Consider the following 230,018-nt stretch of genomic DNA (forward strand, 5'->3'; position numbering starts at 1 on the left):
GCGCAGCGGCATGCAGCCATGCATCGAAGCGGGGGCGCCGGCCGACCGGAGGCAGCCCGATCCCTAGGCCGCGCATCCGGTCGCGCACGACGTGCAGCAGCACGTTGCGACGCGATGCGTCGGTGTTGTAGCTGAGGCTCAGCGTCGTCGACGGCTCGTCGCTGGTCTCGACCATGTGCGGGCTGGTCAGCGGCATGTACACGCCCATGCCGGGCTGCAAGTGGAATACGTGCGCGCGAGCGCGGAACTCCTCCTGCCACTTGACCAGGGCAAGCTCGCGATGGCCGTGGAACCAGTCGCGCGCGCGGTCGCTTACCACCGTGATGTCGTCGGGATCCCACACGTAGACGGTCTTGCTGCCGCGTATCTGCAGCAGGATGCCGTGGTTGCGGTCGATGTGGAACGGTGTGACCGTGCGCGGCGAGGACACGAAAATCCAGCCGGCCCGGTAGCACATGCCGGGATCCTTGTGTTCGACCTGCGGTTTGATTTCATCGAGCACGGAGTCGACAAGCCCACGGTAAGCCGGATCGCCCTGTACATGGCGAAGCAACATCCATGCCTTGGCGTGGCCGATGTCCTGCAGGGTTTCCTGCGCCGACTTGCGGTTCGGATTCGTGCGCCCCACCTCGCTGAAATTGGCCCCGGCGGTGGCATCGTTGCTGAACGAGTAGAGCTGTGCTGCCCGCTCAAGGCGCCGACCGAACTCCACGAGCTGGTCCGGCTGCAGCAACGGGTGCTCCATCAAGCGATGCCGTACCGCCTGGACGCGCCATGGATCAAACGCAGCCCAATCCATGTCTATGCAGCCCGCGTGCCGGTTCATGCCTGCACCTCTGCCTTGCCGTTGTCGCCGCGTGCGCGCCGGATCGCCCGCCGCAGTGCACACGCATACTGGCCGCCGCCTCCGGCGCGGCGATTTCGCCTTGAACGGAACGTGGGTGACGCGCAGAATCGCGGGGCGCTGCCGCACGGGGAGGCGCATACATGGATACGCGAGATACCATTCTCGACGACCGCTACGAGACGATCGAGGGCCACCTCGAGCGTGATCGCGACACCGTCATCGGCCTCTGGCGCGGCCAGATCGGCTGGCAGGACCAGCTCGGACGGATGTACGACGTGTTCTACCTGGGCTGCCCGTTCGGACAGCCCTTGCTGCGACTGCTGCGCCATCGTGCCAGCGGCGAGATCGTGGGCACCATCGGTGCCGGGCCTCGTCCGATGTTGTGGCAGGGACACGAAGTGACGGGTGGGGCATTGAGCCACTTTGTCGTGTTGCCCGGGCACCGTTCGCTGAAGCCTGCACTTGGATTGTTCCGAACCATGAGCGCGGCCGGCCTTGAGCATTTCCTGTTCTTGTATGGACTCACGAATGCCAGTGGTGGTGCCATTTGCAAACGTGCCCGGTTTGACGTTCCAGCACATCTTCAGCGCCACGTAAGAGTTTTGCGCTACCGGAACTACGCGCCACGCGTGCTGCCCGGGCTGCTTGGCCGCGCCGGAGGTGCGTTGCTGGACGGTGCGATCGCTGCGGGCCGGCGGTTGCCCTTGCCGCGGCGGCGCTCCGTCCTGCACGTGGCTTGGGCCGACACCGTCGATCCGCGCATGCAGGCACTGTGGGAGCAGTCCGAACATGGTGACGGCCTGAGCACGGCGCGAACCGTACAGATGCTGAAGTGGCGCTTCCTCGGCCTGCCGGCGATCCATCGCCGCTTCCTGCTGGTCGCGCCGGCACCGGGTGCGCCCCTGCTGGCCTGGTTCACTTGCGAGACCAACGTGCGCGCACCCGAATTCATGACCGTGACCGACGCCTGGTTCGCCGGCGGCGTGCGCGAAGCCGATCGCCGCGCGATCCGCGAGCTTTGCCGGATGGGCTACGAGGCTGGCTACGACGCGATCGAGGTACGTCTGGCTGCTGCCGGGCCGGTGCTGGAGGCTTGGCACGCAGAGGGGTTCGCCACGCGCGGGCAGCAGCCGTTTTTCACCCACGGAATGGATCCGCAACGCATCGGTACCGGTATACACATCACCGATATCGAGCAGGATGGCTGAAGACCTGTAGTGCACGACGTCCATCTCCACCAGCCTGCTCATCCCTTGTATGGCTTGGGATAGCCGGGTACCGGCAGGGCGGACACCGGCGGTGGATACTGCGTGGCCTGCTGCACGCTGTTGCCGTTCACGGTGAAGTCGAGTACGCCCCGTGCGCTGCTCATGATGGTGCCGCCGGCGGCCACCGTGATGCTCTTCTGGCTGCCGCTGGTCGCGACGGTCACGGCGTAGCCGGCCGAGGGGGCCAGATCGGTGATCACGTGGTGCGCGGCGAGGTTGTCGACGGTGTAGCCGATCGTGCCGGTCAGCGGTGTTCCGGCCGCGCCCGTGCTGCTGATCACCACGGCATTGCCGTCTGCCGCCGCCAGTTGTACGCCGAGGATGCTTCCCCGGGTGACGGTTACCGGCTTGGCGCTGGCCACCGCGGATGGCGCGGCGGACAGGTCGAACACCGTCAGCCATTGCTGGCTGGCACCCGCGACCGGCGAGCGGACCTGCACCTGCCAGGCCTTGGTCGGGTTGCTGGAGGGGTACAGCGCCGTGGTGGAAAACGTGGTGTTCTGCGGCAGCACGGCGGTCATCGCGCCGGCATAGGTGCCGCTGTAGGTGACATCCAGGCGCTTGCCGCCGGCGGCGGTCGTGCTGATGGCCGGGCTGGCCGGGAAGTGCCAGGCCAGGTACTGGTCGTAGCTGGCGCTGCCGGCCGTGGTGCGGTCGTAGACCACGAAGCGGTTCGGACGCAGGTACACCACCTCGCGCGACCAGTTCACCACGGCCTTGCCGGCGGCGAAGCTGCGGTACATGTCCTGCAGGCCCGTCGCCAGCACATAGACGTAGTTGCCGCCGTCCTCGAACGCGGCCACCTTGGTGCTGGCCTGGTTGTCCTCGCTGGTGCTGGCGAACTGGCCGAACTGCTCGACCAGCGAGCCGTTGTTCATGTTGCGCACGTAGAAGACGTTCTCTTCCTGGCGGTTGCCCGAGTAGATGTTGCTGCTGCTGAAACTGCCGAAGTTGTCGGTGTAGATCAGGTTCTCGTCCGCGGTGCCGTTGGGGTCGTGCACCATCCAGCCGCTGGCGTTGAGCAGCAGCGGCGTGCCGCCGCGGACCAGGGCCAGGCTGCCCTGGTCGAAGAACTCCTCGCCCTGCGCCGGATTGTTGGCGTACGGCGCGGCACGGAAGGACATCCAGCTGGCGCTGGTGCCCCAGTCCGAACGTGCGGCGACCGCGCCCAGCCCCGGCGCGAAGTAGGACAGCGGCAACCCGCTTACGGGCGCCACCGCGCCCGCCGGATCCAGCGCCAGGAATTGCAGCCACGGATCCGCCGTGCCGTAGCCGCTGGTGGCGGCGTTCACCTCGGCCAGGTACTGCCGCAGGATCGCGGTGTGCGGCGAGCCCCAATAGTCGAGGGCGCCGACCAGTTGCTGGAACAGCCCCACCTGCGTCGTTCCCGGCGGCTGGCTGGTGGAAGCGGAATGATTGGTGTCGCGGTCGTCGAAGTAGGCGCGCGAGGGCCAGGTGAAGTGCATCGTGTATTCGGCGCTGTCCAGCGGGTAGCTGTAGGGCGCGGCGGCATGCACCAGGTCCTGGCCGGTGGCCGTCTTGACCTCGCGCAGGGGCAGGGTCATGTTGAGCACGCCCAGCGGAGCGTAGTTGGCGTAGCCCTCCGGCCAGCCGCCGCCCAGCAGATGCAGCTGGTAGTAGGGCTGCACGCGCTTGGCGAACTGGTTGTTCAGCCAGTCGTCCCATTCCGCCGGCGCCGAGGGGTTCTCGTCGTAGGTGGCCAGCGCGATGGCCGCCTTGGCGTGGAAGTAGCCTGCGTAGTAGTTGCTCTGCGGGTGCGCGTACTCGAAATCGGCGCAGCCATTGGGCGCCTCCCAGGCGGTGATCCAGGCGTTCGCGGTGGTGTAGACCTGCGTGCGCTGGGCCGGCGTCAGCAGGTCGTACACCCAGTCATAGCCCATGCCCATGCCCACGCCGTAGAAACGGATGCCGTAACCGCTGTCGGTGCAGGGCGGCTGTCCCTGGCTGCCGGAGGTCGACATCTTGAGCAGGATGTCCACCGCCTTGGCGCCATAGGTGGCGGCTGCCGAGGCATTGCTGGTCTTGAGCACCTGGTAGCACATGCCTTCGGCCAGCAGCGCGGGCACGTAGTCGCTGCCCTGGTAGCCCTGGCCGATGTTGGGCAGGTTCGGATAGGCATTGCCCGTGGGGTATTCCACCGTGCCGCCGATGTAGGAATCGCACTGCGCCTTGAGTGCCGTCCATTGCGGGTTGGAGCCGGTGGCGCGCTGGCGCAGCGTGGCGAGTGTGCTGCTGTCCAGCAGCAGCCGCGGATGCGGCGCCATGGTCGTGGCCGGCGCCTGCACCGGGAGGGCGGCCGGTACCAGGGCGGCCGCATTGTCCGGGCGCGTCTTGGCATCCACCAGGGCCAGGACGCGCGAAGGCTTGCACGGGCTGGATTCCCGGATGCCGGGGTCGCACGGCATGTCCTGATAGGTCCAGGCCAGGCTCTCCGACGAAAGCTGCTCGGGCGCCTCGATGTTCGCCATGGTCTGCGCCGCCGGGGCGGCTGCTGCCGGCTGCGTGCGGGCCAACGTGGCTGGTGGAACCGTGGTGGACGGAGGGAAGTCCGCGTCCTGGGCCACGGCGGATGTCGTCGTGGCCGTCTGATCGTCCGGCGCCGGTACGGTCTGCACGTCGCGGTTCCGCACGATGGCCTGTGCCATCACCACGGCCGCCAGCAGTACCGCCATTGCCGCCAGCATGGCCCGCCAGCGCCAGTGCCGGCGGGGTGTGCCGGCCGGTTCCCACCCGTGCGGGGCGGATGTTCCCGGGTGACCCTGCAAGCTTCGACTCGGCATGGCGAATCCTTGGATCATCTGGGCCCGTCAAGCCTGTCCTGGCGGGCGCTGCCAGTCAGCGTGCGCCTCGACCGAACAACACCACTTCGACCGTCTGGATCAGGATCAGCAGGTCGAACAGCAGGTTGTTGTTCTTGACGTAGTAGAGGTCGTACTTGAGTTTCTCGGCGGCATCGTCCTCGGACGCACCATACGGATAGCGCAGCTGTGCCCATCCGGCCAGGCCGGGTTTGAGGCAGTGGCGCAGGTTGTAGTAGTGGATCTTCTGCGTCAGGTCGGCAACGAACTGGGGGCGCTCGGGGCGCGGGCCGATGAAGCTCATCTCGCCCTTGAGCACGTTCCACAGCTGAGGCAGCTCGTCGAGCCGCACCTTGCGGATGAAGCGGCCGACGCGGGTCACGCGGTCGTCGTCCTTGGCCGCCCAGCGCGCCACGCCGTCGCGCTCGGCGTCCGTGCGCATGCTGCGGAACTTGACCAGCCAGAAGGTCTTGCCGCGCACGCCCACGCGTTCCTGGCGGTACAGGATGGGCTGGCCCGAACCCGATTCGATGCGGATGGCCAGCGCCGTCAGCAGCATCATCGGCCAGGTCAGCGCCAGCACCAGCAGCGCCGCGGCCAGGTCGAAGCAGCGCTTGCTGAGCCGGCGCAGCGGGGAGGCGTAGAAGCCGCCGGAGTAGACCAGCCAGGAGGGGTAGGTCAGCGACAGCTGCACGCGCCCGGATTCGCGTTCGAAGAAGGTGGTGAGATCGGTCACCTCGATGCCCAGCTGCCGGCATTCGAGCAACTCGTCCATCATCAGGCTGCCGCGACGGTCGTCGACGCCCACCACGATCTCATCGATGGCATGCCGTTCGGCCCAGACATCCAGGGGGACATCGGGAGTGACCAGCAGTTCGGCGGGCACGTTGACGGCTTCACCGGGGCGGGGTACGAAACCGACCACGACGAAGCCGCGCCGGTCGGAGCGGCGGCGCATGCGATTATGGATCTGCGACGCGCGCGCGCCGCCGCCGAGGATCAGGATGCGCCGCTTGAAGACCTCCACCTCGACCAGCCGCAGGAACGCCGCGCGGAACGCGGTGACCGCCACGAAGCCGACCGCCAGCGCGATGCCCAGCACGCCGCGGCCCATGTAGGCCTTCGGCAACACGTAGTAGGCCACCACCAGGCCCAGGCCGCCGAGCATGAAGCCGACGGCCTGTCGCGCCAGCAGGCCGAACCAGGTGACGCGCATGTGCACCTGGTACTGGCCCATGGCCGCCAGGCCGAGCATCAGCATCACGCCGAACAGCAACGAGCGTTCGGGCAGATGGTGCAGCTCGTTGACGTCGCCGAAACGCAGCCAGGTGGCGGCGTTCAGGGACGCACAAAGCAGCAGCAACTCGGCCAGCGCAAGCACGAGCAGCCAGCGCGTGGACTGTCTATGCAGAAACCGCATCATTCCCTCTACCCCCTACCTGGCATCCGGTGCCTGTGGACTTGGGAGAGTAGCAATGCGGCGAACCGCTGTCCATATCATTTGTTCGTGCGGCACGCAATGCTTTATATGTCTAGTTCATCACATTATTGGTATTTTCTGCCGATGGCGGGCTCCGGCAGTGGAATATGGGATTGCGTCGGCTCCAAGCCGCCCCGGGTCGCTTCAGGGGAGGGGTGACGGCAGTCACGGGAGAGCGGGCAAGGTCGTTGCACGGCCGCTTGCGGTGCGCATGGCAAGGGCGCCGGATTTCCCGGCGTGATGCACGGCGGCACCGGCTGTGGCATGTGACCACGGCTGGTGCCGGTGCGGTGACCGTTGCTGCGGAAGCGCCCGATCCGGCCATGCCGGTTGGGCTGAGCCGGCCGGAAGCCTTGGCTCACCCCCGCGAAAGGGGGCAATTCAAGCCGCTGTCTGCTGAGCGATGAACCCCAGGTACCACGGCATCGCTTCGCCCAGGCCGGGAACCAGGGCATGGGTAGGCGCGTAACCCAGGCGCGTGGCGGCACGGCTGATATCGGCCAGCGAATGGCGCACGTCGCCGGCGCGGAATTCGCGGTGGATCGGAGGGTGGTCGTAACGCACGCTCTCGGCCGCGAGTTGTTGCACCAGCCCCTCGAACAGCTGGTTGAGGCTGGTGCGCTGCCCCACCGCCACGTTGTAGACGAGATCGCGGTGTTCGTCCGCCGCCAATGCCGCGAGCAGGTTGGCCTGCACCGCGTTGGCGACGTGGCAGAAGTCGCGCGTGGTCTCGCCGTCGCCGTTGATGTACACGCTCTCGCCGCGGATCATGGTGGCGATCCACTGCGGGATCACCGCGGCATAGGCGCCTTCCGGGTCCTGCCGGCGGCCGAACACGTTGAAGTAGCGCAGGCCGATCGACTTGAAGCCGTAGCAGCGCGCGAACACCTCGGCGTAGATCTCGTCGAGCAGCTTGGTCACGGCGTAAGGCGACAGCGCGCGGCCGATCCGGTCCTCGACCTTGGGCAGGCTGGGTTCGTCGCCGTAGGTGGAACTGGAAGCGGCGTAGGTGAAGCTGGCCACGCCGGCGTCGCGCGCGGCCACCAGCATGTTGATGAAGCCGGTGGCGTTGGCGGCGTGGGTGGCCAGCGGGTCCTCGATCGAGCGCGGCACCGAACCCAGTGCGGCCTGGTGCAGCACGTGGCGCACGCCGGCGCAGGCGGCACGGCAGTCCGCGATTTCGCGGATGTCGCCTTCGATGAAGCGGAAGCGCGACCACGCCGCGGGTCCGACCAGCCGTTCCACCTCGTCGAGGTTGTGCCGGTGGCCGGTGGCGAAGTTGTCCAGGCCCACCACGTTCTGGCCCAGGCCCAGCAGGGCCTCGACCAGGTTGGAGCCGATGAAGCCGGCGGCGCCGGTCACCAGCCAGGTGCCCGACTCGGCGCGCACGCGTGCCTGCAGATCAGGCGGCAGCAGGGTGTCGAGTGTCGCCATCACAGTCTCCCGTCCACCGCATCGCGCGGCAGCACATACTTGACGTCGTAGATCACGGACGACGGCTTGCCGTAGGCGCGCACGCCCGCGGCGCCCAGCGCCACGAACTGCCGATGGCCCACCGCCACGATCACCGCATCGTAGGCGCCCGTTGGCGGCTCGGCCAGCGGCGTGAGGCCGTATTCGTGCGCGGCCTCGGCGGGGTTCACCCAGGGATCGTGCACGTCCACCGTGGCGTTGTAGCCGCGCAGCGCCTGCACGATGTCGACCACGCGCGTGTTGCGCAGGTCCGGGCAGTTCTCCTTGAACGCCAGGCCCAGCAACAGCACGCGCGCGTGCACCGGGTTGATACCCTTGCGCACCATCAGCCGGATCACCTCGCCGGCGATGTACGGACCCATGCCGTCGTTGGTGCGCCGGCCGGCCAGGATCACGTCCGGGTGGTGCCCCACCTCCTGCGCCTTGTGGGTGAGGTAGTAGGGGTCGACGCTGATGCAGTGGCCGCCGACCAGGCCGGGGCGGAACGGCAGGAAGTTCCACTTGGTGCCGGCCGCCTGCAGCACTTCCAGCGTGTCGATGCCGAGCTTGTTGAACAGGATCGCGAGATCGTTGACCAGGGCGATGTTGAGATCGCGCTGGGTGTTCTCGATCACCTTGGCCGCCTCGGCCACCTTGATGCAGCTGGCCCGGTGCGTGCCGGCGGTGATGATCGAGCCGTACAGGCGATTGACGAACTCCGCCACTTCCGGCGTAGAGCCGGAGGTGACCTTGAGGATGCCGGTGACGCGGTGCTGCTTGTCGCCCGGGTTGATCCGCTCGGGGCTATAGCCGGCGAAGAAGTCCCGGTTGAAGACCAGCCCGGAGCCCTCGGCGAGGATCGGCACGCACACTTCCTCGGTGCAGCCGGGGTAGACGGTGGACTCGTACACCACGATGTCGCCCGGCTTCAGCACCTGGGCCAGGGTCTGGCTGGCCTTGACCAGCGGCGTCAGGTCGGGCCGCTTGGCCTGGTCGATCGGCGTGGGCACGGTGACGATGTAGACGTTGCACGCGCGCAAGTCGTCGAGTGCGGCCGAGCAACGCAGGCGCGCGGCGGCAGCCAATTCGGCGGCATCCACTTCCAGCGTCTGGTCGTGGCCGGCGCGCAGCTCGTCGATGCGAGCCTGGTTGATGTCGAAGCCGAGCGTGTCGTAATGCTTGCCGAACTCCACCGCCAGCGGCAGGCCGACGTAGCCCAGGCCGATGATGGCGATCTTGCTGTCTTCCAGATTCCGCATGCGGCGTCCTTGGTCTGCTGGCCAACGTGCGGCCGCCCTGATGGTGGCCGTGACGGGAGGCGGTGACGTGCGCGACCGCGGGCGAAGCCGCATGCCGCAACGCGGGATCATGCACGCCGATGCCTGCCGCCGGCGCAGCCGGCACCTCCTCGACCCATCGTAATGTCTGCGCGGCCCCTCCGCATAGCAGTGAGGCGACGCCAGTCATCTGCGAGCCGGATACATGGCGCCGCCGTGATGGCGACGCGGTCATGGCCGGTTTCAGGCATGCGCCAGTTCGTGCAGCCAGCGCTTCAGCGCTTCGTCGGTCGCCGCCATCGGCTCGGCACTGGCCGGGCGTTGCAGCATCGCCGCCAGCGCCGACGGCACCGGAAGCGCCCGGCCGACGAGCGGTTCCACCACCTGCTCGAACTTCGCCGGGTGCGCGGTGGCCACCACGGCCCAGGGGCGCGTGTCGCCCTGTCCGCGCAGGCGGTCGAGCAGATGCACGGCGGTGGCGGTGTGCGGGCAAAATACTTCGCCGTGCCCGCGTGCATGCGCGGCAATGGTGTGGCGGATCGTGGCGTCGTCCACGCTTTCCGCATGCAGCGTCCTGCGCAGCGCCGCGTCATCGTTGCCGAAGGTCCAGCGCAGGCGCTCGAAGTTGCTGGGCGCGCCCACGTCCATCGCGTTGGCCAGCGTGGCGACGGCCTCGCGCGGCGCGTAGCCGTGGCCGGCGAAGAATTCCGGCAGGGTGGCATTGGCGTTGCAGGCCAGTCGGACCTCGCCCACCGGCAGGCCCATGGCGCGCACCCACAGGCAGGCCAGCGCGTTGCCGAGATTGCCGGTGGGCACGATGAAGTCGAGCGGCACGCCATGCTCGCGCCACCAGCCCAACGCGGTGTGCGCGTAGTAGCTCATCTGCGGCAGCAGGCGCCCCAGGCTGATGCTATTGGCGGAACTGAGCGGCACGGCACGCTGCAATTCGGCATCGTTGAGCGCAGCCTTCACCATGCGCTGGCAGTCGTCGAAGCGGCCGGCCACGCGCAGCGCCTGCACGTTGTCGCCGAAGCAACCGAGCTGGTGCGCCTGCCGCGGCGAGACCAGCCCGTCCGGATACAGGATCACGACACGCACCTTTGAATCCGGCACGTTCGGCTGCCTGTGGAAGGCCGCACCCACCGCCGCACCGGTGTCGCCCGAGGTGGCGACGAGAATGGTGAGCTGTTGCTCGTCCGCACGCGGCAAGCGGCGCAGGCAGGCAGCGAGGAAGCGCGCACCCGCATCCTTGAACGCCGCCGTGGGACCGTGGAACAGCTCCAGCACCTGTGCATCGCGATACGGCAACGCGCGCAGCGGCACCGGAAAATCCAGCGCCTCGGCGCAGACCGCGGGCAACCCGGCGGCCAGCGGATCGCCCGCGAAGAACGGCGCAAGCAAGGTGGCGGCAGTATCGGCCAGCGAGCCACGCGGATCGAAATCCGCCGGCGCCAGCACCGGCAATCGCTCCGGCACGTACAGGCCGCCGTCCGGCGCCAGCCCCGCGGCGATCGCTTCGCCCAGCGTGGCGGCAGGAGCACGACCGCGCGTGCTGAGATAGCGCAACGAGTCACTCATTGATCGCTCCCTGCCGACGCAGGAGCGCACCGTGTGCGCGATGGCCTGCCTCCCTCGGTCCCCAGATACGCCGCGAAGCGGCCGCACCGCGCATCGTGCAGGCGGCAACCGCTCCCAATTCCCCGGCATGGCTTGCCTGTAATTCCGGCGGATTGAACCAGGCCATTTCTCTGGGTCAACTCTCTTGACTCCGGGCCTCCTGCCCTCCGCCCTACGGGCCGGTTGCGCCGTTCGCTTCCGCTCCTGCGGTGGCGTGGACCAGCAAGGTAACCCGGGCGCAGGCAGGCGACCGAAACCGATTCGTCGTTTGCGAGAGCGCACAAGCCAAAGCCTCTCCCCCCCAATCCCTCTCCTCGCTCCTCAAAGCCGGCGCCATCCATGGCGCCTCCCCGCGTGCCTGCAGGCGGGAGAGGGGAGTGGTGCGCGCTGCTCATGCCTGCACCTCGTCATCCACCAGCCCGGCTGCCGGCCCATCGATCGGCGCGACAAACATGTCGCTGTCCAGCCCGGCTTCCGCGAATGCCGCCCGCATCGCGATGGCGGCGGCTTCCGCCCCGGCGCGATGCTCGAACCACCCGAACACGCTGGGGCCGCCCCCGGAAATACTGGCCCCCAGCGCGCCATGATCGAGCGCGGCCTGCTTCACGCGACCGAAATTCGGCACCAGTGGCGCACGCCGCGGCTCTACCAACACATCCTTCAAGCCATCGCGCACCAGCGCGGCGTCACCGCGGAAACAGCCGGCCAGCAGCAGCGACAGATTGGCGCTCTGCGCCACGAATTCGCCCAGCGCGTAATCCCCGGCCAAGGCGGCGCGCGAGGCGCGCGTCTCCAGCACGAAATGCGGATGCACCAGCGCGCAGTGCCAGTCGGCGGGCACCGGGATGCGCAGCAAGCGGTCGTGCGTGGCCAGCGCCAGGCCGCCGAGCAGCTGCGGGCCCACGTTGTCGCCGTGGCGACCGCCGCTGGCCACCGCCTCGCCGTCCATCGCGAAGCCGTACAGCGCCTCGCGCGGCAGCGGTTGTTCCAGCAGCGCGTTCGCCGCCACCAGCGCGGCCACGCAGGAGGCCGCCGAGCCGGCCATGCCCGAGCCCAGCGCGATGCCCTTGTACAGGGTGAGTTCGAAGCCGTGCTGCACGCCCAGCGCCTTGCGCAGCGCGAGCAGGGCGGCGCCGGCGGTGTTGGCGCCCGCATCGGTGGGCAGCGTGGTCACGCAGCCGTGGATCGCCGCGATGCGCACGGTGGGTTCGTCGATGCGGCGCACCTCGGCGCGGTCGCCGGCGCCGGCCATGCTGTGGCCGAGGATGTCGAAACCCACGCCGACGTTGCCCACGCAGGCGGGAGCGAAGGCAGTGGCGTGGTCGAGGCGTGGCGATCGTGCGCGCATGGGTTCCTGCAACGGAGCGAGTAGGACGTTCATGCCTGCACCCCCAGCGACTCGGCGATGCGCAGCAGGTCGGCGAACACGCCGGCCGCGGTGACTTCCGGCCCCGCGCCGGGGCCTTGCACCTGCAGCGGATTATCGCAGTAGCGGCGGGTGGTGAACTGCACCACGTTGTCGGTGAGCCGGCTGTGTGCGAAGGCATGCGTGGCCGGCAGTACCGCCAGTTTCACGCTGGCGCGGCCGTGGCGGTCGAGGCTGGCGACGTGGCGCAGCACGCCGCCTTCGGCGCGCGCGGCCGCCAGTTTCGCGGCCAGCGGCGCGTCGAGTTCGTCGAGGCGCTGCATGAACTCCCCGGGCGGCAGCGCGGCCAGCGTGGGCGGTACCAGGCTCTCCACCGCCACCTGTTCCAGCGACAGCGGCCAGCCGGCCTCGCGGGCGAGGATCACCAGCTTGCGCGCCACGTCGAGGCCGGACAGGTCCTCGCGCGGATCGGGTTCGGTGTAGCCCAGCGCATGCGCCTCGCGCAGCAGCGCGGAGAACGGCTGGCTGCCGTCGTGGCGGTTGCACAACCAGGCCAGCGTGCCGGAGAACATGCCGTCCACGGCCAGCAGTTCGTCGCCGGTGTCGAGCAGGTCGCGCAGGGTCTGCACCACCGGCAGGCCTGCGCAGACGGTGGCCTCGTAGCGGAAGCGCGCGCCGCCCGCGCAGGCGGCGCGGATCGCCCGCCAGCGTTCCAGCGGGCCGCTGCCGGCCAGCTTGTTCGGCGTCACCACGTGCAGGCCGGCGGCCAGCCAGCGCGGATAGTGCGCGGCTACCGTGTCGCTGGCGCTGCAGTCGATCAGCAGCGCGTGGCGGTCGTCGTTGCCGCGCACGTGTGCGGCGAACGCGTCCAGATCGTTCGGCCGCCAGGTCTGCGCGCCGGCGTGGCGGCCGTTGAGTTCGGCGTCGTCGCAGTCCAGCCACATGCGCCTGCTGGCCACCACGCCGCAGAGTTTCAGCTCCAGCGCATGGTCGCGCGCCAGTCGCGGCTGCGCGGTGCGCAGCTGTTCCAGCAGCGCGCTGCCGACCCGGCCGGGACCGATCACGCCGACCGCCAGCGTGCGTCGGCCGGTGGTGCCGGCACGCGGCATCGCCAGCGGTGGCAACGGATGGTGGGGGACTTGCTCGATTGCACAGGTGATCACGACGGCCTCTCCGTTGGAGGCCCGTCCTGTCTGGCGTGTCGGTGTGTGCCGGCCCGCCTCGTCGAGGGCGGGCCGTTGCGTGGGAAAACTCAGCTACGCACGACGCTCCGCCCGGACCGGGTACCGGTGGTAATCGTGGTGGTAATGATGCTGGCGATGTCGCCCGCGCACAACGGCATGCGGCCGGCGTAAGCCGGGGCGAAGTGCATGCGGGCGAGGGCGGAAAGCGGCGACATGGTGCCGACACTAGAGCCGATGTTGCACTGCAGTCAACAGATGCATCTGCAACTGTTTCGCCGTTGCCGCCGCGCTGTGCGATCCACGGCCGTGGCATCCTGCGCGGTCATCGGCCCGGTTTCCGGGTGGCGGAAACCTGTCATGCGCCTGTGGTCGCTGCATCCTCGTTACCTGGACGCCAAAGGCCTGGTGGCTCTGTGGCGCGAGGCCTTGCTGGCGCGTGCGGTGCTGCGCGGAGGCACGCGCGGTTATCGCCGCCATCCCCAGCTCGACCGCTTTCGCGAGCATCCCGCGCCGCGGCAGGCGATCAATGCCTACCTCGCCGCGGTGCATGCCGAGGCCCTGGCGCGTGGCTACCATTTCGACCGCAGCCGCTTCGGGCCGGTACGCGGCGAGGTGGCACTGTTGCCGTTGAACGAAGCTCAGCTCGAGCTCGAGTGGCGGCACCTGCTGGCCAAGCTCGCGGCGCGTGCCCCGACCTTGCATGCACGCTGGCATGGGCTGCTTCGCCCGGACTGCCATCCGTTGTTCCGCCGGCAGCCGGGACCGGCGGCGGCGTGGGAGCGCGCCACCGGTTAGGGCGTATCAATGCGACAGGTCGATCGCGTAGGTCGCCGTGCCGTCGCCGTGGTCCTTCAGCTCGCGGATGTGGTCGACGCCGTCGGCCTGGGCGATGCCGGCCTTGCCGCTGGCGCTGGTGAACACCACCGGGCCGGTGGTCTTCAATTTCGCGAAGCGCCAGGAGCGGGCGGGCAGGTCGCGTGCGGTGATTTCGCGGTGCTGCTGCAGCCAGCGCGCCACGATCTCGCGCGTGCCGTCGGGCGCGGCCAGCACGATGCTGCTGCCGTCCAGCCCCGGGAAGTGGCCGCCGCCGCTGGCGCGGTAATTGTTGGTCACCACGATGAAGGGCTGGTCGGGCGTCACCGGCTTGCCGTCGAAGGTCAGCGACACGATGCGTTGGCCCGCCGGTTTCGACACGTCGATGACGTAGTGAATGCCGCCTTGCAGCTGATCGAAGTTGAAACCGGGAAAGCGGGTGTTGACCAACTGCTGCATGCCGGTCCGAGCAGGATCGATGCGATTGAAGCGTCTGGCGGATTCTTCCAGCCACGCCTTCACTCCGGCGCCATCGCTCTTCACCGCCGCGAGTGTGTTCGGATAGAAGTACAGGTCGGCCGCGCTGCGCAGGGTGAGTGGGCCGGGCGCCACGTCGGTGTAGTCGTCCGGGCCGCCGAAGCCGGTGCGGAACGCGGCGGCGGCGGAAAGCACCGGTATGTTCGCCAGCTCCGGGTGCAGGCGCGGCAGTTCGGCACGCACGTAGTCGCGCTGCGCGGCGTTGACCACGGCCAGCGCCGTCATGTCGCCCTCGTCGGCGAAATAGCTGGAAAGCCGCACGTCGCTGCGCCCGATCGGCGTGTTCACGTAGGCCACCGCGGCTTCTTGCACCTTCGCCACCAGCGGCGCGATGGCGGGATCGGGCGCCACGCAGCTGGCGGCGTCGCCGGGCTTGCTGCAGATCGGCCGCACCTCGCTGTGCGTGCGGCTCTTGTCGACGGTCCAGCGGCCGTCCTGGCGCTCCAGCGCCAGCTCGATCACGCCCAGGTCCTTGCCGAAGAAGCCGCCCATCACCGCGGGCACGCCGCGCACGAAACCGCGCACGTCGTCCACGTCCTGCATGTGCGCGAAGCGCGGGCCGGGGAATTCGGTGTGCGAGTGGCCGAGCAGCAGCGCGTCGATGCCGGGCACGCCGGCGAGATACCAGCCGGCGTTCTCCATCGCGGGCGTGTACGGCGCGGTGTCGAGGCCGCCGTGCACCAGCGCCACCACCAGGTCCGGATGCTGCGCCTCGATCTGCGGCAGGTACTTCTTCGCTGCCTCCACCACGCCGTCCGTCGTGACCTTGCCGGCGAGGTTCTGCTTGTCCCACTGCATGATCGGCGGCGGCGTGAAGCCGATGATCGCCACGCGCAGCGGCACATTCTCCGTCTTGCCGTCCGGCAGCTGCACCGCGATGGGTTTTGTGACGATGGTCCACGGCTTGAAGATCGGCTGACCGTCGCGCGTGCTGTCCACGTTCGCCAGCACCAGCGGGAAATGCGGGCCGGCGCAGCGCCGCTGCACGCCGCCGTCCACGTTCATCGGCGTGCCGGTGACCTGCGAGAGCCAGCCCAGCCCGTAGTTGAACTCGTGGTTGCCTGCCGTGCCGCCGTCGTAGCCCACCGCATCCATCGCGCGGTAGATCGCCAGTTCCTGGTCGCAGGCCATCTTCTGCACCTGCGCCTGCCAGTCGGCCAGCACCGTGCCCTGGATGGTGTCGCCGCTGTCGAACAGGAAGTGGTTCGGGAACTGCCTGCGCGCTTCGTTGATCAGCGTGGCGGTGCGTTCGAAGCCCAGCGTGGGGTCGGCCTTTTGCTTGTAGTAGTCGTAGCCGAGGATGTTGGAGTGGATGTCGGTGGTTTCCAGGATCGCCACCGTGGCGTGCGTGCCATCGGGTAGGACGGGTGCATGCACGGGTTCATGGGCGCAGCCGGCGAGCAGGGCGGTGGCGAGCAGGGCGAGGGTGGTGCGGCGAGGGAACATGGCGAGATCGAATAAGCACATGGAATCGGCAAACTAGCAGATAGGCATGACAGCCGGCGGGCCGTATTGCATCGCGGCCGGCGCCACAGCGGCGCGATCCGCCCCGGTATGGCAGTGCTTTGCCGCCCGCGCACGAAACCGCGACAATGGCACGCTGGCTTCGCGCCATCCCCCATCGCCGTCAGAGAGTCCCGCCGACCATGTCCGATACGCCGAAGATCATCTACACGCTCACCGACGAGGCGCCGTTCCTCGCCACGGCCTCGCTGCTGCCCATCGTGCAGGCGTTCGCCGCCACCGCGGGCATCGCGGTGGAGACGCGCGACATCTCGCTGGCCGGGCGCATCCTGGCGCAGTTCCCGGATCGCCTGCGGGATGGGCAGAAGATCGGCGACCACCTCGCCGAACTGGGCAAGCTCGCCACCACGCCGGATGCGAACATCATCAAGCTGCCGAACATCAGCGCCTCGGTGCCGCAGCTGAAGGCCGCGATCAAGGAGCTGCAGGCGCAGGGTTACGCGCTGCCGGATTACCCGGACGTGCCGCAGGACGACGCCGGGAAGGACGCCAAGGCGCGCTACGACAAGGTCAAGGGCAGCGCGGTGAACCCGGTGCTGCGCGAGGGCAATTCCGACCGCCGCGCGCCGCTCTCGGTGAAGAACTACGCGCGCAGGCACCCGCACAAGATGGGCGCGTGGAGCGCGGATTCGCAGACCCACGTGTCGCACATGGACGACGGCGATTTCTACGGCAGCGAGCAGTCCGTGGTGGTGGACGCGCCGACCATGGTCAAGATCGAGTGGTCCGGCAAGGACGGCTCCAGCAAGGTGCTGAAGGAGAAGGTGGCGCTGAAGGCCGGCGAGATCCTCGATGCGTCGGTGATGAGCCGCAAGGCGCTGGCCGGCTTCATCGACGCGCAGATCGCCGACGCCAAGGCCAGGGGCGTGCTGTTCTCGGTGCACCTCAAGGCCACCATGATGAAGGTGTCCGACCCGATCATGTTCGGCGTGGTGGTGGACGAGTTCTACAAGGACGTGATCGCCAAGCACGCAGAGGTGCTGAAGCAGGCGGGCTTCGATGCCAACAACGGCATCGGCGACCTGTACGCACGCCTCGGCAGCCTGCCGGCGGAAGCGCAGGCGGCGATCAAGGCCGACATCGCGGCCGAATACGCTAAGCGCCCGGCGCTGGCGATGGTGAATTCCGACAAGGGCATCACCAACCTGCACGTGCCCAGCGACGTGATCATCGATGCCTCGATGCCGGCGATGATCCGCGACTCCGGCAAGATGTGGAACGCCGAGGGCAAGCCGCAGGACTGCAAGGCGATCATCCCCGACCGCAGCTACGCGGGCGTGTACGCGGCCACCATCGAGGACTGCAAGGCGCACGGTGCGTTCGACCCGGCGAGCATGGGCAGCGTGCCCAACGTGGGCCTGATGGCGCAGGCCGCCGAGGAATACGGCTCGCACGACAAGACCTTCCAGATCCCCGCCGACGGCACGGTGAAGGTGATCGACGAAGCCGGCAAGGTGCTGCTGCAGCACGACGTGGAAGCCGGCGACATCTGGCGCGCCTGCCAGACCAAGGACGCGCCGGTGCAGGACTGGGTGAAGCTGGCGGTGAGCCGCGCACGCCTGTCGAACACCCCGGCGGTGTTCTGGCTGGATCCGCAGCGCGCGCACGACCGCGAGATCATCAAGAAGGTCGAGCGCTACCTGAAGGACCACGACACCAGCGGCCTCGACATCCGCGTCCTCGACCCGGTGGCGGCGACGAAGTTCTCGCTAGAGCGCATCCGCAAGGGCCAGGACACCATCTCGGTCACCGGCAACGTGCTGCGCGACTACCTCACCGACCTGTTCCCGATCATGGAGCTGGGCACCAGCGCCAAGATGCTCTCCATCGTGCCGCTGATGGCTGGTGGCGGCCTGTTCGAGACCGGCGCCGGCGGCTCCGCGCCCAAGCACGTGCAGCAGTTCCTGGAAGAGGACTATCTGCGCTGGGATTCGCTGGGCGAATTCCTGGCCCTGCAGGCCTCGCTGGAGTTCGTGGGCGACAAGACCGGCGATGCGCGCGTGAAGGTGCTGGCGGACACGCTGGACCAGGCCAACGGCAAGATCCTCGACAACAACAAATCGCCCGCACGCAAGGTGGGCGAGCTGGACAACCGCGGCAGCCATTTCTATCTCGCCCTGTACTGGGCGCAGGCGCTGGCCGCGCAGGACGACCACGCGGGGCTGAAGGCGAAGTTCGCGCCGCTGGCGAAGGCCCTCACCGGGAACGAAGCGAAGATCGTGGGCGAACTCAACGGTGCGCAGGGCAAGCCGGTGGACATCCAGGGCTACTATCACCCGAGCCTGGAACTCATCGGCAAGGCGATGCGTCCGAGCACGACCTTCAACGAGACGCTGGCGACGCTGCAGTAACCCGGCGCCACCATCGTCGCGACGCATGCGGGCGGTCGCCATGCCTCGCTGCGTTGTCGGCGTCATGCGGTCGCCATGTGCGTGCGGTTAGCCTGTGCCGTGCGCACCCGTCTTCATGGATGCGTGGATGTGGCGGAGCGGGCTGCCTGGCGAGCTGCCTTCGGGGTGGCTCGAAATCCCGCGACATCCATCAGTCGTCCTGGAGGTTCCCGAGAGGAAGTGGAGCGCATGATCCGGGTACTTTGGCTACCGTTGCTGCTTTGCGTTTCGACCGGGCAGGTGTGTGCGCAGACGGCGCCCGCGCGCGCATCCACGGCTGCCGTCACGCTGGCCCCGGTCACCGTCACCGGGGTGGGGGCCGGCCCCGGCCTGTGGAAGGTGAGCAGGGGCAGGCACGTGTTGTGGGTGCTGGGCACGCTGACGCCGCTGCCCAGGCGCATGCAGTGGCGCTCGACCCGGGTGGAGCAGGCGCTGGCGCAGTCGCAGGAACTGCTCGAAGTGCCATCGGCCAGGCTCAGGATGGACACCAGCGCGTTCGGCAAACTGCTGCTGTTGCCGTCCGCGTATGCCGCGCGCAGGAATCCCGACGATGCCACCTTGCAACAGTTGCTGTCGCCGACGGCTTATGCGCGCTGGCAGGCGCTGCAGCGCCAGTATGGGGTGCGCGGCTGGGGCAGCGCGCACTGGCGGCCGATCGTGGCTGCGCTCGAGCTTTACAGGGCGGCGCTGGCGCGGGGCGGGCTGACCGACTCGGATGAGGTGGCGCCTGCCGTTGAAAAGCTGGCCCGGCGGCATGGAGTGAAGCGCACGCCGGTCGAATACCAACTGGTGATCGCGCATCCGCGCGACGCGGTGGAGACCATCCGGGAAACCCGGCAGCAGGATATCGATTGCCTGCAACAGACCATGGACATGGCGGCGCGTGGCATGGACGACCTGGGGGAGCGCGCCAACGCCTGGTCCAGCGGCGATGTCGCCGCCCTGCGCAGCACGTCGCCGGAAGCCAGCCATGCTGCATGCGTGGTCACCGCGATGAATGCCGATTTCGCGCGGCAGCTGGGCCTGCGCGATCTTCCCGCACTGATCGACGCCACCTGGCTGGACGCCGCGCGGCAGGCGCTGGCGCGCAATGCGACCACCTTCGCCCTGCTGCCGATGGACAAGCTGCTGTCGCCCGACGGCCCGCTGGCACGGCTCGAGGCGGAAGGCTACGCCGTGCAGTCGCCGGACGAAGCCGATCCGTAAGATTCACTATCTCCACGGGCCCGGCGCGGGCCAACTTGATCGAACATGCCCTTTCAAGCGCCGTTGTCCCGTTGCAGCGAACATCGTGCGCCTGGCGCGGTCACAGCGCTGACGCCGGATACCCGATATGGCCAACGAGGATGAACCTGATGCGCCCCTGGATCGTGCTGTTGTGCCTGGTGCTGGTCGTGCCGGCCGCGTTTGCCGCGCCGATGCAGACGCCGCCATCGGCAACCACGACGGCGACCCCACCAGTGCCAAGCGACGTGCCGTTGCTGGCACCGGTGGTGGTGAGCGGTGTGGTGTCGGGGCCGGGGTTGTGGAAGGTCAGCAAGGGCGATCACGTGCTGTGGGTGCTGGGCACCCTGTCGCCGCTGCCGGGACATATCCAGTGGGAGTCGCACGAGGTGGAGCAGGTGCTTGCGCAGTCGAAGCAGGTGCTGCTGGAGCCGAAGATCAGGCTGAAGGCGGACATCGGCTTCTTCGGCAAGCTCTTCCTGCTGCCCTCGGCCTACGGTGCGCGCAAGAACCCCGACGGCAAGACGCTGGACCAGGTGATGGATCCATCCACCTACCAGCGCTGGTTGGCGTTGAAACAGAAGTACATCGGCGATGATCGCGGCATCGAGCGCTGGCGGCCGTTGTTCGCGGCGCAGGAGCTGTACAGGAAGGCGCTGAAGGCGAACGGCCTGAGCAACGACGGCGGCGTGTCGGGCGCAGTGGCCGCGCTGGCGAAAAGCGATGGTGTGCCGGAGACGCCGGTGGAGTATCGCGTGGAGATCCAGCACCCGCGCGACGCGCTCAAGGCGTTCAAGGCGGCTGCGCCCAGTGACATGGAGTGCTTCAGCCGCACGCTGGACAGCATCGAGCACGACCTGCCGGCGATGACCGCGCGCGCCAACGCCTGGGCCACCGGCGACCTGGGGGCGCTGCGCCAGCTGCCCGACAGCCATCGCCGTGATGCCTGCGTCACCGCGATCACCAGCGCCGGCTTCGCCCGCCAGCTCGGCCTCGACGATGTGCCAGCGCAACTGGAGGCCGTGTGGCTGGCTGCGGCGCGCAAGGCGCTGACGGACAATGCCAGCAGTTTTGCCTTGCTGCCGATGGGCGAACTGCTTTCGCCCACCGGCTATCTCGCCAGACTCGCGGCGCAGGGCTACACGGTAGAGGCGCCGATCGGGCTGGATGCGGAGCCGGCCACCGCAGGCAGCGCCGCGCCGGCACCGGCCGGTTCGGCTGCTGCGCATTGAGGCCGCGGGATGCGGCGACTGCCTTGGGATGCACCTGTCCGTGCGAAGCCCGATCGTGGTCGACGCGACCTGAACGTTTCAGCGGGCGAATCCGGACATTGCCGGGTTGCCCTCACCCCGGGACCAGCTTCCAGCCAACAGGCGTCCGCGGCAAGCCCGGGCCGCGGGACCGGGTCGATGCGATGCCGCGGCTGGCGGGTCAGGCCGCGCTGGCGCGGTCCAACGCGGCGATCTCGTCGGCGCCCAGGGTGAGCTGGAGTGCGCCCAGCAGCTCCTGCAGTTGCGGCACGCTGGTGGCGCTGGCGATCGGCGCGGTGACGGATGGGCGGGCGATCAGCCAGGCCAGCGCCACCTGGGCGGGCGTGGCCTTGTGCGCGGTGGCCACTTCATCCAGCGCGGCGAGCACGCCCAGCCCGTGCGGGTTGAGGAAGCGCCGCGCCGCGCCGCCGCGCGCGTTGCTCTTGGCGAGGTCGGCCACGCTGCGGTACTTGCCGGATAGGAAGCCGCTGGCCAGCGCGTAGTAGCAGACCACGCCCAGGCTTTCCTCGCGCACCAGCGGTTCGAGTTCTCTCTCGTAGCCGGCGCGCGCGACGAGGTTGTACTCCGGCTGCAGGCATTCGTAGCGCGGCAGGCCGTGCTCCCGCGACAGCGCCAGTGCGTCGGCGATGCGGTCGGCGTTGAAGTTGGAGGCACCGATGGCGCGCACCTTGCCCTCCGCGATCAGCCGCGCGAATTCGCCCAGCGTCTCGTGCATCGGCACGCTGGCGTCGTCCTGGTGCGCAAAGTAGAGGTCGATGCGGTCGGTCTGCAGGCGCTGGAGCGAAGCTTCCACCGCCGCGCGGATGTTGACCGGCGACAGACCGGGATGCTCGGCCCACTTCGCTACCTTGGTGGCGAGCAACACGCGGTCGCGCTTGCCGCTCTTCTTCAGCCATTTGCCGATGATGGTTTCCGACTCACCGCCGGCATTGCCCGGCACCCACGCCGAATAGACGTCCGCGGTGTCGACCAGGTTGCCACCGCCGTCGACGAAGGCGTCGAGCAGTTCGAACGAGCGCGCCTCGTCGGCGCTCCAGCCGAACACGTTGCCGCCGAAGACGAGCGGGGCGATGGAAAGCGGCGAGCGGCCGAGCGGTCGATATGGCATGGATGTCTCCTGTTGCGGATGCGACCGGCGCGCCACGAGCGCCGATTCAGCCGGAATTTTCGAAAGCAGTCACGACGAAATGCTGGACCAGCGGCTCAAACTCCAGCAGATAGTCCTGGTCTTCGGGGTAATACCTGGCCTTGAGCAAGTCGTCCCCGGCGAAATCGCGGATGCTCTCCGCCGAATCCCAGTGCGTCACGGTCAGGAAGTGCGTGACCTCGCCCTCGTCCCGTCGAAGCACGGCGACATGCCGATTGCCGGGGATGGAACGGTAGTCCGGAATGGCGCGCTGCTCAAGGAATCCCGCGTAGGCATCGGCCTTGGAGCGCGGCGTGATCCCGTGCCATATGCGACAGATCATGGGCTTCTCCTTTCAGTCCGGCGCGGCTTGAGGGCGGCGCGGTCCGCATCGCCGCCCGCACGACTGCCGATCGGACCGGTCTGCGGTCCGATCGGCAGCGGCTCGGCTTGCAGTGTCGATCCGGGCATGCCGCCTTCCAGTCGACCCGGGCCCGGTACGGACGTGCACCGGGCGCGCGCTCAGGGCGAGTTGATGAGGAAAAGGTAGCGCGAAGCGCCAGCGGCGGCACGCCACGAGCTGCGCCGGGCGGCGGCATCCGGGGCGGTCAGTTGCCGGAGTGCGCCGTGCAGGGGTAATGGACGCGGATCGTCGCGGGTCAGTTGGCGGGCGAGTTCGGGGGAATGCACATGGCCGTGCTGCAGCAGCAGGCCGATGAAGGGCGAGCGCATGGTGAATTCCTTGCAAGTGGGGGTGGGGACAGGTGCAAGGTAAGACGTGGCACGGCGCCGAAAAAGCGATATCTTCGCAAGCCTGACTTGAGGATCGTTCAAGATGACGCGGCTATCGCTGGACCTGCTGCAGCAGTTCGTGCTGGTCGCCCGCCACGGCAAGCTGTCGCGTGCAGCGGAGCAGGCCCATCTCACGGTGAGCGCGCTCAGCCACCAGATGCGCCAGCTGGAAGAGCGGCTGGGCCGGCGCCTGCTGGAGCGCGGCCCGCGCGGCGTGAGCCTCACCGTGGAAGGCTGCCGCCTGTTCGAGGCGGTGGGCGCGCACTTCGACGGCATCGAGCACGCGCTGATGCGTTATCGCGAATACCGTCACGACGCGCTCACCCTCAGCGCCAGCCCCGGCATCATGTCCAGCTGGCTGGTGCCGCGCCTGCCGCAGTTGGTGGCGGCGCACCCGGAGCTGGAGCTCAACCTGCAGTCCAGCTCGGCGCTGGTGGAGTTCGAGCGCGAGCCGGTGGATTGCGCCTTGCGCTACGGGCGCGGCCAGTGGGAAGGCCTGCACTGCGACCGTCTGTTCGGCGAGTGGATCGCGCCGGTGGCGGCGCCGGAGCTGGTGGCGCGGATGGGCGAGGCCAGCCACGACGACCTCAGCGACTGGCCGCTGCTGGGCGATCCGAATCCGGCCGACCGCTGGCGCGACTGGTTCCAGCGCTTCGGCGGCAGGCTGCCCGCGCGCCGCGTGGCGAACTTCGACAGCATCGATGCGGCGCGCCATGCGGCACTGGAAGGTCTCGGCGTGGGACTGGGGCGCATGGTGACCTCGAAATCGCTGATCGATGCCGGGCGGCTGGTGGTGCTGGGTCACCATTACCTGCCGGTGCCGGAGGCGTACTGGCTGGTGTATCCGCCACGCTCGCAGGAGCACCGCGGCCTGCAGACCTTCCGCGCGTGGCTGCTGGCCGAGGCGGACGACTACTGCCGGCGGCTGCCGATGAAGGCGCACGAAGCCGCACTGGAAGATTGACGGGCCGCGGATCGCCTAAAATCGCCGCGACCGGCCAGTATGGGCCGGCCGCTATCCGATATCGCGACACTCATGAGGATTTCCTATGCAACGCACCGCCATCCTCGTCGACGGCGCCTTCTTCCTTGCCCGCTACCGCAAGGTGTGGGGCGAGCGCGACGCCAACGACGCGCGCACCGTGGCCAAGACCGTGTTCGGCATGGCGCTGGAACACCTGAAGGCGTTGGATCGTCCGCGCGAATCGCTGTACCGCATCTTCTTCTACGACTGCCCGCCGCTGGACAAGGCCTTCGTGCGCCCGGTGAGCGGCGACACCGTGGATTTCGGCCGCAGCGGCGCCGCCGCGTTCCGCCGCGAGCTGCACGAGCAGTTGCGCCGCCAGCGCAAGATGGCGCTGCGGCTGGGCCGGCTCGCCGAACGCGGCGAGTGGAAGCTGAAGCACCAGGCCGTGCAGCAGCTGCGCGACGGCTCGCTGCATTCGGACGACCTGGGCGACGAGCATTTCGAGCCGGACATGCGCCAGACCCAGGTGGACATGAAGATCGGCATCGACATCGCCGCACTGGCCTACAAGCAGCAGGTGGACCAGATCGTGTTGGTGGCGGGCGATGCGGATTTCATTCCCGCCGCCAAGCTGGCGCGGCGCGAAGGCATCGACTTCATCCTCGACCCGATGTGGCAGGGCATCGCCTCGGACCTGCACGAGCACATCGACGGTTTGCAGTCGGTGTGCCCGCGGCCGTTCTGAGGTGGCCCGGGCCGTCGATCACTCTGCACACATCATCGCGCATACTGGGCGGGCAGCTTCCATCCTCAGGAGCCATCCATGAAACATTCGCTGATCTTCGCGGCCGGTGCGGCACTGCTGCTGACCATGGGCGTGGCGACGAGTGCGCCCGCCCAGGCGCAAGGGGCGACGCCGCATCAACCGGCGGGCAAGCTGCTGCCGCCGGGCAGCGCCAGCCAGCTCGACGCAGCCATCGCCGGCAACTGGCGCGCGCCGGCGAACCGCGCGCGCGACGTCTACCGCCATCCCAAGGCCACGTTGCAGTTCTTCGGCGTGCGACCGGACCAGACGGTGGTCGAGATCATCCCGGGCGGCGGCTGGTACAGCGAGATCCTGGCGCCGCTGCTGCGCGACGACGGCCACTACATCGCCGCCGTGGAAGCGCCGGCCGGCGGCGAGGCGAAGCGCGACGACGAGGCGCTGCGCAGGAAATTCGCCGCCGATCCGGCCGAATACGGCAAGGCCCGCATCGTCGAGTTCGATCCGAAGGCGCCGGTATTCGGGCCACCGGGTTCGGCCGATCGGGTGCTGACGTTCCGCAACGTGCACAACTGGGCGGAAGCCGGTACCGCAGCGGCAATGTTCAAGGCGTTCTTCGCCGTGCTCCGCCCGGGCGGCGTGCTCGGCGTGACCGACCATCGCGCCGCGCCGGGCGCCACCCTGGAAGCGGTGGAATCCAGCGGCTACCTGCCCACGGACTACGTGATCAAGCTCGCCACCGACGCCGGTTTCAAGCTCGTCGGCCAGAGCGAGATCAACGCCAACCCGAAGGACGACAGGGACCATCCGAAGGGCGTATGGACGCTGCCGCCCACGCTGGCGCTGGGCGGCAAGGATCGGGCGAAGTACCTGGCCATCGGCGAATCGGACCGCATGACGCTGCGCTTCGTGAAACCCGCCGACCGCTGAGTCACGTGCCGCGCGTGCCATCGCCATGCTGATCGCGCTCAACAAGCCGTATGGCGTTTTGTGCCAGTTCACCAGCGACGACGGCCGGCCCACGCTGGCCGACTACGTGCGGCAGAAGGGCGTCTATGCGGCCGGCCGGCTGGATCACGACAGCGAAGGCCTGCTGCTGCTCACCGACGACGGTCGCCTCGCACACCGCCTCACCGACCCGCGCCACAAGCAGCCCAAGACCTATCTGGTGCAGGTGGATGGGGCGATCGACGACGCAGCCATCGCCGCCCTGCGCCGCGGCGTGGTGCTGAACGACGGCCCCACCTTGCCCGCGCCTGCCGAACATGCGGACGAGCCGGACTGGCTGTGGCCGCGCGACCCGCCGGTGCGCTTCCGCAAGGCCATTCCCACCAGCTGGCTCACGCTCACCCTGCGCGAAGGGCGCAACCGCCAGGTCCGGCGCATGACGGCGGCGGCGGGCTTTCCCACGCTGCGGCTGATCCGCCTGTGCATCGGCGAGCATGCGCTGGATGGCCTCGCGCCGGGCGAGACGCGCGTGATCGGTTGAAGAGTGCGGCCATGGATGGCCGCCCGTTTGATCCTCGCGATCAGGGACGATCGCAGAAATCATGCATTGAGGCGCGATAATCGCGGAACCCGTCCCCACGGAGCCTGCCGCATGGAGTTCAAGGATCACTTCTCCGGTCACGCCGCGTTGTACCGCGACGCCCGTCCGCTGCCGCCCGCCGACTGGTTCGACTGGCTGGCGCAACAGGCGCCGGACCGCGCACTGGCCTGGGACGCGGGTTGCGGCAACGGCCAGGCCAGCCTCGGCCTCGCCGCGCATTTCGAGCGCGTGGTCGCCACCGATCCCAGCGCCACCCAGATCGAGCAGGCCGCGGCGCATCCGCGCATCGACTACCGCGTGGAGCCAGCCGAACGCGGCACCCTCGCCGCGGGCAGCGCGAGCCTGATCGGCGTGTCGCAGGCGCTGCACTGGTTCGACCTCGACGTCTTCCATGCCGAAGTGCGCCGCGTGGCGAAGCCGGGCGCGCTGCTGGCGATCTCCGCCTACGGCAACTGCAGCGTGGGCCGCGAGGTGGATGCCGTGGAGCGCCGCCTCTACGCCGACACGCTGGGGCCGGACTGGCCACCCGAACGCGCGCTGGTGGATGCCGGCTACCGCGGGCTGCCGTTCCCGTTCGCGCCGGTGGAGGCGCCCACTTTCATGATGCGCGCGGACTGGAACCTCGCCCAGTTCCTTGCCTACCTGCGCTCGTGGTCGGCCACGCAGCGGCATGCGAAGCGCACCGGCAATGATGCGATCGAGGCGGTGACGCCCGATCTTGCCGCGGCCTGGGGCGACTCCGCTGCGGTGCGCGCCGTGCGCTGGCCGTTCGTGACGCTGGTGGGCCGCGTGGACTGACGTTCGCCCGCGCGCGTCGACGCAAACCGCGACAGCCGCGCGCACATCGGAATAGGCTTTGCGGATTCTTCGCCGGGCGTCTTCTGCATGATCAAGCCAGCCTTTCCCGATGGCCACTTCTACTCACCAGTGGTCAACCCGGACGAGGCGATCGACGACCGCGCCATGCTGTGGGAAGCGGAACGCCCGATGCGCGGTATCGATCTCGATCCGGCCGGGCACGAACATCTGCTGCGCTCGGCGACTTTCTCGGCGAGCATCCGCGCCACGGCGGCAGCCTGTGGCTGCGCCGCACCGGCTGATCAGTCGGCGCGCGGCAGGCCGAAGAACGCCTCGGCCGTCGCCGTGCTGTTCGCTGCGGTGACGTCGGCCGGTTCGCCGCGATCGCGCGCGATCTCCTCGCAGATGTGCCGCAGGTACATCGGCTCGTTGCGCCGGTGCGAAGGCTGCGGGCGCACCGTGCGCGGCAGCAGGTAGGGCGCGTCGGTCTCGATCATCAGGCGATTGGCGGGAATCTCGCGCACGAACTCGCGCAGGTGGCTGCCGCGGCGCTCGTCGCAGATCCAGCCGGTGATGCCGACATGGCAGTCCAGCGCGAGGTAATCGCACAGCGCCTCGCGGCTGTCGGTGAAGCAGTGCACCACCGCGGCCGGCACCTTGTCGCGCCAGCGCCGGAGCAGGGCGACGAAATCCCCGTGGGCGTCGCGTTGGTGCAGGAACAGCGGCTTGCCCAGTTCCGCCGCGATCGCCAGTTGCCGTTCGAACGCGTGCAGTTGCACGTCGCGCGGCGAGTAGTTGCGGTTGTAGTCCAGCCCGGTCTCGCCCAGCGCGCGCACCGCAGGATCCTGCGCAAGCTCGCGCAGCCGTGCATCGGTGGCGTCGTCGTAGTCCACGGCGTGGTGCGGATGCACGCCGGCCGTGGCCCACAACACGCCGGGATGTGCGCGTGCCAGCGCCAGCGCGTGCTCGCTGCCTTCGCGCGAGGCCCCGGTGACGATCATCCGGCCCACGCCATGTTCCTGCGCGCGCTGCAGTACGGCGTCGAAGTCATGGCGGAAGGATTCGTGGCCGAGATTGGCGCCGATGTCGACGAGTTGCATGGGGAACCCGCTGAAAAGCGCCATTGTCCCAGACTGGCGCAGGGCGGCAAACCGGCGGATCGGCGCGGGCTCCGGGACGCCGGGCTCGCCAGCCGTTCCGTCGATGTGCTACCTATGCGCGTTCGCCGTGCAGCTTCGGGGGGAGGGCGCGGTCGGGTGCAATCTACTTGGCGGTCGTGATTCACGAGTGGGGTGACGTATGTCGGCAGTCGTGCAGCCGGCGCGGGACGAGGGAGCGGCGACGGTGGACGGACGCGAAGCTGCGGTGTGCGCGCTGCTGGTGGCGCGTGGGCGGCTGAAGGACGGCGACCTGGTGCGGGCCCGACGGCTGCATGAGGAGGCGTCCGAGGGCACGCTCACCGCGCTGCTGGCGCGGTTGGGCCTGGTCAACGAGCGCGAACTGGCCGAGGCCTGGTCCGAATTGCTCGGCGTGCCGATGCTGGCCGCGCGCGAAGCGCCGGAACTGGCGCCGCCCGATCTCGAGCTCTCGTTGCGCTTCCTCAAGCAGCAGCATGTGGTGCCGGTGAGTGACGGCGGGCACGGGCTGGCATTGGTGATGGCCGATCCCGCCGACCCGTACCCGTTGCAGGCGGTGACGCTGGCGGCAGGCCGTCCGGTGGCGCTGCGCATCGGCCTGCGCTCGGAAATCGACGACCTGATCGAACGCTATTACGGCAGCGGCCGTTCCGCGATGGGCACCATCGTGGAGAACATCGACGGCGGCGCCAGCGAAGTGGACGACGTGGAGCACCTGCGCGACCTCGCCAGCGAAGCGCCGGTGATCCGCCTGGTCAACCTGATCCTGCAGCGTGCCGTCGAGCAGCGCGCGTCCGACGTGCATATCGAGCCGTTCGAGAACCGGCTCAAGGTGCGCTACCGCATCGACGGCGTGCTGCACGAGGTGGAGGCGCCGCCGGCCTCGTCCACCGCGGCGGTGATCTCGCGCGTGAAGATCATGGCCAAGCTCAACATCGCCGAACGCCGGTTGCCGCAGGATGGCCGCATCCAGCTGCGCGTGCAGGGCAAGGAACTGGATCTGCGCGTGTCCACCGTGCCGACCAGCTTCGGCGAGTCGGTGGTGATGCGCATCCTCGACCGCGAGTCGGTGGTGTTCGACTTCGCCACGCTGGGCTTCACCGACAGCTTCCAGTCGCGCTTCGTCGAGGTGCTGCAGCGCCCGCACGGCATCCTGCTGGTGACCGGCCCCACCGGCTCGGGCAAGACCACCACGCTGTATACCGCGCTGTCGAAGATCAACACGCCCGACGTGAAGATCATCACCGTCGAGGACCCGGTCGAATACCAGATCGAGGGTATCAACCAGATCCAGGCCAAGCCGCAGATCGGGCTGGATTTCGCGGCGGCCCTGCGCTCCATCGTGCGCCAGGATCCGGACGTCATCATGATCGGCGAAATGCGCGACCTGGAGACCTGCCGCATCGCGATCCAGTCCGCGCTCACCGGCCACCTGGTGCTCTCCACGCTGCACACCAACAGCGCATCCGGCGGCATCACCCGCCTGCTCGACATGGGTGTGGAGGATTACCTGCTCGGCTCTACCGTCAATGGCATCCTCGCGCAGCGCCTGGTGCGTCGGCTCGATCCGGCGACGGCGGTTCCCTACGAGCCCCCGCCCGAGGTGGTCGCGCAGTTCGAGCTGGAGAAATACGCGGGCGGAAAACCCGTGCGGCTGTGGAAGCCCGGCACCAGCGCCGCCAATCCCAGCGGCTACCGCGGCCGCCAGGCGATCATGGAATTCCTGGTGATGAGCGACCCGCTGCGCCGCCTGGTGATGCAGCGCGCCGACGCCGGCGAGATCGAGCGACAGGCCCGCGCCGAAGGCATGCGCACCATGTACGAGGACGGCATCGCCAAGTCGCTCGCCGGCGTCACCACGCTGGAGGAGGTGCTGCGTGTCACGCAGGAAGGTTGACCCGCTCTTCCCCTCACCACGAGGAACAACCCCCTCTCCCCTTTGGGGAGAGGGCTGGGGTGAGGGGCGGGGGCTTGCCGTAAGGCGGCATGTTCAAAACAGCTTCATGGCAAGAGTGGCCCCTCACCCCAACCCGTTGCTAGGCTCGTTCCTCGCCAAGCAACCCCCGGCCCTCGCGCCAGCGCTCGGGCGCTCAGCCATGCGCGGGCCAGTGGCCCGCAAGCAGCATGGCTTCGCCCCCAAAGGGGAGAGGGGGCAAACGTGCCGTGCGGGTTCGCCCCGGCTCGAGTTTGGCCTGGCTCGGGGGCATCGAGTCCCATGAGCCAGTTCCGCTACAAGGCCATCAGCGAGGCCGGCGAACTGCTGCAGGGCCAGATGGAGGCGACCAGCCTCGACGAGGTGATCGCGCGGCTGCAGGACCAGGGCCACACGCCGCTGGAGGCGCAGCCGGCCGATGTGATGGGTGGCGGCTCCGGCCTTGCCGCGCTGTTCAAGCGCGGTCCGTTCACGGGCGACCAGCTGGCGCAGTTCACGCACCAGCTGGCGACCCTGCTCGGCGCGGGCCAGCCGCTGGATCGCGCGTTGGGCATCCTGATGGACCTGCCCGAGGGCGAGCGCGCGAAGAGGCTGATCGAGCGCGTACGCGACCGCGTGCGCGGCGGCACGCCGCTGTCGCAGGCGCTGGACGAGGAACACGGCGTGTTCCCGAAGCTGTACATCGCACTGGTGCGCGCGGGCGAGGCGGGCGGTTCGCTGGAGGAGACGCTGCGCCGGCTCGCCGACTACCTCGAACGCTCGCAACAATTGCGCGGCAGCATCATCAACTCGCTGATCTACCCGGCCTTCCTGCTGGTGGGCGTGCTGGGTTCGCTGGTGCTGCTGCTGGCCTACGTGGTACCGCAATTCGTGCCGATCTTCGAAGACATGCAGGTGCCGTTGCCGTGGATCACCAGGGCGGTGCTGGTGCTGGGACAGACCTTGCAGTCGTGGTGGTGGCTGATCCTGCTGCTGGTGGTCGGCGGCGTGTTCATGCTGCGCGTGCGCCTGCGCGATCCGGCGACACGGCTGGCCTGGGATGCCCGCGTGCTGCGCATGCGCGTGGCCGGCCCGCTGCTGCTCAAGGTGCAGACCGCGCGCATCGCCCGCACCCTGGGCACGCTGCTGAAGAACGGCGTGCCGTTGCTGAGCGCGCTGTCCATCGCGTGCCAGGTCACTGCCAACCGCGCGCTGGAGGCGGCGCTGCTGCAGGCGCACGAGCAGGTGAAGGAAGGCTCCGGGCTCAGCTTCGCGCTGGGGCAGTCGAAGGTATTCCCGCGCCTGGCGCTGCAGATGGTGCAGGTGGGCGAGGAGGCCGGCGAGCTGGACGGCATGCTGCTCAAGGTGGCCGACACCTTCGAGCTGGAAAGCCGCCGCTCGATCGACCGCCTGCTTGCCGCGCTGGTGCCCGCGCTCACCGTGGTGATGACCGTGCTGGTGGGTTTCATCATGGCGGCGATCCTGCTGCCGCTGCTCAGCCTCACCAGCAACATCCAGTAGCGCGCGATTCCCGATTCCGACAACGACGCCACGAGGTCACTCCATGCAGTACAGACATATCCGCCCCCGTCGCCGCATGAGCGGCTTCACCCTGCTGGAAATGCTCGCGGTGATCGCCTTGATCGGCATCGTGGCCACCGTGGTGGTGGCCAATGTCAGCAACAATCTGGACAAGGGCAAGTACGGCGCGGGCAAGGCGCAGCTCACCACGCTCAGCCAGAAGATCGAGAACTACGCGCTGGACAACGGCACGCCGCCGCAGCAACTGGAAGACCTGGTGACCAAGCCCGCGAACGCGCCGAACTGGCAGGGCCCGTATGCGAAGGAATCCGAACTGGAGGATCCCTGGCACCATCCCTTCGGCTACAAGTACCCCGGCGACCACGGCAATTTCGACCTGATCTTCTACGGCCGCGACGGCAAGCCCGGCGGCGACGGCTACGACAAGGACGTGGGCAACTGGCAGTAGAACCGTGTACCTGGGCCCGTCACGCGTATCCCGGCTTCTTCCTGCGCAGGCGAGGGGAGGGCGTCGACGCGTCCGCGGCTTCACCCTGCTGGAAATGCTGGTGGTGATCCTGCTGATCGGCATCGCGGCGGCAGCGGTGGCGGTGTCGGTGACCCAGGGGCTGGCCAGCGCGCGCATCAATGCGGCGAGCGGCGAGATCGCCGCCGCGCTGCGCGCCACCCGCGCGCAGGCGATCGTGCAGGGCAAGGAGCAGCATTTCGACGTGGATGTCCGCAGCGACACGTACAGCGACGCGAAGCGCAAAGACGTGCGCCTGCCCGAGGGCCTGAAACTTTCCGTCACCAGTGCGCTGGAAGACCGCCCGGACGCGCACACCGGGCGCATCCGCTTTTTTCCCGACGGCAGTTCCACCGGCGGCCACATCATCCTGCAGAGCGGCCGGCGCCAGTGGCGCATCAATGTGTCGTGGCTCACCGGGCAGGTGGCCGTGGTGGACCAGGTGGCGGCGCGATGAAACGCCAGCGCGGCTTCAGCCTGCTCGAAGTGATCGCCGCCATGCTGCTGCTGGCGATCGCTTTCGCCGCGCTGATGAAGGTGGCCGGCGGCGCGATCACGCTGTCGCGCAACGCGGCGGCGCACGACGAGGCGGCGCTGTGGGCGCGCAGCCTGCTGGACAGCGCCTTCGTCACCGAACCGGTGGCACCGGGCAGCAGCAGCGGCCGCTTCAATGACCACTACCGCTGGACGCTGGACGTGACGCCATGGCAGGTCCCCGGTGCGCAAGCCGGTGGCGCCACGCTGCAGTTGTACCGGCTGGATCTGGCGGTGCGGTGGGGCAGCGCCGTACATCCGCAGGTGGCGCACTTCGACACGCTGCGGCTGGGCCGGCCGCAGGTGGCGGCCGGTGCGCCATGAAACGCCAGCACGGCTTCACCCTGCTGGAAGTGCTGGGCGCGCTGGCCCTGCTGGCGTTGCTGCTGGTGGGCGTGTATGCCGGTGTGCGCAGCGCGATCCACGGTGTGCGCTCGGGCAGCGCGGCGATCGCGCGGGTCGACCAGATCGGTTCGGCGCAGCGTTTCCTGCGCAGCGAGCTCGCCCAGGTGCTGGCGCAGCCGATCGCCCGCGACGACAACGGCCGGCCGGTCTTCTTCACGGGCAGCGAGCACGAAATGCGCTACGTGGCGCCCTTGCCGGGCTACCTCGGCAAGCTGGGGCCGCAATTGCAGGAGTTGAAACTGGTCGACGACGGCAAGGGGGCGCAGCGGCTCGAGTTGAGCCTGGCGCTGCTGCCGCCGGATGGCCAGCCGCCGAAGCCGCTGGGCGAACCGCAGGTGTTGCTCGACCACATCAAGAGCGGCTGCTTCAGCTACCGCGGCCGCGACGCGCAGAACCACGAGCTGCCGTGGAGCGAGGACTGGGCGGATGGCAGCCGCCTGCCGCAGCTGGTGCGCATCCGGCTGCAGGCGCAGGGTGGTTACGGCTGGCCGGAACTGGACGTGCCGCTGCGGGTCGATGCCTCGGCCGCGGTGGGGCGGGTCGGCCTGCTGCCGGGCAGCATGATGCCGCTGGGAGGAGGGCGATGAGGCGGTTTTCGCGGCAACGCGGCGTGGCCCTGCTGCTGGTGCTGTGGGCCTGCACCCTGCTGGCGATCCTGCTCGGTGGCTATGCCGTGCTGGCGCGTACCGCGGCGCTGCAGACACGCTACCAGTTCGCGCAGACGCAGGCCCATTACGCCGCCGAGGCGGGCGTGATGCGCGCGATCTACAGCCTGCAGGACCCGGATGCCAAGCAGCACTGGGCCGGCGACGGCCGCGTCTATCCGTTCCGTTTCGATGGCGCCACGGTGCAGGTCTCGATGGTCGACGAGGGCGGCAAGGTCGACCTCAATGCCGCCACGCCCGTGGTGTTGCAGGCCCTGTTCCGCGCCGCGGGACTGGACACGGCCGCGGCCGGCCAGCTCGCCGCCAGCGTGGTGGACTGGCGCAGCTTCGTCACCGCACCGGGCCAGGTGGAGCGGGGGCGCGCCGCCTATGCGGCGGCCGGCCGCGATTACGGCCCGCGCCATGGCCCGTTCGCGAGCCTCGAGGAATTGCAGCAGGTGCTGGGCATGACGCCGGCGCTGTACCAGCAGCTGGAACCGGCCATCACGATCTGGTCCGGGCGCACCATACCCGACCCGAACACTGCGCCGCCGCTGGCGCTGGCGGCAATTCCCGGGCTCGATCCGCAGCAGCTGCAGGCCATACAGGCGGCGAGGCAGCGAAACGCCATGGCCGGCACCCCCACGAGCGCCGGAATCACGCATAGTATCCGTTCGCAGGCCGAGCTGGCCGACGGAACGCGCGCGGTGATCCGCGCCACGATCCGCTTCCAGTCGGGCGGGATGGGCGCGCAGCCGTACTCGGTGCTGCGCTGGCAGGAGGGTGACGCGGAATGAGTGCTGCAACGCCGACGCTGCGGCCACTGCTGGAACGTGCGCGCCAGGGTTGGCGCGCCTCGCCGCTGCCGGGTTTTTTCGCCTGGTGGGGCGGCGAACTGCGTGCGCTGCTGCCGCCGCGCTGGCGTGCCGTGCTGGCCGATGGTGCCGGCTGGCATCTGCAGCAGCAGGCCGATGGCGACTGGCGGCTGCGCCGCGCCGGCCACGCCGAACCGCTGGCGCGCTGGAGCGACAGCCTGGACGCCGCCGCGCAGCAGGCCGCATTGGCTGCCGCCTGGCAGGGCACGGACCCCGAGGATCGCCGCCTCGCGCTGCTGCTGCCGGCCCATGCCGTGCTGCGCCGCGTGCTGCAATTGCCGTTGGCCGCACGCGGCAAGCTGCACCAGGTGGCGGGCTACGAGATGGATCGGCAGACCCCGTTCAATGCCACTCAGGTGTATTACGCGGTACGCGAACTGGCGCAGGCCGCCGCCGCCGGGCGCTGCGCGGTGGAACTGCTGGTGGTGCGACGCGACACGCTCGATCCGTTGCTGGCCCACCTCAGGGCGTTGGGCATCACGGTCGACGCGGTGGATCTGCCGCAGGGCGCGGGCCGCCTCGGCATCGACCTGCTGCCGCCGGAGCAGGCGTCGCATCACGCGCGGCCGCGGCTGCGCCTGAACCTCGCGCTGGCCGCGGCCTGCGTGCTGCTGGCCTTCCTGGCGATGGGCAGCTGGTTGCACAACCGCGAGGACGCGCTGGCGCAGATGCAGGCGCAGGTGGACGCGATGCACGGCGAGGCGCAGCAGGTGGCAAGCCTGCGCAAGCAGCTGCAGGACGATGCCGGTGCGGCCGGCTTCCTGGTGCAGCGCAAGGCGCAGCGCGCCACGGTGCTCGGCGTGCTGCTCGACCTCACCAGGCGTTTGCCGCCCAGCGCGTGGCTGGAGCGCTTCAGCCTCGATGACAGCGGCCAGATCGGCTTCCAGGGCCAGAGCCCGCAGGCGGCGAAGCTGCTCGACCTGCTCAAGGGCTCGCCGCTGATCGACAACGCGAACTTCCAGGGCAGCATCCAGTCCGATCCGTCCACCGGCAAGGAGCGTTTCTACATGGTGGCGCAGTTGCACAAGCCGGCGCCGGAGCATGCCGGCGCCGGCCAGCCTGCTGCTGGCGGAAGCGTGCCATGAAGGCGCTGAAGCTCACGCCGCGCGACAGCCGCATCGCGGCGATCGGCCTGTTGCTGCTGGCGCTGCTGCTGGCCTACTTCCTGTTGCTGCACTGGTGGTTCGTGGCGCCACTGCGTGGCATCGCCGCGCAGATGGACGATCTGCGCGATACCCAGAGCCGCTACGCCGCGGCGATCGCCGAGAAGCCGCAACTGGAACGGCGCATCGCCGCGCTGGGCGCCGGCCAGGCCGCCAGCAACGCGTTCCTGCCCGAGGACGATCCGAACACCGCCACCGCCGACCTGATGCAGCGCGTGGTGGACGCGGTGGCCGCGCACCCCGCGGGCGGCAGCTGCACGGTGACGCAGAAGATGCCGGTGCCCAATCCGCCAACGGCCGCGGGCGAGCCGTACCGCAAGGCGGCGGTGAGCATCAACCTGAGTTGCGACGTCGAACCGCTGGTGGGCGTGCTGCAGGCGCTGGAGCAGGGCACGCCCTATCTGTTCGTGGACAACCTCAACATCTACCGCAATCCGGTGGTGGCGCAGCAGGGCAACGGGCCGCCGCTGGAAGTGCAGTTCACCCTGTCCGGCTACGTGCATCCGGTGAACGGCGCTACACCTGCCACCGCAGCCTCGGCGCCCGCGTCCGGCGACGCTGCGGACATGCCGGGAGCGACGCCATGAACGCCGCCAGCCAACGCCGGCTGACCCCGATCCTGGTGATCGTCGCGCTGCTGCTGGGCGCGCTGTGGTTGTCGCTGCTGGCCGGATTCGGCCGCGGCGTGCACTGGGATGCGCCGCGCGCCACGGCTTTGCCGCCCGCGGCCGGCAAGCACGCCAGCCTGCCGCCGCCGCTGCCGCTGGCGGAGTTCGCGCCGGTTTGGCAGCAGTCGCTGTTCAGCCCCGATCGCAAGCCCGAAGCGCACGCCGCCAGCGGCGGCAGCAGTCTCGGCGACCTCAGGCTGACCGGCATCATCCTCACCCCGCAACTGCACATGGCACTGCTGCAGGACAAGAGCAGCAACAGGGAACTCCGCCTGCGCGAAGGGCAGTCGCTACCCGACGGCAGCCTGAGCCTGGTCGAGGTCAGGCCGCGCTCGGTGATCCTCGATTCCGCGCAGGGCCGTACCGAATTGAAGCTGCCGGCCGGCGCGCCGATCGATGCCGCGAAGGCCGCGTCGGCAAATGCCGCAGAGCCTCCGGCTGCGATGCAGGGCGACATCGAGGGCACCGCCACCGTGCAGCGGGTGCCGTCGCTGAGTCAGGACGCGCCACGCCAGGCGCCACCCCAATACAGTCCGCAGCAACTCGATCGTCTGCGCAAGCTCAAGGCCGCGATCCTGCAACGTCGTGCCGCCAGCCAGGCCGCGAACCCCGAAGGAGTTCACTGATCCATGTCCCACCAGCACACCTCCGCGCGCTTGCGGCCGCCAGCCCGCCTTCGATCCGGCCTGCCGCGCGCTGTCGCGCTGGCGGCACTGACCCTGCTGGCCGGCTGCTCCAGCCTGCCGCGGCAACCGGACGACGCCTCGCTGCAGCGCGAGGCCATGGCCGGCACCCACGCGCCGGTGCCGGCGCCGCTGCCGCTCGACAACGACCAGACCGGCACCACGAATGCCGCCGTGCTGCCGCAGATCAGCCGCGGCAGCGGCCAGTTCGTGCGGCCCACGGTACTGGCCAGGCCGCGGCCGGCGGTGACCGGGCCGAACGGGGTCACCTTCAACTTCGAGAACCAGCCGGTGCAGGCGGTGGTCAAGGCGATCCTGGGCGACCTGCTGAAAAAGAACTACACCATCGTGCCCGGCGTGCAGGGCAACATCTCCTTCTCCACCGCCGAACCGGTGGATGCCAGCCAGGCGTTGCCGATCCTGGAGACCTTGCTGTCATGGACCAACAACGCGCTGGTGGAGCGCGGCGGCAGCTACGTGGTGCTGCCGGCGAAGGAGGCGGTGGGCGGCAACCTGGTGCCCAATCTCGGCGCAGCGGCACCCGCGGGCGGCCTGCAGGCGCGGCTGTTCCCGCTGCACTACATCGCCGCTGCGGAGATGCAGAAGCTGATCAAGCCGTTTGCGCGGCCGGATGCGGTGCTGCTGGCCGATTCCGCCCGCAACCTGCTGGTGCTGTCCGGCACGCCGGAGGAGCTGGCCAACTACCAGCGCACCGTGAGCACCTTCGACGTGGACTGGCTGCGCGGCATGTCGGTGGGCGTGTTCAACCTGCAGAACGCCGACGTGGAACAGCTGATGCCCAAGCTGGACGAGATGTTCGGCGCTAAGGGCGATACGCCGCTGGCCGGCATGGTGCGCTTCATCCCGATCAAGCGCACCAACGCGCTGGTGGTGATCAGCACGCAGCCGAACTATGTGGACGAGGTGGGCGACTGGATCGCCCGCATCGACCAGGGCGGCGGCAACCAGCCGCAGCTCTACGTGTACAACGTGCGCAACATGAAGGCGTCGGATCTGGCCAAGTATCTGGCGCAGATCTACGCCGGCGGCGCAAACAACGGCTCCGGCGGCGGCGAGGTGGGGCCGGGCCTCACCGGCGGCACGCTGGGCAGTGCGGACAATGCGCGCGGCTCGGCCAGCGGCATGGGCAGCACGGCGGGCAGCTTCGGCAGCAGCAATACCGCGACCGGCAGCCAAGGCGGCTTGAGCGGAATGGGTGGCAACAGCACCGGGGGACTCGGCGGCTTCGGCAGCAACAATGGCAGCAGTGGTGGAGCGGGTGGCCTGTCCGGCAGTGCCGCCTCGTCCACCAGCTTCGGCAATTCCAATGCCGCCAGCCAGGATCAGCAGTACACGTCGCAGGACGGTAGCATCCACATCGGCTCGGTGGATTCCAACAACCAGTTGCTGGTGCGCGCGCGGCCCTCGCAGTGGGCCGAGATCGAGTCGGCGATCAAGCGGCTGGACAACGTGCCGCTGCAGGTGCAGATCGAGACGAGGATTCTCGAGGTCGACCTCACCGGCCAGTTCCAGTTCGGCGTGCAATGGTACCTGCAGGGCCTGGCCGACAGCACGCCCACGGGCACCGGTTTCAACAACAACGGCGCCACCAGCATCTATCCGGGCGCGCATCGCCAGATCGCGCTGGGCCAGGGCACCAACGGGTATGGCGGCCAGCCTTTCTACTATTCCTTCCTCAGCAGCAATGGCAAGTTCCAGGTGGCGATCAACGCGCTGGAGCAGAGCGGCAACACCAAGACGCTGTCGGCGCCGTCGCTGGTGGTGCTCAACAACCAGGTCGCGCACATCCAGGTGGGCAACCAGATCCCGGTCAACCAGACCTCCTTCGTCGCCGGCCTGACCACCGGCACGGGCAGCGCCGCCACGGCCAGCAACGTCACCTACCTGCCCACCGGCGTGATCCTCAACGTGCAGCCGCGGGTCAATCCCGGCGGGCTGGTCTACCTCGACATCGACCAGCAGGTCAGCTCCACCCAGGGCGCTGCAAATGCGCAGGGCAACTACACCATCGCGCAGCGCGAGATCGGCACCCAGGTGGCCGTGCAGAGCGGCCAGACCGTGCTGCTCGGCGGCCTGATCCAGGACGAGCAGGACAACACCGACACCGGCATCCCCTGGCTCAACCGCATCCCGATCCTGGGGCGCCTGTTCGGCAGCACCAGCCGCAGCCGCAACCGCACCGAACTGATCGTGCTGATCACCCCGCGCGTGATCCGCAACAGCGAGGAGGCCCGCCAGATCACCGACGACTACCAGCAGGGCTTCGAATCGCTGAAGCCGCTGCAGGCGGAGCGGGCGGCGAAGGGAGTGACCGTGCCGGCACCGGCGAATGCGACGCAGACGGCACCGTTGCAGCATTGAGCCAGGCAGGCTCATGGCAGCCGGTATCATCGGCGCGCCATGAGTTCCGCCGCGCCGACCTTCCCGATCACCCCACTCCTTCCCGACATCCGCGCGTCGCTCGCCGCGACGCCGCGGCTGGTGCTGGAGGCGCCGCCCGGCGCGGGCAAGACCACCCAGGTGCCGTTGGCCCTGCTTGATGCGCCGTGGCTGGACGGCAGGAAGATCGTGGTGCTGGAGCCGCGTCGCATCGCCGCGCGCGCCGCCGCGCAATTCATGGCGCGCCAACTGGGTGATGAGGTTGGGCAGACGGTGGGCTACCGCATCCGCTTCGAGTCGAAAGTGGGCGCGGCCACGCGCATCGAGGTGGTCACCGAAGGCATCCTCACCCGCCTGATCCAGGACGATCCCGAGCTGGCCGGCATCGGCGCGATCCTGTTCGACGAATTCCACGAGCGCCATCTCGCCGGCGATCTCGGCGCTGCGCTGGCGCTGGACGTGCAGGCCACGCTGCGGCCGGAGCTGCGCCTCGTGGTGATGTCCGCCACGCTGGAGGGCGAACGCATCGCGCGCTGGCTGGATGCGCCGCGGCTCACGAGTCCCGGCCGCAGTTTCCCGGTGCGCGTCGAGCATCCGCCGGCGCGGACGCAGGAAAGCGTGGAACATCATCTTGCCCGTGTGGCGCGGCAGGCGCTGGCGGAGAACGATGGCGACGTGCTGGCTTTCCTGCCGGGGCGGCGCGAGATCGCGCGGACGCAAGCGATGCTCGAAGAAACCGTTGCGCGCGACGGGGGGCCTTTGCTCCCCTCTCCCTCCGGGAGAGGGATTGGGGGAGAGGGTACGGGCGAAGCGGGACGCCGCGCTTCGCCCGTACCCTCTCCCGCCCCTGTCGGGGCACCCTCTCCCGGAAGGAGAGGGGAAAGCACGCGTATCGAGATCGTGCCGCTGCACGGTGAACTGTCGCTGGCCGAGCAGCAGTCGGCGCTGTCGCCGGCCGAGCCAGGCACGCGCCGCATCGTGCTGGCGACCAACGTCGCCGAATCCAGCGTCACCCTGCCGGGCATCCGCGCGGTGATCGACGCGGGTCTCGCACGCGAGCCGCGCTTCGATCCGAATTCCGGTTTCACGCGGCTGGAAACCGTGGCCATCTCGCAGGCCTCGGCCGACCAGCGCGCGGGCCGTGCGGGTCGCGTGGCCGAAGGCACGGCCTACCGGCTGTGGCCGCAGAGCAAGCGGCTCGATCCCGCGCGCACGGCGGAGATCGCGCAGGCGGAATTGTCCGGCCTCGCACTGGAGCTGGCGGCCTGGGGTATCACGGCGAGCAGCAGCGACACCCTGCGCTGGCTGGATGCGCCGCCGTCCGGCGCGCTGGCGCAGGCGCGCGGGCTGCTTGCGAATCTTGGCGCGCTGGACGGTGACAGCCGCATCGCCGCGCTGGGCCGGCGCATGCTGGAACTGGGCGCCACGCCGCGGCTCGGTGCCGCCGCGCTGCGCGCGCCGGAAAACCTGCGGCCGCTGGTGGCCGACCTGCTGGCGTTGATGGAGGCGCGCTCGCCGCTGCGCGGCGAGCAGGGGCGCAGCGACGACTTCCGCGTACGCGTGGCTGCGTTGCATGCCTGGCGCGACCGCCGCAGCCATGGCGCCGATGCCGGCGCGCTGGCGGCGATCGAGCAAGCCTCGAAAGGCTGGCGCCGTCGCCTCGACGTGCGCAGCGCCGCCAGCGGCACGCCGGACAGCCATGCGGTGGGCGATCTGCTGCTGCACGCCTTCCCCGACCGCATCGCGCGCCGCGACGAGGCCAATCCCCTGCGCTACACGCTGGCCAACGGCCGCGGCGCTCGCCTGCACGAAAACACCGCGCTGCTGGGCGAGCCGTGGCTGGTGGCGCTGGACCTGCGCTTCGAGGCGCGCGACAGCCTGATCCTCGCCGCTGCGCCGTTCGATCCGCGCACGCTGGAACGCGACTACCCGCAGTGCTTCGTGCGCGAACGCGCGCTGCGCTGGAACGATGCACGCGATGCGGTGGAGGCGTTCGAGGAATACCGCTACGCCGCGATCGTGCTGGAACGCCGCAGCGTGCCGGTGCAGCCGGAGGACGCGCTGCCCGCGCTGCTGGCAGCGATCCGCAGCAAGGGACTGGATGCGCTGCCGTGGAGCGAACACGCGGGCCGCCTGCGCCTGCGCATGCAGGCCTTGCGCGGCTGGATGCCGGAACTGGGCCTGCCCGACGTCTCCGACGGACACCTGCTCGCCACGCTGGAGGACTGGCTGGCGCCGTACCTGCATGCCAAGCGCCGGCTCGACGCGCTGACGGCAGAGGAGCTGTCACAGGCGCTGTCGGCCATGCTCGACCATCCGCAGCGCCAGGCGCTGGACGCGCAGGCGCCCGATGCGCTGCCGGTGCCCAGCGGGCAGATGCGCCGGCTGGAATACGCGCCGGACGCGCCGCCAGTGCTGGCGGTGAAGCTGCAGGAGCTGTTCGGCCTCGCCGACACCCCGCGTGTGGGCGGCGGCCGCGTGCCGGTGACCCTGCACCTGCTGTCGCCGGCCGGCCGGCCGATCCAGGTCACCCAGGACTTGCGCGGTTTCTGGGAGCGCACCTATCCCGAGGTGAGGAAGGAGCTGAAGGGACGCTACCCGAAACACCCGTGGCCCGACGATCCGTGGACCGCCACGCCCACGCACCGGGCCAAGCCGCGCGGCACCTGATGCCGCACATCGCGACCGTCGACTCCCTTCCCTGCTTGCAGGGAAGGGCCGGGCTGGGGTGCTCTCCATCCACTGGCCTGCGTGCTGACGCCCACGCTCCTACACCTCGGCCTTGAACGTGCGGCCCAGCGCCGGTCCCACCCCGTAGTAGTGGCGGAACACGTAGAACAGCGGGCGATAGCGGCGCGGGTCGATGTGCGAGCTGCCGGGTACCACGATGTCGGCATGCGCATGCACGCGGCACACTTCCAGTTCCAGCGTCGTGTAGCCACCGGCATCGTCGCGCCAGGCATCCAGCGGGCGTTCGATGGCGCGGAGCAGGCGCGCCTCCAGTTGCAGCGGCGCTTCGGCGATGCGCGGCGCACCCACCAGCGCGGAAGGCAGCGCGTGCCAGCCGGCCAGGGCGAACTTGTCCCCCTCGTGGCGATAGCCGCGCTTCCACGCCGGTACCGGATCGCGGCCGCTGGTGGGCGCCAGCCGTTCCACGGCCTCGCGCATCGATTCGGAAGCGAGGTTGAGCACGCATTCGCGTTCGCGCAGCAGGTTGGCCAGACCCTGGCCGCCACCGGCCAGGCCTATCGTCACGCGGTCGGCGAGCGCCCATGCCGATGACATCGGCGTGATGTTGGCCGAGCCGTCCGGATTGCGTGTGGTGATCAGCAGCACGGGCGTGCCGAAGTACAGGATCGACGGGCGGATCTGCAGCGTGTCGGGAGCACGATGGATGTCCATGCCGGCAGTGTCGGCGGATGAGCCGATGGATGCTTCGCCGCGCGGCGAAACGAGCGGGCAGGGCGGGCACTACACTGCGCGCATGAGCCGCGCAAACATGCCCAATCGCTACCAGCTGGCCGAGTTCGGCGCCTTGCTGGCGGAGCCGGCACGCGCGGCGATACTGCTGGCGCTGATGGACGGCAGCGCCCGCCCGGCCGGCGAGCTGGCGCGCGTTGCCGGCGTGGGTGCGGCCACCGCCAGTGCGCATCTGAAGCGCCTGCTCGATGGCGGCCTGCTTGCCGTGCACGAGCAAGGCCGGCACCGCTACTACCGGCTGGCCGACGACGAGGTGGCGGCGTGGCTGGAAGCGATGGCATTGCCGCGTGCGCCGCGGGTGCCGCGGCCGCAGGGCAGCGATCAGGCGCTGTGCCGTGCACGCACCTGCTACCGGCACCTGGCCGGACGCCTCGGCGTGGCGATGTGCGAGGCATGGATGAGCCGCGGCTGGCTGCTCGGCGACAGTCGGGGCATGCATCTGGCGACGGCAGGTGCCGAAGCACTGGCGGCGGCCGGCCTCGTCGAGCCTTCGCCGGAACAGCTGCTGCGCCTTGCCGGCCGCGGTTGCCTCGACTGGACCGAACGCAGGCTGCACGTAGGCGGCCCGCTCGGCGTGGCGATCACCGGCGCCATGCTCGATGTCGGCTGGCTGCGCCGCAGCCAGCGCAGCCGCGCGCTGCTCCCCAGCGACGAGGGCCTGCGCCGGCTGGCGCAACTCGGTGTGCGGCTGGACGAGACGGCGCACTGAGAGCCTGTTCAAAGTCTCCGTGTAGCTCGCGTTGCCTTGCCATGGTCGCCAGGTGGTAGTGCGTGGCGCAGCGCCTGCCTGGCTGGCAGGCCAAGCTGCGCGCTGCCGCCTGGCGGCCATGGCAACGCAACCCGAAGGGCCGGGTCCGTTTGCCCGCATGCCTGCGCCATCCCTCAGTCGTGGATGGACGTCCACTTCCTCCTTCTTCCTTGGCCTGCGCGCAAACGGCTCCCGGCGCGGGCCACGCGGAGGCTTTGAACAGGCTCTGAGAGCCAGTGCCAGGCGTGTTTGGCCATTGTCGACGCGGATTTCATTGGCCGCGCGGTTTGATAGGGTTTTCGACTCATGGAGATCCGTCGATGAAAACCCGGGGTGCATTTGTCGCGCTGGCGCTGCTGACGGCGCCGATGCTGGTCCACGCCTCGTGCGATGCGGTGAAGTCGAGCATCGACGCGAAGCTGAAGGCGAAGGGGCTGGAGGGTTACACCCTCACGGTGGCGCCGCACGACGAGCCGGTGACGGACGGCAAGGTGGTCGGCCAGTGCGAGGGCGACAAGCAGGTCGTGTACACGAAAGGCGCGCCCTCCGACGATCAATCGGCCGGCGGCAAGACGCCGGCGCATCACCCGCATGCCAGGACGGACAGGAAGCCCGCCGTCGCGGAGCCGGCATCGTCGGGAGCGCCGCCGCAGAGCGACGAGCCGCATCCGGCCATGCCGTCTTCCAGCGGAGGCTGAGCGTCAGGGTTTCGCCGCTGCAGCAGGCGGCGAGCGCTCGAAGCTGCCAGCGTAGCCCGGGAATACCACCGGGCTCTCGTAACCGTCGGCGGAAACCGACGACACGCCGAAGAACCAGTCGTCGATCACCACGTCCTGCAACACGTAATGGTCGACATCGCCCGCCGCGAGCGCGTGCTGCCACAGCGGCGCGGCGGTATCGCGCCAGTGCACGCGGTAGCCGGCGGCGCCCGGCACCTTGTGCCAGTCCAGCGTGGTATCGGTGGCCAGTGCACCGTGGATATCCACGGCCGCGGGCGGTGCCGGCGCGCGACTCAGCGCGGCCATGGTGATCGCATCGAGTGCGGTCACCCGCGCCAGGTAGCGGAAGTCGATGCCGTCGATGGTGTCGCCGTAGCGCACACCGTCCTGCGTGCGCAGGTCCTGGTGCTGGCGCGTGTAATCCTCGTGCGCTTCGGTGACGCGCACCGCCGGATAACCGGCCTCCAGGAACGGCACCTGGTCGCCGCCGCGGCCGTAGCGGTCGGTGCGGTAGATCATGTGCACGCGGAAGTCGGGCAGGTAGGCGTCGGCCAGCGTTGCCATGGTGCGGGCGAGGTTGCGCGAGGGCGAATCCACCTCGCCGCCGTGATAGCGCCGGTAGGTCGCCTGCGCGGGCGTCTCGTTGCTCTTGGTGCCTTCGGAGAACACCCGCACCACGGTGTTGTCGCGCGCGCCGTTCTGGCCGCGGCTGTTGCCCACGATGTCGTTGTTGAGCTCGGCTTCGACCTGCCAGCCATGGGCCACGGCATAGTCGGCGATGACCTTGCCGCCATACAGGCCCTGCTCCTCGCCGGAGTCGACGCTGAATACCAGGGTGGCGCGGTTGTCCTGCTTCGACAGCAATCGCGTCGCCTCGATCAGCGCGGCCACGCCGGAGGCATCGTCATTGGCGCCGGGCGCGTCGCTGTTGGCGTTCATCACGTCGCTGACGCGCGAATCCAGGTGGCCGGTGATCACGATCGCGCGCTGCGGATCCGTGCTGCCGCGCTTGATCGCCACCACGTCCATCACCGCGGTCGGCTGCGGGATGCGCTGGCCGGTGACCACCTGCGCAGGCGTGATGATCTCGAGGCAACCGCCGCAGTCGCGCGAGATCGCCTCGAAGCGCGCCTTCACCCAGCGTCGTGCAGCGCCGATGCCGCGTGTGTCGGAGCGGGTGTCGGACAGCGTGTGACGGGTGCCGAAACCCACCAGCTGCGTGATCGTGGCGCGCAGCTCCGCTTCGCTCGGTGCGGTTGCCAGCGCGTACAGCGCGGGTTGCTCGCGTGGCACCGTGGGCAGCTCGGCCGCCTGGGCGGACAGGGAGGCGACCAGGGCGGTCGCGCACCACGCGGACAGGATTCGGCGCATCGCGGTTGCTCCTCGAATGACGCTTCGGGTCGTCATGTCGGGCAGGGTTGCCCTGCCCTTGCCGGAATACCCGCCAGTTGGCCGACATGAAGGCGATCACGGTATCGCAATTTCGTGCCCGGCGTTGCATGCGCGAATGCCGGCAAAAAATGAATTGGTCTGTCAATTGAAGATTGATAATCGAAAATAATTGGCGAAACAGCATTTCCTGCGGACGGGATTTGTCAGTCATCGGGACTTGTCGTTTATTGCGGATTCGGCGTGCGCGCCCGGATGGCTATTTCGCCGCTGCAGGGCGCATGGCAGCTGGATTTGAGGGTATTCGACCGGTATCTGTGGCGCGTCAGAAAAACGGATGTAATCGCGTTTCAAATGCGCAATTTGATGTGGAGAATTCTATATGAAGCAAATCTGAATGATTAATGTGTCGATGGTTACATTTGCTACTTTTTGATATTGACGGGTGCAAATTCGATTGCTTAGTTTCGGGGAATTCGCCATGGGGAGCATGACGAATGATTCCGGATGGCGTCTGCGGGGGCGGACGCCATCGAGCAAAGCCCAAGGCCATCCGTGAGAGGGAGTTCAGGGGGACGGTGGCCGCAGCGGGCGCTCGGGAATCGTCTGGCAAGCAGCAAATCGGAGTCGCACGCGAGTGCGACATGTCATTGCCACGGGGTCACACGGCCGCGTCAGGTCCGTTCGCCCCGAAAATTTGGGGAGTCACCTACATGCATCACGTTCGTTTGAAAGCATTGGCTGCCGCCATCGCCATGGCAGCAGCCTCCTCGGTATGCGCCACCACGGCCAGCGCCACCAGCACAGCGCTGTTCACCACCGTGCGGCACGCCACCACGTTGCAAACGGGCGACCGCGTCGTCGGCCCGCTGGATGTCGCTCATCCGATGCGCGTCGCGGTGTCGCTCAAGCTGCGCAACAAGGCGCAGCTGGATGCGTTCGTCGCCAATCCGCACCATCCCAACCTCACGCCCGCACAGTTCAACGCACTGTATGCACCGACCCAGGCGCAGGCGCAGCAGGTGGCCGATTTCCTGAGGCAGTCCGGCTTCAGCAACGTCACCATCGAACCGAACCGCCAGCTGGTGACCGCCAGCGGTCGTGCGGACACCGCTGCCGCCGCGTTCCGCACCTCGCTGGTGAGCGTGCACACGCATGACGGGCGCAATGCCTACGGCACCTCCAGCGACGTGCAGATCCCGGCATCGCTGCAGGGCATCGTGAACGAAGTGCTGGGCCTGCAGACCGTGCATACCTTCCACGTGCTGACCCCGGTGCATCCCAACGCGACCAGCGGTACCGCCAGCGCGCACGCGCCGACCGACTTCCCGACGATCTACAACGCGGGCAGCACCGCCACCGGTTCGACGATCAACGTCGGCGTGATCACCTCCGGCAGCATGACCAACGTGAAGAGCGACTTCAGCTCCTTCCTCAACCAGCACAGCAGCCTTGGCAACATCCCGCTGAACGTGGTGACGGTGGACGGCGGCGGCACCAGCACCAGCGGCGACGGCGAGTGGGACCTGGATACCCAGGACATCGCCGGCATGTCCGGCGGCGTGAAGGCCTTCTACCTGTACGACACCTCCAGCCTGGATACCCAGCCGCTGGTGGATGACTTCAACGCGGCGGTCACCGCCAACGTGGTGCGCGTCATCAACGTCTCGATCGGCGGCTGCGAAACCGGCATGGAGACCGACGGCGCGGCCACCGGCGACAACATCTTCGAGCAGGCCGACGCGCAGGGCCAGACCTTCTCGATCTCCTCCGGCGACAGCGGCGCGAACGAGTGCGGCACCAAAAGCGGCACCATGCCGAGCTGGCCGGCCGACTCGCAGTACGTGGTGGCGGTGGGCGGCACCGAGCTGTACACCTCGGGCACCACCTGGACCAACGAAACGGTGTGGAACAACCTCAACGAGGACGAAGGCGCCACCGGCGGCAGCCCCAGCACCTTCGAGGCGCAGCCGAGCTGGCAGAACGGCGTCGGCCAGAACGCGGGCAGCAAGTACCGCGGCCTGCCCGACGTGGCCTTCGACGCCAGCCCGGACAGCGGCGCCATGGTGATCGTGGACGGCTCCAGCGAGCAGATCGGCGGCACCAGCCTGGCTTCGCCGCTGTTCGTGGGCACCTGGGCCCGCGTGCTGGCCACCGACTCCTCGCTGGGCTTCGCCGCGCCGCTGATCTACGCGGATGCCGCATCGCACTACTCGACCGACTTCCATGACGTGACTTCCGGCAACAACGACGGCGAGACCGCCGCGGTGGGCTGGGACTACACCACCGGCTTCGGCTCGATCAACATCGCCAACTTCGTGGCCAACGTGGCCGGCAGCGGCAGCAGCGGCGGTGGCGGCACCGGCACGCCGGTGGCCGGCTTCACCGATACCGTGAGCGGCCTGACGGCGACCTTCACCAACACCTCCACCGACACGGGGGCCACGATCAGTTCCTACTCGTGGAGCTTCGGCGACGGCGGCACCTCGACCGCAGCCAGCCCGAGCCATACCTATACGGCGGCCGGCACCTACACCGTGAGCCTCACGGTGACGGACAGCACCGGTGCCACCAGCACCAAGTCGGGATCGGTGACGGTGACTTCGGGCAGCGGCACGCCGGCCCAGCTGCTCGGCAACACCGGCTTCGAGACCGGCACGGCCTCGCCGTGGACGATGAGCTCGGGTTCGCTGTGCACCAGCAGCACGTCGTCGTCCAGCTACTGCGGCAGCGGCGAGAGCCCGCATGCGGGTTCGTGGTTCGCCTGGCTGGACGGCTACGGCACCTCGCACACGGACACGGTGTCGCAGAAGGTGAGCATCCCCAGCGGCCACACCACGGCCACGTTGCAGTACTACCTGCACATCGACACCACCAAGAGCACGGCGGTCGATACCTTCACCGTGCAGGTGCTGAACAGCTCGGGCGCGGTGCTGGCCACGGTGGGTTCCTTCACCAACGCCAACAAGAACACCGGCTATGCGCTGGAATCCGCCAACCTGTCCGCCTACATCGGCCAGACGGTGACCATCAGGTTCACCGGCAAGGAGACTTCGTCGCGGGGCAACACCGACTTCACGCTCGACGACGTCACGTTGAACGTGCAGTAAGCGCGGCACCTGAGCTGCAAACCTGGAGCCCGGCCGCAAGGCCGGGCTCTTTCGCCCGTTTGATCCTCCCGATCACGGACGATCGCAAAGATGCCTGGAAGTGCGCCCATGGCTGCCGCCCGTTTGATCCCGGCGACAAAGGGCCCGGCGGAAAACCCCGGCGCGCATGCGACCATGCGCGCATGACACAAGACGCTTCCCCACGACTGGCCATCATCGGCGGCGGCCCCGCCGGCCTGATGGCGGCCGAAGCCGCCTGCGTGGCCGGCATCGAGGTCGATCTGTACGACGCCATGGGTTCGGTGGGGCGGAAGTTCCTGCTCGCTGGCAAAGGTGGACTCAACCTTACCCACGGCGAACCGTTCGCGCGCTTCATCGAACGCTATGGCGAGCGCCGCGACGAGATCGCGCGCTGGCTGCGCGCCTTCGATGCCGACGCGCTGCGCGACTGGGCGCGCGGGCTGGGCGTGGAAACCTTCGTCGGCAGCTCGGGCCGGGTGTTCCCCGCCGACATGAAGGCCGCACCCCTGCTGCGCCGCTGGCTGCATCGGCTGCGCACTTCGGGCGTCGCCTTCCACATGCATCACTGCTGGCTGGGTTGGGCGGGCGACGATGGTTTGCGCTTCGCCACACCGGAGGGCGAGCGCATCGTCACGGCCGATGCCGTGGTGCTGGCGCCGGGCGGCGCGAGCTGGCCCAGGCTCGGTTCCGATGGCGCATGGGTGGCGCCCCTGCGCGATGCGGGCGTCGACATCGCGCCGTTGCAAAGCGCCAACTGCGGTTTCGAGATCGCATGGAGCGAGCACCTGCGCACGCGCTTCGCCGGTTTGCCATTGAAGTCGGTGGCGGCGCATTGGTCCGATCGCCATGGGGTCGCGCAATCGCGACAGGGCGAATGCGTGCTCAGCGAATACGGCATCGAAGGCAGCCTGGTCTATGCCATCGGCGCGGACCTGCGCGAACGCATCGCGCGGGATGGCGAGGCAATATTGCATCTCGACCTTGCGCCGGGCATCACCCAGGCAGCCCTGGCCGAGCGCCTCGCCGCACCGCGCGGCAAGCACAGCTTGGGTGACTGGCTGCGCCGCCGCGTCCATTTGGATGCCGCGAAATGTGCACTGGTGTTCGAGGCCGCCGGCAAGGCTGCGCTTGCTGATCCGACTGCGCTCGCCGCGCGCATCAAGGCACTGCCGCTGGCTTTGCGGGCGCCGCGTCCGCTGGCCGAAGTCATCAGCACGGCGGGCGGCGTCCGTCTCGAAGCACTCGATGAACATTTGATGCTGCGTGCGCGCCCGGGCACGTTCTGCGCGGGCGAGATGCTGGATTGGGAGGCGCCGACTGGCGGCTACCTGCTCACCGCCTGCTTCGCCAGCGGCTTGCTCGCCGGGCGTGGTGCGGCACGTTGGCTCCAACGATAATCCCCTCTCCCGCGTGCGGACGCGGAGAGAGGCCATGGATGGCCCCGCTTTGAGGAGCTAGGAAGAGGGGTAGGGGAGAGGGGGCTTTTGCTTGCGCGCTTCCGCAAGCGGCAAAGCGGTTTCGTCCACCTGCCGGTGGCCGAGCTACTTTCTCTTTGCGTGCTCACGCACGCGCAGGAGCGTGTGCGAACAGCGAAGCTGGTCCGCAAGGGCGGAGGGCAGGATGCCCGGAGTCAAGAGAAAGTAGCCAAAGAGAACAGAGCACCCCGATACGGCGCTCTCCGGGCATTCCCGGATCAGGTCCGGGACAGGCTCTGCCCTCCGGGTGCGTGAGGCGTGGCCGGGCTTTTCGGCCGGGCCTCCTGCCCGGTCGAAAAGGCGTTGCCATCCGTGGCAACGCCCGCTGCGCGGCCTGATCGTCCCCGCCTCACCGCCGCATAGGGATCCCGAAGAGCAGCGCGCTCCTGCGCGCAGAAGCAACGGCCAAAGCGCGGCGCTGCTAGACCGTGCCCCTCAGTTCCCAAACACGGCGCGGGGTGGTCGTCTCGTCAACCGCACAGGCGAGTAGTCGCGAACGCATCGATCTTGTGAATGGCGATCAGTGGTAATCCCGCACGATCTCCAGCAATGGTGCGAGATGCGCCTCGAAATGCTTCCAGCGTGCGACCGAGGATTGATAGATCGGCTTGCGCACCTGGGCGATGCTGGCGGTTCGCACCACGCGCTCGTTCCGGTGGAAATCGAGGCAGCGCGCATCCCATGGCAGCCCGAGGTAGTCGAGCAGGCGGCGCGCTTGGCCTTCGGTGTCGGCGACCATGTCTTCGTAGCGCAGGTCCAGCACGGTGTTGGGTGGCAGCACGCGGTGCCAGTGCCGCATCAATTCGATGTAGCGCACGTAGTAGCGGCCCAGGCTGCCCAAGTCGTAGCTGAAATCGAGGTTGCCACCTTCGAACAGGCGCGCGTGGCAGGAGAAGCACGAGTCCATCGGATCGCGCATGGCATGGATGATCTTCGCGTGCGGCAACATCCGGTGGATCATGCCCACGTGCAGGAAGTTGGCCGGTAGCTTGTCGGTGACATGCGTCGCCTGCGGGGCATGGCGCCACGCGCGTTCCACGTAGGCTTCACCCAGGCGTTGCAGGGCCTCGTCCGAGAGCGTGGCGGCGACTTCCGGATACGCGGTGGCAGTCGTGTCGAGGGAATGCACCACGTCATGCAGGTCGGTCAGCTCGCCGGCGCCGTGGATGCCCGGGTGGCTGGCCAGGATCTGCTCGATCAGCGAGGTGCCCGAGCGCGGCATGCCGACGATGAAGATCGGTGTCCTGCTGTCGCCGTGGCCGGGCCGTGGCCGATGCGCGAAAAAGCCGGCATGGAAGACCGACTGCAGGCGCGTGACCAGCGCCGCCTCGCGTGCTTCGTCATGCGGGAACCGCGCGGCCTGCAGGCGATTGCCTTCCGCGTAGGCCGCGAAGGCGTCGTCATGGCGGCCGGCATCCTCGCGCATCTTGCCGAGGGCGAACCAGTAGTTGACGCGTCCTGCCGGCGGCAGGACCGGAAGCTGCTGCCGTTGTTCCTCGAGCATGCGCAGGTGCGGGTCGTCCGCGGCATGCGTGCGGAATGGCGCGAGGTTGCAAAGCGATTGCAGGAAATCCGGCTTGATCGCGATCGCGGCCTCGAAGCATGCGCAGGCTTCCTCCACGCGTCCCTGCTTCTTCAGGCACAGGCCCAGGTTGTTGAGCGCCATCAGGTAGTCGGGCCTGATCGCCAGCGCGCGCCGGTAACTGTGTTCGGCCTCGGGGAGTTGCTGCCGCTCGCGCAGGATATTGCCGAGATTGAAGTGCGGTTCGGCAAAGCGGTCGTGGATGGCCAGTGCCTGCCGGTAGCTGGCCTCGGCTTCGCTGCGGCGGCCCTGGTCGCGCAAGGCATTGCCCAGGTTGTTGTGCGCTTCGGCGTAGTCGGGCCTGATCGCCAGCGCGCGGCGGTAGCAGGCTTCGGCCTCGGCCAGGCGCGCCTGCTCGCGATACACGATGCCGAGGCTGTTGTGCGTGTTCGCATCATCCGGGCGCGCAGCCAGGACCTGCAGGAAATGCGCTTCGGCCGCGCCCGGCTGCCGGATCGCCATCAGGGTATGGCCGAGCTTCGCATGGGCCTCGACGAAATCCGGCTTGATCGCCAGCGCCTGCCCGAAGCTGTCCGCGGCCTCGGCCAGTTGCCCCTGGGCGCCGAGCGCATTGCCCAGCAGGTAATGCGCTTCAACGTGATCCGGCTTGAGCCCGATAGCCTGCTGAAAGCTGCGCGCGGCATCGGCGAGGGAGCCTTGCATCATCCGTACCTTGCCCAGGGCGACATGGGCGTCGGCGTCATGCGATGGCGTCGTCGCCCTTTCCGTGTGGGGCATGTCGTCGTGGGGCATGGCGGCTGTGCGGAGGCAGTCCGTGGAGTCAGCCCAATGCCCGCACGCGGAAGTTGCGCCCCTTGATGCGCCCGGCGCGCAGCCGCTCCAGCGCCTTGTTCGCCAGCGCGCGGCTGATCGCCACGTAGGCGCGGGTGGCGAACACGTCGATCTTGCCGATGTCCTGCGCGGCCAGCCCGGCATCGCCGGTGAGCGCGCCGAGGATGTCGCCGGGGCGCAGCTTGTCCTGCCTGCCGGCGTCGATCACCAGGGTCTTCATCGGCGCCAGATTGAGCTGCTTGCCGCGCGGCGGCGACACGCGCAGCGGATGCCACGGCAGCGGGTGGCCGAGCTGTTCCTCGATGTTCGTCGCCTTGGGCCGCTCGCGCGGCGCGACCAGGGTGATGGCGAGGCCGTTCTCGCCCGCGCGCCCGGTACGGCCGACGCGGTGCGTATGCGTGTCGGGGTCGTGCGCGATGTCATGGCTCACCACCAGCGGCAGCGCCGTGATGTCCAGGCCGCGCGCGGCCACGTCGGTAGCCACCAGGATGCAGCAGCTGCGGTTGGCGAACTGCACCAGCACTTCGTCGCGGTCGCGCTGTTCCATGTCGCCGTGCAGGGCGAGCGCGGAGAAACCGCGGCGATCCAGTTCCTGCGCCACCGCATCCACGTCCTTGCGCATGTTGCAGAACACCAGCGCGTGCTGCGCCTGTTCCGCACTCAGCGCGCCCTTGCCGAGCAGTTGCGCCAGCGCGTCCAGCTTCTGCGCCGGCTCCACTTCGTGGAAACGCTGCTCGATGGTGGTCTCCGCGTGCGGCGTTTCCACCGTCACTGCCACCGGCTCGCGCTGCAGGCGCTTGCTCACCTGGCGGATCTCGTCCGCATAGGTGGCCGAGAACAGCAGCGTCTGGTGGTGCTTCGCGACGCGTCCGACGATGTCGTCGATGGCCTCGCTGAAGCCCATGTCGAGCATGCGGTCGGCTTCGTCCAGCACCAGCACCCGGATGCCGCCGCCGTGCAGGCTGCCGCGCTTGAGGTGCTCCTGCACGCGGCCCGGCGTACCGACCACGATGTGCGGATCGTGCGTGAGCGAAGCCAGCTGCGGGCCCAGCGGCATGCCCCCGCACAAGGTCAGCAGCTTCACGTTGGGAATGTTGGCGGCGAGCTTGCGGATCGCCTTGCTGACCTGGTCGGCGAGTTCGCGGGTGGGGCACAGCACCAGCACCTGCAGGCGGATCGTTTCCACCTGCAAGGCCTGCAGCAGGGCCAGTCCGAAGGCGGCGGTCTTGCCGCTGCCGGTCTGTGCCTGCGCGATCACGTCGCGGCCTTCCAGCATGGGCGGCAGGCTTTGCGCCTGCACCGGCGTCATCTCCGCGTAGCCGAGGGTTTCGAGGCTGGCGAGCAGGGCGGGCTTGAGCGGGAGCGTGGTGAAGGCGGTCATGCGCCATGATCGCACGCCGCCGCCGCCGTGATGGGCGCATTGGCTACGGAGTGCGCCTATTCCAGCGCGGAATCGATGCGGATCTCGCCGCTCAGCACCTTGTGGATCGGGCAGGCGTTGGCGATCTGCAGCAGGCGCTCGCGCTGTGGTTCGTCCAGCTTGCCGTACAGGGCGATGCGCCGCCGGATCAGGTTGCTGCCGTCCTCCGGCTTGCCCTCGGGGTTGAAATCCAGCACCACTTCGACGCCTTCCAGCGGCCAGCCCTTGCGTTCGGCGTACATCTTCAGCGTGATCGAGGTGCAGGCGCCGAGACTGGAGAGCAGCAACCGGTGCGGGTCCGGGCCGGCGTTGGCGCCGTGCAGGTCGGCCGGCTCGTCGGCCAGCCACTGGTGGCCGCGGTCGTCGCCCAGGCGGACGGTGTAGGGCGTGCTGGCGATGGCGGCTGTCACGTTGGCAGGAGCGTTCATGGCGGGTCCTGTGCGGCGGGAGCTGCCACATCTAGCACGTCGCACGCATGTCTGCGTGCCGCCGGCGTGAAAAGGCGCCGGCTTGCATCTGCGCGTGCAGTCGCCGACCCTGTATGACCTCTGTTCCGCCGCACGTGTCGCCATGGACATTGTTTTCATCGAGGATCTGCGCATCGACGCCGTGATCGGCATCTACGACTGGGAGCGCCGCGTGCGCCAGACGCTGGCCTTCGACATCGAGATGGCGTTCGACAACAGCGTACCCGCCGCCAGCGACGACATCGCGCACACGCTGAACTACAAGGACGTGTCCAAGCGGCTGATCGACTACGTGGGCGCCTCCAGCTTCGGCCTGGTGGAAACCCTGGCCGAGCGCTGCGCCGCGATCATCCGCGAGGAGTTCGGCGTGGGCTGGGTGCGGCTGAAGCTCTCCAAGCCCGGCGCGGTGCGCGGCGCGAAAGCGGTAGGCGTGTGCATCGAGCGCGGCACGCGTCCGTAGCCGTCCGCCACGAGGCCTTGCGGCCTCCCTGCGGCGCAGGCCGCCTGGCCCGCCGGCGTGCCGAGCGCACCGGCCCGACCCCGAGGAGCGAAGCGAATGGCTTCCCTGCAACAACTGCTGGATCTGCCCGGCATGCGTGCCGCGCTGGTCCTGCTGGTCCTGCTGCTGCTGGCCTGGCTGGCCGGCGTGCTGTTGCGCGGCGTGTTGCTGCGCGCAGTGCACGGCATCGCCGTGCGCACGCAGTGGCGCTGGGACGACGCGCTGTGCCGGCGGCGCAGCTTCCTGTGGCTGGCGCGGACGGTGCCGGCGCTGCTCGTGCAGTACGGCATCGCGCTGGTGCCGGACCTGCCGGGCGATCTGGTGCAGGCCGTGCGCAATGTCGCCGAGGCGCTGCTGGTGCTGTTCGTGGCCATGGCGATCGGCACCGCACTGTCGGCGCTGGAAGACCTCTACCGTGAAACGCCGCGCGGCCGCGAACGCTCGATCAGGGGTGTGGTGCAGCTGGCCAAGATCGCGCTGTTCGTGGTGGCCGGGCTGGTGATCGTCACCGCGCTCACCGGGCAGAAGATCGGCCTGCTGCTGTCGGGCCTGGGCGCGATGTCGGCGGTGCTGATGCTGGTGTTCAAGGACACCATCCTCGGTTTCGTGGCCGGCTTGCAGCTCTCCTCCAACGACATGCTGCGGGTGGGCGACTGGATCGAGATGCCCCAGCTCAATGCCGACGGCGACGTGATCGACATCGCGCTGCACACGGTGAAGGTGCGCAACTGGGACAAGACCATCACCACCATCCCCAGCTGGCGGCTGATTTCCGACTCGTACAAGAACTGGCGCGGCATGCAGGAGACCGGCGGCCGGCGCATCAAGCGCGTGCTGACCATCGATGCGGGCAGCGTGGGCTTCCTCGACGGTGCGACGCTGGATCGCCTGGCGCAACTGCACCTGCTGGCGGGCTACCTGCCGGCGAGGCAGCGGGAAGTGGCCGAGTGGAACCGGACACTGGGCGAGGCGGGCGAAGTGGCGGCCAATCGCCGCCGGCTCACCAATCTCGGCACCTTCCGCGCCTATGTGCAGGCCTACCTGGACAGCCACCCGCGCATCCACCACGGCCTCGGCTGCATGGTGCGCCAGCTCGCCAGCGGGCCACAGGGCATCCCGCTGGAGCTGTACTGCTTCACCGCCACGGTGGCCTGGGCCGAGTACGAGGGCATCCAGGCGGACATCTTCGACCACCTGTTCGCGCTGCTGCCGGAGTTCGGCCTGCGCCTGTACCAGCAGCCCGGCGGCCACGACATGCAGGCCGGGCTGGTGCGACTGGGTGAGAGGCAGGCAGAATCGCGGCCTTTCCAGCCCGCGACACCGTGATGGCCCGCGTCTACCTCAGCCTGGGTTCCAACCTCGAACCGCGCCGCCATCTCAGGGCGGCGCTGGACGAGTTGCGTGCCCGTTTCGGCACGATCGATGTGTCGCCGGCCTACCGCAGCCGCTCGGTGGGCTTCGACGGTGCGGACTTCGTGAACCTCGCGGTGGGCCTGGACACCGGGCTCGAGCCCGAGGCGCTCAACGACTGGCTGCACGCGCTGGAGGATCGCCACGGCCGTCGCCGCGACGTGCCGCGCTATTCGGATCGCACGCTGGACGTGGACATCGTGCTGTATGACGAGCGCGTGATCGACGGCCCCGGTCACTTGCAGCTTCCGCGCAAGGAGCTCAGGCACGCCTTCGTGCTGAAGCCGCTGGCCGACATCGCGCCGCAGGCGCGCCATCCCGTCAGCGGGCAGACGATGGCGGCGCTGTGGGCGGCGTTTCCGCACGAACGGGAGCCGCTCGTTCCCGAGCCGCTCCCGTAGGAGCGCACCCTGTGCGCGATGGCTCTGGTGCTTCGATCAGAGCGGAAAGCATTCGCGCACAGGGTGCGCTCCTACGGATCCGTCACAGCTCTGTTGCCGGAGCGCGTGTGGTGCTAGAAAGATGCCTTCCATCGCATGGGGGTCAAGGGTATGGCCGGAAAGTTCGCCCGCAGCTGGGCGTTGATGAAGGCGAGCGCGGGAGTGCTGCGCTCGGACAAGTCGCTGCTGCTGTTTCCGCTGCTGTCGGGACTGTGCAGCGTGGTGGTGGCGGCGAGTTTCCTGGTCCCGGTGGCGCTGGCGCTGATCGGCCACCATGGCGGCGACTTCGACGGCCGCCGCTTCGCGCCGGGGTACTACCTGGTGCTGTTCGCGTTCTACCTGGTGCAGTACTTCGTGATCGTGTTCTTCAACACCGCATTGGCGGGCGTGGCCCTGCGGCGCCTGCGCGGCGAGCCGGCCGGGTTGGCCGACGGCTTCGCGCTGGCGCGCTCGCGGCTGGGCAGCATCTTCGGCTACGCGCTGATCGCGGCCACGGTGGGCCTCTTCCTGCGCGCATTGCAGGAGCGGCTGGGCCTGATCGGCCGCTTCGTGGTGGGCCTGCTCGGTTTGGCGTGGACGGTGGCCACTTTCCTGGTGGTGCCGGTGCTGGCCAGCGAAGGCATCGGTCCGGTCGACGCGGTGAAGCGCAGCGCGGGACTGCTCAAGCAGACCTGGGGCGAGAACCTGATCGGCAATGCAGGCCTGGGCGTGGTGTTCGGCCTGGTGTTCTTCCTCGCGGCCCTGTTGGCGGCAGTGCTGGTGTTTGGTGCGATCGCCACCCAGTCGATTGCCGTCATCGCGCCGGCGATCGTGCTGGTGGTGATCGGCTTCGTGCTGCTGGGGCTGGTGCAGTCCACCCTGCAGGGCATCTACGCCGCGGCGCTGTACCGCTATGCGGAGGCGGGCGAGGTGGGCGGCGGTTTCGACCAGGTACTGCTGGAGTCGGCGTTCCGCCCGAAGCGTTGAGGGTCGACCCATGGATGGATCGCACGCCAGTCGGCCGCGCAAGCAACTGGCCGGCGGAGCCGGGTCCGGACATGCGACGGACTCGGCGAGTCGAGCAAGTGCAGGCTGCACTTGCTCGACATTCGGCTACGTCGCCAGGGTACGCCCGCCGTCCACGCGGATGATCTGGCCGGTCACGTAGGGTGCGTCGCGCAGCAGCCACAGCACGGCGCCGGCCACGTCCCCGGGCGAGCCGGCGCGTGCCAGCGGCGTGCGCGCCAGCATCGCCTGCTGGTCCGCATACGGCTTGCCGTCGCTGGGCCACAGCACGGCGCCGGGCGCCACGCCGTTGACGCGGATATCGGGTGCGAGGTCGAGCGCCAGCGCGCGGGTCATCGCCGCCAGCGCGGCCTTCGCCATGCAGTAGATCGGGTGATCCGCCAGCGGATATTCGGCGTAGATGTCCACCAGGTTCACGATCGCACCGCGCGTGGCGCGCAGCGCGGGCGCGGCCGCCTGGGCGAGGAAGAACGGTGCCTGCGCGTTCGAGGCGAACAGCTCGTTCCACTGCGTCACGGTGGCCGCGCCCACCGGCGTGGGATGGAACGCCGAGGCATTGTTGACCAGCGCGTCGAGCCGGCCGAAGCGTGCAAGCGTGGTGTCCACCAGCGCGGGCAACGCATGCGGATCGGCCAGTTCGGCCTGCAGCACCAGGGTGCTGTCGGCGCGCGCTTGTTCCAGTTCGGCCGCCAGCGCCTCGGCTTCCGCCACCGAGCGGCGGCAGTGCAGGGCGAGGTCGTAGCCCGCCGCATGCAGCGTGCGCGCGATCACCGCGCCCACCCGCTTGCCGGCACCGGTGATCAGTGCAGCGGGGCGTTCATGGCGTGGCGGCATGATGCGATTCCTGCGCGGCGGCGGATGCCGACAGCTTGCCGGATCGTCGCCATCGCGTCACCCGCGGCGGCGCCTCATGCCTCGTCCGGGGGCGAGCGGCGCTTGCGCGTGGCGGCCTTGCGCACCGCACCGGCGAGCTTGCGCGCGGCTTCGCGTGCCGGTGGGGCTGCGTGCCGCGCGGGCGTCGGCGGTTGCGCCGGCAGCTCGCCTCCTTCGTGCTCAATGCCGCCGTCGAACAGCTCGATCGCGGTGGCGGCCACCTGCCCGGTGTCGTAGTACGCGTAGGCGCCCACGCCCAGCGCGCCGATCACCGGCAGCCAGCGCGATACACCTTCGCCCAGCGCGCGGCGGCTGAGCTTCACGCCCAGCTGCTTGGCGACGCGTTCCACCACCGCATGCGACATGCGGCGGAACAGCAGGCGGTCGCCCATGCGCACCACCAGGTCGCGGAAGGCCTGCGCTGCGGTGTGGCGGAACAGGCAGTACAGCATCTGCTCGCGGCCCAGCTCGGCGTGGCGGCCGTAGGCGGCGGCGATGTCGCTGACCATCTGCGCCTGCAGCTTCCAGATCGTCACCAGCTCCGGCAGCACGGTGAGCCAGCCCAGCGGACCGGGCGGCAGCGCCAGCGTGCCGGCGGTGAGCGCCGCACGCTGCGCGGCGCGGCCGGCGAGCTGGCGCGCCCGCGCCCGCGGATCGGCGGTGCCGCCCACCTTGCTGTCGGGGATGCGGCTGACGAAATCGAGGATGGCCTGGGTGATCCGGTTCGCCTCCTCGTGCCCGCCGATCACGGCCGGAACCTGCCGGCTGCTGCTGTCCGGGTGATCGGCATCGGGCGGGCGTCGCTGGTTCATGGCGCACTCCGTGGATGCGCTGGCGTGGCGCGCGAGAAAACCAGTCTAGGGCGCCGGCATGAAGCGGAGCTCAATCCATGCCTGCTTCTTCGCATCCATGACTTGTGGCCCGGGTCGGCTTGGGCTCGTATTGGTAATGTTATAACATTACGAATATGGATCCGGCCGCAGCGCCGGGCCACCGTCCCCTGGAGCCCCAGTCCATGAAGCTTTCCCCGCTCGCCCTCAGCCTCGCCGCCGCGTTGTGCGCGGTGTCCGTCCATGCGCGCGCCGGCGACGTCACGCCTGCCACCGACTCCACCACGACCAGCGGCACGACGACGGACGACACTCCCGGCGGCACGCGCAACCGCCCCGCGCCGAAGGTGCACGATCTCGGCGCGATCAGCGTTTCCGCCGCGCTGGACCAGGCGCGCAACGCACTGTCGCCGGACACCGGCAGCAGCCAGTACGTGATCGACCAGAAGGCGATCCAGGCGCTGCCGCTGGGCGCCTCCACCCCGGTGAACCAGGTGATCCTGCAGGCGCCGGGCGTGGTGCAGGATTCCTATGGCGGCCTGCACGTGCGCGGCGACCACGCGAACCTGCAGTACCGCATCAACGGCGTGATCATCCCCGAGTCCATCTCCGGCTTCGGCCAGACCCTGGACGCGCGGGCCATCCAGAGCGTGAGCCTGCTCGATGGCGCGCTGCCGGCGCAGTACGGCCTGCGCACCGCGGCGGTGGTGGACATCACCACCAAGAGCGGCGCCGACCTCGGCAACGGCGGCAGCATCGGCGTCACCGGCGGCTCGTTCGGCACCTTCAACCCGAACGTCTCGCTGTGGGGCAACAGCGGCAACTGGAGCGCCTATTTCACCGCCAACTACCTGCAAAACAACGTCGGCATCGAGAACCCCACCGCCAGCCGCACGCCGATCCACGACCATACCAACCAGGTCAAGGGCTTCGGCGACATCTCCTACCTGATCGACAACGACACGCGGCTGAGCTTCATGTTCGGCTTCGCCAACAACCGCTTCCAGATCCCGGACAATCCGGGCCAGACGCCGCAGTTCGGCTACCTCGACGTCACCAACTTCGACTCCGCCAACCTCAACGAGCAGCAGAACGAACAGACCCGTTTCGGCGTGCTGTCGCTGCAGGGCAAGCTGGGGCAGACCGGCTACCAGGTCTCGCTGGGCCAGCGCTACAGCGGCCTGCAGTACCTGCCGGACGACATTGGCGACCTGATGTTCAACGGCGTGGCCGGGGCGATCAATCAGTCGGATCGCGCCAGCACGCTGCAGGCGGATTTCTCCACGCCGCTCAACGACACGCACACCCTGCGCTATGGCGTGTACGGCAGCTACGACCGCGCCGGCACCAACACCGACTCGCTGGTGTTCCCGGCCGACGCCGACGGCAACCAGGCCAGCACGACGCCGCTCGGCATCTTCACCAGCGACCAGATCGTCGCCAGGACCTGGTCCGCCTACGTGCAGGACGAGTGGAGCATCGGCCAGGACTGGACGGTGAACTACGGCCTGCGCGGCGACATGTACAAGTCCTTCGGCACCACGCAGAGCCAGCTCAGCCCGCGTGTCGGCGTGGTCTGGCAGGCCACCGACAGCACCACCGTGCACGCCGGTTATTCGCGCTACTTCACGCCGCCGGCCACCGAGATGATCACTGCCGCGAACATCGCGGCCTTCGCCGGCACCACCAACGCGGTGAAGAACTACGGCGACAACGAACCGCTGGCGGAGCGTTCGAATTACTTCGACGTGGGCGTGTCGCAGAACCTCGGCAGCGCCTGGACGCTGGGTCTGGACACCTACTACCGCGACGTGCACGACCTGCAGGACGAAGGCCAGTTCGGCCAGGCGCTGGTCTACTCCACCTTCAACTACCGCCTGGGCCGCGTGGCCGGCGCGGAATTCACCGCCAACTATGACAGCGGCCCGTGGTCGGGCTACTTCAACTTCGCCTACACCAAGGCGATGGGCAAGGACGTGGTCACCAGCCAGTACAACTTCGATCCCGCGGAGCTGGCCTACATCGCGAACAACTACATCTACCTCGACCACGACCAGAAATACACGTCCTCCGGCGGCGTCAGCTACGCGCTGGACGACAACACCAAGCTCGGCGCCGACTACCTGTTCGGCACCGGCCTGCGCAGCGATGGCCTGGTGCCGAATGGCGATCATCTGCCGGCCTACTTCCAGCTCAACCTGAATGTCTCGCACGACTTCATGTTCGACCGTTTCGGCAAGCTGCATACCCAGCTGGCGGTGATCAATGCACTGGACCGGACCTACGAGCTGCGTGACGGCACCGGTGTCGGCGTGGGCGCGCCGCAGTTCGGACCGCGGCGCGGCCTGTACCTCAGCCTGCAGAAGGATTTCTGAGCGCGATGGCGATGGGTGCGATTGTCGCCTTCACGCTGCTGGTCGGCATCGGCGCCACGCTGGCGACGGATCTCTGGGCATGGCTGCTGCGGCATGCCCTCGGCGTTCCGTCGATGGACTGGGCGCTGGCTGGCCGCTGGTTCGGACACTTGGTGCGCGGACGTTTCGCACACCAGAGCATTGCGCAGGCAGCGCCCGTCCGCGGCGAGCGTGCGCTCGGCTGGCTGGCCCACTACGCGACCGGCATCGTGTTCGCCGCGGCCCTGCTTGCACTGGCGGGGCCGGCCTGGGCGAAGCACCCCACGCTGCCGCCTGCATTGGGCTTCGGGCTGGCCACGGTGATCTTTCCGTTCGCTCTGCTGCAGCCGGGCATGGGCGCCGGCTTCGCCGCGTCGAGAACGCCGCGGCCGAACCGCGCGCGCCTGCGCAGCCTGCTGACGCATGCCGTGTTCGGCTTCGGTCTGTATGTCTCGGGATTGCTGGCCGCGGGGCTGCTGCCGCAGGATTGAGTCCACCATCCGCTATGCTTGCCGCGGATTCCCGCAATGCCAGCACCGATGCAGTCCCGACTCCCCGAGCCCAGCGCCGACGAACGCGCGCATTCCGACCGCCTGCTGCGCCTGCTGCGCGAGCAGATCGCCGCGCACGGACCGATGCCGTTCGCGCAGTTCATGGAGCGCAGCCTGTACGCGCCGGGGCTGGGCTATTACAGCGCGGGCAAGACCAAGTTCGGCGAGGCGGGCGATTTCGTCACCGCGCCGGAGCTGGGCGAACTGTTCGCGCGCTGCGTGGTGAATGCGGTGGCGCCGGTGCTGGACACGCTGGGCGGCGAAGCGACCTTCCTCGAACTGGGCGGCGGCAGCGGTGCGTTCGCGGAGGCGGCGCTCAAGGCCTTCGCCGAGGCCGGCAGCCTGCCGCATCGCTACCTGCTGCTCGAACCCAGCGCCGACCTGCGCGAACGCCAGCGCGAGCGTCTCGCCGCTGCCTTGCCGGCCGAAGTCAACGCGCGCGTCAGGTGGCTGGACGGCCCGCCCGATCACGGCTGGCGCGGCGTGCTGTTCGCCAACGAGGTGATCGACGCGCTGCCCACCACGCGCATCGCGATGCGTGACGGCGAGGTGTACGAGGAACACGTGGCGCTGGACGGCGAGGGCCGGCTGATGCGCGTGGATCGCCCGGCCGACGCGCTGGTGGCCGGTGCGGTGCGCCATGTCGAGCGCGACCTCGGCACGGATCTCGCCGACGGCTACCGCACCGAGATCCTGCCGCAGCTGCCGTACTGGCTGCAGGCGGTGGCCGGTTCGCTGGAGGCCGGCGTGATGCTGTTCGTCGACTACGGCTACGTGCGCCGCGAGTTCTACCAGCCCGGGCGCCGCGACGGCACGCTGATGGCGCACTACCGCCACCACGCGCACGGCGATCCGCTGTGGTTGCCCGGCCTCAACGACCTCACTGCCTCGGTGGATTTCACCGCACTGGCCGAGGCCGGCAACAGCGCCGGTTTCGGCGTGGCCGCCTATCTGCCGCAGGCGCAGTTCCTGATCGCCAGCGGCCTGCAGGAAGCCTTCGAGGCCGCCCATGCGCGGGCCGCCGACGAAGCGGCGCGTTACCGGCTGGCGCAGGAAGTGAAGCGGCTTACCTTGCCTGACCGCATGGGCGAGCGTTTCCAGGCGATGCTGTTCGCGCGCGGAATGGACATGCTGCCGCTGCCGGCGGAGCTGCTGGAAGCGGATCAGGGCGAACGGCTGTAGGAGCGGCTTGTAGGAGCGGCTTCAGCCGCGATTCCTCCACCGCGTTGGTCGCGGCTGAAGCCGCTCCTACTTTGCCACCGGTGCACCGCGTCCCAGCGCCATGCCCTTGAGCACGTTGAGCGCCTGCGCCAGCGCGTAGTCGCTGGTGGCGAGCGCACCCTCGGCGGCGCTGCCGTCGGCGTCGATGCTGCCGCCGGCCTTCGCATTCTCGTTGGCGAGATGGTTGGGCAGGTCGGCCTCGGAGCTGATCAGCTCGGGCGCCTCGTCGGCCTTGCGCACGCTGAGGTCGGCGAGCGGGATGTCGGGCTTGATGCCTTCGGCCTGGATCGAGGTGCCGTTGGGCGTGTAGTAGCGCGCGGTGGTGATCTTCACCGCGTGGTCGGCATCCAGCGGCAGCACGGTCTGCACCACGCCCTTGCCGAAGGTGCGCTGGCCCATCAGCAGGGCGCGGTGGTTGTCCTTCAGCGCGCCGGAGACGATCTCGGCGGCCGAGGCGGTGCCGTGGTTCACCAGCACCACCAGTGGCGCGCCGTTGAGCAGGTCGCCGGGGTGTGCGCTGAAGCTCATGTTGGAGTCGGGCAGGCGGCCGCGGGTGGTGACGATGGTGCCCGAGTCGAGGAAGTCGTCGCTCACCGAAACCGCGGCGGTGAGCAGGCCGCCGGGGTTGTTGCGCAGGTCGAGCACGGCGCCCTTCGGCGCGCCGTCCTTGCCGATCAGTGCGGCCAGCTTGCGCTCGAGGTCGGGCGCGGTATCGCTCTGGAACTGGGTGATGCGGATGTAGTCGAAGCCCGGTTCGAGCTGGCGCACCTTGACGCTGGTGATCGCGATGTTCTCGCGCGTGAGGTGCATGTCCACCGGATTGTCGCCGCCCTTGTGCACGATGGTCAGCGTGATCTTGCTGCCGGGCTTGCCGCGCAGCTTCTTGAACATGTCGTCCACGTTCTGCGGGTCGACCAGCACGCCGTCGATCTTCACGATGCTGTCGCCGGGCTTGATGCCGGCGCGCGAGGCGGGCGTGTCGTCGATCGGGGTGACGATCAGCAGTCCGCCGTCCTGCTCGAGCACCTCGATGCCGAGGCCGCTGTACTGGCCGGTGGTGTCCTCGTCGAGCTGGGCCAGGCCCTCCTTGTCCAGGTATTCGCTGTGCGGGTCGAGCCCGGCGAGCATGCCGGTGATCGCGTCCCTCATCAGCTCGTGGTTGCTCACCGGCTCCACGTAGGCCTGGCGCACGATGTCGTAGACGCGGCTGAAGCGGCGGATGTCCTGCAGGTCGACCTGGTTGCCGCCAGGCGTGGCGGGGGCGCTGGCGCGGACGTGGGTGGGCGCCAGGTCGGTGGGCGGCTCGGGTGCGCTCGCGGCCGGTGCCGGCGCGGTCTGTGCATGCACGAACGGCGCCGCCAGCAGCAGGGCGCACAGGCTGTAGGTGGAAAACCGCATGGAACGAGACTCCGGGGAATGGGGACGCCCCGCCGCGCGGGCAGCGGGTTTCGACACCGCCAGCCTGCGACGATGGCGGGCGGCCGTCAACGGTGCTGGCTGAACCGGCTGTGCGGGCCGGTTCAGCGGTGCTGGCCGAGCCAGCTGCGCGGATCGACCGGCTGGCCGTCGTGGCGCAGTTCGAAATAGACGCCGGTGTTGACGCCGGTGGGCGCGCTGGCCGTGCCTACCGCCTGGCCGGCGGTCACCGCATCGCCCACGCCGTGCAGCAGCGTTTCGTTGTTGCCGTACATGCTCATCCAGCCGTTGCCGTGGTTGAGGATCAGCAGCATGCCGTAGCCGCGCAGGAAGCCGGCATAGACCACCCGGCCGTTGGCCACCGCGTGCACTTCGCTGCCGCCGCTGGCGCGGATCAGCACGCCGTTGCCGTAGCGGCGCACATCGCCCGATGCCGGCCACGGCAGGTTGCCGCGGATGTTGGCGCCGGCATTGCCCACTTCCAGCGGCGGCGGTGCCTTGCCGCCATGCTTGCGCGCGGCCGCCTGACGCGCGGCCTCGCGGGCGGCGGCTTCGCGCATCGCCTGGTCGATCTGTTTCTGCAGGTGGTCGACCAGGGTATTGAGCGACTGCTCGTCCTGTTTCAGCGCGGCCAGCCGCTGGGCCTGGTCCTGGTAGGTGGCGTCGGTTTCGGCGGCCAGCTTCTGCTGCGCGGTTCGCTGCTTCGCCAGTTGCCGGCTCTGTTGCTCGCGCTGCGCGCGCACGGCCTGCAGTGCCTGCTGCTCGGTGGTGATCCGGGTTTCCAGCGTCTGCAGCTGGGCCAGGCTGGCCATCAGCTGCTGCACCTTCTGCGTGCGGTCCTGCTGGAAGTACTTCGAGTAGACCAGCGCCCGCGCGATCCGGCCCACGTCCTCGTTGTCCAGCAGCAGGCGCAGGTCCGAGCCGTGGCCCAGCGCATAGCTGGCACGCAGCAGGTCGGCGATCGCGGCGCGCTGGTTGGCGAGCTTCTGCTTCAGCTCGGCCCGTTGCTGCTGCAACTGGTCGAGTTGCTGCTGCTTGGCGGCGAGCTGGGCGTCGGTGTCGCGCAAGGCCCGTGCGGCGGCGGCCAGCGCGGTGGTCTGCTGCGCCAGCTCGGTGTTGAGCTGGTCGCGGCGTGCGGCGGTGGCGGCCTGGCGCTTGTCCAGCACCTGCAGTTCCTGGTGCAGGTTGCTCAGCTTCTGCTTCGCTGCAGCCTGCTCGGCGTGGCTCTTGTCCTGTCGTGCCTGCGTCGGCGCGACGGCGAGTGCGGCGCTCAGTGCCAGGACAGTGAGGACAGGGAGGCGGGCGACGCGGACGGGGCTGGGCATCGGCCGATTATCGCCGAGCCCGCGGACGGGGGCGAGCCGTCCGCGGTGCGGTCGTTCATGCGATGACGTCGATGTCCGTCGGTCGCCGTCAGCGGGCGGCGACGGTCGACGCCGCCGGCTCGCCCGGCAGTGCGAGTGCCTTGCGCAGCTCGGCTCGTGCCGCCGCATAGGCCGCCTGCCAGGCGGGATCGTCCAGCAGCCGGCTGCCGAGCACGGTGCCGGCGAGCCGCCCGGCTTCCACGTCGCTGGGGTAGTGCACGCCCATCACGATGCGGTGATGGGCGTACAGGTCGGCGCGGGCGAAGATCGCCGCCCGCCGTTCCGGCACCATGTTCGCCAGCAGCACCGCCTCGGTGTAGCCCAGCGTGGAGTGGCCGCTGGGGTAGCTCCAGTCGTTCGGTTTCTCCACGCTCAGCGGATGCACCCGGTGCGATGCCTGCACGGGACGCGGGTGTTGCCAGAACAGCTTCGCCGCCTTCACTTCGCCTTTGTCATAGGCCGCCACGCGCGCGAAGAACGCCGCCGTGTGCGGCAGCCGGTCCGGCGTGAACGCCGCGCCGAACACGTCGGCGAAGCGGAACACGCTGTGCGCCTGGTCGGCTTCCGCCGCGGCGATCTCCATGGGCGTGCGCCGGGCCTGCACCGCCAGCACGCCGGCCATGTCCTGCCGTGCCGTCGGCGAACCGGCGGCGGGCGGGGGAGGCAGCAGCGCCGTGAGGTCGACCGCGGGCCCGTTGCCGTCGGCCAGTGCGGACCGGCCGATCAGCAGCGCCAGCACAAACAGTGCGAGGCGTTTCATCAGAACAGGTCGGCCGAAATGGTGACGTTGTAGTTGCGCGCCGGGATGGTCCAGAACAGCGGCGTGCTGTCGGCCACGGTGGTGCCGGCCAGGGCGTTGATGGTCGTGTTGTTGAACAGGTTGTTGACCTGGAAGCCGATCTTGATGTCCTTCACGTCGGCCAGGTGCGGGTCGAAGCGGTAGCTGGCGGCGAAGTTGGTCACCGCATAGCCGCCGATCGGGGTGTCGTCGTTGGCGTTGGCGGTGTAGTAGGTCTTGCCGACGAACTTGTCGACCAGCGACGCGTACACGGGGCCGTTGCGGTAGAGCAGGCCCAGCGCGGCGGTCTTGTGCGGCGTGTTGGGGTTCCAGGAGTTGTCCGCGGTCTGGATCGCGCGGTTGAGCGAGCCATTGGCGTAGACGCTGAAGCCGGCGCCCAGCATGTAGGTGCCTTCGAGTTCGAGGCCTTTGTAGTGCACGCCGCCGCCGTTGTAGAACTCCGTGACGCCGCCGACCTTCTGGCTCTGCACGAAGTTGTTGAAGTCGATCTTGTAGATGTCGCCGGACAGCGTCAGGTTGTCGGCGCTCCAGGTGGTGCCCATCTGCCAGTTGGTGGTCTTTTCCGGGGCCACGGCGCTGTCGGAAACCGCCGGGTTGGGCACGTACAGCAGGTTGAGGTTGGGCGCGAGGTAACCCTTGGCCCACTGCGCATAGGCCGTCCAGTCGGAGCTGAACGAGTAGTGGAACGAGGCCGATGGCAGGGTGGCGTTCCAGGTCTTGGAATAGGTCAGCGGGGTTTCCGTCTTCTGGTTCACCGGGGCGTCGAGGTCACGTTCGAAGCGGTTGTACTTCACGCCGCCGATGAAGTACGCGTTGTCGGTGATGTTCCACTGGTATTCGAGGAACGGCTGGATCGTGACCAGCGTGTCGTTCATGCGGCGATCGGCCGATGCCAGCGCCAGCGAGGGTGCGCCGGGCGCGATCACCGGATTCAACTGGTCGATCGTGTCGTCGAATTCATACAGCCAGCGGATGTCGTCCTGGTGGTCGTACCACACGCCGGTGCGCACTTCGCCGGGGCCGAGTTCCTTGCCCAGGCGGAAGATGTCGCCCCACGAACGGTTCGTGTTGCGCATGTGCTGGCCGGGTACGTCGGTGGGGCTGTAGTAGGTGCCGTTCGGCGTTTCGCCGTTCGGATCTTCGCCGTTGAAGCCGAAATGGTTGTAGCCGTAGGTGTAGGCCTTGTTGTCGATCGTCCAGCCGTCGAACTCCGAATGCAGGCCGATGTAGCCGAGGTTGGTGTTGATCTTGTCCTGGTTGTAGCGGTAGTAGGCCTGGCTGGTGGGATCGTTGACCAGGCCGTAGTTCACGCCGTACTGCGCGATCTGCGCCTTGGTGGCGCCGAACGGCACGTACTGGTCGAGCTTGTTCGCCATGGCGACGAAGGTCAGCGTGGTGTGGTCGTCCAGCGGCTGCACCACCTTGGCGAATACGCTCTGGCGGCGCTGGCCGGCGTAGCTGAGATAGCCGTCCGACGAGCTGTTCTGCACGTTGATCACGGCGCTGGTGCCGCCGTCGTTGAGCTTGCCGGTGTCGATGCGGGCGCCTTCGACGTCCGTGCTCCAGCTGCCGAAGCTGAGGTACGGGCTGACGTTGAGCGTGTCCTGCGGGTTGATCGAATCCACCGAAATGGTGCCGCCGAACGTGGCGTTGCCGAGCGTGCCGGCCGTGCCCGGGCCGCGGTCGACCGTGACGCTGCTGGTTTCCTGGTTGGTGAAGTACGAGGTGGAGTGGTGCGTGAAGTCGTTGGAGTCCATCCACGGAATGCCGTCGAACGTCACGTTGTACTGGCCGTCCTGGAAGCCGCGGATCGAGACGACCGGCGCTTCCATCAGGCCGGAGCCGTTCGGCGTCACGGTGTACACGCTCGGTGAAATGGCGGCCGCGTCGGTGTAGTCGCCGGTCGGCGCAATGTTCTCCTGGATGTACAGGCTGCCGACGGTCGACTGCGGTTCGGTCGCCACCATGGAGCCCTGCGTCGGCGCGATGGTGGTCGCGGTCGTGGCGGCGGTCACCTGGATCGCGCTGAGGTTCTTGGCATCCTGCGGGGTGGCGGCGGGGCCGGTGTCGTTCGTCGACGCGGGCTGCGCGCCGTTCGTGTCATCGGCGCGGACCGGTGCCGCCAGCACGGCGGCGATGGCGAGGACGAGCAGGGCGCCGCCGCGGGGACGGGAGGCGGGCATGGGCTGGGGCATGGGCGGGTCCGGAGGGTGAGGGGGCAGGATGCGGTCCGGCACGCTAGGCCCCGTGCATGACAGCCATGCAACAAAAGGAAGATGCGATGCGTGGCGAAAACTTGCGGGCTCGAGGTGAAGGCGCGCGGCCGCCACGGTGCGGGCGTCCCGGCGAATGCTGTCGCGACAGGCGTTTGCGCCGGTCGCGGGGAATATTTCATTTGGACGTATAGAAGTCTTTGACGCGACGCAGCAATTGTGTTGTAGTCGAATCGCAAACCACGAATCCAGACCGGCGCCCCGGCGCCGCTGGCCTTCTGTGCCCCGCCATCCAGCGAGTGAGCAAGATGAAGCAGTCCGGTGGAACAAGCCTGTATGACGCGGCGTTCGAGCACGACAGCTGCGGTTTCGGCCTGGTCGCGCAGATCGACGGCCGCGCCAGCGCGTGGGTCGTCGACACCGCATTCGAGGCGCTGGCGAAACTCTCGCATCGCGGCGCAGTGAACGCGGACGGCGTGAGCGGCGACGGCTGCGGCGTGCTGATCCGCCGCCCGCAGGCGTGGTTGCGCGCATTGGCGAGCGAGGCTGGCATTGCGACCGGCGAACGCTTTGCGGCAGGCCTGGTGTTCCTCGACCCGTCCGACGGCACGGCGGCGAACGTGTTGGAACGGCATCTCGCCGAAGAAGGCGTGCGCGTGGCGGGCTGGCGCGAGGTGGCGGTGAACGAGGATGCCTGCGGTCCGCTGGCCGCCGCCGCACGGCCGCGCGTGCGGCAGGTGTTCGTCGATGCCGGCGATGGCATGGACGACGAGGCGTTCGAGCTGGCGCTGTTCCGCGCGCGCCGTCGCGCCGAGACCGCGCTGGTCGACGATACGGCGTTTTATGTGGTGACGCTGACGGCGGAGCTGATCGGCTACAAGGCGATGGCCGCGCCGGGCCGGTTGCGCGAGGTGTTCGCCGATCTCGCGCATCCGGCCCTGGTCGCCGACGCGGTGGTGTTCCACCAGCGCTTCTCCACCAACACCACGCCGCAGTGGCGGCTGGCGCAGCCGTTCCGCCTGCTGGCGCACAACGGCGAGATCAACACCATCCGCGCGAACCGCCGCTGGATGCAGGCGCGCGAGACGATCTGGCGCTCGCCGCGGGTGGAGCTGGGCGACCTCGGCCCGCTGGTGCGCCAGCAGGGCTCGGATTCGGAGAGCCTGGACAACGCGCTGGAGGTGCTGCTGGCCGGCGGCCTCGACCTGCTCGCCGCGATGCGCGTGCTGGTGCCGCCGGCGTTTGCCGCGCGCGAGAACATCGACGAGGACCTCGCGGCGTTCTACGAGTACTACGCGCTGCACAGCGAACCCTGGGACGGTCCCGCCGGCCTGGTCATGTGCGACGGCCGCTACGCCGCCTGTACGCTGGACCGCAACGGCCTGCGCCCCGCACGCTGGGCGCTGTCCGACGACAAGCACTTCATCATCGCCTCCGAGGCGGGCCTGTGGGACGTGCCTTCGGCGCGCGTGGTCGCCAAGGGCCGCCTCGCGCCGGGCGAGATGATCGCGGTGGATTTCCGCGAACACCGCCTGTTGCGCGACGCCGACATCGACGCGGTCAACCGCAAGCGCGCGCCGTACCGCGACTGGCTGCGCGCCGGCGTGAGCTATCTGGAATCCGACCTGATCGATCCCTCGCTGGCCGCCGAGCCGCTGCCGGTGGACCAGCTGCGCTGCTACCAGAAGCTGTACGGCCTCTCGCGCGAGGAACGCGAGACGGTGCTGAAGGTGATCGCCGAACTCGAGGCCGAGGCCACCGGCGCGATGGGTGACGACACCCCGGTCGCGGCGCTGTCGCGGCAGGTGCGGCCGTTGTTCGACCGTTTTCGCCAGGCTTTCGCCCAGGTCACCAATCCGCCGATCGATCCGCTGCGCGAGAAGCTGGTGATGTCGCTGGTCACCCAGATCGGCGCGGAAGGCAACGTGTTCGAGCTGAAGCCCGAGAACGCGAAGCAGGTGCTGATCAATTCGCCGATCCTCTCGCAGCGCAAGCTCCGCCAGCTGTTGGCCTTGCCGCAATTCGTGAACACGCCGCGCTTCGACCTGATGTACACGCCTGGATCCGGGCTGGAAGCGGCGCTGCGCCGGCTGTGCGAGGACGTGGCGCAGTCGGTGCGCGAAGGCAACGCGCTGGTGTTCCTCAGCGACCGCTACCCCGAACGCGACAAGCTGCCGATCCACTCCCTGCTCGCCACCGGCGCGGTGCATGCCCACCTGGTCGAGCAGGGCCTGCGCTGCCAGTGCAACATCATGGTGGAGACCGCCACGCCGCGCGACGCGCACCAGTTCGCCTGCCTGCTCGGCTTCGGCGCCACCGCGATCTACCCATGGCTGGCCTACCAGAGCCTGTTCGAGCTGGGCCGCGAGGGCCACATCGAGGGCGACCGGCTGGAGATCGGCCGCAGCTACCGCCGCGGCATCCGCAAGGGGTTGTTGAAGATCCTGTCGAAGATGGGCATCTCCACCATCGCCGGCTACCGCGGCGCGCAGCTGTTCGAGATCGTGGGGCTGGCGCCGGAAGTGGTGGCGCTGTGCTTCCCCGGCACGCCCTCGCGCATCGGCGGCGCCGGTTTCGCCGAGCTGGAGAACGAGCAGCGCCTGCTCGCCGCCGAAGCGTGGAACGCGGCGCAGCCGCTGCGCGCCGGCGGCCTGTACAAGTTCGTGCACGGTGGCGAGTACCACATGTACAACCCCGACGTGATCGCCACGCTGCAGCAGGCGGTGCGCACGGGCGACCCAGCCGACTACCGCGCCTACGCCGACCACGTCGACCATCGCCCGCCCTCGGCGTTGCGCGACCTGCTCGCCGTGCAGCCGCTGGGTGCGCCGGTGCCGCTGGACGAGGTGGAGCCGGTCGAGGCGATCCTGCGGCGCTTCGACTCCGCCGGCATGTCGCTGGGCGCGTTGTCGCCCGAGGCGCACGAGGCACTGGCCGCCGCGATGAACCGGCTGGGCGCGCGCAGCAATTCCGGCGAGGGCGGCGAGGATCCGGCGCGCTACGGCACCGAGAAGATGTCGAAGATCAAGCAGGTCGCCTCCGGCCGCTTCGGCGTCACGCCCGCCTACCTGGTCAACGCCGAAGTGCTGCAGATCAAGATCGCGCAGGGCGCCAAGCCCGGCGAGGGCGGCCAGCTGCCCGGCCACAAGGTGGACGCCACCATCGCGCGGCTGCGCTATGCCAAGCCCGGCATCGGCCTGATCTCGCCGCCGCCGCACCACGACATCTATTCCATCGAGGACCTCGCCGAGCTGATCCACGACCTCAAGGAAGTGAATCCCGGCGCGCTGGTCTCGGTGAAGCTGGTCAGTCACGCCGGCGTGGGCACGGTGGCCGCGGGCGTGGTGAAGGCGGGTGCGGACCTGATCACGGTGAGCGGCCACGACGGCGGCACCGGCGCCAGCCCCCTCACCTCGATCAAGTACGCCGGCACGCCGTGGGAACTCGGCCTGGCCGAAACGCAGCAGACCCTGCGCCGCAACGAGCTGCGCGGCCGCGTGCGCCTGCAGACCGACGGCGGCCTGAAGACCGGCCTCGACGTGATCAAGGCCGCGCTGCTCGGCGCCGAGAGCTTCGGCTTCGGCACCGGCCCGATGGTGGCGCTGGGCTGCAAGTACCTGCGCATCTGCCACCTCAACAACTGCGCCACCGGCGTCGCCACCCAGCATCCGGTGCTGCGCAAGGAGCACTTCACCGGCCTGCCGGAAATGGTGATGAACTACTTCCGCTTCATCGCCGCCGACGTGCGCGAGCATCTCGCGCGGCTGGGCGTGCGTTCGCTGGCCGAGTTGGTCGGCCGCAGCGAACTGCTGGCGCAGCGCGACGACGCCACGCCGGTGCGCCACGGCCTCGACCTCGCGCCACTGCTCGACGGCGCCAGCCTCGGCGCGGCCAGCGACACGGCCTGCGCGATGGCACGCAACCCGGTGCGCGACGCCGCGGCGCTGGCCACGCGCATCGCGGCGGATACCGCGCCGCTGGTCGAGCTGGGCGAAGGTGGGCACTTCAGCTACGCGATCGCCAATACCGACCGTGCGATCGGTGCGCGGCTCTCCGGCGACATCGCGCGCCGGCATGGCGACCACGGCATGGACGAGTCCCCGATCGTGCTGCAACTGGAGGGGGCGGCGGGCCAGAGCCTGGGCGCGTGGAACGCCGGAGGCGTGCATATCGAGCTCACCGGTGAAGCGAACGATGGCGTGGGCAAGGGCATGGCCGGTGGCCGCATCGTGGTGCGCCCGCCCGCCGATGCGCCGTTCTCCAGCCAGGATGCCTCGATCATCGGCAACACCTGCCTCTACGGCGCCACCGGCGGCGAGCTGTACGCCGCGGGCCGCGCCGGCGAACGCTTCGCCGTGCGCAATTCCGGCGCGGTGGCGGTGGTGGAAGGCGCAGGCGACCACTGCTGCGAGTACATGACCGGCGGCGTGGTGGCGGTGCTGGGCAAGGTCGGCCTCAACTTCGGCGCGGGCATGACCGGCGGCTTCGCCTACGTGCTCGACCTCGAACGCGATTTCGTGGACTGCTACAACCACGAGCTGGTCGACATCCTGCGCATTTCGCCCGAGGGCATGGAGCACTACATGCAGCACCTGCGCGGCCTGGTGACGCGCCATGTCGAGCTCACCGGCAGCGACTGGGGCCGGCAGGTGCTGCGCGATTTCCGCGGGCTGCAATACAAGTTCTGGCTGGTGAAGCCGAAGGCGGCGAGCTTGGCCGTGTTGGCGGAAGAGTTGCGGAGGGCGGCGTGATGCGCCGCTTCAATCAAATGGCGCGCTCCTTGCGTTCGCCCCTTCTCCCCGCTGGGGAGAAGGTTGGGATGAGGGGCGGGCGCTTGCCTCAAGCTCCCCTTGAGCAGGTTTTTCGCAAGCGACACAGCGCTTCCGTCCGCCTGCCGGCGGCCGGGTCACTTTCTCTTGCGTGGCCACGCCCGCGCCTGGAGCGCGGGCGAACAGCGCAGCTGGCCCGAAGGGCGAAGGGCAGGATGCACGGAGTCAGAGAAAGTAACCAAAGAGAAGGCCACCCCGCGCCGGCGCGCGGCAGGCTTCCCCGGATCGAGTCCGGGGCAGGCTCTGCCTGCCGCGTCCCCTGCGGTGCTCGCCGGCAACAGGCCGCCAAACAACTCGGCCATCCATGGCCTCAGACAGTTTGGCTTTCCCCTGTTGCCGGCTCCGCTCCTCGGCGCCGTCGAGGGGCCCCGTTCAAAGGCGCGGCCATCCTGGCCGCCTTCGAGCGGAAGCAGCGGCAACAGCAACGGCAACAATCAGTTTTGTCTGGGCGGTGTTCGCAGAACACGCGGGGGTCGGCATGAGCGACAAGCTGTTCCAGTTCCTCGATGTGCCGCGGCAGACGCCGCGCACGGTGCCGGTGGCGATCCGCGTGCTGGGCTACGGGGAAATCTCCGGCGATTTCGCGGCGCCGCAGGCCGGTACGCAAGCCGAACGCTGCCTGGATTGCGGCAATCCCTATTGCGAGCATGCTTGCCCGGTGCACAACTACATTCCGGATTGGCTGAAGCTGGTGCAGCACGGCCGCATCATGGAAGCGGCCACGCTGATGTACGAGACCAACCCGCTGCCGGAGATCTGCGGTCGCGTCTGTCCGCAGGATCGCCTGTGCGAGGGTGCCTGCACGCTGGAGCAGACCGACTTCGGCGCGGTGACCATCGGCAGCGTGGAGCGCTGGGTCACCGACGAGGCGCTGCGCCGCGGCTGGCGGCCCGACCTGTCCGCGGTGCGCGAGACCGGCCGGCGCGTGGCCATCGTCGGTGCCGGCCCGGCGGGCCTGGCCTGCGCCGATCGCCTGCGCCGCGCGGGCATCGCCGCCGACGTGTACGACCGCCAGCCGGAGATCGGCGGCCTGCTCACCTACGGCATCCCGCCGTTCAAGCTCGACAAGCAGGTGATGCGCCTGCGCCACGAACTGCTCGAAGGCATGGGCGTGCGCTTCCTGCTGGGCCGCGAGGTGGGCCGCGACATCGAGTTCGGCGAACTGCTGGACGATTACGACGCGGTGTTCGTGGGCACCGGGGCCTACACCTACGTGGACGGCAAGCTGCCCGGCCGCGAGCTGCACGGCGTGCACGACGCGCTGCCCTTCCTGATCGGCAACACCGAGCGCCTGCTGCGCGACGAGCCGCCGCCGCCCGCGTTCGACCTGCGCGGCCGGCACGTGGTGGTGCTGGGCGGCGGCGACACCGGCATGGACTGCAACCGCACTGCGATCCGCCTCGGCGCGGCCTCGGTCACCTGCGTCTACCGCCGCGACGAGGCCAGCATGCCCGGCTCCGCGCGCGAGGTGGGCTACAGCCGCGAGGAAGGCGTGAACTTCCTGTTCCAGCGCCAGCCGCTGGAGATCCTCGGCGACGAGCACGGCCGTGCACGTGCCGTGCGCGTGGTGGAAACCGAACTGGTGGACGACGGCCACGGCCGCCCACGCCCGCGCAACGTCGAAGGCAGCGAAAGCGAGCTGCGTGCCGACGTGGTGATCCAGGCCTTCGGCTTCCTGCCCAGCCCGCCCGACTGGCTGGCCTCGCACGGCGTGAAGCTGGCGTCCTCGGGACGCATCGTCACCGGCGCGGGCGGCGCGCTGCCGCAACAGACCAGCCACCCGCGCATCTTCGCCGGCGGCGACAACGTGCGCGGTGCCGACCTGGTGGTGCGCGCGGTGCACGACGGCCGCGAGGCAGCGGCCTCGATCGCGCGCATGCTGGCGGAGGCGGAGGCGGAGGCGGAGGCGGCTGCGGCGGTCGCTTGAAGGGCGATGATTTTTGACCGTTCATCCTGAGCATAGGCCCGAAGGGTCGAAGGGCCATGTGGGCATTTCGACTTCCTCGCTCACCAAAGCGCGGCCATCCGTGGCCGCTCCTCGCGTCGCTTGCTGTCGCAAGCTACGCTCAGTGCGAACGGCCTTTCTGCCCGTCATTCCGACCTACGTCGGAATGACGGGTAAAAGCATCGCTACCAACCAAAAGGACACCCCATGCGTCTCGGCCTCGCCGCCAACCAGCTGCACCACAGCCACGACGACGCGGCGCTGTTCCGCTGGTTGCGCGCCTGCGAGCGCGGCATCCGCGAGCTCGGGCTTGGCCTGCATGCGGTAGGCCGCACCCATGACGCCATCGAGCGCGCGGGCCTGCTCGCAGGCTACGCACCGCTGCGCCGCTATCCCTACGGCCGCGCCGGCGGCCTGATGAAGCTGGTGGCCGAAGTGGTGGGCATGGACGGCGATACGCGCACGCTGGACGGCGCGATCTATTTCATCGATCCGGTCGATCCGTCCTCGGTATTCCCCGAGGCGGTGGCGCTCAAGCGCCAGTGCGTGATCCATGCCAAGCCCTTCCTTTCCACCGTGGCCTCGGCGCGCGACTGGATCGAGTTGGAACGCATGCACGCGGGGCTGGCGCCCGATCCCGGCGCCGACGACCTGCACGCGTTCGAGTCGCAGACGCTGGCACTGATCGCCCACGATGCGATGAAGCCCGCGATGCTGGCCTACGCGGCCCAGCACTTCGACACGCTGTCGCGCTTCGCCCGCCGCGTGGCCACCGGCACCACCGGCCAGCGCCTCAACGAGCTGGCATGGAGCCGCGGCTGGCCGCAAGGCGAGCCGTGGGCGAACCGCTACCAGAGCGGCCCGATGGGCGGCGACGCGCAGATCGCCGACCTGGTGCTCGAGCGCCGCTGCCAGCGCGCGATCTTCTTCGAGGATCCGCACGTGGCGCGCCAGCACGAGGCCGACATCCAGCTGCTGGAACGCGCGGTGACCACGGTCACCGACGCGGCGGTATGCATCACCACGCCGAGAGTGGCGGCGCGCTGGGCCGAGGCAGTGGAGTTGCGGAGGAATCGGCGGGTGGGCGGTTGATCGCGTATTGGCTTGCGGGTGAATCGCGCAAGCTGAAAGCAATGGGAAGGAGGGATTTCCTGGAGAACCCTACTCTGACTCCTGTTCTGGCGGCCTCCATCGCACGCGTGTTGGCCATGTAGGTGGAAGCGGCCGCGGCGATGGCGAGCGTGAGGAAAACCTTCATGGGCGAACCCTCTCCTCCGGGAGCGGGTTCGGTCGAAGCGAGGCGCGACGGCGTAACCGGACCATCACTCCGGTGTCGACTCCCCTTGCACGAGTCCGATCTTGCCTGGAACTTCCCGAAGTTCAGAAACTGATCTTCAGAATCTGTCCGTTGTTGCCGACGAACCATCCGGCTTTCGGATTCGCGAAAGCGACGGCCCAGTATCCGCTCACGGTGGGCAGCCAATACCAGGTCTGGCCTTCGTCGGGAGTCCAGGCCGCCGATCCTGAATTGAAATCGGGTGCGGTTTCGGCGGTAATCACGACCGTGCGGTCGAATTGAGGGCGATGGTCGCCATGGTCATTCCGGTCTTGACCCTGATCGTCCTCGCCGTTTGAAAAGTGGCGATCGCGCAGGCCTCGGACGTACGCCACGCAGAAGACCGCTCCGGGGACCGGCGGTGGGCTGGTCAGCGTCCAGGTCGCGCCACCATCGTGAGAGGTCGCTGCGTCGGCTGAGGTATTGCTCGACAAGTCGCCGCCGCCGACAAACCCGTTGCGCGCATCGCGGAAAGCCACGCTCAAGCCGCCAGCACTGGCGTTGCTGACGAGCGGAGTGGCATAAGCGTTCCAGGTGTTGCCGCCATCGCGCGTCGCCAGGATGCGCGCTGTGGTCGAACCGCCGGTGGCAATCCACGCGTTCTGCTTTCCCTGCGTGGTGATGCAGGTTCCGCTCGATGCGAACGAGGCTTCCCCGGGGAGCGCTGGCGGCATACGGCCGGCGATGGACTGCCAATGGATGCCGTCGGAGGTGCGCAGATCGGGAAACACCCCGTTCACCGAATCGCTGTGCGCGATGCCGCGGTCGGGGGACCAGAAGGCGAAACAGTCGTAGAACGCGTTGGCAAGCTGGTTGGTGAATTCCACCGTCCAGTGTGCGCCGCCATCGACGGTTTTGTAGATCTTGAAGTCGGTGGTGTTGGCGCCGACCGACGACAAATAGGCGATCCGGTCGCTCACGGCATGGACGTCGCGGAACTGCAGATTCTCCGCGCCGGGCACCACGCCGGACTTCCAGGTATTGCCGCCGTCGGTGGTCACCACGTAGGTTCCCCCGGCTCCCGCGGCCCAGACCACGCGTGAATTCACCGGGCTGACGGCGATCAGCAGCTGGGTGGTGCCGCTCGATTGCGGCGTGAGCGTAGGCTGGTGAACTTTCGGAGGGTTGTCCGCAAAAGCAAGAGAGGCGAACGCAGCGAGCAGCAAAACGAGTACCGAATGCTTGAACATGGCAGCCCTCCCCGGGTAGTCGATCCAGAGCAGCGTAAAACCCTCGAGATGAGGGTTTCGCGAAACAAGGGTTCGGGATCCGCCTCCTCCGTGCGCCGAAGGGCCTCCCGCGCAGATCGCCGGCCTGGTGCTGGAGCGTCACTGCCGTCGCGCGATCGCCTTCGAGGGTCGGTGTATGGCACGCCAGCACGAGGTGGACATCCAGCTGCTGGAGCGCGCGGTGACCACGATCAACGGTGTGGCGATGTGCACCACCACGCCGGGGCGGCGTCGCTGTTGGCGGGTCGCTGATTACAGCTCCAGGTCCGCAAGCGGACCTAGGGCAGCTGCTCCCCGAACTGGGTCATGGCGCTCACGACTTCGGCCGGATTGGACAGGAATACGAAGTGGTGGCCGTGCGGTATCCGCACGATTTTTGCCGATGGTTGTTGACGCTGGAGCGTAGCGATCTCTTGCTCCTGCATTCGAGTGTGCAGCGCATCCGCTGCTTGACGCTTCGCCTCATCACTGCCGACTGGAAGATCCGACGTGCGTGGTACGGGGACGATGTCGAGTATGGGCACGTCGGGTGCGTGGAAGCGCTCTTCGCCTTCAAGGATGGCGTTGTAAACGAACGCCGGTGCTTTCTGCTCTCCGACGCCGCCCGTGGCGCTTGTCGCAAACGTCTGGCGTATCTCGTCTTCAGGTATGACTCCCCCGAGTTGTGCAGAGACGAAACAACGAAACGCCGGGAAACTGGCCAGTTCTTTGGGCGTTGGTTCGGAAGGCGGAGCCCCCGTTGTGCTGGCGTCATCCGCAGCTACCCCAGCAAGCTCGCTCCCAAGGCTCCGTTGCAACACTGAGACTTCATTCAACAGCTTAGTCATCTGCGACTTGTCTGTCGGGTCATCGTGCATGCGCGAAATCTGCGCGGACAGATGACTCAAGTCAGGATGATAGGCTCCGCGAGCCTGATCGTAGATCGCGTATTCGTGCGCGGCATCGAGGTAGATCAGTCCGGCAATTTTGCCTTGATAGCGTGTCCCTGCCGCGCTCAACTCCTCGCCGGCGATCGAATGGCCGGCAAGGATGGGGCGATCGATACCGAGTGCTTTGACCACGGCCATGACATCATCGGCCAGCCGATCGGCGTCATAGCCGTTCTTGGGCACGGACGATGCTCCGAAGCCGCGTCTAGTGATGCCATAAACGTGAAAACGTCGCGCCAATTCCGGGGCAGTCGAATCGAACACATGCGCCGTATTGCCAAGCCCCGCCAAGAGTACTAGTGGTCGCCCAGTTCCGCCCCAATCGAGCACTTCCAGCCGCACTCCATCTGCCACCGGAACAAATTGCCGGTGGTAGCTGGCGCTTTCTGCTTCGAAAGTCGACGCGGTGGCCGAACAGCCTGCAACCCCGGCTGCCGTTTGCATGAAACCCATACCCAGGACGGCTGCTACCCACGCTCTGCTTATCGCGGTCGGCATCTTGCGCCCCTTGACTACACGTGTAGCCAGCCTATCGCGTGGCGACATGTGTAGTCAATCTGTGCGCATCAATGGGTATCAGCCTGTCCTTGCGGTGTAAATCTAGCTGCTTGCGCCTGTTTCGCTTGTATTGTCTGTAGTTCAGCCCGTAGGCGCTCCAGAGCTTGTGTCAACTGTGCTCGTTGTCGGGGCGTAAGGCGTTGCGACTGTGACGGGTGGGCACTCGCTTCATCGCCAGGCGTGATTGTCATGGCAGGACGGGCATTGGATGGCGCCAGGGCATGGATGGTCTTGATATGCCGTGGTCCCGTCTTGCTGCTTGCATTTGAAAATTGATTGCGCGTGGGCGGCGGCCGCCAATAGGCCAAGAATTGCATACAGACAGAAGCGCATGCCCCCTCCCGGGTTGTGCTTGCCGCAGTCTATTGGCCATGGCAATCAGCCGACAACGCATGCATGTCGGCAGGTTCCATCTGGAGCTTGGCCAGTGATGCATCATTGTTGCTGCCAGCCAGGCTGGAGTGCCAACACAAATCCAGGCCGGAACACGCATCGGATCAAGGACGGGTTTGGACAAGGACCTCGCAAGCTTGCCCGCCACGATGTGGATCGATCCATCGGCCCATGCTTGACCCTCCGTCATCGCCTTGAACCGGTTGAGCACCTGCCCACGGAGCCGGCCTCGAGGCCGGCGCTGCATAGTGCCGGTTGGCGGCTGGTCTGCGGCGACTGGCTAATCCTCTGCTCCATTCGGGTCCGGCACGAAAAAGATCGGGCGTATCTCAATCGATGCGCGGCACGCCTCGGCGCCCTTGCGCGCCCACGCCGTCGCCTCGTCGAGATCCGCGGTTTCCAGTATCCAAAAACCACCCACGTGCTCCTTGGTCTCCAGGTACGGCCCGTCGGTGATGAGTACTTCGCCATTGGACTGCGTCCGTACTGCCCGGGCCGGGCCCAGGCCGCAGGCGAACTTCCTGACACCAGCAGCGATCATCTCGCGATTGAGTGCGTGGATCGCCTCGATAGTCGCCTCGGTTTCGGCGGACGGGTCGTAGTTGTCGGGGAGGTAACCAGAAACCAGATATTGCGGCATTGTCGTCTCCTGATGGGCCTTCAGCCGGGTCGGTTGCCCTGCCTTCATTACAACGACGAACGGCGAGGCCGAAATTCGACAGGTTGTCCGGAAAATTCTGGCTCCTGGGTCTGATCGGCGGTATCGCGCGTCTCGCCTGCCCGCATCCGTGGTTACGTTTTTTTCCGACGGCCATATTGGCCCGTTCCTGGCGTTCAGGCCGCTCCTGGATTTGGGTCGCTACATACACCGGGTCTACGCGAGTAGTCAGTACACGGTAGACCGCGCAAGATCCGCCTGGGGTGGCGACCTCAGCCGGTCGATGCAACAGCTTGGTGAAATCGTTCGGCCGGACCCAAGCGGACAGCCATCCGGAAACTGCATGGACGGATGGCAGGTCTGGCGGATGTGCGACGTCAGGCCTCGGGTTCGTGGCAAACCACCTCGATGTTGTGGCCGTCCGGACCGATGACGAAAGCCGCATAGTATTTCCCGCTGTAGTTCGGGCGCAGACCAGGCGCGCCATTGTCATTGCCACCCGCATCCAGAGCCGCGCGATAGAAAGCCTCGACCTGCTGGCGATTCTCGGCCACGAACGCCAGGTGAAGATGCGCTGGCTTCTCCTCGGTCTGGAACATGCACAATGAAACCTTGCCGTCCGAGCTAAGCTCGATACCGAGCGGCCCCTCCGAAACTACGGCCAGGCCGATCGGTTCGAGTGCCTTGAGGAAGAACGCTTTGCTCGCTGCATAGTCGCTGACTCCGAATACGACGTGGTCAAACATGGGTTCTCCTGAAGTGTGGGAGGCGTCGCATCGACGGATGCGCTCCCATTGTCACCGGGAAGCTAACGGGCCATTTTCCGAGTGACAGTAGCTACGACCCTCGATCGATACAACGGTGCCGCCTGGGGTCGAAAGCAGACCTCGCCAGCATGCATGGCGTGACGGTGCTTGGAACGGGTAAACCAGCTATGGCGACTGCAGATTCGCTCCCTCGATGGAACGTGCATGCCGGATACGGTCAGCTTCGGCCATGCGAGGGCTTGTCCGCGTGCACGCCGCTTCGCTCCTTCTCCCGCCGCCGATGCTCCCCTTCCGTCATCGCCTTGAAGCGATTGAGCGATTGCAGCCATAGCGCGTTGTTCTCGGCTTCCTGCTCGCTGCCGCCATCGGGGATGCGGTTGAACGGAATGCGCATGGGCGCGGCGTCGTGGGCCAGTGCGGCTTGCATGCCACCGAAGTAGACCTTGTTGAGGCCGTATTTCGTATTGATGCGGTCCACTACCGCGTCGATCTTGCGTGTGTCGTCGGCGGGTGCGAACAGCGAGCCGCTGGTCTGCGCGCGTTCGGCGAGGCGCAGCAGGGTGATGCTCACCGACAGCGGTACGGCGCGGGCGGGTCCCGGCAGCAGGCGGCCGCGCACGCGGCCGGCGGCCAGCATGCCCGCCAGGAGGTGCAGCAGGCCGCGGCTGTCGTCGGTAGGGGCGAAGTTGATGGCGCCTTCCCAGCGTTCGTCGTAGCCGACATAGCGGATGCGCACCGCCATCGCGCCGGCCAGCAACTGGTCGCGGCGCAGGCGCATGGCGGCTTTCACCAGCAGTTTCTTCAGCACCGCGAGTGCGCCCTCGGGCGTGCGCAGCTCGGGGCCGAGCACGTGCGAGTGGCCCAGCGAGCCGCGCGTGGTCGCGGGGGCGGGCAGCCACGCGCCACGCAGCAGGCCCCACATGCGTTCGCCTTCGATGCTGCCCCACGCGCGGCGCAGCACCAGCTTCGACGCGGCGGTGAGTTGCTCGACGGTGAAGATGCCCTCAGCCTGCAGGCGCGCCTGCATCGAGGCGCCGATGCCGCACAGGTCGCGCAGCTTGAGGCCGTGCAGCGCCCGCGGCAGGTCGGCCTGTTCGATCACCACCAGGCCGTCGGGCTTCTGCATGTCGGTGGCGGTCTTGGCGAGGAAGTCGTTGGGTGCGATGCCGATGGAGCAGCGGATCGCGCCGCCGGGCGCGACCTTGGCGATTTCATCTTTCACCTGCCGTGCGATTTGTTCGGCTGCAGCGCGCTGGCGCTGGCGGCCCACCAGCTCGCATGCCATCTCGTCGATGGAGCCGACGTGGGCGATGGGGATGGCGCGGTAGATCGCTTCCTTCAACGTGGTGTGCCACGTCACGTAGCGCTCTGGCCGCGCGGTGACGATGGCGATGCCGGGGCACAGCCGGCGCGCCTCGCGCACCATGGTGCCGGTGCTCACGCCGCAGGCCTTGGCCTCGTGGCTGGCGGCGATCAGGCTGGTGGTTTCCGCCGTCACCGGGGCCACGCCAACCGGTCGGCCGCGCAGCTCCGGCCGCTCGTGCTGTTCCACCGAGGCGAAGTAGCTGTTGAAGTCGACGAACAGACTGCGCAGGGTCATGACGCGGGTTCCGGGCGGACCGGGAGGAATAGCATGCGCCGGTCGCGCGGGGCGAGACAGTGCCCGGCGTGGCATGACCCGTAGGAGCGGCTTCAGCCGCGACCGGCAATGAGGGAATCGCGGCTGAAGCCGCTCCTACGCCGCGCCTGCGGACCCGCCTATTTCGGCTCGTCCTTCCAGACCAGCACGCCGGCCGGCGCCAGCGGCGTCGTACCGTGCACGAGCTTTGCGGTCGGCGCCAACTGGAAGGTGAATGGCTCGGGGTTGTAGCTCACCATGAAGTCGTAGCCGCCGCGCCAGTCGTGGAACACGCCGGTGGGCAGGTCCTCGATGGCCACGCCTGCGCGCTGGTAGACGCTGCGCACGAGCGCGCGCTCCAGTTCGCCATCGTCGGTGGACACGCCGATCATGGTGACGGTGCCCTTGCCCAGCTTGCGCGTGGTGGCGGCGGCCTTGCCGGCGTAATAGTGGTTGGCATAGGTGGCGAGTACCTGGGTGCCGGGGCGGGGCGAGAGGATGTCGGCCCAGCGGTGCCACGTCCAGGTCTTGCCGTCGGCCTTCACTATGCCGTCGGCCCCCTTGCCATCGGTATTGGGCGGCAGCATGTCGAAGCCGTCCACGTCGTCGCCGATCAGGTCGAGGATCGGGGCGTACCACGGCCCCTCGGGGAAGTGGCCCAGCGCGTTCTTCTGCCCGGTGCGGCTGGTGAGGATCAGGTGGCCGCCCTGTTCCACGTAGCGTTTCCACTTCGCCACCAGCGCGGGACTCACCATCTGGTAGGCCGGCGCGATGAGGAAGGGGTAGCGGTCGAAGTCGTCCTGCTCGGAAATGAAGTCCATCGGCGCGCCGGTGGTCTGTACCGCCAGCGTGTAACCGTTGCGGTAGGCCCAGCTGTGCCACAGCGTGGTCTGCGGCTGGATCTCCAGGTCCCAGAACACGTCCTGGCTCCACAGGTAGCCGGTGTAGCGCGCGGCGAGGCGTGCGGGAAGTTTCGCGTGCGGATCGAGTCGGGCCTCGAATGCCTTGATGTCGCGGATGGTGTCGGTGAACTCGCGCCCGGTGCGCGAGAGCGTCACGCCGTCGGTGCCCACGATGCCCTCGTGGTACATCTCGCTGCCACGCAGCGGGTGGCGGTAGCGGTAGGTGGCGAGCAGGGAGGCACCGGCGGCGAAGGCGTGCCACATCCACATGCGGATGGCGCCGGGCATGGGCTGCGGATTGATCGCGGCCCAGTTCACCTGGCCCGGCTGCAGTTCCATCACGCCGAAGGTGCCGTTGATGGGACGGAAATACGCCGCGGCCTCCATCAGGTTCGCCGGCTTGCCGATGGCGTAGCTGTCGCCGCCCAGCACGTTGGTGCCGGCCACCGGGTAGAGCGTGAAGGTGGGGAAGTCGAGGTCGCGCGTGCGGCGCGGATCGGTGTCGGTGCTGACGTTGGTGTAGTCGGTGGTCACCCATTGCCGCTTGCCGGCGTACTTGTGGATGATCGCGGCCTGCGCGTCGAGGAATTGCGCCTGGGTGTCGGCACGGAAGCGGGCCAGGTCGAGCAGTGCGTGCGGGCTAAGCTTGTCCTCGCCGGCCAGCGTGGCATTCGGCAGCAGCACTTCGTCGAAGCTGCCGTAGCGGGTGCTCCAGAACGAGCCGGCCCACACCTTGTTCATGGCGTCGATGGTGCCGTACTTCCTGCGCAACCAGTCCTGGAAGGCCTTGCGCGCGCTGTCGCTGAAGTCGGGGAAGGCACTGGGCTCGTTGTCGATCTGCCAGCCCCAGACGCGCGGATCGTGGCCGTAGTGTTCGGCCATGGCGGTGACGATCTTCGCCACGAAGGCCTTGTAGACGGGGTCGGTCAGCGACACTTCGGCACGGATGCCGTGCTCGTGGCGCTGGCCGTGCTCGTCGACGCGATAGACCTGCGGGTAGCGCTGGCCCATCCAGCTCGGCACCGCCGCCGAGGGCGTGCCGAGGATCACGCGCAGGCCGGCCGCGTGCGCCAGCGCGATGGCGTGGTCCAGCCAGCTGAAGTCGTACTGGCCTTCCTTCGGCTCCAGGTAGGTCCAGCTGAACTCGGCCATGTGCGTGAATTCGAAGCCGAGCTTCGCCATGCCGTCGAAGTCGCGCTGCCACTGCGCCTGCGGCCACTGCTCCGGGTAGTAGTACACGCCGAAGCTCATCTGCTCCGGCTGATGCAGCAGTGCCGCACCTTGCAGATGCGCGGGTCGCGTGTTGCCGGTATCGGCAGGGGCGGCAACGGCCGCGGTGGCGACGGCGGCGGCGAGCAGCGTGACGAGCAGGGGTTTGAGCATGGGGTTTGCCTCGGACCGAGGTGGCGTATATTTGTAATACTATATGCCTTTCTACCACGAGGTTGCCCGCCCGTGTCCACCTTGACCCCGGAAGCTGCGCTGGCACTGGCCGACAGGCATTGGCGCGTGCGCGGCGAGGTGCGTGCGCTGCCTTCGTATGCCGACCAGAATTTCCGCATCAGCGGCGAGCGCGGCGACTATGTGCTGAAGGTGGCGCATCCGTCGTGGGCCTATGTTGGCCTGGATCTGGAAAACCAGGCCATGCTGACGCTGGCCGCGCGCGAGCCCTCGCTGCAATGGCCGCGCGTGATGCCCAGCGTGGACGGCGGGCACCTGCTGTCGCTGCGAATGGAGGACGGCGTGCGCCACGTGCGCCTGCTGAGCTTCGTGCCGGGCATGACGTATGCCGAGGCCATCGAAGCCGTGCTACCCGATCATCGCCCGGCATTGCACGAAAGCCTGGGGCGCGCCGTGGGCCTGCTGATCCGCGGTCTTGCGGGTTTCCGGCACCGGGCCGCCGGCCGCGTGCAGGACTGGAACCTGATGAACCTGCCCGACGTGCGCGGCGAGATCGCCCACGTCGAGGACGCCGCGCTGCGCGCCATCGTCGCGGCGCAGGTGGAATCGTTCTGCGCGAAGCTGCCGGCGTGGCGCACGCAGTTGCCGATCGCCGTGCTGCACAACGACGCCAACGACCTCAACGTGATCGTGGCGCTGGACGGCCAGGGCGGCGGCCAAGTCGACGCGGTCATCGATTTCGGCGACATGTGCACCAGCTTCCGCCTGTGCGAGCTCGCCGTCGCCTGTACCTATGCCATGCAGCACGAAGCCGACCCCGTGGCCTGCGCGCAGGCCGTCGTGCGCGGCTGCCTCGCATTGTGCCCGCTGCAACGGGCGGAGCTGGAACAGCTGCACGCCTTCATCCTCGCGCGCCTCTGCCACAGCGTGCTGATGGCCACGCGCGCGCACCGCGAACAGCCGGACAACCCTTTCGTGCTGGTCTCGCAACAAGGCGTGCGCGCCTTGCTGCGCACGCTTGCCGGCACCGATCCCAACGCCATCGTCGCCCCCTTCCTGGAAGCCTGCCATGAGTGATCGCACCGTCGCCGAAACCGTCCTTGCCGGCGTGCCCGAGCGCGGCAACGCCGAGCTGCTGGACCTGCGCAAGCGCTACCTCAATCCCACGCTCAGCGTGTCCTACCGCGAACCGCTGAAGATCGTGCGCGGCGCAGGCGCGTGGCTGTACGACCAGCACGGCGAGGCCTACCTCGACATGGTCAACAACGTCTGCCACGTCGGGCATTGCCATCCGCGCGTGGTGGCGGCCGGGCAGGCGCAGATGGCGCGGCTCAACACCAACACGCGCTACCTGCACGACAACATCGTCGAGTACGCGATGCGCCTCGTGGCGACGTTGCCGGCGCCGTTGTCGGTGGTGTTCCTCACCAATTCGGGCACCGAGGCGAACGACCTCGCGCTGCGCCTGGCGCGTGCCCACACCGGAAAGCGCGGTGCATTGGTGCTCGACCACGCCTACCATGGCCATTCGCCGTCGATGGTCGAGTTGAGCCCGTACAAGTTCAACGGCAAGGGCGGCGAGGGGCAGGTAGTGCACGTGGGCGTGGTCGATATGCCCGATGTCTACCAGGGGGCTTTCCGCGACCCATCCATCGCGGGCAGGCAATACGCCGATCTGCTGCCGGCGGAAATCGCGGGGCTGCGCGAACGCGGCTTCGAGCCGGCGGTGTTCTATTGCGAGTCCCTGCTTGGCTGCGGCGGCCAGATCGTGCTGCCGGACGGCTATCTGCGCGAGGCCTATGCGACCGTGCGCGCCGCTGGCGGAGTCTGCCTCGCGGACGAAGTGCAGGTGGGCTTTGGCCGCGCCGGCGACCACTTCTGGGCCTTCGAGCGGCAGGGCGTGGCGCCGGACATCCTCACCGTGGGCAAGCCCATCGGCAACGGCCACCCCATCGGCGCGGTGGTCACCACGCCGGAAATCGCCGCCAGCTTCGTCACCGGCATGGAGTACTTCAACACCTTCGGCGGCAACCCGGTGTCGTGTGCGATCGCGCTGGCCGTGCTCGACGTGATCCACGAGGAAGGCCTGCAGGAAAACGCGCGCGTGGTGGGCGGGTTGCTGATGGACGGCCTGCGCGAGCTGCAGCACCGCCACGAATGCATCGGCGACGTGCGTGGCTGCGGCCTGTTCATCGGTGCCGAGCTGGTGAGCGACCCCGTGGCGAGGACGCCCGACCGGGTGAAGGCCAGGCAGGTGGTCGAGGCGATGAAGGCGCGCCACGTGCTGCTCTCCACCGAAGGGCCGGCCGACAACGTGCTGAAGATCAAGCCGCCGGTGGTATTCGGCCGGCGCGACGCCGGGGAGTTCCTGGAAAAGCTCGATGCGGTGCTGGGCGGACGCTAGCCAGCCCGGCCAAGCTCGGAAACCGACGGGGCCGCAAGGCCCCGTTTTCGCATCCGCATGCTGCGGCCCGGCATCTGCGGCGGTCGGCCCGCCATCCGACCCGGATGCGTTCGAGCAGCCTTCGATTATAGTTATTTTAATATTGTAGTATGAATAAACATTTTGTAATACGATTCGCCGGCAGGCAGGACTCCGCGCTCAAGCCGGCCACACAGAAGAGGCGACGGAAGCCCGGTGGATCGGTCCGCTTGAGAAAGCGCCTGTACAGAAACCTAGGCAAACAACCATTCGGGTAGGGGAGGTCGACATGAAGAACCACAAGCGGATCAACCGGCAGGCCCTGGCTGCCGCCATCGGCGCCATGCTGCTGTCCGGCGCGGTACTGGCCCAGGACGCGCCAACCCAGGCCACGCCGGCCCAGGCTGCGCCCGTGACGAGCAAGACCAAGCAGAAGAAGCCCGATGCGCAGTCCGCGCAGACGCTGGACCAGGTGGTGGTCACGGGCACGCCCACGGTCGGTGGCATCCGCAAGATCGACGCCAGCTATTCGATCACCACGGCGACCAGCGAGCAGATCAGGGAACTCAATCCGGTCAGCACGGCCGACCTGCTGAAGCTCTCGCCCGGCGTGTATCCGGAATCCTCCGGCGGCGAAACCGGCGCGAACATCGAAGTGGCCGGCTTCCCGTCGGACAGCGGCGCGCCCTTCGTGACGCTGCAGATGAACGGCTCGCCGCTGTTCCCGAAGTGGGATTACTTCACCGATGCGATGTTCCGCCTCGACGACACCATCGACCGCGTCGAAGCCGTACAGGGCGGCACCTCGGTGCTGTACGGCAACGGCCAGCCCGGCCTGATCGCCAACTTCATCCTGAAGGAAGGTTCCTCCACGCCCGGCGGCGACATCGGCGTGACCTACGGCTCGGAAGGCATGGAGCGGCTGGACGGCTTCTACGGCTTCCCCATCGGCGGCGCCGACAGCGGCTGGTACGGCAGCGTGGGCGGCTTCTGGCGCAAGTCCGACGGCGTGCGCGACCCGCAGTTCCCCTCGGACAAGGGCGGCCAGCTCACCGCCACGCTCAGCCACGACCTGGAGCACGGCTCGCTGATGTTCTACGCGCGTGACCTCAAGGACAAGAACCAGTGGGTCACCGACACGCCGATCTACAACCCGTCGGCGGGCAAGTTCACGCCGTATCCGGGTTTCAACCCGCTCACCGGTACCTTCGGCAGCAACGCCGACCGCTACCAGTTCCTGCAGACCACGCCGTGCTTCACCAGCGGCTGCACGCCCACCGGCCAGAACATCGACATGGCCAACGGCCAGGGCGGCGACATGCACGTGGTCGGCGCCAACCTCGACCTGGATTTCGACAACGGCTGGTCGCTCTCCGACAAGGCGCTCCTCGTCGGCGGCAACATGGACACCACGGCGTTCTACAGCACCGGCGCCAACCCGACCTCGCTGGGTGATTTCATCACCAGTTCCGCCGCAGGCTTCGGCCTGCCTGCCGGCGGCACCGCCACCGCGGTCTACACCAACAACGGCCAGCCGGCGGACCTGGGCCAGAACGTCACGGTGCAGAACCCGGAGTACATCCACAAGCGCATCCACTCGATCAGCAACGAGTTCCAGCTGAGCAAGGAAATCTTCGACGGCAACACGCTGACCTTCGGCAACTACACCGCGGTGTACGGCGAGGACCACTCCGAGGACGACGGCCTCAACATGCTGTTGCAGGCGAAGAACAACCCGACCCCGATCGCGGTGAACTACAACGTCGGCGGCAACGTCTACCAGCTCACCGACCAGCAGGGCCTGTTCTGGGCTCCCGGCCCGGCATCGTGGATGGCGTTCAACGAGCACTGGCACGCCACCACCACGGCGTTCTACCTCGCCGACGAGTGGACGGTGGGCAAGTGGCGCTTCGACGGCGGCGTGCGCTGGCAGCACGACAACATCGGCGGCAACTTCCAGAACACCGCGTCGGGCGACCTCGACGCCAACCCCCTCACCGTCTACAACAACCAGGCCGAGTACCTGGTCGACAGCTGGACCCACTACAGCCAGAACCGCGGCGCGGCATCCTGGACGCTGGGCGCCAACTACGAGCTGGCCGACAACATGAGCGTGTACGGCCGCGTCAACAACGGCGCGTTCCTGCCCAGCTTCGACGACATCGTGAACCTCGGCAATCCGCCGACCGAGCACATCCACAACTACGAGATGGGCTTCAAGTACCAGGCGCCGTGGATCTACGCGGACATCGGCGTGTACCACCGCCAGTTCATCGGTGTGCCGTACTCGATCCAGCTGAGCACGGGCCTGGTCAGCCTCGTCTACGGCTCGATGACCAATGGCGTCAACGCGCAGGTGATGCTCAAGCCGTTCGAGCACTTCTCGCTGGCGCTCAGCGGCAACTACATGCACGGCCATTACAACCGTTACTCGGGCTGCGTGACGTACCAGGCGCAGGACGGCAGCTACCAGTGCGGCAGCATCAACGGCATGACGGTGGATCGCCAGCCCGAGATCCAGTATCGCGTGACGCCGGCCTACGAAGTGCCGACCAGCTGGGGCAGCCTGAAGTTCTGGGTCACCTACGAGCACGTCGGCAACCGCTTCAGCGACCAGTTGCAGCAGCAGCCGATGGGCAGCTACTACGACCTGAGCTTCGGCGCCAACGCCAACATCGGCGAGAAGTGGATGCTGAGCCTGCGCGGGACCAACATGACCAACCAGATCGGCATCACCGAAGGCAACGCACGCCTGTTCGGCTTCGCCAGCGAAGGCGGCGTGATCCTGGCCCGCTCCATCGAGGGCCGCGAGGTGAACTTCCAGGTCAAGTACAAGTTCTGACCCGGTCGTCGCGTCGAATGCCTGAGCCCCTCTCCCGCTTGCGGGAGAGGGGCTGGGGAGAGGGGCTTTTCCCGCGGCAAGTCGTACCCTCTCCCCCGGCCCCTCTTCCTCGCTCCTCAAGGCAGGGCCATCCATGGCCCTGCCCCGCGTCCACAAGTGGGAGAGGGGAGTAATCGCTTTACCTCAAGCGGAGACGCTACCCCATGCGATCCCTCATCAAGCCTCTGCTGCTTGCCGCGACCATGGCCGTGGCGTTTGCTGCGCAGGCAGGCCAGCCTGCCGCGCAGTACCAGGACCTGCTCGATTTCCACGGCACGCCGCGCACGGCGGCGGACCGCAGCTTCAACATCTTCTTCGACATGGGGGCGTGGCAGGGCTACAGCCTGCCGCGCGCCGGCGATGCGGGCACGGGCTTCTCCGGTCCCTTCGTGCACAGCCTCGGCATGGGGCAGTGGGCGGGCGTGCGCTTTGCCGCGCTGGCCCTGCGCGATGCGGACGGGAAGGACGATATCGCCCTCAAGGAAGTGGCCAGCCATGCCGTGCCGGGGGCGCTGGAACGCGAGTTCTCGGCGAATGGCCTGGACGTGCGGCAGACGCTGTTCTTCGCCGATTCCTGGCACGCGCTGGTGCGCATCGAATTGGATGCCAGCAAGACGCGCGACGTGGAGCTGGCGATCAGCGGGAGTGCGATGCCGTTGCCGGGCAGCCATCTCGCCAGTGACGGCGCCGCGGTGACGCAAGGCTTTGCCGGCTCGCTTTCCACGCTCACCACGCAGCTGCATGCCGATGGCCTGGCTGCGGATCGCGTCAGCGTGTCGGGCTACGCTTACCGCATCGTGCTGGACAAGCCGTTGCATCTCGAGGCCGGCAAGCCTGTCACGCTCTACGTGGTGCAGACGCTGCGCCACGACGCGCACGCTGAACCGCCAGCCATCGATTACGCCGATGCGTGGGACGCCAATCGCGCGCGCTGGGCGGCTTACCTGAAATCCGTGGCTGCCAGCCATCTCGACGGCCTGCCTGACGCCGTGGCGCGACGCGTGGCCGCGAAGGCCGTCGTCACCCTGATCGGCAACTGGCGCGCGGCGCGCGGCGACCTGCGCCACGACGGCGTGATTCCTTCGTATTCCAACCCCGACTTCAACGGCTTCTGGGCCTGGGATTCGTGGAAGCACGCGGCGGCGCTGGCGTGGTTCGCGCCGGATCTCGCGCGCGCGCAGATCCGCGCGATGTTCGATTACCAGGCCGCCGACGGCATGGTGCCCGACTGCGTGTTCCTCGATCGCTCAGGCGACAACTGGCGCGACAGCAAGCCGCCGCTGGCGACCTGGGCGGTGATGCAGGTGTATCGCGCCACCGGCGACCGCGCCTTCCTCGCGGAGATGTACGACAAGCTGGTGCGCTACCACCGCTGGTGGTTCGCCGACCGCGACCACGACCACGACGGCCTCGCCGAATTCGGCTCCACCGACGGCACGCGCATTGCGGCGGCGTGGGAAAGCGGCATGGACAACGCCGTGCGCTTCGACGGCGCGAAGATGCTCAAGAACGGCGAGCACGCGTGGTCGATGGACCAGGAATCCGTCGACCTCAACGCCTACCTGCAACGCGAGGCGGCGGAACTGGCGCAGATCGCCGGCGTGCTGGGCAAGCCGCAGGACCAGCGGCAGTGGCAGGCCCAGGCCGACGCGATGAAGGCCGCGATCCAGTCGCGCATGTACGACGCCAAGCTGGGCTGGTTCTTCGACGCGAAACTCGGCAAGCCGGATCTCGTGCGCGTGTACGGTTCGGAAGGCTGGTCGCCGCTGTGGGCCGGCGTGGCGACGCCCGCGCAGGCCGCGGCGGTCGAAAAGACCATGATGGATCCGCACAAGTTCGCCACCGTCATGCCGTTCCCCACGCTGGCCGCGGACGACCCGCACTTCTCGCCGATCAAGGGCTACTGGCGCGGGCCGGTGTGGATGGACCAGTCGCTGTTCGGCGTCGAGGCGCTGCAGCGTTACGGTTACACGAAGGAAGCCGACGCGATGGCGCGCCGACTGGTGCTCGATGCGAAGGGTCTGGCGGCAGGGCAGGCGACGTTCCGCGAAAACTACGATCCGCTGACCGGCAACGGTTACCAGTCGCAGAACTTCAGCTGGTCGGCGGCGAGCTACCTGCTGCTGTTGCGGATGGATGCCAACGCACCGGAGTCGCCTCAGCCCTGACGGCCCGCGCACGCCGGAAGCACGGTACGCGCGGGCAAGCTTGCCAAATGCCTTGTTGTTTGTTCATGTTCCGGTCTTCTGGATGCCATTCCGTGAAGCGGAGACTGCACGATGAACAAGTACCTGGTCGCCTGCGCCTTCTCCCTGCCGCTGCTGGCCGCACCCTGGCTGTGCGTGGCGGCCGACGCCAGCCGCACCACCTTCGGCACCATGCCTGACGGGCGCAAGGTGGAGGTGGTGAGGCTGGACGACGGCCACGGCTTCACCGCCCGCGTGATCAGCCTCGGCGCCAGCCTGCAGTCGCTCATGCTGCCGGACCGTCGCGGCAGGCTGGCGGACGTGGTGCTGGCCTATCCCGACCTGCACGACTACCTGGCCAAGCCGCAGTACTTCGGCGCCACGGTGGGGCGCTTCGCCAACCGCATCGCGAAGGGGCGCTTCACGTTGGACGGCAAGAGCTACCAGCTCACCATCAATGACGGGCCGAACTCATTGCACGGCGGCACCAGGGGCTTCGACAAGGTGGTGTGGCAGGTGGTGAAGGTGGTGCAGTCGCCCGAGCCCAGTGTGACGCTGCGCTACGTCAGCCCCGACGGCGACCAGGGCTACCCCGGCACGCTCACCGCCACTGCCACCTACACGCTCAAGGCCGGCCACGAGCTGGACATCGACTACAGCGCCACCACCGACAAGCCCACCATCGTCAACCTCAGCAATCACACCTACTGGAACCTGGGCGGCGAAGGCTCGGGCAGTGTGTACGACGACATCCTCACCATCCCGGGCGACAGCATCACGCCGGTGGACGAGACGCTGATTCCCACCGGCGAGTTCCGCGCCGTGGCCGGCACCGACTACGACTTCCGCCAGGGCAAGCCGATCGGCCGTGACATCCGCGACGGCAAGGAGCAGCAACTGCTGCGCGGCCACGGCTACGACATGAACTGGGTGATCAGCCGTACCAGGGCGTCCGCGCCGCGCCAGGTGGCAAAGGTGGAAGACCCGCACAGCGGCCGCGTGCTGACGCTCTACTCCGCGCAGCCCGGCCTGCAGTTCTATTCGGGCAACTTCCTCGACGGCACCAGCGTGGGCAAGTCGGGCCGCATCTACCGCCAGGGCGATGCCTTCGTGCTGGAGCCGCAGATGTTCCCGGACACGCCCAACCATCCCGGCTTCGGTTCGGCGCGGCTGGCGCCGGGGCAGACTTACCACAATCACATCGTCTACCGCTTCGCGGTGGACGGAGATGCGGGCCACTAGGCGCCGCGTCGACGCGCATCCAGCGATTGCTGCGGGGCTTGCGCTTCGTCGTGCCCTGCCGGCGCCGCCGCGGACGGCTTGCTCGTCCGCGGCGGGGTTGGCTGCCGTGTGCCTCGCCTCAGCGCCCGATTTGCCGCAGCGGCTGGCCCGCCATCAGCTTGCGCTCGATCTGCTCCAGCGTGACGCCCTTGGTCTCCGGCACCAGCCAGATCGTGAACGCGATGAACACCACGTTGAAGGCGGCGTACAGCCAGAACGTCTCGGCCTGGCCGATGCCGTTGAGCAGCGGCAGGAATGACAGGCCCACCAGCCAGTTCGCCACCCAGTTGGTGAAGGTGGAGCAGCCGATGCCGAAGTCGCGGCCCTTGAGCGGCTGGATTTCCGAGCACAGCGTCCAGATCAGCGGGCCGGCCGACATCGCGAAGCCGACGATGAAGACCAGCAGCATGACCACGGTGAAGATCTGCTGGCCGTGGTCGTGGATGCCCAGGTGCATCATCGTGCCGACCACGCCGAGGCCGATCGCCATCACCACGAAGCCGATGTACAGGATCGGCTTGCGGCCCAGCTTGTCGACCAGGCCGATCGCGATGAAGGTGGCCAGCACGTTGACCAGGCCCACTATCGCGGTGAACCACATCTGTGACTCGGTGGCGTAGCCCATGTCCTGGAAGATGCGCGGCGCGTAGTACATCACCACGTTCATGCCGGTGAGCTGCTGCATCACCTGCAGCAGCACGCCCAGGCCCACCGAGCGGCGGAAGTTGCGATTCTGCTGGAAGAGATGCCAACCGCGTTGCGGTGTTTTCAGCTGCTCGCGAATCTCGCCGATCTCGCGGGCGATCGCGTCGTTGCTGCCGAGCAGCTTGCGCAGCACCTGCTCTGCCTCGGGCTGGCGGTCCTTCATCATCAGCCAGCGCGGGCTTTCCGGCAGGAAGCCCACGCCGAACAGGAACAGCGCGCCGGGGATCGCGATCACGCCCAGCATCCAGCGCCAGTTGCCCGAGTAGCTGAAGGCGGTATCGGAGAGGAAGGCGACCAGGATGCCGATGGTGATCATCAGCTGGTACAGCGAGATCATCGCTCCGCGGATCGATTCCGGCGCGATCTCGGCCAGGTACAGCGGCGCGGTGAAGCTGGCCAGGCCGATCGCCAGGCCCAGAACGAGGCGGCCCGCGATCAGCACGTGCGGCGTCCAGGCCAGGCCGCACAGCACCGAGCCGCCGACGAACAGCACGGCGCCGAGGATCAGCGTGCGCTTGCGGCCAAGCTGGCTGGATAGCCAGCCCGCCAGCAGCGCGCCCAGCGCGGCGCCCAGCATCATGATGCTGACGATCCAGCCGAGGGTGTCGTCGCCGATGCCGAAATCCTTCTGCAGGAATTGCTGCGCGCCGGAGATCACGCCGATGTCGAGGCCGAACATCAAGCCGGCCAGCGCGGCCAGGATGCAGGTGAACACGGCGGTGGCCTTGCCGTGTGTGGCGGCGGGTGGTGCAGTGGTAGCGCTCATGAGTCTCTCCCCGAGAAATGGCGTGCGTGCGGTGTTGCTGGATGGACAACCGGCATCTTGTTCGCGGCTGAAGCCGCTCCTACGACGTATCGGCTCGTAGGAGCGGCTTCAGCCGCGATGCGTTTCTCCGCGCCCTCCATGAGCATCGGCCGTATTCATGGAGTGTCGCCCGCAGGCGGCATGCCGGCAAAACGTGGTTCGGGCAGTCCGCGCGCCCCGACGTGCGCGGCGAACAGCGCACCGGCCAGCGGCTCGCGCGCCAGTGTGGCAGCGTCGAGGCCGTCACGGGCGCTGGTGACGTAAAGCGTGTCCAGTGCGGCGCCGCCGAAGGCGGGCCGGGTGGGCTGGCTGGCCGGCACCGGCACGATGCGGTCGATGCTGCCGTCGGCGCGGTAGCGCACCACGCGGCCCAGGCCCCATTGCGCGTTCCACAGCCCACCGTCGGCATCCACGCAGGAGCCGTCCGGCTCGCCCCGCGTATCGCGCAGGTCGGCGAACTGGCGCGTGGGTCCGGCTGTGTCGCCGTAGTCGCAGCAGCGGATCGTGCGCGTCAGCGAGTCGCAGTAGTACAGCGTGCCGCCGTCGGAGCTGAAGGCGAGGCTGTTGCTGATCGCCACGCCTTCCAGCGGCAGCTTTTCCAGCGTGAGGTCGGCATTCAAGCGCCAGAAGCCGCCGATGGGCTGCTTTGGGCCGCCGTCGGTGGGTTCATGCAAGGTGCCGAACACGAAGCGGCCCTGGCGGTCGCAGGCGCCGTCGTTGCAGCGCGTGGGCAACCCGGGCTCCACTTCGTGCAGTGTGCGCAGCGCGCCGTCGGCAAGGCGGAAGAACGCCAGCCGCGAGGCCAGCGCCAGCAGCAGCCAGCCATCCGCCTCGCACAGCGCGAAGGAGGCGAGGCGTTCGGGCAGCCGCCACTGCTTCGTCTCGCCACTGGAGGGTGTGTAGCGCCAGAGGGTCGAAGCGTGGATATCGGTCCAGTACAGCACCTGCGCGCGTTCGCACCAGACGATGCCCTCGCCCAGCACGTTGCCCGCTTCCACGATGGCCTGCATGGGAGCGGACGGCAGGCTCTTCATACCCAGCCGCCGTCCACGATGAAATCCTGCCCGGTGCACATGCGGCTGTCGTCGGCGGCGAGGAACAGCGCCATGCGTGCCAGGTCCTCGGCCATCAGGTAGCCGGGCAGGCACTGCACGCGTGCGATCTCGGCCTCGCCCTCGGCATCCAGCCACAGCGCGCGCTGCTTTTCGGTGATCACCCAGCCGGGCACCAGCGCGTTGATGCGGATGTGCTGCTGGCCCAGTTCGCGCGCCATGCCGTTGACGAAGCCGTGCACCGCGGCCTTGGCCATCGCGTACAGCGGATAGCCGGCGTTCTTCTTCATCCAGCCGGTGGAGCCGAGGCAGATGATCGAGCCGCCGCCGAGCCGTTGCATGTCGGGGATCACCGCCTGCGTGGCGAACACCTGGTGGCGCAGGTTCACCGCCACGTTGCGCTCGAACGCGGTGGCGTCCACGTCGGCCAGCGCGTGGCGCGCGTCGTTGGCGGCGTTGTTGACCAGCACCGCGATGGAGCCGAGGTGCCCGCGCGCGGTGGCGATGGCGGCGTGCAGCGCGTCGAGATCGGTGAGGTCGCAGCGCAGGAACAGCGGTGCATGCGCCACGCCTTCCAGTGTTTCAAGCAGCGACTTTGCGCCGGTTTCGTCCACGTCGAGAAAGACCACCTTCGCGCCCTGCCGCGCGAAGTGGCCGACGAAGGCGGCGCCGATGCCGGTGGCGCCGCCGGTGATCAGCACGCTGCGCCCGCGCAGGCTGGGATAGCTGGCGTAGATATCGGCCATCGCGCTCACCACTCCGCCACGCTGCCGTCGGCGTGGCGCCAGACCGGGTTGTGCCACTGGTGGCCCACCTTGGCGCGCTCGGCGACATAGGCCTCGTTCACCTCGATGCCCAGGCCCGGGCCCTTCGGCATGCCCACGTAGCCGTCGGCGTAGGCGAACACGTTGCGGTCGGTGATGTAGTCGAGCAGGTCGTTGCCGGCGTTGTAGTGGATGCCCAGGCTCTGTTCCTGGATGAAGGCGTTGTGGCACACCGCGTCCAGCTGCAGGTTCGCGGCCAGCGCGATCGGGCCGAGCGGGCAGTGCAGCGCCAGCGCCACGTCGTAGGCCTCGGCCATCGCGGCGATCTTGCGCGTCTCGGTGATGCCGCCGGCGTGCGAGGGATCGGGCTGGATGATGTCCACGCCACCGGTCTGCAGCACGCGCTTGAAGTCGTAGCGCGAGTACAGCCGCTCGCCCAGCGCGATCGGCGCGGGCGAGATCGCGGCGAGTTCGGGGATGCACTCCAGGTATTCGGAGAGCACCGGCTCCTCGATGAACATCAGCTTGAACGGCGCCAGTTCGCGCATCAGCACCTTGGCCATCGGCTTGTGCACGCGGCCATGGAAGTCCACGCCGATGCCGATGTGCGGGCCCACCGCGTCGCGGATCGCCTGCACGTTTTCCAGCACGCGCTCGACCTTGTCGTAGGTGTCGACGTACTGCATTTCCTCGGTGGCATTCATCTTCACCGCGGTGAAGCCGCGCGCCACCGCCTCCTGTGCCGCCTTGGCCGTATCGGCGGGACGATCGCCGCCGATCCACGAGTACACGCGGATGCGCTCGCGCACCGGGCCGCCGAGCAGCTCGTGCACCGGCTTGCCGAGATCCTTGCCCTTGATGTCCCACAGTGCCTGGTCGATGCCGGCGATCGCGCTCATCAGCACCGGGCCGCCGCGGTAGAAGCCGCCGCGGTAGAGCACGCTCCAATGGTCCTCGATGTGGCGCGGATCCTTGCCGACCAGGTAGTCGGCGAGTTCCTCCACGGCGGCGGCCACGGTATGCGCGCGGCCTTCCACCACCGGCTCGCCCCAGCCGCTGATGCCGGCGTCGGTGTCGATGCGCAGGAACAGCCAGCGCGGCGGCACCTTGTAGACGGTGAGCTTGGTGATCTTCATGCTGAGAGCCTGCTTATGGCATCCAAGTACCTCGCGCCGGATTCCGTTTGCGCGCAGACCAAGGAAGAACGAGGGAGTGGACGTCGGTCCACGACTGAGTGATGACGCAGGGATGCGGGCAAACAGAACCGGCCCGAAGGGTTGTCATCGGGTGGCCGCCATGCGGCAGCGCGCGACTTGGCCTGACAGCCAGTCAGGCCTGCGCCACGCACTACCACCTGACGGCCACCCGATGACAACGCGGGGTGCTTGGATGTCATAAGCAGGCTCTTGTTTCCAGGGAATGCCACGCCTGCGCGAAAGCGCGGGCGCGTTGTGCGGTGTCGTCGAGGGTGCGGCCCGGGGCGAACAGCGCCGAGCCGATGCCGAAACCGGCAGCGCCCGCGGCGACCCACGGCGCCATGTTGCCGGCTGCGATGCCGCCCACCGGCAGCACCGGCACTTCGCGCGGCAACACCGCGCGCCAGGCCTTGAGCACGGCCGGCGAAGATTGCTCGGCGGGGAACAGCTTCAGGCCGTCGGCGCCGGCGGCGAGTGCGGCGAAGGCTTCGGTGGGCGTGGCCACGCCGGGCACGCACAGCAGGCCGGCGGCCTTGGCGGCGCGGATCACCACGGTGTCGGCGTGCGGCATCACGATCAGGCGGCCGCCGGCGTTCGCCACGGCTTCGACCTGGGCCGGCGTCATCACTGTACCCGCGCCGACGAGAACATCCTTGCCCAGCGCCTCGGCGAGCAGGGCGATGCTGTCGAAGGGCTGCGGCGAGTTGAGCGGCACTTCCAGCACGCGGAAGCCGGCTTCGACGATGGCGCGGCCGGTGGCCACCGCCTCGCCGGGCGTGAGGCCGCGCAGTATCGCCACCAGCGGCAAGGGTTGGAGCCACGGCGTCAGCATGCGTGGAGTTTCCTGGAATGGATCAGGTCGGCCTGCGCCGCCAGTTGCCACAAGCCGTGCGCAGCGGCATCGGGGATGGGCGGTGGCAGCTCGATGTCGAACAGCGCGGCGGCGCGGCGATAGCGTTCGCACAAGGCGGCTTCGCCGATCAGCTGCATCGGCGTGCCGCGGCGGGCAAGGCCGTCGGCCAGCGCGGCACGGAACTCCTCGCCGACCAGCAGGCCGGAGAGATAGTCGGGTACGGACGCGGGCGCCAGCGCTCCGTCCAGCATCAGCGCGCGCGTGGAGAACAGGCGGCTGGGCGCACCGGCGGCACCGCTGTCGCGTGCGGCAGCAACGCCACGCGCGAAGGCCTCCGCATCGTCTGCGGCCTCGGCACCGGTGGCGCCGAGGATGGAATGCTGCCGCAGCACCGCGAACAGCTCGCCGGTCATGAGGGTGCGGAAGCCGGTTGCTGCGTCATCACGCACCACGGCCCACTTGCTGTGCGTACCGGGCAGGATGAAAGTGGAAGCTGCGGCCAGCTCCGGGTGCAGCGCCAGCGCGCCGACCAGCTGGGTTTCCTCGCCACGCATCACGTCGGGGCCGCGCGGGTCGCGCAGGCCGGGGACCAGATGGACGTCCATGCCATCGGCGGCGCGCACGATCCCGAGCGCGCCACCGAGTTGTGCGGCGTTCGCGGGAAGGTCGAGGTAAGGCATCTCGCGCCAGCCGTTGCGGCTGCCCACCATGCCGCAGGCCAGGCGCGGCAGTGCGGGCCAGCCTTCGGTGATGCCGGCCAGCGCGGCCTCGTAGCCGCCTTCCGGCAACTGGCGGATGCCCCAGGGGCGCGCTCGCGTTTCCTCGAGCCGGCCCGTGCCGTCGAAACGGAACGCGCGCAGGCTGCTGGTGCCCCAGTCGAGTGCGACCAGCCCGCTCATGCTTTGGGAGCCGACCGGCTCTTGGCATGGCGACGGATGTTGCTGCGCGAGTCGGCCACCGTCTTCTGCATCGCCTCGCGCGCCACTTCAGGCTGGCGGCGGCGGATCGCGTCCAGCACCTTCTTGTGGTGCGGCAGCGAGTACTTGAAATCGATGGCCTTGCGCGCGGACAGCTCGAGGTAGCTGCCCAGCGCCGTCTCGACCACCGAGAACAGCGAGACCATCAGTTCGTTGTGGGTGGCGTGCAGCACCGCCTCGTGGAAGGCCAGGTCCGCCACGGACCATTCCTCGCGATCCTTCGCCGCGGCCATCGCCTCGTAGGCGGCCTCGATGCGGGCGAGCTGCTCCGGGTCGCGCCGGCGCGCGGCGGCGGCGGCGGCGGCGGGCTCGATGATCTCGCGCATCTCCGCCAGCTTCTCGACGAAGTCGTCGGTGGGCATGGAAGCGCAGCGCCAGGCCAGCACGTCGGCGTCGAGCTGGTTCCAGTGGAGGGTGTCGCGCACGCGGGTACCGGTCTTCTGGCGCGACTCGATCAGGCCCTTGGCGGACAGCACCTTCATCGCCTCGCGCAAGGCGGTGCGGCTCACCTTCATGCGTTCGGCCAGCAGTTCCTCGCGCGGCAGGTTTTCGCCTGGCGCGATCTCGCCGCCGACGATCAGCCGGCCCAGTTCCTGCACCACCTGGCCATGCAGGTTGCGCACCACGACGGGTTTCACCATGCCGTTCTCCCTGCCGCGGCCGCGCTTTGCGGCCATGGATGTCATTTGTACTACATAATCCTACAGCAAGTCGTGAAGCCGCGTTAACCTTGGCCTGTCCTGGTCGGGACAGTGCGCCGGATCGGCAGGCACGAGTCGGCTGCACCGGCGCGCCGGCGCGAAATCTCGGGGATGCTGCTGCAGCTTACCTGCCTGGGGCGCCAGGTGTCTGGGCCCTATAGCCATCGTCCAGCGTGTGCAGGAAGGCGATGAGGTCGCGGATATCCTGCGCGGTGAGCGGGGCAGGGTCGCCCACGTGGCGGTTGAAGGGGGCGTCGGCGGTGTCCACGTTGGCCTGGTAGGCCGTGGGCAGGTCGTCATAGACCTGCAGCTTGCCATGTGCATCGCGCGGGTAGATTTTCTCCGGCGCGACGCTGCGCAGGTTGTAGAAGTCGAGCACCTGCGCCAGCGACCGGTAGACGCCGTTGTGGAAGAACACGGCGCGCCTGTCCACGTTGCGCAGGGTGGGCGTGAGGAACATGCCGCAATATTGCGTCTGCGCGGCGAGGTCCTTGCGGATCGGCCCGCAGAGGCCGAGGTCGTGGAAGCCTGGGTTGCGGTTGACCGCCAGCGCATGGTTGCGTGGCACGCCCAGCGCTTCGTACTGGGTGTCGGTGAACAGCGGCGGCAGGCCGTCGCGCGTGGGCTGGCTGAGGTGGCAGGCGGCGCAGTTGCCTTTCGCGGGGTCGTCGAACAGGCGCAGGCCGCGCATTTCGGCGGGCGTCAGGCGGGCCTGTCCCTGCAGCCAGGCATCGTACTTGCTGGTGAAGGGGTGGAAGGACGGGTCTTCGATCTCGAAGCGGCCGATGGCGAACATCGCCTCGTCGACGAGTTGCCGCGGATCGTTGACGATGCCCGTGCCGAACAACTGGACGAAGGTCGGGCGGTAGCGGCTGTGCACCAGTCTTGCGGCCACGTCGCCCATGCTGCGGTTGGCCATTTCCACCGGGTTGAGCAGGGGCAGGTAGGCCTGCCGTTGCAGCGAATCGGCGCGGCCGTCCCAGAACAGGCCACCCTGCGGCACCATCGCGGGTACGGCAGGCGCGGCATCGGCCTGCTTGGTGGCGTGCGGATCGCTGCGTGCGGAAACGGCCAGCGCATTGAGGTTGGGCGCCACGTCGTCGCCGGAGGTGTCCGGACCGATGCTGAAGGGGCGTTGCCGGTACAGGTAGGCCAGCGAAGGCGGCGGCCGGTAGCCGGCCTTGCGCAGATCCACGCCGCCCGGCTGCACGGTGAGCGTGTTGGGCGGGTTGTAGCTGTGTGCGGGGCTGTGGCAGGACGCGCAGGATTGCCTGCCCGAACCCGACAGCATGGGGTCGAAGAACAGTGCCTTGCCGAGTTGCGCGACGGCGCTCAGCGGTTGTGCCTTGGGCAGGCGCAGGTGGACGGGATGCGGGTTGTTGCCGTCGTCGTTGCCGGTGGCCCGGGCGAGGAGCGCGTAGCTGGCGAGGCAGCTGAGGGTGCAAGCCGTGCCGAGCAGGAATTTGGACAGGCGAGGCAGCTTTCGGTTTGCGTGGGAGACGATCTGGTCGGTTGGCATCTACAGGTTTGTGCAAGCGTTGCCGTAGGAATCCCTCTCCCGCTTGCGGACGCGGGGAAGGGCCATGGATGGCCCTGTCTTGAGGAGCGAGGAAGAGGGAGAGGGCGCTGCTTGCGACATCGTGAAAAGCCGAACCCTCTCCTCCAACCCCTCTCCCACAAGTGGGAGAGGGGAGTCAGGTCAGGAATGCCAGGACCAGCGCTTGCCCACCGGCAAGCCGGTGTCGGGGTCGAGGAACAGGCGCGGGGTCAGGTCGAAGGCGCGGCGGCGGAAATCGAACATGCCCATGATGCTGCCGGTGCTGGTGTCGTTCGAGCCCTGGCCGATGCGCTGGCCATGCAGCCAGTTGTCCTCGATGAAACGCACCACCGAGGCCTGGGTGATCTGCGTGTCGTCCACGTAGTTGCTGCGCGCCCACGGCGAGATCACCAGGAACGGGATGCGCGTGCCGGGGCCGCAGCGGCCGTTGACGGTGCCGCCGTTCACGCCTACGCCCGGCTTGGCGCCCTTGGCATTGCACACACCCGGTGCGTTGAGCTGGTCGGCGCCGACCACGGAGCCTTGCTGGCTGGTGGCGTCGAAGGACGAGGTGGTGGGCGCGGCGTAGCGGTGGTCGTACCAGCCGTCGGAGTCGTCGTAGGTGATGATGACGGCGGTGCTGTCCCAGTCGGGTTGCCGCTGCAGGAAGTTGAGCACCTTCACCACGAAGGTCTGCTCGTCCAGCGGATCGGAGTTGCCCGGATGCGCATCATTCACGGCGGGCGGCTTGATATAGCTCACCGACGGGAAGTTGCCGGCCGCCACCGCCTTGAAGAAGTCGTTGGCGTCGTACTCGTGGTGCACCGGCGTGGCGGTGGCGTCCTTGTCGTCGGTGCGGCCGATCTCGGCCAGCGAGGTCGGACGCGTGTGCGCCGGGTTGGACGTGCTGGCGTAGTACTGGAACCAGTTGTGGTGCGGCACGTAGTCGGCGATGGAGGCATCCAGCACGCCGGAATAGGTGCTGCGCGCGCAGCCGGTGCTGCCGTTCTCGTTGGTGGCGGCCAGGTCGAAGCCGCCCGTGAAGCCGCCCCAGCTGATATGTCCGGCGTTGAGCAGGTCGCCGATGTTCTTCGACGTCATCATCACCGTGCTGCTGGTGGACGAGCAGGCGTCGTAGGCCGGGTCGGTGTCGCCGATCAGGGTCAGGCCGCCCTGCGTGTCGGGGATGGTGGAGGCCGAACCCAGCACCACCCTGGCGCCGTTGTTGGTGCCCGACACCACGGCGATCGCGCCCGGCGTCGAGGGGCCGTAGGTGTCGGTATAGGCGTTGTCGTCCATCGCGAAGTTCTGCGCGTAGTTCCACATCGCGGTGACGGTGTTGCCGTCGTAATAGCCCATCACCAGGCCGTGCGTGCCGAACGCGCCGGTGGTGCTCACCGTGTTGTTGCCGGTGTAGGCGGGGAAGCGGTCAGCGGCGCCGTTGTCGTAGGCGAGCTGCTCGGGCGTGTAGCTGTGGTTCTGGCCTTCGGTGTTGGCCTGGGTACGGTCGAGGCGGAACGGGTTCACCGCGTTGACGCCATTGGCCAGGTTGGACTTGTTGGGATTGTCGTTGAGCAGCGCGGGCGTGAGCCCTTGCACCTGCGGCGTGAAGGGCCGCGCCTTGAACGCGGGTTCGCCGGCCGGATTCGCGGCCACCGGATAGGTGCCGAAGTAATGGTCGAACGAGCGGTTCTCGTCGAAGATCACCACCAGGTGCTTGATCGGCGTGGCGGTGGGGATTTCGTCCTGTGGCGAACGGTGCAGGCCGGGCCAGGGGGAATGCGGGAAATCGCCCGCATTCCGGTGTGGAGCGGGATCGACCTGCGCATGGGCGGCGAGCGCGAATCCCATGATGGCGATCGACGCAGGCAACAGTGCTTTGCGGAGCAAGCGGAGACTGGACATGCGGAAACTCCCGGAGTGGATGCAATGACACGGGGCGGATACGGCACCCCTGGTGTGGACTCCCCCTTGCAGCAGGCCCCGCGACACGTTGTCCGCGTCACCGGGGCATGTGCGGAATTGCAGCACTCTTGTATGAAGGTTCCGGGACAGCAAAAGCTTGTGGCGCCAGCCGGGCCATCGGTTACGCTTGCACCGGCGCCGCGCCAGAGGGGACGCGGCGGTTCATCGGACAAACGGGGAGGTAGCCATGGCGGGGATGTCGATATTCGGCGCGTTGGCGGGTGCGGGGCTGGTGATGGGTCTGTTGCTGATCGTGATCGGCGTGGTGGTTTCGGCGCTGGTATTGAGCCTTGCGTACCGGCTGGTGGTCGGGCACATGCCGTCCTTCGCCCGTGCCTTGGGCACGGTGCTGGCGTCATGGCTGGCTTCGCTGGTCGTGTCGCTGGTCCTGCATGGCGGCGCGGGCCATCTGCTGTCGTTCGTGGCGCAGTTCCTGGTGGGTGCGCTGGTCATCAACCTGCTGTTGCCGGGGCAGGACGGCAGCCAGGTCGGCTACGGCAAGGCCTGCCTGGTGCAGCTGGTGTACATGGTGATCTTCTTCGTGCTGGCGTTCGTGCTGGCGCTGGTGTTCGGCGGCATGATGCTGGGGATGCTGCATCACTGAAGCAGGTGCGCTGCGGAAGGCGGGCAAGCGCCCGCCTTCCTTCCCGCAGTGCAATCAGGTTCAGCCGCCTGGACGTCCGCAAGTGGCTGACTGGCCGGTATCTCGCAAAATCCTGCTGCTTCGGTTCGCACGGGCCGCGGCGTAGAATTTCCGCCTTTGAGTCGTGACGGACCCTTCCATGACCTCTCCGGCTGACAACCCGCCCGGCCACGTCGACGTGCGCACCGTGGGCAGCACCGACGCGCTGCCACTGTCTCCCGCCCTGGGCGCGACGCTGGATGCAGCGAAGATGCCGCGCCGCTCCACCCTGGTCGACCGTCGCGTGCTGCGCATCACCGCGGTATCGGTGGTGCTGGGCATCGGCGCGGCATTGATCGCGAAGATCCTCACCATGCTGATCGGCCTGATCACCAACCTGGTGTTCTACGGCCGCGTCTCCGCCGCGTTCTCCTCGCCCGCCGACGCGGTACCGCACCTGGGCTGGTGGGTGGTGCTGATCCCCGCGCTGGGCGGCGTGATCGTGGGCTTCATGGCGCGCTGGGGTTCGCGCGCGATCCGCGGCCACGGCATTCCCGAGGCGATGGAGCAGGTGCTGCTCAACGAATCGAAGATCCCACCGCGCATCACCTTCCTGAAACCGATTTCCTCGGCGATCGCGATTGGCACCGGCGGCCCGTTCGGTGCGGAAGGCCCGATCATCGCCACCGGTGGCGCGCTGGGCTCCTTCATCGGCCAGATCCTCAAGGTCACCGGCAGCGAGCGCAAGGTGCTGCTGGCGGCCGGCGCAGCGGCGGGCATGTCGGCGATCTTCTCCGCACCGATCGCCTCGGTGGTGCTGGCGGTGGAACTGCTGCTGTTCGAACTGCGCCCGCGCTCGCTGATCCCGGTGGCGCTGGCCTGCGTGGCCGCCACCGGCATGCGCTACGTGCTGATGGGCACCACGCCGGTGTTCCAGATGCCGGTGCTGGCCTCGCCCGGTGGCTGGGCGCTGGCCACCTACGTGGCGATCGGCGCGGTGGTCGGCCTGATCAGCGTGTGGACCACGCGCATCGTCTACGCCATCGAGGACTGGTTCGAGGAACTGCCGATCCACTGGATGTGGTGGCCGGCGATCGGCGGCGTGGTGGTGGGTGTGGTCGGCTATTTCGCACCGCTGACGCTGGGCGTGGGTTACAGCAACATCGAGGACATTCTCAATGGCCGGCTGACGCTGGCGGCGCTGTCCTTCCTGTGCGTGATGAAGTTCCTGTCCTGGTCGATCTCGCTGGGCAGCGGCACGTCCGGCGGCACGCTGGCGCCGCTGTTCACCATCGGCGGCGCGCTGGGCGCGGTGGCCGGCATCGGCATGGCCGCGCTGGCGCCGCACTTCGGCGTGGACCCGCGCATCGCCGCGCTGGTGGGCATGGCGGCGATCTTCGCCGGCGCCTCGCGCGCGCTGCTCACCGCGGTGGTGTTCGCGTTCGAGACCACCGCCCAGCCCGCCGGCCTGCTGCCGCTGCTGGGCGGCTGCACCGCGGCCTACCTGATCTCGGCGCTGATGATGCGCAACACCATCATGACCGAGAAGATCGCCCGCCGCGGCGTGCGCGTGCCGGCCGAGTACGCGGCCGACTATCTCGACCAGGTGATCGTGGGCGATGCCTGCGCCCGTGAGGTGGTGACGCTGAAAACCACTCAGGTGCTGGCCGAGGTGCGCCGCTGGCTCACCGACGGTACGCCGGAATCGCAGCATCAGGGTTTCCCGGTGGTGGACGAGCGCGGCCATGTGCAGGGCGTGCTGACCCGACGCACTCTGCTCGACCAACAGTGGCACTACACGTTGACCCTGGGCGAGCTGGTGACGCGGCCGCCGATCGCGGTGAACGAGGGCCATTCGCTGCGCGAGGCGGCCGACCACATGGTGGCCGAAAGCGTGGGCAGGCTGGTCGTGGTGAGCAAGGACGACCCGCACAAGCTGGTCGGCATCCTCACCCGCGGCGACATCCTCGCCGCGCACGGTCGGCGCCTGCGCGAGGCGCGCCATTCCGCGCGCTACCTGCGCTTCCGCGACGGCCTCAAGCCGCGTCCGGAAGATGCGCCGGCCAACACGCGCAAGGGCTCCGGCCACGTCGCGGAGTGATCCGCGCGGCATGGCGAAAAACGGCCCCATGCGGGCCGTTTTTCATCGGGCGATGCATCGGACAGCGTGTTCGATCTGGCTCAGATTTCCTGGTCGCCCACCAGCACCACGTCGGCCGGGCGTTGCGCGAACAGGCCCACGGTGACCACGCCGGCGAGCTGGTTGAGCTGCTGCTCCAACGCCACCGGATCGGCGATCCGCCAGCCGTGCACGTCGATGATCCAGTTGCCGTTGTCGGTGGTCACGCCGTCGCGCCACACCGGCTGGCCGCCCAGCTTCACGATCTCGCGGCTGACCAGGCTGCGCGCCATCGGGATCACCTCGATCGGCAGCGGGAACCTGCCCAGCACGTCCACGCGCTTGCTGGAGTCGATGATGCAGACGAACTGCCGCGCCGCCGCCGCCACGATCTTCTCGCGGGTGAGCGCGGCGCCGCCGCCCTTGATCAGGCGCCGGAACGGATCGCACTCGTCGGCGCCATCGATGTAGATCGTGAGCGGACCGGCGGCGTTGAGGTCGAGCACCTCGATGCCGTGCTTCTTCAGCTGCGCGGTGGACTGCTCGGAGCTGGATACCGCGCCCTTGATGCGGTCCTTCATGCCGGCCAGCGCGTCGATGAAATACGCCACCGTGCTGCCGGTGCCCACGCCCACGATGGCGCCGTCCTCGACATAGCGCAGCGCGGCTTCGCCGGCCAGCTTCTTCTCGTTCGCGTTGCTCATGGCCGTACCTGGTCTGGAAAGGGCGCCATGATCTCCGATTTGCGCATCCGTCGCACGTGGCGAATCGGCAGCGCATGCCGCGTGTTACGGTGAATGCCTGTCCGGAGCCGGGAACGACGCATCGTGTGGTTGAGAACGACACGACAACGCTGGCGCGCCAGCCTGCAGCGCGTGCAGAGGCTGCTGCACACGCCGTACTGGTTCCCGCACATCCCGCTGGCGCTGCTGCTGGGGCTGGGCGCGCTGGCACTGCTGCGGCTGGACCTGGGTGCAGACTGGCGGCACTACCTCGGGCGCCTCGCCGGTGGCCAGTTCGACTTCAAGCCCAGCGTGTTGCCGCCGCTGCTGATCGGGCTGGGCCTGCTGACCATGGCGATCGGCCTGCTGCTGCGCTCGCGGCTGGCCTGGACGATGGCGCTGCTGCTCGCCGCCACCGCCCTGGTGAACCTGCTGCTGGGCACGCACCATGCCCACGTGCTGTTCGCCTACTTCGTGCTGCTGCTGGCGGCGCTGCTGGCGGCGTGGCGGCATTTCGGCCGTTCCAGCGTGGCGGCCAGCACGCTGTTCGCGTTGACCTCGGTGGCGATGCTGCTGATCTACGCCACCTTCGGCAGCTACTACCTGGGCGCCGACTTCCGGCCGGCGATCACCGACCTCACCACCGCGCTGTACTACGCGATGGTCACCATGAGCACGGTGGGCTACGGCGACATCGTGCCGGCGACGCCCGAGGCCAAGCTGTTCGCGGTGTCGGTGATCGTGCTCGGCGTGGCGGTGTTCGCCACCTCGCTGACCGCGGTGATCGCGCCGATGGTCAGCCGCAGCCTGCAACGCATCGTCAACCGCAAGGGTTCGGGCATGAAACGGGAAAACCACTTCGTCGTGATCGGCAATTCCTCGCTGGCCATCAACACCTGGCGCGAACTGGCGCGGCGCGGCCGCCCGGTCACCCGCCTGCTGCGCGAGACGCCGGCGGAAGGCGAACTGGCCGGCGTGGACGTGGTGGTGGGCGACCCCAGCAACCTCGACGTGCTGCGCCAGGCCGGCGCCCACATGGCCGAGGCCGTGCTGGCGATGATGGCGGACGACTCCGAGAACGCCTTCGTGGTGCTCGCGGTGAAGGAACTCGCCGGCAGCGCACGCACCGTCGCCGCGGTGAACGACGCCAGCCACCTCGGGCGGGTCAGGCTGGTGCAGCCCGACGTGGTGATCGCGCCGCAGGTGCTGGGTGGCGAACTGATGGCGATGCTGCTGTCAGGGGAGGAAGTCACGGGTGACTTCGTGCTGCAGCGGGTGTTCCAGCAGGCGCCGGTGGCGCCGTCCAAGGGCTAAGCTCCCGGACTCCCCTCTCCCGCTTGCGGGAGAGGGGTTGGGGAGAGGGGCTTCTGCTTCTGCGCGTTCGCCAGCGACGAAGCGGTTTCGGGCACCGGCAGCGGCTCGAAACCGTTCTGATTCAGATGCAGGACGCGCAAAGTTGCAGCAAGCGACGAGTTGCGCGCGCGTGACGCCATCACTCCAGCGCGAGGATGTGCTCCCAGTGCTCCGCCTCCACCGGCTGTACCGACAGCCGGCTGCCCTTGCGCACCAGCACCATGCCGTCCAGCGCCGCATCGGTCTGCAGTTCCTTCAGCGTGATGGTGCGCTTGAGCTTCTTCACGAACTTCACGTCCACCAGCATCCAGCGCGGGTTGTCGCGCGAGCTGCCGGGGTCGAAGTACTTGCTCTTGGGGTCGAACTGGCTGGGGTCGGGGTAGGCACCGGTGGCTACGGTGGCGATGCCGACGATGCCGGGTTCGGCGCAGTTGGAGTGGTAGAAGAACACCTTGTCGCCCACGCGCATGCCGTCGCGCATGTAGTTGCGCGCCTGGTAGTTGCGCACGCCGTCCCAGGCTTCCTGCTTCTTGCGCTTGAGGTCGTCGATGGAGAAGGCGTCGGGTTCCGACTTCATCAGCCAGTAGTGGCGCTCGCGGGGGCTCATGCGTGGGCGGCTCCGTCTTGTCCGTTGCTGTTGCAGGCTATCAGTTCGCGGTCGGTGGCGATGTAGTCCAGCGGCACGTCCCAGGGTTCCACCTCGAGTTGCTCGACTTCCTGGAAGGCATAGGCGATGCCCACCAGCAGCGGTTCGGTGGGGCGGGACTGCTCCTTGAGGAAGGCGAAGCTGCGGTCGTACCAGCCGCCGCCATGGCCCAGCCGGTGGCCGCGGCGGTCGAAGGCCAGCAGCGGCATCAGCACCAGGTCGAGCTGGAACGGCGCGAACCACTCGCGCGGCGCCACCGGTTCGGGGATGCCGTAGCGGTTGGGCTGGATCGCGTCGCCCTCGCGCCATGGCGCGAAATGCAGCTGTTTTCCCTTGGCCAGGATCGGCAGCAGGAAGCGCTGGCCGCGCGTGGCCAGTGGCGGGATGACCAGGTTCAGCGGCAACTCGCCGCCGGTGGCCCAGTAGCCGGCCACGCGCAGGTCGGTGAGGTATTCGGGCAGCTGCTCCAGCGTGCGGCGCAGCCCTTGCGCGGCGGCCATGCGCGCCGGTGGCGGCAAGGCGCGGCGGCGTTCGGCCATCTGTTCGCGCAGGCTGTGGCGATGGGCGGTGGCGTCCACGGCGGGCTCTCCATCGAAAAACGCCCCGTCAGTCGTGCGACGGACGGGGCGCGGATAGGTGGCGTCAACCGCGATGCCGCTGCCCACCAAACGACCTTGATCCACGATGGATCAGGTGGGAGGGCGACATGGCCTCAAGGCTTTCCGCACGCGGCGGACATGCACAACGACCGATGAAAAGCCGACCCGGGGCCGTATTTAGGAACAAGGCAAATGTAAGAGTGTGCCGGCGCACACCGCAGAAAACGCCGAGGTCGATTCTAGGCTTTCGGCAGCAAATCCGCCACCGTTTCGCGGTGCTGCGTGTCGGCGTTTTCCAGCGCGATCTCCAGCCGCTGCCGCAGCGTGGCGAGACGGTTCGCGGCCTGCTGGTCGTGGCCGCCCTGCTGCTTGCGCAGCGCCAGCAGCTCGTGGGTCATGCTCACCGCGGCGAGCACGGCCAGCCGCTCGAAGCTGGGTGCTCGGGTGTTGGCACGCAATTCGCGCATCTTGCGGTCGAGCAGGGCGGCCGCCTCGATCAGGCCATCGCGCTCCTCCGGCGCACAGGCGATCAGGAATTCGCGGTCGATCAGTCGCAGCGCGACTGGCTCATTGCTCCCGGGTGTGCTCATCGGTTCAGCCATCGGTTCAGCCATTGCCTTCGAGCGACCTCAGTCGCTGGATCATCGCCTCGACCCGGCTGCGCGCCTGCTCGTTGCGCGCGAGCAGGTTGGCACGTTCACCCGACAACTGCTCCTGGCTGTGCCGCAGGCTGCGGTTTTCCTCGCTGAGCCGGCGCATGGCGTCGAGCAGGCGGTCGACCTGGCGGCCCAGTGCTTCCAGTTCTTGCTGGACGGCGTCGGGCGGAAGAGAGTCGGAAGAGTTCATGCGCGGAACTATAGCAGTACGGCAAGCGGGAACAGCGAGCGTTTCCGGCAGCAGGAAGCGGTGCCGGGACATGCCTGGCGTAGAATGGCGAGCCGTCCCAGAGGAACTCCCCATGCCGGCTACCGAACCGCTCAGTCATGACCAGCTGGATGCGCTGATCGTGCGCCTGCGCCTCGGCGTCGACGCCAGCGAACTGCATGGCTCGCTGTGCGGCTACCTCGCCGGCGGCGCCACGCCGCGTGGCGGCGATCTGCTGGCCGCGTTGCAACTGGAGGGAGCGGAGGAGGTCGCGCCCACGCCGGCCGACCAGGCCGTGCTGGAGGCCTTGCTCAGGCAGTGCCGCGATGCGCTGGCCGATCCCGAACTGGGTTTCGAGCCGCTGCTGCCGGACGGCGACCGTCCGCTGGACGAACGCGCCGAGGCAGTGGTGGACTGGTGCCGCGGCTTCCTCGGCGGCTTCGGCCTCGCCGGCACCGATGCGCATGCGAAGCTGTCTGACGACGCGCAGGAAGTGCTGCGCGATTTCGGCACCGTCGCCGCCTCGTCCTTCGACTTCGGCGATGCCGCCGAGGACGAGGATGCGCTGATCGAGGTACAGGAGTTCCTGCGCGTGGGCGCGCTGCTGCTGTACACCGAATCCGCCGGCCACGGCCAGCCCGGCAGCGATCGCCTGCATTGAACGCGCCGGTCGAACGCAGCGCGGTGCCGGCGATCACGGGCGACGAGTTCGGCCGCCGCCGCCGCCAGCTGATGCAGTTGGCCGGCGAGGACGCGGTGCTGCTGGTCGCTGCCGCGCCCGAGCGCACCCGCAATGCCGACGCCACCTGGCCGTACCGGCAGGATTCGGACTTCCATTACCTGGCCGGCTTTCCCGAGCCCGATGCCATGCTGGCCTTGCTGCCCGGCCGCCTGCACGGCGAGGCGGTGCTGTTCTGCCGCGAGCGCGACGCCGAGCAGGCGCGCTGGCACGGCCGCTCGATCGGCACCGAGCGCGCGGTGGCCGACTACGGCATGGACGATGCGTTCCCGATCGACGACATCGACGACATCCTGCCCGGCATGATCGAGGGCCGGGCACGCGTGTACTGCCACTTCGGCCGCGAGCCCGCGTTCGACGCGCAGTTGCTGGGCTGGATGCGCCGCCTGCGCCAGCTGCGCGGCGGCGGCGTGGTGCCGAAGGAGTTCGTGGCGCTGGGGCACCTCCTGCACGACCTGCGCCTGTACAAGTCGCGCGCCGAGCTGAAGCTGATGCGCGCGGCCGCCAGCATCGCCGCCCAGGCTCACCTTGCCGCATGGCGCAGCGCGCTGCCGGGCCGGCACGAGTACGAGGTGGAGGCCGAGCTGTTGCACGCGCTGCGCAGCCGTGGCGCGGTGCCCGCGTTCACGCCCATCGTCGCCGCCGGCGCGAACGCCTGCGTGATGCACTACCAGCACAACCGCGCCCGGCTCGACGACGGCGACCTGCTGCTGATCGACGCTGGCGCCGAGCTGGATTGCTACGCCTCCGACATCAGCCGCACCATCCCGATCAACGGCCGCTACACCCGCGAGCAGCGCGCGCTGTACGAGGTGGTGTTGGCCGCCCAGCTCGCCGCGATCGACGAGGTGCGGCCGGGTCAGCCGTTCGATGCCGCGCACCACGCCGCGGTGCGGGTGATCGCCGAGGGCCTGTGTGCGCTGGGGCTGATCCGCGGCGGTGCCGACCATGCGATCGCCGCAGGCAGCTACAAGCGCTACTTCCCCGGCAAGACCGGCCACTGGCTGGGCCTGGACGTGCACGACGCGGGCGACTACCGCATCGACGGCGTCTCGCGCTTACTGGAAACCGGCATGGTGGTGACGGTGGAGCCGGGCATCTACGTACCGCCCGACGAACATGGCGTGGACGAACGCTGGCGCGGCATCGGCATCCGCATCGAGGATGACGTGGCGGTGACCCGCGACGGCAACGAGGTGCTCAGTGCCGCCGTGCCGAAGGAAGTCGAGGCGATCGAGGCGTTGCTGGCCGGGCGTTGAGGCGGAAGCGGCCCTCCGTGGCCGCTCCGCGGGCCTCAGAACTTCCAGTCGAGGCTGATGCGCGCGGACTGGTCCTTGGTGTGCTGGCCGAACTGCCCCTGATAGCTGCCGTCCACCGACACACTCGGCGCAACGGTGAAGCTGAGGCCGGTGGTGAACACCCCCGCATTGCGCAGCACCGGCAGCCCGGCGATGGCGAAGCTGTCGCCGCCGCTTTCGAAGTGCATCGTGTCGACGGGCAGGGTGTCGCCCCAGGCATGCTGCCAGCCGAGGCTGGCGTGGGCATGCAGGCCGTGGTCCGGTGTGCCGAGGTCGAACGCGGCGCGCAGGCCCAGCGTGCCATAGCCGAGGGTGCTGTCCTGCGCAGCCACGTCCAGCGCCATCGGCGTGCCGTTCTCCTGCACGTCCGGCGTGCCCAGCCGTTCCACGGCCAGGTTCACGAACGGCGCCAGCGTGGTGCTGCCCTGCACGAACGGCAGGCTGGCATCGACATAGGCCTGCGCGGTGTGGGCGCGGTAGCTGCTGACGGCCGTGCCATCGAACGTGCCGAAGTCGACGGGACGGTTGGTGTCCACCTTCTGCCAGCCGTAGATCGCCGCGCCTTGCCACAGCAGCGCGCCGGTCTGCGTGCTGCCGTAGATGCCCAGGTGCTGGTCGATCACATGCGCGGACGAACCCAGCGCATCGACGCGCGCCGTGCCTTGCCCCGTGCCCATCACCGCGCCGACCCGCGCCGTGCCGCCTACCGGCATGTCCGCCCCGAACAGCAGGCCGCTGCCGTTGTCGTCCAGCGTCGAGGCGTTGCCGTCGCCGTCGTGGTTGCCCCAGTGGCCCCACGCGGCCGTCCATGCGGTGACGCCGTCGGCGTCGGTGACGTCCAGGCCGTCCGCGTCGTTGCTCTGGCCCGCGAGATGCTGGTTGATCGCGTCGCGCACGTAGTGGTCGTTGTCGGCGATGGCGGTGCGGGTGGAGGCGTGGATTTCGCCGGAGAGCTGGTCGAAGGCGCGGCGTGCGGTCGCCGCGTCCAGCACCACCAGCGCGTCATAGACCGGGTTGCCGAAACCCAGCGGGTCCGCCGCCGTTGCCACGGCCCGCTGGTTGGACGTCTGCACCACGCTGTTGAAATTGATGTCGTTGCGCTCCAGCGACAGCGTCACCGCGTTCGGAGCATAGGTCAGCACCGGGGCCAGGAAGGCGAGGTTGACGCTGGCGGAGGCGAACTGTCCGCTCACGCCACTGGCGGCGGTGAGGATGGTGTAGTCGGTGCGCGGCGCCCAGTTGCCGCTGTCGGCCAGCACCAGCGCGCTGCCGGCGAGCGTGGCCGTACCGCTGATGGCGAGCAGGCTGGTTTGGGCATCCGGCGTGGCTTCCACCTCCAGCACGCCCTGCGCGGTCTGCGTGTAGTTGCCATTGATCGTCAGCGTGCCGATGGAACCGCCGGCCCACACCGTGCCGTCGTTGCCGACGTTGCCGCCAATGGTGCCGTGGCCGCGCAGGGTGCCGCCGCTGCCCACCGCCACGTTGCCGCCGAGCACAGCCGATGGCGTGGCCGCGTCGCCCACTTCCAGCGTGCCGGCTTGCACCGTGGTGTTGCCGGTAAACGCGCCGCTGTTGCCGTCGAGGATCAGCGTGCCCGCACCGGCCTTGGCGAACCTGCCGCTGCCGCTGATCGCACTGCTGAAGGTGCCGTCATTGGCCTGGTCGAAGACCAGCGTGCCGTTGCTGATCGTGGTGCCGCCGGTGTAGGTGTTGACGCCGGAAAGGGTGAGCGTGCCACTGCCTTGCAGCGTCAGCGAGCCGGTGCCGGAGATGTTGCCGGCAACGGTGGTGCCGGCGGTGTTGTCGAACACCAGCGCAGCGTTGTTGGCGATGTTGCCCGTGCCCAGCGCGCCATCGGTGGTGCCATTGCCCACTTGCAGCGTGCCGTTGCTGATCGTGGTGCCGCCGGTGTAGGTGTTGATGCCGGTGAGGATGAGCGTGCCGCTGCCCCGCTGCGCCAGCGAGCCGGTACCGGAGATGTTGCCGGCGACGGTGGTGTCGGCGGTGTTGTCGAACGCCAGCGCGGCGTTGTTGGCGATGTTGCCCGTGCCCAGCGCGCCATCGGTGGTGCCATTGCCCACCTGCAGCGTGCCGCCGTTGATCGTCCATGCGGCGGTGGAGGTCGTGCCGCCGGTGACGATCCATGTGCTGGTACCGGTCTTGGCGAGGTTGGCGAAGCCGTAGTACTGCACCTTGCCGCTCTGGTAAGTGGGCAGCGTGGTCACGATCTGCGTCAGATCGAACGTGCCCGTCGTACCGTTGCCGCCCAGCGCCAGCGTGTCGCCGCCGTTGGTGCTGCCGCTGGTGGAGACCACATTGCCGGTGAAGCTGTAGCCGCTTTCGAGTGTCAGGGTGTTGCCGCCACCGGAGAGATCCACTGCATCGGCGCGCGTGCCGCCGGCACCCGACAGACCTCCGCTGATGGAGCCTGCGTTGGTGATCGAGCTGCCGCCGGTGGACACCACGCCAGCACCACCGTTGCCGCCGCCGCCGTGGCTGCCATTGGCGCCGGCGCTGCCGTTGCTGCCGCTGTAGCCCAGTGTTATGGGGTTGATGTAACCCACGCCGGCGCCGCCGCCGCTGGCGCCGCCACCCGCGCCGCCATTGCCGCCGGTGATGCTGCCCGTATTCGTCAACGTGAAGCGGCTGCCGTCGATCCCGACGCCACCGTTGCCGCCCGTGCCGCCCGTGCCGCCCGTGCCGCCGTTGCCGCCGTTGCCGCCCACGCCGTTGCTGATGATGATAGGCATAGGGAATGTGCTGCCGCCGTTGCCGCCCGCGCCGCCGTTGGCGCTGCCGCCTGCACCGCCATTGCCGCCGGCGATGCTGCCGGCATTCGTCAATGCGAAGCCGGTGCCGCTGACGCCCGTGCTGCCGTCGCCACCCGTGCCGCCCACGCCACCGTTGCTGCCATTGCCACCCGCGCCACCGTTGCCGTATGTACCACCACCTGTACCCCCCGAGCCGCCGCTGCCGCCCGCGCCGCCGTTGGCACCGCCGCCCGTGCCACCCAAGCCGCCCGCGACGGTGCCGCCCGCCGCTACGGTGAGGATCGCTCCGCTGTAGCCGGTGACGGCGACCCTGCCCGTGGCACCCGCACCTCCTGTGCCCCCCGCCGTGCCGGTGCCGCCCGTGCCACCGTTGGTGCCGCCTGCGCCGTAGGTTCCGGCTTGGCCGGCGGTGCCGTTGCTGCCGCTGCCCGTGCTGCCAGTATTGCCGGTGATGGATCCTGCGGTGGTGCCGTTGCCCACCTGCAGGCTGCTGCCCGACACGGCGAGCCAGTTCGGGCCGGTGCTGGTACCGGTGTAGGTCATCCGGTTGCTGCCCTGCAGGATCACGCTGCCACTGCCGCCGACATTGCCGGAGACGCTGAAGCTGGCCGTGCTGGTGTCCAGCGTTACATTCGAGCTGGAGCCCAGCACGATATTCGAGGAAAGGGTCAGGCCGCTGTCCTGGGCGGCGATGGTGGCCGAGCTGCCGCCGAGCAGTTGCAATGCGCCGTTGATGGTCGATCCCGCATACAGGTTCAGCGTGCTGCCCGTACCGTTGAACAGGATCGCCGCGGCGTATTGCCCCGCGCCGCCGCCGTTGAGGCCGCCGCTGATCGTGCCGTGGTTGTCGATCGTGTTGCCGCCGGCGGCGTAGATGCCCGCGCCGCCACCGCCGATGCGCTGCTGGCCGGTCCCGCCATTGCCGCCCTTGATGGTGCCCAGGTTGTCCAGCGTGCTGGATGCGCCCATCAGCAGGCCCGCACCGCCGCCGCCGCCGCCACCGCCGCTGGCGGGGTACGGGGCGGTTCCGCCCGCGCCACCGGCGCCGCCCGCGATCGTCGTGGTATTGGTCAGGCTGCCTGAAGCCGCGAGCAGCGCGCCGGCACCGCCGCCACCGCCACCGCCGCCGCCGCCGGCATTGCTGCCGCCGCCGCCGCCATTGGCGCCGATGCCGCCCGCGCCTCCGGTAATGCTGGCGGAAGTCGTGGCCGTGCCGTTGTACGTTGCACCGAGGCCGCCGCCGCCACCGCCACCTCCGCCATTGGTGCCGCCGCTGGAGCCGCCGCCGCCGCCGCCGCCAATGCCTGCCGTGCCCAGTCCACCACCGCCGCCGCCGCCGCCGCCCGAGTTCCAGGCGCCGTAACCGTAGCCGATGCCGCCGCCGCCGCCGCCGGAGGTGCTGGAGCCGCCACCCGTATTGCCGTCGCGGACGCCACCTTGGCCACCGCTGCCGTAGGCGCCGCCACCGGCGCCACCACTGCCGCTGCTGGTGGCGCCATTGCCACCGGCATTGCTGCCCGTGCTGCCCGTTCCGCCGGTGGCCCCCGAGGCACCGCCACCCGATGTGCCTGCCGTTTGCGCCATCGCATGCTGTGGCGTCGCACTCAGCGCCACGCCCAACGCCAGTGCGCAGGCCAGCGTCAGTGGACGCCTGCGCAGCGGTGATTCACCCGCTCCAGTGGCCCCGCCGTCGTGTGATTGCGCGAACTCGGAAGCGACCTGCAGCACGCGCAGCGCGCGGTTCCAGACCAGTCGATAAATACGGTTCATGTATGCCCCTGTGGCATTGCAGTGCAGTTGCGTGAAATGTCGTCGAGCTGTGTCAGACGATGCGCACGCCGCGCGGGTTGAGCTTGGGGTCGCGCCAGAAGGCGTCGTTCGCGAAGCGCTGGAACAGGTCCGGCGGCAGGATGGTGGCGCGTTCGTCGGCTTGCACGCGTGGCCGCACCACGTGCAGCCCCGGCGTGCCGGCCTTGGCGTCGAAGGCGGCCGCGTCGAAGTCGACGTGCTCGACGTCGTGTCGGAAGGCCGGCTCGCCCAGGAAGTCGTAGACGGCCTCGAGCGCCCTGGCCGGTTCGCGGGTGAGGGTTTCGTACTGCACCAGCAGCAGGCGATCGGCGTGGTCGCCGAAGTACGCCTCTTTCAGCGCGTCGTAGGCGTAGCCGAGCATGCCTTCGCCCCCGGCGATGCCGTTGGCACGCGTGTACACCGTGCCGCCGGCGGTGTAGTTGAAGATGGAGGAAGGCTGGAAGGCGTTCCTGCGGATCAGCCGTTCGAGGCTGTCCACGATCCACGGCACCTCGCGCACGCAGGCGATCACGCGGCTGTCGGGGAACAGCGTGGCCAGTGCCGGCAGGCGGGTGCACCAGGCGCGGCTGGTGTCGAACACCACTTCGGCCTGCGTGTCGGCGTAGTACTGCTCGAACAGGCCGCGCAGGACGCGCTGGCGCTGGGTGTCCTCGATGAACACCGAGAACTCGTTGCGCGCGCTCATCTCGCCGAGCAGGGCGCCGAACAGCCCGGCGAGCGGGCCGCTCATGCTGGCGTGGAAGCGCGGATTCTGGCGCAGCAATGCAGCCAGCAGAGTCGAGCCCGAGCGCGGCAGACCTGAGATGAAATGGATGCGCTGGAACACGGAGCCCCCTGCCGCATGTCGGATGGAATGGCAGCCCCGCTGGTCGCTGATCACGACAAGAGCGACCGAGCGCACATTATGTCGGAACGGGGAGCGGGTTGGCATCCCCGAAATCGGGGTTTTCCCCTTCCTTTGGGAGAGAGGGGGTGAGGGTCCGGCCGAAGCGTATTGCCGATGCCTTGCGTAAGTCGTCAACGTTCCGTTCCAACCGAACCCGCTCCCGCCCGTTGGGCGCCCTCTTCTGGAGGGAGAAGGAGTCGCTGGCTGGCCTGTCGCATCGGGCGGTTTGCACCAGCGGCGCGTCCAGCCGCAGCGCGGCACCTTGTCCGGGCTGGCTTCGATGGCGAGCTCGCCGTCCATGCGTGCAGCACGGTTGCGCAGGCTGGCCATGCCTGCGCCGGAGACGCGGTTGGCCGGGCCGAAGCCGCGGCCGTCGTCGCGCACTTCGGCTTGCAGCTGGCCATCGTTGCGCCGCTGCGAGGGGGACACGGGTATTGCCGGCGAATTGAAGCTGATGCGTGCGGCCGCCGGCATCGCCGCTCAGGCCCACCTTGCCGCATGGCGCAGCGCGCTGCCGGGGCGGTACGAGTACGAGGTGGAAGCCGAGCTGTTGCACGCGCTGCGCAGCCGTGGCGGTGTCGACCATGCGATCGCCGCAGGCAGCTACAAGCGCTACTTTCCTGGCAAGACCGGCCACTGGCTGGGCCTGGACGTGCACGACGCGGGCGACTACCGCATCGACGGCGTCTCGCGCTTACTGGAAACCGGCATGGTGGTGACGGTGGAGCCGGGCATCTACGTACCGCCCGACGAACATGGCGTGGACGAACGCTGGCGCGGCATCGGCATCCGCATCGAGGATGACGTGGCGGTGACCCGCGACGGCAACGAGGTGCTCAGTGCCGCCGTGCCGAAGGAAGTCGAGGCGATCGAGGCGTTGCTGGCCGGGCGTTGAGGCGGAAGCGGCCCTCCGTGGCCGCTCCGCGGGCCTCAGAACTTCCAGTCGAGGCTGATGCGCGCGGACTGGTCCTTGGTGTGCTGGCCGAACTGCCCCTGATAGCTGCCGTCCACCGACACACTCGGCGCAACGGTGAAGCTGAGGCCGGTGGTGAACACCCCCGCATTGCGCAGCACCGGCAGCCCGGCGATGGCGAAGCTGTCGCCGCCGCTTTCGAAGTGCATCGTGTCGACGGGCAGGGTGTCGCCCCAGGCATGCTGCCAGCCGAGGCTGGCGTGGGCATGCAGGCCGTGGTCCGGTGTGCCGAGGTCGAACGCGGCGCGCAGGCCCAGCGTGCCATAGCCGAGGGTGCTGTCCTGCGCAGCCACGTCCAGCGCCATCGGCGTGCCGTTCTCCTGCACGTCCGGCGTGCCCAGCCGTTCCACGGCCAGGTTCACGAACGGCGCCAGCGTGGTGCTGCCCTGCACGAACGGCAGGCTGGCATCGACATAGGCCTGCGCGGTGTGGGCGCGGTAGCTGCTGACGGCCGTGCCATCGAACGTGCCGAAGTCGACGGGACGGTTGGTGTCCACCTTCTGCCAGCCGTAGATCGCCGCGCCTTGCCACAGCAGCGCGCCGGTCTGCGTGCTGCCGTAGATGCCCAGGTGCTGGTCGATCACATGCGCGGACGAACCCAGCGCATCGACGCGCGCCGTGCCTTGCCCCGTGCCCATCACCGCGCCGACCCGCGCCGTGCCGCCTACCGGCATGTCCGCCCCGAACAGCAGGCCGCTGCCGTTGTCGTCCAGCGTCGAGGCGTTGCCGTCGCCGTCGTGGTTGCCCCAGTGGCCCCACGCGGCCGTCCATGCGGTGACGCCGTCGGCGTCGGTGACGTCCAGGCCGTCCGCGTCGTTGCTCTGGCCCGCGAGATGCTGGTTGATCGCGTCGCGCACGTAGTGGTCGTTGTCGGCGATGGCGGTGCGGGTGGAGGCGTGGATTTCGCCGGAGAGCTGGTCGAAGGCGCGGCGTGCGGTCGCCGCGTCCAGCACCACCAGCGCGTCATAGACCGGGTTGCCGAAACCCAGCGGGTCCGCCGCCGTTGCCACGGCCCGCTGGTTGGACGTCTGCACCACGCTGTTGAAATTGATGTCGTTGCGCTCCAGCGACAGCGTCACCGCGTTCGGAGCATAGGTCAGCACCGGGGCCAGGAAGGCGAAGTTGTCGCTGGCGGAGGCGAACCGGCCGCTGACGCCGCCGGCGGCAGTGAGCACGGTGTAGTTCGTGCGCGGTGCCCAGTTGCCGCTATCAGACAACACCAGCGCCGTGCCGGCCAGGCTGGCGGTGCCGCCGACGCTCAGCAGGCTGGCCTGGCCACCGGGCGTGGCTTCCACTTCGAACACGCCGTTGGCGGTTTGGGTGTAGTTGCCCTGGATCGTGAGCGTGCCGATGGAGCCGCCGGCCCACAGCGTGCCTTCGTTGCTGACGTTGCCGAGGATAGTGCCGTGGCCGCGCAGCATGCTGCCCACGGCGACGGCAACGTTGCCGCCCAGTGTGGTCGACGGTGCACTTGCGTCACCGACCTCGAGCGTGCCGGCCTGCACGGTGGTGGTGCCGGTGAAGGCACGGCTGTCGCCGTCCAGCACAAGCAGGCCACTGCCGGCCTTGGTGAAGCTTCCGTCACCGGAGATGGCGGCGACGAAGACGCCGTCGCTGGTCTGGTCCAGCACCAGCGCCGCGTTGTCGATGACGTTGCTGTTGCCGGGCAGGCTGGTCGTGCTCGCTACCAGGGTGCCGGCGCTGATCGTGGTGCCGCCGGTGTAGGTGTTGGCGCCGGTCAAGGTCAGCGTGCCGCTGCCCATCTGCGTCAACGTGCCGCTGCCGCTGACCACATTGGCGTAGCTCACCGCGTCGCTGTGGTCGAAGGCCAGCGTGCCGTTGTCGGCGACGTTGCCCGTGCCGATCGAACCCGCGGAGCCGCCATTGCCCACTTGCAAGGTACCGGCGTTGATCGTGGTGCCCGCCGCGTTCGACAGGGCGTTGTTGTCGATGACCCAGGTGCCGCTGCCGCTCTTGACCAGCGCACCGGCGAACGTGGTGGTGCCGGTCACCGCCTGCGAATACAGCTGCGGCGTGCTGTTGGCGCCGTCCAACGTCAGCGTGGCGGACGTGTTCGTGCCGATCGCGAGATCGCCCGCAATGCTGCCACCCGCGGTCAGCTCCACGGTGTTGGCCTGGCTCGGGTCCATCTGCACGTTGCCGGCGATGCGGCCGGCATTGCTCAGGCGCAGCGCGCCACCGCCGGACTCCGCGAGGATCGCGCAGTCGCCGTTCGTGTTGCAGTCGCCGGAAGCGGTACCGGTAGCCTCGATCAGCGAGCCCGCGCCGTTGGTGACTGTGCCGCCATGGCCGAGCATCACGCCATATACCGAACCTTCGATGCTGCCGCCAGCGCTGTTGGCGACGGTGCTGCTGGCTCCGGTGAGCAGCGCCCCCGCGAAGCCGCCCTGGATGCTGCCGCCGGCGTTGGTGATCGAGCCGCCGTCCTGCAGCAGTGCACCGATTGCCCCTCCCGTGATGCTGCCCGTGTTGTCGACGGTCGCCGTGCCTCTGGTCGAGACCACCGTGACAAGGCTGCCGGTATCGTCGAGCGTGCCCGCGTTGTCCAGGGTCGCGCCGTTGTTCAGCTCGATGAGGTTGGCCAGCGTTGTGCCGCTGACCACGCGCAACGTCGAGGCCAGGCCGGCGCTGTTGTCCACCACCACGGCGCCGGTGCCCGGCACGCCGCCCGGCACGATCTCCAACGTGCCGCCATCTACCGTCGTGGTGCCGCCGTAAGTGTTGGCGCCAGCCAGCACCAGGGTGCCGTAGTCGGTCTTGGTGAGTCCGTCCGTGCCGGCCAGCACGTTGTCGATCGTCGCTGTCACGCCGGTACTGTTGCTGTTGCCGTCACCCACGTTGACGACCGGCGCGACGCCGTTGCTGGCCACCAAGGTCAACGCGCCGCCGCTGAGCGTGTAACCGTTCACCGCAAACTGCAGGCCGGTGGCGCTGACGCCGCCGGCGCTGTCGTCCACCGACACTGCGCCCGCAGTGCCGCCGAAGATCGCGAAACCCGGCTGCGGCGACATCCGGCCATTCGGCACGATGCCCATTGCATCCGTCCACGCTTGCGAGATCGCGGACCATGTGCCGCTGCCGCCACCCATCTGCCTGGGGCTGGCTTGTCCGTTCGCGTTCCAGAAGTCCACCGTGTACCCGGTGGTGTCGATCAGGTTGATCTGTTTCTGCGTCGTCAGGTTCTGCAGGAACAGCGTCTGGCCGGACGGCGTGGCGCCCAGGGTCAGGCCGCCATTGGATTCGGTCAGCGTGCCGCTGTAGCTGAAGACGTTGTACAGGCCCGGACCCATGCCGACCCCATCGGTGACGTTGAGCGTGGCGCCGCTGAGGGTGAGGTTGCCCTTCACGGTCACGCTGTCGCCAGCGCCCGACTGCGCATACGGATTGCTGCCCGCACCCGGCGCGCCGACGGCAATGTCCATCGTGCTGCCCTGATCCAGTTGCAGGTTGCCGTTCACCGTCAGCGTGCCAAGGGTGAAGGCATTGCCGGGTGCCAGCGTGCCGCCGGACTGGATTTCCGTCGTGCTCGGATCGGTGGTGCCCACGCTGCCGAGGCCGGCCAGGGTTGCGCCCGGATCCACCGTCATATTGCCGCCCAGCGACGCGCCGTTGTTCGCCACATTGCCCACGATCAGCGTGCCGGATTGCACGATGGTGTCTCCGGCGAAGGCGCTGCTGTTGCCGTTGAGCACGAGACTGCCGGTTCCTTCCTGGATCAGTGTGCCGGTGCCTGAAATCACGCCGCCGAAGGTCGCCGCATCGCTACGGTCGAAGGCAAGGACTCCACTGTCTGTTACGTCGCCCGTGATCGAACCAGCCGCGCCGCCGTTGCCGATCTGCAGGGTGCCTGCACTGATCGTGGTATTGCCGGTGTAAGTATTGGCCCCAGTCAGGATCAGCGTGCCGTCGTCGATCTTCGTCAGACTGCCGTCACCGGAGATGACGCCGGCATAGGTGGCGGTGGTTCCACTGTTGGCGTCGCCGCTGCCCTGGTCGAACACGACCCCGGCCGTATCGCCCGTGCCGGGATTGAACGTGATGTTGCCGGCGAATGCCGTCGCATCGCCCTGCAACGTGCCATCCGCGATGTTCCAGTTCTGGGAGCTGCTGCCCGCGCCGACCAGTGTCCAGGTGCTGGCGCCTGTCTTGTCGTAGGCCTGGAAGCCGTAGTACTGCACCGTGCCGGTCCAGGACGTGGGCTGGGTGCCGACAATCTGCGTGAGGTCGAATGTGTCGTTGGCGCTGCCGCCAAGCGCGAGTGTGTCCCCACCATTCGTCGCGCCGCTGGTCGAGACCACATTGCCGGTGAAGCTGTAACCACTCTCCAGCGTCAGCGTGTTGCCGCCGCCGGAAAGGTCGACTGCATCAGCGGGCGCGCCCGTGCCTCCTTGCGACAAGCCACCGCTGACCAAGCCCGCGTTGATGATTGTGCTGGAGCCGGTGGACACGATGCCGGCACCGGCGTTGCCGGCACTGGGATCGGGAGACCTGTGGATGCCTGGAGGGCCGCTGCCGGTAACGCTGTCGGTAATACCGCTGCTGCCTACCCCTCCGACGATGCTGCCGTCGTTGGTCAGCGTGAGCGAACTTCCCATGACGCCGGCGCCGCCGTTGCCGCCGGCGCCGCCCAGTCCTCCGGAGGCGTAACCTCCATTGCCGGCTGCGCCGCCGGTAATGGTGCCGCTGTTGCTCAGCGTGAAGGCACTGCCGTCCATGCCGTTGCCGCCGTTGCCGCCATTGCCACCGAGGCTGACAACGCTGAGGCCGCTGGTATTGGCGCCCACCGCGCCAGCCGCGCCGTTGCCGCCCGTGATCGCGCCGGTGTTGGTCAACATCCCTGCGTTGCTACTGATACCCGCACCGCCAGCCCCACCTACGCCGGGGACCAGGGCCGAACCTGTAGAGCCGCCAGGGCCGCCCTCAATGCTGCCGCTATTGGTGAGTGTGGAAACGCCACTCACGCCGGCACCGCCGGCGCCACCGGTGCCGCCGGCGTTGACATCGCCCCCGGAGCCCCCACCAATGTGGCTCTCGTTGGTCAGATTGAAGGACGTACCGCCGACGCCGGCGCCACCGGTGCCTCCAAGACCATAGACACCGGCTATGGCCCCATCGCCGCCTTGGATGGTGCCCTGATTGGTTACCGTAAAGGAACTGCCGCCGACGCCTGCGCCGCCGTTGCCGCCGACGGCAACAAACCTGGAGCTGGCGCCGGTGGCCCCGCTTGCGCCCGAGCTGCCGTAGGGCTGGCCAAAACCGCCGTAGCCGCCCGCGCCGCCGGCACCGCCGGTGCCGGCGGTCGAACCGCCGCCAACACCGCCCTGGACCACGCCGTCATTGGTCAAGGTGAAGGCGCTTCCATCGATGCCCGCGCCACCGTTGCCGCCGTTGCCGCCATTGCCACCGTTGCCGCCTGCACCGCCTGCGCCGCCGTTGCCGCCGCTACTACCGGGGTTGTTTAGCGTACCTTGAATGCCTGCGCCGCCGCCGCCGCCCGTGCCCCCCGCGCCGCCTGCGCCACCTTCGCCGCCCCAGCCACCGTCGCCGCCGGTGATGATGCCGGTGGCGAGATTGGTCAGGCCAACAGCACCATTCGCAGTGACGCCCGCACCACCGTCGCCGCCCGCACCGCCGTTGCCACCCGCGCCGCCGGTACCGCCGCCGCCGCCACTGCCAGCGTTGGCGGCTGCAAACCGACCACCATAGCCATCGCCACCCATGCCACCCATACCGCCGTTGCCGCCGGCACCGCCGTTGCCGCCGTTGCCGCCTGTCGCGCCCGCAATGCTGCCGCTGTTGGTCAGCGTGGAATTGCCGGCATCGACGCCCGCGCCGCCATGGCCGCCCATGCCGCCCGCGCCGCCCATGCCGCCCGTACCGCCGGTGCCGCCGGTGCCACCGTCAAGAGCATAGGCACCTGATCCACCCGCACCTCCAACGCCGCCCGTGCTGGCATTACCGCCGCTACCACCGCTGCCACCGGAGGCGCCCGCCAAGCTGCTGTTGTTGGTCAGCGTGAAACCACTGCCGGCGACAGCCGCACCACCGTTGCCGGCCTGGCCAGCCCCGTTAGCGTTTGCGCCGCTGCCGCCGTCTCCACCGTTGCTGCCAGCGGAGCTGCCGCCTGCGCCGTTGTTCCCAACACCGCTGGAATTACCGCTGTCGGTGCCGTGCGCGCCGATGCCGCCGGAAATGTCATGGAAGTTGACCAGCGTAAACGAAGTGCCATCAAGCCCATACCCGCCGTTTCCTCCCGCCCCTGTGCCACCAGCCCCTCCGGCGATCGTGCCGTAATTGGCCGCGGTGAAATAACTGCCGCTGACGCCGCTCCCCCCCATTCCACCCAGACCCTGCAAGCCGGCGGAGCCATCGACTTGAAAAAAACTGCTAATGCCTTGTCCATTGGCGCCGGCCAGACCGCCGGCACCACCCATGCCGGCATTGCCACCCATGCCGCCTGCAACACTGCCGTGATTGGTCAAGGTGAAGCTGCTGCCGCTGACGCCATCGCCACCTTTTCCGCCGGCCCCACCGTCGCCGCCGTTACCGCCCGGGCCACCCGGCAAGCCTGTTTGCGCACCGCTGCCGCCGTTGCCGCCGGCCCCCCCGTCGCCGCCATTACCACCTGTACCGCCGGTGATCGCACCCTGACTGTCCAGGGTGAAATTGGTGCCGCTGACGCTGGTACCGCCATCGCCTCCGTCTCCGCCATTGCCACCATTGCCGCCGGCATAGCCGAGGGCTTTGTTGATGGGCGCCGGATAAACAATAAGCCCTCCAGCGTCGCCCGTACCGCCGGTGCCACCGATGCCGCCATCACCACCATTGCCGCCGGTGGCCACGCTGCCGGAATTCTCGAGCGTTATCGAATCCGGAGAGGCGGTCGTGCCGGTGGCGAGCAGCACTCCTGGCGCCGCGCTGCCTGTGCTGCCTGCGTTGCCTGCGCCGCCGGCACTGTACGAGCCGTTCGCGCCATCGGCGCCATTGCCGCCACTACCTGCTGTGGCGGCTGTCAGCTGCGCGGTGTTCGTGCCAATGCCGAGCGTCACGCCGTAGACCGCCAGCGGCATCGCATTCGGTCCCACGATCTGCAGCGAACCGGCGATGCTTGCATTGCTCAGCGGGGGCAGAGTGCCCGTTTCGGTAATGGTGGTGCCGGGCGCCAGCAGGATCGAGATCGTGCTGCCGGGATTCGCGTTGGCCTGGCCGATCGCCCAGCTCAGCGAGCCAATCGTGTTGCCGCTGCCATCGTCGGTGGCCAGGACGACGTTGTAGACGCCAGGGGCAGCCATGGCCGTTGCTGACAGCATACTGCTGCCTGCCGCGAGTGCCGTCAGCAACGCTGCCGCCAAAGGGCGGCGATGCAGCGGCGACGCTCCCATGCCATTTGCTCCGCTACCTTTGTTTCCGGCGCGGACCAGTTCGGAGGCGACCTGCAATACGCCCAGTATGCGATTCCAGACAAGGCTGTAGATGCGATTCATGGCTTGATCCCTGGGATGCGGCGCGGTGGTGTGCTGGTGATGGGGGCGCGATGGTGGTGCGCGTCAGACGATGCGCAGCCCCTCGGGCAGGCGCTGGGGATCGTTCCAGAAGGCGTCACCGGCGAAGCGCTGGAACAGGTCGGGCGGCAGCAGGGTCTTGCGCGGCTCGGCCTTCACCTTGCCGCGCACGGTGTGCAGGCCTGGGGTGCCGGCGCGGCGGTCGAACTCGGCCACGTCGTAGTCGACATGCTGGAAGTCGTGCGGGGCGCATGGCTCGCCGATGAAGTCGTAGATCGCCTCCAGCGCGCGCGCTGGCTGGCTGGTGAGAGTTTCGTACTGCACCAGCAGCAGGCGGTCGGCCTGCGTGCCGTAGCAGGCCTGCTTCAGCGCGTCATAGGCGAAGCCCACCATGCCGTCGGCACCAGCCACGCCGTTGGCGCGGGTGTAGACGGTGCCGCCTGACGTGTAGTTGAAGATCGAGGAGGGGCTGTAAAGGTTCTTCTGCACCAGCCGCTCGATGCTGTCGATGATCCACGGCAGCTCGCGCACGCAGGCGATGACTTTCGCCTCGGGGAACAGGTCGGCGATCGCAGGCATGCGCGCGCACCAGGCGCGGCTGGTGTCGAACACTACCTTCGTCGTGCTGTCGGCATAGAACTCGTCGAACAATGCACGCAGGATGCGCCGGCGCTTGGCATCGTCGAGGAAGACCGCGAACTCGTTGCGTTCGCTCATCTCGCCGAGCAGCGCGCCGAGCAGGCCGGCGAGCGGGCCGCTCATGCCGGCGTGGAAGCGCGGGTTCTGCTGCAGCAGCGCGGCGAGCAGAGTGGATCCCGAGCGCGGCAGGCCCGAGATGAAATGGATCGCGCGTGGCATGGCTTTCCCCCTGGATGACGCGCTCGATACTTGAGCGTCGCTTTGCGAGCGGCGTCACATTAATCAGGGGGTGAAGGATCTGGGTATCCCCGAAATCGGGGGTGGGATGGCGGTGGCCCCCGAAGTCGGGAGTCAGGGCGCGGGGCAATCCAGTTGCAGGGCGGCGCCCGCGCCGGGTGCCGCCTGGACGGCGAGCCTACCGCCAAGGCGGGCGGCGCGGCTGTGCAGGCTGGCAAGGCCGGCACCCCGAGAAGCAAGGTTGGCGGGATCGAAGCCGCGGCCATCGTCGCGGACTTCGGCATGCAACTGCTCGTGCGCGTGGCGCACGAGCAGGTCGACCCGGCAGGCGCCGCTGTGCTTGAGCACGTTGGTCAGCGCCTCTTGCAGGAAGCGCAGCAAGTCCAGGCTGCGGGCAGCGTCAAGGCGGCAGTCGTCCAGGCCGTCGAAGCGCCAGAAGCTGTCGATGCCGGCGGTTTCCAGCCGCTGGCTCCAGCGGTGGCGCAGCGGCGCCAGCAGGCCGGCGAGGTCGGTGTCCTGCTCGCGGGTGGTGGTGTCGATCACCAGGCGCAGGTCGTCGCGCAATTCCTTCAGCGTGGCGACGGTGCGGGTGGCCTCTGGCGAGGGCGGCGACTGCTCCAGCGAAGTGATGGCGCCCAGCAGGCTGCCGCCGAAGCCGTCGTGCAGGTCGCGCACCAGGTTGAGGCGCTCGCCGATGCGGGTATGGCTGAGCGCCAGCGTGTGTTCGCGCGACAGGGTCTCGGATAGCTGTGTGGTGGCCACATCCACTTCGTGGCGCAGTTCGGCGTTGAAGCCTTCCACGCGGCGCATCGCGGCGGAGAATCGCCAGGCGACGGCGAAACCCATGCCGACCAGGGTGAGCGGAGTGGTTGCCGCGCCGATGTCGTAGTCGCTGCTGGAGGCGATCTGCAAGTAGACCAGCAGGTCGGCCAGCGAAACCAGCGCGGGCACCAGCATGCAGGCGGCCATCACGCGCAGGTCGGCGCGCGGCGTGCGTATGGCATACCACAGGAAAAGCATGATGGCCGCGTAATTGGGCACGATCATGGGCAGCGCCCATACGTTACGCAGCGGCCCCATGACATGTGGCGCGAGCAGCGTCGCGAGCAGGCTGGCGGCGGAGTACAGCAGCAGTGCGGTTTCGGTACGTTGCCAGCGTTGTTCGCAGAAGCGCAGCTGGAAGATGCAGAACGTGCTGGTCGAAGCCACGTAAAGCGCGGCGTTCATGGACTCCCAGCCATCGGTGGTGGCGAACGGCCATGGGCTCAAGGTCACGAAGGTCCAGGCATAACCGGCGCCGAGCAAGGTGGTGAGGGCGTACCAGCCGAATACCGTCTCGCGTCGACGCAGCAGCCAGAACATCAGGAACAGCACGCCGAGCACCGCGCTTATCGCGAAGTTGAACAGGTGGATGTCGAAGCGCCAGAACATGCCTTTGCGATAGATCGCCTGCACGGTTTCGGGGTCGCCGATCCGCACCACACCGAGGCCTGGCTGATAGGCGGCTATCCCGGAGACGCGCACCAGCAGCGTGTTTTCTCCCGCGTGCAGCAGCGGCTGGTCGAGCACGAAGTACTGCGGCGTGATCCAGCGCCGCGACAGCGGTTCGACCAGGCTGGGGTCGCGGTGGAGCAGGCTGCCGTTGACCCAGACCTCGTCGGCCAGGCAGACATAATCCAGCAGCAGGCCGATGGGCGCATTCGGGTCGGCCTGGTTCCAGTGCAGCCGGTACCACACCACGCCATTGTGGCGCGGCCAGCGCTTGTCCCAGAAGTCCGTCAGCTTGACCGGCACCCAGCCGGCAACGGGTGGCGCGGTGGCGTCCCAGCCGGAGGGCGCGGCCTCGGCGTGCTGCAGTGTCTGGACCCGTGTTGTTGGCGACGCACCTGGATGTTGCCGCGCGCAGCCTGCCAGCAGCGCCAGAAGGGCTAGCAGCATGACGCACAAGCGTGCCGTCAACGCAGCAGCCCGCGCGACTTGGCCTCGAACACGGCGGCGGTCCGCGAACCGACCGCCAGCTTGCGGTAGATCGCCTTGGTGTAGCCCTCGATGGTGAAGCGGGACAGCGCGGTCAGTTCCGCGATCTCGCGGTTGCTGTAGCCGCGCGCGACCAGCCGCAGTATCTCGGTCTCGCGTTCGGACAGCGCGTGCCCCTCGTCGCTCGCGGCCGCGGCGGGTTGGGCGGCCGGCAGCAGGGTCAGGATGCGTCGCGCGACGAAGGGGTCGATGGGTGCGCCGCCGCGCTGGATGCTCTGCAATGCGAGTTGCAGTTCGACGTCATCGCGTTCCTTCAGCAGGTAGCCGGTCGCGCCGGCCTGCAGGGCGGCGAGCACGATTTCCTCGTTGCCCCAGGCGGATATCACCACGGTCGCCGCTTCTGGATGGCGATGGCGCAACCAGTGGATCAGATCGATGCCGCTGCCGTCCGGCAGGCCGATGTCGATCAGGGCGATGGCTGGCGTTCGTCCGGCGATGTGCGCCTTGGCTTCCGCGACGCTGCTGGCCACGGCGATGCGCGTGTCGCTGTCGGCGGCCGTGGCCAGCAGGCGCGCAAGACGCTGCTGGGTGGCGACATCGTCCTCCACGATCAATGCTGGGTCGAGTGCGACCGTCATATTCCGCATCCCCTGTCCGATGCACGCATTATGCGTTGGGCAGGGTGCAACTTCATGCGGCCTTCCGCGGCGTGGCGGATGGCTTCCCCATGATGTGCGGGAGATTACGGGAGATCAGCCGAGTTGTGCGAAGGCGTCGCGCGTGAGATTTTCCGGCACGCCGTCGGTGCAGACCACGTCGTCCTCGATGCGGATGCCGCCGTACTGGCGGAAGGCATCCACCGTGGCCCAGTCGATGTCGGCGGCGACCGGCTTGTCGCGCAGTTCGGCCAGCAGCATGTCGATGAAGTACAGGCCCGGCTCGATGGTCACGACCATGCCGGGTTCCAGCACGCGGGTCATGCGCAGATAGGGGTGGCCGGCGGGACGCGGGATGCTGCCGCCACGCTCGCTTTCCTGGAAGCCGGCCACGTCGTGCACCTGCAGGCCGATCGGGTGGCCGAGGCCGTGCGGGAAGAATGCCGAGGTGACACCGGATTCCACCGCACTCTCCGCGCTCAGGCGGATGAAACCGTGTTCGCGCAGCACGTCGGCGAGCACATGGTGGGCATGCAGGTGCAGTGCGGGATAACTCTGGGCCGCCCGCACCTTCGCCGCATAGCCCTGCTGGGCGGCGTCCATGCTGTCGATCAGCGCCTGGAACTCGGCGGCGCGCGGTGCCGCGTAGGTGCGGGTGATGTCGCTGGCGTAGCCCGCGCAGCTGGCGCCGGCGTCGATCAGGAAGGAGCGGTGCTCGGCGGGCGGCGTGCGGTCGAAGTTCGTGTAGTGCAGCACCGCGCCGTGCTCGTTGAGGCCCACGATGCTGGCATAGGGCAGCTCGGCGTCGATCTGTCGCGCCGCGGCGAGATAGGCCAGGTGGATGCCGAACTCGCTCTCGCCGGCGCGGAACGCGGCCGCGGCGGCGCGATGCGCGCGCGCGCCGATGCGGCTGGCCTCGCGCATCAGTGCCAGTTCGTACGGTGTCTTGTAGCTGCGGTGCCAGTGCAGATAGTCGAGGACGGCCTGCGGGTTGTTGACCTCCAGGCCATCGATGGCGGGGCAGGCCGGCGCGAGCACCGCGCTGCGGCCCTTTGGCAGCTGCGCCACGGCCTCCGCGGCGCTGCGCACGGTGACGATGTCGAAGTGTTCCACCCAGTAGCCGTGCGGCGCTTCCGGCACCACGTGCCAGTAATCGCGTGGCTGCACGAACACCAGCTTCGGCTTCGCGCCGGGCGTGTAGGCGATCCAGCTGGCGGGCGCGTCGGTCAGCGGCAACCAGGGCTTGAAGTGCGGGTTGGCGACGAACGGGTAGTCCTGGTCGTCGAGGAATTTGCCGGGTGGCGTGCCGGCGGCTACCAGCAGATGGTCGAAACCGCCCAGTGCCAGCGCCCGATCCGCGCGTTCGCGCAGGGTGGCGAGATGCGAAGGATAGAGCGTGGCTGGCAGGGCGTTCATGCGGGTTCCGGGCGGGGACGTCGGCCCGCCAGTGTAGCGCGTGGCGACCGGGCGGCCCGGCGGGGAATGCGCGTGGCGCTCAGGTCTGCCGCAACCAGCGCTCCAGCAGCTCGCCGTGGGCATGGCCGATCGCGATGATGCGGTAGCCGGCCCAGTACTGGCCGGGACTGGCCGCTGGTTCGTGCCACTGCTCCTGCAGGCCGAGTTCGATGCTGCCGCCGACGTCCGGCAGCGGCAGGCGCACCTGGTAGATGCCTTCGCTGCGCGGTTCGCGGCCGCCGATCAGCAGCAGGCCACTGGCCGACAGGTTGCACAGGTGGCCGAGCGGCTGCTCGGCGATGGTGTCGATCGCCACGATGCCGGCATCGACCGGCTTGCGTGGCGCACGGCGTTGCTCGCGCGTGCTCATGGACGGGCTCCGGGCGCAGGCGGCGCGTCGTTGTGCAGCAGGTTGCCGGTGAGTGCGTGCCAGGCGCGGTCGAGCAGGCCGTCGCGCTGCGGCGGCAGCTCGCGCACCTGGCCGGCGGCCATCGCGCGGGCCAGCTCGCGCAGGTTCAGCTCCTCGCCGCGCTGGCCACGACGGGTGACGAACAGGCTGTTGCCGGTGACCGGCGAGAACCAGGCCAGCTTGCGCCGGGTGATTTCGCCCGTGGCCGCGTCGGTGAACTCGAACCAGCTGCCATAGGGCAGCTGGCGCAGGCGATTGTGGATGCGCGCCTCCTGCGGACCCAGCGGTGGCTCGGTGTCGTCGGTCGCCGTCGCCGCCCTGGCATGCGGCGACTCGCCCAGCCGCTGGCGCTGCTTCAGCCGCAGCGCGAGATCGGTGGCGCTGGGCAGGTCGGGGGCGGGTGTCGCCGGGACGGGGGCGGCGGACGGAGCGGCCACGGTCGCCGCGGGTGCGGCAGCGGGAGCGGCGGGTCGGGTCTCCGTGGCGTGGGCGATGGCAGCCTGTGGTGCAGGCGCTGCGGTGGCAGGCGCTGCCGGTTCCACGGCGGCCGGTGCCGGAGGCATGGGCAGTGGCGTCACCGCGGCGGCAACCGGGGGAGCCGGTTCCTTGCCGATCAGGCGCAGTGCCACCTGGCTGGCTTCCTCGGCATGCATGCCGATCTGCTGCAGGCCGGCCTGCACCTCGCGGCGCAGCAGGTCGGTGTCGTCCACCGGCAGGCTGCCCAGCAGCTGGTCGGTGACGCGCAGGCGCTGCGCGAAAGCGGGGCTTTCCTCGCCGTGCTGCAACAGGGTGAGCGCCATCACGTCGGCCCAGGCGCGGTCGAGCAGGGCGCGCAGCAGGCCGCGCGGCGGATTCGCGGCGAAGCGCTCGGCCAGCAGCTCGCCAGCGCGATGACGGGCCAGGTCCAGCCGCTCGCGACCCTGCATCGCCTCGACGTGGCGGCGCTCGGCGGCCTGCGCGCGACGACTCAGCTGGCCGAGATGATGCTCGATGTCAGCCAGCAGGCTGGTGTAGAGACCGGCGCTGGGCGGCTCGTGCCGGGCGCGTTCGACCAGCTGGTTCAGCCGTGTGGTGAGCTGATGGTCGGCCTCGCCGTCAGGGCCGTCCAGCCAGTCGTTGGCGGCCTCGGCCACGGCACCGAGCAGGCGCCGCGCGGGATGTTCGCGCTGGTCGAAGAAGTCGCGGTCGGTGACGGCGAGACGCAGCATCGGCAACTGCAGGTCGTCAAGCACGGAGCGGGCGTGCGGGCCGTGGTGCAATTGCCGGCCGATCTGCTCGAACAGCATCGCCACCAGTTCCACCGTGTCGTCCTGCTCGGCACTGAGCCGCGTGGGCGCGGCACCTTCCGGCTTGTCGGCGTTGAGCTGCAGCAGCAGTTCGTCGCGCAGGCGCTGGGCGCTGCGCAGTTCGCGGCTGGCCTGGTCGGTGACCTGGGCCAGGTGCTGCTGCAGGGCGCCCAGCGCGGTCTGCAGTTCGTCCGGCGTGGCTGCCCGCCCCAGGGCGGCGGTGCCGCTCACGCCGACGCGGCGCTGGGCGAGCAGGTCGCGCAGGGTTTCCAGCACGGTGATCGGCGCCTGCGGCGCGCCGGCTGCCGCGGCGGCCTCGGGAGATGAGGCGGCGGCGGATGGCGTCTCGCCGGCAACAGCGGCGCGTGCGGCGGGTACGGCGCGCGGCGGTGCATATGGGCGCAACTGCGGCAGCAGGCCGTCGCCCAGCAATTGCGCGTTGACGACTTCGTAGAGCGGTCCTGCCGCCACGATCACCGCCTGCTCGAAACTTTGCAGCAGCAGCAGCTGGTGTTCGGGTGGCAGGTCCATGGTGGCGATGGCGGCGCGCATCGCTCCGGCCAGGCCGGCCGGTGCGATCGGCAGCGCCGCTCCTTCCAGCGGCGCGGCGCCGACCAGCACGGCGAAACGGTAGGCGAGTTCGGTCAGTGGCAGGCTGTGGTGTGCCTCGCCGCGCGAGGCGACCTTGTCCAGAGCGGCGGTCAGCTCGTGTTCGCCGCGTTCGAGCAGGCTCAGCGGCTGGTGCGCGAGCGATTCGTCCGCGGTTTCACCGGTCTCGCCCAGGCGCGCGAAGCCGTTGCGCAGATGGTCGGCGTAGGCCTGCATGAAGGCTGCGCGCTGCAGTTGCAGCAGCGCGCGGCTGTCGAAGCAGTGTTGCTGTTCGAGATGGCTGCGCGAGCGTTCGGCCTGCAGGTACAGCTCGTGGTCGAAGTGGTCCAGGCATCGCTGCAGCGCCGGCTCCAGCCATTGCGCGCACAACGGACCGATCACGCCGAGCAGGCGCTGCGTGCGCGCCGGCCAGCGGCCGCGTGTGCGGCCGGCCGTGGCGGTGTTCGAGTGCCGTTGCAGGTGCTCGGCATCCATGACGCGCTTCCGTCGATTCCCCTGGGAGAAAGTGTAGGCGGGTTGCGGCGGGGCCGCTACGGCCGGCGGCGCCGGTCAGTCGAGAAAGCTTGCGATCACGTCGTTGAGGAAACGCTGTCCCAGCGCGGTGGTACGCAGCCGCTGCGGATCGTCGAGCAGCCAGCCGCGGCGGCGCGCCTCGGCCAGCGGGGTGGCGATGCGTTCCGCCGGCAGGCCGGTACGGGTGCTGAAGTCGGCCAGCGGCACGCCGTCGATCAGGCGCAGCGCATTGAGCATGTATTCGAACGGCAGCTCGCCGGCGCCCACGATGTTGTCGCCGCCGATGCGCGCCGCGCCACCGGCGGCTTCCATCCAGGCCCGCGGATGGCGGGTCTTCCAGCGCCGGCGCACCTGGCCGGTGGCCGCGTCGCTGAGCTTGCCGTGGGCGCCGGCGCCGATGCCGAGGTAGTCGCCGAAGCGCCAGTAGTTGAGGTTGTGCGCGCAGCGCCGGTCCGCCTGCGCGTAGGCGGAAATCTCGTACTGGCCGTAGCCGGCTTCGGCCAGCCGTGCCTCGCAGGCTTCCTGCATCGCCCAGGCGTGGTCGTCGTCGGGCAGCGGCGGCGGGTTGGCGGCGAACGCGGTGTTCGGCTCCAGCGTGAGCTGGTAGTGCGAGATGTGCGCGGGCGACAGCGTGATGGCACGCTCGACGTCGGCCAGTGCACCGTCGAGATCCTGTGCCGGCAGCGCGTACATCAGGTCGAGGTTGATGTTGGCGTAGCCGGCGTCCTGCGCCGACTTCACCGCCGCCTCCGCCTCCGCGGCGGAATGGATGCGGCCAAGTCGTTGCAGCTTGTCGTCGTCGAAGCTCTGGATGCCGAAGGAGAGCCGATTCACGCCGGCGGCGAGGTAGTCGTCGAAGCGGCCGTGCTCGACGGTGCCCGGATTGGTCTCCAGGGTGACTTCGCAGTCGCTTGTGAATGGCAGCCGCGTGCGGGCGCCGTCGAGGAAGCGCGCGACCAGCTCTGGCGCGAACAGGCTGGGGGTGCCGCCGCCGAAGAACACGCTGACAATCCCGCGGCCGGGTACGGCGCTGCCGAAGTCGCGCAGGTCGGCGTCGAGGTCGGCCAGCAGCAGGTCCACGTACTCGGCGTAGGGCGGCGGCGCACCGCGCAGGCCATGCGAGTTGAAGTCGCAGTACGGGCACTTCTTCACGCACCACGGCATGTGGACGTAGAGCGCCAGCGGTGGTGCGACGAGGCTCATTCCGGATGCAGTTCGCGCAGTCGCTCGTGCAACAGGACCAGCGCCTGGCCACGGTGGCTGAGGCGGTTCTTCAGTGCGTCGTCCATCTCGGCCACGCTCTGCATGTAGCCGTCCGGCAGGAACACCGGGTTGTAGCCGAAGCCGCCGGTGCCGCGGCCTTCGGTGAGGATGCGCCCGTGCCAGCGGGCTTCCGCGATCAGCGGGGCAGGGTCCTCGGCATGGCACAGCAGCACCAGCACGCAGATGAAGAAGGCGCCGCGCCGTTCCTCCGGCACACCTTCCAGCGCGTGCAGCAGCTTGGCATTGTTGGCTGCGGCGTCGCCGTGGCCGCCGCTGTAGCGCGCCGAATAAAGGCCGGGCGCGCCGTCGAGATGGTCCACGCACAGGCCGGAGTCGTCGGCCAGCGCGGGCAGGCCGGTGGCGCGCGCGGCATGGCGTGCCTTGAGCAGCGCGTTCTCGACGAAGGTGAGGCCGGTTTCCTCGACGTCGTCCACGCCGAGGCTGGCCTGCGGCACGACCTCGTATCCGCTGTCGGCAAGCAGGGCGCCGAATTCCCTGAGCTTGCCGGGGTTGCCGCTGGCGAGAACTAGTTTCATGGCTTCAGTTGCAACAGGTCCCAGCGATTGCCGTAGATATCCTCGAAGACTGCAACGGTGCCGTAGTCTTCGTGGCGCGGAGCTTCGGCAAAACGCACGCCGCGCGCTTTCATCGCGGCGAAGTCATGGTCGAAGTCGTCGGTGTGGAGGAAGAATCCCACGCGCCCGCCGGTCTGGTTGCCGATGCGCGTGCCTTGGAGGTCATTCGCCGCCTGCGCCAGCAGGATGCCGGTTGCGGCACCGCGCGGCGCCACGAGTACCCAGCGCTTGCCGCTTCCGCGCGGCGAATCCTCGCGCAACTCGAAGCCGAGCACGCGGGTGTAGTACGCGATCGCTTCGTCGTAATTCGCCACGACGAGCGCGAAGCTGGCGATGTACTGGGCCATGGGTGCGTGACCGTGCGGGAGGTCAGAGCGCCAGCGCCGCGCGCTGCGCGGCGACCAGCTCGCCGATGCCTTTCTCGGCCAGCGCCAGCAGCGCGTCCATTTCGTCGCGACGGAAGGCGTGACCTTCGGCGGTGCCCTGCACCTCGATGAAGCCGCCACCGTCGTTCATCACCACGTTCATGTCGGTGTCGCAGTCCGAATCCTCGGCATAGTCCAGGTCGAGCACGGGTTCGCCCTTGTAGATGCCCACCGAGACCGCGGCTACCGCGCCCACGATCGGGCTGCGCTTGAGGTTCTCGCGCTGCATCAGCGCATTCACCGCGTCGACCAGGGCCACGTAGGCACCGGTGATCGCGGCGGTGCGGGTGCCGCCATCGGCCTGGATCACGTCGCAGTCCAGCGTGACCACGCGCTCGCCCAGCGCCTGGCGGTTGACGCAGGCGCGCAGGCTGCGGCCGATCAGGCGCTGGATCTCCATGGTGCGGCCGCCCTGGCCGCCGCGTGCGGCCTCGCGCTGCATGCGGGTGTGGGTGGCGCGCGGCAGCATGCCGTACTCGGCGGTGACCCAGCCCTCGCCCTTGCCGCGCAGCCACGGCGGCACGCGATCCTCGATGCTGGCGGTGCACAGCACGCGGGTGTCGCCGAAGCTCACCAGTACCGAGCCCTCGGCGTGGCGGGTGTAATGGCGTTCGATGGTGACGGCGCGCAACTGGTCGCTGGCGCGGCCGCTGGGGCGGCCGCCTGGATGGGATGGCTGGTTCATGGGAGCGGTTGGGCAAGGCTGGGTAGGAAAGTTTACCATTGCAACCTTTCCCGCCGTCCGCAGGCCGCCGATGATCCGCAGCATGACCGCCTATGCCTCCGCCGAAACCGGCGGCTCTGCCGGCACGCTGAGTTGCGAGCTGCGCACGGTCAATCATCGTTACCTGGAACTCTCCCCGCGCCTGCCGGACGAGCTGCGCAGCCTGGAGTCCCAGTTGCGCGAGCGCATCGCGGCACGGCTCTCGCGCGGCAAGGTGGACATCACCGTGCGCAGCAGCGAGTCGCGCAGCGAATCGCTGCAGGTCAACAACGCGCTGCTGTCCCGCCTGTCCGAATTGAACCTGGACATGCAGTCGCGATTTCCCGGCATGCAGCTGCAGTTCACCGAGCTGCTGCGTTTCCCGGGCGTGCTGCAGCAGGAAGCGGCCGATCCCGAGGCGCGGCAGGCCGCGCTGTTCGAGGTGCTGGACCGAGCGCTGGACGCGCTCACGGCCACCCGCGAACGTGAGGGCGCGAAGCTGGGTCAGATCCTGCGTGAGCGACTGGACGCGATCGAACGCATCGTGGCCCAGGTGCGCGAGTGGATGCCGGAGATCCGCGCTGCGTTGCGCACCCGGCTGGAGACGCGGCTGGCGGATCTCAGGCAGCCTGCCGACCCCGGCCGGCTGGAACAGGAGCTGGTGCTGCAGATCACCCGCAGCGACGTGGACGAGGAGCTGGACCGCCTCAGCACCCATATCGCCGAGACGCGTCGCGTGCTGGGCCTGCAGGAACCGGTGGGCCGCCGCCTCGACTTCCTGATGCAGGAGTTCAACCGCGAGGCGAACACGCTGGGTTCCAAGTCGGTGGATGCACGCAGCACCAATGCGGCGGTGGAGCTCAAGGTGCTGGTCGAGCAGATGCGCGAGCAGGTGCAGAACATTGAATGAGCGTGCCTGGCAAGTCCCGACCCCTCACCCCAACCCTCTCCCCAGAAGGGAGAGGGGGCGAACGCGCTGCGCAGCTCTATGAGTATTGAAGCAGGCACGCTGTTCGTGGTCGCCGCGCCCTCGGGCGCTGGCAAGTCCACCCTGGTCAACGCGCTGCTGGAGCGCGAGCCGGCGATCTCGCTGTCGGTGTCGCACACCACGCGGCCGCCGCGACCGGGCGAGCAGTACGGGCGGCATTACTACTTCGTGGAGCGGGCGGAATTCGAACGCGAGATCGCCGAGGGCATCTTTCTCGAGCACGCCGAGGTTCATGGCAACCTGTATGGCACCTCGCGCGACAAGGTCGGCACGTTGCTGGCGCAGGGGCGCGACGTGCTGCTGGAGATCGACTGGCAGGGCACGCAGCAGATCCGCGCGAGCAAGCCCGACTGCGTGAGCGTGTTCATCCTGCCGCCGTCGCGTGTCGAGCTGGAGCGCCGCCTGCGCGGCCGCGGCTCGGATGCGCCGGAGGTGATCGAGCGGCGCCTCGCCAATTCACGGGGCGAGATCGCCCATGCCCACGAGTTCGACTACATCATCGTCAACGACCGTTTCGAGGCAGCGCTGGACGAGTTGCAGGCCATCGTGCGCGCGGTGCGCCTGCGCAGTTCGCTGCAATGCCGCCGGCACGAAGCCTTGATCGCCGAGCTGCTGGCCTGAACGCCACACCGTGCCCGGAATGCTCCCCGGCTTGGCTGCCTTCCAACGCTCCGCTAACGTAGCCCGTCTATGAATGCCGCAGTCCCCTCCGACGACACGCTGATCCGCATCCGCGGCCTCACCACGGTGCTCAACGGCAAGAAGGTCTTCGACGCGCTGGATCTGGACATCCCGCGCGGCAAGGTCACCGCGATCATGGGGCCCAGCGGCACCGGCAAGACCACCCTGCTCAAGCACATCACCGGGCAGATGCGCGGCGATGCGGGCGAGGTCCGCGTGGACGGGCAGAACGTGCCGGAACTGGGCCGCGAAGCGCTGTACGCGCTGCGCGAGAAGATCGGCTACCTGTTCCAGAACTCGGCCCTGCTCACCGATTTTGACGTGTTCGAGAACGTGGCCTTCCCGCTGCGCCAGCACACCAGGTTGCCGGAAGTGCTGATCCGCAACCTGGTGCTGACCAAGCTGCAGGCGGTGGGCCTGCGCGGCGCGGCGCAGCTGATGCCCAGCGAGCTGTCCGGCGGCATGGCGCGGCGCGTGGCACTGGCGCGCGCGATCGTGTTCGACCCGATGCTGATCCTCTACGACGAGCCCTTCGTGGGCCTGGATCCGATCGCGCTGAACCAGGTGCTGAAGCTGATCCGCACGCTCAACGAGACGCTGGGCATCACCAGCGTGCTGGTAGCGCACGAGCTGGAGGCGATCAAGCAGGTCGCCGACCGCATCTACCTCATCGCGAACGGCAAGGTGGTGGCGCAGGGCGATCCGCGCACCATCGCGGACGACGGTTCGCCGTGGACGCGACAGTTCTTCGGCGGCGAGGCGGACGGTCCGGTGCCGTTCCAGTATCCGGCCGGCGACTACGCCGAGGCGCTGGGTTTCCCGCGGGGTGGCGCATGAACGCACGCATCGGGCGCGACAACGTGGTGACCCAGGCGCTGGGCCAGATCGGCGATTGCGGGCTGTTCCTGCTGCAGATCCTCGCGGCGGTCCCGCGCAGCCTGCGCCATGCGCGCGAGACGGTGCGCCAGCTGTGGTTCGTGGGCGCGATGAGCCTCACCATCATCATGGTCTGCGGCCTGTTCGTGGGCATGGTGCTGGCGCTGCAGCTCTACCACGTGCTGTCGATCTTCGGCGGCACCGCGGCCACCGGCACGGTGGTGGCGATCTCGATCTACCGCGAACTCGGCCCGGTGGTCACCGCGCTGCTGTTCGCCGGCCGCGCCGGCACCGCGATCACCGCCGAGATCGGCCTGATGCGCGCCACCGACCAGATCGCCGCGATGGAGCTGATGGCGGTCGATCCGCTGGCCTACGTGGCGGCGCCGCGCTTCCTGGCCGGGCTGATCGCGATGCCGCTGCTGTGCTGCGTGTTCTGCGCGCTGGGCATCTTCGGCGGCCACCTGGTCGGCGTGAGTTGGCTGGGCATCGACAACGGCACGTTCTGGTCGAACATGACCGCCACTGTCGACGTGTGGCAGGACATCGTCAGCGGCGTGATCTGGAAGAGCCTGGCGTTCGGCGCCGTGGTGGCGCTGATCGCGGTGTTCCAGGGCTATACCGCGCCACCCACCAGCGAGGGCGTGGCCTACGCCACCACCCGCACCGTGGTCGCCTCGTCCATCGCCATCCTGGCGCTGGACTTCGTGCTGACCGCGTTCCTGATGTGACGCCATGACGACGCGTGGAAGCATCGTAGTGCCCGCGGCACATGGATGTGCCGCCCGCGATCAAGCACGTGAGTGCTTGATCGCGGAGCCAAGCCCGGACATGCGCCGGGCTTGGCGACTCGAAAAGCCGCCAGGAAGGCGGATTTTCGAGATTCCAGAAAACCTTCGAGGATGTCGCCGTGAGCCAGAGAAAATCCTATGCCGTCGGCACCGGCCTGTTCATCGTGCTCGGCTTTGCCGCGCTGGCCTATCTCGCCACTCAGACCAGCTCGGTGGCGAACCGCCACCAGGGCGCCAGCTACACCGTCGACGCGCAGTTCGAGAACATCGGCCAGCTGAAGGAGCGTGCTCCGGTGAAGATCGCCGGCGTGCGCGTGGGCCAGGTGCAGTCGATCGCGCTGGAGTCGGGCAAGTCGGTGGCTGACGTGAAGCTGTCGATCGACAGGCGCTACGACACTATACCCGCCGATTCGGTGGCGACCGTATTCACCAGCGGCCTGCTCGGCGACCAGTACGTGGGCATCGAGTACGGCCACGCGAAGAAGTACGTCGCCGACGGCGGCAAGCTGGCATTGACCCGATCCAGCGAGCCGCTGGAGGAGATGCTGGGCAAGTTCTTCGGTGCCGGCGGCGCGGCCGACAACATCGGCGGCACCTACCAGGTGACCGCGCGCTTCAGCAACGTGGGCACGCTGTCGGCGGGCGCGCCGGTGAAGATGGCGGGCGTGGCGATCGGCCAGGTGGCTTCGGTGCAGGCCGACCCGGCCAAGCTGGACGCGCTGGTGACGCTGGCGATCGACAACAAGTACAACCAGATCCCTGACGATTCCTCCGCTGCGGTGTTCACCAGCGGTTTGATCGGCAGCCAGTACGTTGCGATCCAGCCCGGCGGTTCGCCGGACATGCTGAAGAACGGCGACGAGATGATCCTGACCCAGTCGGCGATGCAGCTGGAAGACCTGATCGGCAAGTTCCTGGTCAACGGTTCCGGTAGCAACGACAACAACAAGAAGGATTCCGGCTCGTCCACCACCCCCGCCGGCAAGCACTGAAGCCGGCGTCCCGCACAGTTTGCACAGGAGTTTCCGCATGATGCGTCATCTGGCTCTCGCCATCGCCCTGGCCTTCGGTGGCGCGCTCGTCGCGCCGGCCATGGCCCAGCAGTCTGCGGCCCAGCAGCCCGCCACCCAGCAGACCCCGGACCAGGTGGTGCAAGGCATCGCCAGGCAGCTCGACGCCGACGTGGCCGGGCACAAGGCCGAGCTGCAGAAGAACCGCGAGAAGCTGATCGGCATCATCAACCAGGTATTCCTGCCGCACTTCGACGTGGACTACGCGGCGATCCTGGTGCTTGGCCAGCATGCGCGGGAAGCCTCGCCCGAGCAGCGCGCGCAGTTTGCCAAGGCGTTCTACAACTCGATCACCCGCCGCTACGCCGAAGGTCTGCTCGACTACACCAACGGCGCGGTGAAGGTGCTGCCGTCCGCCGGCGACCTCAACGACAAGCGCACGGTGGTGCGCACCCAGGTGGCCACCGGCGACGGCAAGACCGTGTCGGTGGACTTCGCGTTCCGCAAGACCGCCAGCGGCGAATGGAAGGCCTACGACGTGATCATCGAAGGCATTTCCTACATCACCAACTACCGCAACCAGGTCGACGCGGAGATCCGCAAGGTGGGCCTCGATCAATTGATCAAGAACCTGCAGAGCCAGGGCGATCAGGCGCTGAAGGAGATGGAACAGGGCGGCAAGGCCAATGGCGGCTGAAAGCGGCTTCCGGCTGGACCGTAGTGAACCGGGCACGCTGGCCGTGTCCGGCACGCTGGGCTTCGCCACTGCGACTGAAGCATTGCGTGTCTTGAACGAGGCATTGCGGGCAGGCGGTCGCGCGCGGATCGATCTTGCCGGAGTGCGTTCCTGCGACAGCGCCGGGCTGGCCTGCGTGCTTGCCGTACTGGCCGCGGCGGGCGAACGCGGCCAGACCGTGAGCCTGCAGCATGTGCCGGACGGGCTGCGCACACTGGCCCGGGTCAGCGGCGTGGAGGCCTTGTTGCTGGCAGCCTGAAGCGGCAGGCATGGACACGCACACGAAAACGGGGCCAATGGCCCCGTTTTCGTGTGCGTAACGCGGGCGCCTCAATCCTTTGCCGGCGCCGGCTTCGACGTGGCGTGCTGCTGCTCCCATTGCTTCTGCTGCTCGAGCAGCTCGTCGGGGTCGAAGCCGGGCTGGTCGACACCCTGCATCTTCTCGATCACCTCGGCCGGCGGGTTGCCGTCGTACAGCATGTACAGCCGGCGCTGGCGATAGGCGTCGCGCAGGAAGGCGTAGGGGTCGTAGGCCGTCTGCAGGAAGCCTTCCGCATCGATCAGCTGCGAGCGCATCGATATCACGTACAGCACCTGCGGCAGGTAGTACTCGCCGAAGTTGAAGCCGTGGTTTTGCGCGATCAGGCTCAGCGGATCGAAGAAGTAGCCGTCCACCGGGTAGCGCCACATGTCGCGCACCGTGCTCGGGCCGAGCAGGGGCAGCATCACGAAGTCGCCATCGGGCACGCCCCAGCGCGCGAGGGTGATGCCGAAGTCCGTGGTTTGCAGCGGCAAGCCCATTTTGGTGGCAGGGTCGAACAGGCCCCCCACGCCGATGGTGAGATTGATGAAGAAGCGTCCGGTGTTGCCCAGCGCCTGTGAGGGTCGCGCCTGCAACAGGTTGTTGGCCACCGTGACCGGCAGCTCGATGTTGGTGAAGAAGTTGTTCACCGAGCGCCGCATGCCCGGCGTGGTCACCTTGCGATAACCCACGGCGGCGGGACGCAGCACCGCCTTGTCCAGGGTATCGTTGAACGCGTAGACCTTGCGGTTGACCTTCTGCAGCGGGTCGTCGGTGCGCGGCGGCGCGATGGCGCAACCCGCCAGCAGCACCGCGGCGAGCAGGGCCAGACCGCGGCGCGGCAGGAGGGATCGAAGCGGCGGAAACATCGGCATGGGGTCGCGGCCAGAGTGGGGACGTGGCTGGAGGCGCTGCAGCCTTAATAGTGTACTGTCTGGTTTTATATCCTGCACGCGTTTCGCTCCGCTTTCGCGTGCCGCTGGCGAAACCGCCCATGGTACGCGCGGCTCGCATTGCCAGGCCAGCGCCCGCTGCTCTACACTGGCAACCTGTATAAGTCTCTATTTCCCTGAGGATTTGGCATGGCACGCATTACCGTGGAGGACTGCCTCGAGGTGGTCGACAACCGATTCGAGCTGGTGTTGATGGCGACCAAGCGCGCCCGTCAGCTCGCCAAGGGTGCCGAACCGGCGGTCAACCCCGATAACGACAAGCCCTCCGTGCTGGCGCTGCGCGAGATCGCCGGTCGCCGCATCGACCAGGCCACCATCGACGAGATCGACAAGGCCGAGCGCGAGCGCGCCGAGCGCGAGGCGCTGGAATGGGCCGCCGCCGAGGTGGACGACGACCTGTCCAAGGTCGGCGACGATTGATGGAGGGCGGCTGTAGACCGCGCATGCATCGCATCGGGGCGGCCGATGCACTCGCACGCACGGCCGGCCGCGTTCCGCCAAGCTCCCTGACACCGTCGCCGGCGCGCTACCGTCGGCGGGTCCAGCCATGACCGCCGCCGGCACGCCCGTTGCCATCGATCCCGTCGCGCTGCCGCCCTACGTGCTGGCGCTGAAGGACCAGCTCGGCTATCTGCCGGCACCGCAACTCGAGCGCGTGCTGCGCGCATTCCAGGTCGGTGCGCAGGCGCACGAAGGCCAGACCCGCAAGAGCGGCGAGCCGTACATCACCCATCCGGTCGCCGTGGCCGGCATCCTCGCCGAACTGGGCATGGATGCCGAGACCATCATCGCGGCGATCCTGCACGACACTCTGGAAGACACCGCGCTCAGCCGCAGCGCGCTGGCCGGCGAGTTCGGCGAGACCGTGGCCGAACTGGTCGACGGCGTCACCAAGCTGGACAAGATGCGCTTCGGCAGCCGCCAGGAGGCCGATGCGGAAAGCTTCCGCAAGATGCTGCTGGCGATGGCGCGCGACCTGCGCGTGATCCTGATCAAGCTGGCCGACCGCTTGCACAACATGCGCACGCTGGGCGCGAAGGACGCGCCCTCGCGCCGCCGCATCGCGCGCGAGACGCTGGAGATCTACGCGCCGATCGCCCAGCGCCTGGGCATGAACAAGATCAAGGCCGAGCTGCAGGACCTCGGCTTCCGCGCGCTGCATCCGGACCGCTACCGCGTCATCAGCGAGCGCATCCGCGCCGCGCTGGGCAACCGCCGCGAGGCGATGGGCCGGATCGAGACCGCGCTGTCGCAGCGGCTGAACGCCGAGCACCTGCCGGCGCGCGTGGTGGGACGCATCAAGTCGCCGTGGAGCATCTATTCGAAGATGCACAGCGAGCACAAGAGCTTCACCCAGCTGATGGACGTGTACGGCTTCCGCGTGGTGGTCGAGAGCGCGATGAACTGCTACATGGCGCTGGGCGTGGTGCACGGCCTGTACAAGCCGGTAGACCGGCGCTTCAAGGACTTCATCGCGATCCCCAAGGCGAACGGCTACCAGTCGCTGCACACCGTGCTGCTGGGCCCGTTCGGCGCGCCGATCGAGGTGCAGATCCGCACCGCCGAGATGGATTCGGTGGCCGAGCGCGGCGTGGCCGCGCACTGGGCCTACAAGACCGACTCCGGCCCCGCGAACAGCGCGCAGGCGCGGGCGCGCGAGTGGCTGTCGACGCTGGCCGACAACCAGATCAACACCGCGTCCTCCGCCGAGTTCATCGAGAACGTCAAGATCGACCTGTTCCCCGACGAGGTCTACCTGTTCACTCCGCGCGGCGACATCCTGTCGTTGCCGCGCAACGCCACCGCGCTGGACTTCGCCTATGCCGTGCACACCGACGTGGGCGACCACGCGGTGGCCGCGCGCGTGGACAAGAAGCTGCTGCCGCTGCGCACGCGGCTGGAATCCGGCCAGCTGGTGGAGATCATCACCGCGCCGTCGGCGGTGCCGAATCCGGCGTGGCTGGAATCGGTGGTCACCGGCAAGGCGCGCACCGCGATCCGCCAGTACCTGAAGCACCTGCAGCACGAAGATGCGGTGGACTTCGGCCATCGCATGCTCGACCGCGCGCTGGACGCGCGCGGCAGCAGCCTCGATGCGATCCCGTCCGAGGTGCTGGACCGCTTCCTGCACGAGGCCAGGCTGAAGCGGCTGGAGGAACTCCTGGCCGAGATCGCGCTGGGCAACCGCATGCCCGACGTGGTGGCGCGCCATCTGCTGGCGCTGCGCGACGGCCAGTCCGACGACATTGCGCCGGGCACCAGCCCGGTGCACGAGAAGATCCGCATCACCGGCGCCGAGCGCGGCGTGCTCAGTTTCGCCAACTGCTGCCACCCGTTGCCGGGCGACGCGATCATCGGCTACCTGTCGCCGGGCAAGGGCATCGTGGTGCATCGCGAGGAATGCCCGAACGTGGTCGAACTGCGCAAGTCGCCCGAACGCTGCGTGGCGATCGAGTGGGACCACGACGTGCAGGGCGACTATCGCGCCGAGCTGCGCATCGAGGTGATCAACCGCCCCGGCGTGCTTGCCACCATCGCCGCGGCGATCGCGGCGGCCGATTCCAACATCGACAACGTGGAATACGCCGAGCGCGACCTCGCCGCCGCCACCCTGCTGTTCGCCATCGAGGTGAAGAACCGCAAGCACCTCGCCGACGTGATCCGCCGCGTGCGCCGCACCGGCGTGGTGAGCGGCGTCTATCGCTATCCGCTGTGATCCGAAAACCGTGACGCATTCCGCCACTGCCGTGCTGATTATTGACCTGCAGCCCGGCGTGCTGGAGGGGTGCTTCGATGTTGCCGGTGTGGTCGCCCGTGCGGGAGCGCTCGTGACGCGGGCGCGCCATCAAGGCGTGCCGGTGGTATGGGTGCAGCATGAAGAAGCGGAAATGCCACACGGCAGTGCAGCATGGCAACTCATGCCGGGCCTCGTGCCGGCGCCGGGCGAAGCGATGATCCGCAAGACCTGCTGCGACGCCTTTGTCGGCACGTCGTTGCACGATGTGCTCGATGGCCTCGATGCGAAGCGGTTGGTGATCGCCGGCGCGCAGAGCGATTACTGCATCCGTGCCACGGTGCAGCGCGCGGTGACCGAAGGCTATTCCATCGTGCTGGCCAGCGATGCACACACCACGGCCGATGCCAGCTTCGGGGACGTGGCGATCAGTGGCGAACAGATCGTGGCGCATACCAATCGCTCCATTGGCGGCCTGGCATGCCCGGGCGTCACCGTCGAGCTTGCCACGCACGATGCCGTGGTGTTCTGAGAGACTGCGGCAAAGAGGCCTGCTCGTTTAGACTGGCGGGCCTGAACACAGCTGCGAGGTTTCCGCCATGTCGTCCCGCCAGATCATTGCCGTCGCCCAGGCACCTGCCGCGATCGGTCCGTATTCGCAGGCCGTGCGTGCCGGCGACACCGTGTACTTCTCCGGACAGATCCCGCTAGATCCCGCCACCGGCAACCTGGTCGATGGTGATATCGGCGCACAGACGCGGCGTGTGTTCGACAACCTCGTGGCGGTGGCGCAGGCGGCCGGCGGTTCGCTGGCACAGGTGGTGCGCGTGGGCATCTACGTCACCGACCTGGCGAACTTCGCCGCGGTGAACGCGGTGATGGCCGAATACTTCCAGCAGCCGTACCCCGCGCGTTCCACCATCGAAGTCTCGGCGCTGCCCAAGGGCGCGCAGGTGGAAGTCGACGCGGTCATGGTGCTGGGCTGATCCGTTCCGTCTGGCGATGAGCGTCGCCGCTGCTGCCAGCGATGCGGGTATGCAGCCCGTGGCCGTGCTGCCGGGCGTGGGCCCGGCACTGCAGGCCATGCTGCAGAAGCTGGGCCTGGAGCGCGTGCAGGACCTGTGGTTCCACCTGCCGCTGCGCTACGAGGATCGCACCCGCGTCACCGCGATCGCTGACCTGCGTCCCGGCCAGAGCGCGCAGGTGGTGGGCACGGTCGAGGCGGTCGAGCGCGGCTTCCGCTATCGCCCGCAGCTGAAGGTGGCGGTCGCCGACGACTCGCGGCAGGGCCTGCAGCTGCGCTTCTTCCATTTCAACCGCGCGCAGGCCGAACAGCTCGTGCCGGGCACGCGCCTGCTGTGCTTCGGTGAGGTGCGCCAGGCGGCGCAAGGCCTGGAGATGGTGCATCCGCAGTATCGCCGGCTCGGTGCCGGCGAGGCGGTGATGGTGGAGGACCGGTTGAGTCCGGTCTATCCGACCACCGAAGGGCTGGGTCAGAAACGGTTGGCAGGCGTGATCGCCAAGGCATTGGCGCTGCTGCCGCCGGAGCCGGCGCTGGAGTTGATCCCTCCCGATCTGTGCGCGGCGCACGGCCTCGCCTCCTTGCGCGAGGCGCTGCTCACCGTGCACCGGCCTGCACCCGATGCGCGGCTGGATCTGCTGCTGCATGGCCGGCATCCCGCACAGCAGCGACTGGCCTTCGAGGAACTGCTTACCCAGCATCTCAGCCTGAAGCGGATGCGCGCGGCGATGCAACGGCGCAAGTCGCCGCAGCTTGCCGTCGTCGGCACGCTGCGGCGGCAGCTGATCGGATCGCTGCCGTTCTCGCTCACCGCCGCGCAGCGACGCGTGGACGAGGAGGTGCGGCGCGATCTCGCCGAGGCGAAACCGATGCTGCGCCTGGTGCAAGGTGACGTGGGTTCGGGCAAGACCGTGGTCGCCGCGCTGGCTGCGCTGGCCGCTGTGGAATCGGGTTATCAGGTGGCGCTGATGGCACCCACCGAACTGCTTGCCGAGCAGCACCTGCGCAACTTCCGCCACTGGCTGGCACCCTTGGGTGTGGGAGTGGAATGGCTGGCCGGCAAGCAGCAGGGCAAGGCACGGCAGGCGGCGATGCGTCGCGTGGCCGAGGGGGCGCCGGTCACGGTGGGCACCCATGCGCTGATGCAGGAAGACGTGGGCTTCGCGCGGCTGGGTCTGGTGATCGTGGACGAGCAGCATCGCTTCGGCGTGCAGCAGCGCCTGGCGCTGCACGACAAGGGCATGGACGCGGAGCGCGGCGAGGTGCCACACCAGCTGGTGCTCACCGCCACGCCGATTCCGCGCACGCTGGCAATGAGCGCCTATGCCGACCTCGACGTCTCCGCTATCGACGAGCTGCCGCCCGGACGCATGCCGGTGCAGACGGTGGCGGTGTCCAATGCGCGCCGAGCCGAGGTGATCGAGCGTATCCGCGTGGCTTGCGCCGAGGGACGCCAGGCCTACTGGGTATGCACGTTGATCGAGGAGTCCGAGCAGTTGCGTGCGCAGGCCGCCGAAGTGGCGCATGCGGAGCTTTCCGCCGCGCTCGCCGATTGCAGGGTGGGCCTGATCCACGGTCGCCTGAAGCCGAAGGAAAAGCAGGCGGTGATGGACGCGTTCAAGGCCGGCGAGCTGGCCGTGCTGGTCGCCACCACGGTGATCGAGGTGGGTGTGGACGTGCCCAATGCCAGCTTGATGGTGATCGAGAATTCGGAGCGCCTCGGGCTGGCCCAGCTGCACCAGTTGCGTGGGCGCGTGGGGCGCGGCGCGGTGGCGTCGAATTGCGTGCTGCTGTACCAGCCGCCGCTGGGCCAGCTCGCGCGCGAGCGGCTGGAAGTGATGCGCGAGACGAATGACGGTTTCCGCATTGCCGAAAAAGATCTGGAGCTGCGCGGGCCCGGCGAGGTGCTGGGCACCCGCCAGACCGGCCAGCTCAGCTTCCGCATCGCCGACCTTTCGCGCGACGCCCACCTGCTGCCCGCCGTGCAGCAGGTGGGTGAGCGTCTGCTGGCCGAGCACCCGCGCGAGTCGGATCGCCTGATCGCGCGCTGGATCGGTGGCGCGGCGCGCTATGCGCGCGCGTGAGCGCGCGGGTCGCGTCCTGCGTTAAGCTCGACTGTTCGCATCCCGAACAGACACCCATGAGCAGACCGCAACTCCTGATCGACACCGACCCCGGCGTGGATGACGCGCTGGCCATCATGATGGCCAGCGCGCATGCCGATATTGCGGCCCTGAGCGTGGCCGCCGGCAACGTGGGTCTGGGCCACACCGTGCGCAATGCGCGCATCTTGCGCGACCTGCTGGGTGCCGCGTTTCCGGTATTTGCCGGCTGCGCCACGCCGCTGGTGCGCGCACCCGACGAGGATGCCGCCTTCGTGCACGGCATGGACGGCCTCGGCGACATCGGTTTCCCCGAGCCGGGCGCGGTGGCCGATACCGAGGCTGCCGCACTGGCGCTGCTCCGGCTCACCCGCGAGCGTCCCGGCGAACTGACCCTGGTGGCGTTGGCGCCGCTGACCAACCTCGCGCTGGCGTTGCGGCTCGACCCCACGCTGCCGCAGCGGGTGAAGCGCCTGGTGGTGATGGGTGGCGCGGTGACCGGGCACGGCAACACCGGCCGCATCCCGGCCGAATTCAACGTGGGTTTCGACCCCGAGGCCGCGCACGTGGTGTTCGAGGCGTTTCCCAGTTTCGACCTGGTCGATTGGGAGGCCACCCTGCGCCACGGTTTCGATGACGCCGAATTCGATGCCTGGCTGGCGGCAGGCGACCGGCGGGCGGAGTTCTTCGGCCAGGTGTTCCGCACCGCGCGCGACTACAACGCGAAGCACGACCGTCACGGCGTGGTCGCGGCGGACGCGCTGGCGATGGCGGTGGCGATCGATCCCACCATCGTGATCCGCAGCGAGACCCGTGCGGTGGCGGTGGAGCTGGACGGCCGTCTCGCCCGTGGCGCCACCGTGGTGGACTGGGCGAACCGGCTGGGCCGGCCCGCGCAGGCGCGCATCGTGCTGGAGGTGGACCAGGCCCGGTTCGCGGCGATGGTGCGCAAGGCGCTGGGAGCGGCATGACGCGCATCGGTGTCCGCGGTTGACGCATCGCCGCATCGCCCGCTACACTTATCCTCTTTTCACGTTGCATTGAGCCCGTCATGAAGCCCGATATCCATCCGAATTACCGCCCGGTGGTGTTCCAGGATCTGTCGTCCGACTTCGCGTTCCTGACGCGTTCGACGATCACCGCCAAAGACACCATCAAGTGGCAGGATGGCAACGAGTACCCGCTGATCAAGGTGGATATCTCCAGCCATTCGCACCCGTTCTACACCGGCAAGCAGAAGACGCTGGACGTCGGCGGCCGCGTGGACAAGTTCCGCAAGCGTTACGCGCAGAAATAAGCGCACGCCGCCGCCGCGCTGCGGCGGCACGATGGACCCGTGCACGGGGCAGGCCAGGGGCCTGCCCCGTGTGTTTTTGCGCCCGCCATCCCTGGCAGGCGCCCTTCGGGCCATCGCTGCGCGATGTCAAAAATCGCTCCATACGATTTTTTGCGCCCGTCATCCTTGGCAGGCACCCCTCGGGCCATCGCTGCGCAATGTCAAAATCGCTCCGTGCGATTTTTTGCGCCCATCATTCTTGGCCGGTGCCCTTCGGGCCGTCGCTGGCGCGATGTCAAAAGTCGCTCCAGGCGATTTTTGAGTCCGCCCTACGACCATCCGCGAACGCATGTCCGACCGGTCGATGTGCGATAATGCTTGGATCGCATCGAGGCTTTCCCCGGCACGATGCCCGTTTCCCCTCGCCAGCCTGCTGCCTCGCGGCTCCGGTCGGCGACGACCCACGCTAAGGAGGTTCCCGTGTCCGATCCCAAGACTGTCAAGCTGGTGGACGAGTCGACTCAGCGCAGCAGCACCATGCCGCTGGTCGCCGGAACCCTTGGTCCGGCCTGCATCGACATCAGCACGCTGTACAAGGACACCGGCCACTTCACCTACGACGTGGGCTACGGCAGCACCGCCAGCACCAAGAGCGCGATCACCTATATCGACGGCGACAAGGGCGTGCTGCTGTATCGCGGCTACCCGATCGAGCAACTGGCCGAGAAGTCGAGCTTCCTCGAAGTGGCCTACCTGCTGCTCAACGGCGAGCTGCCGAAGAAGGACGAGTTCGCCACGTTCGAGCATGACGTCTCGCATCACACGATGATGCACGAGTCGCTGAAGAACTTCTTCCAGGGCTTCCATCACGACGCGCATCCGATGGCGATGCTGGCTGCCGCGGTGGCCTCGTTGTCGGCGTTCTACCACGACGATCTCGACGTCGAGAATCCGGCCGACCGCAAGCTTGCCGCGATCCGCCTGATCGCGAAGATGCCGACGATCGCCGCGGCCTGCTACCGCTACTCGATCGGCTGGCCGTTCCGCTATCCGCGCAACAACCTCGAGTACGTCGACCGCTTCCTGCACATGATGTTCGAGGTGCCGAGCGAGCCGCTGCAGATGAGCCCGGTGGCGGCGAAGGCGCTGGACCTGCTGTTCATCCTGCACGCCGACCACGAGCAGAATGCCTCCACCTCGACCGTGCGCCTGGTCGGTTCCACCGGCGCCAACCCGTACGCCTCGGTGGCCGCGGGCATCACCGCGCTGTGGGGCCCCGCGCACGGCGGCGCCAACGAGGCGGTGCTCAAGCAGCTGCAGGAGATCGGCACGCCGGACAACGTCGAGTCGGCAGTGAAGCGCGCCAAGGACAAGAACGACAGCTTCCGCCTGATGGGCTTCGGCCACCGCGTTTACAAGAACTTCGACCCGCGCGCGAAGATCATCCGCGAGATGTGTCACAAGGTGCTGGCCGAGCTGGGCGTCAGCGACCCGCTGCTGGACGTGGCGATGAAGCTGGAGGAGGCGGCGCTGAAGGACGACTACTTCGTCGAGCGCAAGCTGTACCCGAACGTGGATTTCTATTCCGGCATCATCTACAAGGCGCTCGGCATTCCCACCGAGATGTTCACCGTGATGTTCGCGATCGCCCGCACCGCGGGCTGGATCTCGCACTGGATCGAGCAGCACGAAACCCCCGGGGCGCGCATCGGCCGTCCGCGCCAGATCTACACCGGGCATGATGTGCGCGACTACGTGGCGTCGGCCAAGCGCTGATCCCGGTTCCACGGGCCGATACGCGACGCCCCGGCCATGCTGGGGCGTCGTCTTTTGCGGTCACCGTTCCTGGTGCCAGCCCTTTGGGCCATCGCTGGCGCGATGTCATGTCGCTCCGGGCGATTTTTTGCGCTTGCCATCCCTGGCAGGCGCCCTTCGGGCCATCGCTGGCGCGATGTCAAAAATCGCTCCGGGCGATTTTTTGCGGGGTGTGGGGCGGGATGAACCGTTTCAGCGCAGCGCGCCAGCCAGCATGCGCTCCAGGTCGTCCGCGCCCTCGTCCTCGGCGAGCAGGATTTCCAGTGCACTCAGCGTGGCGCGGCGCATCGGCTTCTCGTCGACGCGATCCAGCGGCGCCTGGCGCAGCGCGTCGCGCGGCAGCACGGTCAGGTCGAACGGCAGCGCGTCGGCGGCGAACAGCAACACCGGGAATTCGGCCTGCTCGTCACGGCTGGTGCGCAGGCGGCGCGTCTGTGCCTCGAACGGCACGCCGTGTTCGTGCAGGTAGCGGTGCACGGCGTCGGGGTCGTCGCTGAACACGTGCAGGCAGATCGCCGAGTGCACGTCGGCGGTGCCGTCCAGCACGGCACCGACCAGGCGCGGCTCGAAACGGTCGAGGAAACGCATGGCCTCCATCGCCGCCTCGCGGCGCGCGCGCAGCAGCTGCGGCTGGCTGTCGGCGAGGAATAGGCGCTGGTGCTCGCGCAGCGCCTGCTCGATCTCCTGGTTGCGCGGCAGCGCCTGGGTGTCGAGGATGCCCAGCCGCTCGGCGGCCTTGAGCTTGGCGCGGTGGAAGTCGCGGATGCCGTGCTCGCTCATCAGGCGGGCCGCCTCCTGAGCCACCCGCCGCCGGTTGCGTTGCTGGCGGTCGCTAGCATGGATGCGGTGATGTTCGCCTCGGGCCATGTCGGTTCCTCCGCCGCTCACGCGACCAGACTAGCGCAAGCGGCGGAATGCGGGAACCGTGGTCGAGAGCCGGGTGGCAAACCATCCGGGCCCGCAGGTATCAGAAGATGTTGTAGGGGTTCTGCTGATCCTGTTGTTGCGGGGTGGCCTGGCTGCGCAGGCGGTCCACGTCCTCGACCTTGAAGAACTCGTTCATGCTGTTCGGGTCGTCCGGCGTGGTCGGCAGGCCGCTGGAGCGATCGATCAGCATGGTGGCGATGCCCGGCGGCATCGGCAACGAATTCAGCGGCAGCCCCTTCAGCACCGTGCCCATGTAATCCATCCAGATCGGCAGCGCCGCCTTGGCGCCGAATTCGCCGCGCCCCAGCGAACCGTAGTTGTCGAAGCCCACCCATACCGCGGTGGAGATCCCGCCGTTGAAGCCCACGAACCAGGCATCGCGGTGATCGTTGGTGGAGCCGGTCTTGCCAGCGAGGTCGGCGCGATCCAGCGCCTTGGCTGCCGAGCCGGTGCCGCGCAGGATCACGTCCTTCATCAGCGAGGTGATCAGGAAGTCGGTGCGCGGGCCGAGCACGTGCGGTGCCAGCACCGGCGGGTGCGCGCCATTGCCATGGGCGTCAGCCGGCAGGGTCTCCACGCCGGAATCGTCGGCACTGGCAGCCTTGGCCGGCGTCGCGGTGCTGGAGGTTTCCGCAACAAGACTGTTGGCCGGGCGCTTGCTCATGTCCGCCGGGGGCGGCCCCGGCGGGGCGTTCTCGAGCAGGCGCTCCTGGCATTCGCGACAGGCGCGCGCGGGGTTGGCGACGTAGACCGGTTTGCCGCTGCGGTCGTCGATCTCGCTGATGAAGTACGGCGTCACCAGGTAGCCGCCGTTGGCGAACACCGCATAGCCGCGTGCCATGTTCATCGGCGACACCGAGGCGGTGCCCAATGCCATCGACAGGTTCGCCGGCAGCGCGTCGAGCGGGAAGCCGAAGCGGGTGATGAACTCGCGTGCGTAGCGCACGCCGATCGCGTCGAGCAGGCGGATCGAGACCAGGTTCTTGGACTGCACCAGCGCCTCGCGCAGGCGCATCGGGCCGGCGAACTTGTCGTCGTCGTTGTTCGGCGTCCACAGGCCGCCGGGACGCGAGGGGTCGGGCAGGGCGATCGGCGCGTCGTTGATGATCGAGGCGGGCGTGAAGCCGTGGTCGAACGCCGCCGAATAGAGGTAGGGCTTGAAGCTGGAACCGGGCTGGCGCGCCGCCATCACCGCGCGGTTGAACTTGCTGCGGGTGAAGTTGAAGCCGCCCACCAGCGATTCGACGGCACCGTCCTCCGGCCGGATCGAGGCCAGCGCGGCCTGTGCGGCAGGAATCTGCGCCAGCTGCCAGTTGCCCTTGTTGTCCTGCGACACGCGGATGATGTCGCCACGCTTGAGTACTGCATCCACCTGCTTCGGTGCGGGACCGGTGCGGCTGTCGTTGATGTAGGGGTGTGCCCAGTCCATCGCGGCAAGATCAAGATGGATGCTCTTGCCGTCGGCGAGGAAGACGCTGGCGGCGTCGGCCGAGCTGGCGGTGACCAGCCCCGGCGTGAGGCCGGAAATATCGGTATAGCCGGCGAGCGCACGCTCGTAGTCCGGCTGGCCGGCGTCAGCCGCCAGGTCCTGGTGCGCCTCCGGGCCGCGCCAGCCGTGGCGGCGGTCATAGGCGATCAGTCCCTTGCGCACCGCTTCCACCGCGGCCTGCTGCTGCGCGCTCTGCACCGTGGTCTTGACCACGTAGCCCTCGGTGAGCGCGTCGTTGCCGAGGCGATCCAACACCTGCCGGCGCACCATTTCGGCGAGATAGGGTGCGTCCACCTCGATCGGGGCCTCGTGCGGCGCGGCGTCGTTGCGCTCGGCTATGGCTTCCTTGTACTGCGCCTCGGTGATGTAGCGGTGCCGGAGCATCTCGCCCAGCACCCAGTTGCGTCGCGCCAGCAGGCGCGCCGGGCTGTTGATCGGATTCACCACCGAGGGCAGTTGGAAGGTGGAGGCGATCGCCGCGCACTGCGCGATGCTGAGCTGGTCCAGCGTCTTGCCGTAATAGTACGAGGCCGCCGCGGCCACGCCATAGGCGCGGTGGCCGAGGAACATCTTGTTGAGGTAGAGCTCCAGGATCTGGTCCTTGCTCAGCTCGTGCTCGATGCGCAGCGCGATGAAGATCTCGATGAGCTTGCGCGAGTACAGCTTCTCGGGGCTCAGGAAGAAGTTGCGCGCCACCTGCTGGGTGATGGTGGAGCCACCGGGGCCCTTGTCACCGCCGGTCACGATCACGTGCCAGCCGGCGCGCACGATGCCGTGCCAGTCGACACCGGGATGGTGGTAGAAGTCGGCATCCTCGGCCGACAGCACCGCGTGCTTGAGGTTGGCCGGTACGCCGGCGATCGCCACCGGGATGCGCCGGGTCTCGCCGAAGGAGGCGATCAGCTTGCCGTCAGCGCTTTCCACCCGCAGCGGCACCTGCATGTGGTAGTCCTTCAGCATCGCCACCGAGGGGATGCGTGGCGCCACCAGCCAGTACGCCACCCCGACTGCGAGGACCGCCAGCAGAAAACCGGAGAACGCCAGGATCAGTGCCCAGCGCAGCAGACGCTTGAGAATACGCATGTGTGGCGAATGGCCTGTGTCGAAACCCGGCAGAGTATAGAGGTTGTGCCGCAAACCACTTCGGAGGGGTACATCTTCGGAAACGCGACCGGAGCGACCGCAAGATCGTCCGTCCGTGCCGAAACGAGGCCCTCGTCACGCTGCGCAAAGACCGTGGCCCAAATGTGGGCGCCATCACGGGAAATACTTGAGAAAACCGCGGCAGGCCATTGCGGGAGCGTTAAATTTTCGATCTAATGCCAGCGCACATCAGCCGGAAATCCGGCGGTTGGCGCCCGGGGGCAAAGGGGGAACACCGTGGGGCTCTTCACACCCAAGAAGCCGGCACTGATCGGTGTCGACATCAGTTCGACCGCCGTCAAGCTGCTGCAGCTCAGCCAGGCGGGCGGGCGTTACCGCGTCGAGCATTACGCGGTGGAGCCGTTGCCGCCCAATGCCGTGGTCGAGAAGAACATTGTCGAGGTCGAGGCGGTGGGCGAGGCGATCCGTCGCGCGCTGGCGCGCTCCGGCTCCAGGCTCAAGCACGCATCCGCCGCGGTGGCCGGTTCGGCGGTGATCACGCGCATCATCCCGATGCCGAGCGAATTGAGCGAGGAGGATCTGGAGGGCCAGATCCAGGTCGAGGCCAACCAGTACATTCCCTACCCGATCGACGAGGTGAGCCTCGACTTCGAGGTACTTGGCCCGGTACGCGACAACCCCGAGATGAACAGCATCCTGCTCGCTGCCTCGCGCACCGAGAACGTGGACATGCGCGTGGCCGCGCTGGAGCTGGGCGGCCTCACCGCCAAGGTGGTCGACGTGGAGGCGTTCGCGATGGAGAACGCGTTCGCCCTGCTCACCGACCAGCTCAACGTCGGGCGTGACGCGCTGGTGGCGGTGGTCGACGTGGGCGCGACCATGACCACGCTGTCGGTGCTGCGCAACCAGCGCACGATCTACTCGCGCGAACAGGTATTCGGCGGCAAGCAGCTCACCGACGAGATCATGCGCCGCTACGGGCTCTCCTACGAGGAAGCCGGCCGCGCCAAGCGCAAGGGCGGCCTGCCCGAGTCGTACCAGAGCGAGGCGCTGGAGCCGTTCAAGGAATCGCTGGTGCAGCAGGTCAGCCGCCTGTTGCAGTTCTTCTTCGCCGGCAGCGAATACAGCAAGGTCGACCAGGTGGTCCTGGCCGGTGGCTGCGCCACCATCGACGGCATCGCCGCGATGCTCGAGGAGCACGTCGGCGTGCCCTGCGTGGTAGCCAACCCGCTGGCGCGCATGTCGATGTCGCCCAAGGTGCAGGGACAGTCGCTGTCCCAGGACGCGCCGGCACTGATGATCGCGGTCGGTCTCGCCCTGAGGAGCTTCGACTGATGGCCCACGTCAACCTCCTTCCCTGGCGTGCGGAGCGGCGCAAGCTGCGCGAACGCGAGTTCTACGGCCAGCTCGGCGCCGCCTTCGTGGCCGGGTTGGGTTTCGTGTTGCTGTGGGCGATCTGGATGGGTGCGCGCGTCGACAACCAGACTGACCGCAATGCCATCTTGCAGGGCGAGATCAAGCAGCTCGACGTGAAGATCGCCAAGATCAAGGATCTGGAGACGGTGCGCGAGCATCTCCTGGCACGCAAGCAGATCATCGAGCAGCTGCAGGCCGACCGCTCGAAAATGGTGCACCTGTTCGACGAGCTGGTGAAGACGATGCCTTCCAGCGTGCGCCTCACCGTGCTCAAGCAGGCCGGCGACACGATGTCGCTGGATGGCGTGGCGCAGTCCAACGCCAGCGTGGCCGAATACATGCGCAACATCGAGGCCTCGCCGTGGATGGGTCACGTGGACCTGCGCAAGACGGAGAACAGGCACGACGCCTCGCGCATGCCCTACGGCTTCGGCCTGAGCGTGAAGCTGAGCAAGCCGAAGCCGGACGAGACCGGCGCCGCTGGCGCACCGGCCGGTGCAAGCACGGTCGCGGCGCCGGCACATGCCGGCAGTGCGGCGAGCACGCCCATGCCGGCGGCTGCGCCCGACTCGACGACGCTGAAGCCGGCCATGGCGCATGCCGGCAGTCGTGAGCCTGCCAAGCCGCATGCAGCCGCCAAGGGAGGGGCCCAGTCATGAAACTCCTCGACGATCTGCGCGGCCTCGACCGCAACAACGTCGGCGGCTGGCCCCAGTCGGTCAAGATCTTCTTCACCGCACTGATGTTTCTGGTGGTGGTGCTGCTGGGCTGGTACTTCTACGTCAGCGGCCAGCAGGACGAACTGGCCTCGCTGGCGAACAAGGAAGGCCAGCTCCGGCAGGAGTTCACCACCAAGCAGGCCAAGGCAGTGAATCTCGATGCGCTGCAGCAGCAGCTCGACGAGATGAAGGACATGCTGCGCCAGTTGCTGCGCCAGCTGCCCAGCAGGACGGAGATGCCCGAGCTGCTGATCGACGTCTCGCAGACCGCGCTGTCGGCCGGCCTGCAGGTCGACTCCTTCGTGCCGCAGCCGGAGGTGCCAAAGGACTTCTACGCCGAGAAACCGATCCAGCTGAAGATGGTGGGCACCTATCACCAGTTCGGCACCTTCATCAGTGGCGTGGCCTCGCTGCCGCGCGTGGTGATCCTGACCATGCACGACGTCTCGCTCACGCCCGAGCATGCGGGCAAGGACGGTACCTCCACCGATGGCCAGCTGGTGCTGCAGGGCACGGTGAAGACCTACCGGTATCTGGATGAGGACGAGGCGGCGGCCGAGGCGAAAAGCTCGGCCAAGAAGGCGGGGAGGCACAAGTGATGAAGCTGCCCACTGCCATGAAGCCGTCGACGCTGTCGCGTATCGCCCTGCTGCTGGTCGCCGCACTGCTGCTGGGGGGCTGCACGCGCGGCACCTCGGACTTGCGCGAATGGATCGCCCAGCAGAAGGCGAAGAAGGGCGCACCGATTCCGCCGCTGCCGGTGATCAAGACCTTCGAGACCTTCACCTACGCCGACCAGGATCTGCGTGACCCGTTCGGCCCCAGTGCCGCGGAGCAGGAGACTGCGTCCAGCGGGCCGCGGCCGGACCAGAACCGGCCCAAGCAGCCGCTGGAAATGTTCGCGCTGGACAGCCTGAAGATGGTCGGTACGATCGGCACGGGTGCGAGCATCGAGGCGCTGATCAAGGATCCCAGCGGCGTGATCCATCCAGTGCACCGCGGTGAGTACATGGGCCAGAACTACGGCCGCATCACCGCCATCACTGACGACCACATCGATCTGACCGAACTGGTATCCAACGGCAATGGCGGCTGGATGGAACGTCCGGCCAGCATGGCACTCGGCGAGAAATAGGGGACACAGGGGCTGATGCAATGAGCAACCACATCCAATCCGTCCGGGGCCGGGTCATGCGCCACGCCATTCGTTGTCTCCTGTCGCTGCTGCTGCTCGCCGGTGCGGGCTTCGCCTCGGTCGCGCTGGCCGCGGGCGACAGCACGCTGAAGGACATCAGCTACACCACGCTGCCCGGCGGCAGCGTGCAACTGCACCTGAACTTCGCCGGCGCGGTGCCGCAGCCGCGCATCTTCACCACCGACAGCCCGGCGCGCATCGCGATCGACTTCGCCAACACGGGCACCACCGCCCAGCGTCACACCGACATCGGCCAAGGCGCCACCTCCGGCGTCTCGGCGGTGGCCGCCGGTGGCCGCACCCGGGTGATCGTGGAGCTGATGCGCCCGGTGTCGTACCAGTCGGCAGTCGAGGGCGACAGCCTGGTGCTCACCGTGGCCAGCGGCAGTGCGCCGCAGACGGCAGCTGCGCCGGCGCCGGTGCAGCGCAGCATCACCACCGCGGCGATCATCGACCCGTCCAAGCGCCTGCCGGCGACGGCCGCCGGCAGCATCAGCGTCACCAACATCGATTTCCGCCGCGGCGCGAACGGCCAGGGGCGTGTGCTGGTCAGCTTCAGCGGTCCCGGCGCGGATGCGCAGATGCGCACGATCGGCGACAAGGTCGAGGTCAGCATTCCGAACGCCAGCGTGCCGTCGAACCTCGCGCAGCGGCTGGACACGCTGGACTTCGCCACCCCGGTGCAGTCCATCACCACCCGTACCGGCGTCGCAGGCGGCGTGCAGATGACGATCGCCACCAAGGGCGTGGTGGACACCTCGGCCTGGCAGGAAGGCAACCAGTACGTGGTCGAAGTGGCGGCGAAGAAGGGCGAGAACGCGGCCCCCGGCAAGCTGGCGCTGGGTCAGCAGCCGGTCTACACCGGCAAGCGCGCGACCTTCAACTTCCAGGACATCCCGGTACGCTCGGTGCTGCAGCTGATTGCCGACACCTCGGGTCTCAACATCGTGGCTTCCGACAGCGTCAGCGGCAGCATCACGCTGCGCCTGGTGAACGTGCCATGGGATCAGGCGCTGGACGTGATCCTGCGCGCCAAGGGGCTGGACAAGCGCCGCGACGGCAACGTGATCTGGGTGGCGCCGCAGCAGGAACTGGCCAAGTACGAGGAAGATCTCGCCACGGCGCGCATGAAGGCCGAGGACAACGCGCCGCTGGTTACCACCTACATCCCGATCAGCTACGGCAAGGCGGCTGACATCGCCAAGCTGCTGACCACCGGCAGCATGCAGGGTGGCGGCGGCGCGGCCAATGGCGCCAGTGTGACGCGCGGCTTCCTGTCGGCGCGTGGCAGCGTCTCCTATGACGAACGCACCAATACCCTGCTGCTCAACGACACCGCTGAGAAGACCGAACAGATCCGTGATCTCGTGGCGGTGCTGGACAAGCCGGTGCAACAGGTGCTGATCGAGTCGCGTATCGTCATCGCCAACGACACCTTCACCCGCCAGCTTGGCGTGCAGTGGGGCGCGTATGGCCAGCAGACCAATCCCAGCGGCCAGGTGCTGCAAGTGGGAGGCGGGGCGGGTGGCACCACGTTGGGCTGGACCACGCCCGGCAGTACCACGGGTAGCACCACCGGTGGCGTATCCAGCAACCCGGGCCTCAACGTGAACCTGCCGGCATCGAGCTCGAACTCTCCTGCAGGTGCGCTGGGTTTCGCCATCCTCGGCAAGAACTACGCGCTGGATCTGGAACTGTCTGCGGCCCAGACCGAAGGCAACAGCGAGATCGTCGCCAGCCCGCGCGTGATTACCGCAAACCAGCAGGAGGCAGTGATCCGCCAGGGCCAGGAGATCGGTTACGTGACCTACTCGGGCGGCACGGGCGCCAGTGCGAGCACGGGCACGGCCTCGGTGCAGTTCAAGGATGCCGTGCTGCAGCTCAAGGTCACCCCGACCATCACGGCAGACAACCGCGTCTATCTCGCGATTACCGTCAACAAGGACTCGCTTGCCTCTTATCTCCAGACGCCACAGGGCCAGGTGCCGAACATCAACACCCAGTCGGTGAACACCAATGTGCTGGTGGACAATGGGCAGACCGTGGTGCTGGGTGGCATCTACGAGGTAGACAAGAACAATTCGGTCACCAAGGTGCCCGGCCTCGGCGACATTCCCGTCCTTGGCAGCCTGTTCCGCAGCACCAGCCGGAACAACAGCAAGGCGGAACTGCTGATCTTCGTGACGCCTCGCATCCTCAACGATTCGTTGCAGTAAGGCATCACATTCACACGACGCAAAGAGGCGGCTTCGGCCGCCTCTTTGCGTCGTGTGCCTGAATGCGCGGGCGCTGTCGACTAAACTTCCAGGCTCCGCCGCGGTCAACAGCGGCGACTTGCTGCCGGAATCCCATGATGGACATGCCTGAAACCCCGCCCCGCAGCCGTCTGCAGCAGGCCTTCGCGCGACTGCGCGACGAGTTGCAGGCCTGCATCATCGGTCAGCCGAAGCTGGTCGACTGCCTGCTGGTGGCACTGCTTGCCGATGGCCACCTGCTGGTGGAGGGTGCGCCGGGACTGGCCAAGACCACGGCGGTGAAGGAGCTGTCGGCGCGCATCGAGGCGGATTTCCACCGCGTGCAGTTCACTCCCGATCTGCTGCCGGCGGATCTCACCGGTACCGACGTGTTCCGGCCGCAGGCCGGCAGCTTCGAGTTCGAGCGCGGGCCCCTGTTCCACAACATCGTGCTGGCGGACGAGATCAATCGCGCGCCGGCCAAGGTGCAGTCGGCCCTGCTCGAGGCAATGGCCGAGCGCCAGATCACCGTGGGTCGCAGCACCTGGCCGTTGCCGGACCTGTTCATGGTGATGGCCACGCAGAATCCGATTGAGCAGGAAGGCACCTTTGCGCTGCCCGAGGCACAGTTGGATCGCTTCCTGTTGCACGTCACCATCGGTTATCCCGATGCAGTGGCGGAACTGGCGATCCTCAGGCTTGCCCGCGAACAGGCCAGCCACCGCGCGCACCCGGTGCCTGCGCCGGCCCCGCTGCTCAGCCAGGCCGACGTGTTCGCCGCGCGCGACGCTGCGATGGCCGTCCACATGGCGGGCGCGCTGGAGGAATACCTCGCCCAGCTGGTGCTGGCCACGCGCGACGCCGGCCGCTACGGACAGGAGCTGAAGCGCTGGATCGCCTGGGGCGCCAGCCCGCGCGCCACCATCGCGCTGGACCGTTGTGCCCGTGCGCAGGCCTGGCTGGCCGGCCGCGACTATGTGCTGCCCGAGGACGTGCACACGATCGTGCACGAGGTGCTGCGCCACCGCGTGCTGCTCAGCTACGAAGCCGAAGCCGAGGGCGTGCGCAGCGACCAGGTGATCGCCCGGCTGCTGGATCTCGTGCCGCTGCCGTGAGTGCCGTTGTGCCGAATCGCGTCGACGGCGATGGCCGGGCATGCGTCTCGCTGGCCGAGCTGATCGCACTGGGCGCCCGCGTCGGCCGCGCGAAGCTGGCGCCGACGGAAAGCCGCGCCGCGCGCAGCGGCCAGCAGTCCAGCCGCCTGTACGGCCGTGGCATGGACTATGCCGAATCGCGCGTCTACCAGGCCGGCGACGACGTGCGGCGGATGGACTGGCGGCTCACAGCGCGCAGCGGCAGGTTGCACACCAAACTCTTCCAGGAGGAGCGCGAAGGACGCCTGCTGGTCCTGCTGGACACGCATGCCAGCATGCGTTTCGGCACCCGCGTCCGCTTCAAGTCGGTGCAGGCTGCACGTGCCGCCGCCGTCGCCGCGTGGCTGGCCGTGCGCGCGGGTGAACGCGTGGGCATGATGGCCTTCGGCGCGCATGATCGCCTGCTGCGCCCGCAGGGCGCGGCGCGCGGTGCGCTCGCCGTGTGCGGCGCACTGGCGGAATGGGATGTGTTGCCGGCGATGGATGGTGCCGAACCGCTGTCCGCCGCCCTGTTGCGTGCGCGCCGTCTGCAACACGGCGCCAGTCGCGTGCTGCTGCTCAGCGACGGTTTCAGCGCGGACGCCGAAGCGCGGCAGCATCTGCTTGAACTGAAGGTGCGCGCCGAGGTCGGCGTGCTGGTGGTGGCCGACGCGCTGGAGCGCGCGCCGCCGCCGCCGGGCCGCTATCCGTTGGAACACGCCGGCGAGCGGCGCGACGTGGTGCTGCTGGGCGAGCGCCAGCGGCGCGAGTTCCAGCAGGCGCTGGGCAGCGGGCCGGCGAGGCTGGAAGCGTTGGCGCACGGTACCGGCCTGCGTTGCCGCGTGGTCGACACGCGCGACGATCCTCTCGCGGCGGTCGGCGAGTTGCTGGGCGTGGCGGGGATGCGTCGATGATGCCGCAGCCACCCGCATCGAATGGTCCGGTGCTGCGCGACATCCATCTGCCGCCCGCGCCCTCGTGGTGGCCGCTGGCGCCGGGCTGGTGGCTGCTGGCCGCGTTGCTGTTGCTGATGCTCGCCGCGGCAACGTGGTCCTGGCGGCGCCATCGCCTCCTGTTGAAGCAACGTCGCCTGCTGCTGGACGAACTGGAAAGACTGGCGGCATGCCATGTGCGTGACGGCGACGATGCCGCGTTGGCGGCTGCGCTCCATCAGCTGCTGCGCCGCGTGGCGCGCCGGCACGATGATGCCGCGACGAAGCAACGTGGCGCGAGTTGGCGGACGACGCTGGCGCGCGTACCGGTGGCGGCGCCGGTACTGGACCGCCTGATGGTGCTGGAGCAGGTGATCTATCGGCCGCAAGCGGAATTCGACGCACCCACCACATTGGCCGCGGCGCGCAGCTGGCTGCAGGCGGCCGCGAAGCCGCGCGCCTGGAAATCGGCCGCCATGGAACCGGGCCATGTTTGAGTTCGCCTGGCCCTGGCTGTTCCTGCTGCTGCCGCTGCCCTGGCTGCTGCGTCGTGCGCTGTCGCCCACCATGCCGGGGCAGGCGCTGCATCTGCCGCAGCCCGGCTTACGCCTCGCGGAAGCAGGCGGCAATGCGGCGCGCAGCTTCGCGCCCTGGCTGCTGGCGCTGTCCTGGTTGTGCCTGGTGGCCGCGGCGGCGCGTCCGCAGTGGGTGGGGCCGCCGCAGGCGCAGCAACGCAGCGGCCGCGCCCTGATGCTGGCGGTCGACCTCTCTGGCAGCATGCACACGCCGGACATGGAGCTGGCTGGCCAGCCGGTGAGCCGCTTCGGCGCGGTGAAGGCGATCGCCGGCAATTTCATCGATCGCCGCCGCGGCGACGAGATGGGCCTGATCCTGTTCGGCAGCCAGGCCTTCCTGGTGACGCCGCTGACCTACGATCTCGATGCAGTGCGCGCACAACTGCAGGGCGCAGCGGTGGGGCTGGCCGGCACCGAGACGGCGATCGGCGACGCCATCGCGATTGCGGTGAAGCGCTTGTCCGCGCTGCCCGAGCAGGCACGCGTGCTGGTGCTGCTCACCGATGGCGTCAACAACGCGGGCAGCATCACTCCACTGGAAGCGGCGCGCGCCGCGAAGGCGGCCGGCGTGCGCATCTACACCGTGGGCATTGGTGCCACCCGCATGCGCGTGCCGGGCTTCTTCGGCAGCCAGCTGATCAATCCCTCCGCCGATCTCGACGCGACGATGCTGACGAAGATCGCCGCCGAGACCGGCGGCCGCTTCTTCCGTGCCACCGACAGCGACCAGCTGGCCGATGCCTATCGCACCATCGATGCGCTGGAGCCGATGCCCCAGCACGGCCCCAGCCTGCGGCCGCGGCATGAGTGGTTCACCTGGCCGTTGGCGGCTGCACTGTTGCTGTGGCTGCTGGCCGGCCTGCCGCGCTGGCGCGCAAGGGAGATGCCGGCATGAGCGAGGCGCTGGCGCAGTTCCATTTCATCAGGCCCTGGTGGTTGTGCGCGCTCGTCGCGCTGCCATGGCTGCTGTGGCAGGCGGCGCGGCGCGGCCGCGGCCTGCAGGCACTGGCGCGGCTGGTCGATACGGAACTGCTGCCAGCGTTGCTGCAGGGTCGGGCGGCACGGCAGCGCCTGCCGCTGGGTCTGCTCGCGCTGGCCTGGTTGCTGGCGGTGCTGGCGCTGGCCGGCCCCGCCTGGAGCCGCGTCGAGCAGCCCTTGTACGCGCGCCGCGCCGCGCAAGTGGTGGCGATCTCGCTGTCACAGCGCATGCTGTCGCACGACGTGGCGCCCAGCCGCATCGACCGTGCGCGTTACAAGGCGCACGATCTGCTGATGGCCAATCGCGACGGTCTCAATGCGCTGGTCGGCTATGCCGGCGAAGCCTTCGTGGTGGCGCCGCTCACCTCCGACGTGCACAGCCTCGGCACGCTGCTCGACGCGATGGCGCCGGACACCATGCCGGTGGATGGCGACAACGCGGCGGCAGCCATCCAGCGTGGCGCCGCGTTGATCCGCGACGCCAAGGTCGGTGGCGGCTCGCTGGTGCTGATCACCGACACCGCCGACGCGGCGGCACAGGATGCGGCACGCAAGGCGCGCGCCGAAGGCGTGCGCGTCTCGGTGCTGGGTGTGGGTACGCCGCCGGGCGCGCCGGTGCCGCTGCCGGACGGCGGCTTCCTGCACGATGCGCAGGGCCACCTGCAACTGGCTGGTCGCGACGATGCGGCCCTGTCCGTGGTGGCCGCGGCAGGCGGTGGCCGCTATGCGCCGTCGAGCGCCGACGACAGTGACATCGCGGCAATGCGCGGCGAATTGCATGCGGGCTCCACGCAGGCGGTGCGGGGCCAGGTCGGCGACGAGTGGCAGGATCGCGGCCCCTGGTTGCTGCTGTTCCTGCTGCCACTGGCGGCATTGGCATTCCGCCGCGGCTGGCTATTGCTGGTGCCGCTGGTGTTGCTGCCGATGCTGCCAGGCACCGCGCAGGCGGCGAACTGGCGTGACCTGTGGCAGCGCCGCGACCAGCAGGCCGCCACGGCGCTCAGGCAGGGCGACGCGAAGCAGGCGATGCAACTGGCGCGGGACCCGGCGTTGCGCGGTGCGGCGGCCTACCGCGCGGGCGATTACGCCGCCGCCACGCAGGCCTTGCGCGAGGCGCAGGGTGCCGACGCGCCCTACAACCTCGGCAACGCACTGGCGCGCGAAGGCAAGTACCAGGATGCGATCCAGGCCTACGATCGCGCGCTCAGGCTCGACCCCGCGAACGCGGATGCGAAGGCGAACCGGCAGGCGGTCGAGGACTGGCTGCGCAAACAGCAGAAGCCTCCACAGAATCAGTCATCGCCGTCGCAGCAGCAACAACAGAAGCAGGGTGGCCAGTCCTCGTCGAACGGACAGGGCGGCAATAGCGGGCAGGGCAAGGATAGGCAGAACCAGAGCGAGCAGGACAAGAGCGGACAGGACAAGAGCAATGGCCAGTCCGGCCAATCGCCGCAGCAGGGCGACAGTTCGAAGCAGCAGGGCCGGCAGGATGCGTCGAGCGACGCCGGCAAGTCGCCGCAGGATGAGGCAAAGCAAGGCGGCCAGCCGTCGCCGGGCAACTCCGGTGCGCAACAGGACAACCAGCAGCCGACACCCGCACAGCAGGCTGCACAGCAGGCGCAGGCCGCGAAGGCGCAACAGGCGCTGAAGCAGCAGCTGGACAAGGAGCTGGGCGCGGCCGGCAAGCCAGCGACGAACCAGGTGCCCGCACATCAGCTCGGCGCGGGAGGTGCCGACGATCCGCAATCGAAACTGCCGGCCGACCTGCGCCAGGCCCTGCAGCGCGTACCCGACGACCCCGGCGCACTGCTGCGTCGCAAGTTCGAACTGGAATACCAGCGCCGCCACGGCGGCGTGGCCGACGAGGATGGGCCGTGATGCTCACACAGGCTTTGTTTATGCGGACATCCCTGACTGCGAAGATCAAACGGACGGCCATCCCTGGCTGTTTGTTTTTGTGCTCGTCCCTGATCGCGAAAAAATCGCCAGGAGCGATTTTTGACATCGCGTCAGCGATGGCCCGAAGGGCGACCGCCAGGGATGGCGGTCGCAAGATCAAGTGGGCGCCCATCCCTGGCCGCACTTTTCAAGGCTTTGTCCTGCTGTTGTGCCTGCTGCCGCTGCTGGCGCGTGCCACCGATGTGCAGGCCACACTGGATCGCAACACCATGCAACTGGGCGAGACGGTGACGCTGAACCTGCACATCGCAGATGGCAGCGGCAACCTGGCGATGCCCGACTTGAGTCCGCTGCAGCAGGACTTCGATATCCTCGGTCGCTCGCAGAGCAGCAATCTCAGCATCATCAACGGCAAGAGCAGTTCCGAGCTGGTCATCGGCGTGGTGCTGCGGCCGAAGCACGCGGGCACGATAACGATACCGTCGCTCGCGGTGGCCGGGGCGCGGACCACGCCGCTGCAACTGCAAGTCGATCCACCGAATCCGGCCGCGGCCGCAGCCATGCACCGGAGCGTGTTCATGGAGGCCGAGGTCACGCCGCAGCGCGCCTGGGTGGGGCAGCAGCTCAGCTATGTGGTGCGGCTCTACTACAGCGGCAACATCACCAGTGGCGCGCTGGACACGCCGCAGATCGATGGCGTGCAGCTCAGCCAGGTGGGCGGCGACCTGCGCTACGACGCGGTGCAGGGCGGACGCCAGTATCACGTGATCGAGCGGCGCTACGCGCTGGTGCCGCAGCATGCCGGCACGCTGGCGATTCCCGCACTGGGTTTCCAGGGCGAGGCGCTCGATCCGAGCGATCCCGACAGTTTCTTCGGCGCAGGCACGCCGGTGTCGGCCAGCGCCCCCGCGCTCACGGTGCAGGTGCAGGCCGCGCCAGCGGATTGGGGCAAGGCGGCATGGCTGCCGGCGCGCGCCCTCAGCCTCACGCTGACGGGCTGGCCCGATGCGAACGCCACGGTGCGCGTGGGCCAGCCGATCAACCTGACCATGAAGCTCAGCACCACCGGCTTGCCGTTCGAGACCTTGCCTCAGTTGAGCTTGCCCGCGCTGCAGGGTGCCACCGTGTATCCGGACCAGCCGGCCACCGCCACCACGAACGACGGGCCATGGCTGGTCGGCAGCCGCCAGCGCGGTTTCGCAGTGGTGCCCGAGCAGGCCGGCACACTCGCCCTGCCGGCCACCACGCTGCGCTGGTTCGACGTGACCTCCGGCCAGGAGCGCACTGCCGAGATTCCCGCGCACAGCGTCACCGTGCTGCCTGCGGCAGGCGCCGCCAACGCGCCGCCGGTGACCACCGCGCCTTCCGCCGCGTCGCCGGCACCGGCCGAGGCAGCTTCGGCGCCCGCGGTTGCGGCAGCGCCGGCGAGCGCGCAGTTGAAAGGCGCGCCATGGCGCTGGATCGCGCTGGCCAGCCTGCTGCTGTGGCTGCTCAGCGTGCTGGCGTGGTGGCTGTGGCGACAGCGCCCGGCGCGCAGTGCCGTGGCGGTTGCGGCGGCCAGCGCGACGGGCGATGGCACGCGCCGGCTGCGCCAGGCCTTCCTCGCCGCCGCACGCGGCAGCGATGCAGCGGCGCAGTTGCGCAGCCTGCTGGCCTGGGCACAGGCGGAGCGGCCGGCGATCCGGCACCCCGGCGCGCTGGTCGCTGCACTGGCGGACGAGGCGCAGCGGCGCGCACTCGCCGAGCTGCAGCGCCGTTGCTATCACGATGCCGCGGCGCCGATGGGTGGCGACGATCTTGCCGAAGTGTTCAAGCGCGGTTTCGCGTGGCGGGAAGCGGACAAGGCGGATGACGACACCTTGCCGCCGCTGTACCCGTTCAAAGTGAAGTGAGCGCGGTCTGGAACACGATGCGCATCGGTTCGCTGTAGCAGCACAGGACGAGGTCGAGTGCGGGATCGCCGCTCACTGCCTCGGACAGCGTGCCCAGTGCCACTTTGGCGGCCAGTGGCGCGGGATAGCCGTACGCGCCGCAGCTGATCGCTGGGAACGCGATGCTATGCAGGTCATGTTCGTGCGCTAGGTGCAGCGCGTTGCGGTGGCAACTCTCCAGCAGCGCCGCTTCGCCGCGGCCGCCGCCGTGCCAGACCGGGCCCACGGTGTGGATCACCCAGGATGCCGGCAGCGCGAAACCGGGCGTGATGCGTGCCTCCCCGGCAGGGCAGCGCACGCCGGGCGCGACCTGCGGCAGTACGTGGCAGGCGGCAAGCAGCGCCGGGCCCGCGGCACGGTGGATGGCGCCGTCGACCCCGCCGCCGCCGAGCAGGGTCTCGTTCGCCGCGTTGACGATGGCGTCGACGGTCAGCGTCGTGATGTCGGCGGTGATGACGGTGATCGGCATGGGATCCGCAATGGCGGCATGGGCGGCGGCAACATGATGAAGCGGCGATCGGGATATCGGAACAGGAACGGCCACTGATGCCACAGTTGGCCGGATGGCCTGACTAGACAGATGGCAATGGCACAAGGGTGCCGTCAATCCATGGCTGGACGACCGGGTGTCTGTGCGGCAGTCCGCCGTCCCTCCCGGGGAGGGACGGGGTTTTGTCCGATGGCCTCCCGCAAGGCATTCAGGATGACATATTGGCCGGGCTCGTCCTGCAACTCCTGTTCGCCCAGGGGGAAGCTCTGGTGGCCATCGCGGTGGACAAGCACGATCGTGCGGGCGCCGCGATCGAATTGCAGCTCGGCCGAGCTCAGGTCACTGGCGGGTGTCGTCGTGGTCGCCACGATTTTTCCACGGACAATCTGCTCGGAAACGATCAGGTGGCGGGGTTGATCGACACTGATGCGGTAGGTGGTCGTGGTGCCGGTGAACGAGAGCAGCATCATGAAAAGAAACGCGAGACCGGGGATAAGCAGCCACTTCCAGGCCCGGGCGCGGATGAACTGGATGGAGACCACCAGCAGGATGAGTGCAAGCAGCACCATCAGGAAACCGGCACTTTGCGGGCGCTGCTCTGCGACGAGATGGCCATTCGCATGGGTGATGATGGTGATGAGTTTCATCGACGAACCTCGTGGGACGGTTTCCAGCCCGCGGCAACGGGCAATGCCCGTTTCAGACGGGTCGCCGTGCCGAACGGACATGGTGTGCAACAAGGCCGTGTGGCCTGTCCGCACCCGGTGCATGCAACAACAAGGCGCGGAGGCGGTCAATCGGCATGGAGCATGCCCTTTCGGCTTATGCTTGACCCTGTGTGACATCGAGGTGGCGGCAAATCATGGCGAAAACGGAAGAGCTTTCCTTCGGCTACCTGCTGAACGACGTGACCCTGCTGTTCCGCAAGCATTTCGACCGGCGGGCGGTGAAGTTCGGCCTCACCCGTGCGCAGTGGCGCGCCACCAAGATGCTGTACCACCGCGAGGGCATGCGCCAGACCGAGCTGGCCGAGGCGCTGGAGATGGAGCCGATCGCGGTGGGGCGGGTGATTGATCGCCTGCAGGCGGCGGGCTTCGTGGAGCGCCGCCCCGATCCGCGCGACCGCCGCGCCTGGCGGCTGTATGTCACCGCGCAGGCACACGACGTGGTGGACGACATGGAGCAGATCGCGCGCGAGCTGCGCCGCGAAGTCACCCAGGGCATCGACTACGACGAGCTGAAGCAGGCGCTGGCGGTGATCGGCCGCATCAAGGAAAACCTGCAGGCGCTGGACGCGGCCGAGGTGCCGGTGACGCGCAAGGATTAGGACTCGCGCCCTAGCCGTATTCGTCGCGCTTGCCAAGTGCCGGGCGTAGCGGGTGTTGCAGTGTCCGGCAGGCGCAAAATGTGTCGTGACAATCAACGCATCGGCGCATGCATGCGTTCGATATCAACTTGGTTCCTGCTGTGCTTCGGTGTCGCGATGACGTGGCTCGTCAGTTGGCAGGAATGCCCGATTCGATACTGGAGTTCCCATGCCGCAGCGCATGTCCTGGAAGAAGCTTGTGGCGCTGCTGGTGGCGGTGGTGCTGGTCGCACTGTTCGTGCGTGGATGGTCGGACCGTGGCAAGGCTGATGCAGGCAAGTCGGCCACCGCGCAGGCGGTACCGGTGAAGGTGGCGGTGGCGCAGCGCGGCGATCTGGATCTTTCGCTGCAAGTGATCGGCAGTGTCGAGGCGTATTCCACCGTGACCGTGCAGGCGCGCGTCAGTGGCCAGCTGGAGTCGCTGGCGTTCGCTCCGGGCGGCCGGGTGAAGGCCGGACAGGTGATCGAGCAGATCGACCCCAGTCTGCTGCAGGCGCAACTGGATCAGGCGCGCGGCAACCTCGCCAAGGACCAGGCCCAGCTGGTGAATGCCGAACAGGTGCTGCGCCGCTACACGCCGATGCTGGCCAAGGGCTATGTCGCACAGACCGACTACGACACCTACAAGGCGAACGTGGGCATCTATGCCGCGTCGGTAAAGGCGGACAAGGCGGCGGTGGAGATGGCGCAGACCCAGCTCGGCTATGCACGGATCGTAGCGCCGGTGGATAGCATTGCCGGTGCGCCGCTGGTCTATCCCGGCGCGCAGGTGAGCGCCAACAGCACCAACTTGGTGGTGCTCAACCAGGTGCGGCCGATCTATCTCACCTTTTCCGTGCCCGAGGCCGCCCTGGCCGGTGTGAGAGCGGCCTATGCGCGCGACAAGGTGGAGGTCAGCGCAACCATCCCGGGTGCAAAAGGCGCGCCGCTCGAAGCCAGCCTGGATTTCATCAACAACACGGTGGATGCCACCACCGGCACGATCCAGCTGAAGGCGGTGTATCCGAACACGGACGACCGGCTGACCCCCGGCCAGTACGTGCAGGTGCAGCTGCCCACCACCCGCCTCGCCAACGTCGTGACCGTGCCCGTGGAAGCGCTGCAGAACTCGCCCAATGGCAGCTTCGTGTTCGTGGTCGGCGCGGATGGCAGCGTGCAGCAGCGCATGGTGACGACGGGGCAGACCAGCGGCGACCGGCTGGTGATCGAGAAGGGCCTGGCTGCCGGCGAACAGGTGGTCACGGATGGCCAGATGCTGTTGACCAATGGCACGCACGTGCAGGTGGTGAAGGGATGAGCGGGGCAATGTTCCGCCGCCGCCGCGCTTCGAGGACGATGACGGCAAGTCCGGCCCCTCTCCCCAACCCTCTCCCCGGAGGGGAGCGGGGGCAGGCGTGCTATGCGGATTCGCACCATGATGCGATTTGTGACCGGAACGTGCGTGACTTGCGGGAACGGCTGGTTTGGAAAGGAGGGCGGATCCTTTGAACCTCCCAGCCCTGTGCATCCGTCGACCGGTGATGACGGCGCTGCTGATGATCGCGCTGATCGTGTTCGGCGTGGTCGCCTATCCGAACCTGCCGGTGAACGAACTGCCGAACGTGGACTTCCCCACCATCTCGGTGAGCGCGAGCCTGCCCGGTGCCTCGCCCGAGACCATGGCCACCGCGGTGGCCACGCCGCTGGAGAACCAGTTCTCCACCATCGCCGGCATCGACCAGATGACCTCGACCAGCGCGCTCGGCTCGACCTCGATCACGCTGACCTTCGACCTCAGCCGCAACATCGACGGCGCCGCGCAGGACGTGCAGGCGGCGATCTCGGCGGCGCAGCGCCAGCTGCCCACCAACATGCCCACGCCGCCCACCTTCCGCAAGGTGAATCCGGCGGACAAGGCGATCCTCTACCTCACGCTCAGTTCCGACACGCTGCCGCTGTCCACCGTGGACGAGTACGGCGAGACGCAGCTGGCGCAGGAGCTGTCGATGATCAGCGGCGTGGCGCAGGTGAGCGTGTTCGGCTCGCAGAAATACGCCGTGCGCATCAGCGTCGACCCCAGCAAGCTGGCCGCCAACGGCATCGGCATCGACACGGTGGAGCAGGCGATCGCCAATGCCAACGTCAACCTCGCCACCGGTTCGCTCAACGGCAGCCGGCAGCTGCTGCAGGTGAATTCGGACGGCCAGCTGCAGCAGGCCGCACCGTACAACAAGGTGATCGTGGCGTACCGCAACGGCGCGCCGGTGCGCCTATCGCAGCTCGGCCATGCCGAGGACAGCGTGCAGAACGACCAGGTGGCGAGCTGGTTCAACGGCAAGCGCGCGGTGGTGCTGGCAATCGACCGCCAGCCCGGCTCCAACACCGTGGCCACGATCGACCGCATCCGTGCGGTGCTGCCGCAGTTCGAGGCCACGCTGCCACCCGGGATCAAGCTGGAGACGCTGTACGACCGCTCCGACTCGATCCGCGCCTCGGTGGACGACGTGCAGTTCACCCTGCTGCTGGCCGGCGTGCTGGTGATCCTGGTGATCTACCTGTTCCTGGGCAACGCCTCGGCCACGCTGATCCCCGCGTTGGCGCTGCCGGTGTCGGTGGTCGGCACCTTCGGCGTGATGTACGCGCTGGGCTACAGCCTGGACAACCTCTCGCTGCTAGCGCTGACCCTGGTGGTGGGTTTCGTGGTGGACGACGCGATCGTGATGCTGGAGAACATCGTGCGCCACGTCGAGACCGGCATGGACCCGTACGAAGCCTCGATCAAGGGTTCCGGCGAGATCGGCTTCACCATCTTCTCGATGACGCTGTCACTGGTGGCGGTGTTCCTGCCGGTGATGTTCATGGGCGGCATCGTGGGCCGGCTGTTCCACGAGTTCGCGGTGGTGATCTCGACCGCGATCCTGATCTCCGGCTTCGTCTCGATCACGCTGACGCCGATGCTGTGCAGCCGCTTCGTCAAGCATGCCGAGCACGAGCAGAAGTCGCGTGTGGCGCTGGCCTTCGACCGCGGCTTCAACCACGTGCGCGACGGTTACAACAGCTCGCTGGCATGGGCGGTGGCGCATCCGCGCACGGTGCTTGGCGTGTTCTTCGCCAGCCTCGTCGCCACCGCCGTGCTGTTCGTGGTGGTGAACAAGGACTTCATCCCCGCCGGCGACACCGGCCAGCTGAACGTCAACACCGAAGGCCCCGACGACATTTCCATCACCGGCATGAGTATCCGCCAGCAGAAGCTGGCGGAGATCGTGGGCCAGGACCCGAACATCGCCGCATACATGTCTTCGGTGGGCTCGGGCGGCTCGCGCACCACCACCAACAACGGCTCGATCTTCATGCGGCTGAAGCCCGCGGACGAGCGCAAGCTCGGTCCCGACCAGATCATCCAGGAACTGCGGGCGAAGTTCGCCAGGGTGCCGGGCATCCGCGCCTACATCCAGAACCCGCCGGCGATCCAGGTGGGCGGCCGCGCCTCCAAGGCGGAGTACCAGTACACCCTGCAGTCCACCGACCTCGACGCGCTGTATGCCGAATCGGGCAAGGTGCTCAACGCGTTCGCCAAATTGCCCGGTTTCCAGGACGTCACCAGCGACCTCGACCTCAACGGCCCGGCCATCGACGTGAAGGTGGACCGCGACAAGCTGGCGCCGCTGGGGCTCACCATGTACCAGGTGCAGACCGCGCTGGGCACGGCGTTCGGCGAAGGCCAGATCTCCACGATCTACGGCACCGCCACGCAGTACTGGGTGATCCTGCAGGTGCCGTACAAGCTGCAGAACGATCCGGACGTGCTGTCGCAGCTCTACGTCACCTCGGATACCGGTGCGCTGGTGCCGCTGAGCACCGTGGCCACCTTCACCCGCGAGGCGCAGCCGCTCACCGTGAACCACCAGGGCGAGCTGCCGGCGGTGACGATCTCGTTCAACCTCGCGCCGGGCGTGAGCCTCAGCCAGGCGGTGAACGAGATCGACGGCGCGATGCGCCAGCTCGACCTGCCCGCCTCGATCACCGGCAGCGTGCAGGGCACCGCGCAGGCCTTCGAGCAGTCGATGCAGGGCATGGGCATGCTGCTGGCGCTGGCGCTGTTCGTGATCTATCTGGTGCTGGGCATCCTGTACGAGAGCTTCATCCACCCGCTGACGATCCTCTCCGGCCTGCCCGCGGCAGGCGTGGGCGCGCTGCTCACGCTGATGATCTTCCACGCGCCGCTCGACCTGTTCTCCTTCGTCGGCATCGTGATGCTGATCGGCATCGTGAAGAAAAACGCGATCATGCTGATCGACTTCGCGCTGGAACGGCAGCGCGTGGAAGGCATGTCGCCCGCCGAAGCCATCGTGGAAGCCTGCCACGTGCGCTTCCGCCCGATCATGATGACCACCATGGCCGCGTTCGCCGGCACCTTGCCGATCGCGCTGGGCATGGGCGCGGGCGCTTCCTCGCGTCGCCCGCTGGGCCTGGCCGTGGTGGGCGGCCTGCTGGTGTCGCAGGTGCTCACCCTGTACCTGACGCCGGTGATCTACCTGTACATGGACAAGCTGCAGCAACGCTTCGGGCACAGGCGCAAGGCGGCGGTGGAAAGTTTGCCGACGCCATGACGAAAAGGCGGCCTCAAGGCCGCCTTTTCGTTTCCGCATCTGCCGCAGGCTTCAGTCTTCGGCGCCGTCACCTGCAAAGGCACCCGGCGCTGAGCCGAAGTCGCCGTCCGCCTCGGCCGCCATGTAGGTCCACGCCGCGTATACCGCCACGTTCTGCGCGAGTTCCCTGGGATCGATCTTGTCCAGCGTGTCGTTGCTGGTGTGGTGCCAGTCGAAGTACCAGGTGGCGTCCTGGTCCAGGGTCAGCGCGGCCATGCCCTTGGCGTGCATGGAGCCGAGATCGGAACCGCCGCCGCCGGGGCGCGTGGCGTCGTAGGCCACGCCCAGCGGTTTCAGCACGTCGGCGATCTGCTGGATCGCGTGCCGTGCCTCGGGCTTCACGCTGGCGCTCATCCGGTACACCTTGCCGGCGCCGAGGTCGGAGTCGGTGCCGAGCATGAAGTTCGCCACCTCCTTCGCGTGTTTGTCCGCGTAGGCGCGCGCGCCCCACAGGCCCATCTCCTCGTTGGCGAAGGCGATCACGCGGATGGTGCGGTCGGGGCGCTGCGGCAGGTCGTGGATCAGTTTGGCGGCGGCCATCGAGATGGCGATGCCGGCGCCGTCGTCGATCGCGCCGGTGCCAGGATCCCAGGAATCCAGGTGCCCGCCGATGGCGACGACCTGGTCCGGGTACTTCTTGCCGGTGATCTCGCCGATCACGTTGGCGCCGGTGTATTCGCCCACGATGCCGCAGTCGAGGTCGAGCTTCACCGTCACCGGCTTGCCATAGGCCAGCACGCGTTCGAGCTGGTCGGCGTCGGGATTGGAGAGCGCGGCGGCAGGGATGGCCTTGCCGCCGGGGCGGAAGCCGGTGACGCCGGTGTGGGCGATGCGTTCGTGCGCGTCGGTGCCGGCCGAGCGCAACAGGTAGCCGGCGGCGCCCTTGTCGGCGGCGACCACCGCGCCGGCCGTGCGCACGGCCGAGCCCATGCCGTAGTCGTGACCGTCCTGGTGCCGCTGCATGCGGTAGCCCACGTAGACGATCTTGCCCTTGATCGTGGCCGGATCGGCAGCCTTCAGTGCGGCCAGGCTGTCGAAGGCCACCACCTGCGCGGTGAGTCCGCCCTTGGGCGTGCCCGGCGAATAACCGAGCGCGGTGAGCACCAGCTGCTGCGGGAATGGCGCCACGATGGAGCCGCTTTCGTGGTGGCGTACCCACAGGGGATAGGTCGCCGGTTCGGTGTAGACCTTGTCGAAGCCCAGTGCCTTGAACTTCGCCACTGCCCAGTCGCGGGCGCGCTGGTCGTTCGGGCCGCCGGCCAGCCGCGGGCCGACCTCGGTGGTCAGCGACTTCACCACCTGGTACGCGGTGTCATCGTGCAGTGCCTTGTCGCGCAGTTGTTCGGCCGTCTTTACGGCCGTGGCGGGAATGCCGGTATCGGCGGCATTGGCGAAGCCTCCGGCCAGCAGCAGGCTGGTGGTGAGCAGGGCGAGGGCGGGACGGCGCATGCGTGACTCCTTGCGATGGAATCGCGATTATCGCGCCGATGCGGCGCCCCGCTTGGGCCGGAAGTCACGCCATGCAGAACGCGGAGGCGGCCCGGAGCCGCCCCCGCAGGCGAGGATCACTGCCTGTTCTTGAGCAGGTCGCGGATCTCGGTGAGCAGGGCCACGTCGGCCGGCGGCGCGGCAGGCGCCTCTTCCTTCTTCTTCTGCAGCCGGTTCATCAGCTTGATCACGATGAAGATCGCGAACGCGACGATGATGAAGGTGATGATGGTATTGATGAAGGTGCCGTAGTTGATCGCCACTTCGGCGATCTTGTGCTTGGGGTCGCTGTCGTCGGCGCCCTTGAGCACCCATTTCATCGCCGAGAAATCGATGCCGCCGGTCAGCATGCCGATCGGCGGCATGATCACGTCGCTGACCAGCGAGCTGACGATCTTGCCGAATGCGCCGCCGATCACGATACCGACGGCCATGTCCATCACGTTGCCGCGCATGGCGAACGCCTTGAACTCCTGCAGCATGCTCATTGGTGCTACTCCCCGATTGGTACGCCGGATGGCGGGGAGACTCTAGCGCAGCATGTGCCGTCGCGGCATGAATGGCGCAAACAGGATCCGGCGGAAGCTCAGGCGATCCGGCCATCCAGTTCGGCGTAGCCGGCCAGCTCGGCATGGAAGCGGTCGCCGCGCGCCAGCGCGGCCACACCGGCCGGGGTGCCGGTAAACACCAGATCGCCGGGCCGCAGCTCGAACAGCGCGGAAAGCTGCGACAGCAGGTGCGGCACGTCGTGGATCATGTCGCCCAGCCTGCCGTGCTGGCGCAGCGCGCCGTTCACGCTCAGCCGCAGCTCGGTGTCGGGGCCGGGCAGGGCGCCGGCCAGCGGGTGCAGCGCCGACACCGGAGCACTGTGGTCGAAGCCCTTGGCCACGTCCCAGGGGTGGCCCTTGGCCTTGGCCTGCGCCTGCAGGTCGCGGCGGGTGAGATCCAGCCCCACGCCCACGCCCCATACCAGCGCGGCGGCATGCTCCACCGGCACGTCGCGGCCGCCCGTACCCAGCGCCAGCACCATCTCCACTTCATGGTGCAGATCGTTCGTGATGGAGGGGTAGGGCACGTCGGCGCCATCGGCCACCACCGCGTCGGCCGGCTTGCAGAAGAACATCGGCCGGCCTGGCTCCACCGCGGCCCCCATTTCCTTCGCGTGGTCGGCGTAGTTGCGGCCGATGCAGAACACGCGGCGGATCGGGAAGCGCAGCCCGCTGCCGAGGATCGGCAGGCTGGGCACGGCAGGCGGGGTGATGACGTAGTCCATGCTGCCTAGCGTAGCGCTTCGCGGGCGCCGGATGACAGCTGTCACGCGCGATGCCTGATGCTTGCCCGTGTCGGGCGTGCCATGCCGAACCTACCGTATCCGGCATGAAGTCATCGAGGGGAGTGCGGTGAGCAACGCCGACTTGCTGAAGGAATTGCGCATCGAGCGTCACCAGCGTGAGGCGCATGACGGGCGCGCACCGCGCTGGCCATGGGTCGCCGGCGCCGTGGCGCTGTTGCTGGCGTTGACCGGCGCCGGTGCATGGTGGGCGATGAGTCATCGCGCCGTCATGGTGCAGACTGCCACGGCAGTGTCGCCTGCCAGCGATCCGGGTGCCGGTGCGGTGCTGCAGGCCACCGGCTACGTCACCGCGCGGCGGCAGGCCACGGTGTCGGCGCAGATCACCGGCACGCTCACCGCGGTGCTGATCGAGGAAGGCGATCACGTGAAAGAGGGCCAGGTGCTGGCCCGGCTGGACGACAGCGCCTACAAGGCCGCGCTGGACGCGGCGCGGACGCAGGCGGGCGCGGCGCATGCGCTGGTGGCGCAATACCGGGCCCAGCTGGCGCAGAACCTGCGCGATGCGACGCGCGAGGACGCACTGGCCACGCAGGGACTGGTCTCCAGGCAGGATGCCGAGCAGGCACGCACGCTGGCCGACAGCACGCGTGCCCAGCTCATCTCGCAACAGAAGACCGCCGCATCGGACGACGCCCAGGTCGTCGAGGCGCAGGTCAACTTCGACTACTGCGTGGTGCACGCGCCGTTCGACGGCGTCATCACCACCAAGGACGCGCAGGTGGGCGAAATCATCTCGCCGTTTTCCGCCGGCGGCGGCTTCACGCGCACCGGCATCGGCACCATCGTCGACATGGATTCGCTGGAAGTGGATGTCGACGTCAACGAGGCCTATATCGGCCGCGTGAAGCCGGACATGCCCGCCGAGGCGGTGCTCGATGCCTACCCGGACTGGAAGATCCCCGCCCACGTGATCGCCATCGTGCCCGCCGCCGACCGCGGCAAGGCCACGGTGAAGGTGCGCGTGGCGCTGGAGCAGAAGGACGCGCGCATCGTGCCCGACATGGGCGTGCGGGTGTCCTTCCTCGAACAGAAGGCGGCGAACGCGGCGCAGGCGCCGAAGGGCGTGCTGGTACCGGCGAAGGCGATCACGCAGCGCGATGGTCGCAGCGTGGTGTTCGTGGTCGCCGCCGGCAAGGCGCAGCTGCGCACGGTGCAGCCGGCGGCGCAGGATTACGGCGACATGAAGCTGGTGCCGGACGCGCTGCAGGCAGGCGACGCGGTGGTGCTGTCGCCGCCAGCCGCGCTGCGCGATGGTGCGGACGTCCAGACGGAAACATCGAAACCCTGAGAGGCGGGCGTAGGAGCGGCTTCAGCCGCGATTCCAGCACCATGCCTTTCGCGGCTGAAGCCGCTCCTACGCCGCCCATGCCAACCATGCGGGCACACACCGGAGACACACCATGGACACGTTGATCCAGATCCGCGACCTCTCCAAGGTCTACCAGCGCGGCAAGCAGAAGGTCGAGGTGCTGCACCACATCGACCTCGACATCGCCGAAGGCGACTTCCTCGCGCTGATGGGGCCGTCCGGTTCGGGCAAGACCACCCTGCTCAACCTGATCGGCGGCCTCGATTCGCCCACGGCCGGCAGCATCGGCGTGGCCGGTGCGCGCATCGACCAGTTTGGCGGCGGCGCGCTGGCGAGATGGCGCGCGGCCAATGTCGGCTTCGTGTTCCAGTTCTACAACCTGATGCCGATGCTGAGCGCGCAGAAGAACGTGGAACTGCCACTGTTGCTCACCAGGCTCTCGGGTGCGCAACGCAAGAAGAATGCGGCCATCGCGCTGCAGCTGGTGGGCCTGGCCGATCGCGCCTCGCACAAGCCCAGCGAACTGTCCGGTGGCCAGCAGCAGCGCGTGGCGATCGCCCGCGCGATCGTCTCCGATCCCACCCTGCTAGTCTGCGACGAACCCACCGGCGACCTCGACCGCCAGTCCGCCGAGGACGTACTCGGCCTGCTGCGCACGCTCAACCGCGAGCACGGCAAGACCATCGTGATGGTCACCCACGACCCCAAGGCCGCCGAGTACGCCAACCACACCCTGCATCTGGACAAGGGCACCCTGGTCGAGCAGATCGCAGCATGAGGACGGCGCCATGAAATATTTCCATCTCATCTGGGCCGCGCTGTTCCGGCGCAAGTCGCGCACCTTCCTCACCCTGGTGTCGATCATGGCCGCGTTCGTGCTGTTCGGCCTGCTCGATTCGGTGCGCCAGGCCTTCAACGCGGGCGACAGCGTGGCGGGCGCGGGCCGGCTGATCGTGAACTCGAGGATGTCGATGCAGCAGCCATTGCCCGAAAGCCTGGGTGCGCGCATCGCCGCGGTACCGGGCGTGTCGGCGGTGGCCTCGGCGAACTGGTTCGGTGGCGTCTACCAGGATCCGCGCAACCAGGTCATCAGCTTCGCGGTGAGCCCGGATTACTTCGACCTCTATCCGGAACTGGACCTGCCGGCCGACCAGCGCGCCAGCTGGGACAAGACGCGCACCGGCGCCGTGGTCGGCGCCGCGCTGGCCAGGAAGTTCGGCTGGAAGGTCGGCGACAAGATCCCGCTGCAGTCCACCATCTTCCCGTCCAGGTCCAGCGGAAGCAGCACCTGGACGTTCGACATCGTGGGCATCTTCCATGCGAAGAATCCCAGCGACGCCGGCCGCGAGCAGATGATGATGTTCCACTGGAAGTACTTCGACGAGAACAACGCCTTCGGCTCCGGCACGGTGCACTGGTACGTGGTGAAGGTGGCCGACCCGGCGCGGGCCGACGCGGTGGCCAAGGCGATCGACGCGATCTCGGCCAATTCCGACCACGAGACCCGCGCGCAGACCGAGCAGGCGTTCCAGGCCTCCTTCATCAAGCAGCTGGTGAACATCGGCCTGATCGTCAGCGCGATCATGGGCGCGGTGTTCTTCACCCTGCTGCTGCTGACCGGCAACACCATGATGCAGGCGGTGCGCGAGCGCACGTCGGAGCTGGCGGTGCTCAAGACGATCGGTTTTTCCAGCCGCAGCGTGCTGGCGATGGTGCTGGCCGAAGGCGTGTTGATGCTGCTGCTGGGCGGCGTGATCGGCCTGGCGCTGGTGTCGCTGATCATCCCCGGCATCGGCACCGCCAGCGGCGGCATGGTGCCGGTGCACGCGATGGCCGGCAGCACCTGGTCGGCCGGCGTGCTGCTGATGGTGCTGATCGGTGTGGTGGTGGGCCTGCCGCCCGCATGGCGTGCGATGCGCCTGAACATCGTCGACGCCCTGAGCGGGCGGTGAGGAGCGAGCCATGAAGAAATTCCTGATCAACCTCGGTCTGCTGCTGGTCGTCGTGGCGGCGCTGATGGCATGGACGGCGTTGCCGTGGTTAGGCGTCGCGGCGCTCGCCGTGGCGCTGGCACTGTGGATGGCGCTCACGCGCAGCGGTCGCCAGGCCGGCTCGGTGACCGCAGTGGGCGTCGGCACGCTGCGGCAACGGCTGGGCTCGTCGTCGGTGATCGTGATAGGCATCGCCGGCGTGGTCGGCGTGCTAGTGGCGCTGCTGGCGATGGGGCAGGGCTTCCAGGCCACGTTGCAGAGCGGCGGCCGCGACGATACCGCGATCGTGCTGCGCGGCGGTTCGGTGTCCGAGGCGCAGTCGGTGCTGACCCGCGACGACATCGATGCGATCGAGCAGGCGCCGGGCATCGCCCGCGGCGGCGACGGCAAGCCGCTGGCCTCGGCCGAGCTGGTGGTGACGGCCAGCCTGCACAAGAAGGGCTCCGACGACGATGCCAACGCGCAGCTGCGCGGCGTGGACGATACGGCCTGGGCCCTGCGACCGAAGCTGAAGATCATCGCCGGGCGCACGTTCAAGCCGGGCCTCAACGAACTGGTGGTGGGCCAGGGTGCGCAACGCGAATTCGCTGGCCTGGACGTGGGCGACGAAGTGAAGCTGGGCCGGCAGGGCTGGAAGGTGGTCGGCGTGTTCGCCAGCGGCGACGCCTACGATTCGGAGCTGTGGGCCGACCGCCAGGAAGTGGCCGCGGCCTACCGCCGCGGCAACAGTGCCGAATCGGTGCTGGTGAAGCTCACCGGCGCGGCAGCGTTCGAACCGTTCAAGGCGGCACTGGCGACCGATCCCAAGCTGAAGGTGGAGGCCGACACCACGCGCGCGTTCTTCGCCCGCCAGTCCGAAACCCTGGCCAAGACGATCCGCGTGGTAGGCATCACCGTGGGTGTGATCATGGCCATCGGTGCGGTATTCGGCGCGCTCAACTGCATGTTCGCCGCGGTAGCCTCGCGTGCTCGCGAGATCGCCACCCTGCGCGCCATCGGTTTTCGCAGCGTCCCGGTGGTGATGTCGGTGATGCTGGAGACCATGCTGCTGGCCCTCGCCGGCGGCCTGCTTGGCGCCTTGCTGGTGTGGCTGGTGTTCGATGGCTATACCGCCTCCACGCTCAACGGTTTCACCGACGTGATGTTCCAGTTCAAGGTCGGCCCCGCGCTGGTCTGGACGGGCCTGAAATGGGCGCTGGCGATCGGTTTCGTCGGCGGCCTGTTTCCCGCCGTGCGCGCCGCGCGCTTGCCGGTGACCACGGCGCTGCGCGAGCTGTGACCGGACGTCTACTGTAGGAGCGCACCCTGTGCGCGATTGCTCTGGTGCTTCGATCGAAGCGCAAGGCAATCGCGCACAGGGTGCGTTCCTACGGCATCACCGGCGGCACATAAGTCAGCGTCAGCCCCAGCAGCCACAGCAAACCCAGCACCAGCGGCACGTGCACCGCGAGTTGCATGAAGGTGTAGCCCACCACGTCGCGCGCCTTGAGGCCCAGCACACCGAGCAGGGGCAGCATCCAGAACGGGTTGATCAGGTTGGGCAGCGCCTCGGCGGCGTTGTACACCTGCACGGCCCAGCCGAGATGCACGTGCAGGTCGTTCGCCGCCTGCATCACGTAGGGCGCCTCCACCAGCCACTTGCCGCCACCGGAGGGCACGAAGAAGCCGAGGATGGCGGAGTACGCGCCCATCACCGCGGGGAAGCTGTCGGTGCTGGCCACGTGCACGAACAGCTGCGACAGCCGGTGCGCCAGCGTCACGCCGCCCGCGCCCTGCGCGTGGGTGAGCAGGGCGGCGATGCCGCCGTACAGCGGGAACTGGATCAGCACGCCCGCGGTGCTCGGCACCGAGCGCGCCACCGCGTCGAGGAAGCTGCGCGGGCGCCAGTGCAGCAGCAGGCCCACGGTGAGGAACAGGAAGTTGTAGGTGTTGAGGTTGGCGATCGCGCTCACCGCTTCCTTGGTGGCGAACTCGTGGCCCAGCCAGCCCAGCCCCAGCAGGCCGATCAGCACCGACAGCAGCGGGCTGTATTCCAGCCATTCGCCGGGGCGCTGGCGCGGCGGCAATTCCGGCACGGCGGCGGCTTCGGTCACGCCGAAATCGCGCGCGGTGCGCGCGTTGCTCCCCGACGGCGCGGTGAGCCAGCACACCAGCAGCGAGGCGGCGATCAGGCAGGCGGTGAGCGCGAAGGACTGCCACAGGAAGATGGTGCTGGTGAACGGCAGCACGCCGGTGATCGCGAGCAGGCCCGGCGGCATGCTGGCGGGGTTCGCCTGCAGCTGCGCCGCCGACGAGGACAGGCCCATCGCCCACACCGCGCCAAGGCCGAGGTACGCCGCCGCGCCGGCCGCACGATAGTCCATGCGCAGGTCTTCGCGCCGTGCCAATGCGCGCACCAGCAGGCCGCCGAACACCAGCGAGAAACCCCACGACAGCAGCGAGGCCAGCATGCTCACCAGCGCCACGTAGCAGATCGCACCGCGCCCGCTCTTCGGCACCCGCGCCAGCAGCTCGATGAAGCGCGCCACCACCGGCGCGGTGGCCACCACGTAGCCGCCGATCACCACGAAGGCCATCTGCATGGTGAACGGGATCAGGCTCCAGAAGCCGTCGCCGAACGCGTTGACGGTGGCCACCGGCGTGCTGCCGAAGGCCAGGGTGGCGAGCGCCACGATCACCACGCCCAGCGCCGCGAATACCCATGCATCGGGAAACCAGTGTTCCGACCACGCCGCGCTGCGCAGCGCCAGGCGTGCCAGCAGGCCTTCGTTCGTCGTGTTCATGCCGTTCCCCGTGCGATGTCCTTGGCATGGTGGCGCGGCGCATGCGGACGGGGCAAGCCGACCAAGGTCGAGGCGCCCTATCCGTAGGAGCGCACCCTGTGCGCGATGGCTTTTCGCTCTGATCGGAGTGCAGAGCCATCGCGCACAGGGTGCGCTCCTACGCTGGGCGCTTCTGGCGTGCCAGCGTGATTGCCGCCACGCCGAGCAGGATCACCGACATGCCGGCGAGCTCGAACGGCCCGATATGCTCGTCCGCCAGCAGCATGCCGAACAGCACCGCCACCGGCGGGTTCACGTAGGCGTAGCTGGTGGCGAGCACGGGGCGCGCGTGCTTGAGCACGTAGAGGTAGGCGCTGAAGCCGATCAGCGAGCCGACCACCACCAGATAGGCCAGCGCGAGGTTGGCGTGCAGCGCGGGATGCGCCGGCAACCGCTCGCCGCCGCCGAAGCCCATCAGCAGCAGCGACGCGCTGCCGCACAGCATCTGCGCGGCGGTGTTCATCGGCCCGGCTGGCATGTCCTGCTGCTTGCTCCACACCGAACCGAACGCCCACGCGGCCGCGGCCACCAGCAGTGCCACTGCGGCGACACGCGAGCCGGAGAGGTCGCTGCCGAGATTGAGCACGATCACGCCGGCAAAGCCGATCAGCAGGCCGAGCATCTCACGCCGGCTCGGCCGGTGTCCGTACCAGCTGCCGAACAGCGCGGCGAACAGTGGCATGCTGGCCACCGCCACCGCGGCGATGCCCGAACTCACGCGCTCTTCGGCGAAGCACACCAGGCCATTGCCGAGGCCAAGCAGCAGCACGCCGACGACCGCCGCATTGCGCCACTGCCGCCAGGTAGGCGGCGCCACGCCGCGCAGGCGCAGGTAGCCGAACAGCAATGCGCCGGCGATCAGGAAGCGCACGCCGGCGAGCAGGAACGGCGGCCAGCTTTCCAGCGCGAAACGGATGCCGAGATAGGTCGAGCCCCAGATCACGTACAGCGCCAGCAGCCCCAGCGGCACCAGCAGGCGCGTGCGGTCGACAGCGGCGTTCGCCGCGCCGTTGGCGGTGAGAGCGGTGGCATCGTTCATGACGGGGACTCGGCAGAGGAGCAGCGCGCGGCGCAGTCTACAGGCAACGGGGGAGCCATCCGGGACTTCGACCGGCGCCGCGCATCGCCGTGGGGGAACGGCGACAGCATGGATGATGAAGGAGGCAGCGGCCGCGCGGTAGCGAGTCTTCCGCAAGGCAGGCTTGAGGCGGCGTCAAGGCAATGGTCCGCAGGAGCGCACCCTGTGCGCGAATGGCGTTCCGATCGAGCCACGAGCATTCGCGCACAGGGTGCGCTCCTACAGGCGATTCCTAGCGTTTCGCATAGCGCCGTTCGCGCGCCAGCAGTGCGCGCTTGCGTTCCACGCCCCAGCGCCAGCCGCCGGGCGTGCCGTCCTCGCGCACCACGCGGTGGCAGGGCACGATCAGCGCGAGGCGGTTGTTGCCGCAGGCGTTGCCCACCGCGCGCGCGGCCTTCGGTGCGCCGATCGCGGCGGCCAGTTCGCCATAGCTGCGCGTCTCGCCGGCGGGAATGCGGGTCAGCGCGTCCCACACCCGCCACTGGAACGCGGTGGCGGCCACGTCCAGCGGCGGCAGCGCGGGTGCGTCGGCATCGCTCCAGCCCAGCTCGCTGGCGATGCGGGCGATCACCGCATCCAGCCATTCCTCGCGGCCCGCATCCACGCGTTCGCGTGTGGCCTGCGGGAATTCGGCGGTGAGTCGTGCTTCGAGTTCGGTGTCGTCCGCGCCCAGGGTCACCGCGCAGATGCCGCGTGCGGTAGCCGCCACCAGCAGCCGGCCCAGCGGCGTGGCGGTGGTGGTGTAGCGGATGCTGGCGCCGGCGCCGCCGGCGCGATAGCTGGCGGGGGTCATGCCGAGCAGGCGGTCGCTGTGCTCGTAGACGCGGCTGCCGGAGCCGAAGCCGGCCTCGTACACCGCATCGGTGACCGCTGCGCCGTCGCGCAACGCGGCCTTGAACTGGCCGAAGCGGCGGGCACGGTGGTATTCGGACGGGCTCATGCCGTAGCGGCGGCGGAACGCGCGCTGCAGGTGGCCGGGGCTCAGTTGCGCGAACTGCGCCAGCGCGTCGAGCGTGGGCGTCTCGTCGGCGCGCTCGATGCGGGCGCGCACGCGTTCGAGGGTTTCGGCGATGGGAGCAAAGTGCGTATTCATGGCGTTGTCCGATAGTGCATGGCGCCATGCTGTGCCGGTGCGGCGTCGTGCGCCATCCGGATCTTGCGTCAGTGCGCGACCGGCCCTTGGCGGATCACCACGAACTCGCCTTCCAGCACGTCCGCCGCCGGCTTGTTCGGCTTCGCGGCCCGGGTCAGCGGTGCACGCATCTGCTTCCACTGCCGCCACGCCAGCAGCAGGCCGCCGCCGAGCAGCAGCACGCCGGCCACGGCCAGCCCGAATACCAGCAACACACCGAGCATCGCGATGCCGAGCAGCAGCGACAGGGCGCGCACCAGCGGGTGGCGGGAACGGCGGGGCGAGGGCAGATGGAAGCGCATGTGTTAAAAATCCGTGTGCTAAAATCAAGGACTTACGTGTGCAACGATGAGGCCATCCGGCCTGCGAGACAAGTGCCGATGGATACTGTTTCTCCTACCACTCTGCTGTGCCGGCTGGACGAGATTCCCGACGGCGGCGCCACCGCAATCGAGGACGTGGCCGCGCTCGACGGCGAGAGCGTGATCGTCGCGCGTCGTGGCGGCGAGGTGCGGGCCTGGCTCAACGTCTGTCCGCATGCCGGCCGTCGGCTGGACTACGCGCCCGGCCGCTTCCTGCTCAAGGACGAACTGCTGATCTGCGCCGTGCACGGCGCCAGCTTCAACCGCAACGATGGCATCTGCGTGGCCGGCCCCTGCCGCGGCGAACACCTGCGTGCGCTGGCGCTGGAACTGCGTGGCGACGAGGTGTGGCTTGCCCCTTGCGATCGCCCTTGATCGCAGGATCAAGCAGGCTCTTGGCCGCCCTCTTCAGCGGAACAGCAGGTTGATCGACACCAGGGTAGCGATCAGCATGACCAGGGTCAGCGGCGCGCCCACCCGCAGGAAATCCCTGCCCTTGTAGCCGCCGGGGCCGGTGACCATCATCAGCGCGGGGTGGCCGGAGCTGAGCAGGAAGGTGTTGGATGACGACACCGCCACGATCAGCGCGTAGGCGGACGGGTTGCCGCCGGTGGCCACCGCCACGCTGATCGCGATCGGCACCATCATCACGGTGGCGCCCACGTTGGACATCACCTGCGAGAACAGCAGGGTGAGCACAGCCAGCGTGGCCTGCAGCACCCATGGCGAGGCGCTGCCCAGGTAGTGCAGCACGTACTGCGCCAGCCACGCCGCGGTGCCGGTGGAGTCCATCGACCAGCCCAGCGGGATCAGGCAGGCGGTGACGAAGATGGTCTTCCAGTTGACCGCCTTGTAGGCCTCGTCCATGTTCAGCACGCCCGAGAGCAGCATGCCGATCGCGCCGGTCATCATCGCCACCGAGAGATCGAGGTTGGTGAACAGCGCGAGGCACTTGGCCAGCACGAAGAAGCCCACCGCCTGCCAGATCTTGCCGGGGCGCTGCTCCTCCTTCGGGATGTCGGTGACGACGACCAGGTCCTTGTCCTCCGCCGCCAGCGAGAGGTCGCGCCAGGTGCTGTGCACCACCACGGTGTCGCCCGCGCGCAGCGTCACCGCGCGCACGTCGTCGCGCAGCACCTGGTCGCCGCGGTTCACCGCCAGCACCGAGATGCCGAAGCGCTTGCGCAGCCGCAGCTCGCCCACGGTGTGCTTGATGAAGCGCGACACCGGCGGAATCACCACTTCGGAAATGCCTGCGCGGGTGGGATTGAACAGCTCGCCCAGCTGGCGCATGCGGGTGGAGACGCGGCACAGCTGGTTGTTGGCGAAGCTGTTGAGCTGCTCGCGCGGCCCCAGCACGCCGAGCACCGAACCCACCCAGATCACGTGGTCGGCCGGCGGCGCCATGCGTGCCTCGTTGCCGCTCTTGATCGCCAGGATCAGCGGCGCGTCATGCAACTGCTCGGCCTCGCCGATGCTCATGCCCACCAGCGGGCTCTCGGCCGTAACGGTGAGCTCGGCGCTCTCGCCCACGATGCCGTAGGTGTCGGCGAAGTAGCTCTCGGTGCGGCCGGGCGTCACCTTCAGGCGCTCGTCTTCGTGGCCGGGCAGCAACTTGCGGCCGAAGAAGTAGAAGTAGCCGATGCCCACCGCGGCCAGCGCGAGGCCGGCCGGGGTCACGCTGAACAGGCCGAACTTCGGAATGGTGTGCGCGCCCGGCAGCAGGTTCGCGTTCGCGCTGGCGATCAGGTCGTTCAGCACGATCAGCGGCGAGTTCGCGATCAGCGTGGTGTTGGTGGCGGTGAGGATGCAGAACGCCATCGGCAGCAGCAGCCGCGAGATCGGCACGCCGGTGCGCGCGGACAGGCGGCTCGACACCGGGATCATCAGGGCGGCCAGCGCCTGGCTGGGGATCACCGCGCTGAACAGGCTGGCCATCAGGTTGATGACCACGCCGAGGCGCGACTCCATGCCGCGCGCCAGCCTCATCACGAGGTGCGCGGTGAGGTTGAGCACGCCGGCGCGGTCCAGCCCCTCGCCCATGATCATGATCGCGATGATCGCGATCACCGCGTTGCCGGCGAAGCCGTTGAACACGCGGTCGGAGGGGATTACCCCGGTGAGGCCGATCACCACCACCACCAGCAGCGCCACCATGTCGGCGCGGATCCACTCCAGCACCAGCATCAGCATGGTGAAGCCCACCAGCCCGAGCACCAGGATCATTTCGGGGGTGAGCGTGAGTGGCACTAGCGCGCTTCCCGGACGGGCGTCGGACGTGGGTGGATGCGGGGTGGCAGTGGCGAATTCACGCTGCGGCGCTCGTCCCTGGCAGGTTCGCGCAAGTATAAGCGGCGCGATGCAAGGGCTGGTGAACCGTGGGTGCCGCAGGCCATTTCCATAGGAGCGATTGTAGGAGCGGCTTCAGCCGCGACCTGCCGCACGAATCGCGGCTGAAGCCGCTCCTACGCTGCTGCCGGAGGTGTCAGGTGCGACGGTAGAGCAGATCCCACACCCCATGCCCCAGCTTCAGCCCGCGCCGCTCGAAGTGGGTCTCGATGCGCCATGCCGGCTTCTCGGCGTATTGGCCGGGCGCGACGGCGTTGCGCCAGCCGGGCGCCGCTTCCATCGTCTCCAGCATGTGCCCGGCATAGGGCTGCCAGTCGGTGGCCAGATGCAGCAGGCCGCCGGGAGCCATGCGCGAGGCGAGCAGGGCGACGAAGGCCGGCTGGATGATGCGGCGCTTGTTGTGGCGCTTCTTGTGCCAGGGGTCGGGAAACCAGATGCGCGCCTCGGCCAGGGTGCCCGGCGCGATCTCGTGCTCCAGCACCTCCACCGCGTCGTGCTTGTAGAGGCGCACGTTGCGCGCATCGCGCGCGGCCAGCGCATTCATCAGCCGGCCCACGCCGGGGCCGTGCACTTCGATGCCGAGATAGTCGCGCGCCGGATCGTGCTCGCTGGCCCAGGCCAGCGCCTCGCCGTTGCCGAAGCCGATCTCCAGCACCACCGGCGCCTGCCGGCCAAAGCGGGCGGCATAGTCCTGTGAGGTACCCGTGTAGTCGATGCCGTAGCGCGCCCAGTGCTCGTCGAAGGCGCGCTGCTGCGCCGGCGTCATGCGCCCTTCGCGCAACACGAAGCTGCGGATGCGGCGGAGGTGGTCGGGGGCGTCGTGGTCGGTCATGTGCGAGGTGTTTCTGGGTGAATACCCTCTCCCGCTTGCGGGAGAGGGTGCCCGACAGGGCGGGAGAGGGCGCGGGCGGAGCGAATGGTTGGTGACTTGCGCAAGACTTCAATAGCGCGTTTCAGCGATCCCTCTCCCCCGGCCCCTCTTCCTCGCTCCTCAAAGCAGGGCCGTCCATGGCCCTTCTCCGCGTCCGCAAGCGGGAGAGGGGCGTAGGGCGGTCAAGCTATGGTGCCGTCGATCGGGCTGGAAGCCGAGGCGTAGCGCTTGCGTGGGATGCGGCCGGCCTTGAACGCGGCGCGGCCGGCTTCGATCGCCAGCTTCATCGCATGCGCCATCAGCACCGGATCCCTGGCGCCGGCGATGGCGGTGTTCATCAGCACGCCGTCGCAGCCCAGCTCCATCGCCACCGCGGCATCGGAGGCGGTACCCACGCCGGCGTCGACGATGATCGGCACCCTGGCGTTCTCCACGATCTCCAGCAGGTTGTAACGGTTCTGGATGCCCAGGCCCGAGCCGATCGGCGCGGCCAGCGGCATCACCGCCACGCAGCCGATTTCCTCCAGCTTCTTCGCCAGGATCGGGTCGTCGGAGGTGTAGACCATCACGTCGAAGCCGTCGGCGACCAGGGTCTCGGCGGCCTTCAGCGTTTCCACCACGTCGGGGAACAGCGTGCGCTGGTCGCCCAGCACTTCCAGCTTCACCAGCTTGTGACCGTCCAGCAGTTCGCGCGCCAGTTTGCAGGTGCGCACCGCGTCGACCGCGTTATAGCAGCCGGCGGTGTTCGGCAGCAGGGTGAACTCGTCCGGCGGCAGCGCGTCGAGCAGGCTCGGTGCGTTCGCGTCCTGACCGATGTTCACGCGGCGGATCGCCACCGTGACGATCTCCGCGCCGGCGGCCTGCGAGGCCGCGCGGGTCTCGTCGAAGTCCTTGTACTTGCCGGTGCCGGTGAGCAGGCGCGAGGCATAGCTGGTGCCGGCGATGACCAGCGGATCGGTGACGTCGAGGGTCTTGAGGTTCATGGGGATGCCTTGCAGTGGCGGCGTCCGGCACGAACGTCGCGGGGATGCGGGAATCGGGCGCGCGGGCTCACCCGCCGCCGATGGCGTGGACGATTTCGAGCTGGTCGCCTTCGGCGAGCGTGTGGCTGGCGTGCTGGCTGCGCGGCACGATCTCGCGGTTCAATTCCACTGCCACGCGCCGACCGCCGTAGCCGGCTGTTTCCAGCAGCTGGGCGATGGTGGTGGAGGGAGCGCAATCGCGCGGCTGGCCGTTGAGCGTGATCTGCATGCGCCTATTGTAGCCGCTGGCATCGTTGGCGCCGAATCGGGATATCGGCACCTTGTCGCCACGCATGGCGGGCGACAAGGCGCCGGCATGGGACTCAGTGCTGATCGTCCCGGCGCGGGGGCGGTGCATTGTGCTCCAGCTCGACACGCCGCTGCTGGCCTTGGGCGGGGTGGGGCGCCTCGTAACGAGGTTGCGGCTGGTAGGCCGGCTGGGCGTATTCGCGCGGTGACTGCGGCTGGTAATACGACGGGCGTGGGGGCGCGGCTTCGCGCATCGGTTCCTGGCGTGGCTGCACATATTCCTGGGCAGGGGCGCGCTCGAAGCGGGGCGGTTGCGGCAGCGTGTTGGTCGGGCGTTCGCTGGGTTGCGGGTGCGACTCCTGCGGGCCGGCGATGTAGCTCACGCCCGGCCGCGGCGCCTGGCGCGATGCGGCCGGTTGCTCGCGGCGGATCGGTTCGACCATGGGCAGGGTGCGCCCGTCTGCTTGCGGGTGGGCGAAGCGGGCCGAGGGTAGTGCGCCTGCCTGCGCCGGCTCCATCTGGCGCAGGCCTGACTGGCCGCCCGGGACATTCGGCGTGCGCATCGTACGTGGCTGCGCCGGGATGGCGCGAGCCGCCTCGGCCGGTGCCGCGGCAGCCGGGCGTGGCGGTGCGCCGCGGGCGTTCAGCACGCGCACGTTGGCGAACGGCGTAGCCGTGCGTTGCGGCGTGCGCGCGTTTGCTGGGGCGAAGTTCGGGTGCATTGCAGGTAGTGCGGCTGGCGGCGGCGTGCGGGCCACCACATTGCGGCGGAAGCCGGCGGTCGGCAGCGGCCGCGCCTGCGGGCTGCGCGGCGGCGCCATGCCGTGCGGCTCGGGGCGCAGCGAGCTTGCGCCGCGGGCCAGCACCGGTGCGGCAGCGAGCTGGCGCGGATCGACGCGCAGCAGACCGCGCTGCACGCGCTGGCCGCCGGCGAAGGTCGTGCCGGACACCGCGGTGAAGCCGCGCGGTACGGTGCGGTTCGCGTAGCGCAGGTTCGGCGGCACGCGCCCGGCGCGGTAATCGCCGTACCGGCTGTTGATGTCGTTGATGACCACGCTGCGGTAGGCGGCGTTGCGCACGTGGATGTTGGCGATGTTGACGCGCTGGTAGTACGCGCGATCGCAGTGGTACCACGGGTTGTAGATCTCGCCCGGGCCCAGCGGAAACCAGCCCACCGGCGCGCCGATGCCGATCGACACGCCCCGGCCGCCGCCCACGAAGGCCACCAGCGCCGGCGCGTACACCGGGCGCACCGCCCGCGGCCCTGGGATCCAGCCCCAGGCACCGCGGATGTAGGCCCAGCGGCCGTAGTGGTAAGGCGCGAAGCCCCACGGCAGGTCGTCCACCCAGGTCCAGCCCCATGGCGCGATCCAGGCCCAGTGGCCGTTGCGGTACGGCGCCCAGCCCACCGGCACCTGGCTGGGATACCAGACCGCGCCGTAATCCGGCGAGTCCTGCCAGCTGCCGTACTCATCCAGGTCCTGGTAGCCGACCATGTCGGCGGAAACGTAGGGGTCCGCCGCGGATTGCGCGTAGCGCTGGTCGCGCTCGCTGCACCACGCGTCGAAGGCGTCGCCGCCGCCGATGTCGGTGATCACCAGCGCGCCCAGCGAGGCATCGTCGAACTGGTAGCTGCGCCCGGCGACCACGTCGCGCTGCGCGTTGTTCTCGCCGTACACCTCGGCCTGGCCATTGAACACGGTGACGCGGGTGCCGTTGCCGTCGTTGTCCACGTCCACGCGGAAGGTACCGGGCTGGCTGATCACCAGCGCCAGCGTGGGCGTGTCGATCTCGTAGCTCTGGCCCTGGTCGAGTTGGCGCACGCTGAGGTTCAGCGTGCCCTGGGTCAGCTCCACCTGGGCGAGGTTGTCGTTGAGGTTGAGCAGGCCGAAGTCGGTGTCGCCATCCATGCGCAGGCTGGCGCCGCCCAGTTCCAGCTCGGCGCGCGCGCCGTCGCCGGCGGAGAGGCGGTCACCGGTGATCAGCGGCCGGTTGAGATCGGCGCCGGCCCAGTCCTGGCTGCCGGCCGGCAGGAAGCCGAGGTCGCCGGCGATATAGGAGAGCCGTGCCACGCGATCCGGTGGCGCGCTGTCGTCGCTGCCGGTGGATTGCGCCTGGGCCAGCCCGGCCACCAGGCACAGGAGCAACACGGCCAGCGGCCGCCGCCAGGGGCGGCATCGCGAAACAAGCAGAGGGACAGGCACACGCATTTGGAGTCTCCCGGTTCCTGCGCAACGCAGACCGGCATGGCGTGATGCCGTGCCTGGCCTCAAGCGCGCTGCGCGACGCGCATTGACGCCCCGATTATGCCTACAGCAGGGATTAGGGCTGGCTTAGTTTTCGTGCCCGATGCGTCGAAGGTTCAGCGGGCGGATATCGATCGACCGGCGATGGTTCATGCTGGACTACGGTCCGGCGATTCCCACCGCGCCGTTTCCCGGGTTACCATCCGCGGACCGATGCGCGGGTGTAGCTCAATGGTAGAGCTGTAGCTTCCCAAGCTACTGACGAGGGTTCGATTCCCTTCACCCGCTCCACTTCCACGCACCGCATCGGATCCGACCCATCGCCACCCCAGCGAGCGCGACCACACCGATGACCGATCCGGCTATCCCGAGTCCGATCGTGCTGGGCTGGCGCGAACGGCTGGCGCTGCCGCAGCTGGGTATTGCCCAGCTCAAGGCCAAGCTCGATACCGGCGCACGCAGCAGCGCGTTGCACGTGGAGTCACTGGACAGCTTCCTGCGCGATGGCGCGGTATGGCTGCGCTTCACCGTGCGTACCGGGCGGCACCCGGCGGAGCGGTTGTGCTGCGAGGCGCCGGCGCTGGATCGGCGCGCGGTCACCGACACCGGCGGTCATCGCACCGAACGCTGGTTCATCCGCAGCGAGATCCTGCTCGCGGGTCAGCGCTTCGTGGCCGACATCAACCTGACCGATCGGCGACACATGCTGTTTCCCATGCTGCTCGGCCGCAGTGCCCTGCACGGGCGTTTCGCGGTCGATCCGGCACGTGCCTACACCCAGCCCCGGCTGCCGCTGGCAGCCATGGATCGCCCATGAAGATCGCCATCCTCTCGCGCAACGCACGGCTGTACTCGACCCAGCGACTGGTGGATGCGGCGCGCGCGCGCGGCCACGTGGTGCGCGTGCTCGACCCGCTGCGTTGCTACGTGCGCATTGCACCCGGCAGCGTGGCGATCCGCTACAAGGGCAAGCCGGTACGCGACCTCGACGCGGTGATCCCGCGCATCGGCACACAGAGCACGTTCTACGGCACCGCGGTGCTGCGCCAGCTGGAGACGATGGGGGTCTACACGCCCAATTCCTCCGACGCGGTGCTGCGCGCGCGCGACAAGCTGCGCAGCCTGCAGATCCTCGCCGCACAGGGCATCGCGATGCCGGTCACCGTGTTCGGCGACAACCCCGACGACACCGAGGACCTGCTGGCGATGCTGGGCGAGCCGCCACACGTGATCAAGCTCAACGAAGGCAGCCAGGGCACCGGCGTGGTGCTGGCGGAAAAACGCAGCGCCTCGCAGAGCGTGATCGAGGCCTTCCGCGGCCTCTACGCGAATTTCCTGGTGCAGGAATTCATCGCCGAAGCGAAGGGCTGCGATCTGCGCTGCTTCGTGGTCGGCGGCAAGGTGGTGGCGGCGATGCAGCGCGAAGCCAGCGCGGGCGATTTCCGCGCCAACCTGCATCGCGGCGGCAGCGCGGCGGCAGTGAAACTGAGTGCGGCGGAGAGACGCATTGCTGAGCGTGCCGCCGCCGCGATGGGGCTGGATATCGCCGGGGTCGACCTGTTGCGCTCCGACCGCGGCCCGCTGGTGCTGGAGGTGAACGCATCGCCGGGGCTGGAAGGCATCGAGGCGGCCACCGGCGTGGACGTGGCGGGTGCGATCATCGAGCTGCTGCAGGCGAGGGTGGGTGGCACGCAACGTGTCGCACGACGCGGCAAGACGAATGCGACATGAACGTCGCGCGCGGGGTTAACCGGGTCGTAACCCCCGAGCCTCTATAACCGATTCCGCTGTCGATTTGCCTGAAGCGTGCCGTGAGGTCCGATTACGGTGGATGGCGGTAACGGGACGAGCACCTGTGCCCGGATGCGGCGGCGATGAGTCGGCACATCCGGGTTTTCTTTTTGCGGCCACCATCCCTGGCGGCCGCCCTTCGGGCCATCGCTGGCGCGATGTCAAAAATCGTTCCGGACGATTTTTTGCGGCCAGCAACCTTGGCGGTCGTCCTTCGGGCCGTCGCTGGCGCGGTGTCAAAAATCGCTCTGGACGATATTTTTGCGGCCAGCAACCTTGGCGGTCGTCCTTCGGGCCGTCGTTGACACGATGTCGAAAATCGCCCCGGCGATTTTTTGCAGTCATCCGTTCAGGCCGTAGCCGGTTTGCCGCGAGTTTCGCAGGCCGCGAATGTTAAGCTTGCGACCGGGGCCGGCCCATGCCGCCGGCGGCATCGCGGAGCGGCGCATGCGCGTACTGGTAATCGAAGACAACAGCGATATCGCGACCAACATCGGCGACTATCTGGAAGATCGTGGCCATGTGGTGGACTTTGCCGGCGATGGCGTCACCGGCCTGCATCTGGCGGTGGTGCACGATTTCGACGTGATCGTGCTCGACCTCACCCTGCCCGGCATGGACGGCCTGGAAGTCGCGCGCAAGCTGCGTCACGAGGCGCACAAGCAGACCCCGATCCTGATGCTCACCGCACGCGACGCGCTGGAACAGAAGCTCACCGGCTTCGAATCCGGTGCCGACGACTACATGACCAAGCCGTTCGCGCTGCAGGAGCTGTCCGCGCGGCTGGAAGTGCTGGCGCGCCGCGGCAAGGGCCCGCAGAGCCGCGTGCTCAAGGTGGCCGACCTGACCTACAACCTCGACACGCTCACGGTGAGCCGCGCGGGCAAGGCGATCCAGCTCAACCCGATCGGCCTCAAGCTGCTGCAGGCGTTGATGGAAGCCAGCCCCTCGGTGGTGACGCGGCAGGACCTGGAGCAGAAGGTGTGGGGCGAGGAGCTGCCCGATTCCGATTCGCTGCGCGTGCACATCCACGGCCTGCGCGCTGCGATCGACAAGCCCTTCGACAAGCCGCTGATCCACACGCGGCACGGTATCGGCTACAGGATGGTCGAGCCGGATGCAATCCAGGCGTAAGCTCCGTTTTCGCCTCGTTCTCTCCTTCGCGCTGTTCGGCTTCGGCCTCAGCGTGCTGTTTGCTGTTGCCTCGTTGTACGTGCGCGCCAAGGTCGAGGACCAACTGGTGGTGTCCTCGTTGCAGCAGGATGCCGACAGCTACGCGCAACAGATGCACGAGTCTCCGGGACAGCCGTTTTATTCCAAGCTGATGACAGGTTGGGGTTGGAGCGACCGTACCATCTACAAGGCTCCGTTGGCTTGGCAGAATCTGTCCAGCGGTGTGCATGACGTTTACGAAACGGATGCGGACGGTCATCTGCGCCACTACAAGCTGGCAGTGAGTCGCCGCTTTGGCTTGATTGCTTTTGTCCGGTACGACGTCAGCCGCGACGATTTGGGCAAACGGCAGTTGTTCACGGCGCTGATCACGGTGGTATTGCTGCTCAGCATGCTCTCGCTGGCCATAGGTCTCTGGCTTTCACGCAAAGTGCTGAAGCCGGTGACTCAACTCGCGCAGCGCATCCGCGATTTCCGCAAGGCCGGCAAGGCCGAGCCGCTCGCCCAGCATTTCGCCGACGACGAAGTGGGCGAACTGGCACACGTGCTGGACGAATATGCGGCGCGACTCACTGCGATGGTAGAGCGCGACCGCGAGTTCAACTCCGACGTCAGCCACGAGTTGCGCACGCCGCTGGCGGTGATCTCCAGCACCACTGAGTTGCTGCAGGACTCGCCTGATCTCACCGACAAGCTGCGCGAACGCCTGAAGCGCATCGAGCGCGCCTCGCGCCAGGCCACCGAGCTGATCGAGGCTCTGCTGCTGCTGTCGCGCGCCGAGCGGCGCGGTCCCACCCGCGGCGAGACCACCGAGGTGGCCAAGGTCGCCGCCGACGTGATCGAGAGCCAGCGCCCGCAGGTGCGCGGCAAGCCGCTGGAGATCGAGCTGGCGGCGCTGGAGCCGGTCAGCGTCAACGCGCCGGCTTCGGTGCTGTCGGTGGCGCTCACCAACCTGATCGGCAACGCGATCAAGTACACGCTCGAAGGCACGGTGCGCGTCGAGGTGGGTGGTGGCCGCATCGAGGTGATCGACACCGGCCCCGGCATCAAGCCGGAGGATGCCGAGCGCCTGTTCCAGCGCGGCGTGCGTGGCGAAGGCGCCGGCGGCAGCGGCGCGGGTCTCGGCCTCGCCATCGTGCGCCGGTTGTGCGAGCTGTACGGCTGGGATGTGTCGATGCGCCCGCGCACCGACGCGAACGGCGCGATCGCCAGCATCGTGTTCGGCTGAGCATCCCGCGCGCGGAAGGAAATTGTAGGAGCGGCTTCAGCCGCGACCGTGGCGCGAGGAATCGCGGCTGAAGCCGCTCCTACGGCCGCTCCTGCGCGGCAATCAGCGCAGCCTCAATGCCAGCCACGACAGCAGCGCCAGCAGGTTGATGCCGAGGTGCGAGGCGGCGGGACCACCGATGGCGAGCACGAAAGCCTGGCTGCCGAAGTGCGCGGCCAGTCCCAGGTGCGGCGGCAGGTGCAGCGTGGCGAACACGTTGACGTAGCCGCCGCAGTGCAGCGCCCAGCTGAAGACCGGCGTGGCGATCAGCGGCAGCTGCAGCAGCTGCGCCCAGCCCGACCAGCGCACGCCGCGCTCGCTGTTCTCCAGCAACAGCGCGCCCGCCACCAGCACGAAGGCGTACAGCACAAGGCCGATCAGTGCGACCGCGCTGTCGTGCGCACGGAACGGCAGCAGGCGGTACAGCATCTGGATCATGCCGTAGCAGCCGCCGGCCACTTCGAGGATGCCGATCAGGCGGAACAGCAACAGGCGCATGGGGACTGGCTCCGGAAAAGGAGAGGCATTGTAGGCGAGGAGCTCAATCGAGCGCGTCGGCCAGCTCGTGCAGATCGGCGATGTGCTCGTCCCACCAGCGCGCCTCGGCCACGAACGGAAAGGCTGCGGGGAAGGCGGGATCGCGCCAACGCTGGGCGATCCAGCCGGCGTAGTGCAGCTGGCGCATCGCACGCAGCGCGGGTATCAGCGCGAGCTCCGCGAGATCGAAGTCGCGCAGCTGGGTGTAGCCGTCCAGCAGCGCGCGCATCGCCGCGTCGTCGCTGGCGAGCATCCACAGGTCCTGCATCGCCGGACCCATGCGTGCATCGTCGAGGTCGACGAAGTGCGGGCCGGCATCGGTCCACAGGATGTTGCCGGGGTGGCAATCGCCATGCAGGCGCAGGGTGCGCACGGGGCCCACGGCATCGAAGCGCGCGGCCACCGTCGCGTCGAGCCGTTGGGCGGCGTTGCGGTAGGCGGTGTGCAGATGTGCGGGCAGCAAGGACGAGGCCAGCACGGCCTGCATCGGCTGCATGATCAACGTGGTGCGGTCGAGCGTGCCACGGTGTGCGAACGGACGGCGTGCGCCCACCGCATGCAGGCGTGCGAGCAGGCGACCCAGCCATTCCAACTGTTCGCGCGATTCCAGTGCTGGCGCACGGCCACCGTGGCGCGGCGCCAGCGCGTAGCGGAAGCTGCCGTGCTGCAACAGGGTGCGGCCGTCGAACACGAGCGGCGCCACCATCGGCACTTCGTCGTCGGCCAGTTCCTGTGCGAAGGCGTGTTCCTCGAGGATCGCGGCATCGCTCCAGCGGCCGGGGCGGTAGAACTTCGCGATCACCGGCGGGGCGTCTTCGATACCCACCTGCCACACACGGTTCTCGTAGCTGTTGAGTGCGAGCAGACGGCCGTCCGGCCACAGGCCGCAGGCGCCCACGGCGTCGAGCACCAGGTCGGGGGTGAGGCCCGCGTAAGGTGTGTCGTTCAACGCGCTGCCACCATGTCGACCGGCACCACCGCCATCGTCAGTCGCGACACGCACACCAACCGTTGCCGTTCGTCCTCGATGCGGATCTCCCACACCTGGGTGCTGCGTCCCAGATGCAATGCCTTCGCGGTACCGGTGACCGTGCCATCGCGCACGCCGCGTATGTGGTTCGCGTTGATTTCCAGGCCCACGGCGCGGAACTTCGCGGGATCGAGCGTGAGCATTGCTGCAGTGCTGCCCAGTGTCTCGGCCAGCGCCACCGAGGCGCCACCGTGCAACAAGCCGTAGGGCTGGTGGGTGCGGCCGTCCACCGGCATGGTGCCGCGCAGCCAGTCCTCGCCGGCCTCGGTGATGCGGATGCCCAGCGCCTCCATCAGCGTGTTCGCGCTCCACGTATCGATGCGCGCCAGATCGGTGTCCTGCTGCCAGATGCCCATGGTCGGTCCTCGGAAACGGACATGCATTGTCGGCCGACCGCCATCGCGGCGACAATGTGCGCGTGTTCACCGTCACCCTGAAAAGCACCGGCCGTCGCTTCGACGTGGCCGCGGGCGAAACCGTGCTGGAAGCCGCGCAGCGTGCCGGCATCGCCTTGCCGTACTCGTGCCGTGCCGGCGTCTGCGGCAGCTGCAAGGCCACCCTGCTGGCCGGCCGTTGCGAGTACCCGCGCAACCCGCCGCTGGCGCTGGACGCCGACGAGCGTGCCCATCATGCCGTGCTGCTGTGCCAGGCGGTGCCGGCCAGCGACCTGCTGCTGGAAGCGCGCGAGGTGGCTTCGGTGGAAGATATCGCGCGCCGCCAGCTCACCGTGCGTGTGACCGAGAAGCGGGCGCTGGCGCCCGACGTGACCGGACTGCACCTGTTGCCAGCCGAGGGCCAGCCGCGCCTGCAATGGTTGCCGGGGCAGTATCTCGACGTGCTGCTGGACGAGGGTCGGCGCCGCCCGTTCTCGATCGCCAACGGGCCACAACCGGACGGCAGCATCGAACTGCACGTGCGCCATGTCGCTGGCGGCGGTTTCACCTCGCGGGTGGCCAACGAGCTTGCGGTGGGCGACACGCTGCGCATCGAGGGGCCACTAGGTACCTTCGTGGCGCGCGAGGACTCGGAACGACCGATGATCTTCATGGCCGGTGGCACCGGCATCGCCCCGGTGAAGGCGATCGTCGAACATTTCCTCGCGCTGGGCACGCGCCGCACGATGGATGTGTACTGGGGCGCACGCCGCGCCGCGGACCTGTATCTGCTGCCGCAGGTCGAACAATGGCAGCGGCGGGCGCCGCAGCTGCACTTCCACGCGGTACTGTCCGAGGCAGAGCAGGCCGCCGACGCGGGACTGCGCACGGGGCTGGTGCACGAGGCGGTGCTGGCCGATCACCCGGAGTTGTCGACGTACGACGTCTACATGAGCGGGCCGCCCGCAATGATCGACATCGCACGCCATCGCTTCGTGGCGGCGGGGTTGCCGGAGGAACGGCTCTACTACGACTCGTTCGATTACGCCCCGGACGTGCTGGCGCAGATCATCGCCGCCCGCGCGGGATTCCACCTGTAGGAGCGGCTTCAGCCGCGATTCCAACGCTGACGCTGATCGCGGCTGAAGCCGCTCCTACGCGTTCCTATTTGTTGCCATTGGCCACCGGCAGCTGTGCCTGTTGCCAGGACAGCACGCCGCCGCCCAGGGTGTAGACCTTCTGGAAGCCGGCCTTGACCAGGCGCTGCGAGGCCTTCACCGAGTTGCCGCGGCCGTCCTTGTCCATCACCACCACTGGCAGTTCCTTGGCCTTGGCCAGGTCCTTGTGCTCGGGATCGAACTGGCTCATCAGCACGTGGCGCGCGCCGGGCACGTGCATCTTCTCGAAGTCGGCGATCGCCGAAAGATCGATCAGCAGCGGGCTGTCGCGGTTGATCAGCTGGGTCAGGCCGGCCGGCGTCAGCTCCTTGCTCTTGCCGAGCAGGAGGCCGATCTGCACCACGATCAGCGCGACCAGCAGGATCGCGAACAGCGCAGCCAGCGCCGCATGGTTGCCGATGAACTGGGGCAGCTTGTGCAGGAAATCTTGCATGTCGTTTCCACGGGGCGCGACAGCCGCGCCGGTACGGTCAAACCGGCGATTATACGGGGATCTGGGACGTCGTTCAGTCCTGCCGGATGTCCGGCGGGCCGCTTTCCAGCCACCAGTGCTTGGTCTTCTCGTCGTAGCGCCAGACCTGGTGCTGGACGACACTGCGTTCCACCTGGGTGTGGATGTTGACGAAGCTGATCTGCGCCGTCTGCTGCACTTCGTCCTCGTTCAGCGGTGTCGGGCCGGCGCCTTCGTCGTAGTCGGTGACGCGCACCTGCTGGTAGCGCGCCAGGTCGAGGTTGGTGGGCGGATGCGCCTTGAGCACCTTGGGGTCGATGAACTGCAGCGCGCTCTGCAGGCCATCCCAGCGCACCGCGCCGCCATAGGCGTTGAGCGTGGCGGTCAGGTTGTCGTTGCGGGTATTTTGCGCACAGCCGGCCAGCAGCAGGGTGGCGTTGGCGGCGAGCAGGAGCAGGATGCGGCGCATGGCGGTTTGTCCCCCGGAGGTCCGTGTCATTCTGCGGCGGCGGACGCGCCGCTTCAATCGCGGGATCAGGCGGAGCGTGCCTTGGCCACGAAGCGGGCGGTCAGGATGGCGGCGGGCTTGCCGTCCGCGCCGGGCACGTTGCAGCTCACTTCGATGCGTGTCTTGCCGCGTGTCTGCAGGGTGTCGAAGAAACTGGCCCAGTCCGCGTCTTCGGCCAGCCGCGCCTCGGCGCGGAAATCCGCCCACACCGGCTGCAGGTAGCGCACGGTGGATTCGCCCACGAACACGTCGCAGTCTTGGCCACGCGCGCGCAGCGCCAGTTCCACCAGGCCCCAGCCGCACAGCGTCATCAGGCTTACCAGGCTGCCGCCGAACGCGCAGCCCTTGTCGTTGACGTTCGGCGCCAGCGGTGCGCCCAGGATGAGCAGGTCGTCGTCGTGGGACTGCAGCTCGAGATCCATCGCCCGCGCCAGCGGGATCTTGTCGCGGATGAAACGAACCAGGTCGCGGGCGGCATCGGGGCTTGGGTTCACGGGTGATCCATGGGGAGCGATGGCAGCCGCTAGACTGCAGGCTGGCCGGGTCGAAAAGATGTGGGGCGCTGGTGCCTTCCTCAAGAGCAAGCAAGCCGTCCGCGTTGCACGGCCGGGTGGTGGTGATCACCCGCCCTGCCGGCACCGCCACCGCACTGGCTCGACGCGTGCGCACGTGCGGCGGCGTGCCGCTGCTGCTGCCGGGCCTGTCGCTGCGCGGCACGGTGGACGAGGCGGGCATGTGCTCGGCGCTGCGCACCGCGCTGACGGATGCGCTGCTGGTGTTCACCAGTCCCGCCGCAGTGCGCTTTGCTGCGGCGCTGGTGCCCTTGCGCACGCGCGCCACCGTGTTGGCGGTGGGGCGGGGCACGGCGCAGGCGTTGCGCCGGCATGGCGTGTCCGCGCAGGCGCCGGGGCAGCAGGACAGTGAAGGCCTGCTCGACCTGCCGGCCGCGCAAGCCCTGCACGGCAAGCGCGTGGCCCTGATCGGCGCACCCGGTGGGCGCGGCATGTTGCGCGAGCAGCTGGCCGCACGTGGTGCACGGCTGCGTGAGCTGCAGGTATACCGACGCGTGCCGCCGCGGCTGGACCGCCGGCACGTCGAGGCTGTGCAGGCACTGCCGCGTTCGGCGCGAGTGCTGCTCTCCAGTGCCGAGGCGCTGCAGAACCTCGTGAACTCGCTGCCGGAACCGGCTCTCGCGCGCCTGCGTGCGGCGATGGCCGTGGTCAGCAGCGCGCGGCTGGCGCAGGCGGCCCGCGAGGCGGGTTTCACGCGTGTCGTGCAGGCCGGGTCGGCGTTGGCCACCGACCTGCTGAAGGCTGCCGCCCTGCGCTGATCGTTTCACGGCCTTGCAACGAACGCCCCGGGACTGCCTGCTAGCATGCCGGGCATGAACGAACACGAGCCTGAACCGTCCGCCACACCTGCCGCCACGCCGCGCGCCACGAAACCCGCATCACGCGATGCTGCGCCGCGCGGCGGCAGTGTTGCGCTGGCTCTGCTGCTGGCACTGCTGGCCTTGCTGGCGGCTGGCTACGTGGGCTGGCGCCAGTGGCAGCAGCGGCAGGGGCACGCCACCGATGCGCAGGCGCTGAATGCCTTGCAACAGCGCGTGGCCGCGTTGGAAACCACTTTGGCCAGTGTCAGCGGCGGCCACGCCAACCTCGCCCAGCGACTGGAGGCCGCCGACCAGCTCGACCGCACGCTGCAGGCCTCCCAGCAGTTGCAGGGCGACCGCCTGCGTCAGCTGGAGGGAGCGGTGGGCAAACTCTCCGAGAACACGCTCTCGGCGCATGATGCCACCTTGCTCGACCAGACCGAGTCGCTGTTGCGCATGGCCAAGGAGCGCTACGAGTTGTTCCACGACGCGCAGGGTGCGGCCGCTGCTTATGCACTGGCTGCGCAGACGCTGGCCGCGGTGAACGACAGCGCATTTGCGGGGCTGCGCCAGGGCGTCGAGACCGAGCGCCGCGCGCTGCTCGCCAGCCAGCCGACCGGCCAGGCCGAGGCGTTGGACAAGCTCACTGCGTTGCGCGGCGCGCTGCCCGCGTTGCCGCTGAAGCCGCTGGACGTGCCGGCGGGTGCATCGTCGAGTACGTGGTCGCGCATCGGTCGCGCGCTGGCCGGCGTGATCAGCGTGCAGCGCGACGACGGCTCGCCGCTGGCAGTGGCCGATGCGCGCTTCGCACGCGAGCTGGCGGCGCTGGATCTCGCGCAGGCACAGGCCGCGCTGCTGGCGCACGATCCCAAGGCCTGGGCCGCGGCCTTGCGGCGCGCCGACGCCGGGCTGGCCGGCCAGTTCGACGACCGCGCCGAATCCGTGCAGCAGGCGCGCGCCACGCTGAAACAGCTGGCCGACGCCTTGCCGAACAATACGCCAGTGCAACTCGGTGCCACGCTGACCGAGTTGCGCAACCTGCGCGCGGTGCACACGCTGTCGAACATTCCCGTATCGGCGGCCAGTACGGCGGTGCCGGGGCGCGCCGCGGGAGCCGCGCGATGAGTTTGTGGCGCTGGATCCTGCTGCTGGTGATCGTCGCCGCGCTGGCCGCGTTCGGCTGGCACTGGGTGGCGGTCGATCCCGGCTACGTGCTGGTGCGCATGCATGGCTGGCGCGTGCAGACCACGGTGGTCGCCGCCGTGGTCATCCTGCTCCTGGCCTGGGTCGTGCTCATCGCAGCATGGCGGCTGCTGCGCTGGCCGTTCGGCGCACTGTCGCGGCGGCATCGCCGGCTCAGCCGCAAGCGGCTGGCCGAGGGCCTGATCGCGCTGATGGAGGGCCGCCACGGCGATGCCGAGCGCGACCTCAACCGTGCCTCGCGGCTGGACGCGCTGCGAGGTGTCGCCCTGCTTGCCTCCGCCGAGGCCGCCTCGCGTCGCGGCGAACACGGCCGTGCGCTGGAGATCCTCGCCGAAGCCTCGCAGGCCGCGCCGCAGGCCGCCCGCGTGCTGCGCGCCCGCGTGCTGCGCCGTGACGGCAAGGCCGCCGAGGCGTTGGCCCTGCTCGTGCCCGATGCCGACAAGGCTGCACTGCCGCCGGGCGGCTGGCGCGAGCTGGCACTCTCCGCGCTGGCCGCAGGCGACACCCGCCGCGCGCTTGCCACCTTGGAACCACTGCAGAAAAGCGGCGCGCTCGGCACGCGTGGCTATACCGTGATCGAGGCGAAGGTGCTGGTTGCCGCCATCGACGCCGCGCCCGACGGCGCCGCGCTCAACACGTTGTGGTCGCAATTGCCCAAGGCCCAGCGCCGGGCCCCCGCCGCCATCGACGCCTACGCGCGTCGTGCCGCCGGTTTCGGCCTGGTGCTGCCCGCGATGGACGAGCTCGAATCCGCACTGCGCCGCGAATGGACGCCGGAACTGGTGGAGGCCTACGGCGTGCTCGCCGGCGGGGACCTCGACGCCCGCCTGCGCCGCGCCGAAGGCTGGCTCGACCAGCACCCCAACGACGCCGTGTTGTTGCTTGCGCTGGGCCGCATCTGCGTGCGCTCGAAACTTTGGGGCAAGGGCCGCCAGTACCTCGAGCGCTCGCTGGCACTCGAATCCGGCACTGGTGCCTGGGAAGCGCTTGGCAATGCCTGGCAGGGCCAGGGTGACGCCACCCAGGCGCAACGCTGCTACCGCAACGCCCTCGCCATGGCGCGTGGTGAGACCGTGCGCCAATCCCACGGCCAGACCAGCGGCGTGATCGATACCAGTGCCATCGCGGTGGAGGAGCGCGACGAGCATGGGGTGCCGCGGTTGCGAGGGTAGGTCTTCAGAGCCTGCCCGGCGAGGAACGCGTGCCGGGCCATGGACGGTCGCAGCGGCAAGTTGCGCGGCTGGATCTGCGGCTTCCCCGATCCGGGGCATGTCACCCCGGGGGCAGGGTTTTTCCTTGCACTTCCAAGCGTTTGGGTGCATAGAGGCCTCCGGGCTTCCCTCGACGTACCTTCCGTGTCCCGCCGGCCACGGCCCGGGCTGGCATCAACCGTCTGGAGTGACCATGGCTACCGCGATTCTGGAGAAGCTTGCTTCTGCCCCCCGTTACCCCACCCTGCGTGTCACCGAGAGTGCGGACGCCGCCGTGCACTGGTGCCACATGCACGCCGATCTGGCCACCTCTCCCGGTCGCGCCTGCTTCAAGCCGGCGCTGGTTGCCGACATCCTGCAGTACCAGAACGTCCTGGGCGACAGGTTGCGCCGGGAACGCATGTTTGGCGAAGCCGGGCTGCGGCATGTGGTGCTCGCTTCCGACTGCGATGCGTTCAATCTCGGTGGCGACCTCGAGTACTTTTGCAACGCGATCCGCCACCAGAACCGTCCCGCCCTGCTGACCTACGCCCGGCAGTGCGTGCGCGGCGTGCATGCTTTCCATGCCGGGCTCGATGCCGACGCACACAGCATCGCGCTGGTGCAGGGCGATGCCCTGGGCGGCGGCTTCGAAGTCGCGCTGAGCTGCCACACCATCGTGGCGGAAGAGGGCGTCGGCATGGGATTGCCGGAGGTGCTGTTCGACCTGTTCCCGGGGATGGGGGCCTATTCCTTCCTGTGCAAGCGCATCCCGCCCCACCGGGCCGAACAGCTGATGCTGAGCGGCGACATTCTGTCCAGCGAAGAGCTTTACAAGATGGGGCTGGTGGACGTGCTGGCCCCGCGCGGGCAGGGCGTGCAGGCGGTCGAGGAAGTCATCCGCGGCAATCGCCGCATCCCGCATGCGCGCATGGCGATGCATCGGGTCCGGGCGTTGGCGCAGCCGGTGACGCTGGAGGAGATGATGGCGATTACCGAGATCTGGGTGGATACCGCGTTGCAGCTCGGCGAAAAGTCGCTGCGGACGATGGAGCGGCTGGTGCGCGCGCAGTATCGCCGACACGGCGAGCAGACTGCCGTGCAGGCCTGATCATGGCGACTGTGGGCTGTCCTCGCGCGCGGGTATCCAGCTCCCGCGCGCTTGCAGCGCCTGTTCGCCGTCGTGCAGGCGCTGGGTCAGGCTTTCGCAATGGCGTCGCCAGTCGCGTTCCAGCTCGAAGGCGGTCATCCGCATCAGGGCGCCGCTCAAGCCGGCGCACTGCACCAGGCCGAGATTGCCGGCGATCCCCTTCATGGCATGGGCATGGTCGCGGAACCGTTCCCAGTCGCCCTCCGCTCCGGTCTGGCGCATCCTCGCCAGCGCCACCCGTGCGTCGGCAATGCACTGGCCGATGAAGTCGGCTTCGAATGCCTTGCCCATTCCTAGCGACGCGAGTTCGTCCAGCACCGACGGGTCCAGCACTTCCGCGGAAGAGGCATGCGCGACCGGTTGCGGGCTGTCCTGTTCCTCGCCGGTTCCGCCGGTCAGGATCGCCGCAATCGCATCGAGCAGTCTTCCGGCGGCAAAGGGTTTGGTTATGAACGCGCGTGCGCCGGCGTCACGGCAGGCCTGTGCCGACTCGGGAGTGGCATCGGCGCTGATGATCACCACCGGGGTGCGCGTGCGCGTGCCCGCTTCCATCACACGCAGCTGACGCAGCAGGTCGATGCCGCTCAGCGACGGCATGTGCAGATCCAGCAGTGCCAGCTCGAAGCCGCCTCCCGCCAACGCATCCAATGCGACTTCGCCGTCCTCCACCGTCATCACCCGGTGCCCTGCCTTCTGCAACACCCCCTGCAGGAGCAGCCGGTTGGCGGCATGGTCGTCGGCGACCAGGACGCGCGCCGACCTGATCCGGGCACGATGGCGCGAGAACGGATCGGCAAACGCAATGACGTTGTGCGCAGTCGGTGGTGCAGGTGGTATGCGTGCGTCCGCGGTTTGCGATTTGCCGCCGGTGGATGCGTGCGCGGGTTCGACGGCGGCATCGAACGGCAGCTCGACCCAGAACCGGCTGCCGACGTTCTCGTTGCTTTCGAACCCGATCGATCCCCCCATGGCCTCGGTCAGGCCCTTGGCGATCGTGGTCCCCAACCCGCTGCCTTGGTGCTTTCGGGCCAGGCTGTTGTCGGCCTGCTCGAATGCCTCGAACAGTCTTGCGCGCGCCGATGCGGGAATGCCGATGCCCGTATCCGAAACCGTGAAACGCAGGCGTACCCGTTCCGTGCCGATCCCGGCCGTTTTCGCCACGGTCATGCGGACTTCGCCCGACGCAGTGAACTTGATCGCGTTGCTCAGCAGGTTCACCAGCACCTGCTGCAGGTGCTGAGGGTCGCCACGCAGTTGCTCCGGCACTTCCGGCAATACCGTCACCGCGTAGTCCAGCCGCTTCGAACGCGCCTCGGGGCGCAGCATCAGGTTGATCTGCTCCAGCAAGGCATTCAGGTTGAAGCTTTCCTGCTTCAGCCGCAGCTTGCCGGCCTCGATCGCCGAGATGTCCAGCACGTCCTCCACCAGTGCCAGCAGCGAGCGGCTGGCGGCCTGGATGGTTTCCAGATAGCCGCGCTGCTCCGTGTCCAGCCGGGTGCTCGCCAGCAGCTCCGACATGCCCGACAGCCCGTTCAGCGGCGTGCGGAACTCGTGGCTCATGTTGGCGAGGAAGCGGCTCTTGGCCAGGTTGGCGCGGCGGGCCTCCTCGATCGCGGCGGTCAACGCCTTGAGCAAGGAAGCAAAGTACAACGGCACCGCGACCAGGCCCAGCAGCAATCCCCAGGACAGGTACCGGTTCTGCAGCCAGTAGGGCGTGAACGTCATCATCGCCGCGAACGACAGCGCGGCCAACGCCGTGGAGGCATACAGGTAGGGCGGTCCATAGCGCATGCCGTTGCCGATCGAAACCCACAGGTACGCCGCGTACAACGGCGAGGCCGACTCGCCTTGCAGGTACATCACCCCGCCGATCGCCGCGTAGTCGGCCAGCATCCCCAGCCAGCGCCTCACCTGCGATGGCTGCGGTGCGACGAGAATGGCGACAAGCAGGCCGATCGCCAGCGCCAGCTCGCCGAGCAGAATCAGCCAGGTCGAGAACAACCCCGGCGTGTGGTCTCCCCAGCCGACTTTCCAGCCAAGATAGAGGGAGAACAGCAGGGTGATCGCGATGCGCACGAACACTTGCGCATGCTCACTGTCCGCGCGTCCGCGCAGCCGCAGGCGTACCCAGGCCAGTGCCGGGCGCATGCAGTCAACGCCAGTTGCGATGAAGCCGGACATGGGAGTAGCGGTCGCAGATGCCGTATAGCCGCGGCAGATTGTCCATCAGGGCGCGCACGCAGGCCGGGTCCAGCATCACACCGCTCTGTGTGCCGATGAATTCGAGCGAACGCCCGATGCTCCAGGCCTCCTTGTACGGGCGTGGCGACAGCAATGCATCCAGCACGTCGGCCACGGTAGTCACCCGTGCCTCGATCGGAATCTCCTCGCCTGCCAGCCCGTCCGGGTAGCCCTTGCCATTCCAGTGCTCATGGTGGCGCAGTGCGATCTGCGCTCCCGCCTGGATGAAGCGGTTCTGGCTGTCCTGCAACAGCTCATAGCCGATGCGCGGGTGCTGTTGCATGTGCAAACGTTCCTCTGCGTTCAACGGACCCGGCTTCATCAGGACCGCATCGGGGATGGCGATCTTGCCGATGTCATGCAACGGCGCAGACAGCTCGATCGTGCGAACCTGCTCCTCCGGCAGTCCCAGGCCCTCCGCAATCAGTCCAGCCATATGCGCCATGCGCTCGAGGTAGGCGCTGGTGCCGGCATCGCGAAGCTCGATGGCCCGCGCAAGCCGTGACAGCGTTTCGCGCTCGCGTTCCTCGACTTCGTGCATGCTGGCCAGCAGCCGCTGCTCCAGCGACAGCGAACGTTGCTTGATCGACTCCGACTGCTGGCGCAGCTGCAGCAGGTTGCGGCAGCGCGCGCGCAACTCGCGCGGGTGGACCGGCTTGACCAGGAAGTCGATCACCCCGGCATCCAGTGCCGCCTGCCGTATCGGCTCGTCACCCACCACCGTAACCAGCACGATGGGCACATCCCGATTCCGCAGCGGCTTGCGAAAGGCCTTGGCCAGCTCCAGCCCGTCCATGTCCGGCATGCGGTAGTCCAGCAGCAGCAGATCGGGCCGATTGTCCTCGCACCAGTCCAGCGCCGCCTGGGGTACGCCGAAATCATGCACGACGAGCTGCGGCCCGATGCCCTGCACGATGTGCCGCAGCATCGTGCGTGCCGAAGGTTGGTCGTCGACGATCACGACGTCCATGCAATCCTCCTTTCAGTCAGAACGCAGGAAGGCGCGATTTGCCGCATCCTCCCCGCAATCCGGCGCCTTGGCAAGGGGCCAACCCGGGGATTTGGCCTGCCAAATGGCATGGTCGGAAATGGCGGGAGCGGAGCCCGCCTTCCAGTATCTGCCGCTTGCTGTTGCCTGGAATCGGCGCGGTCTACAAGGGCGTGAGATTCGCATATGCCGCCACCAGCCACTTGCTGCCCGCACCTTCGAAATTCACCTGCAGCCGGGTGTGCGCACCGCTGCCTTCGGCGCTGACCACCACGCCTTCGCCGAAGCTGGGGTGGCTGACGCGCTGGCCGAGCTTGACCGGCAGGTCTTCCTGCAGGGGTGCGTGGTCGATGTAGCGGCTGGCACCGGCGTAGAGCGGTCGACTCACCTGTACCCGGGGGCGCACCTCGTCGATCAGCTCGGCGGGCATCTCGGCGAGGAAGCGCGAGGGACGGGCCAGCATCTCGGTGCCGTGCATGCGGCGCGATTCGGCATAGCTGATGACGAGGCGCTCGCGCGCACGGGTGATGCCCACATAGGCGAGGCGACGCTCCTCTTCCAGCCGGCCCTCGTCCTCGGTGGAGCGCTGGCTGGGGAACAGACCCTCCTCCAACCCCACCAGGAACACCAGCGGAAACTCCAGGCCCTTGGCCGAATGCAGCGTCATCAGCTGCACGCAGTCGTCCCAGGCCTCGCCCTGGCCCTCGCCGGCTTCCAGCGCGGCGTGCGAGAGGAAGGCGGACAGTTCGTCCAGGCCGGCGTCGATGTCTTCCTGGGTGCGCTCGAAGCGGCTGGCCACGTTGACCAGCTCGTCGAGGTTCTCGATGCGCGCCTCGCCGTTGCCGCGGCTGTCCTTCTCGTAGTGGTCGCGCAGGCCGGTGTGGGTGAGCACGTGGTCGATCTGTTCGGCCAGGGGCAGTGCATTGCTTCCCTCTCCCTGCGGGAGTGGGGTTGGGGGAGGGGGTTCGGGCGGAGTTGAAGTGCTTGGCGAATCCGAACCCTCACCCCAACCCCTCTCCCGAGGGGAGAGGGGCTTGAAGTCGCGGCTCATCCCGTCGATCAGTGCGAGAAACCCCTTCACCGCATTCTTCGCACGCCCAGCCAGTTCGCCACCGGCCAGTTCGACGAGTGCGGCCTCCCACATCGACGTGGTGTCGTGGCGGGCGCGGCGGCGCAGTACGTCCAGCGTGCGGTCGCCGATGCCGCGTGGCGGCGTGTTCACCGCGCGCTCGAACGAAGCGTCGTCATGCCGGTTGGCAGTGAGGCGCAGGTAGGCCAGCGCGTCCTTGATTTCGGCACGTTCGAAGAAACGCTGGCCGCCGTAGACGCGGTAGGGGATGTTGCGCTGGGTGAGCTGTTCCTCGAAGTTGCGCGACTGCGCATTGGAGCGGTAGAGGATCGCGCAATCCTTGGCGCTGCCGTGTTCCGCGATGTACTCGCGGATGCGCTCGATCACGAAGCGGGCCTCGTCCTGCTCGTTGTAGGCGGCGTACAGCGCGATGCGTTCGCCTTCGCCGCCGGCCGTCCACAGGTTTTTGCCGAGGCGACCGCCGTTGCGCGCGATGACATGGTTGGCGGCCTTCAGGATGGTCGCGGTGGAGCGGTAGTTCTGCTCCAGCTTGATCGTGCGCGCGCCGGGGAAGTCCTTGAGGAACTGCTGCATGTTCTCCACCCGGGCACCGCGCCAGCCGTAGATCGACTGGTCGTCGTCGCCCACGGCGAAGACCTTGCTGACGTTGCCGGCGAGTACGCGGATCCACGCGTACTGCAGTGTGTTGGTGTCCTGGAACTCGTCGATCAGCAGGTGCCGCCAGCGGTTCTGGTAGTGCTCCAGCACGGCGGGATTCTTCAGCCACAGTTCGTGGGCGCGCAGCAGCAGTTCGGCGAAATCGACCAGGCCGGCGCGGCGGCAGGCATCTTCATAAGCTTGATAGATGCGCACCAGCGTCGCGGTAACGGGGTGGTCGCGGTGCTCGATGGTGTCGGGGCGCTTGCCCTCGTCCTTCCAGCCGTTGATGGTCCAGGTGGCCTGGCGTGGCGGGAACTTCGCTTCGTCCAGGCCGAGTCCCGCGATCACGCGCTTCACCAGCCGCTGCTGGTCGTCGGCGTCGAGGATCTGGAAACCTTCCGGCAAACCGGCCTCGCGCCAGTGGCGACGCAGCAGGCGATGCGCGATGCCGTGGAAGGTGCCCACGGTGAGGCCCTGGGTGCCGCCGGGAATCAGGCTGTCCAATCGCCCCCGCATCTCGCCCGCGGCCTTGTTGGTGAAGGTGACGGCGAGGATCGCCCATGGCGGCACGCGCTCCACCTGCATCAGCCAGCCGATGCGGTGGGTGAGCACGCGGGTCTTGCCGGAACCGGCGCCGGCGAGGACTAGGTAGTGGCCGGGCGGGGCGCAGACGGCTTCGCGCTGCGCGTCGTTGAGCGAATCGATCAGGTGCGAGACATCCATCGCACCCATTGTAGCGGGTGGCTGTCAGCCCTTCTTCAAGATGCCGCCCAGCGCCAGCAGTGCGCCCACCACGATACCGGCGATACCCAGCCACTGCGGGAAGGCCTTGTCGTGCGTGGCGGTGACCTTGGCCGAGCCGAGTTGCACCAGGGTGTCGGTCTGTTGATAGCTGCCGTGGCCGAAAACCACCCACAGGCCTGCGATGAGCAGGACAAGGCCGATGACGATCAGTGCGAAGCGCATGGGTTCTTCCGGCGATGGAACGGGCTTCGAGTATGCCGGGGCGGCCCGTGCAGATGAAGTGCAAAGCAGCCTGGGCAAGCGCCGGGGAGTGGAACGGCTCTTTTTGATCCTGTTCTGCGCTCAGGGATAAGTGCACAAATTGAAGAATGCGGTCATGGATGGCCCCCGTTTGATCTTCGCGTTCAAGGACAAACGCACAGATACAGCCATACCAAAAAAAATGGCCCCGAAGGCCAGGGGGTGCCTTCGGGGCCGGGGGAGGCGGAAACCCAGGGGAGAGGTTCCGCTTCCGGGTGGCTGTCCAGGGAGGTGATCAGCCATGGATGCCGTTGCGTGCATCCGATGATTGAGAACGCGCGAAAGCGGAAAAGTTCTACAGCCGGGGCAAAAAAAGTCAGATTCGATTCATTTCACGGAAAGGCAACAAATGGACGGCTAATGCGCCTCGTCCCAGTTCATCCCCACCCCGACTTCGACCAGCAGCGGCACAGCCAGCTCCACGGCGCCCTGCATGCGTTCGCGCACCGCCTCGCGCACCTCGTCAACAGCATCGACGCGCACCTCGAATACCAGCTCGTCGTGCACCTGCATCAGCATGTGGGCATCGTCGCGGTGCTTCAGCCAGGCGGCCACGGCGATCATCGCGCGCTTGATGATGTCGGCGGCACTGCCTTGCATCGGCGCATTCACCGCGGCGCGCTCGGCGCCGGCGCGATGGGCCTGGTTGCGGGACTGCAGGTTCTCCAGATACAGGCGGCGGCCGAAGATCGTCTCCACGTAGCCGTCGCGGTGCGCCTGCGCGCGGGTGGCCTCCATGAAGGCATGCACGCCGGGGTAGCGGGCGAAGTAACGCGCCATGTAGTCGCTGGCTTCGCCGCGGTCGATGCCGAGCTGGCGGGCGAGGCCGAAGGCGCTCATGCCGTACATCAGGCCGAAGTTGATCGCCTTGGCGGCGCGGCGTTGGTTGGCGGTCACATCCTCGGGTTTCAGGCCGAACACCTCGGCGGCGGTGGCGCGGTGCACGTCGCCACCTTCGTGGAAGGCCTTCAGCAGGCCTTCGTCGCCGGACAGGTGGGCCATGATGCGCAGCTCGATCTGCGAGTAGTCCGCCGCCATCACCTTCCAGCCGGGCGGCGCGATGAAGGCCTGGCGGATGCGGCGGCCTTCCTCGGTGCGCACCGGGATGTTCTGCAGGTTGGGATCGGTGGAGGAAATGCGGCCGGTGGCCACCGCGCCCTGGTGATAGCTGGTGTGCACGCGGCCGGTGCGCGGGTTCACCGTGCCGGCCAGCTTGTCGGTGTAGGTGGAACGCAGCTTGGCCAGGCCGCGGTAGTCGAGGATCAGCTTCGGCAGCGCATGCGCGTCGGCGATCGCCTCCAATGCCTCCTCGTTCGTCGAGGGCTGGCCGGTGGGCGTCTTGAGCCGGGCGGGCAGGCCCAGTTCGTCGAACAGGATCGCCTGCAGCTGCTTGGGCGAATCGAGGTTGAACTCGCGGCCGGCTTCCTTCCAGGCCTGCTGCTGCAGTTCCAGCATGCGCTTGCCGAGCTGCTGGCTCTGCCGGCGCAGTTCGTCCACGTCGATCAGCACGCCGCGCTGCTCCATGCCGGCCAGCACCGGCACCAGCGGGATCTCGATCTGCTCGTACACCTTGCGCAGGCTGGGCACGCTTTCCAGCTTCGGCCACAGCGCATGGTGCAGGCGCAGGGTGATGTCGGCGTCCTCGGCGGCGTAGCGGCAGGCGGTATCCAGGTCCACCTGCGAGAACGGGATCTGCCTGGCGCCCTTGCCGGCCACTTCCTCGTACTTCACGGTGTCGTAGCCAAGGTACTTCTTCGCCAGCGAATCCATGTCGTGGCGCGTGGCGGTGGCGTTCCACACGTAGGATTCCAGCATGGTGTCGTGGCGCACGCCCGCTACCGCGATGCCGTAGTGCGACAGGATGTTGATGTCGTATTTCGCGTGCTGGCCGAGCTTGGGCCGGCTCGCATCCTCGAACACGGGCTTCAGCGCGGCGAGCACCGCGTCGCGCGGCAGTTGCGCGGGCGCGCCGGGATAGTCGTGGGCCAACGGAATGTAGCAGGCGCGGCAGGGTTCCACCGCCAGCGACAGGCCCACGATGTCGGCCTGCATCGGGTCGATGCTGGTGGTCTCGGTGTCGAAGGCGATCAGCGGCGCGTCACGCAGCTTGTCCAGCCAGGTGTCGAGTTGCGGCTGCGTGGTGACGAGTTCGTATTCGCCCGGTGCGGCAAGGTTGAAGCCCCTCTCCCCTGGGGAGAGGGGGGAGAGTTTGGTGCTGCCGTGTGCTTCGACCGAACCCTCACCCCCGACCCCTCTCCCGGGGGGAGAAGGGAGCGAAGCATCGGCAGCATCGAGATCCTTCAACGCCGCCTTGAATTCGTAGCGCGTGTACAGCTCACGCAGCGCCGCCACATCGGCCTCGCGCAGCGCAAGATCGGCGGGGCCTTGCTCCAGTGCCACGTCGGTCTTGATCGTCACCAGCGCACGCGACAGCGGCAGTTGCGGCAGCACCTCACGCAGGCTCTCGCCGATCTTGCCGCCGACCTTGTCCGCGTTCGCGACCACCCCATCCAGCGAACCGTATTCGGCCAGCCATTTCGCGGCGGTCTTGGGGCCGCACTTGGGCACGCCGGGCACGTTGTCCACGGTGTCACCCACCAGGGTGAGGTAGTCGACGATGCGTTCGGGCGGCACGCCGAATTTCTCCTCGACGCCGGCGCGATCCATCGTGGTGTTGGTCATGGTATTGACCAGGGTTACGCCGGGGCCGACCAGCTGGGCCATGTCCTTGTCGCCGGTGGAGATCTCCACCTCGATGCCGGCGCGCTGCGCCTGCACGGCGAGCGTGCCGATCACGTCGTCGGCCTCCACGCCCGGCACGCGCAGGATCGGGAAACCCTGTGCACCCACGATCGCCAGCATCGGTTCGATCTGCGCGCGCAGGTCGTCCGGCATCGGCGGCCGGTTGGCCTTGTAGTGTTCGTACATGGCGTCGCGGAAGGTGGGGCCGGAAGCGTCGCTGACGAAAGCGACGTAGTCGGGCTTCGCCTTCAGCGTGGCGCGCAGCATGTTGACCACGCCGAACAGCGCGCCGGTGGGTTCGCCGTGTGCATTGGTCAGCGGCGGCAGCGCGTGGAAGGCGCGATACAGGTAGGAGGAACCGTCGATCAGGATGAGCTTGGGCATGCCCCATTCTTGCATGCGGCGCGCGATGGCGCGGTTCACGGGAAGGCAGCGGCTGCACTGCTATGCTTCGGCACCCCAACGAGGTCGCCGTCATGAAACCTGCCGCCTGCCTGCTTGCCCTCACTGCCTTCGTCGCGTTGCCGGTCTGCGCGCAGTCCACCAGCCAGCAGCAGCCCAAGTTCGCGCCGGTGCCGCCGCCGCCGGGCATGAACGATCCGGGCACGAAGGCGGTGGCGCCGCCTGACCAGCCCGCGCCCGCGAACACCAGCGGCAGCACTCCCGCCGAGGTCACCGCCACGCCCTTGCCCGGCAAGCCGATTCCGCTGCCCGCGATGCCGGGCGACAAGGGCGCGGCGCAGACCATCCAGCGCAATTCACCGGCAGACGATGTCACCGTGCACACCGAGGGCGACGCGGTGTACCAGGAATACCGCCGCGGCGGCCGCGTCTACATGGTGGTGGTCACCCAGAAGAACGGCCTGTCCTACACCTACATGGTGGATCGCAACGGCGTGATGAGCGCCACCGAGGGTGCACCGCCGGTGCGGCCGGTGATGTACAAGATCCTGGAGTGGGGCGGCAGCAAGCCCGCCGCGTCGGACAACGGCTCGCAGGACGACAACGGGCACTAGCGGGTTCAGGAACGCGCACGCGTGCCGCGCGGCGCCGCGGCCATCTCGCGCAGGCGGTTCCACACCAGTTCCGCCAGCGGCGACAGCGAGCGGTTGCGACGGCGCACGAGGGTGATCGCGCGCTTCACCACCGGAGTCAGCGGTCGCGTCACCAGTTGCGCCGACTCGGGCAGCGACAGGCCGGGCGTGACACTGCTGCCCAGTCCTGCCTCGACCATGCGGAAGGCGGTGTGGGTATGCCCGGTCTGCTGGGTCACGCGCACGTCGATGCGGTGCTTCTCGAACACCTGGTCGATCAGGCGACGGCTGCCGGAGGAATAGTCCAGCAGCACCAGCGGCTCGCCCTGCAGGCGCTTCCACGGCACGCGTTCCAGCCGCGCCAGCGGGTGGTCGTGGCGGCAGGCCAGTACGAAGGGATCGTGCATGATGGTCTCGCGCTCGAATTCGCCGCTCTCCGGCGGATCGATCGCCACGCCGAAATCCACTTCGCCGTTGCGCACGCTTTCCAGTACCTGGGTCTGGCTGCGGTCGATCAGCAGCAAGGTCAGCTCCGGCCAGTCGCGCGCGCATTCGGCGATGCAGCGTGGCATCAGCTCGGCCGATGGCGTTGGGCCGGCGGCCACGCGCACCGTGCCGCGGCGGCGTTCGCCTTCGGAATGCACGTGGGCCAGGACGCCCTCGAGTTCGTCCAGCACGCGCTCCGCCGCGTGCTGCAAGTAGCGGCCCGCCTCGGTGGGCACCACCTCGCGGGTGTTGCGATCGAACAGGCGCACGCCCAGTGCCGCTTCCAGTTCGGCGATATGCCTGCTCACCGCGGGCTGGGTGAGGTGCAACTGGCCAGCGGCGCGGCGGAAGTGGCGCGACCTGGCCACGGCGAGGAAGGCACGCAGCTGGCGCAGACTGATATTCATGCATAAATCTTATCAGCGAATCAGATAAAACGATTTGCCGGATCAATGCAGCGGCGTCGACAATGGCTGGAATCCCGCCATCCGGTGCCGCCATGCTTCGCCGCTTCCTGCCCGACCGCTTCACCTGTGCGCTGCTGCTGACCGTGCTGCTGGCCAGCGTGCTGCCTTGCCGCGGCAGCTGGGCCACGGTGTTCGGCTGGCTTACCGATGCGGCGATCGCACTGCTGTTCTTCCTGCACGGCGCCAAGCTGTCGCGACAGGCGGTGCTGGCGGGCATCACCCACTGGCGGCTGCACCTGGTCGTGCTGGCCAGCACCTTCGTGCTGTTCCCCCTGCTCGGCTGGGTGCTGCATCCGCTGCTGGCGCCGCTGGTGACGCCGGGGTTGTACCTCGGCGTGCTGTTCCTGTGCGCACTGCCATCCACGGTGCAGTCGTCGATCGCGTTCACCTCGATCGCGCGCGGCAACGTCTCCGCCGCGGTGTGTTCGGCTTCGGCGTCCAGCCTGCTTGGCATCTTCATCACGCCGCTGCTGGTGGGCGCGTTGCTGGAGTCGCACGGCGGGGGCGGCATGTCGTGGCATGCGGTGGGCGAGATCGTGCTGCAACTGCTGGTGCCGTTCGTGGCGGGCCAGGTGGCGCAGCGCTGGATCGGCGGCTGGGTGCAGCGGCATCGTCCGCTGGTCGGCCTGGTCGACCAGGGTTCGATCCTGCTGGTGGTGTACACCGCGTTCAGCGCCTCGGTGCTGCAAGGGCTGTGGCGGCAGGTGCCGCTGGCCGTGCTGGGCGGATTGCTGGTGGCGAATGCGGTGCTGCTGGCGCTGGCGCTGCTGGCGACGCGCTATGGCGCACGCGCGCTGGGCTTCGACAAGGAGGACGAGATCACCATCGTGTTCTGCGGCTCCAAGAAGAGCCTGGCCAGCGGCGTGCCGATGGCCAAGGTGCTGTTCGCCGGCCATCCGCTGGGCATGATCGTGCTGCCGATCATGCTGTTCCACCAGATGCAGCTGATGGTGTGCGCGGTGCTGGCGCGGCAGTACGCGCGGCGTGGCGCAGCGACAGTCGCGGGCGAAGGGGATACGGCACCGGCGGATTGAGTTGCGAACCTTCCCCCGGAGGCGGAGAAAAGCAAAGCAGTGGCGGAGTACCAGATTTATTTCCGCCACTTTCAGTGGCGGAAATGGCGCATCCCGGTGAATACCATTGCCATGCCGTGTTCGTCGGCGGCGGCGATCACCTCGGCGTCGCGCATCGAGCCGCCGGGCTGGATCACCGCGCCGATGCCCGCCGCCGCCGCCGCGTCGATACCGTCGCGGAACGGGAAGAAGGCGTCGCTCGCCATCACCGAGCCGCGCACTTCCAGTTTCTCGTCGGCGGCCTTGATGCCGGCGATCTTCGCGCTGTACACGCGGCTCATCTGGCCCGCGCCGATGCCGATGGTCTGGCGGTCCTTCGCATAGACGATGGCGTTGGACTTCACGAACTTCGCCACCTTCCACGCGAAGATCAGGTCGTCGACCTGCGCGGGCGTGGGTGCCACCCTGGTCACGATCTTGAGGTCGGCGGCCTTGACCATGCCGGTGTCGGCGGTCTGGATCAGCAGGCCCGAGCCGACGCGCTTGGACTGGTTGCCCGGGTGCGCGGCGACGAGGTCGGTGCCAGGCGGTAACGGGATCTCCAGCACGCGCACGTTGCCCTTCTTCGCGAACGCCTTCAGCGCTTCGTCGGCGTAGCCCGACGCCAGCACCACTTCGACGAACTGGCGCGACACGATGGCCTGCGCGGTGGCGCCGTCCACCTCGCGGTTGAACGCGATGATGCCGCCGAAGGCCGAGGTGGGGTCGGTCTGGTAGGCGAGGTCGTAGGCCTTGCCGATGCCGTCCAGGCTCACCGCCACGCCGCAGGGGTTGGCGTGCTTCACGATCACGCAGGCGGGCTTGGTGAAGCTGCGCACGCATTCCCATGCGGCATCGGCGTCGGCGATGTTGTTGAACGAGAGTTCCTTGCCCTGCAGCTGCCTGAACGTGGCCAGCGTGCCCGGGGCCGGATACAGGTCGCGGTAGAACGCTGCCTGCTGGTGCGGGTTCTCGCCGTAGCGCAGATCCATCAGCTTCACGAAGCGGCTGTTGACCTGGGCAGGGAAGGCGTCGTGGCCGGCGATGGCCTCGTGCGCCTCGTCGAGCTTCAGGCCGCTGAGGTAGTCGCTGATCGCACCGTCGTAGTTCGACACGTTGTCGAACGCCGCGACCGCAAGCTTGAAGCGCGTGGCGCGGCTGAGGCCGCCGTGCCGCTCGATCTCGGCCAGCGCGCCTTCGTACTGGCCGGGCGAGGTGAGCACGCCCACGTCGCTCCAGTTCTTTGCCGCCGAACGCAGCATCGCGGGACCGCCGATGTCGATGTTCTCGATGGCCTGTTCCAGCGTGCAGTCCGGCCTGGCAACGGTGGCCTCGAACGGATAGAGGTTGAGTACCAGCAGGTCGATGGGCTGGATGCCCAGCTCGGCCATCACCGCGTCGTCGGTGTCGCGCCGGCCGAGCAGTCCGCCGTGCACCTTGGGATGCAGGGTCTTCACGCGGCCGTCCATGATCTCGGGGAAGCCGGTGAGTTCGCTGACATCCTGGACTGCGATGCCGGCCTCGCGCAGCGCCTTGGCGCTGCCGCCGGTGGAAAGCAGCTCAACGCCTCGGGCGGCGAGGCGGCGACCCAGTTCGACCAGGCCGGTCTTGTCGGAAACGCTGAGCAGGGCGCGGCGGACGGGGACGACGGCAGGGGCGGACATGGCGGCTTCCAGGCGGGAAAGCTGCCGATTATAGCCGAGTCCGGGGCGCGGCCGCCGTTTGGACGGCCAAACGACGGAAAGAAACGATTACAGCAGGCCGTGTGCGGCCAGTTTCTTGCGCAGCGTGGCGCGGTTGATGCCCAGCGCCACGGCGGCGCGGCTCTGGTTGCCGTCATGGAATGCCAGCACTTCGCGCAGCAGCGGACCTTCCACTTCGTGGATCACCAGCGCGTGCAGGCCCTCGCCGCAATCCGCGTCGCCCAGGTCGGCGAGATAGCGGCGCACGGTGCGGCTGACGCATTCGCCCAGCGCACTCTGCGAAGCGACCGGACGGGTGGCCTCGGTGGCTGGCAATCTCACGGCATTCACTGACATTTCCCTCTGCGTGTCTTGCGCGGCTGCTTGGGCCGCTGCTTGTGATTGTCTTCCGCGACCGCAACGGCGGTCCTTCCGTGCATGCCGGTTTCGATGCGCGGAGGGGTGGAGTCTACCCGCGCGGGCCGCGAATTTTAAGTGCTGTGTATCTTCGAAAGATGCGATCAGGCACTTGCGTTGCCTGTCGCTCGCGGCACCGGGCGGGCTGCCGGGCTTTCGTTGCCCGCTACTCGAAGCCGAACTCGTAGGCGACGGCCTGGTCACCCGGGTCCTGCACTTCCAGCAGCAGTGCCGTGGTGGCACCCGGCGCAAGACCGCGGCGCAGGATGGCGTGGTCGTCGAGGTAGTCCGACGGCAGCAGGCGGCGCATCACCAGCCGGTGGCCCTGCGCATCCGACAGGGTGACCACCACCACCGGCCAGGGTTGCGCGAACGCGGCCTCGTTGCGCAGGCTGAGGCTGATCATCAAGGCGTGCGCGGCGTTGGGATGGCTCTCGACATTGCTGGCGAGCAGGCGCAGCTGCCGTGGCGCGGCGACCAGGGGAAGGCGGCAGCCGGGCGTGGCGCAGGCGCTGCGCAGCCAGCCGCCGACCAGCGAATCGCGAATCAGGCCGTCGCGACCGATCCATGCCAGCTGGAGCGCGAGCACCAGCGCCAGCATGGTGCAGACCAGCACCCAGGGCCAGCGTCGCGGCTGCGCGGTGTCGCGGCGCGGACGATGCTTGCGTTCCGTTCGTGGCGGCTTGCGCTTGCGCGCGTTTTTCGCGAAACGCGGCGTGAACACCAGCTGCGAGAAATCCTCTTCCACCACAGCGGGTGGCGCTGTCGGTTCCGCCACCGCAGCGGGCTCGGATGCCGGTGGTTGCGGGCGATACACCACCAGTTCGATGCGCGGTGGCACCAGTGCCTGCTCGTTTGCGGGCAGTTCCTGGAATGGTTCAGGCGGCAGCTGCTCGCTGAGCGTGGCGAGGCTGTCGAAGCCGGCGCCGCAATGCCCGCACATCACGTAGCCGTGCGCCTGCACCAGCGCTTGCGCGCCGAGCGAGAACACGGACAGGCATTCAGGGCATTGCGTGTACATGCGGGCCGCTGTGATCGACTGGCCGCAAGCTTAGCAGGCCGATACCGCTCAGCCGCGTCGCTTGCCGCTGATGCGCACCCAGCCGTCGCGCGTGTCCACGCGCAACGCGTCGAACCATTCCGCGTAGCGCGTCAGCAGCTCGTCCTGCTGACCGTCGAGGATGCCGGAGATCGCAAACGGCGCATCGGGCTTCGCGGCCGCGGCGAAGACGGGCGCCAGTTCACCCAGCGGACCGGCGAGGATGTTCGCCACGAAGATGTCGGCCGGATCGTTCTCGTGATCCCCGGGCAGGAACAACGCGAGGTGTTCGGCCACGCCGTTGCGCTCGGCATTGTCGCGCGAGGCGATCAGCGCCTGCGGGTCGTTGTCCACGCCGACGGCGTTCGCGGCGCCGAGCTTGAGCGCGGCGATGGCGAGGATGCCCGAACCGCAGCCGTAGTCGATCATCGATTTGCCGGCGAGCTCAAGCCCGTCCAGCCATTCCAGGCACAGCGCCGTGGTGGGATGGGTGCCGCTGCCGAAGGCGAGGCCGGGGTCGAGGCGCACCACCACCTGGTTGTCGTCCGTCGGCGGCTCGATGTTCCATGGGTAGATCCACAGTCGCCGCCCGAAGGCCATCGGCCGGTACTGGTCCATCCACACGCGTTCCCAGTCCTGGTCCTCCACAACGCGGAAATCCAGTTGTTCCGGTTCCAGCCACGGCAGCAGTTCGCCCAGCGCAGCGACGAGGCCGCGTCGGTCGGCGCGTTCGTCGAACAGCGCATTCAGCGTGATGGTGGGCCACAGCGGCAGCTCGCCCACGCCCGGCTCGAAGATCGCCTGCTCGTCCGGCGTCTCGGCGTCCGCGTCGCGCAGGGTGATCGACAGTGCGCCAAGGTCCTCCAGCGCCTCCTCCACGCGGGGCTGCTGTTCGAGGCGGGCGGTGAGGGAGAGTTCGAGGAAGGGCATGGCGTCGGCTTCACTCCCTCTCCCCTGCGGGGAGAGGGTTGGGGTGAGGGGTCGTTCTTGCGGTGAGGTGTGTTTTGAGCAGGCTTCGGTGGTGGCCGTCGCAAGCCCCGTCCCCTCACCTCAATCCTCTCCCCCGTAAACAAATTCTGTAAACGGGGGAGAGGAGGCGAACGCAAACGGCGCGGTACTCAATGACCTCCGGCCTTTTCCTTCTGCTCCGCCATCCGCTTCTCGAGGTAGTGGATGTTCTGGCCGCCGTGCTGGAAGCCCACGTCGGCCATGATGCGCTGCTGCAGCGGGATGTTGCACTTCACGCCTTCGATCACCGTTTCGGCCAGCGCGAGGCGCATGCGCGCGATCGCAGTGGCGCGATCGGGGCCGTACACGATCAGCTTGCCGATCATCGAGTCGTAGTTCGGCGGGATCTTGTAGCCGTCGTACAGGTGCGTATCCACGCGCACGCCGGGTCCGCCCGGCGCCTCGAAGCGCTTCACCGTGCCTGGGCAGGGCAGGAACGTGTCCGGGTCTTCGGCGTTGATGCGGCACTCGATGGCGTGGCCGTGGATCTGGATGTCTTCCTGCCTGATCGACAGCTTCTCGCCCCCGGCTATCAACAGCTGCTCGCGCACCAGGTCCACGCCGGTGATGAACTCGGTCACCGGGTGCTCGACCTGGATGCGCGTGTTCATCTCGATGAAGTAGAAGCGGCCGTTCTCGAACAGGAATTCGAAGGTGCCGGCGCCGCGGTAGCCGATGCGGATGCAGGCATCCACGCAGACCTTGCCGATTTCGGCGCGCAGCTCCGGCGTGATGCCGGGCGCGGGCGCTTCCTCCACCACCTTCTGGTGGCGGCGCTGCATCGAACAGTCGCGCTCGCCGAGGTGGATCGCGTTGCCCTGGCCGTCGGCCAGCACCTGGATCTCCACGTGGCGCGGGTTCTCCAGGAATTTCTCCATGTAGACCATGTCGTTGCCGAAGGCCGACTTGGCCTCCTGCTTGGTCATCACGATGGAGTTGCCCAGGTGCGCCTCGGTGCGCACCACGCGCATGCCGCGGCCGCCGCCGCCGCCGGCGGCCTTGATGATGACGGGGTAGCCAATCTCGCGCGCGATGCGCAGGTTCGTCTCGATGTCGTCGCCCAGCGGGCCGCCGGAGCCGGGCACGCAGGGCACGCCGGCGGCCTTCATCGCCTTGATCGCCTCCACCTTGTCGCCCATCAGGCGGATCACGTCCGCGGTGGGGCCGATGAAGACGAAGCCGGACTGCTCCACCTGCTCGGCGAAGTCGGCGCGCTCGGACAGAAAGCCGTAGCCCGGGTGGATCGCCTGGGCGTCGCTGATCTCCGCCGCGGCGATGATGCGCGGGATGTTGAGGTAGCTGTCGGCGGACGGCGCCGGGCCGATGCAGATCGCCTCGTCGGCGAGGCCGACGTGCTTGAGGTTGCGGTCGGCGGTGGAGTGCACCGCCACCGTCTTGATGCCAAGGCTGTGGCACGCGCGCAGCACGCGCAGCGCGATCTCGCCGCGGTTGGCTATGAGGACCTTCTCGAGCATCCGGGCGGCCTCAGGCAATCACGAACATCGGCTGGTCGAATTCGACCGGCTGGCTGTTCTCGACCAGGATCGCCTGGATGGTGCCGGCCACGTCGGCCTCGATCTGGTTGAACATCTTCATCGCCTCGATGACGCCCAGCGTCTCGCCGGCCTTCACCTGCTGGCCGACCTTGACGAAGGGCGGCGCGCCCGGCGAGGAGGAGGCATAGAAGGTGCCGACCATCGGCGCCTTCACCACGTGGCCGGCGGGCAGGGCGTCGGCGGCGGGCGCTTCGGCGACCGTGGCGGGAGCAGGTGCGGCGATGGTTGCCACTGGGGCGGGCGCCATGGCGACCGGCGCGGGCGCAGCCATGGCCACGCCGCCCTTGGGCACGCGCGACAGGCGCACCACTTCCTCGCCTTCCTTGATTTCCAGTTCGGCGAGGTTGGACTCCTCGAGCAGGTCGATCAGCTTCTTGATCTTGCGCAGATCCATGGGGTGGCCTTCATGTCATAGGCCGCCCGTGGGCGGCCGGGAAAGGGAAAGGGGGCAACTCAGCGTGGCGCCAGTCGCGCGATGGCGGCGTCCAGTGCCAGGCGGTAGCTGTCCGCGCCGAAGCCGCAGATCACGCCGACCGCGATGTCGGACAGGTACGAGTGGTGCCGGAACGGTTCGCGGGCGTGCACGTTGGACAGATGCACTTCGATCAGCGGGATCGCCACCGCCGCGAACGCATCGCGCAGCGCGATGCTGGTGTGGGTGAACGCGCCGGCATTGCACAGGATCATCGCCACCTGCTCGTCGCGCGCCTGCTGCACGCGGCCGATCAGCTCGTGCTCGGCGTTGGACTGGAACCAGGAGAGCTCGTGCCCGGCATCCTGCGCCTGCGCAGCCAGCCGGCCGTTGATGTCGGCCAGCGTGTCACGGCCGTAGATCGCCGGCTCCCGGGCACCCAGCAGGTTGAGGTTGGGCCCGTGCAGGACCAGGATCTTCGCCACACCATACCTTCGACAGCGTCCGGATGACCCGGAACGCGCGCAGTGTGCGCGCAGTTGCGGATGTTGTCCAGTTCGGCGCAGATCGGCGATGTTCCAAGGAGAAGCGCGTCACTCTCCGTGCGCCGACGTATGCGTGGGAGTAGAGCTCTTGCGACCGTCCCTGGTCGCGAAGAGCAAACGGGCGGCCATTCATGGCCGCACTTTTCACATATGCTCTTGCGATCATCCCTGATCGCGAAGATCAAACGGGCGGCCATCCGTGGCCGCACTTTTCATTTAAGCCATTGATCGAGCGTGGTGGCGTCCAGCGGGCCCCGATGTGTAGCGATCACGCGCCCATCGGCACCAATCAGCACGCTGTAAGGCAATACTTGGCTGCGATCGCCCCACAACAGCGAAGTACTGGGCGTCTCCATCCGGCCCAGCAAGATCGGGAAACGCACTGGATGATCAGCAAGAAAGGCACGAACGCGCGCCGGATCATCCATAGCAATACCCAGCACGATCGCGCCCTGATCGCCGAACTTGGCTTGGGTCCTGTCCAGTACCGGCAACTCATCCAGGCATGGTCCGCACCAGCTGGCCCAGAAATTCAGCAGCACCCGCCGCCCCCGATAGTCGGCCAGCCGGTGCACGTGTCCTTGCAGATCCGGCAGCGCCAGCACAGGGGCTGCCTCTCCTACCTGCGCCACCGTTGTCCCCGCTGGCACATGTGCCAACCGGCTCTCGTGCTGCAACCAGCCGCCCAACGCAGCGGCCAGTACGGCCACGCCAAGAATGACGAGATTGTCGCGACTCAGCATATGAACGCATTCCCCGGGTTGGCGAGCCTTACCGCCGGGCGGGTGTGTGCTCGGCTCACCGTGCCGCCGTCTCCAGGGCCTGCGTCACCATCGCCGTGGTGAGCACGGTAGGCAGCTGCCGTCCCGCACCGCCACCCTTCGGAAACACCACATACAGCGGTACGCCCGGCGAGTGGTACTGCTGCAGGAAGGCGGTGATCGCCGGATCCTCGTTCGTCCAGTCGCCTTTCATGTAGACCGCGCCCGTGTTCTTGAGCGCGGTGCGGAACGCCGCGCCGTCCAGCACGGTATGCTCGTTGGCCTTGCAGGTGATGCACCAGTCGGCCGTCATGTCGACGAATACCGGCGTGTTGGCGGCGCGCAGCTCGGCGAGCTTCGCGGCGCTGTAGGGCACGGTGCCTTCCTGCACCGTCGCGGCGTTCGCCGTGGCCGGCACCTGTGCCAGCAGGTACAGCGGTGCCAGCACGGCGAGAGCCAGCAGGGCGGTCAGTGCGTGGCGCAGCGGGCCGCGTCCGCGGCTGCGTTCGAACCACCACAGCGCCAGCGCAAGCAGCACCATTGCCACCAACAGCAGGCCCACCGCGTCGGCACCGCGCTGGTTGGCGAGCACCCAAGCCAGCCATGCCACGGTGAGGTACATCGGGAAGGCCAGCACCTGCTTCAGCGTCTCCATCCAGCGCCCCGGCTTCGGTAGCCAGCGCGCCAGCGCGGGGATGTAGGCGATGGCGAGGAAGGGCAGCGCCAGACCCACGCCCAGCACGATGAACACCAGCAGCGCGTCGAGGGCCGGTGCGGCGAATGCGTAGGCCAGCGCGCCACCCATGTACGGTGCGGTGCAGGGACTGGCCACCACCACGGCGAGCACGCCGGTGAAGAAGTCGCCTGCCGCGCCGCCGCGATTCACCAGCGCCGCCCCCGTATTGCCGAGCGAAGCGCCGAACTGCACCACGCCCGACATCGACAGTCCCAATGCGAAGATCACGCAGGCCAGCACTGCCACCAGCAGCGGTTGTTGCAGCTGCGTGCCCCAGCCCAGCGCGTGGCCGGCCGAGCGCAGCGCGAGGATGGCCAGGCCCAGCGCCACGAAGCTCGCCAGCACGCCGGCGGTATAGGCCAGCGCGTGGCGGCGTCGGCGCGCGGGGTTCTCGCCGCTTTCCAGCAGGCTCACGGCCTTGATCGACAGCACCGGCAGCACGCAGGGCATCAGGTTGAGAACCAGGCCGCCACCCAGCGCCAGCAGCAGCGCCGCGAACAGGCTGGTCTGCAGCGGACCGGGGGGCGAGGCCGCGGCGGTGTTCGAGGTGCCGCCATTGCCGGCGGTCGCTGGCGTGCCGGGCACGGTCACGCCATTCGCCACCGCGCCGCTGCGCAGATCCACGGTCACGTCGCGCTTCATCAGCGGATAGCACACGCCGCCGTCCTGGCAGCCGAGGAAGCTGGCTTCCAGCGTCAGCTGCCGGCGGTCTGCGGCGCCGCCTTCGATCGCCACCGGCAAATCAAGGCTGCCGAAATACACCGTCACCGCGCCGAGTTGCGCGTCCTGGTGCACCACGCCGCCGGTCGGCCACGCGGGCGCACCAAGCTTCAGCCCGTTGGCGTCCTTCAGGCGCAGCGCGATGTGGTCGCGGTAGACGTAGTAGTCCTTCGGCATCGTCCAGCGCAGCAGCAGATGCTGCGGATCCTGCGCCACCGCGGTGAAGCGGAAGGCCTGCTCCGGCGGCAGCGGC

Annotated in this window: 188 protein-coding genes, 1 tRNA gene, 1 other RNA gene and 2 pseudogenes (2 of these 192 cut by a window edge); 94 read left to right on the forward strand and 98 right to left on the reverse strand. The window is 68.4% G+C overall.

Annotated elements, in window-relative coordinates; all coding sequences use genetic code 11:
- Window positions 1-985: the 5' portion of a cupin-like domain-containing protein gene (locus ABQJ54_RS16610; protein ID WP_367855439.1), read on the reverse strand. It extends 89 nt beyond the left edge of the window; 985 of the gene's 1,074 nt are visible here — the first part of the coding sequence; it begins with the start codon at window positions 983-985; its stop codon lies off the left edge, out of view.
- Window positions 986-987: 2 nt separating this feature from the next.
- Between ABQJ54_RS16610 and ABQJ54_RS16615 the strand changes: the two genes are divergently transcribed.
- Window positions 988-2,055 carry a hypothetical protein gene (locus ABQJ54_RS16615; RefSeq protein WP_367855440.1) on the forward strand — a complete coding sequence of 356 codons (1,068 nt, stop codon included), beginning with the start codon at window positions 988-990 and terminating at the stop codon, window positions 2,053-2,055.
- A 38-nt stretch (window positions 2,056-2,093) separates the two neighbouring features.
- Here ABQJ54_RS16615 and ABQJ54_RS16620 read toward each other — a convergent pair whose 3' ends face one another.
- The 7 genes from ABQJ54_RS16620 to ABQJ54_RS16650 all read right to left on the reverse strand — a co-directional run bounded on the left by ABQJ54_RS16620 (window position 2,094) and on the right by ABQJ54_RS16650 (window position 13,289).
- A complete protein-coding gene (locus ABQJ54_RS16620; protein ID WP_367855441.1) occupies window positions 2,094-4,916 on the reverse strand; it encodes a hypothetical protein in 2,823 nt (940 codons plus the stop codon).
- A gap of 55 nt (window positions 4,917-4,971) precedes the next feature.
- The gene (locus ABQJ54_RS16625; RefSeq protein WP_367855442.1) at window positions 4,972-6,357 is read right to left on the reverse strand and encodes a TIGR03013 family XrtA/PEP-CTERM system glycosyltransferase; all 1,386 of its coding nucleotides are present in this window, start codon (window positions 6,355-6,357) and stop codon (window positions 4,972-4,974) included.
- A 438-nt stretch (window positions 6,358-6,795) separates the two neighbouring features.
- On the reverse strand, window positions 6,796-7,848 hold the full coding sequence (locus ABQJ54_RS16630) for an SDR family oxidoreductase (protein WP_367855443.1): 1,053 nt from the start codon (window positions 7,846-7,848) through the stop codon (window positions 6,796-6,798).
- Window positions 7,848-9,125: a Vi polysaccharide biosynthesis UDP-N-acetylglucosamine C-6 dehydrogenase TviB gene (gene tviB / locus ABQJ54_RS16635; RefSeq protein ID WP_367852543.1), complete on the reverse strand. Its 1,278-nt coding sequence runs from the start codon at window positions 9,123-9,125 to the stop codon at window positions 7,848-7,850. The genes ABQJ54_RS16630 and tviB overlap by 1 nt, the downstream gene beginning before the upstream one ends.
- 261 nt (window positions 9,126-9,386) lie before the next feature.
- Window positions 9,387-10,721: a threonine synthase gene (gene thrC / locus ABQJ54_RS16640; RefSeq protein ID WP_367855444.1), complete on the reverse strand. Its 1,335-nt coding sequence runs from the start codon at window positions 10,719-10,721 to the stop codon at window positions 9,387-9,389.
- Window positions 10,722-11,151: 430 nt separating this feature from the next.
- Window positions 11,152-12,108 carry a homoserine kinase gene (locus ABQJ54_RS16645; protein ID WP_367855445.1) on the reverse strand — a complete coding sequence of 319 codons (957 nt, stop codon included), beginning with the start codon at window positions 12,106-12,108 and terminating at the stop codon, window positions 11,152-11,154.
- 29 nt (window positions 12,109-12,137) lie between these two features.
- Entirely contained in the window at window positions 12,138-13,289 is a 1,152-nt protein-coding gene (locus ABQJ54_RS16650; RefSeq protein ID WP_367855446.1) for a homoserine dehydrogenase family protein, read from the reverse strand.
- 378 nt (window positions 13,290-13,667) lie between these two features.
- Here ABQJ54_RS16650 and ABQJ54_RS16655 point away from each other — a divergent pair, with 378 nt between their 5' ends.
- Entirely contained in the window at window positions 13,668-14,105 is a 438-nt protein-coding gene (locus ABQJ54_RS16655) for a pyrimidine dimer DNA glycosylase/endonuclease V (protein ID WP_367855447.1), read from the forward strand.
- Between the two features lie 6 nt (window positions 14,106-14,111).
- Here ABQJ54_RS16655 and ABQJ54_RS16660 read toward each other — a convergent pair whose 3' ends face one another.
- Window positions 14,112-16,106: a bifunctional 2',3'-cyclic-nucleotide 2'-phosphodiesterase/3'-nucleotidase gene (locus tag ABQJ54_RS16660; RefSeq protein WP_367855448.1), complete on the reverse strand. Its 1,995-nt coding sequence runs from the start codon at window positions 16,104-16,106 to the stop codon at window positions 14,112-14,114.
- 200 nt (window positions 16,107-16,306) lie between these two features.
- Here ABQJ54_RS16660 and ABQJ54_RS16665 point away from each other — a divergent pair, with 200 nt between their 5' ends.
- The 3 genes from ABQJ54_RS16665 to ABQJ54_RS16675 all read left to right on the forward strand — a co-directional run bounded on the left by ABQJ54_RS16665 (window position 16,307) and on the right by ABQJ54_RS16675 (window position 21,030).
- Window positions 16,307-18,535 (forward strand): NADP-dependent isocitrate dehydrogenase, encoded by a 2,229-nt coding sequence (locus ABQJ54_RS16665; protein WP_367855449.1) that lies wholly within the window; start codon window positions 16,307-16,309, stop codon window positions 18,533-18,535.
- Between the two features lie 228 nt (window positions 18,536-18,763).
- On the forward strand, window positions 18,764-19,780 hold the full coding sequence (locus ABQJ54_RS16670) for a TraB/GumN family protein (protein ID WP_367855450.1): 1,017 nt from the start codon (window positions 18,764-18,766) through the stop codon (window positions 19,778-19,780).
- A 149-nt stretch (window positions 19,781-19,929) separates the two neighbouring features.
- Window positions 19,930-21,030 (forward strand): TraB/GumN family protein, encoded by a 1,101-nt coding sequence (locus ABQJ54_RS16675; protein WP_367855451.1) that lies wholly within the window; start codon window positions 19,930-19,932, stop codon window positions 21,028-21,030.
- 199 nt (window positions 21,031-21,229) lie between these two features.
- On the opposite strand, the gene ABQJ54_RS16680 is transcribed toward ABQJ54_RS16675, so the two are convergent.
- The 3 genes from ABQJ54_RS16680 to ABQJ54_RS16690 all read right to left on the reverse strand — a co-directional run bounded on the left by ABQJ54_RS16680 (window position 21,230) and on the right by ABQJ54_RS16690 (window position 22,927).
- Entirely contained in the window at window positions 21,230-22,177 is a 948-nt protein-coding gene (locus ABQJ54_RS16680) for an aldo/keto reductase (protein WP_367855452.1), read from the reverse strand.
- A gap of 46 nt (window positions 22,178-22,223) precedes the next feature.
- Window positions 22,224-22,538, reverse strand: a complete 315-nt coding sequence (locus tag ABQJ54_RS16685; protein WP_367855453.1) for a hypothetical protein — start codon at window positions 22,536-22,538, stop codon at window positions 22,224-22,226.
- 179 nt (window positions 22,539-22,717) lie between these two features.
- On the reverse strand, window positions 22,718-22,927 hold the full coding sequence (locus ABQJ54_RS16690; protein ID WP_367855454.1) for a hypothetical protein: 210 nt from the start codon (window positions 22,925-22,927) through the stop codon (window positions 22,718-22,720).
- A 103-nt stretch (window positions 22,928-23,030) separates the two neighbouring features.
- Here ABQJ54_RS16690 and ABQJ54_RS16695 point away from each other — a divergent pair, with 103 nt between their 5' ends.
- From ABQJ54_RS16695 to ABQJ54_RS16715, 5 genes are all read left to right on the forward strand, one after another.
- On the forward strand, window positions 23,031-23,951 hold the full coding sequence (locus ABQJ54_RS16695) for a LysR substrate-binding domain-containing protein (protein ID WP_367855455.1): 921 nt from the start codon (window positions 23,031-23,033) through the stop codon (window positions 23,949-23,951).
- Window positions 23,952-24,036: 85 nt separating this feature from the next.
- Entirely contained in the window at window positions 24,037-24,699 is a 663-nt protein-coding gene (locus ABQJ54_RS16700) for an NYN domain-containing protein (protein ID WP_367855456.1), read from the forward strand.
- Between the two features lie 78 nt (window positions 24,700-24,777).
- Entirely contained in the window at window positions 24,778-25,647 is an 870-nt protein-coding gene (locus ABQJ54_RS16705; protein ID WP_437343368.1) for a class I SAM-dependent methyltransferase, read from the forward strand.
- Window positions 25,648-25,672: 25 nt separating this feature from the next.
- Entirely contained in the window at window positions 25,673-26,206 is a 534-nt protein-coding gene (locus ABQJ54_RS16710; RefSeq protein WP_367855457.1) for a pseudouridine synthase, read from the forward strand.
- Window positions 26,207-26,317: 111 nt separating this feature from the next.
- Window positions 26,318-27,064 (forward strand): class I SAM-dependent methyltransferase, encoded by a 747-nt coding sequence (locus ABQJ54_RS16715; RefSeq protein ID WP_367855458.1) that lies wholly within the window; start codon window positions 26,318-26,320, stop codon window positions 27,062-27,064.
- 302 nt (window positions 27,065-27,366) lie between these two features.
- On the opposite strand, the gene ABQJ54_RS16720 is transcribed toward ABQJ54_RS16715, so the two are convergent.
- Window positions 27,367-28,164, reverse strand: a complete 798-nt coding sequence (locus ABQJ54_RS16720) for a TatD family hydrolase (protein ID WP_367855459.1) — start codon at window positions 28,162-28,164, stop codon at window positions 27,367-27,369.
- Between the two features lie 199 nt (window positions 28,165-28,363).
- On the opposite strand from ABQJ54_RS16720, the gene gspE reads away from it, so the two are divergent.
- The 12 genes from gspE (at window position 28,364) to hrpB (ending at window position 42,201) form a co-directional block, all read left to right on the forward strand.
- Window positions 28,364-30,097, forward strand: coding sequence for a type II secretion system ATPase GspE (gene gspE / locus ABQJ54_RS16725; protein ID WP_367855460.1), 1,734 nt, complete (start codon window positions 28,364-28,366; stop codon window positions 30,095-30,097).
- Window positions 30,098-30,415: 318 nt separating this feature from the next.
- On the forward strand, window positions 30,416-31,633 hold the full coding sequence (gspF, locus tag ABQJ54_RS16730; RefSeq protein WP_367855461.1) for a type II secretion system inner membrane protein GspF: 1,218 nt from the start codon (window positions 30,416-30,418) through the stop codon (window positions 31,631-31,633).
- A gap of 43 nt (window positions 31,634-31,676) precedes the next feature.
- Complete coding sequence (gene gspG, locus ABQJ54_RS16735; RefSeq protein WP_367855462.1) at window positions 31,677-32,102, forward strand: type II secretion system major pseudopilin GspG; 426 nt, start codon at window positions 31,677-31,679, stop codon at window positions 32,100-32,102.
- A gap of 10 nt (window positions 32,103-32,112) precedes the next feature.
- Window positions 32,113-32,616: a GspH/FimT family pseudopilin gene (locus tag ABQJ54_RS16740; RefSeq protein WP_437343372.1), complete on the forward strand. Its 504-nt coding sequence runs from the start codon at window positions 32,113-32,115 to the stop codon at window positions 32,614-32,616.
- Entirely contained in the window at window positions 32,613-33,017 is a 405-nt protein-coding gene (locus ABQJ54_RS16745; RefSeq protein ID WP_367855463.1) for a prepilin-type N-terminal cleavage/methylation domain-containing protein, read from the forward strand. Before ABQJ54_RS16740 ends, ABQJ54_RS16745 begins: the two co-directional genes overlap by 4 nt.
- Window positions 33,014-33,685, forward strand: a complete 672-nt coding sequence (locus ABQJ54_RS16750; RefSeq protein WP_367855464.1) for a prepilin-type N-terminal cleavage/methylation domain-containing protein — start codon at window positions 33,014-33,016, stop codon at window positions 33,683-33,685. Before ABQJ54_RS16745 ends, ABQJ54_RS16750 begins: the two co-directional genes overlap by 4 nt.
- On the forward strand, window positions 33,682-34,539 hold the full coding sequence (locus tag ABQJ54_RS16755) for a type II secretion system minor pseudopilin (protein WP_367855465.1): 858 nt from the start codon (window positions 33,682-33,684) through the stop codon (window positions 34,537-34,539). Before ABQJ54_RS16750 ends, ABQJ54_RS16755 begins: the two co-directional genes overlap by 4 nt.
- Entirely contained in the window at window positions 34,536-35,702 is a 1,167-nt protein-coding gene (locus ABQJ54_RS16760) for a PilN domain-containing protein (RefSeq protein WP_367855466.1), read from the forward strand. The genes ABQJ54_RS16755 and ABQJ54_RS16760 overlap by 4 nt, the downstream gene beginning before the upstream one ends.
- Complete coding sequence (gene gspM / locus ABQJ54_RS16765; protein ID WP_367855467.1) at window positions 35,699-36,367, forward strand: type II secretion system protein GspM; 669 nt, start codon at window positions 35,699-35,701, stop codon at window positions 36,365-36,367. Before ABQJ54_RS16760 ends, gspM begins: the two co-directional genes overlap by 4 nt.
- On the forward strand, window positions 36,364-37,074 hold the full coding sequence (locus tag ABQJ54_RS16770) for a type II secretion system protein, XpsN-like (RefSeq protein WP_367855468.1): 711 nt from the start codon (window positions 36,364-36,366) through the stop codon (window positions 37,072-37,074). The genes gspM and ABQJ54_RS16770 overlap by 4 nt, the downstream gene beginning before the upstream one ends.
- A 3-nt stretch (window positions 37,075-37,077) precedes the next feature.
- Complete coding sequence (gene gspD, locus ABQJ54_RS16775; protein WP_367855469.1) at window positions 37,078-39,513, forward strand: type II secretion system secretin GspD; 2,436 nt, start codon at window positions 37,078-37,080, stop codon at window positions 39,511-39,513.
- 39 nt (window positions 39,514-39,552) lie between these two features.
- On the forward strand, window positions 39,553-42,201 hold the full coding sequence (gene hrpB / locus ABQJ54_RS16780) for an ATP-dependent helicase HrpB (protein ID WP_367855470.1): 2,649 nt from the start codon (window positions 39,553-39,555) through the stop codon (window positions 42,199-42,201).
- Between the two features lie 99 nt (window positions 42,202-42,300).
- On the opposite strand, the gene ABQJ54_RS16785 is transcribed toward hrpB, so the two are convergent.
- A complete protein-coding gene (locus ABQJ54_RS16785; protein ID WP_367855471.1) occupies window positions 42,301-42,933 on the reverse strand; it encodes a flavin reductase family protein in 633 nt (210 codons plus the stop codon).
- A gap of 25 nt (window positions 42,934-42,958) precedes the next feature.
- Between ABQJ54_RS16785 and ABQJ54_RS16790 the strand changes: the two genes are divergently transcribed.
- Both ABQJ54_RS16790 and ABQJ54_RS16795 read left to right on the forward strand, forming a co-directional pair.
- Window positions 42,959-43,720 (forward strand): ArsR/SmtB family transcription factor, encoded by a 762-nt coding sequence (locus ABQJ54_RS16790; RefSeq protein ID WP_367855472.1) that lies wholly within the window; start codon window positions 42,959-42,961, stop codon window positions 43,718-43,720.
- A 359-nt stretch (window positions 43,721-44,079) separates the two neighbouring features.
- Window positions 44,080-44,457: a DUF1161 domain-containing protein gene (locus ABQJ54_RS16795; protein ID WP_367855473.1), complete on the forward strand. Its 378-nt coding sequence runs from the start codon at window positions 44,080-44,082 to the stop codon at window positions 44,455-44,457.
- A gap of 3 nt (window positions 44,458-44,460) precedes the next feature.
- Here ABQJ54_RS16795 and ABQJ54_RS16800 read toward each other — a convergent pair whose 3' ends face one another.
- Window positions 44,461-45,849 carry a M28 family peptidase gene (locus ABQJ54_RS16800; protein ID WP_367855474.1) on the reverse strand — a complete coding sequence of 463 codons (1,389 nt, stop codon included), beginning with the start codon at window positions 45,847-45,849 and terminating at the stop codon, window positions 44,461-44,463.
- A 731-nt stretch (window positions 45,850-46,580) separates the two neighbouring features.
- Between ABQJ54_RS16800 and ABQJ54_RS16805 the strand changes: the two genes are divergently transcribed.
- Complete coding sequence (locus tag ABQJ54_RS16805; protein ID WP_367855475.1) at window positions 46,581-48,977, forward strand: protease pro-enzyme activation domain-containing protein; 2,397 nt, start codon at window positions 46,581-46,583, stop codon at window positions 48,975-48,977.
- A gap of 182 nt (window positions 48,978-49,159) precedes the next feature.
- Window positions 49,160-50,395, forward strand: a complete 1,236-nt coding sequence (locus tag ABQJ54_RS16810) for a TIGR03862 family flavoprotein (protein WP_367855476.1) — start codon at window positions 49,160-49,162, stop codon at window positions 50,393-50,395.
- Window positions 50,396-50,993: 598 nt separating this feature from the next.
- Here ABQJ54_RS16810 and ABQJ54_RS16815 read toward each other — a convergent pair.
- From ABQJ54_RS16815 to ABQJ54_RS16825, 3 genes are read right to left on the reverse strand one after another with little or no spacing between them, the layout of a single operon-like run.
- On the reverse strand, window positions 50,994-52,808 hold the full coding sequence (locus ABQJ54_RS16815) for a sulfotransferase (protein WP_367855477.1): 1,815 nt from the start codon (window positions 52,806-52,808) through the stop codon (window positions 50,994-50,996).
- Window positions 52,809-52,836: 28 nt separating this feature from the next.
- Window positions 52,837-54,228 carry an ATP-dependent RNA helicase DbpA gene (gene dbpA, locus ABQJ54_RS16820; protein WP_367855478.1) on the reverse strand — a complete coding sequence of 464 codons (1,392 nt, stop codon included), beginning with the start codon at window positions 54,226-54,228 and terminating at the stop codon, window positions 52,837-52,839.
- 56 nt (window positions 54,229-54,284) lie between these two features.
- Window positions 54,285-54,695: an OsmC family protein gene (locus ABQJ54_RS16825; protein WP_367855479.1), complete on the reverse strand. Its 411-nt coding sequence runs from the start codon at window positions 54,693-54,695 to the stop codon at window positions 54,285-54,287.
- Window positions 54,696-54,837: 142 nt separating this feature from the next.
- On the opposite strand from ABQJ54_RS16825, the gene folB reads away from it, so the two are divergent.
- The 4 genes from folB to ABQJ54_RS16845 all read left to right on the forward strand — a co-directional run bounded on the left by folB (window position 54,838) and on the right by ABQJ54_RS16845 (window position 58,049).
- Window positions 54,838-55,194: a dihydroneopterin aldolase gene (folB, locus tag ABQJ54_RS16830; protein ID WP_367855480.1), complete on the forward strand. Its 357-nt coding sequence runs from the start codon at window positions 54,838-54,840 to the stop codon at window positions 55,192-55,194.
- Between the two features lie 96 nt (window positions 55,195-55,290).
- A complete protein-coding gene (locus tag ABQJ54_RS16835) occupies window positions 55,291-56,559 on the forward strand; it encodes a mechanosensitive ion channel family protein (protein WP_367855481.1) in 1,269 nt (422 codons plus the stop codon).
- A complete protein-coding gene (folK, locus tag ABQJ54_RS16840) occupies window positions 56,559-57,044 on the forward strand; it encodes a 2-amino-4-hydroxy-6-hydroxymethyldihydropteridine diphosphokinase (RefSeq protein ID WP_367855482.1) in 486 nt (161 codons plus the stop codon). The genes ABQJ54_RS16835 and folK overlap by 1 nt, the downstream gene beginning before the upstream one ends.
- A 150-nt stretch (window positions 57,045-57,194) precedes the next feature.
- Complete coding sequence (locus ABQJ54_RS16845; RefSeq protein WP_367855483.1) at window positions 57,195-58,049, forward strand: DUF6159 family protein; 855 nt, start codon at window positions 57,195-57,197, stop codon at window positions 58,047-58,049.
- A 126-nt stretch (window positions 58,050-58,175) separates the two neighbouring features.
- Here ABQJ54_RS16845 and ABQJ54_RS16850 read toward each other — a convergent pair whose 3' ends face one another.
- The gene (locus ABQJ54_RS16850) at window positions 58,176-58,922 is read right to left on the reverse strand and encodes a pteridine reductase (RefSeq protein WP_367855484.1); all 747 of its coding nucleotides are present in this window, start codon (window positions 58,920-58,922) and stop codon (window positions 58,176-58,178) included.
- 74 nt (window positions 58,923-58,996) lie between these two features.
- The gene (locus ABQJ54_RS16855) at window positions 58,997-59,773 is read right to left on the reverse strand and encodes a hypothetical protein (protein ID WP_367855485.1); all 777 of its coding nucleotides are present in this window, start codon (window positions 59,771-59,773) and stop codon (window positions 58,997-58,999) included.
- A 203-nt stretch (window positions 59,774-59,976) separates the two neighbouring features.
- Between ABQJ54_RS16855 and ABQJ54_RS16860 the strand changes: the two genes are divergently transcribed.
- From ABQJ54_RS16860 to ABQJ54_RS16870, 3 genes are read left to right on the forward strand one after another with little or no spacing between them, the layout of a single operon-like run.
- Window positions 59,977-62,166, forward strand: a complete 2,190-nt coding sequence (locus tag ABQJ54_RS16860; RefSeq protein WP_367855486.1) for a TonB-dependent receptor — start codon at window positions 59,977-59,979, stop codon at window positions 62,164-62,166.
- An 11-nt stretch (window positions 62,167-62,177) separates the two neighbouring features.
- The gene (locus ABQJ54_RS16865) at window positions 62,178-62,675 is read left to right on the forward strand and encodes a DUF2938 domain-containing protein (protein ID WP_367855487.1); all 498 of its coding nucleotides are present in this window, start codon (window positions 62,178-62,180) and stop codon (window positions 62,673-62,675) included.
- A 48-nt stretch (window positions 62,676-62,723) separates the two neighbouring features.
- Window positions 62,724-63,917 carry a class I SAM-dependent methyltransferase gene (locus ABQJ54_RS16870; protein ID WP_367855488.1) on the forward strand — a complete coding sequence of 398 codons (1,194 nt, stop codon included), beginning with the start codon at window positions 62,724-62,726 and terminating at the stop codon, window positions 63,915-63,917.
- 66 nt (window positions 63,918-63,983) lie between these two features.
- On the opposite strand, the gene ABQJ54_RS16875 is transcribed toward ABQJ54_RS16870, so the two are convergent.
- The 4 genes from ABQJ54_RS16875 to ABQJ54_RS16890 form a co-directional block, all read right to left on the reverse strand.
- A complete protein-coding gene (locus ABQJ54_RS16875) occupies window positions 63,984-65,354 on the reverse strand; it encodes a S41 family peptidase (protein ID WP_367855489.1) in 1,371 nt (456 codons plus the stop codon).
- 122 nt (window positions 65,355-65,476) lie between these two features.
- Entirely contained in the window at window positions 65,477-66,697 is a 1,221-nt protein-coding gene (locus ABQJ54_RS16880; protein WP_367855490.1) for a murein hydrolase activator EnvC family protein, read from the reverse strand.
- 88 nt (window positions 66,698-66,785) lie between these two features.
- A complete protein-coding gene (locus ABQJ54_RS16885) occupies window positions 66,786-67,496 on the reverse strand; it encodes an acid phosphatase (RefSeq protein WP_367855491.1) in 711 nt (236 codons plus the stop codon).
- On the reverse strand, window positions 67,496-69,730 hold the full coding sequence (locus ABQJ54_RS16890; protein WP_367855492.1) for a TonB-dependent receptor: 2,235 nt from the start codon (window positions 69,728-69,730) through the stop codon (window positions 67,496-67,498). The genes ABQJ54_RS16885 and ABQJ54_RS16890 overlap by 1 nt, the downstream gene beginning before the upstream one ends.
- 326 nt (window positions 69,731-70,056) lie before the next feature.
- Here ABQJ54_RS16890 and gltB point away from each other — a divergent pair, with 326 nt between their 5' ends.
- From gltB to ABQJ54_RS16905, 3 genes are all read left to right on the forward strand, one after another.
- Window positions 70,057-74,499: a glutamate synthase large subunit gene (gene gltB, locus ABQJ54_RS16895; protein WP_367855493.1), complete on the forward strand. Its 4,443-nt coding sequence runs from the start codon at window positions 70,057-70,059 to the stop codon at window positions 74,497-74,499.
- Between the two features lie 556 nt (window positions 74,500-75,055).
- On the forward strand, window positions 75,056-76,504 hold the full coding sequence (locus ABQJ54_RS16900) for an FAD-dependent oxidoreductase (protein WP_367855494.1): 1,449 nt from the start codon (window positions 75,056-75,058) through the stop codon (window positions 76,502-76,504).
- A 225-nt stretch (window positions 76,505-76,729) separates the two neighbouring features.
- A complete protein-coding gene (locus tag ABQJ54_RS16905; protein ID WP_367855495.1) occupies window positions 76,730-77,614 on the forward strand; it encodes a methylglyoxal synthase in 885 nt (294 codons plus the stop codon).
- Window positions 77,615-77,902: 288 nt separating this feature from the next.
- Here the strand turns inward: ABQJ54_RS16905 and ABQJ54_RS16910 are convergent, their stop codons facing one another.
- The 7 genes from ABQJ54_RS16910 to ABQJ54_RS16945 form a co-directional block, all read right to left on the reverse strand.
- The gene (locus tag ABQJ54_RS16910) at window positions 77,903-79,048 is read right to left on the reverse strand and encodes a WD40/YVTN/BNR-like repeat-containing protein (RefSeq protein WP_367855496.1); all 1,146 of its coding nucleotides are present in this window, start codon (window positions 79,046-79,048) and stop codon (window positions 77,903-77,905) included.
- A 317-nt stretch (window positions 79,049-79,365) separates the two neighbouring features.
- Window positions 79,366-80,460, reverse strand: coding sequence for an alpha/beta fold hydrolase (locus ABQJ54_RS16920; RefSeq protein WP_367855497.1), 1,095 nt, complete (start codon window positions 80,458-80,460; stop codon window positions 79,366-79,368).
- Between the two features lie 282 nt (window positions 80,461-80,742).
- Entirely contained in the window at window positions 80,743-80,907 is a 165-nt protein-coding gene (locus ABQJ54_RS16925; protein ID WP_367855498.1) for a DUF4124 domain-containing protein, read from the reverse strand.
- A gap of 340 nt (window positions 80,908-81,247) precedes the next feature.
- Window positions 81,248-81,607, reverse strand: coding sequence for a YciI family protein (locus tag ABQJ54_RS16930; protein ID WP_367855499.1), 360 nt, complete (start codon window positions 81,605-81,607; stop codon window positions 81,248-81,250).
- A 395-nt stretch (window positions 81,608-82,002) separates the two neighbouring features.
- Entirely contained in the window at window positions 82,003-82,371 is a 369-nt protein-coding gene (locus ABQJ54_RS16935; protein WP_367855500.1) for a VOC family protein, read from the reverse strand.
- A 238-nt stretch (window positions 82,372-82,609) separates the two neighbouring features.
- The gene (locus ABQJ54_RS16940; protein ID WP_367855501.1) at window positions 82,610-83,992 is read right to left on the reverse strand and encodes a DNA polymerase Y family protein; all 1,383 of its coding nucleotides are present in this window, start codon (window positions 83,990-83,992) and stop codon (window positions 82,610-82,612) included.
- A 158-nt stretch (window positions 83,993-84,150) separates the two neighbouring features.
- Window positions 84,151-86,295 carry a beta-galactosidase gene (locus ABQJ54_RS16945; RefSeq protein WP_367855502.1) on the reverse strand — a complete coding sequence of 715 codons (2,145 nt, stop codon included), beginning with the start codon at window positions 86,293-86,295 and terminating at the stop codon, window positions 84,151-84,153.
- Between the two features lie 72 nt (window positions 86,296-86,367).
- Between ABQJ54_RS16945 and ABQJ54_RS16950 the strand changes: the two genes are divergently transcribed.
- The 5 genes from ABQJ54_RS16950 (at window position 86,368) to ABQJ54_RS16970 (ending at window position 95,044) form a co-directional block, all read left to right on the forward strand.
- Complete coding sequence (locus ABQJ54_RS16950) at window positions 86,368-87,390, forward strand: phosphotransferase (RefSeq protein WP_367855503.1); 1,023 nt, start codon at window positions 86,368-86,370, stop codon at window positions 87,388-87,390.
- A complete protein-coding gene (locus ABQJ54_RS16955; RefSeq protein WP_367855504.1) occupies window positions 87,383-88,717 on the forward strand; it encodes an aminotransferase class III-fold pyridoxal phosphate-dependent enzyme in 1,335 nt (444 codons plus the stop codon). The genes ABQJ54_RS16950 and ABQJ54_RS16955 overlap by 8 nt, the downstream gene beginning before the upstream one ends.
- Window positions 88,718-89,024: 307 nt before the next feature.
- Entirely contained in the window at window positions 89,025-91,577 is a 2,553-nt protein-coding gene (locus ABQJ54_RS16960; protein ID WP_367855505.1) for a TonB-dependent receptor, read from the forward strand.
- 203 nt (window positions 91,578-91,780) lie between these two features.
- Complete coding sequence (locus ABQJ54_RS16965; RefSeq protein ID WP_367855506.1) at window positions 91,781-93,784, forward strand: MGH1-like glycoside hydrolase domain-containing protein; 2,004 nt, start codon at window positions 91,781-91,783, stop codon at window positions 93,782-93,784.
- Between the two features lie 111 nt (window positions 93,785-93,895).
- Window positions 93,896-95,044, forward strand: a complete 1,149-nt coding sequence (locus ABQJ54_RS16970; RefSeq protein WP_367855507.1) for an aldose epimerase family protein — start codon at window positions 93,896-93,898, stop codon at window positions 95,042-95,044.
- Between the two features lie 118 nt (window positions 95,045-95,162).
- Here ABQJ54_RS16970 and ABQJ54_RS16975 read toward each other — a convergent pair whose 3' ends face one another.
- From ABQJ54_RS16975 to ABQJ54_RS17015, 9 genes are all read right to left on the reverse strand, one after another.
- Window positions 95,163-96,554, reverse strand: coding sequence for a sugar porter family MFS transporter (locus ABQJ54_RS16975; protein WP_367855508.1), 1,392 nt, complete (start codon window positions 96,552-96,554; stop codon window positions 95,163-95,165).
- Between the two features lie 155 nt (window positions 96,555-96,709).
- The gene (locus ABQJ54_RS16980; RefSeq protein WP_367855509.1) at window positions 96,710-97,627 is read right to left on the reverse strand and encodes an SMP-30/gluconolactonase/LRE family protein; all 918 of its coding nucleotides are present in this window, start codon (window positions 97,625-97,627) and stop codon (window positions 96,710-96,712) included.
- The gene (locus ABQJ54_RS16985; protein WP_367855510.1) at window positions 97,624-98,391 is read right to left on the reverse strand and encodes an SDR family NAD(P)-dependent oxidoreductase; all 768 of its coding nucleotides are present in this window, start codon (window positions 98,389-98,391) and stop codon (window positions 97,624-97,626) included. The genes ABQJ54_RS16980 and ABQJ54_RS16985 overlap by 4 nt, the downstream gene beginning before the upstream one ends.
- A 5-nt stretch (window positions 98,392-98,396) precedes the next feature.
- Complete coding sequence (gene dgoD / locus ABQJ54_RS16990) at window positions 98,397-99,545, reverse strand: galactonate dehydratase (RefSeq protein ID WP_367855511.1); 1,149 nt, start codon at window positions 99,543-99,545, stop codon at window positions 98,397-98,399.
- A gap of 256 nt (window positions 99,546-99,801) precedes the next feature.
- Window positions 99,802-100,437 (reverse strand): 2-dehydro-3-deoxy-6-phosphogalactonate aldolase, encoded by a 636-nt coding sequence (locus ABQJ54_RS16995; protein WP_367855512.1) that lies wholly within the window; start codon window positions 100,435-100,437, stop codon window positions 99,802-99,804.
- The gene (locus tag ABQJ54_RS17000) at window positions 100,431-101,357 is read right to left on the reverse strand and encodes a 2-dehydro-3-deoxygalactonokinase (protein ID WP_367855513.1); all 927 of its coding nucleotides are present in this window, start codon (window positions 101,355-101,357) and stop codon (window positions 100,431-100,433) included. Before ABQJ54_RS17000 ends, ABQJ54_RS16995 begins: the two co-directional genes overlap by 7 nt.
- Window positions 101,354-102,076, reverse strand: a complete 723-nt coding sequence (locus ABQJ54_RS17005) for a FadR/GntR family transcriptional regulator (protein WP_367855514.1) — start codon at window positions 102,074-102,076, stop codon at window positions 101,354-101,356. The genes ABQJ54_RS17000 and ABQJ54_RS17005 overlap by 4 nt, the downstream gene beginning before the upstream one ends.
- A gap of 184 nt (window positions 102,077-102,260) precedes the next feature.
- Window positions 102,261-103,655, reverse strand: a complete 1,395-nt coding sequence (locus ABQJ54_RS17010; RefSeq protein WP_367855515.1) for a cytochrome-c peroxidase — start codon at window positions 103,653-103,655, stop codon at window positions 102,261-102,263.
- A gap of 180 nt (window positions 103,656-103,835) precedes the next feature.
- Complete coding sequence (locus tag ABQJ54_RS17015) at window positions 103,836-105,578, reverse strand: phospholipase C (protein WP_367855516.1); 1,743 nt, start codon at window positions 105,576-105,578, stop codon at window positions 103,836-103,838.
- A gap of 247 nt (window positions 105,579-105,825) precedes the next feature.
- On the opposite strand from ABQJ54_RS17015, the gene ABQJ54_RS17020 reads away from it, so the two are divergent.
- Window positions 105,826-106,242 (forward strand): hypothetical protein, encoded by a 417-nt coding sequence (locus tag ABQJ54_RS17020; protein ID WP_367855517.1) that lies wholly within the window; start codon window positions 105,826-105,828, stop codon window positions 106,240-106,242.
- A gap of 178 nt (window positions 106,243-106,420) precedes the next feature.
- Window positions 106,421-108,361, forward strand: coding sequence for a chloride channel protein (locus ABQJ54_RS17025; RefSeq protein WP_367855518.1), 1,941 nt, complete (start codon window positions 106,421-106,423; stop codon window positions 108,359-108,361).
- Between the two features lie 80 nt (window positions 108,362-108,441).
- On the opposite strand, the gene rpiA is transcribed toward ABQJ54_RS17025, so the two are convergent.
- Complete coding sequence (rpiA, locus tag ABQJ54_RS17030) at window positions 108,442-109,083, reverse strand: ribose-5-phosphate isomerase RpiA (RefSeq protein WP_367855519.1); 642 nt, start codon at window positions 109,081-109,083, stop codon at window positions 108,442-108,444.
- Window positions 109,084-109,212: 129 nt separating this feature from the next.
- On the opposite strand from rpiA, the gene kch reads away from it, so the two are divergent.
- Window positions 109,213-110,415: a voltage-gated potassium channel protein gene (gene kch, locus ABQJ54_RS17035; protein WP_367855520.1), complete on the forward strand. Its 1,203-nt coding sequence runs from the start codon at window positions 109,213-109,215 to the stop codon at window positions 110,413-110,415.
- Window positions 110,416-110,593: 178 nt separating this feature from the next.
- Here kch and ABQJ54_RS17040 read toward each other — a convergent pair whose 3' ends face one another.
- From ABQJ54_RS17040 to ABQJ54_RS17060, 5 genes are all read right to left on the reverse strand, one after another.
- Entirely contained in the window at window positions 110,594-111,061 is a 468-nt protein-coding gene (locus tag ABQJ54_RS17040) for an EVE domain-containing protein (RefSeq protein WP_367855521.1), read from the reverse strand.
- Window positions 111,058-111,678, reverse strand: coding sequence for a 5-formyltetrahydrofolate cyclo-ligase (locus tag ABQJ54_RS17045; protein WP_367855522.1), 621 nt, complete (start codon window positions 111,676-111,678; stop codon window positions 111,058-111,060). The genes ABQJ54_RS17040 and ABQJ54_RS17045 overlap by 4 nt, the downstream gene beginning before the upstream one ends.
- Window positions 111,679-111,739: 61 nt before the next feature.
- Window positions 111,740-111,926, reverse strand: a non-coding RNA gene (ssrS, locus tag ABQJ54_RS17050) — 6S RNA.
- A gap of 12 nt (window positions 111,927-111,938) precedes the next feature.
- Window positions 111,939-112,289 (reverse strand): cell division protein ZapA, encoded by a 351-nt coding sequence (locus ABQJ54_RS17055; protein ID WP_367855523.1) that lies wholly within the window; start codon window positions 112,287-112,289, stop codon window positions 111,939-111,941.
- A gap of 16 nt (window positions 112,290-112,305) precedes the next feature.
- Complete coding sequence (locus tag ABQJ54_RS17060) at window positions 112,306-112,545, reverse strand: TIGR02449 family protein (RefSeq protein WP_367855524.1); 240 nt, start codon at window positions 112,543-112,545, stop codon at window positions 112,306-112,308.
- Between the two features lie 112 nt (window positions 112,546-112,657).
- Between ABQJ54_RS17060 and ABQJ54_RS17065 the strand changes: the two genes are divergently transcribed.
- Together ABQJ54_RS17065 and ABQJ54_RS17070 are read left to right on the forward strand one after the other, a co-directional pair.
- A complete protein-coding gene (locus tag ABQJ54_RS17065; protein ID WP_367855525.1) occupies window positions 112,658-113,224 on the forward strand; it encodes a UPF0149 family protein in 567 nt (188 codons plus the stop codon).
- Window positions 113,221-114,561 carry an aminopeptidase P N-terminal domain-containing protein gene (locus tag ABQJ54_RS17070; protein ID WP_367855526.1) on the forward strand — a complete coding sequence of 447 codons (1,341 nt, stop codon included), beginning with the start codon at window positions 113,221-113,223 and terminating at the stop codon, window positions 114,559-114,561. Before ABQJ54_RS17065 ends, ABQJ54_RS17070 begins: the two co-directional genes overlap by 4 nt.
- A 35-nt stretch (window positions 114,562-114,596) precedes the next feature.
- Here the strand turns inward: ABQJ54_RS17070 and ABQJ54_RS17075 are convergent, their stop codons facing one another.
- On the reverse strand, window positions 114,597-119,141 hold the full coding sequence (locus ABQJ54_RS17075) for an autotransporter domain-containing protein (protein WP_367855527.1): 4,545 nt from the start codon (window positions 119,139-119,141) through the stop codon (window positions 114,597-114,599).
- A 52-nt stretch (window positions 119,142-119,193) separates the two neighbouring features.
- Window positions 119,194-120,006 (reverse strand): sulfotransferase family protein, encoded by an 813-nt coding sequence (locus ABQJ54_RS17080; RefSeq protein ID WP_367855528.1) that lies wholly within the window; start codon window positions 120,004-120,006, stop codon window positions 119,194-119,196.
- Between the two features lie 628 nt (window positions 120,007-120,634).
- On the opposite strand from ABQJ54_RS17080, the pseudogene ABQJ54_RS17085 reads away from it, so the two are divergent.
- Window positions 120,635-120,961 (forward strand): annotated as a pseudogene (locus ABQJ54_RS17085) (M24 family metallopeptidase); the annotation flags it as partial.
- 35 nt (window positions 120,962-120,996) lie between these two features.
- On the opposite strand, the gene ABQJ54_RS17090 reads toward ABQJ54_RS17085, so the two are convergent.
- From ABQJ54_RS17090 to rph, 12 genes and pseudogenes are all read right to left on the reverse strand, one after another.
- A complete protein-coding gene (locus ABQJ54_RS17090) occupies window positions 120,997-128,352 on the reverse strand; it encodes an autotransporter-associated beta strand repeat-containing protein (RefSeq protein ID WP_367855677.1) in 7,356 nt (2,451 codons plus the stop codon).
- Window positions 128,353-128,412: 60 nt separating this feature from the next.
- A pseudogene (locus ABQJ54_RS17095) lies at window positions 128,413-128,544 on the reverse strand (ESPR domain-containing protein); the annotation flags it as partial.
- Between the two features lie 63 nt (window positions 128,545-128,607).
- The gene (locus tag ABQJ54_RS17100; RefSeq protein WP_367855529.1) at window positions 128,608-129,420 is read right to left on the reverse strand and encodes a sulfotransferase family protein; all 813 of its coding nucleotides are present in this window, start codon (window positions 129,418-129,420) and stop codon (window positions 128,608-128,610) included.
- Between the two features lie 132 nt (window positions 129,421-129,552).
- Entirely contained in the window at window positions 129,553-131,376 is a 1,824-nt protein-coding gene (locus ABQJ54_RS17105; RefSeq protein ID WP_367855530.1) for a sensor histidine kinase, read from the reverse strand.
- Between the two features lie 17 nt (window positions 131,377-131,393).
- Window positions 131,394-132,053 carry a response regulator transcription factor gene (locus ABQJ54_RS17110; RefSeq protein ID WP_367855531.1) on the reverse strand — a complete coding sequence of 220 codons (660 nt, stop codon included), beginning with the start codon at window positions 132,051-132,053 and terminating at the stop codon, window positions 131,394-131,396.
- A 114-nt stretch (window positions 132,054-132,167) separates the two neighbouring features.
- Window positions 132,168-133,487: a Xaa-Pro dipeptidase gene (pepQ, locus tag ABQJ54_RS17115; protein ID WP_367855532.1), complete on the reverse strand. Its 1,320-nt coding sequence runs from the start codon at window positions 133,485-133,487 to the stop codon at window positions 132,168-132,170.
- Between the two features lie 79 nt (window positions 133,488-133,566).
- A complete protein-coding gene (locus tag ABQJ54_RS17120; protein WP_367855533.1) occupies window positions 133,567-133,896 on the reverse strand; it encodes a PilZ domain-containing protein in 330 nt (109 codons plus the stop codon).
- Window positions 133,893-136,304 carry a DUF1631 family protein gene (locus ABQJ54_RS17125; RefSeq protein WP_367855534.1) on the reverse strand — a complete coding sequence of 804 codons (2,412 nt, stop codon included), beginning with the start codon at window positions 136,302-136,304 and terminating at the stop codon, window positions 133,893-133,895. Before ABQJ54_RS17125 ends, ABQJ54_RS17120 begins: the two co-directional genes overlap by 4 nt.
- 75 nt (window positions 136,305-136,379) lie before the next feature.
- The gene (hemW, locus tag ABQJ54_RS17130; protein WP_367855535.1) at window positions 136,380-137,546 is read right to left on the reverse strand and encodes a radical SAM family heme chaperone HemW; all 1,167 of its coding nucleotides are present in this window, start codon (window positions 137,544-137,546) and stop codon (window positions 136,380-136,382) included.
- Window positions 137,543-138,142, reverse strand: coding sequence for an RdgB/HAM1 family non-canonical purine NTP pyrophosphatase (rdgB, locus tag ABQJ54_RS17135; protein ID WP_367855536.1), 600 nt, complete (start codon window positions 138,140-138,142; stop codon window positions 137,543-137,545). Before rdgB ends, hemW begins: the two co-directional genes overlap by 4 nt.
- Window positions 138,139-138,528, reverse strand: coding sequence for a VOC family protein (locus tag ABQJ54_RS17140; RefSeq protein ID WP_367855537.1), 390 nt, complete (start codon window positions 138,526-138,528; stop codon window positions 138,139-138,141). Before ABQJ54_RS17140 ends, rdgB begins: the two co-directional genes overlap by 4 nt.
- 22 nt (window positions 138,529-138,550) lie before the next feature.
- Complete coding sequence (gene rph, locus ABQJ54_RS17145) at window positions 138,551-139,291, reverse strand: ribonuclease PH (RefSeq protein ID WP_367855538.1); 741 nt, start codon at window positions 139,289-139,291, stop codon at window positions 138,551-138,553.
- Between the two features lie 70 nt (window positions 139,292-139,361).
- On the opposite strand from rph, the gene ABQJ54_RS17150 reads away from it, so the two are divergent.
- From ABQJ54_RS17150 to ABQJ54_RS17180, 7 genes are all read left to right on the forward strand, one after another.
- Entirely contained in the window at window positions 139,362-140,219 is an 858-nt protein-coding gene (locus ABQJ54_RS17150) for a YicC/YloC family endoribonuclease (RefSeq protein ID WP_367855539.1), read from the forward strand.
- A 78-nt stretch (window positions 140,220-140,297) separates the two neighbouring features.
- The gene (gene gmk / locus ABQJ54_RS17155) at window positions 140,298-140,918 is read left to right on the forward strand and encodes a guanylate kinase (RefSeq protein ID WP_367855540.1); all 621 of its coding nucleotides are present in this window, start codon (window positions 140,298-140,300) and stop codon (window positions 140,916-140,918) included.
- A gap of 69 nt (window positions 140,919-140,987) precedes the next feature.
- Window positions 140,988-141,815: an ABC transporter ATP-binding protein gene (locus ABQJ54_RS17160; RefSeq protein WP_367855541.1), complete on the forward strand. Its 828-nt coding sequence runs from the start codon at window positions 140,988-140,990 to the stop codon at window positions 141,813-141,815.
- Window positions 141,812-142,585, forward strand: coding sequence for a lipid asymmetry maintenance ABC transporter permease subunit MlaE (mlaE, locus tag ABQJ54_RS17165; RefSeq protein ID WP_367855542.1), 774 nt, complete (start codon window positions 141,812-141,814; stop codon window positions 142,583-142,585). Before ABQJ54_RS17160 ends, mlaE begins: the two co-directional genes overlap by 4 nt.
- 179 nt (window positions 142,586-142,764) lie before the next feature.
- Entirely contained in the window at window positions 142,765-143,637 is an 873-nt protein-coding gene (gene mlaD, locus ABQJ54_RS17170; RefSeq protein WP_367855543.1) for an outer membrane lipid asymmetry maintenance protein MlaD, read from the forward strand.
- A gap of 37 nt (window positions 143,638-143,674) precedes the next feature.
- Window positions 143,675-144,352, forward strand: coding sequence for an MlaC/ttg2D family ABC transporter substrate-binding protein (locus ABQJ54_RS17175; protein ID WP_367855544.1), 678 nt, complete (start codon window positions 143,675-143,677; stop codon window positions 144,350-144,352).
- Window positions 144,342-144,650 carry an STAS domain-containing protein gene (locus ABQJ54_RS17180; RefSeq protein ID WP_367855545.1) on the forward strand — a complete coding sequence of 103 codons (309 nt, stop codon included), beginning with the start codon at window positions 144,342-144,344 and terminating at the stop codon, window positions 144,648-144,650. The genes ABQJ54_RS17175 and ABQJ54_RS17180 overlap by 11 nt, the downstream gene beginning before the upstream one ends.
- Window positions 144,651-144,721: 71 nt before the next feature.
- Here the strand turns inward: ABQJ54_RS17180 and ABQJ54_RS17185 are convergent, their stop codons facing one another.
- The gene (locus tag ABQJ54_RS17185) at window positions 144,722-145,561 is read right to left on the reverse strand and encodes an MlaA family lipoprotein (RefSeq protein ID WP_367855678.1); all 840 of its coding nucleotides are present in this window, start codon (window positions 145,559-145,561) and stop codon (window positions 144,722-144,724) included.
- Between the two features lie 213 nt (window positions 145,562-145,774).
- Here ABQJ54_RS17185 and rpoZ point away from each other — a divergent pair, with 213 nt between their 5' ends.
- The 8 genes from rpoZ (at window position 145,775) to ABQJ54_RS17225 (ending at window position 154,554) form a co-directional block, all read left to right on the forward strand.
- Window positions 145,775-146,065: a DNA-directed RNA polymerase subunit omega gene (gene rpoZ / locus ABQJ54_RS17190; protein ID WP_077484992.1), complete on the forward strand. Its 291-nt coding sequence runs from the start codon at window positions 145,775-145,777 to the stop codon at window positions 146,063-146,065.
- 127 nt (window positions 146,066-146,192) lie between these two features.
- Window positions 146,193-148,361 (forward strand): RelA/SpoT family protein, encoded by a 2,169-nt coding sequence (locus ABQJ54_RS17195; protein WP_367855546.1) that lies wholly within the window; start codon window positions 146,193-146,195, stop codon window positions 148,359-148,361.
- A gap of 10 nt (window positions 148,362-148,371) precedes the next feature.
- The gene (locus tag ABQJ54_RS17200; protein ID WP_367855547.1) at window positions 148,372-148,911 is read left to right on the forward strand and encodes an isochorismatase family protein; all 540 of its coding nucleotides are present in this window, start codon (window positions 148,372-148,374) and stop codon (window positions 148,909-148,911) included.
- A 67-nt stretch (window positions 148,912-148,978) separates the two neighbouring features.
- Window positions 148,979-149,365, forward strand: a complete 387-nt coding sequence (locus ABQJ54_RS17205) for a RidA family protein (protein WP_367855548.1) — start codon at window positions 148,979-148,981, stop codon at window positions 149,363-149,365.
- 16 nt (window positions 149,366-149,381) lie between these two features.
- On the forward strand, window positions 149,382-151,484 hold the full coding sequence (recG, locus tag ABQJ54_RS17210; RefSeq protein WP_367855549.1) for an ATP-dependent DNA helicase RecG: 2,103 nt from the start codon (window positions 149,382-149,384) through the stop codon (window positions 151,482-151,484).
- Between the two features lie 56 nt (window positions 151,485-151,540).
- The gene (locus ABQJ54_RS17215) at window positions 151,541-152,473 is read left to right on the forward strand and encodes a nucleoside hydrolase (protein WP_367855550.1); all 933 of its coding nucleotides are present in this window, start codon (window positions 151,541-151,543) and stop codon (window positions 152,471-152,473) included.
- An 80-nt stretch (window positions 152,474-152,553) separates the two neighbouring features.
- The gene (locus ABQJ54_RS17220; RefSeq protein ID WP_367855551.1) at window positions 152,554-152,799 is read left to right on the forward strand and encodes a type B 50S ribosomal protein L31; all 246 of its coding nucleotides are present in this window, start codon (window positions 152,554-152,556) and stop codon (window positions 152,797-152,799) included.
- A gap of 459 nt (window positions 152,800-153,258) precedes the next feature.
- Entirely contained in the window at window positions 153,259-154,554 is a 1,296-nt protein-coding gene (locus tag ABQJ54_RS17225; protein WP_367855552.1) for a citrate synthase, read from the forward strand.
- Window positions 154,555-154,785: 231 nt separating this feature from the next.
- Here ABQJ54_RS17225 and ABQJ54_RS17230 read toward each other — a convergent pair whose 3' ends face one another.
- Both ABQJ54_RS17230 and ABQJ54_RS17235 read right to left on the reverse strand, forming a co-directional pair.
- Entirely contained in the window at window positions 154,786-155,460 is a 675-nt protein-coding gene (locus ABQJ54_RS17230; protein ID WP_367855553.1) for a hypothetical protein, read from the reverse strand.
- A gap of 100 nt (window positions 155,461-155,560) precedes the next feature.
- Window positions 155,561-158,092: a penicillin-binding protein 1A gene (locus tag ABQJ54_RS17235; RefSeq protein ID WP_367855554.1), complete on the reverse strand. Its 2,532-nt coding sequence runs from the start codon at window positions 158,090-158,092 to the stop codon at window positions 155,561-155,563.
- A gap of 297 nt (window positions 158,093-158,389) precedes the next feature.
- Between ABQJ54_RS17235 and ABQJ54_RS17240 the strand changes: the two genes are divergently transcribed.
- From ABQJ54_RS17240 to ABQJ54_RS17290, 11 genes are all read left to right on the forward strand, one after another.
- The gene (locus ABQJ54_RS17240) at window positions 158,390-159,448 is read left to right on the forward strand and encodes a pilus assembly protein PilM (protein WP_367855555.1); all 1,059 of its coding nucleotides are present in this window, start codon (window positions 158,390-158,392) and stop codon (window positions 159,446-159,448) included.
- The gene (locus ABQJ54_RS17245) at window positions 159,448-160,188 is read left to right on the forward strand and encodes a PilN domain-containing protein (RefSeq protein ID WP_367855556.1); all 741 of its coding nucleotides are present in this window, start codon (window positions 159,448-159,450) and stop codon (window positions 160,186-160,188) included. Before ABQJ54_RS17240 ends, ABQJ54_RS17245 begins: the two co-directional genes overlap by 1 nt.
- Window positions 160,185-160,847, forward strand: a complete 663-nt coding sequence (locus tag ABQJ54_RS17250) for a type IV pilus inner membrane component PilO (RefSeq protein WP_367855557.1) — start codon at window positions 160,185-160,187, stop codon at window positions 160,845-160,847. Before ABQJ54_RS17245 ends, ABQJ54_RS17250 begins: the two co-directional genes overlap by 4 nt.
- Entirely contained in the window at window positions 160,847-161,383 is a 537-nt protein-coding gene (locus ABQJ54_RS17255) for a pilus assembly protein PilP (RefSeq protein ID WP_367855558.1), read from the forward strand. The genes ABQJ54_RS17250 and ABQJ54_RS17255 overlap by 1 nt, the downstream gene beginning before the upstream one ends.
- 56 nt (window positions 161,384-161,439) lie before the next feature.
- Window positions 161,440-163,659, forward strand: coding sequence for a type IV pilus secretin PilQ (locus tag ABQJ54_RS17260; RefSeq protein ID WP_367855559.1), 2,220 nt, complete (start codon window positions 161,440-161,442; stop codon window positions 163,657-163,659).
- Window positions 163,660-163,796: 137 nt separating this feature from the next.
- Entirely contained in the window at window positions 163,797-164,792 is a 996-nt protein-coding gene (locus tag ABQJ54_RS17265; RefSeq protein ID WP_367855560.1) for an AAA family ATPase, read from the forward strand.
- Window positions 164,789-165,724, forward strand: coding sequence for a DUF58 domain-containing protein (locus ABQJ54_RS17270; RefSeq protein WP_367855561.1), 936 nt, complete (start codon window positions 164,789-164,791; stop codon window positions 165,722-165,724). The genes ABQJ54_RS17265 and ABQJ54_RS17270 overlap by 4 nt, the downstream gene beginning before the upstream one ends.
- On the forward strand, window positions 165,721-166,239 hold the full coding sequence (locus tag ABQJ54_RS17275; protein WP_367855562.1) for a DUF4381 family protein: 519 nt from the start codon (window positions 165,721-165,723) through the stop codon (window positions 166,237-166,239). The genes ABQJ54_RS17270 and ABQJ54_RS17275 overlap by 4 nt, the downstream gene beginning before the upstream one ends.
- The gene (locus tag ABQJ54_RS17280) at window positions 166,232-167,212 is read left to right on the forward strand and encodes a VWA domain-containing protein (RefSeq protein ID WP_367855563.1); all 981 of its coding nucleotides are present in this window, start codon (window positions 166,232-166,234) and stop codon (window positions 167,210-167,212) included. The genes ABQJ54_RS17275 and ABQJ54_RS17280 overlap by 8 nt, the downstream gene beginning before the upstream one ends.
- Window positions 167,209-169,173 (forward strand): tetratricopeptide repeat protein, encoded by a 1,965-nt coding sequence (locus ABQJ54_RS17285; protein ID WP_367855564.1) that lies wholly within the window; start codon window positions 167,209-167,211, stop codon window positions 169,171-169,173. The genes ABQJ54_RS17280 and ABQJ54_RS17285 overlap by 4 nt, the downstream gene beginning before the upstream one ends.
- 137 nt (window positions 169,174-169,310) lie before the next feature.
- The gene (locus ABQJ54_RS17290; protein ID WP_367855565.1) at window positions 169,311-171,086 is read left to right on the forward strand and encodes a BatD family protein; all 1,776 of its coding nucleotides are present in this window, start codon (window positions 169,311-169,313) and stop codon (window positions 171,084-171,086) included.
- On the opposite strand, the gene ABQJ54_RS17295 is transcribed toward ABQJ54_RS17290, so the two are convergent.
- Together ABQJ54_RS17295 and ABQJ54_RS17300 are read right to left on the reverse strand one after the other, a co-directional pair.
- On the reverse strand, window positions 171,073-171,594 hold the full coding sequence (locus ABQJ54_RS17295; protein WP_367855566.1) for an O-acetyl-ADP-ribose deacetylase: 522 nt from the start codon (window positions 171,592-171,594) through the stop codon (window positions 171,073-171,075). The genes ABQJ54_RS17290 and ABQJ54_RS17295 overlap by 14 nt on opposite strands.
- 134 nt (window positions 171,595-171,728) lie before the next feature.
- Window positions 171,729-172,262, reverse strand: a complete 534-nt coding sequence (locus ABQJ54_RS17300; protein WP_367855567.1) for a hypothetical protein — start codon at window positions 172,260-172,262, stop codon at window positions 171,729-171,731.
- Between the two features lie 215 nt (window positions 172,263-172,477).
- Between ABQJ54_RS17300 and ABQJ54_RS17305 the strand changes: the two genes are divergently transcribed.
- From ABQJ54_RS17305 to ABQJ54_RS17315, 3 genes are all read left to right on the forward strand, one after another.
- Window positions 172,478-172,942, forward strand: coding sequence for a MarR family winged helix-turn-helix transcriptional regulator (locus tag ABQJ54_RS17305; RefSeq protein ID WP_367855568.1), 465 nt, complete (start codon window positions 172,478-172,480; stop codon window positions 172,940-172,942).
- Window positions 172,943-173,150: 208 nt separating this feature from the next.
- Complete coding sequence (locus tag ABQJ54_RS17310) at window positions 173,151-174,278, forward strand: efflux RND transporter periplasmic adaptor subunit (RefSeq protein WP_367855569.1); 1,128 nt, start codon at window positions 173,151-173,153, stop codon at window positions 174,276-174,278.
- A 187-nt stretch (window positions 174,279-174,465) separates the two neighbouring features.
- Window positions 174,466-177,570, forward strand: a complete 3,105-nt coding sequence (locus ABQJ54_RS17315; RefSeq protein WP_367855570.1) for an efflux RND transporter permease subunit — start codon at window positions 174,466-174,468, stop codon at window positions 177,568-177,570.
- 51 nt (window positions 177,571-177,621) lie between these two features.
- On the opposite strand, the gene ABQJ54_RS17320 is transcribed toward ABQJ54_RS17315, so the two are convergent.
- From ABQJ54_RS17320 to ABQJ54_RS17330, 3 genes are all read right to left on the reverse strand, one after another.
- Window positions 177,622-179,058, reverse strand: coding sequence for a M20/M25/M40 family metallo-hydrolase (locus ABQJ54_RS17320; RefSeq protein ID WP_367855571.1), 1,437 nt, complete (start codon window positions 179,056-179,058; stop codon window positions 177,622-177,624).
- A gap of 116 nt (window positions 179,059-179,174) precedes the next feature.
- On the reverse strand, window positions 179,175-179,585 hold the full coding sequence (gene mscL / locus ABQJ54_RS17325; RefSeq protein ID WP_367855572.1) for a large-conductance mechanosensitive channel protein MscL: 411 nt from the start codon (window positions 179,583-179,585) through the stop codon (window positions 179,175-179,177).
- A 98-nt stretch (window positions 179,586-179,683) separates the two neighbouring features.
- On the reverse strand, window positions 179,684-180,370 hold the full coding sequence (locus tag ABQJ54_RS17330; protein WP_367855573.1) for a fumarylacetoacetate hydrolase family protein: 687 nt from the start codon (window positions 180,368-180,370) through the stop codon (window positions 179,684-179,686).
- A gap of 127 nt (window positions 180,371-180,497) precedes the next feature.
- On the opposite strand from ABQJ54_RS17330, the gene ABQJ54_RS17335 reads away from it, so the two are divergent.
- The 4 genes from ABQJ54_RS17335 to ABQJ54_RS17350 all read left to right on the forward strand — a co-directional run bounded on the left by ABQJ54_RS17335 (window position 180,498) and on the right by ABQJ54_RS17350 (window position 185,030).
- Window positions 180,498-181,739 carry an efflux RND transporter periplasmic adaptor subunit gene (locus ABQJ54_RS17335; protein WP_367855574.1) on the forward strand — a complete coding sequence of 414 codons (1,242 nt, stop codon included), beginning with the start codon at window positions 180,498-180,500 and terminating at the stop codon, window positions 181,737-181,739.
- A 112-nt stretch (window positions 181,740-181,851) separates the two neighbouring features.
- On the forward strand, window positions 181,852-182,538 hold the full coding sequence (locus tag ABQJ54_RS17340) for an ABC transporter ATP-binding protein (RefSeq protein ID WP_367855575.1): 687 nt from the start codon (window positions 181,852-181,854) through the stop codon (window positions 182,536-182,538).
- A gap of 10 nt (window positions 182,539-182,548) precedes the next feature.
- The gene (locus tag ABQJ54_RS17345) at window positions 182,549-183,712 is read left to right on the forward strand and encodes an ABC transporter permease (protein WP_367855576.1); all 1,164 of its coding nucleotides are present in this window, start codon (window positions 182,549-182,551) and stop codon (window positions 183,710-183,712) included.
- A gap of 10 nt (window positions 183,713-183,722) precedes the next feature.
- Window positions 183,723-185,030, forward strand: coding sequence for an ABC transporter permease (locus ABQJ54_RS17350; protein ID WP_367855577.1), 1,308 nt, complete (start codon window positions 183,723-183,725; stop codon window positions 185,028-185,030).
- An 88-nt stretch (window positions 185,031-185,118) separates the two neighbouring features.
- On the opposite strand, the gene ABQJ54_RS17355 is transcribed toward ABQJ54_RS17350, so the two are convergent.
- The 4 genes from ABQJ54_RS17355 to ABQJ54_RS17370 all read right to left on the reverse strand — a co-directional run bounded on the left by ABQJ54_RS17355 (window position 185,119) and on the right by ABQJ54_RS17370 (window position 189,085).
- On the reverse strand, window positions 185,119-186,534 hold the full coding sequence (locus tag ABQJ54_RS17355; protein ID WP_367855578.1) for a short-chain fatty acid transporter: 1,416 nt from the start codon (window positions 186,532-186,534) through the stop codon (window positions 185,119-185,121).
- Between the two features lie 157 nt (window positions 186,535-186,691).
- Window positions 186,692-187,612 (reverse strand): drug/metabolite exporter YedA, encoded by a 921-nt coding sequence (yedA, locus tag ABQJ54_RS17360; RefSeq protein ID WP_367855579.1) that lies wholly within the window; start codon window positions 187,610-187,612, stop codon window positions 186,692-186,694.
- A gap of 271 nt (window positions 187,613-187,883) precedes the next feature.
- The gene (locus ABQJ54_RS17365; RefSeq protein ID WP_367855580.1) at window positions 187,884-188,744 is read right to left on the reverse strand and encodes a methylated-DNA--[protein]-cysteine S-methyltransferase; all 861 of its coding nucleotides are present in this window, start codon (window positions 188,742-188,744) and stop codon (window positions 187,884-187,886) included.
- A gap of 68 nt (window positions 188,745-188,812) precedes the next feature.
- Entirely contained in the window at window positions 188,813-189,085 is a 273-nt protein-coding gene (locus ABQJ54_RS17370) for a hypothetical protein (RefSeq protein ID WP_367855581.1), read from the reverse strand.
- Window positions 189,086-189,163: 78 nt separating this feature from the next.
- Between ABQJ54_RS17370 and ABQJ54_RS17375 the strand changes: the two genes are divergently transcribed.
- Complete coding sequence (locus ABQJ54_RS17375; RefSeq protein WP_367855582.1) at window positions 189,164-189,520, forward strand: Rieske (2Fe-2S) protein; 357 nt, start codon at window positions 189,164-189,166, stop codon at window positions 189,518-189,520.
- Window positions 189,521-189,553: 33 nt separating this feature from the next.
- On the opposite strand, the gene ABQJ54_RS17380 is transcribed toward ABQJ54_RS17375, so the two are convergent.
- From ABQJ54_RS17380 to ABQJ54_RS17400, 5 genes are all read right to left on the reverse strand, one after another.
- Window positions 189,554-191,371, reverse strand: coding sequence for an SLC13 family permease (locus ABQJ54_RS17380; protein WP_367855679.1), 1,818 nt, complete (start codon window positions 191,369-191,371; stop codon window positions 189,554-189,556).
- A gap of 259 nt (window positions 191,372-191,630) precedes the next feature.
- Window positions 191,631-192,326, reverse strand: coding sequence for a tRNA (guanosine(46)-N7)-methyltransferase TrmB (gene trmB, locus ABQJ54_RS17385; protein ID WP_367855583.1), 696 nt, complete (start codon window positions 192,324-192,326; stop codon window positions 191,631-191,633).
- 221 nt (window positions 192,327-192,547) lie between these two features.
- The gene (locus ABQJ54_RS17390) at window positions 192,548-193,348 is read right to left on the reverse strand and encodes a thiazole synthase (protein ID WP_367855584.1); all 801 of its coding nucleotides are present in this window, start codon (window positions 193,346-193,348) and stop codon (window positions 192,548-192,550) included.
- Window positions 193,349-193,415: 67 nt separating this feature from the next.
- Complete coding sequence (gene thiS, locus ABQJ54_RS19155; protein ID WP_437343369.1) at window positions 193,416-193,745, reverse strand: sulfur carrier protein ThiS; 330 nt, start codon at window positions 193,743-193,745, stop codon at window positions 193,416-193,418.
- On the reverse strand, window positions 193,711-195,786 hold the full coding sequence (locus ABQJ54_RS17400; protein ID WP_367855585.1) for a DUF6600 domain-containing protein: 2,076 nt from the start codon (window positions 195,784-195,786) through the stop codon (window positions 193,711-193,713). The genes thiS and ABQJ54_RS17400 overlap by 35 nt, the downstream gene beginning before the upstream one ends.
- 313 nt (window positions 195,787-196,099) lie before the next feature.
- Between ABQJ54_RS17400 and ABQJ54_RS17405 the strand changes: the two genes are divergently transcribed.
- From ABQJ54_RS17405 to ABQJ54_RS17430, 6 genes are all read left to right on the forward strand, one after another.
- Window positions 196,100-196,173 (forward strand) — tRNA-Gly (locus ABQJ54_RS17405).
- A 58-nt stretch (window positions 196,174-196,231) separates the two neighbouring features.
- A complete protein-coding gene (locus ABQJ54_RS17410) occupies window positions 196,232-196,699 on the forward strand; it encodes an ATP-dependent zinc protease family protein (RefSeq protein ID WP_367855586.1) in 468 nt (155 codons plus the stop codon).
- A complete protein-coding gene (gene rimK, locus ABQJ54_RS17415) occupies window positions 196,696-197,613 on the forward strand; it encodes a 30S ribosomal protein S6--L-glutamate ligase (protein WP_367855587.1) in 918 nt (305 codons plus the stop codon). The genes ABQJ54_RS17410 and rimK overlap by 4 nt, the downstream gene beginning before the upstream one ends.
- 143 nt (window positions 197,614-197,756) lie before the next feature.
- Window positions 197,757-197,978 carry a hypothetical protein gene (locus ABQJ54_RS17420; RefSeq protein ID WP_367855588.1) on the forward strand — a complete coding sequence of 74 codons (222 nt, stop codon included), beginning with the start codon at window positions 197,757-197,759 and terminating at the stop codon, window positions 197,976-197,978.
- 142 nt (window positions 197,979-198,120) lie between these two features.
- A complete protein-coding gene (locus ABQJ54_RS17425; protein ID WP_367855589.1) occupies window positions 198,121-198,807 on the forward strand; it encodes a response regulator transcription factor in 687 nt (228 codons plus the stop codon).
- A complete protein-coding gene (locus tag ABQJ54_RS17430) occupies window positions 198,791-200,074 on the forward strand; it encodes a sensor histidine kinase (RefSeq protein ID WP_367855590.1) in 1,284 nt (427 codons plus the stop codon). Before ABQJ54_RS17425 ends, ABQJ54_RS17430 begins: the two co-directional genes overlap by 17 nt.
- 102 nt (window positions 200,075-200,176) lie before the next feature.
- On the opposite strand, the gene ABQJ54_RS17435 is transcribed toward ABQJ54_RS17430, so the two are convergent.
- The 3 genes from ABQJ54_RS17435 to ABQJ54_RS17445 are packed head-to-tail and all read right to left on the reverse strand — an operon-like array spanning window position 200,177 to window position 202,036.
- The gene (locus ABQJ54_RS17435; protein ID WP_367855591.1) at window positions 200,177-200,611 is read right to left on the reverse strand and encodes a hypothetical protein; all 435 of its coding nucleotides are present in this window, start codon (window positions 200,609-200,611) and stop codon (window positions 200,177-200,179) included.
- Between the two features lie 43 nt (window positions 200,612-200,654).
- Entirely contained in the window at window positions 200,655-201,599 is a 945-nt protein-coding gene (locus ABQJ54_RS17440; protein WP_367855592.1) for a serine/threonine protein kinase, read from the reverse strand.
- The gene (locus tag ABQJ54_RS17445) at window positions 201,596-202,036 is read right to left on the reverse strand and encodes a hotdog fold thioesterase (protein WP_367855593.1); all 441 of its coding nucleotides are present in this window, start codon (window positions 202,034-202,036) and stop codon (window positions 201,596-201,598) included. The genes ABQJ54_RS17440 and ABQJ54_RS17445 overlap by 4 nt, the downstream gene beginning before the upstream one ends.
- Window positions 202,037-202,062: 26 nt before the next feature.
- Here ABQJ54_RS17445 and ABQJ54_RS17450 point away from each other — a divergent pair, with 26 nt between their 5' ends.
- A complete protein-coding gene (locus ABQJ54_RS17450; protein ID WP_437343370.1) occupies window positions 202,063-203,154 on the forward strand; it encodes a 2Fe-2S iron-sulfur cluster-binding protein in 1,092 nt (363 codons plus the stop codon).
- Window positions 203,155-203,218: 64 nt separating this feature from the next.
- Here ABQJ54_RS17450 and ABQJ54_RS17455 read toward each other — a convergent pair whose 3' ends face one another.
- The 3 genes from ABQJ54_RS17455 to ABQJ54_RS17465 all read right to left on the reverse strand — a co-directional run bounded on the left by ABQJ54_RS17455 (window position 203,219) and on the right by ABQJ54_RS17465 (window position 204,685).
- A complete protein-coding gene (locus tag ABQJ54_RS17455; RefSeq protein WP_367855594.1) occupies window positions 203,219-203,665 on the reverse strand; it encodes a rhodanese-like domain-containing protein in 447 nt (148 codons plus the stop codon).
- A 73-nt stretch (window positions 203,666-203,738) separates the two neighbouring features.
- Window positions 203,739-204,152, reverse strand: a complete 414-nt coding sequence (locus tag ABQJ54_RS17460) for a hypothetical protein (RefSeq protein WP_367855595.1) — start codon at window positions 204,150-204,152, stop codon at window positions 203,739-203,741.
- Between the two features lie 65 nt (window positions 204,153-204,217).
- On the reverse strand, window positions 204,218-204,685 hold the full coding sequence (locus tag ABQJ54_RS17465; RefSeq protein WP_367855596.1) for a YiiD C-terminal domain-containing protein: 468 nt from the start codon (window positions 204,683-204,685) through the stop codon (window positions 204,218-204,220).
- 71 nt (window positions 204,686-204,756) lie between these two features.
- Between ABQJ54_RS17465 and ABQJ54_RS17470 the strand changes: the two genes are divergently transcribed.
- The 4 genes from ABQJ54_RS17470 to ABQJ54_RS17485 all read left to right on the forward strand — a co-directional run bounded on the left by ABQJ54_RS17470 (window position 204,757) and on the right by ABQJ54_RS17485 (window position 209,067).
- The gene (locus ABQJ54_RS17470; protein ID WP_367855597.1) at window positions 204,757-205,521 is read left to right on the forward strand and encodes a uroporphyrinogen-III synthase; all 765 of its coding nucleotides are present in this window, start codon (window positions 204,757-204,759) and stop codon (window positions 205,519-205,521) included.
- A 54-nt stretch (window positions 205,522-205,575) separates the two neighbouring features.
- Complete coding sequence (locus ABQJ54_RS17475) at window positions 205,576-206,688, forward strand: uroporphyrinogen-III C-methyltransferase (RefSeq protein ID WP_367855598.1); 1,113 nt, start codon at window positions 205,576-205,578, stop codon at window positions 206,686-206,688.
- Window positions 206,685-207,938, forward strand: coding sequence for a heme biosynthesis HemY N-terminal domain-containing protein (locus tag ABQJ54_RS17480; protein WP_367855599.1), 1,254 nt, complete (start codon window positions 206,685-206,687; stop codon window positions 207,936-207,938). Before ABQJ54_RS17475 ends, ABQJ54_RS17480 begins: the two co-directional genes overlap by 4 nt.
- Before the next feature lie 232 nt (window positions 207,939-208,170).
- Window positions 208,171-209,067, forward strand: coding sequence for a crotonase/enoyl-CoA hydratase family protein (locus ABQJ54_RS17485; RefSeq protein WP_367855600.1), 897 nt, complete (start codon window positions 208,171-208,173; stop codon window positions 209,065-209,067).
- Here the strand turns inward: ABQJ54_RS17485 and ABQJ54_RS17490 are convergent, their stop codons facing one another.
- The 5 genes from ABQJ54_RS17490 to polA all read right to left on the reverse strand — a co-directional run bounded on the left by ABQJ54_RS17490 (window position 209,068) and on the right by polA (window position 218,234).
- Window positions 209,068-211,254: an ATP-binding protein gene (locus tag ABQJ54_RS17490; RefSeq protein WP_367855601.1), complete on the reverse strand. Its 2,187-nt coding sequence runs from the start codon at window positions 211,252-211,254 to the stop codon at window positions 209,068-209,070.
- 4 nt (window positions 211,255-211,258) lie between these two features.
- The gene (locus tag ABQJ54_RS17495) at window positions 211,259-212,317 is read right to left on the reverse strand and encodes an HD domain-containing phosphohydrolase (protein ID WP_367855602.1); all 1,059 of its coding nucleotides are present in this window, start codon (window positions 212,315-212,317) and stop codon (window positions 211,259-211,261) included.
- Window positions 212,318-212,498: 181 nt separating this feature from the next.
- Window positions 212,499-214,787, reverse strand: a complete 2,289-nt coding sequence (locus ABQJ54_RS17500; RefSeq protein WP_367855603.1) for a DNA helicase II — start codon at window positions 214,785-214,787, stop codon at window positions 212,499-212,501.
- A 24-nt stretch (window positions 214,788-214,811) separates the two neighbouring features.
- A complete protein-coding gene (locus tag ABQJ54_RS17505; RefSeq protein ID WP_367855604.1) occupies window positions 214,812-215,030 on the reverse strand; it encodes a hypothetical protein in 219 nt (72 codons plus the stop codon).
- A 435-nt stretch (window positions 215,031-215,465) separates the two neighbouring features.
- Window positions 215,466-218,234: a DNA polymerase I gene (polA, locus tag ABQJ54_RS17510; RefSeq protein WP_367855605.1), complete on the reverse strand. Its 2,769-nt coding sequence runs from the start codon at window positions 218,232-218,234 to the stop codon at window positions 215,466-215,468.
- Window positions 218,235-218,326: 92 nt separating this feature from the next.
- Here polA and ABQJ54_RS17515 point away from each other — a divergent pair, with 92 nt between their 5' ends.
- Window positions 218,327-218,866 (forward strand): DUF2782 domain-containing protein, encoded by a 540-nt coding sequence (locus tag ABQJ54_RS17515; RefSeq protein ID WP_367855606.1) that lies wholly within the window; start codon window positions 218,327-218,329, stop codon window positions 218,864-218,866.
- 5 nt (window positions 218,867-218,871) lie between these two features.
- On the opposite strand, the gene ABQJ54_RS17520 is transcribed toward ABQJ54_RS17515, so the two are convergent.
- Window positions 218,872-219,777 (reverse strand): LysR family transcriptional regulator, encoded by a 906-nt coding sequence (locus ABQJ54_RS17520; RefSeq protein ID WP_367855607.1) that lies wholly within the window; start codon window positions 219,775-219,777, stop codon window positions 218,872-218,874.
- Between the two features lie 92 nt (window positions 219,778-219,869).
- Between ABQJ54_RS17520 and ABQJ54_RS17525 the strand changes: the two genes are divergently transcribed.
- Complete coding sequence (locus ABQJ54_RS17525) at window positions 219,870-220,871, forward strand: bile acid:sodium symporter family protein (protein WP_367855608.1); 1,002 nt, start codon at window positions 219,870-219,872, stop codon at window positions 220,869-220,871.
- Between the two features lie 71 nt (window positions 220,872-220,942).
- On the opposite strand, the gene purH is transcribed toward ABQJ54_RS17525, so the two are convergent.
- From purH to ABQJ54_RS17570, 9 genes are all read right to left on the reverse strand, one after another.
- Window positions 220,943-222,553 (reverse strand): bifunctional phosphoribosylaminoimidazolecarboxamide formyltransferase/IMP cyclohydrolase, encoded by a 1,611-nt coding sequence (gene purH, locus ABQJ54_RS17530; RefSeq protein ID WP_367855609.1) that lies wholly within the window; start codon window positions 222,551-222,553, stop codon window positions 220,943-220,945.
- 87 nt (window positions 222,554-222,640) lie between these two features.
- The gene (locus ABQJ54_RS17535) at window positions 222,641-222,928 is read right to left on the reverse strand and encodes a helix-turn-helix domain-containing protein (RefSeq protein WP_367855610.1); all 288 of its coding nucleotides are present in this window, start codon (window positions 222,926-222,928) and stop codon (window positions 222,641-222,643) included.
- 226 nt (window positions 222,929-223,154) lie between these two features.
- Window positions 223,155-224,009 (reverse strand): zinc-ribbon and DUF3426 domain-containing protein, encoded by an 855-nt coding sequence (locus ABQJ54_RS17540; protein WP_367855611.1) that lies wholly within the window; start codon window positions 224,007-224,009, stop codon window positions 223,155-223,157.
- 48 nt (window positions 224,010-224,057) lie between these two features.
- On the reverse strand, window positions 224,058-224,957 hold the full coding sequence (prmA, locus tag ABQJ54_RS17545; protein WP_367855612.1) for a 50S ribosomal protein L11 methyltransferase: 900 nt from the start codon (window positions 224,955-224,957) through the stop codon (window positions 224,058-224,060).
- 188 nt (window positions 224,958-225,145) lie between these two features.
- Complete coding sequence (gene accC / locus ABQJ54_RS17550) at window positions 225,146-226,510, reverse strand: acetyl-CoA carboxylase biotin carboxylase subunit (protein WP_367855613.1); 1,365 nt, start codon at window positions 226,508-226,510, stop codon at window positions 225,146-225,148.
- A 10-nt stretch (window positions 226,511-226,520) separates the two neighbouring features.
- Window positions 226,521-226,985, reverse strand: a complete 465-nt coding sequence (gene accB, locus ABQJ54_RS17555; RefSeq protein WP_367855614.1) for an acetyl-CoA carboxylase biotin carboxyl carrier protein — start codon at window positions 226,983-226,985, stop codon at window positions 226,521-226,523.
- A gap of 59 nt (window positions 226,986-227,044) precedes the next feature.
- Window positions 227,045-227,488, reverse strand: coding sequence for a type II 3-dehydroquinate dehydratase (gene aroQ, locus ABQJ54_RS17560; protein WP_367855615.1), 444 nt, complete (start codon window positions 227,486-227,488; stop codon window positions 227,045-227,047).
- 272 nt (window positions 227,489-227,760) lie between these two features.
- Window positions 227,761-228,291 (reverse strand): TlpA family protein disulfide reductase, encoded by a 531-nt coding sequence (locus ABQJ54_RS17565; RefSeq protein WP_367855616.1) that lies wholly within the window; start codon window positions 228,289-228,291, stop codon window positions 227,761-227,763.
- Between the two features lie 55 nt (window positions 228,292-228,346).
- On the reverse strand, window positions 228,347-230,018 hold the 3' portion of the coding sequence (locus ABQJ54_RS17570; protein WP_367855617.1) for a protein-disulfide reductase DsbD family protein. The gene runs 539 nt beyond the window's last position; 1,672 of the gene's 2,211 nt are visible here — the last part of the coding sequence; the start codon falls outside the window, past its right edge; its stop codon occupies window positions 228,347-228,349.

It is taken from the genome of Rhodanobacter lycopersici, assembly GCF_040812335.1.
Lineage (GTDB): Bacteria > Pseudomonadota > Gammaproteobacteria > Xanthomonadales > Rhodanobacteraceae > Rhodanobacter_A > Rhodanobacter_A lycopersici.

Coding starts and splice junctions, on each gene's coding strand:
- ABQJ54_RS16615 (WP_367855440.1), top strand. CDS start 988: ATGGATACGCGAGATACCATTCTCGACGACCGCTACGAGACGATCGAG.
- ABQJ54_RS16620 (WP_367855441.1), bottom strand. CDS start 4,916: ATGCCGAGTCGAAGCTTGCAGGGTCACCCGGGAACATCCGCCCCGCAC.
- ABQJ54_RS16625 (WP_367855442.1), bottom strand. CDS start 6,357: ATGATGCGGTTTCTGCATAGACAGTCCACGCGCTGGCTGCTCGTGCTT.
- ABQJ54_RS16630 (WP_367855443.1), bottom strand. CDS start 7,848: ATGGCGACACTCGACACCCTGCTGCCGCCTGATCTGCAGGCACGCGTG.
- tviB (WP_367852543.1), bottom strand. CDS start 9,125: ATGCGGAATCTGGAAGACAGCAAGATCGCCATCATCGGCCTGGGCTAC.
- thrC (WP_367855444.1), bottom strand. CDS start 10,721: ATGAGTGACTCGTTGCGCTATCTCAGCACGCGCGGTCGTGCTCCTGCC.
- ABQJ54_RS16645 (WP_367855445.1), bottom strand. CDS start 12,108: ATGCGCGCACGATCGCCACGCCTCGACCACGCCACTGCCTTCGCTCCC.
- ABQJ54_RS16655 (WP_367855447.1), top strand. CDS start 13,668: ATGCGCCTGTGGTCGCTGCATCCTCGTTACCTGGACGCCAAAGGCCTG.
- ABQJ54_RS16660 (WP_367855448.1), bottom strand. CDS start 16,106: ATGTTCCCTCGCCGCACCACCCTCGCCCTGCTCGCCACCGCCCTGCTC.
- ABQJ54_RS16665 (WP_367855449.1), top strand. CDS start 16,307: ATGTCCGATACGCCGAAGATCATCTACACGCTCACCGACGAGGCGCCG.
- ABQJ54_RS16670 (WP_367855450.1), top strand. CDS start 18,764: ATGATCCGGGTACTTTGGCTACCGTTGCTGCTTTGCGTTTCGACCGGG.
- ABQJ54_RS16675 (WP_367855451.1), top strand. CDS start 19,930: ATGCGCCCCTGGATCGTGCTGTTGTGCCTGGTGCTGGTCGTGCCGGCC.
- ABQJ54_RS16680 (WP_367855452.1), bottom strand. CDS start 22,177: ATGCCATATCGACCGCTCGGCCGCTCGCCGCTTTCCATCGCCCCGCTC.
- ABQJ54_RS16685 (WP_367855453.1), bottom strand. CDS start 22,538: ATGATCTGTCGCATATGGCACGGGATCACGCCGCGCTCCAAGGCCGAT.
- ABQJ54_RS16690 (WP_367855454.1), bottom strand. CDS start 22,927: ATGCGCTCGCCCTTCATCGGCCTGCTGCTGCAGCACGGCCATGTGCAT.
- ABQJ54_RS16695 (WP_367855455.1), top strand. CDS start 23,031: ATGACGCGGCTATCGCTGGACCTGCTGCAGCAGTTCGTGCTGGTCGCC.
- ABQJ54_RS16700 (WP_367855456.1), top strand. CDS start 24,037: ATGCAACGCACCGCCATCCTCGTCGACGGCGCCTTCTTCCTTGCCCGC.
- ABQJ54_RS16705 (WP_437343368.1), top strand. CDS start 24,778: ATGAAACATTCGCTGATCTTCGCGGCCGGTGCGGCACTGCTGCTGACC.
- ABQJ54_RS16710 (WP_367855457.1), top strand. CDS start 25,673: ATGCTGATCGCGCTCAACAAGCCGTATGGCGTTTTGTGCCAGTTCACC.
- ABQJ54_RS16715 (WP_367855458.1), top strand. CDS start 26,318: ATGGAGTTCAAGGATCACTTCTCCGGTCACGCCGCGTTGTACCGCGAC.
- ABQJ54_RS16720 (WP_367855459.1), bottom strand. CDS start 28,164: ATGCAACTCGTCGACATCGGCGCCAATCTCGGCCACGAATCCTTCCGC.
- gspE (WP_367855460.1), top strand. CDS start 28,364: ATGTCGGCAGTCGTGCAGCCGGCGCGGGACGAGGGAGCGGCGACGGTG.
- gspF (WP_367855461.1), top strand. CDS start 30,416: ATGAGCCAGTTCCGCTACAAGGCCATCAGCGAGGCCGGCGAACTGCTG.
- gspG (WP_367855462.1), top strand. CDS start 31,677: ATGCAGTACAGACATATCCGCCCCCGTCGCCGCATGAGCGGCTTCACC.
- ABQJ54_RS16745 (WP_367855463.1), top strand. CDS start 32,613: ATGAAACGCCAGCGCGGCTTCAGCCTGCTCGAAGTGATCGCCGCCATG.
- ABQJ54_RS16750 (WP_367855464.1), top strand. CDS start 33,014: ATGAAACGCCAGCACGGCTTCACCCTGCTGGAAGTGCTGGGCGCGCTG.
- ABQJ54_RS16755 (WP_367855465.1), top strand. CDS start 33,682: ATGAGGCGGTTTTCGCGGCAACGCGGCGTGGCCCTGCTGCTGGTGCTG.
- ABQJ54_RS16760 (WP_367855466.1), top strand. CDS start 34,536: ATGAGTGCTGCAACGCCGACGCTGCGGCCACTGCTGGAACGTGCGCGC.
- gspM (WP_367855467.1), top strand. CDS start 35,699: ATGAAGGCGCTGAAGCTCACGCCGCGCGACAGCCGCATCGCGGCGATC.
- ABQJ54_RS16770 (WP_367855468.1), top strand. CDS start 36,364: ATGAACGCCGCCAGCCAACGCCGGCTGACCCCGATCCTGGTGATCGTC.
- gspD (WP_367855469.1), top strand. CDS start 37,078: ATGTCCCACCAGCACACCTCCGCGCGCTTGCGGCCGCCAGCCCGCCTT.
- hrpB (WP_367855470.1), top strand. CDS start 39,553: ATGAGTTCCGCCGCGCCGACCTTCCCGATCACCCCACTCCTTCCCGAC.
- ABQJ54_RS16785 (WP_367855471.1), bottom strand. CDS start 42,933: ATGGACATCCATCGTGCTCCCGACACGCTGCAGATCCGCCCGTCGATC.
- ABQJ54_RS16790 (WP_367855472.1), top strand. CDS start 42,959: ATGGATGCTTCGCCGCGCGGCGAAACGAGCGGGCAGGGCGGGCACTAC.
- ABQJ54_RS16795 (WP_367855473.1), top strand. CDS start 44,080: ATGAAAACCCGGGGTGCATTTGTCGCGCTGGCGCTGCTGACGGCGCCG.
- ABQJ54_RS16800 (WP_367855474.1), bottom strand. CDS start 45,849: ATGCGCCGAATCCTGTCCGCGTGGTGCGCGACCGCCCTGGTCGCCTCC.
- ABQJ54_RS16805 (WP_367855475.1), top strand. CDS start 46,581: ATGCATCACGTTCGTTTGAAAGCATTGGCTGCCGCCATCGCCATGGCA.
- ABQJ54_RS16810 (WP_367855476.1), top strand. CDS start 49,160: ATGACACAAGACGCTTCCCCACGACTGGCCATCATCGGCGGCGGCCCC.
- ABQJ54_RS16815 (WP_367855477.1), bottom strand. CDS start 52,808: ATGCCCCACGACGACATGCCCCACACGGAAAGGGCGACGACGCCATCG.
- dbpA (WP_367855478.1), bottom strand. CDS start 54,228: ATGACCGCCTTCACCACGCTCCCGCTCAAGCCCGCCCTGCTCGCCAGC.
- ABQJ54_RS16825 (WP_367855479.1), bottom strand. CDS start 54,695: ATGAACGCTCCTGCCAACGTGACAGCCGCCATCGCCAGCACGCCCTAC.
- folB (WP_367855480.1), top strand. CDS start 54,838: ATGGACATTGTTTTCATCGAGGATCTGCGCATCGACGCCGTGATCGGC.
- ABQJ54_RS16835 (WP_367855481.1), top strand. CDS start 55,291: ATGGCTTCCCTGCAACAACTGCTGGATCTGCCCGGCATGCGTGCCGCG.
- folK (WP_367855482.1), top strand. CDS start 56,559: ATGGCCCGCGTCTACCTCAGCCTGGGTTCCAACCTCGAACCGCGCCGC.
- ABQJ54_RS16845 (WP_367855483.1), top strand. CDS start 57,195: ATGGCCGGAAAGTTCGCCCGCAGCTGGGCGTTGATGAAGGCGAGCGCG.
- ABQJ54_RS16850 (WP_367855484.1), bottom strand. CDS start 58,922: ATGCCGCCACGCCATGAACGCCCCGCTGCACTGATCACCGGTGCCGGC.
- ABQJ54_RS16855 (WP_367855485.1), bottom strand. CDS start 59,773: ATGAACCAGCGACGCCCGCCCGATGCCGATCACCCGGACAGCAGCAGC.
- ABQJ54_RS16860 (WP_367855486.1), top strand. CDS start 59,977: ATGAAGCTTTCCCCGCTCGCCCTCAGCCTCGCCGCCGCGTTGTGCGCG.
- ABQJ54_RS16865 (WP_367855487.1), top strand. CDS start 62,178: ATGGGTGCGATTGTCGCCTTCACGCTGCTGGTCGGCATCGGCGCCACG.
- ABQJ54_RS16870 (WP_367855488.1), top strand. CDS start 62,724: ATGCAGTCCCGACTCCCCGAGCCCAGCGCCGACGAACGCGCGCATTCC.
- ABQJ54_RS16875 (WP_367855489.1), bottom strand. CDS start 65,354: ATGCGGTTTTCCACCTACAGCCTGTGCGCCCTGCTGCTGGCGGCGCCG.
- ABQJ54_RS16880 (WP_367855490.1), bottom strand. CDS start 66,697: ATGCCCAGCCCCGTCCGCGTCGCCCGCCTCCCTGTCCTCACTGTCCTG.
- ABQJ54_RS16885 (WP_367855491.1), bottom strand. CDS start 67,496: ATGAAACGCCTCGCACTGTTTGTGCTGGCGCTGCTGATCGGCCGGTCC.
- ABQJ54_RS16890 (WP_367855492.1), bottom strand. CDS start 69,730: ATGCCCCAGCCCATGCCCGCCTCCCGTCCCCGCGGCGGCGCCCTGCTC.
- gltB (WP_367855493.1), top strand. CDS start 70,057: ATGAAGCAGTCCGGTGGAACAAGCCTGTATGACGCGGCGTTCGAGCAC.
- ABQJ54_RS16900 (WP_367855494.1), top strand. CDS start 75,056: ATGAGCGACAAGCTGTTCCAGTTCCTCGATGTGCCGCGGCAGACGCCG.
- ABQJ54_RS16905 (WP_367855495.1), top strand. CDS start 76,730: ATGCGTCTCGGCCTCGCCGCCAACCAGCTGCACCACAGCCACGACGAC.
- ABQJ54_RS16910 (WP_367855496.1), bottom strand. CDS start 79,048: ATGTTCAAGCATTCGGTACTCGTTTTGCTGCTCGCTGCGTTCGCCTCT.
- ABQJ54_RS16920 (WP_367855497.1), bottom strand. CDS start 80,460: ATGCAAACGGCAGCCGGGGTTGCAGGCTGTTCGGCCACCGCGTCGACT.
- ABQJ54_RS16925 (WP_367855498.1), bottom strand. CDS start 80,907: ATGCGCTTCTGTCTGTATGCAATTCTTGGCCTATTGGCGGCCGCCGCC.
- ABQJ54_RS16930 (WP_367855499.1), bottom strand. CDS start 81,607: ATGCCGCAATATCTGGTTTCTGGTTACCTCCCCGACAACTACGACCCG.
- ABQJ54_RS16935 (WP_367855500.1), bottom strand. CDS start 82,371: ATGTTTGACCACGTCGTATTCGGAGTCAGCGACTATGCAGCGAGCAAA.
- ABQJ54_RS16940 (WP_367855501.1), bottom strand. CDS start 83,992: ATGACCCTGCGCAGTCTGTTCGTCGACTTCAACAGCTACTTCGCCTCG.
- ABQJ54_RS16945 (WP_367855502.1), bottom strand. CDS start 86,295: ATGCTCAAACCCCTGCTCGTCACGCTGCTCGCCGCCGCCGTCGCCACC.
- ABQJ54_RS16955 (WP_367855504.1), top strand. CDS start 87,383: ATGAGTGATCGCACCGTCGCCGAAACCGTCCTTGCCGGCGTGCCCGAG.
- ABQJ54_RS16960 (WP_367855505.1), top strand. CDS start 89,025: ATGAAGAACCACAAGCGGATCAACCGGCAGGCCCTGGCTGCCGCCATC.
- ABQJ54_RS16965 (WP_367855506.1), top strand. CDS start 91,781: ATGCGATCCCTCATCAAGCCTCTGCTGCTTGCCGCGACCATGGCCGTG.
- ABQJ54_RS16970 (WP_367855507.1), top strand. CDS start 93,896: ATGAACAAGTACCTGGTCGCCTGCGCCTTCTCCCTGCCGCTGCTGGCC.
- ABQJ54_RS16975 (WP_367855508.1), bottom strand. CDS start 96,554: ATGAGCGCTACCACTGCACCACCCGCCGCCACACACGGCAAGGCCACC.
- ABQJ54_RS16980 (WP_367855509.1), bottom strand. CDS start 97,627: ATGAAGAGCCTGCCGTCCGCTCCCATGCAGGCCATCGTGGAAGCGGGC.
- ABQJ54_RS16985 (WP_367855510.1), bottom strand. CDS start 98,391: ATGGCCGATATCTACGCCAGCTATCCCAGCCTGCGCGGGCGCAGCGTG.
- dgoD (WP_367855511.1), bottom strand. CDS start 99,545: ATGAAGATCACCAAGCTCACCGTCTACAAGGTGCCGCCGCGCTGGCTG.
- ABQJ54_RS16995 (WP_367855512.1), bottom strand. CDS start 100,437: ATGCTGACGCCGTGGCTCCAACCCTTGCCGCTGGTGGCGATACTGCGC.
- ABQJ54_RS17000 (WP_367855513.1), bottom strand. CDS start 101,357: ATGAGCGGGCTGGTCGCACTCGACTGGGGCACCAGCAGCCTGCGCGCG.
- ABQJ54_RS17005 (WP_367855514.1), bottom strand. CDS start 102,076: ATGGTGAAACCCGTCGTGGTGCGCAACCTGCATGGCCAGGTGGTGCAG.
- ABQJ54_RS17010 (WP_367855515.1), bottom strand. CDS start 103,655: ATGCCAACCGACCAGATCGTCTCCCACGCAAACCGAAAGCTGCCTCGC.
- ABQJ54_RS17015 (WP_367855516.1), bottom strand. CDS start 105,578: ATGTCCAGTCTCCGCTTGCTCCGCAAAGCACTGTTGCCTGCGTCGATC.
- ABQJ54_RS17020 (WP_367855517.1), top strand. CDS start 105,826: ATGGCGGGGATGTCGATATTCGGCGCGTTGGCGGGTGCGGGGCTGGTG.
- ABQJ54_RS17025 (WP_367855518.1), top strand. CDS start 106,421: ATGACCTCTCCGGCTGACAACCCGCCCGGCCACGTCGACGTGCGCACC.
- rpiA (WP_367855519.1), bottom strand. CDS start 109,083: ATGAGCAACGCGAACGAGAAGAAGCTGGCCGGCGAAGCCGCGCTGCGC.
- ABQJ54_RS17040 (WP_367855521.1), bottom strand. CDS start 111,061: ATGAGCCCCCGCGAGCGCCACTACTGGCTGATGAAGTCGGAACCCGAC.
- ABQJ54_RS17055 (WP_367855523.1), bottom strand. CDS start 112,289: ATGAGCACACCCGGGAGCAATGAGCCAGTCGCGCTGCGACTGATCGAC.
- ABQJ54_RS17060 (WP_367855524.1), bottom strand. CDS start 112,545: ATGAACTCTTCCGACTCTCTTCCGCCCGACGCCGTCCAGCAAGAACTG.
- ABQJ54_RS17065 (WP_367855525.1), top strand. CDS start 112,658: ATGCCGGCTACCGAACCGCTCAGTCATGACCAGCTGGATGCGCTGATC.
- ABQJ54_RS17075 (WP_367855527.1), bottom strand. CDS start 119,141: ATGAACCGTATTTATCGACTGGTCTGGAACCGCGCGCTGCGCGTGCTG.
- ABQJ54_RS17090 (WP_367855677.1), bottom strand. CDS start 128,352: ATGGCTGCCCCTGGCGTCTACAACGTCGTCCTGGCCACCGACGATGGC.
- ABQJ54_RS17100 (WP_367855529.1), bottom strand. CDS start 129,420: ATGCCACGCGCGATCCATTTCATCTCGGGCCTGCCGCGCTCGGGATCC.
- ABQJ54_RS17105 (WP_367855530.1), bottom strand. CDS start 131,376: ATGCTGCTAGCCCTTCTGGCGCTGCTGGCAGGCTGCGCGCGGCAACAT.
- ABQJ54_RS17110 (WP_367855531.1), bottom strand. CDS start 132,053: ATGACGGTCGCACTCGACCCAGCATTGATCGTGGAGGACGATGTCGCC.
- pepQ (WP_367855532.1), bottom strand. CDS start 133,487: ATGAACGCCCTGCCAGCCACGCTCTATCCTTCGCATCTCGCCACCCTG.
- ABQJ54_RS17120 (WP_367855533.1), bottom strand. CDS start 133,896: ATGAGCACGCGCGAGCAACGCCGTGCGCCACGCAAGCCGGTCGATGCC.
- ABQJ54_RS17125 (WP_367855534.1), bottom strand. CDS start 136,304: ATGGATGCCGAGCACCTGCAACGGCACTCGAACACCGCCACGGCCGGC.
- hemW (WP_367855535.1), bottom strand. CDS start 137,546: ATGAGCCTCGTCGCACCACCGCTGGCGCTCTACGTCCACATGCCGTGG.
- rdgB (WP_367855536.1), bottom strand. CDS start 138,142: ATGAAACTAGTTCTCGCCAGCGGCAACCCCGGCAAGCTCAGGGAATTC.
- ABQJ54_RS17140 (WP_367855537.1), bottom strand. CDS start 138,528: ATGGCCCAGTACATCGCCAGCTTCGCGCTCGTCGTGGCGAATTACGAC.
- rph (WP_367855538.1), bottom strand. CDS start 139,291: ATGAACCAGCCATCCCATCCAGGCGGCCGCCCCAGCGGCCGCGCCAGC.
- ABQJ54_RS17150 (WP_367855539.1), top strand. CDS start 139,362: ATGATCCGCAGCATGACCGCCTATGCCTCCGCCGAAACCGGCGGCTCT.
- gmk (WP_367855540.1), top strand. CDS start 140,298: ATGAGTATTGAAGCAGGCACGCTGTTCGTGGTCGCCGCGCCCTCGGGC.
- ABQJ54_RS17160 (WP_367855541.1), top strand. CDS start 140,988: ATGAATGCCGCAGTCCCCTCCGACGACACGCTGATCCGCATCCGCGGC.
- mlaE (WP_367855542.1), top strand. CDS start 141,812: ATGAACGCACGCATCGGGCGCGACAACGTGGTGACCCAGGCGCTGGGC.
- ABQJ54_RS17175 (WP_367855544.1), top strand. CDS start 143,675: ATGATGCGTCATCTGGCTCTCGCCATCGCCCTGGCCTTCGGTGGCGCG.
- ABQJ54_RS17180 (WP_367855545.1), top strand. CDS start 144,342: ATGGCGGCTGAAAGCGGCTTCCGGCTGGACCGTAGTGAACCGGGCACG.
- ABQJ54_RS17185 (WP_367855678.1), bottom strand. CDS start 145,561: ATGTTTCCGCCGCTTCGATCCCTCCTGCCGCGCCGCGGTCTGGCCCTG.
- rpoZ (WP_077484992.1), top strand. CDS start 145,775: ATGGCACGCATTACCGTGGAGGACTGCCTCGAGGTGGTCGACAACCGA.
- ABQJ54_RS17195 (WP_367855546.1), top strand. CDS start 146,193: ATGACCGCCGCCGGCACGCCCGTTGCCATCGATCCCGTCGCGCTGCCG.
- ABQJ54_RS17205 (WP_367855548.1), top strand. CDS start 148,979: ATGTCGTCCCGCCAGATCATTGCCGTCGCCCAGGCACCTGCCGCGATC.
- recG (WP_367855549.1), top strand. CDS start 149,382: ATGAGCGTCGCCGCTGCTGCCAGCGATGCGGGTATGCAGCCCGTGGCC.
- ABQJ54_RS17215 (WP_367855550.1), top strand. CDS start 151,541: ATGAGCAGACCGCAACTCCTGATCGACACCGACCCCGGCGTGGATGAC.
- ABQJ54_RS17220 (WP_367855551.1), top strand. CDS start 152,554: ATGAAGCCCGATATCCATCCGAATTACCGCCCGGTGGTGTTCCAGGAT.
- ABQJ54_RS17230 (WP_367855553.1), bottom strand. CDS start 155,460: ATGGCCCGAGGCGAACATCACCGCATCCATGCTAGCGACCGCCAGCAA.
- ABQJ54_RS17235 (WP_367855554.1), bottom strand. CDS start 158,092: ATGCGTATTCTCAAGCGTCTGCTGCGCTGGGCACTGATCCTGGCGTTC.
- ABQJ54_RS17245 (WP_367855556.1), top strand. CDS start 159,448: ATGGCCCACGTCAACCTCCTTCCCTGGCGTGCGGAGCGGCGCAAGCTG.
- ABQJ54_RS17250 (WP_367855557.1), top strand. CDS start 160,185: ATGAAACTCCTCGACGATCTGCGCGGCCTCGACCGCAACAACGTCGGC.
- ABQJ54_RS17255 (WP_367855558.1), top strand. CDS start 160,847: ATGAAGCTGCCCACTGCCATGAAGCCGTCGACGCTGTCGCGTATCGCC.
- ABQJ54_RS17260 (WP_367855559.1), top strand. CDS start 161,440: ATGCGCCACGCCATTCGTTGTCTCCTGTCGCTGCTGCTGCTCGCCGGT.
- ABQJ54_RS17265 (WP_367855560.1), top strand. CDS start 163,797: ATGGACATGCCTGAAACCCCGCCCCGCAGCCGTCTGCAGCAGGCCTTC.
- ABQJ54_RS17275 (WP_367855562.1), top strand. CDS start 165,721: ATGATGCCGCAGCCACCCGCATCGAATGGTCCGGTGCTGCGCGACATC.
- ABQJ54_RS17280 (WP_367855563.1), top strand. CDS start 166,232: ATGTTTGAGTTCGCCTGGCCCTGGCTGTTCCTGCTGCTGCCGCTGCCC.
- ABQJ54_RS17285 (WP_367855564.1), top strand. CDS start 167,209: ATGAGCGAGGCGCTGGCGCAGTTCCATTTCATCAGGCCCTGGTGGTTG.
- ABQJ54_RS17290 (WP_367855565.1), top strand. CDS start 169,311: ATGGCCCGAAGGGCGACCGCCAGGGATGGCGGTCGCAAGATCAAGTGG.
- ABQJ54_RS17295 (WP_367855566.1), bottom strand. CDS start 171,594: ATGCCGATCACCGTCATCACCGCCGACATCACGACGCTGACCGTCGAC.
- ABQJ54_RS17300 (WP_367855567.1), bottom strand. CDS start 172,262: ATGAAACTCATCACCATCATCACCCATGCGAATGGCCATCTCGTCGCA.
- ABQJ54_RS17305 (WP_367855568.1), top strand. CDS start 172,478: ATGGCGAAAACGGAAGAGCTTTCCTTCGGCTACCTGCTGAACGACGTG.
- ABQJ54_RS17310 (WP_367855569.1), top strand. CDS start 173,151: ATGCCGCAGCGCATGTCCTGGAAGAAGCTTGTGGCGCTGCTGGTGGCG.
- ABQJ54_RS17320 (WP_367855571.1), bottom strand. CDS start 179,058: ATGCGCCGTCCCGCCCTCGCCCTGCTCACCACCAGCCTGCTGCTGGCC.
- mscL (WP_367855572.1), bottom strand. CDS start 179,585: ATGAGCATGCTGCAGGAGTTCAAGGCGTTCGCCATGCGCGGCAACGTG.
- ABQJ54_RS17330 (WP_367855573.1), bottom strand. CDS start 180,370: ATGGACTACGTCATCACCCCGCCTGCCGTGCCCAGCCTGCCGATCCTC.
- ABQJ54_RS17340 (WP_367855575.1), top strand. CDS start 181,852: ATGGACACGTTGATCCAGATCCGCGACCTCTCCAAGGTCTACCAGCGC.
- ABQJ54_RS17345 (WP_367855576.1), top strand. CDS start 182,549: ATGAAATATTTCCATCTCATCTGGGCCGCGCTGTTCCGGCGCAAGTCG.
- ABQJ54_RS17350 (WP_367855577.1), top strand. CDS start 183,723: ATGAAGAAATTCCTGATCAACCTCGGTCTGCTGCTGGTCGTCGTGGCG.
- ABQJ54_RS17355 (WP_367855578.1), bottom strand. CDS start 186,534: ATGAACACGACGAACGAAGGCCTGCTGGCACGCCTGGCGCTGCGCAGC.
- yedA (WP_367855579.1), bottom strand. CDS start 187,612: ATGAACGATGCCACCGCTCTCACCGCCAACGGCGCGGCGAACGCCGCT.
- ABQJ54_RS17365 (WP_367855580.1), bottom strand. CDS start 188,744: ATGAATACGCACTTTGCTCCCATCGCCGAAACCCTCGAACGCGTGCGC.
- ABQJ54_RS17370 (WP_367855581.1), bottom strand. CDS start 189,085: ATGCGCTTCCATCTGCCCTCGCCCCGCCGTTCCCGCCACCCGCTGGTG.
- ABQJ54_RS17375 (WP_367855582.1), top strand. CDS start 189,164: ATGGATACTGTTTCTCCTACCACTCTGCTGTGCCGGCTGGACGAGATT.
- ABQJ54_RS17380 (WP_367855679.1), bottom strand. CDS start 191,371: ATGATCCTGGTGCTCGGGCTGGTGGGCTTCACCATGCTGATGCTGGTG.
- trmB (WP_367855583.1), bottom strand. CDS start 192,326: ATGACCGACCACGACGCCCCCGACCACCTCCGCCGCATCCGCAGCTTC.
- ABQJ54_RS17390 (WP_367855584.1), bottom strand. CDS start 193,348: ATGAACCTCAAGACCCTCGACGTCACCGATCCGCTGGTCATCGCCGGC.
- thiS (WP_437343369.1), bottom strand. CDS start 193,745: ATGCACCGCCCCCGCGCCGGGACGATCAGCACTGAGTCCCATGCCGGC.
- ABQJ54_RS17410 (WP_367855586.1), top strand. CDS start 196,232: ATGACCGATCCGGCTATCCCGAGTCCGATCGTGCTGGGCTGGCGCGAA.
- rimK (WP_367855587.1), top strand. CDS start 196,696: ATGAAGATCGCCATCCTCTCGCGCAACGCACGGCTGTACTCGACCCAG.
- ABQJ54_RS17420 (WP_367855588.1), top strand. CDS start 197,757: ATGAGTCGGCACATCCGGGTTTTCTTTTTGCGGCCACCATCCCTGGCG.
- ABQJ54_RS17425 (WP_367855589.1), top strand. CDS start 198,121: ATGCGCGTACTGGTAATCGAAGACAACAGCGATATCGCGACCAACATC.
- ABQJ54_RS17430 (WP_367855590.1), top strand. CDS start 198,791: ATGCAATCCAGGCGTAAGCTCCGTTTTCGCCTCGTTCTCTCCTTCGCG.
- ABQJ54_RS17435 (WP_367855591.1), bottom strand. CDS start 200,611: ATGCGCCTGTTGCTGTTCCGCCTGATCGGCATCCTCGAAGTGGCCGGC.
- ABQJ54_RS17445 (WP_367855593.1), bottom strand. CDS start 202,036: ATGGGCATCTGGCAGCAGGACACCGATCTGGCGCGCATCGATACGTGG.
- ABQJ54_RS17455 (WP_367855594.1), bottom strand. CDS start 203,665: ATGCAAGATTTCCTGCACAAGCTGCCCCAGTTCATCGGCAACCATGCG.
- ABQJ54_RS17460 (WP_367855595.1), bottom strand. CDS start 204,152: ATGCGCCGCATCCTGCTCCTGCTCGCCGCCAACGCCACCCTGCTGCTG.
- ABQJ54_RS17475 (WP_367855598.1), top strand. CDS start 205,576: ATGAACGAACACGAGCCTGAACCGTCCGCCACACCTGCCGCCACGCCG.
- ABQJ54_RS17480 (WP_367855599.1), top strand. CDS start 206,685: ATGAGTTTGTGGCGCTGGATCCTGCTGCTGGTGATCGTCGCCGCGCTG.
- ABQJ54_RS17485 (WP_367855600.1), top strand. CDS start 208,171: ATGGCTACCGCGATTCTGGAGAAGCTTGCTTCTGCCCCCCGTTACCCC.
- ABQJ54_RS17490 (WP_367855601.1), bottom strand. CDS start 211,254: ATGCGCCCGGCACTGGCCTGGGTACGCCTGCGGCTGCGCGGACGCGCG.
- ABQJ54_RS17495 (WP_367855602.1), bottom strand. CDS start 212,317: ATGGACGTCGTGATCGTCGACGACCAACCTTCGGCACGCACGATGCTG.
- ABQJ54_RS17500 (WP_367855603.1), bottom strand. CDS start 214,787: ATGGATGTCTCGCACCTGATCGATTCGCTCAACGACGCGCAGCGCGAA.
- ABQJ54_RS17505 (WP_367855604.1), bottom strand. CDS start 215,030: ATGCGCTTCGCACTGATCGTCATCGGCCTTGTCCTGCTCATCGCAGGC.
- polA (WP_367855605.1), bottom strand. CDS start 218,234: ATGCCCAAGCTCATCCTGATCGACGGTTCCTCCTACCTGTATCGCGCC.
- ABQJ54_RS17515 (WP_367855606.1), top strand. CDS start 218,327: ATGAAACCTGCCGCCTGCCTGCTTGCCCTCACTGCCTTCGTCGCGTTG.
- ABQJ54_RS17520 (WP_367855607.1), bottom strand. CDS start 219,777: ATGAATATCAGTCTGCGCCAGCTGCGTGCCTTCCTCGCCGTGGCCAGG.
- ABQJ54_RS17525 (WP_367855608.1), top strand. CDS start 219,870: ATGCTTCGCCGCTTCCTGCCCGACCGCTTCACCTGTGCGCTGCTGCTG.
- purH (WP_367855609.1), bottom strand. CDS start 222,553: ATGTCCGCCCCTGCCGTCGTCCCCGTCCGCCGCGCCCTGCTCAGCGTT.
- ABQJ54_RS17535 (WP_367855610.1), bottom strand. CDS start 222,928: ATGTCAGTGAATGCCGTGAGATTGCCAGCCACCGAGGCCACCCGTCCG.
- ABQJ54_RS17540 (WP_367855611.1), bottom strand. CDS start 224,009: ATGTACACGCAATGCCCTGAATGCCTGTCCGTGTTCTCGCTCGGCGCG.
- prmA (WP_367855612.1), bottom strand. CDS start 224,957: ATGCCCTTCCTCGAACTCTCCCTCACCGCCCGCCTCGAACAGCAGCCC.
- accC (WP_367855613.1), bottom strand. CDS start 226,510: ATGCTCGAGAAGGTCCTCATAGCCAACCGCGGCGAGATCGCGCTGCGC.
- accB (WP_367855614.1), bottom strand. CDS start 226,985: ATGGATCTGCGCAAGATCAAGAAGCTGATCGACCTGCTCGAGGAGTCC.
- ABQJ54_RS17565 (WP_367855616.1), bottom strand. CDS start 228,291: ATGCTGAGTCGCGACAATCTCGTCATTCTTGGCGTGGCCGTACTGGCC.